The following is a 230686-nucleotide window of genomic DNA, read 5'->3' on the forward strand; positions in this document are numbered from 1 at the left end:
ATGGTTCACCAAGTGATTCCCACAACGTCTAAACGTTTGGGTTTCTTGTGAAAAAACCAAGGTCACAGAAAATAAAAAGACAGTGATTGTCAGTAAGTATTTGTTTTTTGATAACATATCTGAATGCAAATTCAATTAAAAAATGCTATATTATTGTATTGCAATATGATAAGTTTTTAGATAAGGTCAATATTTTATTCCATCATTTCTTTGACTTTTATATATTTGCAAAACTTCAATTAGCCATATATGAAATATAATAGAGTACTCCTAAAATTAAGTGGCGAAGCCTTAATGGGTGAGCAACAATATGGTATTGATCCTGCACGTCTGGAACAATACGCAAAAGAGATTAAAAAAGTAGTTGATGAGAAAGTAGAAGTTGCTATTGTCATTGGTGCTGGAAACATTTTCCGTGGTATGCAAGCGGGTAAAATGGGTATCGATAGAGTACAAGGCGATCATATGGGAATGTTAGCTACTGTAATCAATGGTATGGCCCTACAAAGTGCTTTAGAAGGCGAAGGGGTATATACTAGATTAATGTCCGGAATTCAAATGGATCAAGTTTGTGAGCCATTTATTAGAAGAAGAGCCGTACGTCACTTGGAAAAAGGTCGTGTGGTTATTTTTGGTGCTGGTACTGGTAACCCGTACTTTACAACAGACTCTGCTGCTTCATTAAGAGCAATTGAAATTGATGCGGATGTAGTATTAAAAGGTACTCGTGTTGACGGTATCTATACTGCCGATCCAGAAAAACATCCTGATGCTACTAAAATTGATGAGCTTACTTTCGACGAAGCACTAAACAAGAACTTGAAAATTATGGACCTTACTGCATTTACTTTGTGTAAGGAAAATGATTTGCCGATCGTTGTATTTGATATGAACAAGCCAAATAATTTATATCATTTAATGTCGGGTGAGGCTGTTGGTACAATTGTATCTCAATAATTAAAAGATCATAAACATAGTGATTTATTCACTATGCTGATTATATTTGAATTATAGATTATACTTAATCAAAAAAAATAAAACAATGGAAGAGGAAATAGGAATGTATCTTGATGATGCAAAAGAAATGATGGAAAAAGCCATTTCTCATACAGAACACGAACTATCTAAAATTCGTGCGGGTAAAGCTTCTGCATCAATGTTAGACGGTTTAACTGTTGATTATTATGGTGCTCCAACTCCTATTAATCAAGTTGCTTCAGCAACTACTCCAGATGCTTACTCTGTAGTAATCAAGCCTTGGGAAAAGAACATGCTTTCTGAAATTGAAAAGTCAATTCGTGATTCAGACCTAGGTGTTAACCCTGTAAATGATGGTGAGCAAGTAAGAATTAACATGCCTCCATTAACAGAAGAAAGAAGACGTGAATTAGTAAAAAGAGTAAAAGGTGAAATCGAAAAAGGTAAGATTTCTATCCGTAATGCTCGTAAAGACACTAACGACGGTCTTAAGAAATTATTAAAAGACGGTGCTTCAGAAGATGCTATCAAAGATGCTGAAGCTTCTGTTCAAGACTTAACGAATGCCTTCACTAAGAAAATTGAAGAAGTTTTCGTGAAGAAAGAAAAAGATATTATGACTGTATAAGTTGTATTTTTCAAAAAAAGAATCACCCATTCTACAAAAGAATGGGTGATTTTTTTTATTCTAAGTCTACACTTTCAGCTATTTTATTTTGGTTTCTATAACCTTCAATATCTAAGTACCAATCTGTATTTGTTGCTCCTCCGCTTTCTGCAAAAGCTTGGAAGTTATGATACACATTAGTAATATCTCTACCCTCTAAAGGTGGTTCGAATACTTCCGGTATATCTAATGCCCATGGATGGTTGTCTTCTGTTTCGAATCCGTTATCGGCGTCATTACGATTCAAGAGATCCGTATCAAAGTGTGCGGTGTAATCTTGACCAGCAAGATGTACTTCTCTTGATCTATCATTTGTTCTAAAAATAAATGGATTGAAATTCCAATGTACGCCAGGGTCGGCAGGAGTATTTAATACCACTGTTACTACGATATCATCCGTCATTGTTATATCACCTGAAGTTGTTTCTAATCTGTCGTTCATATTATCAAATAATAAAACCACAGCTTTATTGGTATCATTTCCAGTTTCTATGCCTTTAGAATCAAGTTCTACAACTGTATTCGTAGTGTAATAACCTGTTACACTTGTTATATATGATGCAGGATAGGGCGTTTCTATGGCGGCACCATGTACTAATCCAGCCTCTACTTGAACACCATTACAATCAATAATTAATTCAACCACATGACCAGCAGCATTTTTTATAAAATGATAGTTGTAATCTATTACTACGTCATTAAAATCATAATCACCTTTTCGTGGGTATAGATCCTCAAAAGCATAAGAAGCTTTTACATCATATGCAGGATAATAGCTGTCAAAAGCTTTATTTGGATCGTTCGGATAATCGTCATTTGAGTCGATGACACCATCACTGTCCGTATCAGTTGATGATACCCCGGAAGATCTTTGGTTTGAGGTTACATCTGTAAATGTAGGAGAGGAGGAGTTGAATGTAACATAAACATTATTACCAGTAATCCCTGTCGTTTCCAAGTATGACCCCGTAGTAGTTCTAGCGATTACTTGTATGTTTTTTACATGTATTGGTAATCTAACGGGATGATTCATGTTGGATTGAGCATTGGAAATCATCTTACCTACTTGTCTTACATCTCCTGATGGTAAAACATATCTATATTCGTATAAAACTTGTTCATCTATTCCCTCAAAATCAGCGTGAAGAGTTAATTCTTGTGATGTTTTAAAAGTAAAGCCTTCTGGAATAGCGGTTTCTTCAAATGATGAAGCAGTAGTAGTAGGATCGTTTTGATTTGGCATATCACCATCAATTGTTTCAGTACAACTTACTGCCCCAATTATTAGTAGAGATGATAGGAATAAAGTAGAGAATTTTAATTTCTTCATGGGTCATTATTTATAATTGGGATGTCAGTAGAAATTAGGTTTAATTGTGATCTTAAAATGAAATGACATCAAATATTTGCTATCTACCCAACATGATGAAATTGAAAAACGTTTGTTAAAAATCTTCTTTTTTGGAGGTATGTAAGGAAAAGTTAGTTTAACGAATAAAAAGATTTTGTAAATGAAAATATAAGCAGTGCTAATTGTACAAAACAAAGAACGCTACAGTTAATAGTTATCTGTAGCGTTCTTTTATATTACATTTCTAATAATGCTCCAAAGAGTCCTAAATTTCGAACCCTATCTTTTACTACAAGTGTAGAAACTGTTGTATTATGTTGTTTCATTAAACTTTCTGTGGTACTACCAATAAAAGTAGCAGCTAAAGCAGAACGGCCTCTTGAACCCATTACAATTAAATCAGCATCTTCTACCAATGAGATATTAGATATAATTTTGGCTTCGTTATTTCCGTAAAGATCAAAATGTAATCTTTCTTTGTATTTTACATCTTCTAGATCGAATTGCTTTAAGAAATTCTTACATCTTTTTTCTGCATGAAGCTGTAAAACGGATGCATACTCTTCAGGAGACTTTCCAGAGGCAGTATAACCTGTTGGCAAGGCGTAGACATGAAGAATAACAAGTTCCATATTATTTCTTTTCGCTACATTGATTCCTTCAATCATTGCACGTTTCGACATTTCAGAAAAGTCGATAGGAACAATTGCTTTTTTTATAGGAACCTGAGGATTTTCTGATACAGTTAGAACTGTACAAAAAGCATAACGAGTGAGTAGACGTGCAATTGTCCCACTTCCTTCTGCTATGTTCTTTTTGCCTGCAATAATAAGTTCTACCTTATTTTTCTTAGAATATTTTAAAATTTTGTTTGTTGGATCGTTAGATTCAGAAACAATAAATTCAAACTCTACATTTCTAGTGTTTAATTCTTTATGCTTTTCTACCAAGTCAAGCATTTTGGCTTTTGCCATTTCTTTTCTTGATACAAGCTTTCCATTGTACTCTACTTCATCTTTTCCGGAGTTATCTTTAAGCACGTGCATTAAAATAACTTTGCGAACAGTTGAAAGAGGCGAAGCTTTAAGCGAATATTTGATGATTGCATCATCAATATAAGTAAGGTCTAGCGGTAAAAGCGCTGTCTGTGCATTATCCATGATAATCGTAATGGTATAAGTAGTAAAGGTTATTCTCCTTTAGAACTTCTCTAGAAAATAGGTATTCCAGGTAATGTTCAAGCCATGTAAATTGTCTAAAAGATGACTTTTATTAGGTTTCATGCAATTTACATGCTTATTTGTAAATATTCACAAAAAAATTAAACTTTCTGTATCAAACCACCAATTAATTTTGAAAGATGTGGTTCAGCATTTTTTGCATTCTCTAAAATTTCTGATAATTCTACAGGTTTCAATGCACCTTCATAGCATAAATCAGTCACTACAGAGACAGCAAATACAGGTAAGTTCATGTGTACCGCTACAATTACCTCAGGAACCGTAGACATCCCCACAACATCTGCACCAATAATTCCCAAGTATTTATATTCAGCTTTTGTTTCAAGGTTAGGACCCGTTACAGAAGCATAAACTCCTTCGTGCACAGGAAGTTGATGTTCTTGAATGACTTCTTTAGCAAGTTCTCTTAAGTTTTTATCATAAGGTTCGAACATATCTGGAAAACGATCGCCCCAATCTGCAACATTATGTCCAGTAAGAGGATTTTCAGGCATTAAATTGATATGATCATTTAATATCATCAAATCGCTTTTATTGAAAGATGGATTAATTCCTCCTGCAGCGTTAGAAATGAATAATGCTTTAATCCCAAGTAATTTCATTACTCTAATTGGGAAAGTGACTGTTTTCATATCATATCCTTCATAATAATGAAAACGACCTTGCATTGCGACGATTTTTCTTCCTTTAAAGTAACCGAAGATCAAACGTCCTTTATGAGATTCTACTGTGGATAAGGGAAAGTTATCCAATTTTTCATAGGGTAAATCGTATTTGATATCAAATTCTTCGACCAATCCACCAAGGCCTGTACCTAATACAATACCTACTTCGGCTTGGAAACCGTCAATTAGCGTTTGGATTTGTTGAACACAACTTTCGACTTTCTCTTTGTATGAAATCATTGGGTGATAGATGATGTGATTTTTAATTGGAAATGAAAACATCTCACTAAACTGCTTGAACAGTCTAGTGAGATGTATACTATTAGTTGAACTTATTTTTAAGCATCGCAAGCTTGTCTGCCATCGATAAGTTCTCGTTATTTTCTTCTCTTTGTTGAGGTCTACGATTGTTTCCTCCTTGTGGTCTTCTTCCAGATGATTGTTGAGGACGTTTCTGCTGTGTAGATCCTCCGCCATCAAGTCCTTTCATTGATAGTGCAATACGCTTTCTAGCAATATCAACATCAGTTACAACCACTTGTACTTTTTGATGTACTTTAACCACTTCGTTAGGATCTGAGATGTAACGATCGGCCATTTGGCTTAAGTGTACCAAGCCATCTTGGTGAACTCCTACGTCTACAAATGCTCCAAAATTAGTGATGTTAGTAACGATACCAGGAAGTTTCATTCCTACGGTTAGATCCGACATCTTTTCTACACCTTCTTTAAATTCGAAAGCTTCGAATTGCTCACGAGGGTCACGACCAGGTTTCGCTAATTCTTTCAAGATATCAGTTAGAGTAGGGATACCTACTGTAGCAGTGACATAATCGTCTAATTTGATTTGCTTATGAAGATTCTCATTGGCCATCAAATCGTTCACTTTTACACCAAGGTTTTCGGCCATCTTTTTCACGATGTCGTAACTCTCTGGGTGAACTGCACTAGCATCCAATGGATTTTTAGCATCTCTAATTCTCAAGAAACCTGCACATTGCTCGAATGCTTTTGGTCCTAAACGAGGTACTTTTTTCAATTGTGCTCTTGAAGTGAAGGCTCCGTTCTCGTTTCTGAAATCAACGATGTTCTTCGCAATGCTTGGTCCTAAACCTGAAACGTAAGAAAGTAATTCTTTACTAGCAGTGTTTACTTCCACACCAACGGCGTTTACACAACTCATAACAACATCGTCCAAACTTCCTTTAAGTGCAGTTTGATCAACATCATGTTGATATTGTCCCACACCAATTGATTTAGGATCGATTTTTACCAATTCCGCCAATGGATCCATCAAACGACGACCAATAGAAACGGCACCTCTAACAGTAACGTCTTTGTCCGGGAATTCGTTTCTAGCTACTTCAGAAGCAGAATAGATAGAAGCACCACTCTCATTTACCACTACGATTTGAACTCCTTGAAGTCCTAATCCTTTCGCAAACGATTCAGTTTCTCTACTTGCTGTACCGTTTCCAACAGCGATAGCTTCAATATTGTGCTTCTCAACCAAGTGTTTGATCATAGAAGCAGATTGTGCTACTTGTTTTTGAGGTTCGTTAGGGTAGATGACAGCATCGTCTAACAATTTACCTTGACTGTCCAAGCATACTACTTTACAACCTGTTCTAAAACCAGGGTCTAAAGCCAATACTCTTTTCTGACCAAGTGGAGCAGCTAAAAGTAACTGACGTAAGTTTTCTGCGAATACCCCAATGGCTTCCTCATCTGCAGTTTTCTTAGACGCTAATCTAGATTCACTTTCCATTGATGGCTTCAATAAACGCTTGTAAGCATCTTTTACAGCCAATTGAATTTGATCTGCTGAAGGAAGACGACGATCCACGTGGATGTCTTCCAATAAGAAAATTGCATCTTCTTCTTCTGGAGAACAGTCCAAAGAAATAATCATCTCTTTTTCTGCTCTTCTCATGGCAAGCACTCTATGTGATGGTGCTTTACCCACAGATTCTGTCCAGTCGAAGTAATCTTTATATTTTGCACCTTCCTCTTCTTTACCAGGAATAACTCTTGCTTTAAATGCACCTTTGTTCATGAACAAGTCACGCATTTCTGCACGCGTTTCCGAATCTTCGTTCAATCGCTCAGCGATAATATCTCTTGCACCCGCTAAGGCTTTGTCCACAGAATCCACGTCTTTTTCAGGATCGATGAATTTTTCTGCTTCAGCAAGAATATCCGAAGATAGATCAGGAGAAACCATCAAGTCAGCCAAAGGCTCTAAACCTCTTTCTTTGGCCACACTTGCTCTCGTTTTTCTTTTTGGTTTATATGGAAGGTAGATATCCTCTAGCACAGTCATTGTTTCTGCTGCTAGAATCTTCTTTTTTAAATCATCCGTAAGTTTACCTTGATCATCGATACTTTTAAGAATCGCTTCTCTTCTTTTTTCAAGGTCTCTTAGTGACTGAGCCTTATCTCTAATGTCGGCCACTTGTACTTCGTCTAAACTTCCTGTGACCTCTTTTCTGTATCGAGAAATGAAAGGTACGGTAGCTCCATCGTCCAACAACTCTAATGTGGCACTGACTTGCTTTTCTGATAAGCTCAATAACTGAGCTACTTTTTGTGTGATATTCACCATTTCGAACGGTAAGTGTTATTTAAAAAATCACCCATGTAGGCTTGAATCGATTCCAATGATCATCAAATTATTTGATGAAATTGGAGAGAGCTGAATGATCTAGAAACCTGATATTGATATCATTTAATATGCGCAATATTTATCGTTGAACGCAGGTTTAAAAATCTTGTAATTAGGTCATTCAGCAAGCCTCCAAAAATAAGGTTTAAGAATGAGGAATAAAAAAAACCTCATTTCTTATTTTAAAGAAATGAGGTTTTTTTGTTAAATCTATGGTAGATAAATTCTAGTTCTCACCAGGGTTGATCATTGCACAACGGAAACCGATAGTTGCTGTTGCTGAATCTTGATCTAAGAAACGACGAGTACCTGCTGCCATCCAGTAAGCAACGTCTTTCCATGAACCACCTTTATAAACACGGATCGAGTTCGAGATGAACGTGTTGTACTGACGTACATATCCGTATGATTGGTAGTTGTAACCGTGCTCAGGACCATCTAAGTAGTCATTCTTACGAACAGGGTTTAAGTCATCCATATCTGAGTAAGAAAGTGGACGGTAGATATCTTCCACCCATTCTGATACGTTACCCGCCATGTTGTAAAGACCGAAGTCGTTTGGAGGGTTGTCATAAATCCATGATGTAATCATTGCACCATCATTCAATTTACCACCGATACCAGCGTAGTCACCACGACCACGTTTGAAGTTTGCCATCATATCACCCATGTGCTCACCGTAAGGGTTACGAACTGAGTGACCTGACCAAGGGTAGATACGACGCTCAGAGTAGTTTTCGTCGATATCTTGAAGACCGATCAAGGCTTGTGCTGCGTAATCCCATTCTGCTTCAGTAGGAAGACGGAATGCTGGAAGAACAACACCTGACTCTAATGGAATTGGCTCGCCGTTTTCTGCAGCTTCAGCTTCCTCGTCAGTACCGTTATTGACCGCTAAATTTTTGTTTACAACTGTTGTACGCCATGCACAGAAGTTTTGAGCTTGTGCCCAAGTTACACCAACTACAGGGTGGAAACGGAAACCAGGATAACGTAAGTAGTGATCTACATATTGATCGTTAAATGCTAGTTGTTCTGCCCATACAGTAGTATCAGGTAATGCTTCTTCGTAAGAAACACCAGATACCGAAGAGTCAGTGCTTACGTAATGTAAGTATTCTAACCAGTGAACGTTGGCAACTTCCGTTTCGTCCATCCAGAAAGAAGCAACTGATACAGTTCTTTCTACGTTATCACGAGATTTCATTAAATCTTCCTCGTATGAACCTAACACGAAACGACCACCCTCGATGTAACGCATGTTAGGTACTTCGGGCATTCCTTGGTAATCTCTAACGGCGAAAGAATTGTCGTCTTTTCCATTATACTCTAAACCAGTCATAGTACTGTAGCCTCCTGGATGGTTTGCGTCAGGCTTGGAGCTCTTAGCACAACCCGATACTAGTAGTGCGGATATCAACACAGAAGCTAAGTAAAGAAGATTCTTTTTGCTCATGATATATAATTCTCTATTTTTATTTCACACCCAAAAAAGGTGTAATTTTAATTCCTAAAAATCGTTTCTAAATGTGAATGAAACGTCTACGAAAAACAATAATTCAATAATTGTACCCAAAAAACCGATCAATGGAATTTTTTTTGAAAAAAAGTATTTATTGATCTAATTTTTCCAATAAAACCATTGCGTCATTTATACTGTTTATCCCATCAATATTGATGATTACACGCTTTTTTGTCTCTTTTATCTGACAATTTCTAGGATGGGTCTGTACATACATTAAAATTTTTCCAAACTCTTCCGATTGATAATAAGCGGCTTGTGTATGCTCTAATAAATATGCTTTTAACCCTTCGTTTTTGAGAATTAATTTCTCCATTCCCAATTTAGAAGCTACCCAACGCATTTTTACTGTTTCCAATAAATCTTTTACCGGTTGAGGCATTGTTCCAAATCGGTCTTGGATATCTTTTATATATCTTTCTAATTCTTTTTCATTTTTAAGTTTGTCTGCACGCATATATAAATTTAGTCTTTCTGATATACTGCTGACATAGGTATCAGGAATGAGGATTTCGAAATCAGTTTCTATAACAGTATTTACTTTCACCGTTTTATTGGCCAATTCTTCTTTAAATAAATCGGCAAACTGAGTCTCTTTGATTTCCTGAACGGCTTCTTCAAGAATTTGATTAAATGTATCAAAACCTAAATCATTGATAAAGCCCGATTGCTCACCACCCAATAAGTCGCCTGCTCCTCGGATATCAAGATCTCGCATAGCGACCTTAAATCCATCACCTAAATCGGAGAATTCTTCAAGAGTGGATAATCGTTTTCTAGCATCCGTAGATAACCCGATAGTAGGAGGGGTTAATAAATAACAGTAGGCTTTTTTGTTAGATCTACCTACACGGCCTCTCATTTGATGCAAATCTGATAAACCAAACATATGGGCTTGATTTACAATAATGGTATTGGCATTTGGAATATCTAATCCAGACTCGATAATATTAGTGGATATCAATACATCATATTCACCTTGTATAAAGCGAAGCATGATTTTCTCCAAAGTGGGGCCATCCATTTGTCCGTGAGCATAGGTCACTCTCGCATCTGGAACCAATCGCATGATATTATTAGCGAAATGTTCAATATCAGCCACTCTGTTGTGCACGAAGAAAGCTTGACCGCCTCGCATCAATTCATTATGTACGGCATCACGAATAATTTCATCACTATAAGTAGAGATTTTTGTAGTGACCGGCTGACGGTTGGGTGGAGGAGTTTCAATAACAGATAAATCACGCGCTCCCATTAAGGAGAAGTGCAATGTTCTAGGAATAGGAGTAGCCGTAAGTGTTAAAGCATCTACGTTTACTCTCATCTCTTTCAACTTCTCTTTGGTTTTTACCCCAAACTTCTGCTCCTCATCGATAATCATCAATCCCAAGTCTTTAAACTGAACGTCTTTACTTGTAATTCGATGCGTACCTATTAATATATCTACTTTTCCCTCTTTTACATTTTTGAGGGTTTCTTTAATCTGTTTTGTTGTTCTAAAGCGATTGATATAATCTACAGTACAAGGCAAGTCGCCCATTCTTTGCACGAAAGTCTTATAATGTTGCATCGCCAAGATCGTCGTTGGGACTAATATAGCGACCTGCTTACTATCGCAGACTGCTTTGAAAGCTGCACGAACAGCCACTTCTGTTTTACCGAAGCCTACATCACCACAAACCAAACGATCCATTGGATACGGTTTCTCCATATCCTCTTTCACATCTTGAGTCGCTTTCGCCTGATCGGGAGTATCTTCATATAAGAAAGAAGATTCCAATTCTGCTTGCAGGTAGCCATCTTGTTCAAACTGATAACCTTTCGATTCTCTACGTTTTGCATAAAGACTGATCAACTCTGCAGCAATGTCTTTGACTCTTTTCTTTGCACGCTTCTTTTTATTTTCCCATTCGGGTGATCCTAATTTACTAACGGTCGGCTGTCTTCCTTCCTGCCCAGAATACTTTGATATCTTATGGAGGGCATGCAAACTTAGGTACAATAAATCGTTGTCCCTGTAGACCAATCGGATACTTTCTTGTTCTTTATCTCCAGCTTTGATCTTCTCCATTCCGGCAAAACGACCTACACCGTGATCCATGTGTACCACGAAATCTCCCGCTTTCAATTCTCTCAATTCTTTAAGCGTCATTGATTTTGACTTAGAGAACTTTTTCTTCGACTTGGCCGCATGGAAACGTTCAAAAATCTGATGATCTGTAAAACAAGCCACATTCATTTGCTGATCGATGAACCCACCTCTTAAACTTAAGTTTAATTCTTGTACAAATAGGTCGGGTTTGATCTCGTCGAATATGGTCTGAATACGCTCTAATTGTTTGGGTAAATCGGAGACAATTATATTTCTAATTCCACTTAACTGCTGTTTTTCTAAAGTTTCGCTCAACAAGTGGAAGTTTTTATTAAAACTAGGCTGAGGTTTGGCATCAAATGCTATGGTTTCTGCATTTCTGATGCCCTTTCTATTTCCAAAAAGGATTCTGTGTAACGATGATAGTTTCTTTGTAAATCCCTTTCTTGTTTCAAATAATTCTTCTGGAGAATTGATGACTTGAGTACCACCACTCACTTCTAGAATTTCATCAAACTTTGCAGTGGCCTTATCAAAAAACTGATCGAGGGTGTCTACCAACAATTCATAGTCCTTGATCCAAACCGTGGCATCAGGAAGGAAATCAAGTAATGATTCTCTCACTTCCTGCATCAATTTATTGTGGACGTTTGGAACAATTGGGGCATGTTCTTTATCTTCTTGAGATAATTGAGTCACCGGATCGAAAGTTCTGATGCTTTCAATTTCATCACCAAATAATTCGATACGGAAAGGTAACTCGTTGGCAAAAGAGTAGATATCAATAATACCCCCACGAATAGCAAACTGACCTGCTTCGTAAACAAAATCTGTAGGTTCAAAACCATATTCAATTAATAGTTCTCGAATAAAGTTTTGATCGATATCCTCTCCAACTCTAGCGACATAGGTATTTTCTACCAACGACTTTTTATTGATCACCTTCTCGGTTAACGCCGGTGGATGAGTCACCAATAAAGCTCCCTTGTTTTTCTTTTCGTTGAGGGTGCTGAGTGTTTCTGCTCTTTGAAGCACATTGGCATTTTCTACCTCTGTAAATTCAAAAGGTCGTTTGTAAGAAGATGGGAAATAAAGTACATCTGCATCGGGTAGAAGATTCTGAAGGTCGTTTAAGAAATACATGGCCTCTTCTACATCGTGCATCACGAAAACATGACAACCTTTTAGCTTATTATAAACAGTAGAAGCAATAATGGAATCTAAACTTCCGCAAAGTCCTTTTAGATATGAGGCACTTTCCGGTTTCTTTAACTGATTCAGTAAAATTCCAGTAGTACTATCCGATTGATAAGCTTTGATTAAATCTTTTAATTCTATTTGACGCAGGTCTTGTAAATCTCCCATGAAAATTTTTTAAAACGACATTACATATCAGTAAAGACAAAAATAGGGGAGTTGTTTTAGAAAATGTATGATTTTGTGAAATCTTTTTTTTTAACTTTGATAGTTCATTATTTTGATTGGATTAAGTCAACACCATGTCGCAAAAAACAAAAACGACAAGTATCTTATTTGTCAACATATACAGATTTTTATTGATATTAAGTTTGTATTCATCTGCACGATTCATATTCTTCTTTTTAAATAGCACCTATTTTCCCGATGCAGACGTCATCACCCTCTTTCTAGGAGGAATAAAATTTGATTTGCCTGCAGCGATTTATACCAATGCCATCTTTGTATTGATGAGCTTGTTCCCTTCACAAGTAAGGTACAATAAGGTATATCAAAATGTGATCAAGTATTCTGTATTTATCGTTAATGCCATTACTTTGGCGATGAACTTGGCAGATACCATCTTCTTTAAATTTACATCTAAAAGAACAACAGCATCTATATTTCAAGAATTTGCTCATGAGGAAAATGGAGCGACTTTATTCTTCCGTTTCCTATTTGTTGATTATTGGTACATGACGGTTTTATGGGTTGTACAAATGTTCTTATTTATAGTCGCCTATAATAATGTGGTGTTGACTAAACCAAGAGTGAAACAACCTGTCTTAAAATATACTTTGATTCATTCAGTGATATTTTTAGTATCAGCAGGTTTGTTAGGTGGTGCTGCGCGAGGTGGTTTTGATGGAACAACAAGACCAATTTCGTTAAATAATGCTGGGGAGTTTGTTAAAAAGCCTCTTGAAATGTCGGTGGTATTGAACACTCCTTTTGCCATGTTGCGTACGATCAACAAAAAAATAGCACACAAAAGAACGTATTTCTCTCAAGAGGAATTATCAAAAATATATTCGGCATATCATCACCCTAACCAAGAGAAACCACAAAAGAAAATGAATGTGGTGACGATTGTGATTGAAAGTTTTGGTCGTGAATATGTATCGGCAATGAATCAGGATCCTTTAGATCCAAACTATGTAGGATACACACCTTTTACAGATTCTTTGATTCAACATTCCAAAGCTTATGTGAACGCATTTGCCAATGGTCGAAAATCAATTTCTGCTTTGCCTTCTGTGATTGCAAGTATTCCTAATTTCTATTCGCCATTTGTATTATCACATTATTCAACAAACTCTATTAATAGTATTGCTTCTGTTTTAAAGGAAGAAGGATACTATTCGGCCTTTTTCCATGGTGCACCCAATGGATCGATGGGGTTTGAAGCCTTCATGAATGTGGCGGGGTATGACGATTATTACGGTATGACCGAATATAACAACGACGACGATTTTGATGGCACTTGGGGTATTTGGGACGAACCGTTCTTACAATACTATGCGGAGACAATGAATACTTTCAAGGAACCGTTTTTAAGTTCATTATTTACTCTGTCATCTCACCATCCATTTAAGATTCCAGAAAAATACGAAGACACATTTAAGGGTGGTCCACTACCTCTAAACCGAGGAACACAATACACCGATTATGCTTTGAAACGATTCTTCGAGACAGCATCAAAAATGCCTTGGTTTAAGAATACAATATTTGTGATTACGGCGGATCATACCAACCAAGTGTATTATCCTGAATACACCACAAGCCTTGGCCTATTTAAGGTACCTATCATTTATTATGTTCCAGGTGATGAAAACTTTGTTGGTATGGATTCTACCATCACCCAACAAATTGATATTTTCCCAACCATCATGGATTACCTAGGAGTGAAGCAAGACTATATTTCTTTCGGATCATCAGCAATTGATTCTACAGGAAAACATTTTGCCGTAAACTTTCTCGATCCGGGTACTTTCCAAGTCACAGAAGGAGATTATACTTTAGGTTTTGACGGAGAAAAGGTCACTTTCATGTATAACTTCAAAACCGACCGCATGCAGGAACATGATTTGAAAGGAACAGGTTTGGCAGAGGAAAAACAATTGGAAGATTTGGCAAAAGGAATTATGCAGGAGTTCTCGGAGAGGGCGATTGATAATAGGATGACAGCGAGGGGGAGTGAAGAGTGAAGAGGGAAAAGTGAAGAGCGAAGGGAAGAAATGAAAAATTAAAAGTGAAAAATGAAAAACGTAGTTAGTTGATCTAACGCAAGAGTTCTCCATCAAAATAGATTTACTTTGATGGAGAACGCGTTATTGTCACTAACTACGTTTTTAACTTTTAATTTTTCACTTTTAATTTCATAAATTAGAATATGAAAACTGGAATAAAGCTAACTATAGAAACTCCTTGTCATGAGGATCCAACCAATTTTAAACCGACTAAGAAAGGTGGTTTTTGTAGTCATTGCCAAAAAGAAGTAGTGAATTTTACTGGTATGACTGATAAACAAATCATTCAGTATTTGGAACAGTCTAAAGGGAAAGTTTGTGGTCGTTTTAAAGAGGACCAATTAAAAAGTTATTCTCTTGTTCAGCCAATACCACCAAAAAAGAAATGGTTTCCTGGAGTGGCTGTGATATCATTACTTTCTCTTTTACCTATGTATGATACTAAAGCGCAAACGGATGTACCTATAGAAAAAACGGAACACAAGGATATTGAAGATAGTCAGGATAATAAAAATGATATTATTGTCAGCGGTATTGTTAAAGATGAAGATGAACAGCCATTACCTGGAGTAAGTATAATCATAGAGGGGTCCACAACGGGAACTATAACCAATTTAGAGGGAGAATTTAAAATTGGTTCTTTAAAGGAGGGAGATATTTTATCTTTTCAATACATTGGATATGAAACCCAAACGAAAAAAATTGCCCGAAATTCAAAAAATGAATTAAAAGTTGTATTGACTATGGATTATTGCAATTTGATGGGTAATGTAGCTGTACATGATATTTATGCATCCAACAAGAAAACCTTTTGGCAAAGAATCAAATCAATTTTTTAATGAAGAAATTCATCTTTTTCTTTTTACTTTCTCTTTCAATTCAAGCTCAAACCACTTGCAATAAACTAAACGAATATCATAAAGCAGATAGTATTGCATTAAACTATAAAGGAAGTGAACTGACAGAACTTTATCATCTTACAATAAACCTTACCAAAGATTTATCATCTGATATCGATAAATACAGAAGTATTTTTTATTGGATCTGTACTAATATACAAGGAGACCGTCTCAATAATTCCAAAAATCAGCAGATGCGGAAGAAGTATGCTAAAGATGAGGCAAAGCTGAAAGAATGGAATGATAGTTTTGCTCGAAAATCTTTCAAAATTTTAGTTGAAGATCATAAAACCGTTTGTACCGGTTATGCTTATTTATTAAGATCTATGTGTAAAATGGTCGACATTGAATGTGTTATTGTTGATGGCTTTGGAAGAAATATTCAATCCGCTTCTCTTTCAAAAAAAAGTCTTCCAAATCATTCTTGGAATGCTGTTAAGTTAGACGGGAAGTGGTATTTATCAGATCCAACTTGGGCAAGTGGTTACTTTAAAAATAACGAATACACCTTTACTTTCGATTTCAATGAAGGATATTTCTTGTCGAGTCCTGAACAATTTATCCTCACTCATTTTCCTTTGGATGAAAAATGGCAGCTTTTAGATAATCATTTGACATTTGATGAATTTACTCAAAAGCCATTGCATTATCACTTTGCCTTTTCACATCAGATTTTTCTAGAGAGTCCTTCTACTTTTAGTAATCAAGTGATGAAAAATGAAGAGTTTATGATCACTCTAAAAGCTATTGATATTAATTCTGAGAAGTTGAGTTTAAGGTATGGTAAAGAATTGTATCCCTTAAAAGCAGAAATAACAACATCATCAAAAGATAGTATCATTATAAAATTAAAACTCCGTTCTAAGGGATATTATGATATTCATGTTTTTTATGGAGAAGAGATTGTGGCTACTCTCAACTACAAATCCTCGGGGAAAATGAAAAATTAAAAGTGAAAAATGAAAAACGTAGTTAGTTGATCTAACGCAAGAGTTCTATCATCAAAATAGATTTACTTTGATGGAGATCGCGTTATTGTCACTAACTACGTTTTTAACTTTTAATTTTTCACTTTTAATTTAAACCCACGGTTTAAGTCTTAGCCAATTCTTCTTCTTCGCAATCGTCCAAGACAACCAAACCGTCATTAAACCGACGATCGCACCTGCGGATACATCTACTAGGAAGTGTTGCGCTAGGTACATTCTTGAGATAGCGATAGTAATACCGAAACCTAAACCGATAAGAATACCTTTCCAGTTAGGAAGCATCAAGATGAACATTCCTCCAACAACAAATGCCGTGGTGGTATGTCCCGATGGGAAAGTATCTATGGTGTGTAAATGATGCTCTAATATTTGATTAAAAGCATCTGTGCCATGTAAGCCGGCAGGGCGTAAGGCGAAGTCAGATCCTTTTAGTATTTGTTCTTTAACGAGATATACGATAATGCCGTGTATTGCTGAGGCCATGACTAGTACGGTCCAATATTCTCTTTTTAGCCAAAGAAGGATAAACAATAAAGGGATAAGTACTAGACCGTCACCTAAGTGAGTGGCATAGGCAAAAAAGTTATTCCAGAAAGGAGTATTGATATCGTTAAACCAATGAACGCACCATGCGGTGGCGGTTTCATTTGTTACAATGGAGATGATAAATGGAATAAACATCGCCAAAGTGGAGTAAATGAGTAATTTTGATTCTTTGTCTTGCATCTGTAATTCTATTTTCCTCAAAGGTATTTATCTTTTTGATGATCTACTGTTAAATCACCTAAATCTTATTGTATATCGATTAATTATCGCTTACTCCGATGACTTTTATTTGGTCTTCTACTTTAAAAATAAGCGGATATTCCCAAGTATCAGGCTCACCATCTCGATGTCCGTTTACCGACTTTTCATCGCTATTAACCTGAATCGATCGACCACTAAAAGTACGTACATCATTACTCTTATCAATATTTTTAAGGAAAAGTCTAATTCCCCATATAGCTCCTTTGAGCAGATTTGGAGAAGGAAGAATCGTCATTTCTAATTGTTGATCGCCTACTTTGGCTTTTGGAGCAATGAATGCCTCGTTCCCATATTGAGCAGCATTCCCAACAGTCATTACAAAGGCCTTTTGCGTCCACTCTTCTTTTTGATCTAATTGAATACCATACGTTCCTGTTTGATAACCTCCATACTCTTTGAAGATCGCTTTGATGTAGTTTTTCAACCCACGTCCACTCATTGTAGCGAAGACATGGGAAATATGTGCATCAAACCCTACGCCTGCAGTACAGAAGAAATGCTTACCATTAATTGTAGGTGCATCTAAAGCCAAAATATATTGTTTGATAATGCATTGAGCAGCTTTGCTCGTATTCATAGGGATCTTAAGATGTCTTGCTAAACCGTTTCCAGATCCATTGGGAATAATACCTAAAATACAGTTAGTACCGACTAAACCTGTAGCCACTTCGTTGACTGTGCCATCGCCACCAACAGCTACGATAATATCGTTTTTATCACTTAAATTTTTAGAAAGTTTGGTAGCATGCCCTGCGTATTCGGTGTACACAATCTGAGCATCAAATTTATTTTCTTTTAAAATTGATGCACTTAACATCGCTGCCTTTTTAGCTTTTCCATTTCCTGATACAGGGTTGGCAATTAAAACAACTTTCTTCATGGATCATGTTTGTGGTTCAGTTTACAAAAGTGATAAAAAAACATCACAAAGTTAAATAACCTTGTGATGATTAGAGACTGTAAGATTCATATGTCGATATGTGCTCGACTGGTAAGAAGTGAAAATTGATTTTTAGAGAAGAAAACCCCTAAAAAACATCTATATAATTAAATACTCGATTACAATTTATATTTTCTGAATAGTAGGTTGCTTAAATAGCGATGGAAGATCTTTCTTCCAAGGCTTCACTTTTAATAAATTATAGTTGTAGCAGATGTGAAGACTTAGGTAGACTGTAAATACACCTAAAATACTGCCGACAGCAACATCTAAAAAGAAGTGTTGTACTAAATACATTCTTGATATCCCCACGATAAATCCATAAATCATTCCAGCAGTAATACCTTTCCAATTGGGAAATAATAGAATGATCATAGCGCCTATAACAAAGCCTGTAGTAGTGTGTCCAGAAGGAAAACTATTGGCCATATGGAAATGCACATCGAGTACTTGATGAAAACTTTCTGCTCCAAATTTTCCTGCAGGTCTAAGGTTTAATGCATCTCCCGTGAAGACTACTTTTTTTAATAATGCAACCAATATTCCGTGTAATACCGCAGAGATAACCAATACCGGCCAATACTCTTTTTTAACGAGCCAAACCAAGCCTAAAAGAGGAATTAAGAAGAGTCCATCGCCTAAGTTGGTGATGTACTTAAAGAAATAATCCAGTTCAATAGAATGGTTGTCGTTTAATAGATGTACCATCCAAGCAGTTTGTCTTTCTTTAGTGACTAATGCAATGATTAATGGAATAAATAGCAGTAAAGTAGATACCCCAAGGATGTTATAGATTTTCTTTTTTGTTTCCATTTGTATCAGAAAGTTGAGATGTATTTAAGTCAATAATTAAAAATGTATCCAACGATTCTTTTCTGGTTTTGGCGTTTACAAACTCCACGTTCATCGTCGTGATATGAAAAGACCCGTATTGCTTTACTATGCGAAAAGGGAGTTGCTTTTCCCTAAGCTCTTCTAAAAAATATTTGTTAGCATATACTAAGGGGCGATTTTCTATTGGTATAGTTTTGAGTTGTTGAAGATCAATATTGATATGATGTTTAGCTTCTAGGTAAAATTGAAATAGCCAACTATTCCCTACTTGATGTACATCTCTACCTTTGTATTCTTCATTGATATATTTTGCCGCAGCGACACTCCCCTGATAAGTAAGCACATCTTTATAGAACACTTGATGTATGAAAGTTCCCATCACTAAGCTGCAAACGACTCCCATGACTACTACTTTTTGATGTAGATTGGAAGTTATTCTAAGCTGAAAGAGCAGTATGCTAATGCATAGGAGAACACTTAATATCACTCCCCAGAAGTTTATTTCATCAAAATAGAAAGTGATAATTCCGATACATATCAATAAGAAAAGACCACAGTAGAGCTGTATACTTACTTTTGATAGTATGTCTATCCATTTCTTTTTTACTGTATATCGAATAACAGTTTGAGAGGTATGAATAGCTAAAAGGGGGAAGACGATATTGGTATAATGAGGAAGCTGAAATTTTGAAACAGAAAAGATGAGGAAGATGATACCAAACCCACATATTGTAACATACTCTTTCGCTATTTTTCCATTTTTGATTCTTTGATAAATCACTTCAAAAATACCAGCGTAGGCGATGAGTGCCCATGGAGCAAAGGCCCATAATAAAGTGTGTAAGAAAAAGAAGATATCTCCCTCACCTTTGATGGGGCCGGAGTTGAAAAATCGTCCAAACTGACTATCCCAAAGGAAGAATTTAATTCCGGAAACATTGGTTTCACCAAATACTATTTTCTCTGGGTGAGCATCAAATTGATAATAGAGGGCAAATAGTTCTGGAAGGGTAAATATCAAGGTAAAAAATAGGACCAATAACCATCTTACATGTATAATATTTTTCCATTTCTTTTTTAATATCAAATCACCCCAAACGGCTGAATAGAGAATAATCAGTATAAAAACACCTTTTGTCATTACTGCAAAGGCAGAAAAAAGTGCAGCCGCGAATAAATGAAGGATGGTATTTTTATTCGAAAACTGATAGAGATGGTAAATGCCTCCCATAATTAATCCCATCAGAATGGCCTCTGCTCGTACATCGTTATTGGATAACATAATATGTAAAGCAGTACCTGTGATTAAAACACTGTATTGAGCGACTGTTTTATTATAGAGCTTTTCGGCTAATCGATAGGTGTACCAAAGGCCTACACAAAAGAAGATAAAGGAAGGGAGTTTGTAGGCAAAGCTATTGATGCCGAAGATTTTCATGGAGATTGCACAGATCCAAAAAGGAAAGTGGGGTTTATCCAACCAATCTTTCTCCCAAACGATTAAGTTGATAAAGTCGTTGGTGTTAACGATATGTTTCGCTATACATGCATACAATGCAGAGTCCACGTCGAATATATCGTTGATAAGTCCTAAGAAATTAACGCTTAAGACTGCGAGTAATAGTATTAAAAAGTGTTTTTGCTTCAATTTATATCGTTTAGTTTTTATTTCCTGCTATAGTGTAAATGTAGGAGCCAACTTTTAACGATGGATGAAGAAGAAATGAAATAATCAAAAAATGAAGGAGGGCAATATGAACGCAATAGAAATTCTTGGACATAAAAAAAAGCGATCTTCTAATGAAGATCGCTCTTGTCGGGATGGCAGGATTCGAACCTGCGACCCCCTGGTCCCAAACCAGGTACACTAACCGGACTGTGCTACATCCCGAACGATGCGGAGAGTATGGGATTCGAACCCATGCATCGGTTTCCCGATGACGGTTTAGCAAACCGCTCCATTAACCACTCTGGCAACTCTCCATTAAACTTTTCGCTGCTTATTTCTAAGCCCCTTTTCGTTTAATGCGATGCAAATATGCACGGTGAATTCATCTTATCCAAATCAGAATCGGTAAAAAAGTGTTAATTAAATTTATGATTTATACATTATCCTCAAAATCAATAATAAAAACATTAAAAAAAATTACACTTTTACTTTGCATCAATAATTATTTTAAATTTGCTACTGTCTGAGTGAAATATTTCTGATAAATTAGTCGGATGGATCACTCAGGGATTCATATTTAATGAAAAACATAGATCATTAATTAACAAACATGTCGTTAACACGTAGTCTTGGAATAGTAGAGTTGTCTTTAATTGGTGTTTTTATTCTTTTCTACGGATTCTATCTTTTAAGAATAATAAATGCCAGAAAATCTTTCAGAGCGAAAGGTGGCGCTACTCTTTATAAATTAATTTTGAGAACAGTTTACTTCTCTTTATTTATCATTTCCTTATTGGGTCCCACTTTTGGTGAAATGAAAAAAGAAGTAAAAGCAGTAAGTAAAGATATCTACATCTGTGTCGATTTATCGAAATCGATGGATGCCATAGATGTAAAACCTTCTCGATTAGCAAAACTAAAATTTGAACTAAAGCAGATTGTTAAGTCATTTAATTCTGATCGTTTAGGATTAATTGTTTTTACCTCTGACGCTTTCTTGCAATGCCCGCTTACGTACGACGGGAATGCATTGAATATGTTTATCGAAACCATGAGTACCTCGTTGATATCAAATACAGGTACCGATTTTGGTCCTCCTTTAGAAATGGCTATTCAAAAGCTGATGGATGCTGATGAAGGGTTGCCAACAGCGAAACAAGCCTCTAAAATCATCATTTTAATTAGTGATGGAGAAGATTATGGTAAAGATACAGGATCAGCAATTAGTCAGATTAAAGATCAGAATGTGAAATTGTTTACCATGGGAATTGGTACAAAATCAGGAAGTAAAATTCCGGCAGGATACCGTTTCAAGAGAGATAAGATGGGGAACGATGTAGTCACTAAACTTAACTCAGAATCATTGATCGATTTAGCCAACAGTACTGGCGGTAGTTATTTCGAAATTAGTGATGAACGTAATGATATTAATCGCTTGATTTCTTCTATTGGTAATATCCAAGGAGAACTAAAAAGCAGTAAAATGGCCGATGTAGGTGCCAATAAATTTTATTACTTTTTGATGGCAGGTTTATTACTTCTTGGGCTGGATGTTATGCTGGCGGTAAGGGTGATTAAAATATAAGACGCTAGTAGCGTAAAATAAAAGAGGGGTGCATTTTGGTCATAAGCCAATTGCACCCCTCTTTGTATATACTATTTGATGTTGATTAGGACCAAATTCCTTCGACCATACGATCTTTACCCTGAAAATCTTTAGTGATACTTACTTCTTTAAACCCTGCATCTAGTAACAACTGCGCAGTTTCTTTTCCAAACTGTTCGTTGATCTCGAAATACAGTGCTCCCCCTTTTTTTAGTTTTTCTGCAGCCAATAAAGTGATTCTCTTATAAAAAATTAATGGATTGTCGTCATCGACATACAGGGCTAATTCTGGCTCGAAATCCACCACGTTTTTATCCATAATTTCTTTTTCAGCATAAGTAACATAAGGTGGGTTACTTACGATCACATCCAAATCAGAAAATTCTTCTAGAGCTGCGGTTAATATGTTGAGTTCTAAAAACTTTGTTTTGCTCTCCAACTCCTTTGCGTTTAATTTTGCTTTCTCGAGTGCTTTGGGGTTGACATCAATTCCGTAACATGTTATGTCACTTTCCAAATCTATTGTAATCGGAATACAGCCGGATCCTGTGCCAATATCAATTAAAACACCTTGTTGATGTTTCTGAAGGATTTTATGCACCAATTCTTCCGTTTCAGATCTAGGGATGAGTGTATCTGGATTGAGATGAAATTTCCTGCCATAGAAATCACCTCTCCCCACTAAATATTGAATAGGGTAATGCTTAGAGAGTTGTTCAATATCTTCTTCAAGAGTTGTTGCAGATACATCTATAGTATTGCGGTCGAGCATCACATCAGTACGGTTTAGACCTAATCTCTCTTCAAGCCATAAATAGGCAATACTATTGGCTTCGTTTATATCATATATTGACGATAAACGCTCAGCTATCGACTGTTGTATTTCTCTTGCTGTCATCTTTTAAAATTTAATGCAAAATTAGAAGATAATAAGAATCATCTTCAAAATTTCTCCTAATAGTATGAAATATTGCCCGAAAAGAATGATTTTTGCAACAATGTTTCTTTTGTATGGTTCTATGTTTCGATATTAATAACCATACATTCAACTACCTCAACATTTGGATATACCTAATAAATAATGAAAATAAGAAAAAATGCCGCTCCTACGAAAGAGGCGATGATAGAAATGTCTATTAAATATATAGAAGATAAAGGAGAATGGTCACTTAGAAAATTAGCTAGCTATTGCGGTACAACTACCAAAGTATTTTATACTCGTTTTGAAGGAGAAGAAGGCTTAGTGGAAGCAATAATTAATTTTATTGGTAAGAAGAAAGCCCAACAATACAAAAGTTTAGAGCAATCTATTCGTGCGTTTTATTTTTTCGAACAAGAGTTTTATAAAGAAAATAAAACCATTTTAGAGTTTTTATCTTCAAGAGGGAAAGGAGCCAATCCTTTTACTGAACATCTAAGAGAACCTTATCTAAATCTATTTAATGGAGATATCAATAAAGTAATTTTTGCAGGTACCGTAATGTTAGGAGTACAAGCTTTAATGTCTAAAGGTGTACCATTAGATCATGATGTGACTATTGGTTTTCTAGAAAAGGGTATTGAATAAAGGTTTATCCTGTTTTTTGGGATTTAGTAAATAGCTATAAAAAAGAAAAAGGTCGTGCTCATAGAGCAGGACCTTTAACAACTTAGCTAAAAACTAAAACCAATTAAAAATGAGATTTTTATAAATATCCTTCCACACAAGGTGAAAGTACGTTTTATGTCTGTTTCAATAACTAACCTATCTAACTCGATCAACGCCCTTTTTGTTCCACTTTTTGCCAAACATTAAAAGGTATTAACCTTATCTTTGATTAGTACATTACAAAAGTGAGAAAAATCCTATGAAAAACAATAAGATTCATTGAAAAAAATGTATTCATGTGATATTTAATTCATTTTTTAAGATTATCAAATAGTAATTTACACTCTATAACCTATACATTTTTGTTTGTAAACTATTCTTAACACTTCGTGAGTGGGTTTCATTTATTTACGATTGTTTAATCAATTTAAGATTATCTAACACTTAGAAAATCACCGATATGTGTAGTAAAATTAGGTGATTTATGCTCTTGTTTCATGTCGAACCCATTACGGTGTGCAATGCGTTGTGTACCGAAGACTACAGTGTTTTTACCCATCTTGTTATTTAGTTTGTCTATAGTGGATAATAAGTTACTTCTCCGTGTAAGGTATTGGGAAGTACACGATGTTTCTAAAGAAAGTTGCCTTGAATAGTTGGGGCAAATGTCCATTACATAAATTCCAGCCTTTCTGTAATTGTGTCCTTTTCTATAAATATCTTTTAATAATGGCAAAAGTACCTTGATTAATGTGGCGGTGTCATCAGTAGGTATATCGAGTTTTGTTCCTTTGGACCCGTAATAGGGATTTTGTTCTCTATGTTTATCGGTACTTACAAATACAGACACTCGTTTGGTACAAGAATTTTGTTTTCTGAGTTTTTCGGCGACCATAGCAGCGAAACCTGCAACGATTTCTTTTAATCTTTTCCAATCACTTAGAGGTTTGGAAAAGGTTCTGGCTGTACCTATCCCTTTTTTCTTAGGGACATGTGCTACGAAGGAATTCATTCGAATGCCTTGAAGTTCCTTATAGATACGCCAAACAGGAGTGTGCCATTGCTTTTTGATTTTTCCCTCGGGAAGATCCATAAAACTACCAATTGTACGAATGTTGAATTCGTTTAACGATTTAGTGTGTTGCCTACCAACTCCCCAAAGTTCGTCCACAGGCCAATGGGCCATATATTTTTTGTCATTTTCGAAAGAAGTAAATTCACACACCCCATCAAAGCGATCGTCTTTTTTGGCGACATGATTGGCTAATTTTGCGAGAGTTTTGGTAGGGGCAATACCTATAGCCACAGGAATACCTGTTTCCCTCATGACTCTTTCTTTAATTATTTGTCCAATTTCTTCTGTCCCTTCTGTCTGACTAAGGTCGAGAAAGGCTTCGTCTATAGAGTAGACTTCTATGGCATGGGCGTATTGTTTTAAAATACTCATTACTCTCTTAGAGAGGCTAGCATATAAGGCATAATTAGAAGAAAAAACAGCAACGTCGTGTTTGTGGATAATGTTTTTTACTTTAAAAAATGGAGTACCCATTTTTAACCCTAGCTTTTTTGCTTCTTTACTGCCTGCAACTACACAGCCATCATTATTAGAGAGTACCACAACAGGTCGGTGTGCTAAATCTGGTCGAAATACTTTTTCGCAAGAAGCGTAGAAACTATTACAGTCTACTAGGGCATATTTTTTTTGTTGTCTACCAAAAATATCTTCTTTTCCCATTTTTTATTTATTGAAATATCAGAAAGTACCATTTATTATGCTCAAATTTAATAAAATGATCGAATAATAATCATTTTAAGTTTATATAATTAACAAAATAGTTGTTTTACTAGTTCAATTCCACTTTTTTTATCTCGAAAAGAAAAAAATACATCCTTAACATTCTTTTAACATATAAAAAGTAGGGGGGGAGAATAGTTAGGTGTATTAGATATGTAATGAGAGAATAAATCGCCTTAGTAATAAGGACGTAAAAATATTGATCCCCTCTCAGGAGGGAGTATCTAAAGACTATAGCAATGAGAAATAGTTAGTTTTTGGGTTGGAAAAGAGCTTTGATATTCGGAGCTCTTTTTTTTGTACCTCACTTTTAGGGTGATAGAAAAAAAATTATGTAGCGATATACTAGATAAAGGTCTTATAAAGTTAATTAGATAGAAGTTTTTTAATAAAGGCTTTCATTTAAACAAGTAAAAACAAAACTGTCTTGTTAACACAAACAAATAAAGCGAACACAAACGAATGAGATGTAGTTTAAAATATTGTAAAGAGTCTGAAAAATTCACACAATCGTTGTTGCTTAAAATTATTGAACTATGAATATCTCATCATCATTCCTTGTAGAAGTTTTAAAAGAAAAGTTTCAAGAGTTTAGTGTTAATGCGGATCTTGTAGAAGGATTACGATTAGCTCAAGTTGCTCATGATGGTTTATCATACGATGATCAAAAAGATTTAAAAGACTTTATTGTGAATCAAAATATGCCGCACAGCGAAGCAATTATTGAAGCAATAGAAAAAAGAGTAACATTAAAAAGTAAACTTGTAGAGTTACAAAAAGAGTTGGATCGCCTTGTAGCCATTCAATTTGATAAAGATTTAAACTACAATGTTGAAAACGAAATTAATATGTATATGGACAGAATTATTCTGTTGGAAACATGTAATATTAATAACAACTAAGAGAAGTAATTATATTTCATATATATAGAAGCTTCATCACTCATTAATTAGAGTGATGAAGTTTTTTTTTATTTGATTTTTTTCATCATCAAAATTTTATCAATTGATACTTTTTTTAATTCAATTGATATAAAATGTATTTTTTACGAATAAAAAGTGAATTGCAGTTTTAGTGTTAAGTCTCCTAAAATCAGTAATATAAAATAGAAATGTGTAATAAGTGTGTATTGGGAGTGTAAAAAAGTGACGTACATTTTGCGACATTTTTTTAAGATATTTTTGATACTTGCATATGCCGATTAGCTAACGACATGTTATTCAATCTAGGAAATGAAAATTTGAATTATGAAAATTTAGAAAACTATTACAACAACCTAATCTTGATAAAAACCATACTTTTTAATCTATATGCAACCCGTTGCATGAAACATATGGTTTTCAGCTGAGGGATAAAAAAAACACTTTAAACCAAACGTCTCAGCTTTCAATTATTCAGAGTAACTAAAATTATTGGAGATGTTAAAAACAAAACAACGAATAAAACTGCATTGGTTTATGCCATTGCTAATGTTCATCTTGTTTAGCACGCAGTTAAGTGCACAAGATAAAAAAATAGTAAAAGGTAAGGTGGTAGATACGGATGGAGTATCGCCTTTACCTGGTGTGAACGTATCAATTAAAGGTACTACTATAGGTACCATTACAGATTTTGATGGAAAATTTAGTATCGAGTTAAACAGTGGTCAAAATGTATTGTCTGTTTCGTTTATAGGATATAAAACGCAAGAAATTGAAGTGGGGGCTCGTACACAAGTAGATGTTACCATGCAAATAGACGAAAAAGAGCTAGAAGAAGTGGTGGTAGTCGGTTACGGTGTACAAAAAAAGAGTTTGATTACAGGATCAACAGCTAGTGTTGATACCGAATTATTACAAAACAGATCTTCTGGTACATTAACTGATGCTATGGCAGGTATCACACCGGGGGTGTCTTTAACGCCAAACTCTGGTATGCCAGGTTCGGATGCCAAGGTGAGAATTAGAGGAGCAGGATCGAATGGTAACTCAGAACCTCTTTATATTATTGATGGAGTAAAATCGGGTTCAATTGCAGACTTAGCTCCAGAGGATATCGAAAGCATTGAGGTACTAAAAGATGCCGCATCTGCAGCGATTTATGGTTCTGAAGGTGGTAATGGTGTAATCTTAGTGACGACTAAATCAGGAGCCAAAGGCGAGAGTAAAATCTCTTATAACTTTAGATATGGTATTCAGTCGGCAGACAAAAGAAACTTGCCGAAAACATTAAGTGCAGATCAATACATCCAATTCCAAAACGAGATGTTCCAAGGGAATTCAGGGTACACTCCTTTAACTTCTACAGGATACAATACGAATTGGTTAGAAGAAGTAGTGGAAAATGCACCTATTCAAAGTCATACTTTATCGATGCAAGGAGGAAATGATAAAACAACGTATTATACATCTCTAAACTACTACGAACAAGACGGTATAATTGGAGGAGATAAAGCCAGTTACGACAGGTTGAATGCTCGTTTTAACGTAAAGCATGAATTAAAACCTTGGGCAAGTATCTCTACCAATCTTACCTATTCAAGAGAGAATAGATCAGGACTAACCGATCAGGATGAGTATAGAGGTATTATCGCTTCATCTTTAACGCTTGAGCCGATGTTACCAATCGCTTTCGAGCCAGGGCAAGAAAATGCAAATACACAATTAGGGATCGAGAGTGGTTTCCCAATGTATAAAGATGAGCAGGGCAGATATTATTCTACTTCAAACCAAGGTTTATCTGAAGCAACCAACCCATTTGTTCAGCAAATTTTAGGAAATGGCGGTACGCAAAGAGATAAATTATTAGGGGTGATGGCTTTAGAAGTGAAACCATTTAAAAACTTATCGATTACTACTCGTCCATCCATTGATTGGAGTGGTGAAAGAGAGCACTTCTACGATATGCCTTTCTGGTCAGGATCAGATAATAACAGTAATACGCTAAGAGTAACTGATAACAATACCTACTATCATCAATGGATGTGGGAGAACTTTGCCACTTATGATCAAACATTTGGCGATCACACTATCCAAGCAACAGTGGGTATGTCGGCTCAGCAATCCTTCTTAAGAACACTAACATCAGCTTCTGGTCCGATGAATGTAAACAATCCATTGTACAATGAGCATGCTTATACAGGTCAGTCTAACAACGACTTGAACGCATTTACAGATGAGAACAAGATGGTATCTTACTTTGGTCGTGTTTCTTACGATTACAAGAATAGATATATGTTTACGGCAACACTTCGTAACGATATTACTTCTACGGCGATGGTACCATACAATAACATATCGGGTGTCTTCCCTTCATTCTCGGCAGGTTGGAATATCTCAAACGAAGAATTCTTCCCGAAAGACTTTGTAATTGACTACTTGAAACTTCGTGGATCGTGGGGACAAAATGGTAGTATCAAATCTATTCCTGGTCGCTTCTTGTATAAACCATCTATTGTATCGGAAAATATCAATATAGTTGTTCCAGGTAATGAATTAATGTTCGGATCGGAGCCATCGGTATTATCCAACCCAGATTTAACTTGGGAAACATCAGATCAAACCAACATTGGTATCGATTTAAATGCATTTGATGGTAAAGTATCCTTTGGTATTGATTGGTATAGAAAAATCACAAAAGATCTTTTGGCAGTAGCACAGGTACCAGCAACTGTAGGTAACTGGGCACCAAATACCAACTTAGGTGATATCGAAAATACAGGTGTGGAGATTGTAATTGGATACAATAACCACGATAACGAATTCAAGTATGGATTCAACCTGAATATGGCCACATTGAAAAATAAAGTAATCAAGGTGAATGACCCGGCTCCATTTATCGCAGGGGCTGAGATTGGTCCAGGTTGGAAACAAGCAACTGTATTCCAAGAAGGGTATCCAATGTGGTATTTCCGTGGATATAAAAGTGAAGGAGTAAATTCTGAAACGGGAGAACCCATCTTAGCAGATTTAGACGGTGATGGAGAGATCACAGAAGCAGATAAAACTTACCTAGGTGATCCTCATCCAGACATTACTTATGGCGGTCAGATCTTCGCTTCTTATAAAGGATTTGATTTGAATATCGTAATGCAAGGTCAGGCAGGTGCTCAAGCAGTCATTGGTTGGTACAGACCAGACCGTTTAAAAACAAATACATTAGTGCATTACTACGAAAACCGTTGGACACCAGACAACAAAGGTGCATCACTTCCAAGTCCAACAACAGATTCTAATTATTATCAGTCTGATTTCTTAGTACATGATGCTAATTTCTTTAGAATCAAGCAGATTCAGTTAGGTTATAGCTTTAAGAAATCATTCGTAGAGAAACTTTACTTAAGTAATCTTAGACTGTATGTTTCAATGGACGATTACTTCACTTTCACGAATTATATAGGTATGGATCCTATTGCAGGTAATAATGATGCCAATGCACTAGGTATTGATAAAGGGGTGTATCCAACACCTCGTAAAATGATGTTCGGTTTGAATGTAGCATTCTAATGTAGGAACTAAAATGAAATTAACAATGAAAATGATATTCAGAAATATATGGGTTTTCTTTTTCTGCCTCATGCTTGGTACCTCTTGTACTAAAGATTGGGTGCAAATTGAACAACCTGGAGCAGTAAAGGTAGAGGATTTCTACAAGACAGATGAGCAATGTCTACAGGCATTGGTGGCAGTATATGCACAGTTACAAAGACAATATGCCTCTACGGATTATGTAAGCCCTCGTTTATTGAAGGCAATTCCATCAGATATGATCAATGCAGGTGGTGGTGATAATGGTGATCAGGCTTGGTTACAACAAATCAACTTGTACACAAATAGTGAGTCTACACCAAACGTAAGAGATGTTTGGAGAGCGTATTACTTTACAATCTACAGAGCCAATTTGATTATAGAATTAGTTGAGCCTGTTGGGGAAAGAGAAGCGATTGTGGGTGAAGCTTATGCAATGAGAGCGTATTTGTATTTTGAACTTACTAATATGTTTAAGAATGTTCCTTTAATATTAAAAGAACAAGCGAGAAGCGAGTATAATGTAGAAAAGAGTACGCAGGAAGAAGTCTATGCTCAAATCAAATTAGATTTGGAACAGGCAATCACAATGCTTCCAGAAGAGCAACCGGAAAAGTGGAGAATTGGAAGAGGATTCGCTCAAACATTGTTAGCAAAAACATATATCTACAGAGATGAAAACTACCAAGAAGCTTTCGATTTATTGAATGAGGTAATTAATTCAGGACACTATTCTTTAGTGCAGAATTTTGATGATGCACTACATGTGGATGGAGAATGGAGTGATGAGTCGTTGTTTGAGTTAGGTTTTAGATCAAATAACCCTTACGGTAACGGTTTCCCTTGGAATCCGGATATCGCAGAAAGTAATATCAATATGGTATTATGTGGACCAAGAGACTTTGTTGGTGGACATACGATCAACAGAGGTGGATGGGGTTTCCAAAATCCAACAGAATGGATTTATAATTTATTCGATCCTAGCGACCCAAGAAGAGATCAAAGTGTAATTTCTTGGGAAGACTTTAAAAATACGTATTACGAGCCAGGAGGAATTTATGAAGAGTATATCGCTTCTAAAGGTCCTGGATACGAGCCTGTAGCCTCTGATTCTGTTCGTTGGAAAGGGTTAGAAACAAAGAACTGGCAAATCGAAGGGTATTTAAGAATGAAGTACGATGCACGTACTACAGAGAGAGCTGAGCCAGATTGGGAATATTCGGCAGGTACCAACGAGAGAATTATGAGATATCCTGAAGTGCTATTGTTGGCAGCCGAAGCTAAAGTGAAGTTGGGGCAAGGTGGAGATGCTGCAAAATACATCAATGAACTTCGCCAAAGAGCAGGGTATACTTCTTTAGTTTCTAATGTTACAATGGATGATATCGAATACGAAAGAATTGCAGAATTGTCGTTCGAAGGACATCGTTGGTTTGATTTACGTCGATGGGGTAAACTAGAACAAGTTTTAACGGCTTTCTCAGAGTTTGAAAATCAAAAAGTGGAAGACGGAGAATTAAATTCTGATCCTAGAACATTCAAACCGAGAAACGCTTACTTGCCACTTCCAATAGAGGAATTATCAAGTAATCCGAACTTAAAGCAAAACGAAGGCTGGTAGCAGGGCAGATAGATGAACAATCGGGGGAGAGTAATTGCTCTCCCTCTTTTTTAATATGAAATGTTTTTTTGATAATGAGAAAGATAAACCTAATTAATGCGTGTTTGCTCTTCGTATTTTGTTTTTCTGGGCATATTACCCTAACCGCCCAAGAAAGTGATGCAATTGAAGATGAAATAAATCAAATAATAGCTCAATTAACATTAGAGGAGAAAGTAGCTATGTGTCATGCACAGTCGAAGTTTTCTTCTAAAGGCGTTCCCCGATTAGGAATTCCTGAACTATGGATGTCGGATGGTCCGCATGGCGTAAGGGCAGAAGTCAATTGGGATGATTGGGGGTATTCGATGTGGACGAACGATTCGATAACAGCATTTCCTGCTTTAACGGCTTTAGCTTCTACTTTTAGTAAAGGTCTATCTTATGAATATGGAAAGGCCATTGGAGAGGAAGCAAGATATAGAAACAAAGATGTGTTATTAGGGCCAGGAGTAAATATTTACAGAACGCCATTGAACGGTAGAAATTTTGAATACATGGGTGAAGATCCCTACTTAGCCTCAGAATTGGTAGTTCCTTACATTAAAGGTGTGCAAGAAAATGGTGTCGCTGCCTGTGTAAAACATTTTGTGGCAAACAATCAGGAATTATGGAGGGATCATATTAATGTAGAAGTAAGTGATCGGGCATTAAACGAAATCTATTTCCCCGCATTTAAAGCAGCTGTTGAAGAAGGGAATGTATGGTCAGTGATGAGTGCTTACAATCAGTTAAGAGGACAATATTGTTCTCATAACGAATTTTTGGTGAACGAGGTATTAAAGAAGAAATGGAATTTTGATGGTGTTTTAATAACGGATTGGGGTGCTGCTCACGATAGCAAGCAGGCCGCTTTGTACGGTTTAGATATAGAGATGGGAACAGGTACGAATGGTTTAACTTATTCTGAGGTAAATCATTACGAAAACTACTACATGGCAGGGCCTATGAAGGAATTGGTGAGAAAAGGTGAGGTACCTGAGGAAGTGGTAGACGAAAAAGTAAGACGTATTTTAAGATTGATGTACCGAACAACATTGGATAAAACAAGACCTTTTGGAAGTGTAAATTCTAAGGAGCATCAAATGGTGGCTCGAAGAGTGGCAGCTGAGGGAATTGTATTGTTGAAGAATGAAGAAAAGTTGTTGCCATTGGATATCAATAAAAAACAAAAGATTGCAATCATTGGAGAAAATGCCACTCGAATGATGACGAAGGGAGGAGGATCATCAGAACTAAAACCAAAATATGAAATATCACCTTTAGAAGGGTTGAAGAATAGACTGCCTGATCATGAAATTACTTATGCGATGGGATATTCTTCGGGTAGAGCCCAATATGGAATGGTATTACCTCCAGTTTTTGACCAGGAGGAGTTAAAGAAGGAAGCACTGGAAACAGTAAAAGATGCAGATGTAGTTATTTTTTATGGAGGATTGAATAAGAATCATGAGCAAGACTGTGAAGGGGGAGATCGACTGAGTTATCAGCTTCCTTTCGGACAAGAGGACCTTATTAACGACTTAGCTAAAGTAAATAAAAATATAGTTGTAGTGCTTATCAGTGGAAACGCTGTGGAGATGCAATGGGAGAAAAATGCTAGAGCAGTGCTTCAGGGATGGTATTTAGGTAGTGAAGGAGGAAACGCATTGGCAGACGTAATTGTAGGGGATGTAAACCCATCAGGGAAATTGCCTTTTACTTTCCCTAAGAAATTGGAAGACAACTCTGCACATCATTTTGGAAAAATGTCTTATCCGGGTGATAGTATTAATCAGGAATATAAAGATGATATTCTTGTGGGATACAGATGGCACGACACGAAGAAAATTAAGCCAAAATATGCATTCGGTTACGGTTTATCCTACACAGACTTTTTGATATCGAACGTAACATTAAACAAGAAAACGTTCAACCGACAAGAGACAATAATCGCTTCTTGTGATGTAAAGAACATTGGAGAGTTGGAAGGAAAAGAAGTCGTTCAGTTTTATGTGGAAAAGGTGAAGTCGAAAGTCATGAGAGCGAAAAAAGAATTGAAAGCTTTCAGTAAAGTGGAGTTGAAAAAAGGAGATACCCAAGAAGTGAAAGGAGAGGTGGATGTACTCAGCTTGAGATATTATGATGAGGAAATGAAAGATTGGGTATTAGAACCTGGAGATTACCTGCTTCATGTAGGGAATTCTTCTGATAATATTAGAAAATCAATTAAGTTTTCAATAGTGGAACAGATAGAATAAATTATCGAAATTCAAGTTTATAGTAACACTTTCCGGTTTTTAATCGGGAAGTGTTTTTTATAAGTAAAAAATTTACAGTGGATTAATAGACTTAAATGGTATTATTTTCGAAATTAGAGACGGAGAAATGGAAACTAGAACTAACACAATGATTAAACTTATAAAAACCTATTCATTAACTGTACTAATACTCATAAATTCTATATCATTTGCTCAGCATACTCAACGATTGCAATTTGAGCATATTGGTAAAAAAAGTAAGTTATCTACGGCATCTGTTACATCAATTCTTCAGGATTCTAAAGGTTTCGTTTGGTTTGGTACGCACAGCGGATTATTTCGATTTGATGGCTACGATGTTAAGCTTTTCGAACGGCAAACCGATAAAAGTTTAGGGCCAAGTGAAAATATGATTACTTCTATGTATGAGGATCATAGTGGAAAAATATGGATCGGCTTATTAAATAATGGATTAAGTATCTACGATCCCGAAACCAATACTTTTAGTCATTTAGCTGGAGGAAGCGAAGAGCAAAATATTCCTAACAGTTCTTCTGTATTTAAGATAATGGAAGACAAGCAAAACCAAATATGGATAGGAACTGATAATGGCTTCTCGATATTAAATGAAGATAGAAGTGATTATCAAAAAGTCTTTCCAGAGAAGTACAATAACACTGATCACCACGATGGGAATATATTTGATATTGTCGAAGATGAATGGAATAGAGTGTGGATGGCAACAGGAAACCGTACGCTTACGGTCTTCAATAAAATCAATAAAAAATATCAACAAATAGAATACACAGATCTTAACTTATCTAATTTTGAAGATAACGATAAGAAGAATCTATGCATATTTCAGGATACCTTACTGTATATTGGAAGTAATAACGGAGGGTTATCAGAATATAATTTACTAACAGGAAAATACACCACTTATCTTGCCGGGAATGGAAATAAAGGACCGTCGAGCAATAATATTAGAGATATAATTCAAGTAGATAACGAGCTATGGGTAGCTACAGATGGTAAGGGTCTCAATATTTTTGATGTAAAAAATAAAACCTTCAAGGCATACACTCAAGATTCTAATCTAGAGGAATCCTTAAATTCCGATGTACTTTGGTCGCTGTACAGGGACAGACAGAAAAATGTTTGGTTAGGAACTTACTTGGAAGGGGTAGAAAAGTACGATTCTCAGAAAAACTTCTTTAGGAGGGTAAGCGCCAACACCTGTAATCCACAATCGTTGCCGAACAAACCTATTTTAAGTATTTATAAAGATACAAAAGGGAGAAAATGGGTAGGAACGGATTGGGGCGGTTTGCATCAAATGACAGAAAATGAGGATGTATTTATTCATTATGATGAAAAAGGAAATGAAATTTTCGACAGTGAATCCCAAGAAGTATGTAAATCGATAGCAGAAGATAAATATGGAAACTTGCTTATCGGTACGTATAGTCAAGGTTTAAATGTTTTTGATATTCAGAATAATAAAGTGAGGAACATCAAAAATAATGAGAAGAAGTCGCAGCTACCGATCAATCATGTTTGGTCAATCCTTACCGATCAATCAAAAAATACTTGGATCGCCACTTTGGGAGGAGGTATTGCAAAATATGACCCTGATAAATATCAAATAGAATCTATTCCACTAAAGTATCATCAATCGGCCCAAAAGCACATCTATAATATTTTCGAAGATTCTAAACGAAACATCTGGTTTTGTACCGACGGAGGTGTGGTAGTATATAATTCAGTAAATGATACTTGGGACTATACTCTGATGGAAGACCTGATAGCTGAAAACCGTGGGTTTAGTTATGTGAGAGCAGTTGTTGAAGATAATTTTAGGAGAATATGGATTGCCACAACAGGAGGTTTGTTGATGTACAAGCCAGAAACAAAGTCATTTAGAGTATTTGATAGTAAAGACAATATTCCTGAACTCCCATTATTAGATCTGACTATTGATAGTAGAGGAAACTTGATCTTCATTTCGAAGAAATATATCTCGAAAATGTTTTTGGATACTTTTAAGGTGGTCAGTAATTATGTTGACAATAACTCTTTTAATTATGGAGCGATCATTCATATTGATAAAGATGAAATTGGTATTGGAGGGACAAAAGGGATCACTTATTTCAATCCGGATAATCTAAAAGAAAATGAAGACGTTCCGCCAGTGTATATCACAGATATCGAAGTATTGGACAATGAGGCATCTTCCAACAACAAAAACAAATTGCATATAGAGTCGATTTCGAAAAAGAAAAGTATTGTATTGGATAAAGATCAATCGACTATCAATATCAAATTTAGCTGTATTAATTATTCAGAGACAGAACGAAATAAATATACTTACAAGCTGGAAGGGTTAGATAAAGATTGGAGTCCTGTTTCTGACGCTAGGGTAGCGACTTACAGTAATCTTCCTCCGGGGGAATATACTTTTAAGGTAAAAGCAGCCAATAATCATAATGTATGGAATAAGGAAGGAGCAGAAGTAGAACTGATTGTAAAAGCCCCTTATTGGCAAACAGTCTGGTTTAAGATGGTGCTATTCTTATTGTCTTTGGTGTTCCTTTATTTCTTGCAAAAAAACCGAGCTTCTTATATCCGAAAGCAATATATAGTGGATAAAATGAAAGCGGAAAGAGAAAAAGTAGAGGTTCAGAATCAGCAATTGGAATTGGAGTTAAAGAAAACGAAATCAGAACTGGAGAACATCACTTTAAATCATCTGCATAAAAACCAAAGTATTCAGCAGCTGCAGACTCGTTTGGTAGAAATCTCCAGTGACATGAGCACAACAGATAGAAGAAAAGTAAAGACTTTGGTAAAAGAGCTCAATAAGGATTCTGAAAACCAAGAATACTGGGATACATTCGAGCACCAGTTTAATAAATCGCACGATAACTTTTTGGAGAGAATGCAAGAGGAGTTCCCAGAGTTAAGTAAGCGCGAACTTAGAATATGTGCTTATTTAAGAATGGACTTAGCGAATCAAGAAATAGCTACTTTAATGAATGTTAGTGTTCGAACATTGGAGACTGCCCGCTATAGAATTAGAAAAAAGATGGGGATTCAGAATAGGAAATCCTTAACGAAGATAATTTCCAGGTATTGAAAATGGCTCAGTAATAAATTAAATTCCTGGAAAGATTATAGAGAGTACAAGCAATTGTGCTCTCTTTTTTTTAAGTGATAGATTTAGCAATTAATTCAAAAAAAATATCAAGAAAATAAGGGGAATGTAAAAAGGAAACAATAGGATAAACAGAAGTAGAAAAAATTAAATCTAAATCAAAGTATTTAATATCGTTATTTCTTTTACGACATCAACTCAGAATAATACTACATTTTTTCATCTTTCGTAAATAAATCGTCGATTCTGTTGAATAAACAAAGATTTCATCTCTACATTGCAATACGTTTTTGAGAGAACAAGACATCTAAACAACGAATAAATTAGCTATTCTAAAACCAAACTATTGGATGCTCAAAAACGGATTTTTAAGAAATGAAAGTATGGAGTGAAGTATAAACTGATAATGCAAAGTAAGTTAACAATAAAAGAAAAAATTGGGTATGCTTTAGGAGATGGGGCAGCAAACATTGCATGGAGAGGTGTGGCCACCTTTCTATTAATATTTTATACCGATGTTTTTGGTTTTGCACCCGCTGTAGTAGGAGTATTAATGCTTGTCGCTAGATTTAGTGATGGTATTAGTGATATTCTTATGGGTGTAGTTGGAGATCGAACAAAATCTAAATATGGTAAATTTAGGCCTTGGATTTTGTGGACTGCCTTTCCTTTAGGAATCATCCTAGCACTTTTATTTACTACTCCAGATTTATCAGAAAATGGTAAGCTTATCTATGCTTATGTGACCTATATATTGTTCACTTTAATCTACACTGCTAATAATATTCCTTATGGTGCTTTAATGGCAGTAATGACGGGAGACGATAGAGAAAGAACAAGTATAGGATCTTTTAGAATGGTCGGAGCTTTTGCTGGCGGGATGATTGTTCAAGGGGCTTTACTGTATTTGGTAATGTCTTTCGGGAGTATAAATCCAGAGATGCAATTGGTAAGATTAAGTGATGAGACCTATAAGTTGAATATCGTTTCTACGGAAACTGTAGAAAATGCCTTACTAAAAACAGAAGATGGAATTGCCCAATTTAAGCTAGCTGATAAAAAAGACGATATTCCAACGGAGAGCAAGAGTTTTTCGATGGTGGAGGGAGAAGAATATCATCTGATTGTCTACGGAGTGAAAAACTTAGGGAAAGAGGATGTTATTCTTATCAATCAGAAAAAAGGGTACAGCTATTCGATCTATGTTATGTCCCTGTTTTTATCACTTTTTATGTTGATCACTTTTGCATCGACAAAAGAAAGAGTGGTTCCAGATAAAAAACAGAAGACCAATCTAAAACAGGATTTAAAAGATCTTATTCATAATAAGCCATGGTTAGTTCTACTTTCTATTGGGTTATTGTTCAATATTTATAATTCCATCAAACAAGGAATAGTGGTGATTTATTTTACCCACTTTCTGAAAGATCAGTTGTTAGCATCTTCTTATATGGTAGGGTTAACATTGGCTTCTATTGTTGGAGCAATGATTACTTCTTTCTTAAGCGACCGATTCGGTAAAAAGAAACTTTTTATTGCAGCACTGATAATATCTGGAATTGTCAACGCATTAATCTACTTCTGTACAAAAACAGATGTGATAGGAATATTTATACTAGGAATTATTTCGGAGTTGGCAGCAGCAATATTCCCTACGTTGTTCTTTACAATGCTCGGAGATGCAGCAGATTATTCTGAATATAAAAATGGTAGAAGAGCGACAGGTTTAGTGTATTCGGCAGGGTCTTTTGCCACCAAGTTTGGTGGAGGTATAGCCGCGAGTATCATAGGTATTGTATTGGGGATGTACCATTACGATGGTCAAAATCAAGTAGCTATAGAGGAAGCGGTTCCTGGAATTATTATGCTGATGAGTTGGGTTCCTGCAGTAATTGCCCTTATTGCAGCACTTTTGATGGTTTACTATCCTCTTAATGATCAAAAATTAAGAGAAATCACCTTGGAACTTCAGGAAAAAAGGAATGGAATCGATCGCTCAGAGATGTTAGAAGATAAAGCAATTATTTAAGAAAAAATTAAACGATAAATAAAATGAAATACGGATTTTTTGATGATGAAGCAAAGGAATATGTGATACAAGATCCTAAGACGCCTTTTCCATGGATTAACTATCTAGGAAACGACGATTTCTTCTCACTAATTTCGAATACAGCAGGAGGATATTCATTTTATAAAGATGCTAAGTTTAGAAGGCTAAATAGGTACAGATACAATAATGTACCTATGGATAATGGAGGACGATATTTTTATATCAACGATGGAGAATCGATATGGTCTCCAGGATGGAAGCCTGTAAAAACAGCTTTAGAAGAATACGAATGTAGACATGGGTTGAGCTACACAAAAATAAAAGGCAAAAAGAACAATTTGTCGGCAGAGGTGACCTTTTTTGTTCCACTTGGTAGTTGGGTTGAGATACAAAAAATGGTATTAAAAAATAATGGAGACCAAGCCAAAAGTTTCAAACTGTTTTCCTATAACGAATGGTGTTTGTGGAATGCAGAAGACGATCAAAATAACTTGCAAAGAAATCTATCAACAGGGGAGATAGAGATCAAGGATTCTACAATTTATCATAAAACAGAGTATAAAGAGAGAAGAAATCACTTCGCTTTTTATCATGTGAATGATTCCATTGATGGATACGATACAGATAGAGAATCATTTGTAGGCCTATACAACGAGTTATCATCGCCGGAAGTAGTAGTTAGTGGCGAAGCGTCTAATTCAGAAGCACATGGATGGTCTCCAATAGCCTCTCATTATAAAGAAATTACGCTTCAGCCGGGAGAGCAAAAAGAGTTGATTTTCCTATTGGGTTATGTAGAGAATGAAGAAGATAAGAAGTGGGAAAGCAAAGGTGTAATTAACAAAGAAAAGTCGGACCAACTTATTGAGAAATTCAATACAGTGGAAAAAGTGGATCAGGCATTTAAAGAACTGGCAGCTTATTGGGAAAACTTATTATCGGTGATTTCTATTGATCATGATGACGATAAGTTAAGCAGAATGGTGAATATCTGGAACCAATATCAATGTATGGTTACCTTTAATATGTCGAGATCTGCTTCTTTCTTTGAAGTGGGTATCGGTAGAGGTATGGGCTTTAGAGATTCCAATCAGGATTTGATAGGGTTTGTACATCAAGTGCCGGAAAAAGCAAGACAACGTATTATTGATATTGCTTCCACTCAATTCCCAGACGGTAGCTGTTATCATCAGTACCAACCGTTAACCAAAAGAGGTAATGACGCTATCGGAGGTGGATTTAACGATGACCCTATGTGGTTGATATTGGGAACAATTAGCTACATCAAAGAGTCGGGGGATTTTACAATTCTAGACGAAATGGTGCCATTTGATAATGACCCATCACTTGCACAAACACTCTTCGATCATTTAAGAATATCTTTTGATCATGTCATCAATAATTTAGGACCAAACGGACTTCCATTAATTGGTAGAGCGGATTGGAATGATTGCCTTAACCTGAATTGCTTCTCGAATGATCCTAATGAGTCTTTCCAAACAACAGAAAACAATACAGAAGGTTCCAAAGCAGAATCTTTGATGATAGCCGGTTTATTTGTGGTCTATGGAAACGATTATGTGGAACTGTGTGAGGTACTTGGTAAAGAAGAGGAAGTAGAAAGGGCGAAAGGACATGTAGCTCAGATGAAGGAAGCAGTGAAGCAAAAAGGTTGGGATGGAGAATGGTTCTTAAGAGCGTACGATTTCTATGGCAATAAAGTAGGATCTGATGAAAACGAGGAAGGGAAAATCTTTATAGAATCTCAGGGATGGTGTTCTATGGCCGAAATTGGTCTTGAAGAAGGTTTGGTGAAAAAGTCGTTGGATAGTGTGAAAGAACGATTGGACACTCCTTATGGTATTGTGTTGAACAATCCTGCATTTACAGAATATAAAATAGAGTACGGTGAGATATCTACGTATCCAAAAGGCTATAAAGAAAATGCAGGTATTTTCTGTCATAATAATCCTTGGATTATGATTGCCGAAACTAAAATTGGTAGAGGTAATCAGGCTTGGGATTATTATAAGAAAATTAGCCCAGCATATTTAGAAGATATTCAGAAATTACACAAAGTAGAACCCTATGTGTATTGTCAGATGATTGCAGGGAAAGATGCATATATACCTGGGGAAGGGAAAAACTCTTGGTTATCAGGAACAGCTGCTTGGAACTTTTATGCAGTAGTTCACTATATCTTAGGTATCCAGCCAGATTATTATGGTTTAAGAGTAGATCCATGTATTCCATCAGATTGGAAAGAATATACAGTAAATAGAAAATTTAGAGGAAGTGATTATGAAATCACAATAAAAAATCCGAATCAAATTGAAAAAGGTCATGTGACTTTATCAGTAAACGGAGAAGAAATAGTTGGAAACTTAATTCCATTCAAACAGGGCAGAAAGTACAAGGTTATTGCAACTATCAGTTAAAGGACAAACATTGTAAGAGGATTACTTATTCTATTTCAATGGTTTATGAATTGGAGCACTAATACAATATTTGTTATTAGTGCTTTTTTATTGTGGTCAAATAGTGGATTTATATTCTAATTTTATGTAGATTAGACACTTATAATTACCAACCCTGCTATATGTCAACTTTTAACACCTCCCGTAAGTTGCGTAAGAAGTTCATTGCTCTTTTAAGCTCTCTCAGTTTAGAAGAATTAAACTATGTTCCAGAAGGTTTTAATAACAATATTATCTGGAATTTTGGACACTGTATCGTAACACACCAACAACTATGTTATTCATTATCGGGCGTTACACCGCCTATCGATGCAAAATGGATCAATCTATTTAAAAAAGGAACGGCTCCTCACCGTGACTTTACACAAGAAGAAGTCGACGAACTAAAAGTACTCGCCCTTCAATTACTCGAAAAATTAGATGCTGATAAGGTAGAAGGAATCTTCAAGAAGTATAATAAATACGTATCGGCATTAGGAGTAACAATCACAAACATTTCCGAAGCAATTGTGTTTAATAACGTGCATGAAGGCGTTCATATCGGTTATGCTATGAGCATGAAACATGTTATAGAATATCAAAAAAGACAATGGCAAGCGGAAGAACAGACAAGACAGATGGCTATCGCCCAATAAGTTGCACCACTTATGATCATTACGAAATTTGGGCTATGAGAAAAACACTACTTTCTATCAGTTATGGAAATAAACAAGAAACTACTCGAATCGTAACTTTAAAAGTTGTCGATGGAGTGGAATATGCCGTATTAGAAAATGGTGATGATGTGAGATTAGATCTAATTCAAGAGGTACTAGAAGCGTAAGCCCATCACGAGTACATCATCAATTTGGAAGGAAGTTTCTACAGAAGAGGCTTCCTTCCATTGTTTAAACTCTTCCTCAAGCATAAGTTGTTGTGTTTTACAATCCTTATTGGCAATGTTGGATAATAATGTACGGAAACGAATCGATTTGTATTTTTTATTGTATTTGCCACCAAACTGATCTTCATATCCATCGGAATACAAATACACCATCATCCCTTTTTTGATCTCAATTGTATAGTTCTCACATTTATTTTCAACTCCGAAAAAATTACCAATATAATAACGTCCTCCTTTTATAAAGTATTCGTCTTCCTTATCAACAATTAGAATGGGTGATTTAGCACCTGCAAAAGTGATGGTATTATCGTTGGGATCAAGTGGTATCCTTAAAATAGATATAGCCATACCATCTCTGGAATATAGGTGATCTTTATCGTAATTAAGATTACTCAATTCATCATGAAGTCTCTCAATAATCTGTTTTGGATTATGAATGTTCTTCTGATTGACGATTTTATCTAATAGAGAAACACCCAGCATACTCATTAATGCCCCCGGAACCCCATGTCCAGTACTGTCGCCGCAAACAATAATCTGATATTGCCCCATAGCAAATCCTTTCCAATAAAAGTCGCCACTCACTTGTTGCTTGGGCTTGTTGAAAATAAATAAATTCTCTACTCGAGAAATATTGTTTACTTCAAAATGTGGTAGAAAAGTTTTCTGTATGTTAGAAGCATAGTTGATGCTTTCCTTTATTTCATAATACTGACTACTTAAAAGGTCTTTTTGCTTTTCAATTTGTTTATTTTTGGTTGATAGTTCTTTATTCTGAAGTAAGGATACTTGATACAGTTCTTTATTTTTATTTCGTTCTGAAATGAGCATTTGTCTTTGTATAAATGCCCTGTGCTCAATTCTATACTTTATTATTGTAATAAGTAAAATCGTGATGTTTATGACAATAAAGTTATTGATAAGTGGGGAGACGACGAGTAAGTTATAATTGTACTCAAGTAGATAACAAAAAGGGATTAATCCACCGAGTACGATGCTAATCATTACGATAGGAGGGATAACAGAATATAGAAGAACGCTTAAGGTAACTGCAGATATGATGTATAAACCGGAATCGAAAGATTTATGTCCATAAGCCAAGTAAGTGATGCCAAACAAACCATATATAATGGATGTGATCCCAATAGTATAAAGATATTGCCAATTTTTTGATGTGGAATTTTTATACTTTGGATAAAAGCGAAGCCCAATAATTAAAAAAGAGAATAAAATAGAAGGAACCCTCATAGCAGTGAAGTTGAGTGGTTGTATTTCTTTAAACATGGTGTAATCGGCCACGACAAAGTAAGAAATGATCAACAAGTAAAATCCAAAGAAGTAAGGCGAAGCAAATCTTATTTTACGAATTTGTTCGTTGGTAAAGTTGTTATAGTCAATGTTTTGCACGGTTGTTTATAAGTAAAAATAAAATAGATCACTTTAATTACAATGATAAGCGAATAGAGGATTGTCTAGAAAATAGTTTACAGTGAATAGGCAGGTGAAATAATTAGTAAAGTTTATTTCCTACCCGTCATTCTTCTGAACATTCGCTTTTCAAATTCCCAGAAAAAGCGAAACTGTCCTAAAAGTGTACCCCAAATTAATAAAAGTACTTGATAACAAGGCAAACCAATAAAGAAAAATGCAGCAATTCTAACCCAAATAGATGAAGTGGAATCAATTCCAAAAATGGGGTAAACATAAGGCTTTACAGTGTACATAAATGTAGTACCCGTTAACGCAAACACTAGGAGTATGACTACAACACTCCAATTGCTTTTTACGCCCCAACGAGTTTTTAATTTATCTATAAAGCTCATACAAATTGTACTTAATATTAAGTGGAAACCTTTTTATCTTAGATAAAATTACAAAGAATAATTTACCTTCTCTAATACATCGAGGATACTTATCGTTTTTTATCAAATAGAATGATAAAACGACAATACAATAATGATAACATTTCAAGCAAATTATTAACTCTAAGGAAATAAAAAAGTAGAACGAATCTGTTAAGAATATCAAGAAGAATGAGATAGATTGAATCTTTTCTTCTATTTTTGTGTGATTTTTTAAAGACGCCTGTATTTTTTCGTTAATACTTATGTTAGAAACAAACAGACGTTTAGAGAGTTAAGGAATAACAAGTAACTTTGTCATATGGACAAGATGGAAAATATTCGCAACTTTTCGATTATTGCTCACATCGACCACGGTAAATCTACCTTGGCCGATCGCCTTTTGGAGTCAACTCAAACGGTGGCACAGCGTGATATGCAAAGTCAGTTGCTAGATAATATGGATTTGGAACGTGAAAGAGGTATTACAATTAAGTCTCACGCGATCCAAATGAACTACGTGCAAGATGGAGAAGAGTATGTGTTGAACTTGATTGACACTCCAGGTCACGTCGATTTCTCTTATGAGGTATCAAGATCAATTGCTGCCTGTGAGGGTGCATTGCTTATCGTAGATGCATCACAAGGTATTGAGGCACAAACTATCTCAAACCTATACTTGGCAATGGAGCACGATTTAGAAATCATTCCTGTAATGAACAAAATCGACCTTCCACATGCCAACCCAGAAGTAGTGGCCGATCAGATCATGGACCTTTTGGGTTGTGAGAGAGAGGACATTGTTGAGGCTTCAGGTAAAACTGGTTTAGGGGTGGAGGACATCTTGGATGCCATCGTTAAAAGAATTCCAGCACCAAAAGGTGATCCTAAAGAACCTTTGCAAGCATTGATTTTCGATTCAGTGTATAACTCATTCAGAGGAGTAGAGGTATATTATAGAGTATTAAACGGTACCATTAAGAAAGGTGATCTTGTAAAATTTGTCAACACAGGCAAAGAGTATAAGGCAGATGAAATTGGCGTATTGAAATTAGACCAAGAGTCAAGAAAATCTATTTCTGCAGGTAACGTAGGATATATTATTTCAGGTATCAAGGAAGCAAAAGAAGTGAAAGTAGGTGATACGATTACATTAACTGAGCGTCCTTGTACAGAAGCCATTCAAGGTTTCGAAGATGTTAAGCCAATGGTATTCGCAGGTATTTACCCTGTAGATACGACGGAATATGAAGATCTTCGTGCTTCTCTAGAAAAGCTTCAGTTAAACGATGCTTCTCTAGTTTGGGAGCCTGAGACTTCGGTAGCCTTAGGTTTCGGTTTCCGTTGTGGTTTCTTAGGAATGCTACACTTGGAAATCGTTCAAGAAAGATTGGAGAGAGAATTCAATATGACAGTGATTACAACGGCTCCATCCGTTCAATATCATGCTTTTTTGAATAATGCAGAAAATGATGAAGTGGTAGTAAACGCTCCATCGGATATGCCTGATCCATCGAAATTGGATAGAATCGAAGAACCATACATCAAAGCCAATATCATCTCTAAAGCAGAGTATGTAGGTCCAATTATGGGATTATGTATGGAGAAGCGTGGTGAATTGAAAAATCAAGTTTACTTAACAACAGATAGAGTAGAGTTGATTTTCGAAATGCCACTTTCTGAAATCGTATTCGACTTCTTCGATAAGTTGAAAACAATTTCAAGAGGTTACGCATCATTGGATTATGAATTAATTGGTTTCCGCCCATCTAAATTGGTGAAATTGGATATCCTATTAAATGCCGACCCTGTCGATGCTTTCTCTGCAATTGTACACCGCGATGGTGCTTATGATAGAGGTAAGAAAGTCTGTGAGAAATTAAGAGAAGTAATTTCACGTCAGCAGTTCGAGATTCCTATCCAAGCAGCTATCGGTACTAAGATTATTGCTAGAGAAACCATCAAGGCACTTCGTAAAAACGTAATTGCCAAATGTTATGGTGGTGATATCTCTCGTAAGCGTAAGCTATTAGAGAAGCAGAAAAAAGGTAAGAAACGTATGCGTCAGCTAGGAAACGTTGAGGTAACACAAGAAGCCTTCATGTCAGTATTGAAAGTGGACTAACCTCCATTTGATTATAAAAAGATAAAGCGATAAGAGTTCTCAAACTCCTATCGCTTTTTTCTTCTACTGATGATATGTCTTTAATGCCTTTAAGTAAGTCACAATAGTTTTGAGATAAGCCTCATGTACTATTAATCAATTATCATCATTTGAATAATTTCTTTAATGAACTAATTAATAATGGTTTATACCTAGAATATCGCAATAAATTTGATGAATTCATAATTATATAAATACCTTACTATCTGTTATTAAAATAGTGATATTTTAGTGTGAAAAATACAATTTATTTCATCTTTCCCTTCTATATTTTGATGATTTGTGATATCCCAATGAATAAAATCATCCTATTGCGTTATTTTTTATAAAAAGTAATCGACATTATTTTAGAATAAGTAGATTTGCAGCATGGAAACTAAAAGTATTACGGAAAATAGAGCCACTAAAATTGTGCTTCGACTAATTGTAATTAGTTCGATTGTTAGAGCATTTATCGGTGGATGGATGGAGTTCAGTAATGACGAGGTATATTACTGGACCTACGCTTTATATCCTGCATTAAGTCATTTTGATCATCCGCCAATGGTTGGTTGGGTGATTCAGCTATTTACACTAAACTTAACTTTACCTTATGAGTTTTTTATGCGATTGGGTGGGGTGGTGTTTGCAGGAATCAATACTTTCTTGATTTACAGAATAGCCTCGAAAATTAAAGATCATATTGCAGGTTTATACGCTGCATTTTTATATACATCTTCTATTTATGCCTCTATTCTAGCAGGTATATTTATTATTCCAGATACTCCTCAGACCTTATTTTGGATGTTGAGTATTTATTTCTTGATGGACGCTTTACCAAGAGAAATAAATGCCAAGAGTAGAAAAAACCTTCTTTTAGGTGGTTTAATGATAGGTCTTGCGGGATTATCAAAATACCATGGTGGATTTATTGGCATCGGAGTAGCATTGTATGTGTTACTATCGGATAGACGTTGGTTAAAAGATTGGAGTATTTGGGCGGCAGGTGCTATTGCAGTAGCTTGTATGTTCCCTGTGATCTATTGGAATTACAGCAACGATTTCATCAGTTTTACTTTCCATACAGAAAGGGTAACTCCTGCATTGGAACTTCGTTTAGACTATTTCTTTACTGAAGTAGGAGGTCAAATTGCTTATAATAATCCTTGGAATTGGTACTTAATTATTGCTGCTTTAGTCGGTATTTTTAAAGGCAGAAAAGTGATGGAAAAGAAAGAGTTGCAAGTTTTGTTGTATAACGGACTTCCTCTTTTATTGGTATTTACATCATTTGCTTTGTTTAGAAGAACATTACCTCACTGGACGGGTCCTGCATACTTGCCGCTTATCATTATTGCAGCGGTGTATTGGAGAGAAAAACTTATTGATGCTAAAGCGAAAAATGTATCAAGATTATGGAAACCAAGACGTATTGTGGGGTCAACAGTTTTCTTATCGGTTGTGTTGGCCATTGCTTTTTGGCTGATCAACTTTAGTCCATTGCAATTAGGAAAAACAGATTTGAGTAAACCAGAAATTTTTGGGGAGTATGATTTTACTCAAGATATGTACGGTTGGCGTCAGATCAACAAGAAATTAAAGCCTATTATAGCTAAAGATGTAGCTGATGGAAACATGAAAGAAAATGCAAAATTTGTAGCTTTTGAATGGTTCCCAGGTACACATATCGATTTTTATATTGCTCATCCGAATGGCCATCCTTTGATAATGATGGGGAATTGGGATCAGATTCATAAATATGCTTGGATTAATAACGACCGTGGAGGTTTACAAGTAGGTGAGGATGTCTATTTTGTAAATGTGACTAACTGGGGTAGAGATGTTCACCAAGTATTCGGAGAGTATTTTGATAAAATTGAAGAGGTCGATCGAGTGGAAGTGACTCGTGGTGGCAACTTGATGCGTTATGCTTACCTATATCGTTTACGCGGATATAAAGGAAATTATCCTTTCCCAGATCCGTTCGAAAAACATCATCATTTGACAAACTAAGAAGAGATTATGGAGCCGTTTGAGTGGGAGAGATCATTATTTTTATTTTTTAACGGGATGCATAATCCGGCATCAGATAGTTTTTTCTGGTGGCTGACTACACCGGTAAATTCTTGGCCGTTATATGTCTTTTTGTTGATGTTTTCGTACATCAAATTTGGATGGAAAAATACATTGATCACTTTGATAGGTTTAGGAATCGCAATTGGATTGGCGGATGCAATCGCTTCTCAAATCATTAAAAAATTAATTCAGAGGCCACGACCTTCTCATGATCCTGTCATAGAACATTTAGTACATACGTTACATGGCTATAAAGGTGGGGCTTATGGTTTTGTGTCTTCACACGCTTCTACTTCTATGGCGATTGCTCTATTCTTCTATAACGCTTGGAAGAAACGTTTCCCTTGGGCTGTCTTATTATTTGTATGGACCATTGTATATTCTTACAGTCGTATCGCAGTGGGAGTTCATTTTGTGGGTGATATTATCGGTGGGTGGTTAGTAGGCTTATTAGCATATTGGCTATCAATAAAGATTATGGCATTTGCTTCGACAAAGATACCTTGGTTAAAGAAGAACTCTTAAATTTAATAAGGAGACAGTAAAGGATCGTACGATATGATATGAACTATCTGTTGGGTAGGATTTAATTCTTTATCATAATTGATCATAGAAATATTTATTGGATACTTTTCCTCATTAAAAATACTTCTGTAGGTGATTCTTGTAGAATCGGATGCCACAAAGAAATTGGTATTCAAAGTAGGTTTAGTGAGATCGGTGACTAAATGTTTTGTCAGTTTATAGTCTTCTATATTGTCTAAAGTGAGGAATTGAGTGAAGTTAGTCGTTCCGTAGATCATCGAATTTCCAAATTCTAAGTATTCGAAAGTAGTATTAAGTGAAGAACTGAACAATTCATTTTCTAGAATTGTATTGTATGTTTTCACTCCTTTCAGGGTACCCTCTTCATAGGTATAAAAATAAGTTTTCCCTTCTTTGAAGTTTTGAATTCTATAAGGCAGGGCAACTTGCTCAGAATTTTGAATGTTTAGATAATCAATTCCGTCCTTGGTAATTGTAGTCGTATTTCCTGAGTAGCTGAATAAATATTGATGAAGTTCATTGGCATCTCCATCTAATACTTTTATTGATTCAAAGGTTAATGAATTGTCTACATAATCAAGTACTAAAATTCTTATGTTATCTTCCTGATCATATTGAATGATATCGGAAAATCTAAAGAAGTCATCGTTATAGAAAAATTCTATTCTTTTTAAATCAGAAGCTTCAGGTTCTTTAATAATGTACTCCAGATCTACAGTGTATACGTTTTCGAAAACTTCAATCCCATTATCTTGTTCATCGTCTTCTTGGTCGAAAATCCCACAAGATGAAAAAACGCTACAAAAGAGTACGATAAATAATTGATTATAATTCTTCAAAATGCTCATAAACTTTAAGTTCTTTCATCATTAATCCTCCAGCAACTACACTTGTAATTGGAGCGATAATACCTCCCAATATAGGAATCATAGCCAATAGACCACCACCCAACCCAATAGAGGTCGACATCTTTTTATTTCGCTGTATGTACTGCTTACTTTTATCGACATCGATGTTCCAATATTCAAAATAGTTGTCCATTATCCCAAAACCAAGATAATAACTATTGATTGCTATAGAAATCGCCATAAAAACAATTCCAATCACAGGAATAAAGGTAAGTGGTAATAGGATCAAAGAATAGCACAAACTTTTTAAGGCATTTGGAATACTTACTTTAAAAAATAGGGAAGACATTCGTTTGATATCGAAACGATCGTCCACTTCTTGGTGGTAAGAGATCTTTAAAACCTTTTGAGTCAGTGTATCTTGAATGGGAACTGTAAAGGCACTTAAAATTACTGGGTAAACAAAGATACCTGTAATCATAATAGGTAGGCCTACAAAAAGGAAGAGTACCCAATACATAAGACTGTCTATGGTTGCAGGTTCTAAGCTAGTAATTGATGCCTTCCATTCTTTTATAAAATTGAAGTTTGAAATGGCATCAATTGTCGTGTTCCCTAAATACAAGCTTGCACAAAAAATGAGGGAGAAGAGGATGATTGCAAATATGGATGTGTACAAATAGTATTTCCTCAACCCATTTTTATTGATGTAAACAAGGGCATTATAGTAATGCTTCATGCTTAAAGAAGCAGCTTTGAAATAGGATAGTTTAGTATTCATGTTAATCTTCTTTTTCTTGGAATATCAAGTCATCGATATCTTCAAGTAGTTCTTTTACTTGAGGATAAAGACTTTCTCTCACCAAGAATTCAATATGACATAATTCATCAAAAAATTGTTGACCAAAATCGAGATCAAATTTCTTCGCCACTTTCATCACATCGTTCATCTGTGGATAAGCAAATGTGATTTTAATGGTGCGTTGAACAAACTTTTCTTCGATTTCAGCAAGCTGCAATGCTTCTGCAGCCGATGTTTTATAGGCATTAATCAAGCCAGGGACACCTAATTTGGTGCCACCAAAATAACGAACCACCACCACTAAAGTATCCGTGAGGTTCATCGACATAATTTGCCCTAAGATAGGTAAACCTGCAGATCCAGAAGGTTCCCCATCGTCGTTGGCTCTATACTTGGCTTTATCAGGACCTAAAATGTAGGCATAACACCAGTGTCGAGCATCATAATATTCTTTTCTGTAAGCTTTCGCAATCTCTTTCGCTTTCTCTTCTGTCGTCACATGATGAGCTAAAGCGATAAACTTACTTCCTTTATCTTTAAATAGACCTTCACTTGTACCTTTTAAGGTAAGGTATGCATCTTCCATAATCTCTACTCCCCAAAGTGATCTAATACATGATTAATTGCCTCTTGCATCTCTGGTGATAATTGTTGCTCCTCCCAAGGATGCTTGGTGTTGAATGTATGAGATCCTCCTTTAATAACTATATCTTTGATATTCGGTTGAAGCTGTTTTAAATAATGCAATGATTGAAGAGGTACTGTCTCGTCTTCATCACCATGTATACACATCACAGGGATATTTAGCTTTTTGATGTTCAAGGCAATATCTAAACGTCCCTCATTGGCGTAATAATCTTCTGCTACTTGATAATACAATGGCAATTGTTCTTGTGTTCTACCGTTTAAAACATAAGTTACACCATTTTCCTTCCACTCCTTCATCGTTTCCTCGTTGAAACTATCTACTCTTGGAATAGAAGCTAATGTAGCTACTTTCTTAATGCGACTATCTTCAGCAGCTTTTAATAGAACAACACCTCCGCCACGGCTGTGGCCGATAATATTGATTTTATCTAAGTCGATATGATTCAAAGGACACTCTTCTGAGTGCAACCAATCGATCATCATACCGATATCATCTAATTCTTTTGAAAAGTTATTCTGTGCAAAAGCTTCTTTATCCACCACTTCAAAAGGCATGTCTAAAGTGGTGCCATTGCTATGAAAGTTCATCTTGATGCAGCAATAACCGGCATCAGCAAATTGATCGGCGATCATATCAAATGCTCCCCAATCTTTAAAACCTTTAAAACCATGGATAAATAAAACCAAAGGTAGTTTACCTTCTTTAGACCATCTTGCATCTGCAAGGAATCGTTTGCCCTCTTCTTTAGCTTTTAGAATAAATTCAATCTTCTTCATAACCTAAAATTACCAAATTCCATTTAGATACCCTTCGTCTTGGCGTTTTTTGTAGACCATAAATGAAAAACAAAGTCAAATAAAAAAGGCAACAATACGAATATTGTTGCCTCAATGTATATCAAATAGAAGTAGATTATGCTTCTGCCTCTACTTCGTCTTTCTCTACTCTAAGGTTGTTGATAATGAATTTCTGACGATCCATTGTATTTTTACCCATATAGTACGACAGTAAATCTTTGATATTACTGTCCTCACTAAGGATCACAGGATCAAGACGGATATCATCACCAATAAAACCACCGAATTCGTCAGGAGAAATCTCACCCAATCCCTTAAATCGAGTGATTTCTGGCTTACTGCCTAATTCACTTACTGCTTTTTGTTTCTCTTCTTCAGAGTAACAGTAAATCGTTTTCTTCTTGTTTCTAACTCTAAATAGAGGAGTTTCCAAGATATAGATATGTCCTTTTTCTACAAGATCAGGGAAGAACTGAAGGAAGAATGTTAAGATCAATAGACGGATGTGCATACCATCGACATCGGCATCGGTAGCGATAACGATTCTATTGTATCTTAATCCATCAATTCCGTCCTCAATGTTCAAGGCATGTTGGAGGAGGTTGAATTCTTCGTTTTCGTAAACGACCTTCTTCGTTAATCCGAAAGAGTTTAACGGTTTACCTCTCAAACTAAATACGGCCTGACTCTGAACATTACGAGATTTTGTGATACTACCCGATGCAGAATCACCTTCGGTAATGAATAAAGTGGTATTTCTTTTCGACTCTTCCTCACCTTTCTTATCGTTAAAGTGAAGACGACAGTCTCTTAATTTCTTATTATGAAGATTGGCTTTCTTTGCTCTTTCGTTGGCAATTTTCTTTACACCAGCGATTTCCTTTCTTTCTCTTTCAGATTGTTGGATACGCTTTAATAAAGCTTGCGCTACCTCAGTGTTTTTGTGTAAGAAATCGTCTAAGACTTTGCTTACGAAATCGTTTACAAAAGTACGAAGGGTAGGGCCATCAGGACCAATATGAGTAGAACCTAATTTTGTTTTCGTTTGAGATTCGAAAACAGGTTCTTGAACTCTTACCGCTACAGCCGCCACAATTGATGCTCTAATATCTGCAGCATCAAAGTTTTTTCCGAAGAAATCACGTACTGTTTTTACGATCGCCTCTCTAAATGCAGAAAGGTGAGTACCGCCTTGAGTGGTATTCTGACCGTTAACAAAAGAGTGGTAGTTCTCTCCATATTGATTCGCGTGAGTAAATGCAAATTCGATATCTTCACCTCTAAAGTGAATGATAGGATATCTGATCTGCTCTGCGTTGGTTTTTCTTTCTAATAAGTCTTTAAGACCATTTTTAGATAGGTAGCTTTTCTGATTTAGCTTTAAAGTTAAACCAGAGTTTAAGTAAGCATAGTTCCAGAATAAATCATCAAGATAGTCTGGAAGGAACCTATAATTCTTAAAAATGGTATTATCTGGCTTAAAGTAAATGGTTGTACCATTTTTCTCATTGGACTTGGCAATTGGTAAGTCATTTGTAATCTGACCTGCTTCAAACTCAGCCACCTTCTTTTCTCCATTTCTTACAGAAGAAACTCTAAAATAATTAGAAAGTGCGTTTACTGCCTTTGTACCAACACCATTAAGACCCACAGATTTTTGGAACGCATTAGAATCGTATTTGGCACCCGTGTTGATCTTAGATACACAGTCAACTACTTTCCCTAAAGGGATACCACGACCGTAATCTTTTACCAACACCGAACCATCCTCAACGGTAACATCAATCTGTTTACCGAAGCCCATCATGTGTTCGTCAATACTGTTATCTACTACTTCTTTCACCAAGACATAGATACCGTCATCAGGAGCAGAACCGTCTCCTAATTTACCGATATACATACCTGGGCGAAGTCGAATATGTTCACGAGGATCCAGTGACTTAATACTGCTCTCGTCGTAATTATTATTGTTTTCTGCCATAGTTTGTCTTCCTTTCTACACAATAATAGTTTTAAATTTGAACAAAATGAATTCTAACCGGTTAATTTGTCTTATTTTTTAGCAAAAACAAAAGAACTAAGAAACTAAGGAACTAAGCAACTAAGTTTTAGTACTTGTTGTTTTTTTCCAATACCTCATAGTTTCGTTTGCCGAGGGGGTATACTCCTCTTTTGGGAGGATGAGTAGCTTAAGAGAAGTAAAAGAACATGCTATTAAGAAGAAGATTATTTTTTGAAATTACTTCGAGGGGTTTCATCACCTCTCTTATCAAAGAATTATGCTCCCTTAGTTCCTCAGTTCCTTAGTTTCTTAGTTAAAAACGAGCGTTAACTTTGCTACCTGCTACCTAACCCACTCTCTTAATCACCACCAATCTATCTTTCCAGTAAGGAGAGAAAGCAGTTTCCTTTACACCGTCTTTAGAAGAAGTGTAGATGAAGTTAAATCCTTGTGCAGTTTTCTTAGTAATAATTCCACAGTTGCTCACACGGCTGCTTCCCTTTTGAGTAGAAAAGAAAACCAAGTCACCAGGTTGAGCATCTTCTGTTGCTACCTTTTTACCTTGTCTAGCTTGTTCTTGAGATATACGAGCTAATTTTACACCTGCAGCTTCCCAAGATAGCATTGTAAGTGCACTAGCATCAATTCCATTTTTTGATGTTCCAGCACTTTTATACGGAGTACCTACTAAAGAACGAGCCATTTCTACTGCTGTTTCAGCTTTGTCGTTCTGTGTTTTTTCTGATGTAGAAGTTGTTGTAGTAGAAGATTTTTTAACTTCTTCTTTTTTGATGGTTATAGTTGCTTCTTGTTCCTCATTATTTGATTGTGATTCATTAGATGAATCACAAGAGATAAAAGAAGTTAGTCCTAACAGTAGGATAATAGTCGTTGTTGTTTTCATGATGTATATGTTAATGTACTCTTCTGCCGAGTTTATAATATTTTTTCCAATATATATCTGATATTTCATCCTCTCTCACTCCTTTACTTGTGCTTGCATGAATAAAATATTTTCTTCCGTTTTCTACTTTAGAAATCATCCCTACATGTTTGATATAGTTTGATCCTGGCCCAGTAAAGAAAACGAGATCACCAGGCTTTAGACTAGCGAAAGCGACATATTTTCCTGTTTTAGATTGTTCTTGGGAGGTTCTTGGTAATTGTATGTTGGCCGACTGCCAAGATACCAACATCAAACCGCTACAGTCCATTCCTTTTTTAGTCGTTCCACCAATTTTGTATTTCACCCCTTTATAAGACCAAGCAGTTTTTAAAGCTGTCTTTGCTTTTCCGGCAGCCGAAATATTCTTTACTCCTTCTTCTGTAGTAGTCATGGTAGGAAGTTCATCCGAAGACTCTTGTTGGTTGGAAGGTGTAGTGCTTGAGATTCCCAAAGCCGCTGCTTCCCTTTTCTCCACCTCAGTTAACCGATCTTGTCTAGTGGCGTAGGTATATTGTTTTCCCCACTGACATGAAGTTAGTGTAGTAAGACTAATAAAAAAAAAGAAATAATATAAGCGTTTAGTGCTCATGTGTGTCTGCCATTATCGATGGATTCCTAAAATATATCGTTAAAGTAATGTTGAAAAAGTAATATTTCATTTTTACTTAATAACCATGGTTCGACGATAAACATCATTTTCTGTGGAAATATTTATCTATGAACTCAGGTTAATAATCAAGCTAGCAAAAATTATAGCAAAATAAAAAACCCTCTTAGAATATTCGTTCTAAGAGGGCCTTTTTGGGTGATGAACTCTATATTAGAGTTAGATTTTCGCAAGTTTTACGGGCAGCATCTTGTTCTGCTTTCTTCTTACTATATCCAGCACCTTCTGCTTGGACATCACCATCAATAAGAAGATTTACTTTAAACTGCTTACCGTCTTTACCACCTTGCTTTGATACAGTAAACTCTACAGCTTTACTGTTTTTCTGTGCCCACTCAATAATAAGACTTTTAAAATTGGTAGTGGTTTCGATAATTTCCTCAATATCATAATGTCTCATTAGGAGCTTATGAATGATGAAACGTCTTGTGAAATGAAAACCTCTATCTAGATAAATGGCACCAATAAAAGCTTCCATTGCATCTCCATAGATCGATTTGTGACTTAAGGCCGAATTTTTTCTTCCTTCGAAAGCCACCATCTGACTTAAACCGATTTTTACAGCTAAACGGTTTAATGATTCTCTGTTTACAATACGTGATCGAATTTCTGTTAGAAAACCTTCGTCTTTATAGGGGTATCTTTTAAATAAATATTCAGCAACCACCGAACCAAGTACGGCATCACCAAGATACTCTAGACGTTCATTGGATTCTTTAAATCCTTTTATCGCTCCACTTTCGAAAGCAACAGAAGTATGTTGCATTGCTAAATGATAAAGCTTAATGTTGAACGGTTTTCTGCCAGTGATCTGTCGAACCACTCTTGCCAATTCTTTCTCCTGATCATTATAAGAGGACACCCATCGTTTTAAGAGTTTTCCTAAAAACATAAAAAAGGTGTAGTATAAGTCTCGAAAAAAACCGAGGATGAAATTATGTTCATCTGAATTGGATGTAAATTATTACTATCGAATTCTAGATTTACCAAAAATGTGAAAAATAATTAAAATTATTGCAAAGTTTTTAGCAAAATCTTTTTAACTGATAGTAGGATAGTATAAATAATCGTATACGCTATTCATTTAAACCCTTTATGACAACACTCAAATTAAGAAATAAAAAAACCCGTTAGTAGAAAACTAACGGGTTTGAAGTTTCTTTTTTGATTAGTCTGTAACTTTCTTGAAAATCACAGAGAAGTTATGACCACCAAATCCGAATGTGTTTGATAATGCAATATTTACATCACGTTTCTTAGCCTCATTGAATGTACAATCCAATTTCGAATCAAGATTTTCATCAGGAGTTTCGAAGTTGATTGTCGGAGGAATAACACCTCTTTCAATAGACATTAAACAAGCTAAGGCTTCTACAGCTCCAGCAGCACCTAATAAGTGACCTGTCATAGATTTTGTAGATGAGATACTTACATTGTAAGCAGACTCGCCAAATACTTTTTTGATAGCATTCACTTCACCAATATCACCAAGTGGTGTAGAAGTACCGTGAACGTTGATGTAATCTACATCTTCTGGCGTAATGCCTGCATCTTTAATTGCTTCTGCCATAACACGGCTAGATCCTTCTCCTTCCGGATGTGGAGCCGTCATATGGTAAGCATCTGCAGTCATACCACCACCAATTACTTCAGCATAGATTTTAGCACCTCTAGCTTTTGCATGCTCATATTCTTCAAAGATGAATGCACCAGCACCTTCGCCAAGTACAAAACCATCTCTAGTGGCATCAAAAGGTCTAGAAGCAGATGACGGAGAATCGTTTCTAGTAGATAATGCTCTTAAAGCATTAAAACCACCGATACCAGCTTCGCAAACCGCTGCCTCTGAACCACCTGTTACGAATAGGTCAGAAATACCAAAACGGATATAGTTGAATGCATCTACCATGGCGTTTGTTGCCGATGCACAAGCTGATACAGTTGTGAAGTTTGGTCCTTTTAATCCCCAAGTCATAGAAATATGTCCAGGAATTAAATCAGGGATCATCTTAGGAATGAAAAAAGGGTTAAATCTTGGAGTACCGTCTCCGTTGGCAAATGAAGTTACCTCGTCTTGGAAAGACTTAAGTCCACCAATACCAGAACCCCAAATTACGCCAAAGCGGTTTCTATCAACAGATTCAAGATCTAAATTAGAATCATCAATTGCTTGTTTGGCTACAGCAACACCATATTGGCTTACCAAGTCCATTTTACGCAATTCTTTTCTGTCAATATACTCCTTAGCATCGAAGCCTTTCACTTCGCATGCAAATTGTGTTTTGAATTTTGAAGCGTCGAATTTAGTGATAGGTGCAGCACCGCTAACACCTTTCTCTAGATTATTCCAGTATTCTTCGACACTATTACCAAGTGGTGTAATCGCACCAATACCGGTAATAACAACTCTTCTAGGTTTCATAGAAATTTGTCTTTTGGAATATCCAAAAATAAAACAAACCTGACAGATTTAGCATCCTTTTGTTGAGGCGCTTGCTCTATCAGGTTCGCTAGCGTTTGATTCGCTTATTTAAAGGGAGTGTAAACTTATTAGTTTACGTTGTCCTCAAGGTATGCGATCGCGTGACCTACAGTTGTGATGCTTTCTGCTTTATCATCAGGAATTGAAGTGTTGAATTCTTTTTCGAATTCCATGATTAACTCAACAGTGTCAAGTGAGTCTGCACCTAAGTCGTTTGTGAAGCTAGCCTCAGGAGTAACATCTGACTCCTCAACACCTAACTTATCAACGATAATTTGTTTTACTTTTTCTGCAATTTCGGACATCTTAATAACTTTTAGTTGACCAATTGAGTTGCAAAGAAATACAACAAAATTTATTTGTGCAAATATTATTGGTCAAAAGACCGGTATTATATTATGCAAGCATACTTAAGAAAGCTTAAGTCATTGAAAATCAAACTCTTTTTTTCTTTCGAGTTTCTTTTCGAGTTTCTAAATAATTCATAAGTTCTTCCTTCGCTACTCCAATTAAGAACGTAGTTGCCTCATCTCTAAGCATTTTTCCAAAGGAAGGGATCTTGGAATTTTTACTTTCTGATAGTGGAAGTTGACCCGTATTTTTGTTTTCCTTCGCCAGTTTCTTCAAAAACTTTTTCTGACTACGTTTATTGTGGACCTTAAATCCCCATTGTGTAAGACTATAGGCAGCGACTAAAGCAGCGCCGTAGACCATCATTTTCTTTACATCACTTCTAACATCTGTGACCGTATCTGTGGCTACGTTAACTAAGTCTTCTTTATATTTTTTAGTCTCTTCTTTTAACTGAATTTTTTCAGCTTTTAATCGCTCTCTAACTTCGTTGGCAGAGACTTTCGGTTTATTATCTGTAGTTTCACTCATAATCTACACTTGATTTTCTTCATTGATATGGTCAATAGCCTGATCAATTAAAATCAAGAACTGTTGACGAATGCGACCCGTATTGGCGATAATTACACCAAATATCACCAAGCAGAAAACACCTACTATACTGAATCCTGCAAAGGGAGGCCAGGAGAAGATATAATTTACAAAAAGGGCAAAAGCCAAAGCAAAAAAGCAGAAAGCTAAAGTCATAAAGGTCAATAGAACAGTAAAGATGGCCAATAAAGCCAACATGCCCGATAACCCAGTTTTTAACTCAATACTAAATAATTTGGCATAAGTCTCTATCAACTTTACAAAAGACTGAATAATCTTATCAAACCGTTCTTTCTGAAACGCTTGTTCCTCTTCAGTAAAAATTCTATTCCTTATAGAGCTCCTCTTCGACATATATTTTATTCTTTTCCTTTATTAATTTTGATAGAGTATAACAAATATAAAAGTTATAAAGAATATCGAACCTTATTCAGTGCACATTTAACGTATTTCTTAATTAATTGATGAATATTGTTCATCTTTAAATCAACATGTCGATTGTAAATTGATACATTCTACTCCTCCGATAATTAAATTAAAGCATTATCTTTAAAAGAGTATTTGATATTCACAATCAAAATCACTCGATCTATTTTTTATTCTTAATAAGATCTTACTTGATGCTCAAAAGTATTGCACATACGCTTTTTCTACTACTGTGCTTTTCAGTCAATGTATTCAGTCAGCAAATACACCTAACACTATCTCAAGGTCATGTGGGAGAGGTCATCGAAATGGCCATTTCTGATGATGCTAAATTATTGGCTACAGTGGGTGAAGATGGCTCTTTAAAACTATGGAACACAGACGAAAAAAGACTACTTGATACCATTTTTCCACATGAATATGGAGTGTCTACGCTTTGTTTTTCGAACGATAATAAATACCTGGCAACTGCAGGTAAAGATCGTTCTGTAAAAGTATGGAGCTTAGAGGATAGAAAACTTCTTTATCAATACGATTCCTTGGATTACGATATTGTCGAAATGCGATTTGTACAAGGATACCTGCTATTTATAAATAAAGGAGGCATGATCTATCGTTTCGATTGGCAAAAAATTAAATCAACGCCAGACGGCTTGGAAGTGAAAGCCAATTTTGGCAACTTCTCCTCCATAAATTATAATAGAGAAATTAAGTGGTTAGGAGCAGGTTATATGAATGGTATGGTTGGGTTATGGAGAGGGTATGACCGACCAACGATAGAGGAAAAATTACACGACGATTGGGTATCTGATATCGACTTCGTACCAGAAGATTCTTTAGTGATTTCGGCCTCTTGGGACAAAACCATTAAAGTATGGGATGCGAATAATCGAAAAGTGGTATGTACTTTAAAATCACCTGATAATACTCCATTTATTGATATTGTCTACGCACCTTATTTCAAGATTTTATGTGTAAAAACACAAACCGATAGAGTATATTTCTATAAAGTAAACAATGGGATTATCGAAGATGAACCTGTTGGTATTAAGGATGATATGCTATTAATGAAGTTTACTAAAGACCGACGATTTGCCGCATTCACCCACAGGGATGGAAGTTTTTCGTTGTGGTCTTTGCATAAAAATCAAAAGTCCTTTGTAGAAGTAAATTGGAGGCCTCAAGCCAGTTATCCTAAATGTGCTTTGCTGGATCCTAACTCTTCAGAAGTGTCCATCGGTTTATCGAACGGAAAAATTCAAATTTGGCGTCCCAAGGTAAATACAACATCAATCGTGTTTCAAGCCCATGAAGGAAGCATCAACGCTTTATCGTACAATACAGTGAAGCAAACGCATACCACCGCTGGCTCAGATAGCTTATTAAAAATATGGAATAATCGAGGACAAAATCTTCATACTACTAAACTCAATTTTGTAGTGAAATCAATGAAGAATGTCCCTCTAAATAATCATGATTGTATTGGTGGAGATGATGGGGGAGTTTACCTTTTTAACGATATCACTCAGAACTTAAGAAAGCTCTATGATCATAATAGAGATATAATAGAAGTAAGCGTTTCTAATAGTGGGCGTTTTATATCAAGTATAAGTAGCGATCGTTCCTTAAAAATCTATGACTTTAGAGTGAACAAAGTTGTATTCTCTGATTTTATAAGTGATGTACAATTACAAGATGTATCATTTAATGAAACAGACGGGCTACTATTAGTGGGGGGGAAACATCATTTGTTTCTTTTTGATGCTGTGACTTTTAAACTGATTAAAAAAGTAGAAACTGATGCACCTATACAAACCATCAGTTACCTAAATAAATCAGACCTTTGGCTCATTGGTAAGCTTTCGGGAGAGATTGTATTGATGAATGATTCCTTGGAAAAACAAGTCAACCAATTTGACTTCACTTCGATTCCAATGGTGACTTTATTGCCCTTCGAAAAGCAAGATGTTTTCTTCACGGTAAGAAGAGACATGAGTTTGGATTTAATGGATGTGTATCAAGAAGAACCTATGGGTAAACTGATTGTGACCGATGATGGTGATTGGGTACTCAAACATGTTACCGGACTATTTGATGTTGGCGATCTGAATATGGAAAATATCTATTATGTCTACGGTAACGAAACCATCGATTTTGATCAATTAAAAGATATGTATTGGGAGCCCGGATTGGGACAGGAACTTATCGAAAGACAAGAATTAAGAAAGGTACCATCGTTAAGCGATTTAAAATTATATCCTGATGCCGAGGTGGAGCAAAAAGATAAAACCCTATGGATTCATCTTAATGATAGAGGAGGAGGAGTAGGTACAGTGTCACTTTTTATTAATAATAAGGAAGTGATTCATGACCTTAAAGATGTTGCCACTATAGAACAAAAAGATAATAAGGAGTATTATAAGGTACCCATTTCGATGCTCGAAGGTAATTTGATGGATGGTAAGAATAATGAAATCTCTGTGATTGCCACAAACCAAGAAAATACCTTGTCGGGAAGGGGACTGAAGCTACAATACAAAGGGAAAGATGTCGAATTGGAAGTGCCACCAACTTTATATGCTATTGTTGTTGGGGTATCAAATTATAGGGGACGATTACTTGATTTAAGATATGCATCTAAAGACGCTCAAGCCGTAGCTGAGGTAATTGAGGATGGGTCAGAAAATCTATTCGGCATTCAAAATACAGATATCCAATTGATATCGTCTGATGTGGAAGATAACCTTCCATCAAAAGAAAATATTAGGAAAGCATTTAAAAATGTATCCAATAAGGCGAATTCATCAGATGTTTTGTTTGTCTTTTTGGCTGGACATGGAACGGTTGGGGATAATGAAGATGGGGGGAAAGACTTTTATTTCCTCACAAAAGATATGGTCAACTCCGATATCAAAGATCATCATATCAGAACAAATTACTCTATTAATGGATCCGAACTGATGGAGTGGATCAAAGAGATTCCGATTAGTAAGCAAGTCTTTGTGATTGATGCTTGTCATGCCGGTTCCTTTTCGACAAATCAGATTGTTTCTAGAGACGATAACGAAGAAGGGTTGAAAAAGCGTGCCTTAGAGAAAATCCGTTCTAGAACAGGTATGTTTATGTTGTCGGGAGCATCAGCAGATAAAGTAAGCTACGAGTCGTCTATTTTAAAACATGGACTGCTTACGTATTCACTTTTGGATTACATGAAATTCGGTGCCCTAAACGAAGGGAAATTTGTGGATGTTCAAAACCTATTTACCTATGCGATTGACAAAGTGCCTGAATTGGCCGATGATATGCAAGGCGAGCAACAACCCGAATATAGAATGCCAAGAGGAGCAGGTAGTTTTTACATAGGAGAATTGGCTACCGATGATCGAAAAAAGATCATACTATCTCTTCAAAAAAATAGAATTGCCGATATAAATTTTGAGGAGGAGAAGACATGGATAGATCAAAAGGAGATAGAAAAGAAGTTTGTAGAGAAGATCATTTTAAACGATGAAGAGTATCCTTTTTATTATCAAAAAGGAGCGGAAGGAACAGATGTATACGAATTAAAAGGACGATATAAAGTAGGTAAAAAAGGAATCAAGTTAAACTATCGTTTAATTTCTGAGGATAAGCTGATAGGAGAATGGGAGATAACCGCTGAAAATGAGGGAGGTATAGTCGATCAGGTAATCAATCAAATGCTCTTATTATTTGATGAAAACCAGTGAAAATATTTCTCTCACTCAAAATATCTAATGAATAAAAAAAACTAAAAACTACCCTAACACCCTATTAAGTGTAATGTTTCCTTTTGTTTATGTCGTTTCAACTCAATATCTTACTGAATCAAACGATATTGAATCATCGCTTAAATAGGAATAAGACAACGTTTTCTTTTAAGCTGAATTACACTTTTAAACTAACAACATAAGTTCATTGAGCTTAAGTTAACAATGTAACATCTGCTATATGACATTAACGGCCACTTTACATGATTTACCGTTTGCGGATCGCTTATCGGAAAAAGAATTAGAACAACTATCTGCCCTTGCCACTATTATTACTTTTAACGATGGTGAAGTCATTACTGAGCAATTTGCCACCTCAGAAAACTACTATGTATTATTAAGTGGAGGAGTGGCGTATCAATTAAATGTGGGTGACCAAAGGGGTGCCTTGGAAGTGGGGAAGAGTATAGAACAGTGGACACCTATTGGATGGTCGGGCTTTAGAGAACCTTACAGATATGCAACCACAGGTTTAGCAGTTGGCACTACGGAAGTTATTTCTTGGAACAATAAAGAACTAAGACAACTTTTTGATGAATACCCTCAGATAGGGATGCATGTATTGTCATCAAGTTTATTGTTGAGCACCAATTTGCTTAGTAACGCAAGAGAATCTTGGATGCAAGGAGCTGTTGCTGTGAGTACATCAAGTTTTGAAGCCAAAAACAGTTATACCTCATTTCAAGATAAAGGGCCTCAACAAACCGTGATGGACTTTTTTAGACAGAGTTCATTTTTTAATCCTTTTGCCGATTGGCACTTAGCGAAGTTATCGGAAATAAGTACTACTAAAAGGTACAATGCAGGTATGAAACTCCTTACCAAAGGACAAGTTTCTGATAAGTTTATGGTCTTGAAATCGGGTAAGGTTGCATTGAATTATATCACGAATAATGACGAAGTATATACTTCGGATATTTTACAGGAAACTGGTCAGGTGATAATGTGGTCGGCAGCTAGTTTCGACCCAATTCCTAATCGAATGGAGTTGGTGGTGTTGGAACCTATAGAGGTCTTGGAGATCAATAGAATCGATTTATTGGTATTGTATGCTGAGTTTCCTCATTTAGGTATGCTATTTATGTATCGCCTTTTGTGGTTGTTGGGAAGTGCATTGAAAGCAATTAGAGCGCAAGTCATTACTCAGACTTTCGATAGAGAGTTCCTGACCATTCAAACCATGATCGAGCAAGCGGGAGCACAAATAAGCGTATGTTCTGAGTTGTATAAAATACCCGTTTTATTATCAGAAAAAGTAACTCAAGGAGAAGCTTTCGACCTAATAGATTCTCTTTCGGATCATGGTGATCCTACGGAACAAAACTTAGCCAATCTCTTTAGGAAAATCACCATGCCTTTACGACGTGAGTTTTTATTTTTGGAGGGATTAAAACACATGACCAATCATGTGATTACGGCTAAAGGTCATAAATCGTCTAAAGATTTAAGAAACGAATGTGCCCAATTGTTTGAACGTGCAGTTTCTTATGTAGATATAAAGATAGATGGATTAGAAAATTTACCTTCGTCTACGGGAAATATATTCATCTATAATCACTTGTTGAACCACCCTTACTATACCTTACCGAATAATTTTCAGATCACCTTAGACTCTCATTTTATTTCCATGCTTCTTTATAAATTCTATAAAGATTCGGGGATGAGGGTAGTGAGAATAGGGAAAGGTCCAGAATACGGGCATCAAGATTATTATAATAAGTTAGGACATCTTGGTGTGTTTACTCAAGACTCTGATACGGCCAATCAGACAGTAGAAGAGAAGCGTGCTTTAAGGAATAAATTCTTTGATGAGGCAGGAGAAAAATTAAAGGAAGGGACAAATTTAATTTTGAGTCCAGAAGGAACAAGCCGTGAGACCCAGCAATCGCCGGTAGAATTTAAACCAGGAGCCTTTATGATTGCCAATCATTCTGGTGTCGATCCCTTAATAGTTCCTATTGCGATTGCATTTTTTGATAAAAGAATCAGTAAAACTAAACTTGGAGTAGTAATTAAAAAACCTTTTAGATTATCTGACGTTTTGGAAGGTAAACGTCCTTTTAAAGAGGAACTTAGAGCGTTTCTCTCACGTTATTCAAAACAGTATAGATCTTATGTTGAAGAGGCTATAGCCTTAGCGGAAAAATAAAAATATGACTACAGAAGAAATTCAATTTTATAAAGAAGAAGGGTTGCCTGAATTAGCAAACAACATCAAAAAGCAGCCACGTATTGAAAGTCCGATTGTCTTTTATGGGAGTTCATCTTTTCGTTTATGGACATCAGTTAGAGAGGACTTAAACAACGATCAAATCTTAAATATGGGGTTTGGTGGTTCTACACTAGAAGCATGTGCATTATATTTTAAAGAATTGTTTTCTGATATCGATCAACCTCAGAAAATATTTATATATGCAGGTGATAATGATTTAGGTGGAGGACAGCAACCTTCAGATATTTTAAATTCTTACAATAGTCTGTATCATCAAATAAGAGAAAGATATGGAGATGTTTTACCAATCGTGTATTTGTCGATTAAACCGTCTCCAAGCAAAGACAACATTCAATCTAAAATTGAAGAATCGAATCAATTGGTTTTTGATGAAATCAAGCACCAAACCAACGTTACTTATGTCGATATTTATCGCCCAATGTTAAATGATAATGGCAATAGCCGACCAGATTTATTTGAGGACGATATGTTACATATGCGACCTGAAGGGTATCAGGTATGGATTAAAGCATTACATGAAATGGTTTAAAGTAGAAGATTATAATATTTTATGTAACATCATTGAGAATAATGGAAATAAGTTCGTGAGTAATTAAAGATGTTGTAAGTATGTTTTTAAATTTAATAAACTACTTATTTACCTGTTACCTATGAGCATTCAATCTGTAAATGATGAGTTAAACCCTTCACTGAAAAGTTGGAATCAACATATTAATCTTTTAGAAAATTTAGCTGAAGCCTCAATTTTAGTCAATAAACAAGGAATAATTGAGTTTGCTAATAATGCAATAAAAGAATTATTGGGTTATGAAGCCAACGGTTTAATCGGGCGTAATGTGAGCTGTCTAATCCCTATGAATTATGTTAAAGACCATAATTCAAGAGTTGAATCCTTCTTTAAAAATGCCTCTAAAAGAAGAATGGGTGCTGGAAGTTCTCGTCCAATTTATGCCAAACATTTTAATGGGAAAACAAAACATGTAGATATATCTCTAAGCCCAATCAAAATAGAAGGCGAAGATAAAATTATAGCCATAATTATTGATGCAAAGCGAACGAGTGGAACAAACTCTAAGTATCAGAAAAAGATTGATTTGTATTATTCTTTAATCGAGCATAACACAGATCACTTATTTCAAATTGATCGTGAATTTAAAATTCTTTACATCAATCATGTCTCGCCTGGATTATCTAAGGAGGAAGTACTTGGGTCTTCACTGATTAATTTATTGCCCAATGAAGAAACTAAGTTCATGGTGAGTAATGTATTAAACGATGTTTTCACAAAAGGTTTAGCTGATTCTTATGAAATAGATTTTCCTTCTCCATTAGGGTCTTTGCATTATTCTACAACAGTAACTCCAGTGATACATGAGGGAGAAGTTATTCGATTAAACTTAATTACAAGAAACGTAACTGATGAGTATAATCGTAAAAATCAGCTTATAGAGTGGAAAAACTTTATTGAAAAAGTAGATTTAAACTCTCAGAATGGGATTTATATTTATAACATAAAAACAGGGACTAATTCCTATTTGAACAAAATGTACACTTCTATTTTAGGGTACAATCTAGATGAGGTGAATAGTTTTAGTCAAGCAGAGTTTATGGATCTTTTTCATCCTAATGATAAAGAAGCCATTGCAAAACACATGGAAGATGTAATCAATTCAAAAGAGGGGGAGACTTTTAAAATAGAATATAGATTCAAAGCTAAAAATGGGGAGTGGATTTGGTGTAGATCGAAAGATAGTGGGTTTGAATACGATGAAAATGGAAAATTGGTCTCTTTTATTGGTTCCTTTATCGATATAACAGATTTAAAAGATATAGAATTACAATTAATTCATAAGAATAAAGAAATAAATGATTTTGTATATAAGGCGACACACGATATCAAATCACCGATAAATAATATGGTGCAAATGATAGAGTTAAGTCTTGAAGATAATGAACCAGATAAAGAAGATTTAGAAATTTTAGAACACTCTATACATCGTTTAAAAAAATTAGTTTATTCACTTTTAGAGTACGGGAAAAGTGATCGTATGGAAGATGTAGAAGAGATAGACATAAATAAATTATTGGATGAGGTTTTGATAGATATCAATAGTGAAATTGAACATAGTTCTGCCGAGATTTATTATGAAAATTTACCGATAATTAATGCATCTAAAATTGGTTTATATAGAGTTTTTCAAAATTTATTAACCAATGCAATTAAATTTATGAATAAAGGTCAAAAACCTAGAATCACTATACGATGTAAAAGTCAACTACAGCATTGGATTTTTGAAATAACTGATAACGGCATAGGTATTCCTATTGAAAAAAGAGAGCATATTTTTGATGCTTTTAAAAAATTCCATAGTAGTAGAAAGTATGAAGGAAGTGGTTTAGGTTTAGCGAATTGCAAAAAAATAATAAACCTCCATGATGGTGATATTTGGGTGGAAAACAACCCTGAATCAGAAGGAAGTATCTTTTATTTTAGTATTAAAAAGACATTATAAAAAAAGAAGGTAATCTTTGATACACTATTTAAGATTACCTTCTTTTTTATTCATTAATTATGTTTTACTCGGTTTCTCACTTCATCTTTCTTTCCATTATTAAATACTTTATGATAGGCCCCCGTAATATAACCGGTAACTCTCCTTAAAGTAATAATATCTTTCGACTGACACTTATCACATTTCAGATCATCAAATAAACCTTCGTGATCACAGTTTAAGCATCGATCTCTTTGGATGTTAGTAGCAAAGTAATAAACTCCTTCTTCCATCGCTCCCTCAATTAGATTTTTATATAAATGAGGTGTTTTATTGATTTCCGATCGTAACTCTACATAAGTGATAGAACCACCTGAACAGTATTTATGATAAGGTGCTTCTATAGCAATCTTATCAACATAGTTGATGTTGTGCCATACAGGAACATGGAAAGAGTTGGTGATGAATTCTTTATCAAAAACTCCTTGAACATGACCGTATTGCTCTTGTAATTTTTTAGCGAAAGTATGACATAAACTTTCTGCAGGAGTGGCATATAAAGAGATATTCAAACGTCTTCTCCGACTTTCCTTATCACAGAAATTATGTAGATCTTTAATCAGGTTCAATGCTTTTTCTTGAGATTCTTCTGATTCACCATGATGCTTTCCTTCCAAAATCAATAAAGCTTCGGCAATACCGATAAACCCTAAAGCAAGTGTACCCGAATAAAGAATATCGCCAATTTTAGCCTTTTCGTTATACGGTTGATCGTGCTTCCAGATCTTGTTTTTATACATAAAAGGAGCTGCTCCCATTAGTTGCTTTCTTTGCCAACGTAAACGTGCTTCCATCATGTCGATTCCAATAAATGCCATCTCTTTTACAAGAGTACAGAATTCCTCCCATGAGTCAGTTTCCATCGCATATTTAGGAAGGTTCATGGTTACAGGAGATAGGTTTCCTCTACCCGATTTTCCGTTATAGCCATGTAGATTTTTTCCTAAACGTGTACGACACCCCATAGTGGCAGGGATTAAATCTGGAACAATTTTTCCGTTTTTATCCAAAATGTCATATACCTCTTGATGGGTGTTGACATAGTTAGGATAGACTCTTTTTATCGAGCACTCGTTGGCCAATTGGAAAAGATCCTCGTTTAAAATTTTACCTTCTTCCTTTCTGTATTGCCAAATTTGAATAGGGAAAATTGGAGTAGTTCTTTTCTCACCAATACCATCCATTGTGGCATTTAGCATGCATTCGATAAACAAACGACCTTCTCTAGAAGTATCACATCCATAGTTAATCGATACAAATGGAAGTTGATTACCAGCACGACTTTCTAAATGATTCAGATTATGAAGGAAAGCCTCGCAAGCTTGTTTAGTTTCTTCTTTTACTTGGTCCCAGGCAAATGTATCAGGATCGGGTACATTAAACTTAATGGCCGTTTCCATATGTTTATAGAAACTAAGTTTAATGAATTTGGCCATATGGAAATCGAAGGCATTAATAGCGATACCTCCAAACTGAGCGTTACTCTGACATTGTAAAACGACTGCTGTTACTTGCAAAGCAGAACGAATACTTTTAGGGGGACGCATAGTGCCATTCGTTGTATGAATGGGTTTGCTAAGAATTTCTCCAACATCAATAAACATACAGTTTTGCATTCCCACAGCATAAGAACTGAAGTCGTGGATATAAATCCACCCTTCTTCATGCATCTTTAAATGCTTTTCGGGAAGTAAGTAGGCTTTTGTGTATTCCTTGGAGATTTCACCCGACATACGGGTAAGTTTTGCAGTAAAAACACCTTCAGGCATGTTGGCGTTTTCGTTTTCTACATTAGTAAGGTTAATTGCTTCATTGGCGAATTTCAGCAATTTACTGTCTTGAGTGATGACCATGTCTTTTGAATTTTTTTGAAACAAAACACAAGGCGCTATTGTAGGAAGTGCAGTAACGTACATCAAATAATTTGGTGGACGCTGAAAACTTAGACATTAACTCGATGTCGGTGGCTTCATTTGCTTGGTAGGTCTTCTGACTTGACTCTAAAAATTGTCCTTCTCACTTTATACTTGATACATCTGATCAAGCAGAACAGCAATGGAGTATCAATTCTTTATCAGTTAAATTAAGAGAGCTAAATATGTAGTCAATTAGCTATTAAATTAAGTGATGACAACGAGTGCTATACAGCTACGAGCATAGTTCTAGATTCTCACTAGATTCCCTATTATTCCATTTTGGCACCATGCACTTTCAATTTGCAAACACCTGATTTAAAAAGCATTGATGACAATCACTAAAATATTTTAGGAATTTATAATATGCTGAAAATAGATAGTTTAAGGGGATGATTTATTAGAAAAATAAAAGGCTGTCACATTTATTATATGACAGCCTAAAATTCTTATATAAGATTAATTGAACTGAATTAGTTCGCTTCTTGACCTGTAGTAACGCTTACTTTAGAAGGATCGATTTGAATTCTTTCAAGAAGTCTTCTTAATGACTTTGCTTGACCTTTAAAAGAACCCGCCATAATACCGTTTAAGCCATTTGGATTTTCTTTTGCTTTCTCGATAGTATTCATAATCTCTAAAGCTTTATCAAAATCTCTTTTCATTGTGTAGGCTAATGCAAGGTTTAATTTTAAACCATCAGCAATTTCGCCATTTACTTTAGCTTTTTTGTCCTCATAGTTTGCTTCAGCAATTAGTTCCTCCCAAAGTGGAATTGACTCATCAATTGTTTCCATCACTTGGTCCATTGTCGTTTTCTTCTTCTTAGAGAAAGAGTAAAGTTTTTTAAATCTATCTGCTAAAGTTTCTTGAAGTTCAGTTAACTGCTTGTATTTAGGATGTGATCCTTTAGCACCAAAGATATAAATCAATTCTCTAGATGAGTCACTAAAAAGTTGTTCTTGAATATCAAGGTGTGCATAATAGATCGCGTATTTGAATATTTTTTTGTGCATTTCATCACGAATGTGTTGCTGCATAATCGCTCTTCTCGCTTCATCAGAACCCGCTTTATTAACTTGTGATTTTAAAGTGATGTATTCCACAAAGCTCGAAGCCTTATATTGTAAAGCTTTAGGATTTGATGCAAATAGGTCCTTTTCGTAAAGTAATTGTCTATCTGAAGAAGTGATTTTTAACATTGCCTTAGCTTTCAATTTTAAAGCAATATCGCTTCCTTTTAATTCTTTAAAAGAGTTAGCAAGAAAATCAATTGTTGGAGTGTCAATTTCGATCTCGATTCTAAGGTCTTTGTACTTGTCACCTTTACCAGAAAATTTTTCTTTATACTTTTCGAACGACTCTTCATATTTGTAAAGAGTATCATTTCTAGCATCAAGAATTGCTTTTGGTCTGCGATCTTTTTTTACACCTTTAGTCACTGTTTTTACATCAGATTTATCTAAAGTGTTTAGTTCGGTATCTACATTAAACATAAAAATACCTGTTGAGTTGTCTACGATTTCTCCGTTAAGAGGTTGGAATACGTAAGTAACATAAGCAGCAGATTCGCTTGTTCTTTTTTGCGCAAATAAAGTAGTTGAACTAACTACTAAAACTAAAATGAATAGTTTAAAAAGTTTCATATTAATTATTAGTCTAACATTAAATTGAGTAATACTGTTTTTTTGAAAAAAGTTAAATACACCGTTCTTGATTATCAATTCCATGATATTTAGTCAATGTATCATGTTTCAATAGTTTTGTTTCAGTAATTATAATAGTCGCTTGTTTACTTTGATCTGAAATTTAGTTTATAGCACTATTTTGATTACATCATTAGTTGATTGAAGTTTTTTCAAAAAATATAGTTAGAATATTTTCCGTTGACGAATATTGATGATGAACTTTTAACGTCCAAGTACAAAAAAGAATAATTATATGTTTTGTTGGTAAAATGATATTATTTTAAGGTGTACTTAATGTTAAGTTCTTGTGTCTGCTATTTTATTGTACTATTAATTGATAACTTCTAATGATTTAAATATTTGATACTATAAGAAAGAGGTTCAACCTATATTGTCGAACCTCTAATAATATAATTAAGACACTTTCTCAGTAAATAATTCTCTAGCTTTTTTAGTGGCATTCACCATTGCTTCTAAAGATGCTTTGGTTTCTGTCCAACCTCTTGTTTTTAATCCACAGTCAGGATTTACCCATAGTTGTTCTAATGGAATTTTAATTTTTGCTTTATTGATAAAATCAAGCATATCATAAACAGAAGGAACATTGGGTGAGTGGATATCGTATATTCCCGGTCCAATTTCATTGGGATATTTGAAGTTTGAAAAAGCATTCAATAAATGAAGCTGAGATCGTGAACATTCAATCGTAATCACATCTGCATCCATTGCAGCAATTGATTTAATGATATCATTAAATTTCGAATAACACATATGAGTATGGATTTGTGTTCCATCTTTCACCCCACTACTTGATATTTTAAAAGAGTCAACGGCCCAATCTAAATAACTTTGCCATTCTCCTTTTCTTAAAGGAAGACCTTCTCTAAATGCAGGTTCATCAATCTGAATGACCTTTAACCCCGCTTTCTCTAAATCAATCACCTCGTCTCTTATTGCCAAACTTATTTGTTTACAGGTTTTATGTCGAGGTTGATCGTCTCTAACAAAAGACCATTGTAAAATAGTAACAGGTCCTGTCAACATTCCCTTTACAGGTCGTTCAGTTAAACTTTGTGCATAGGCACTTTCTTTTACCGTCATGGCTTCAGATCTATGTACATCACCATAAATAATAGGAGGTTTAACATACCTCGAACCAAAGCTTTGTACCCAACCATGACTTGTAAATGTGAATCCATCCAATTGTTCTCCAAAGAATTCAACCATATCATTCCTTTCAAATTCTCCATGGACTAAAACGTCTACATCTATAGATTCTTGAAAACGAATAGCGTCTTTAATTTCATTCTTTATGAAGTCTGAGTATTGTTCATGAGTGATTTTTCCTCTTTTAAATAAGCTTCTATTCTTTCTAACTTCTTTTGTTTGAGGTAGGGACCCGATACTTGTAGTAGGAAGTAAAGGCAATTGCAAAGCCACCGCTTGTTGAACTTTTCTTGATTTAAAATCACTTGCTCTTTGAGATTCTTTAGCTGAAAGATTCTTTACTCTTTCTTGAACTTTTAGATTATTGACTAATTCGGAAGTAATTCTTGATTGAATATCAATTTGATTACTGACATAAAGAGGATGTTGATAAGGCTCTTTTTCAGCAACAAGAACTTTAAGCTGTTCTAACTCCTCAATTTTTTGTTGAGCAAAACTCAACCAAGGTTTTACTTCGGGGTGAATTTTTGATTGTTCATCCTCTAAATTTATATCAATTGGACTGTGCAAAAGAGAACAAGAAGGGGAGAGAAGAATTCGATCAGATCCTATGGATGCCTCTACTTTTTTTATTACTTCTAATGACTTTCGGAAATCATTTTTCCAAACGTTACGGCCATCAATAATGCCTAATGAAAGATGAAGGTTTTCATTAAAGAGTTCGTGATTTAAGATATCGTTTATTTGTTCACCACAACGAACTAAATCTAAGTGTAAGGTATGAATAGGGAGTTGAAGAACAGTAGTTAAGTTTCCCCCATAGCAATCGAAATAATTCCCTAAAGTGATATCTAATTGAGGAAATTCTTTTGCAAAATGTTGATACACTTTTTTAATGCACTCTTGAATCAGAGGGTTTTCATCCAATGCCAAGCAGGGTTCATCAAATTGAATTTTCGAAGCACCATGCTCAAGTAATTGATCCAGGATTACAGAGTAGGAAGCCAGTAAATCGTCTAATAGATCCAATCGGTGGAATCCTTTATCAATTTCCTTTCCTAACCAAAGAAAAGTGACAGGACCAATAATTGTTGGAAGAGTTTCAAATCCGCTGACTTTAGCTTCTTTATATTCTTCCACAATTTTGATAGGTTTGCTGATGCTAAATTGAGTGTTTTTATAAAATTCTGGAACAATAAAGTGGTAATTGGTATCGAACCACTTAGTCATTTCCATAGCTTTAACATCTGAAGTTTCATTTTGAAAACCTCTAGCTAAAGCGAAATACAATTCTAAATCATTGAGGTTTTCCTTTTGCTGAAGTTGTCTAAATCGTTTAGGGAGACAGTCGAATGTATAAATCAAATCCAGTATCTGATCATAAAACGAGAAATCGTTAGAAGGAATATCATCTAGAATAGATTGTGCTTCCCAGTTTTTCTTTCTGATGTCTTTACCAATTTCAATGAGTTTTGCAGCATCAATTTCTTTTGCCCAAAATTGTTCTAAGGCTTTTTTAAGTTCTCTTTTTGCCCCAATACGTGGGAATCCAAAGTTTCTAGTTTTCATAGTGTATGTAGTTAAAATTTCTACACAAAATTAGTTTTGATGATTTTTGTTTTGGTATAAATCAAAAACATTGGATGATAAAACTTTATATCTTATCCTTGCTGGAAAATAATTCTGATTGACTAATAAATAAGTCAGTGTATTAGAAATTTTTTCTTCAGCTAAAATGGATCAAACAGATAAAAAAATACTCAAACTGCTTCAAGAAGACGGAAGTATTACGACAAAAGAAATAGCCAGACGAATTCATCTTTCCAACACTCCAGTTTATGAGCGAATCAAAAAAATGGAAAGGGAAGGAGTAATTAAAAAATATGTAGCAGTTTTAAATAGAGAAAAGTTAGATAGGGACTTAATCGTATTTTGTAATGTGACTTTAAAGGAACATTCTAAAATTATAGGTCATAAATTTGTAGAAGACATTACTGCTCTAGAAGAAGTGGTTGAATGTTACAATATTTCAGGAGACTATGATTTTCTTCTAAAAGTGATGGTCAAAGACATGAAGGCTTATCAAGATTTTGTTTTAAATCGATTGGGGGAAATTGAAAATATTGGGAGTGCACACAGCACATTTGTAATGGGCGAGATTAAACAGAGTTATAAAATACCAATCACAGAGTAAAAAGAAATACTAATCTGAAATTATAAAAATAAGTCTGTCCTATTAATATGTAATAAGACAGACTTACATCAATAAATAACCGATAATTATTGAATTACTGATGCTTTGAATTTCTTTAATTTGGTAGACCTACTTAATATAAGTTGCTTGTACTTTTCGGAGTCAATTTCCTTTCCAGCATTTGCTTGAGCATATTTCATGCACTCTAGTGATACTTTAAAGTCGTTTAACCATATTGAAAGCATACCAATATTTGCAGCTATATAAGCACTAGTCTTTTTATTGTAAAGTGCTTTTTTATCCTTAAAATCAACTTCCTTTAACATTGACCTAAACTTATCGATTACTTGTTCAGCCTCAACATTGTAATCTTTACCTGAATGTCCTTTATGTGCTTCAATTAAATGAAAAGCTTTGATCATGTCTTCGCAGATAGAATTGTATGCTGTATAGTCTCTTTTAGCAGTTGATTCTAATTTCAAAACAGGAATTTGGATCTGTTTTTCCGTGTAAGCATAGTTATTTGATAAGTAAGAATGTATTTCTTGGCAATGTTTTTCGAACTCTTTAGCTCTTAACTCATTAATAAAATCTTTACTTAAATGATTTTTCCAAAACTCTCTTTCCTCTTCTGATCTTAAGGCAGGAGTGTCAATGCGAACATAGTTATTAGAATTATTCAGATAACCACTGTGTATATTTTTTCCATTTACTTTTACTTGGAAAAAAACAGGCATTTTATAAATTAATTCATAAGAAAAATGAGTGAATATAATTCTTTGTCCATCAAATACTTTAACCTTTTCTACCGTTTTTTCTTCAAAACCGAGGGTCTTAAAATTATTTGTTTCGATTTCTATTGAAAAATCATCAGAATGATCCACAATAGAATAACCTTCTATTGTAGTTGCTTCAAGAAGCCTTTTTTCCACACTATCTTTTTTACTGCCATCATAAAACGATTTAGGTAAGGTGATTTTTCTGGAATAGGAAGTTAAGTTAGAGGGCAACGGATTTTCTGGTAAATGAATATATTTTACAGAAATAGTTTCTTTATCTAAATTTTGCCCAAAAAGAGAAACACTAAAAAAGATGAAAGCAAAGTGAAGAAGTTGAATACAATAAACCTTCATAAAAAGTGAGTAGTTAATTATGTAAAAAATAAAAGGGAAACAGATTGTATAAAATAGTCAGTTTCAATATGGTAAATACAAATCCCAAAATAAAAGACTTGTAAAAAATGAGCAAATAATTTTCTATTTATTTAAAAAAAGAGCCTGAATTTTGAAAGATTCAGGCTCATTCTGTAATTTTTTTCTAAAAGAAGTAGGTGTTCTTTATCGTATTTTTATTTATCGAAGTAGTTAGGATTCTGTTGTAAGAACATTTCCGCATCTTCTGCAGTCATTTTAAATTTCTGCATTAGCTTCTCCATGTCTGCAGTAACTACTTTTTTAGGTGCCGCTTTTTTTCTAGCTGCAGTAGCTCTTTTTTTAGTCTCCTTATTCTTCTTTTCTCTTGCTACAGATTCTTCTACTTCAGAAGTCACAACCGATCCGCCACTCCCGTCACATCTAACTAAGTGAGAAACAAATTCGGCATCAGGTATTCTACCTTTACATCTAGGACAAGTTCTTGTTGACATAAATATGAAATGATTATTATGATGAGTGAATGCAAATATATACTATAAAACACCTTTCATAAAAAAGTTTTCTCAACTCTTTAGAAACGTTCAATAAATAGATGCATATGTACAATAAATTCAAATGAATTTGGAGTAAATCATTTTGTTTAAAATCAAGTACTTAGATGGATATTGAGGTTTTATTTCTTCTGCATCTTTCAGAACAATATTTTACCTCTTCCCATACTTTCTTCCATTTCTTACGCCAAGAAAATTCTCTTTTGCATACAGGACAGGTCTTATGAGGTAGATGTTGCTTTTTCATCACTTAGTTTTAGGTTTAAAGTTTCGAGATCTTTTTTTCTAGCATAAGGGAAACTATTGAGGTAGTTAAACGAATAATACGAATTCAATCCAGAAATTCCAGTAGCATCAATTTTATCTAAACGTAAATAACCTTGTTCTGTGATGGCTTCTTCAGGAATGAAAATATGTTGTATTTCCCCAACGATCATTACTGTATTATTAAACTTTATAGGAATACTTTCTTTTAATTCTAAACCGATTTTTACTTTGGCTTCTTTTACAAATGGAGCCTTAAAACCATCAATATATTCAGGCGTAAAATGACATTTTTCAAATTCAGAATCTTGATCATCCATCTTGGCAGAAGTATAATGAGCCCTCATGATCTGATTCGTATTCACATGGTTTATAGTATATACATTGTTTTCGTAGATATTCCTTAATGTATGTCTTGGTACATCTTGAGATGGTCTACTAATAAAGCCCAGTAATGCAGGGTCACTCCCCAAATGCACTACCGAGCTAAAAATAGCGAGGTTATCACCATACTTTACAGACGAGCTCCCTATAAGGTTAGCGGGCTTAATGCCTGTAATACTATTAATTAGATTAAGGCGTTTCACCCGGTTCATCTCTTTAATAAGATCTTTTGTTAAATGCATGTGTTTTAATTATAATATAGTTTCTAGGTCTTTTTTTAAATCTTTTTTGACCAATTTCCAGAATTTAAAGAAGGAGTGACAGTCTCCAGAGATATTAGAAATCCAATCTCGAGATTCTCTGTTGCCTTTATAATGCTTGAATGCAGGATGTTCTTTAAAGTAGATTTCAGCACAGCCAAGTGCTGCTTTTAGCTCATCAAACTCTCCAACGAATAGTTGTATTCCTTCAATATTTTTCGATAAATCGATGATAAAATCAAGGACTCTTTTAGATATTGGAAATTTCTCAAAATGAGAAGGCTCTAATAATAAAATTCTATTTCCTTTCTCTGGGCTATGCCACTCAGGATCTAATTGATAGGAATTATAAATGAAAGTAGGAGACTTTTTATCAATAACTATAGAAGTGGCTTCAGGTAAATCGGTTTTCAATTCCAAATTTAGGGTAGCCTTCAACTCTTTGGGCACTTTTTGATATTCAATCTCATTATATGAGACATCTAAATAACTTCCTTTTTGTTGGGTATGGGTGTACTTATTAATATTTTCCTGATTGGCAAAATACTTTTTGTTTGAGTTTGCTCCACATACCCATTGCCATGACAAAGCGTTTGATGCCCAATCTCCATCAAGTAGGTGATAATACATCCATTGTGCAGGTTGTTTCCAGTGGGTCTGACCAATATTGCAAATCAACATACTTATATACATTCTCATATGATTATGCATATATCCAGTTTTCTCCAATTCATCAATTCCGTGGTCTAAAGCATCTATACCTGTAGACTTTTCTAATATTGATATTGGGAGTTGATAGTGTGCAACATTGGGTTGAGTTCTTTTTAAATCATCATCTATTAATTCTTCTTTATGAACCCACAATTGCTGCCAATAATCTCTCCAAGCCAATTCTTGAACAAATTTCTCTATCTTTCCGAATTCATACCCCTTACTTAAAAGAAGTTGGTATACCTTTTTTGTAGATATGACGCCTCTTGAAATATATGGAGATAAATAGGAGACGCTTCCATCAATGTAATTTCTAGAAGCAGCATAGCGGTCAGGATTATAATTATTTAATAGCTCAAGAATTACAGAGTATTTAGTAGAGAAATGCATGGAGGATAATATTTAAGTGTAATAACTAAATGCTACAATCTCAATTTTGTTTATAAAAACAGTCAGAATGTTTTTTATCAATGATTTTTTAATGAAAGAATAGCATCATTTTAATGTAGTTGTAAATATTATTATATCAATTTCTGTTTTTAACTCGACATTTCTCGACCAATACAACTATATGAAACTTTATAAAAAGTGATGTCAAGTAAATAGTATTGCAATTTTTTTTAACAGAAAAATATATTCATCAAAAAAAGCTGTTTTTGATATCGTGAAGATTGTTTGTGACAATTAAATAAATTTTCACATTTTTTAATTTTCACCAATATTCTACTCAAAAAACGAATGAATGAATACTTACTTCTGTAATAAATGTCTGTTTTCGGATTATTGTACTTTTTTTATAGATGAGTGAAAAGTTATTCATTTTTAAATAAAAACTAATGTAATTTTTTTTCAAAAAGTCTGTCACAAACACAGCAAATAGGTTGTTATACTTGCGAAAATTAAATGTTTTGCGTGTTTCAATTGGACAAACAACAAACCGACCGCAAACTATTTTTTTAAAGAACGAACAAATTAAATGAGCTGTGCAATTTAAAAATTGTACAATTCTAAGAATAAAGAGATATGACAGACACGAACCAACTGCTAAAAGAGACGCCGATTGCCATTGTAGGTATGGCCTCTGTATTTGCAGATTCTGAGAACCTCGAGAAGTATTGGGAGAATATTATCCAAGGGGTAGATTGTATCAAAGAAGTTCCAGATGATAGATGGAAAATCGATGATTATTATGATCCAAATCCATTAGCGGAAGATAAGACGTACTGTAAAGTAGGTGGATTTGTTCCAAAGATTGATTTCAACCCGATGGAGTTTGGTTTACCGCCAAATATTCTTGAAGTAACAGACGCTTCTCAGTTATTGGGTCTAGCAGTTGCAAAAGATGCCTTGATCGATTCTGGTTACGCTCCAGGTTCTGATGCATTAAAATCAGAACTAAGAGAAAGAACAGGTGTGATCCTTGGTGTTGGTGGTGGTCAGAAACTGATCATTCCTTTAACGGCTCGTTTGCAATATCCAGTATGGAGAAGAGCATTAGAGTCAATGGGTATGCCAGAAGAGCAAATCCAAGTGGCGATCGAAAAAATGAAAGCAGCGTTCGTGCCATGGACAGAAAACTCTTTCCCAGGTTTATTGGGTAACGTAATTTCTGGTCGTATTGCGAACCGTTTCGACTTCGGTGGTATCAACTCAGTAGTGGATGCAGCTTGTGCGGCATCACTTTCTGCAATTAAAATGGCAGTAGCTGAATTGGTAGAGAAAAGAGCAGACATGATGATTACTGGTGGTGTAGATACAGACAACTCTCCATTCATGTACATGTCATTCTCAAAAACTCCTGCATTCTCTCGTAACGGTAGCATCCGTCCATTCGATCAAGATGGCGACGGTATGTTGATCGGTGAAGGTGTAGGTATGATGGTCATGAAACGTTTAGAAGATGCTGAGCGTGATGGCGATAAAATCTATGCAGTAGTGAATGGTATTGGTGGTTCATCAGATGGTCGTTACAAGTCGGTATATGCACCACGTCCTTCAGGTCAGGCATTAGCGATGCGTAGAGCATATGAGGAAGCAGGTTATGATCCATCAACAGTTGGTTTGATTGAGGCGCACGGTACAGGTACCAACGCTGGTGATGCATCAGAAGGTGTATCAATGGGTATGGTATTCGGTGATGATGGAGTGAAAACAAATCACATTGCCTTAGGTTCTGTAAAGTCACAAATTGGTCATACAAAAGCAGCAGCAGGTGCAGCGGGTATGATTAAAGCAGCTTTAGCCTTACACCACAAAATCCTTCCAGGTACAATTAATATCACTAAGCCAAATCCTAAATTAGAAATTGAGAAGAAAGCATTCTATATCAATTCTGAAACTAGACCTTGGTTCCAGAAAGATGCACAAACTCCATTGAGAGCAGGTGTATCGGCTTTCGGTTTTGGTGGTGTGAACCTTCACTTCTCAATGGAGGAGTACAAAGGTCAGTCAATCGAGAAAAATAGAGTGCACAATATCCATAAGCAGTGGTTACTATCTGATGTATCTACTTCTGCTTTGGTAGCGTTAGCTCAAAAACATATTGCAGGTCTTACAGGTGCAGATGCTAAAACTTACTACAAAGAAGTATCAGCAACAGCATTTGCAGAGAATGTTCCTGCTAACCAGCCAAGAGTTGGTTTTGTAGCTTCATCAATTGAGGAAGCAACGAAAAAATTAGAAGCATTTGTTGCAGGTATCTCTAAAGACATTAACGCTGGAGAATGGAAGAATCCAATCTTGAACGTTTGGTTTAGAAACGCAGCTTATGCAGGTAAAGATCAGGTGGCAGCATTATTTGCCGGACAAGGTTCTCAGTACACGAACATGGGTAACGAGATTGCTTGGTCATTCCCAGAAGTGAGAGAAGTATTTGCGAAAGTAAACGGCGTATTCGAGCAAGATGGTAAGAAACCATTGACAGAAACGGTTTACCCAATTCCAGTATTCTCAGACGAAGAACGTAAACAACAACAAACAGTACTTACGCAAACAGAAAATGCACAGCCAGCCATTGGTGCATTATCAGTAAGTATGTATCACATCCTTCAAAAATCAGGTTTCAAGGCAAACTACTTTGCAGGTCACTCTTATGGTGAGCTTTCAGCATTGTATGCATCGGGTGCGATTGATCTTCCAACTTTCATCAAATTATCGAAAGAAAGAGGACAAGCAATGTCAGCACAAGCAGGTGTGGATGCCGGAACGATGATGGCAGTGAAAGGTGATGTTGTAGCAGTTCAACCTTACATCGGTAAATATCAAAATGTTCAAGTTGCTAACATCAACTCTGGAACACAAACAATATTAGGTGGTGCTAAAAACGAGTTGGAAGCGTTAAAAACTGAACTAAAAGCAGCGGGCTTATTAGCGACTATCCTTCCTGTTTCAGCAGCATTCCACACACCATTTGTTGGTCATGCTTCAAAACCATTTGCAGCAGTACTTGATCAAACAAATATTGCAGCACCTCAAGGTAAATTGTACTCAAATACACTAGGAACGGCTTACCCAGCGCAACCTCAGTTTATCAAAGAGACGCTGAAAAGACATATTTTAAGTCCGGTAAAATTCAAAGATCAAATCGATACAATGTACAATGAAGGTGCTAGAGTATTTGTTGAATTCGGACCGAAGAACATCTTATCCAACTTAACTTCTGAAATCTTATCAGGTAAAGATCATCAAGTGATTGCTTTGAATCCTAACCCTAAGAAAAACTCAGATGTTCAGTTAAGAGAAGCAGCTATTCAATTGGCTGTAATGGGTGTTCAAATCGAAAACTTTGATCCATACGCTCGTCCTGTAAAAGAAGCAGGAGCGAAGTCAAAAATGAATGTACAAATTTCAGGTACAAACTATTTGACAGATGGTTTCAAGAAGAGATATCAAGATATCCTAGAGAAAGGCGGAAAAGTACTTTCTCAAAAAGCACCAATCGTAGAAGAAATCGAGACGGTGATTGCAGAGACAACAGACATGTCTCAAATTATTGAAGAAAAAATTCGTCAGAAACAAAATTCAGCTTCCATGGCAGAGAAGGCAGTATTGGATCAAATCCAAGCAGATATTCAGCGTTTGACTGAACAGCAAAATAGAATTGAGCAAATGTTAGCATCGTTGTTCAATATGCAAGCAGATAATCAATTAGGTGCAGGTCAAGCAGCAGCTGCACAACAAATTGCAGCTCCTTCTCAAGCAGTAGCTACTCCAGCACCTGCTCAGCCAGTGGCAGCAACTCCAGCAGCACCAGTACAAGAAGCTCCTGCAGCTCAAGGTGGTGTATCCAATGCAGAAATCGAAGCATCTTTATTAGCAGTAATCGCTGAGAAGACTGGTTACCCATCTGAGATGTTAGAAATGAGCATGGATATGGAAGCTGATTTAGGTATCGACTCTATCAAGCGTGTAGAGATCTTCGGTGCAATGACAGAAGCAAATCCTTCAGTTCAAGGTGTAGATCCACAAGAATTAGCAGAGTTAAGAACATTGGCTCAAATTGCTGAATACATTTCAGGAAAAGCAGGTGCAACTTCAGCACCGGCAGCAGCTCCTGCACCAGCGGCGGCTCCAGTAGCAGCAGCACCAGTTCAAGAGACAGCAGCTCCAGCAGCACAAGGTGGTGTAACTAACGCAGAAATCGAAGCATCACTTTTAGAAGTGATTGCAGAGAAGACAGGTTACCCATCAGAAATGTTGGAAATGGGTATGGATATGGAAGCTGATTTAGGAATTGATTCTATCAAACGTGTTGAAATCTTCGGTGCGATGACAGAAGCGAATCCTTCAGTTCAAGGTGTAGATCCACAAGAATTAGCAGAGTTAAGAACATTGGCTCAAATTGCTGAATATATTTCAGGTAAAGCAGGTGCGACTTCAGCACCGGCAGCAGCTCCTGCACCAGCGGCGGCTCCAGTAGCAGCAGCACCAGTAGTTGAAACACCAGCTCCAGCAGCTCAAGGTGGCGTAACAAACGCAGAAATCGAAGCATCACTTTTAGAAGTAATTGCTGAGAAGACAGGTTACCCGGCTGAGATGTTAGAAATGGGAATGGACATGGAAGCTGATTTAGGAATTGATTCTATCAAGCGTGTTGAAATCTTCGGTGCGATGACAGAAGCAAATCCATCAGTTCAAGGTGTAGATCCACAAGAGTTAGCAGAGTTAAGAACATTAGCTCAAATTGCTGAATATATTTCAGGAAAAGCAGGTGCATCATCTGCAGGGTCGACACAAGGGTCGACCCGTACGGAAGCGCCTGTAGTTGAAGCAGCAGCGTCTGTAGGGGCTACCCATGTGTCGCCCGTGTCAAACGCAGAAATCGAAGCATCACTTTTAGAAGTAATTGCAGAGAAGACAGGTTACCCAGCAGAGATGTTGGAAATGGGTATGGACATGGAAGCTGATTTAGGAATTGACTCAATCAAGCGTGTTGAAATCTTCGGTGCGATGACAGAGGCTAATCCATCAGTTCAAGGAGTAGATCCACAAGAATTAGCAGAGCTAAGAACATTGGCTCAAATTGCTGAATACATTTCAGGTAAGGCAGGTGCATCATCTGCAGGGTCGACACAAGGGTCGACCCGTACGGAAGCGCCTGTAGTTGAAGCAGCAGCGTCTTTAGGGGCTACCCATGTGTCGCCCGTGTCAAACGCAGAAATCGAAGCATCACTTTTAGAAGTAATTGCTGAGAAGACAGGTTACCCAGCAGAGATGTTAGAAATGGGTATGGACATGGAAGCTGATTTAGGAATTGATTCTATCAAGCGTGTTGAAATCTTCGGTGCAATGACAGAGGCTAATCCATCAGTTCAAGGAGTAGATCCACAAGAATTAGCAGAGTTAAGAACATTAGCTCAAATTGCTGAATACATTTCAGGAAAAGCAGGTGCATCATCTGCAGGGTCGACACAAGGGTCGACCCGTACGGAAGCGCCTGTAGTTGAAGCAGCAGCGTCTGTAGGGGCTACCCATGTGTCGCCCGTGTCAAACGCAGAAATCGAAGCATCACTTTTAGAAGTAATTGCAGAGAAGACAGGTTACCCAGCAGAGATGTTGGAAATGGGAATGGACATGGAAGCTGATTTAGGAATTGACTCTATTAAGCGTGTTGAGATCTTCGGTGCGATGACAGAAGCAAATCCATCAGTTCAAGGTGTAGATCCACAAGAGTTAGCCGAATTGAGAACGTTAGCTCAGATTGCTGAATACATTTCAGGTAAGGCAGGTGCATCATCTGCAGGGTCGACACAAGGGTCGACCCGTACGGAAGCGCCTGTAGAAGCAGCAACAGCGTCTGTAGGGGCTACCCATGTGTCGCCCGTGTCAAACGCAGAAATCGAAGCATCACTTTTAGAAGTAATCGCTGAGAAGACGGGTTACCCAGCAGAGATGTTAGAAATGGGAATGGATATGGAAGCTGACTTAGGTATCGACTCTATCAAACGTGTAGAGATCTTCGGTGCGATGACAGAAGCAAATCCATCAGTTCAAGGTGTAGATCCTCAAGAATTAGCCGAATTGAGAACGTTAGCTCAGATTGCTGAGTACATCTCATCGAAGGCGGGAGCGTCCACCCCCAGTGTAGCGGCGAATACTAATTCGTCAATCGAAAAAAAAAAGTCTACTAACCAAGTAGAAGAAACAACTGTCGCAGAAGATCATACTTCATTCCTTTCTGGAAATTATGATCGCGTAGCACGCTACGATGTAGAGTTGAAATATATTCCCGAGCCAGACCAATTGGTGATCGAGAAAAATGCAGATGCATGGACAGTCATTACAAATGATGGCTCGGGATTAACAGTTTCTTTAGCACAAGAATTATTGGCTGAAGGAAGAAAAGTAGCTGTATTGACTATGCCAGCTTCATTGGTTCGTCAATCGGCAGTGACTTTACCAAACGAGGTAAAGGAGATTGCTCTAGCTGAAATTTCTGATGATGCGATCAAAGCAGCATTAGCTCAAATCGGTGGAGTAGATCAATTTATTAATGTACATCCTCACTTTAGATTCCCGTTAGGTCAATGGGGTATGCATTTCGACAAAGAAAAAGAATTGTTGAAAGCGGCTTACTTATTGGCAAAACACCTTAAGCCTACATTGAATGAATATGCTTCTAAATCAACTAGAGCATCATTCATGACGGTAACACGTTTAGAAGGTGCTTTCGGAACGAAGAACCCTGGTAATGTTTCAGTCATCGGAGGTGGATACTTCGGATTAACGAAATCATTAAACTTAGAATGGACAAACGTATTCTGTAGAGGTGTAGACCTTTCTCCTCAATTGAAGGCGGAAGAAGCAGCGAAGAAAATCGTAGCAGAATTAAATGACGCTGACGTTTCTACTACTGAAACTTCTTACAACGATGAAGGAAAACGTTTCACTCTTACAGCAGTTGAGCAAGCACATACAGCAGGTACAATGCGTACTTCAGGTATCACTTCTCAAAACGTATTCTTAGTAACAGGCGGTGCCAAAGGTGTAACAGCGGATTGTGTTAGAGCAATGGCGAAAACGTACAAGTCTAAGTTTATCTTAGTAGGTCGTTCGGCATTGACTACAGAAGAGCCAACTTGGGCACAAGGTGTAGCGGAAGAGCCCATCTTGAAAAGAAATGCCATGATGTTCTTAAAAGAAAGCGGTGAGAAACCACTTCCTAAGACAGTGAACAGAATGGTAGGTGCGGTACTTTCTCAAAGAGAAATCGAAGAGAACTTAGCGTACATTCAAAGTGTTGGAGCGGAAGCTTATTACACGGCAGCAGATGTTACGGATGCTGAAAAATTAAAAGCAGCTGTAGCACCAATCGTTGCAAAAACAGGTGTAATTACAGGAATTATCCACGGTGCAGGTCGTTTAGCAGACAAACTGATAGAAAACAAAACAGCAACAGACTTCGATAACGTTTATGATGTGAAGATTTCTGGTTTATTAGCCGCTACTGCAGCAGCAAATATCCACGATATCCAACACGTTGTATTGTTCTCTTCTGTAGCCGGATTCTACGGTAACGTGGGGCAAACAGACTATGCAATTGCCAACGAGGTATTGAATAGAGTAGCACACTTATTCAAGAAAAACCATCCAGACGTACATGTTGCTTCTATCAACTGGGGTGCATGGGATGCAGGTATGGTAAGCGGAGAATTAAAGAAATTATTCGAAGCACACGGTGTATCTCTAGTTCCTTCTGATGAAGGTCCTGTAGCAATGGTGGATCAATTAAGTGATGCTTTTAAAGCACAACCTCAAGTGATTTTAGGTGGTACTTTACCACTTGCGAAAGCAGATATTTCAGGTGATTTGAAAAGCTATACGGTAAAGAGAAATATGACTGAAGAGAAAAATCCTTTCCTTCAACATCATATGATCCAAGGTAATGCAGTATTACCTATCGTAAATGCTTCTACTTGGATGGTGCAAACAGCAACGGATTTATATCCTGGCTTCAATATCCAAAGAGTAGACAACGCAAAGCTTTTCAAAGGAATCGTATTTGATGGTACTCAGGCGGAAGACTACACAATTAAAGTGACAGAAACGTCAAAATCAGAAAAGACTGTAACGTTGACAGTGAACGTTTCTAGCGACAATGGAGGTAAACTTCCGCTGAACCATTACCAAACACAGATTACTTTAACATCGGAAAATGTAGAAGCACCAATCATGCAATTACCTAACGAGAATGTTTCTCCAGCGGTAGCAGATGCTTCAACAGTGTATACTGATGGTACACTTTTCCACGGTGCTGACTTTAATGGTATCAAATCCATTTTAGAGATGAACGAACAAAGTATGCTTTTCAAATGTGAGCATGACGGAGTAACGGAAGAGAGACAAGGACAAGTTCCTGTGAAAAAAGTGAATCCATATTTAATGGATATCATGTACCAAGGAGCCGTTGTTTGGGTAAGAAGATTCCACGGAGCAGCAAGTCTTCCATTAAGTACTGATTACGTAGAAATTTTTGATGCACTACCATTTGGTAAGCCATTCTACGTTCAGATTGATGTGAAGAAAACAGACGACTTCTCTATGGTGTCAGACATCACTGCATTCGATGCAGAAACTGGAAAGGTTTACATGAAGAGTTACGGAGCGGCAATGACAATCAGCCGTGAACTAACTTGGTCATAAATGTAAGTATGGGTGGACCCACGTGTCCACCCTTATTTTAAAATACCATTCCGTCATTACAGATAAGATATAGAATGAGCAAAAAAGATAAAATAGCAGTCATTGGTATGGGAGGATTATTCCCAGGGTCATCCGATTTGGATACCTTCTGGAATAACCTACTCGATAACAAAGACCTTGTTACTCGTTCTGATGAACAGACTTTCGGACAAGATCCCGAACGTTTGTATCATACAGAAAAGGGTAAGCTCGATAAATGTTACGCGGTTCGTGGTGGTTACGTACGTGACTTCCAATTTGACCCTCAGGGATACAATATCTCTAAAGACTTACTAACAAAACAAGACGATCAATTTAAGTGGTCGTTACATGTAGCTCAACAAGCTTTACAAGACAGTGGTTACTGGCAAAACACTAAGGATAAAAACTGTGGTGTTATTGTGGGTAACTTGTCATTTCCTACACGTCGTTCTCGCCAAATATTTGCACCAATTTATGCAGATATGGCTGGTCAGGTATTCACAGAGCTGACAGGTGAACAAGTGAAAGTTCCTTTTGCTAACACCGATTACGATGCGAATATTCATGAAACTTTATTGACGAATTCACCTTCTGCCTTGATTGCTCAAGCAGTAGGATTAACGTCGACCAACTATTCTCTTGATGCAGCATGTGCATCAAGTTTATATGCCATCAAATTAGCCATTGATGAATTGCAATTGGGTAAAGCCGATATGATGTTGGCAGGTGCTGTAAGTGGTGCCGATCCATTGTTTATTCACATGGGCTTCTCTTATTTCCATGCATATGCTCGTATGAATGAAAAGTCAGCTCCTTTAGATAATACTTCAGGAGGATTGACATCATCAGAAGGAGCGGGTATGGTGGTCTTGAAAAGACTAAGTGATGCGCAAAAAGATGGTGATAAAATCCTAGCAGTTATTGATGGTGTAGGTCTATCGAATGATGGTAAAGGGAAATTCCTTTTAAGTCCTAATCCAAAAGGACAAAAGCTATCTTTCGAAAGAGCTTACAAAGGCACCAACTTAACTCCAGGAGAAATTGATTATCTAGAGTGTCACGCAACAGGTACGCCACTAGGTGATACCACAGAGATCAATTCAATCAGCGATTTCTTTGCACAAGAAGAGGTAAGACCTCCATTCTTAGGTTCAGTAAAATCGAACATGGGACACTTGCTAACAGCTGCCGGTATGACAGGTATGTTGAAAGTGATCTTGGCGATGCAAAAGAAATTTATCCCAGCTACAATCAAAATTGATGGTGCTGTACATTCCAACGATCAAAAGGTCGGTAGAGATCAAATGATGTTGGAAAATAAAGAATGGCCACAAAAAGGAGAGTTACCTCACGCAGGTATCAATGCTTTCGGTTTTGGTGGTACAAATGCCCACATGATCTTATCCGCTTACGATGAGAAAGTAGAGGCAGAAAAAGAACAGATTACATCACCCAAACAACCTCTTTCAATTGTTGGCATGGATCTTCACTTCGGTGGATGTGCCAGCTTGGAAGATTTTTATTTATCACTTTATCAGGGTCAGCAATTCTTCAAGGACCTTCCGGCCAATCGTTGGAAAGGTATGGAAGAATTGGAGACCCTGAAGAAAGGATTGGGGTTAGAAGATATAAAACGCTTGAAAGGAGCGTGGTTGGAAGAATTTGATTTGGATATTCTTCGATTCAAAATCCAACCGAAAGAAGCGGAACGTTTAACGTTGCAGCAGACTTTAATGTTAACAGTGGCAGACCGAGCATTACATGATGCAGGTTTGAAAGAACTCGAAGGAAAAGGAGCCAACATTGCCGTATTAACAGCAATGGAATCTGAATTGGAAATCCACCACCGTATGGGACGTTGGGATCTAATTTGGCAGGTAGAGAAAGCATTGGAAATGGCAGGTCTAGAAATGGATGTGCAGAAAAAAGAATCACTTTCTGATGTTTTAAAGAACTCTGTATTCCAAGCCTTCGAAGACCACTCTCCATCGGAACACACAGGCTTTATCGGTAACATTATCTCAAGTAGAGTTTCTGCTCTTTGGGATTTTACTGGACCTTCATTCACAATTTCATCCAACGAAAATGCGGTGTATAAAGCATTGGATGTAGCGAGAAATATGTTGGCTTTAGGTGAAGTAGATGCCGTAGTAGTAGGTGCCATCGACTTGGCCGGTAGCATGGAAGGTGTATTGAGCCGTCATGTTTTAAACCCAGTCAATACAGGTGATATTTCATTCGGTTGGAACACAGAAACAAACGGTTGGAATATCGGTGAAGGTGCAGGTGCTATTGTGATCAAGAGAGCTGAAGACGCGAAAAACGATCGTGTGTATGCTCAAATTGATGATGTAGCCATTGTACAATCTGATTTATCATCTCTGAATGGTGAAATTAACCCTCAAGCCGTAGCACAAGGAGCAGAAGAATTATTACAAAGTAATGGTTTGAATGCCTCTGATATCGGATTGTTGGAAGTGTCAGCATCAGGTATTCCTTCTGAAGACAAAGCAGAGATTGAAGGATTAACATCAGTATATCAATCAGAAGACGAGAAACTGACATGTGCCTTAGGTTCGGCCAAAGCCACTGTAGGTCATACGTTCTCAGCTTCAGGTATCGCTTCGATTATCCGATCAGCTTTAGCTTTATACCACAGATTTATTCCAGCTACTCCACAGTGGTCGGGGCCTAAATTTGAGGAGAAATTTAAAAACACACCTTTCTACGTTCCTCAGGTATCTTCACCATGGGTAGTAGAAGAAGGAAAAGATACATTAAGAGCAGCGATCTCAGGTTTAGCGACTGATGGTTCTTCGGCACATGTTTTAATGTCAGAAGGATCTCACCCTCAACTGGACGAGCGTAGCCCTTACTTAGCCAAAGGAGGAGAACGTTTATTCCCTCTATCTATTGAAAGACCGGCGGGTATTAACGAGCAACTGTTAGGGATTCTAACAGATGTGGAGACCTTAGGTTTCAATGAAACATCAGACAAACTTTGTGAGGCATTTAACCCTGCAGCACCTATTAAACCAATTTTCGTTGCTAAAAACGAGAAGGAATTAATGCGTGATGTTGCCTTCTTCCAAGCACATATGAAAGATGCTTATAAAGGAAAGAAAGCGTTACAAATGCCAACAGGTAGTTACTACAATCCTAACCCAATCGGGAAAGATGGAAAAGTAGCTATGGTCTACCCAGGTTCTGGTGCAGCTTATCAAGGTTTTGGTGCATCTTTATTGCAGATGTTCCCAAGCTTATATGACCACATCAAAGATTCTGTAAACTACCCGAACAGAGCGTTCTTTACAGAATATTTATACCCTAGAACACTGAAAAAGCCAACGGCTGAGGAAATCAAATTACAAGAAGAGAATTTGGGAACCAATGCACTTCCTGTCATGGCAATTGGTGTTGCCTTTGCGACGGCCTATACAGTGCTTCTTCAAGATATCTTAAAAGTAAAAGCAGATTCTTTGGCAGGGTATAGCATGGGGGAAACGTCTAGCTTATGGTACGGTCAAGGACTTTGGGATGGACATCAAGTAGATGAAAAATTCTTAGAGTCGAATATCTTCTCTGAAGTGGTTGGCGGTGCAATGACTGTTCTTGGTGAAGAATGGGGCATGGACGCTGCTACTGCAAAATCAAAATGGAGAAGCCGTTTGATTACCCTAAATGCACAGACACTTGGTTATGCAACGCTAGAAGATTGGTTTAGAAACGAGGTGGAAGGGAAGTACGAAAGAGTGTACTTAACGTTCATCAATACCGATTCTGAAATCATATTGTCTGGTGATAATGACATCCTAGAAGAGATCATGCAAAAGTATGCCCTTTCTTCGGTGACATTAACCATCAACAACTGTGTGCACCATCCATTTATCCGTAGAGTAACGGAAGAATTCATTACGATGCACAACCTTCCATTACAGAAGGAAGTGACAAAAACAGTGTATTCTGGTGTAACACAAAAACCTTTAGTGATCAATGAAGAGGTGATTGCCAACAACGCCAAAGAGGTATGTTGTCAAGAAGTGAACCTTCCGAAATTGATTAGAAGTATGCATGCGGATGGTCATCAATTATTTATTGAAGTGGGGGCAAATGCCACGCTTTCGAGATGGATTGGTGAGATCTTAAAAGGAGAAGAGCATGCAACAATTGCTACAGACCGTAAAGGATCTGATTCATTGAAAAGCTTCATGGGTATGATCGCTCAATTGTTAGGTCAAGGAGTAGAACTTGATCTTCAAGCCATCATCGCCAAAACATCAATGAAAGGCATTCAAAAGAAGAAAATCTTTAAAACTTTACATACTGGAGGAAATCGCTTTAAAGAATTTGCATTCACTGCAGAGAACAAGGCAGCCTTCATAAATTCAACGAACAGAGTCAACACCGCAGAACCTGTATTGGCAGGAGAGGAGTTCGACATGTTTGCTTTATCAGAAAAAGAAGAACAAACTACCAAAGATATGGATAAGAATTCAACCTTAGATGTGATTGAAAATAAGGTGAAACAAAAGATCGCTGAGAATGGCTTGGCGCTTTATGATTTCGATGCACCTGATTACAAAGCGAGCAAGAAAGATGCAATCTGGAATGAACAAGATCTATTGACTTTCGCTACAGGTAAAATTGCTGACGTATTTGGTCCAGAGTACTCAATTATCGACACGTATCCTTGTCGTGTAATGTTGCCAATGCCTCCATACTTATTGGTGAGCCGTGTAACAAAATTGAATGCCAAAACAAACGAGTACAAGCCATCGAGCTTAACAACGGAATACGATATTCCTTACAACTCATGGTTCGCTACAGACGGTCAAATTCCTTGGGCAGTAGCAGTAGAATCTGGTCAGTGTGACTTATTATTGATTTCATATTTGGGGATTGACTTCCAAAACAAAGGAGAGTACAAATACCGTCTACTAGACTGTACATTGACTTTCTTGGACGATCTTCCATTCGAAGGACAAACATTACGTTACGACATCAGCATCGATAGCTATGTTCGTAATGGTAACAACTTATTATTCTTCTTCCGTTACGACTGCTATGTTGAGGACAGAATGGTATTGAAGATGCGTGGCGGATGTGCCGGTTTCTTCAACGAAGCTGATTTGGCAGAAGGTCAAGGTGTAGTCTACAAACCAGAGGAATTAGAAGAAAGAAACAACCGTAAGAAGCAATTCTTCGAGCCACTTTTACACTGTGATAAAACTACTTTCAACCAAGAGGAGCTTTTAGCGTTAACTCAAGGTGATTTAGAAGGTGTATTTGGTTCGGATTACAATACATTAGGTAGAAACAAATCATTACGTCTTCCTCCAAAAGATATCTTGATGTTGGACCGTATCACTAAGTTAGATATTAAAGGTGGTCATGCTGGTCTAGGATGGATTGAAGCAGAGAAAGATTTGAAAGCCGACGATTGGTACTTCCCTTGTCACTTTAGAGATGACGAAGTATTAGCAGGTTCATTACAAGCTGAAGGCGGTGGACAGTTATTACGTTTCTTAATGTTATACATGGGTATGCAGCGTTTAACAAAAGACGCTCGTTTCCAACCTGTATTAGACATCCCTCAAAAAGTAAGATGTCGTAAAGAGGTAAACGCTAAAGATGGTAAGCTAATTTATCGTATGGACGTGAAGGAAGTAGGTTTAGTTCCTGAGCCATACGTAGTAGCTGACTTAGAAATTATCTATGACGGATTGTCGTCTGTATACTTCGAAAACTTAGGTCTTCGTTTACAAGAAAAAGACAACCCTCAATATAAAAAGGACTTAGCCAACACGAACCACGGTGTGTATGTGAAGCCAGTGAACAAGCCCGTTTTATTAGACGAAGGCGACATCACTCAATTCGCATTAGGTCCGGTATACAAATGTTTCGGCGATGAGTACAAAGTATTCGAAGGACGTTCATTATCACGTCAGCCAAACACGGATCTTCAAGTAATCTCTAGAGTTTTATCAATCAGCAATGAGAGACATGACTTTAGTAACAATCCAACAATCATTTCAGAATATGATGTTCCTGTAGACGCATGGTACTTCAAGCAAAATGCTTCTCCAGTAATGCCTTATTCAGTATTGATGGAAGTAGCCCTTCAACCATGTGGTTTCTTAGGTGCTTACTTGGGATCAACTTTATCTGTGCCAGACAAAGACTTATTCTTCCGTAACCTAGACGGTGACGGCGAGATGTTAGTAGACGTTGACCTTAGAGGTAAAACAATCACCAACAAAGTAGTGATGACGTCGCATACCAACCTTGCAGGTACAGTATTGCAACGTTACACTTTCGAACTTTCAGTGGATGGAACAGTATTCTACGTAGGTCAATCATCATTCGGATTCTTTACTGTAGCCGACCTATCGTCTCAAGCAGGTCTTGACTCAGGCGAGAAAGTAGCTGCATGGAAAGATGTAACAGCTTACGACAAGAAGAATGCAATCACATTCAACTTAGATTCATTGTTCGGTAAAATGAAGTTGTACAAGTCGACCAACCCAGCTTCTCCAAGATTACACTTGGCAGAAGATCAGTTGAACTTGTTAGACAGTGCTACAATCATAAAAGAAGGTGGTAAGTACGGTAAAGGTTATATCCACGCCACTCGTGCCATCCATAACTACGATTGGTTCTTCACTTGTCACTTCTACCAAGATCCTGTAATGCCAGGTTCATTAGGTGTTGAAGCGATCCACCAAGCAGTTCAAGTTTGGGCATTGCAAAACAACTTAGGTGAGGGCATGACCAATGTAGGTTTCAATCACCACGCTCCAAACAAAACAGTTTGGAAATACAGAGGTCAGATTCTTCAAGGAGATCCAACAATGAACTTGGATTGCCATATCAAAGAGGTGATCAAGGAGAATGGTAAAGTGGTAATTTTAGTAGATGCGAATCTTTGGAAAGGAGATTTGAGAATTTATGAAATTACGGATCTTTCATTGGTGATCAGCTAATTATCCTCCAAAGAGCTTAAGAGGGCCATCCACGTATGGCCCCTCTCGAATGCCCCTCATAAGCTTATTTAATTTCTAAAAAATGAATACAACAGCAATACAAAACAGCGGCTTAAAGACATCCACAAAATCCACTTCCAAGTGGTTCGGTGCTTCAAGCTTTGCAAAATATACAACTGAGGAGATCAAGCAGCAGTTTGAGAAATTGGACAAGCAGCTTTTTGTTATCAGAAACCAAGAAGGAACAGTAGGTGTAGCGGATGGTATGGGTACAGCCACATCATCTGATTTACAATCTGCAGAATTATTAGCCAATATTCCTGCTTATGCTCCAGAAGCATTGGGAGATCCATCGTTCAGAGCAGCTTATGGTTTGAAATATAACTACATGGGTGGTGCCATGGCCAACGGTATTTCATCAGAAGATTTGGTGATTGCCTTAGGTAAGGCAGGGATGCTTTGTTCTTTTGGTGCAGGTGGTTTGATTCCTTCAAGAATCGAGCAAGCAATTGATAAAATTCAAACGGCTTTACCTAACGGACCATATGCGTTTAACTTAATTCACTCGCCAAACGAAGTAGCTTTAGAGCGTGAAGCTTGTGAGTTGTTCTTAAAGCGTGGAGTGAAAGTGATTGAAGCGTCTGCATTTATGGACTTAACGCCATTTGTAGTGAAGTTTAGAGCGGCAGGGTTACGCAAAAATGCGGATGGATCGATCCATATGGAAAACAAGATTATCGCTAAGGTATCTCGTTTAGAAGTAGCGGAGAAATTTATGCGTCCGGCACCAAAGTCGATCTTAGATAAATTGGTAGCAGAAGGTCAGATTACAGCAGAGCAAGCGACATTAGCCTTGTCTGTTCCTATGGCCGATGACATTACAGTAGAAGCAGATTCTGGTGGACATACAGATAACAGACCATTGGTGTCGTTATTGCCATCGGTATTATTGCTAAGAAATAGAATCCAAGAAGAATTGAACTACCCTGAGCAAGTACGTGTAGGTGCTGCCGGTGGTATTTCAACACCTCAATCGGTATTGGCAGCTTTCGCTATGGGTGCAGCATTTGTAGTGACAGGTTCTATCAACCAAGCATGTTTAGAGTCGGGTGCATCAGACCATTCTCGTAAAGTGCTAGCACAAGCGGGTATGACAGACATCATGATGGCGCCAGCATCAGACATGTTCGAATTGGGAGTGAAACTTCAGGTATTGAAGAAAGGTACGTTGTTCGCCTTAAGAGCACAAAAGTTATACGATACATACATCGCTTACGATGGTATCGATGCTATTCCAGCCAAAGAAAGAACAACTTTAGAGAAAACCGTTTTCCAAGATACGTTAGAGAACATCTGGAAAATGTGTATCGAGTTTTTCCAAGAGCGTGATCCAGAACAAATCACAAGATCAGAAAATAATCCAAAGCGTAAGATGGCATTGATCTTCCGTTGGTACTTAGGTCTTTCTTCATCATGGGCTAACCGTGGTGTGAAAGGTAGAGAGTTGGATTACCAAATCTGGTGTGGTCCTGCCATGGGTGCATTCAACGAGTGGGTAAAAGGTACTCCTCTTGAGCAATGGGAAAACCGTAAAGCAGTAGACGTTGCACATGCTTTATTTAACGGTGCAGCCTACCTGTACAGATTGCAATACTTAGAGATGCAAGGTGTACAAATCGATGGTAAATACAAGGCTGCGAGCGTAAGATATTAATCAAGCGCGAACAGACTCATTCATATCTTATTTATTATAGACCCCGGGACTTTTGGTGCCGGGGTCTTTTTGTTTGAAGGTTATATATGTTATGAGTTGTAGATTGATAACGTGAAAAAGTTTTAAGTAACGTTTATAGATTGATAATTAGAATAGAGAGGATTTTTTTTAAGTAATAGTAATTAATTAGTAATTTTATTTTTTGGAAAGAATTTTTTGCAATCAATTAAAATGAATCTAGAATTTATATTACTTCAAGCAGATACTATTGGAGCTTCAATTGACTCTGCATCTGTTGCTAGTGCTTACTTCAATAAGGTAGCAACAGAATTTGTATCAGAATCATGGGGAATAGTATCATTTATTGTTTTATCAGCAGGTACTGGAGCTCTTGGGTCATGGTTATTTAAATTTCTAACTCCCAGACCTAGAATGAAGATATCCCCAATTATCGTTTATGATAAAGAAAGAAAGTTATATTGGTTTAAGATAGTGAACAAAACTTGGAAGTCTTTATTTAAAGTTAGAGTAACTTTACTGCATCATGAGATGATTGACTCTGATACTAAATGTACAATGGCTCACTTTATTAATTTGGAAGGAACAGCAGGTCAAGGTGAGATAACATTTGATGGTTATAAATGGTGGAAATCGGATTATACAGATCACGTTACCCATGTTAGATGTAATGCATCTACACAGTTACATAATAAATTAGCTGATCAAGATGAAATATGTCTTCAAATAGAGGCTACCCATTCAACTACTGGTGAAACTAGAATGTTCAGTCATCTATTCACAAAAAAGAAAGATATTTTACCTGGACATATCCATGATTCAACGAATGATTTATATGGAATAGAGCAAAAGCTGGCTGAAGAGTTAATTGGACAATAGTATTAAACTATTGTAAAATTTGCTAAATAATTAGTTATTTGCTAATTTTCCATCGTATTATTAACTAGCAAAATAAAAACATAAACAATCTAAAGAATATCATAATGTCAAACACTAGAATTTGGAGTCGTATCTGGTAAAAACTAGTCGACCAAAAAATGAAACAAAACGAAATTTAATAATCATTAAAAAAGCCCTTTTATTTCATAAAGTAAAAGGGCTTTTTATTTAAATATCTTCAAAACGGTTCGCTGTGTTAAGCCGATAGACGTCACCACGAACTAGCATATTCTTTTAAATTTGAAACCTAAAAAAACTATAATATTCATCCCAAAACATCGACCTCCAACAGATTATTTTTTATACCATGATAGTTAGAAGCACTAGAATATAAGTAGTCTTTCGTATCTTGAACAATTCGTGCTTTGATAGGATTGTTATAAGTATAATCTAAACATTATTGTTGTTTTACAGATGTATCCAAAAGAATAGGGTTATTGTGCTGTATCCAAAATTGATACATTTTATTCCTGGAATTTTTCTGACCAGCTCTTTGAAACATCCAGAGCATCAATTCTTTTCTACTTTCAACTACATTGTTCTGAATATTTTTATAATAGATTTAAAAGTGTACTTTTTGAAGTCTCTAAGAATGTCTGAGATGTTTATATGTAATCCTTTTGAAATAATAAGATGAATATGATTACTCATTATCACATATGCATGAATAATTAGTTCTTTTTCCTTTTGGCAATATTTTAGACTTAAAGGACGATATTATGGTATTCTTCTTTTTGTAAAAAAGTCTATCCAATATTCCACAGAAATAGTAACAAAATAAAATACCTCTTTATCTTAGAAGATATGTTTTCTTGCCATGTTGAATCGTTTTAATTAGTTTTTATTTTTGAATTTAGTGATAAGGGAGTTGGTAATGAAATGTTTTTTGGTTTTAAGTCATATCCTTAAATTAGTGTGGAGAGATATGATAAATTTTAGTTAAATATTATATTTGATTAATTATAATATTTAACTAAAAAGTAGAATTAATGGAAAAGGAGCAAACTGAAGAAGATTTAAGAATGGCAAGGGAATTTGATAGTTTAAGACATGATTTTTGGAGGCTATCTCAAAGGTCAGATAAAATTAAAAAGACTGCTATGTTTAATAGTCTTCTCAATAAAGTTTTTCTCATATTATATAAATCGTATGCATTGGTATTTGGGGCAAGTTCGAGTGGATTATTTTACTTTTTGAAAGAGAATAAAGATGAAGACTCTTCTATCATTAATTTATTAAATAATAATCTTGGTCTACTTAGTCTTTTAGGTTTATTAGTTGGGGTATTTGAGCTGATGGATAAGTATCTTAAATTTGAAAAAACTACTAATTATTGGAGTGAAATAGTACCTGACTTTCAGAAGTTAAAAGAAGAAACTTTAGATATTTATGACAAGATAAATCTTAGGATGATCTCCGATGATTTAAGCAATGATAAAGAAAGTTACAAAAAGCTTAAATCAAAGTACGATAAATTGATAAATGACAAAAAGATATCAACTGGTATTGTAGGATTTGTAGCTGAAATAATATCAGATATTCAATATAAAAATCACACAAACAATCATTCAAAATAATAATGAAACTTATAGTATATTCACCATTAAAAGCTGGTTTAAGAATTGAAGTAATAAAGAATAGAAAGGAGAAATATAATTTTACATTAAAAATAGATGTAATGTCTTCCTCTCAATTAGCTCAATATAGTAGAAATAGACCAAGAACAATTAGAAGTTTGAGAGGTGGTAGAGCTAACAAAGGTTTACCACGACGTTATAAAATTGGTAAAACAAGTATTGTAACAGCCAATGATTTAAATAGTATCATATACCAAATACAGGAAGTTATTAGGTATCAATTTTATGCGAAATTTGAGAATGAAGACTATTTAAGAAATGACTTAGAAAAAGCTCTTAGTAGATATCTTGAAAGTGGAAATATAACACGAAATACATTTAAATATTATAGTATTAAAGCTTTAGTACCTTTACCTGAAGCTCCAAGAAAGCCTTTGAGAGTAAGACCTAAACCAACTCCAAATAATGAAGAACCACCAACCGAAGAAGCATAAAAAACATTTGTTAATAAATATATTATCATCACCTAAAACAAAACCTTCTATGTGTGTGATTAATTAGGTTAGTACTATCATTGAAAGATTACCGTTTTGTAGAGCCATAACGCTTTGTGGTTCACGTACCATTAGAAATTCCAAAGTTCTTAGTAACGACCTAAATCAAATATCTATGGGTTAAGCTTTCGACCTTGTCAAAAGACTTTATATAGCTAAAAAAAGAGGTCATTCAGAGATTTTTTCACTCTAAATGACCTTCTTTGGTATTTTTATTAACGATTAAAACATTTTCAAATGTTCTTTTATAGGTGATTTTATCAGTTTATTCAAACTCACCAACTCCAGCTCATAATTCCCTTTCGGAAGAGTAGGAACCATAAAGATCACCGCTTTATTTTCATTACTGATTAGCTGTGATACTTTCGTTTTGGATTGATCCTCAAGATTCACAAAGAATAAACCTACTTCCTCTTGATGTGCCTCATCTCCTTCAATTTTGATGCGATCTCCAAAAAGGGTGACGGCATTGTTTGGTGTGATTTCATTATTCACGTCTCCCGTCAAGCTATCGGTCACTCTTAATAATACAGGGCCGGTTTGTGCTTGTCCTAATACCGTTACTTTGGTTTTAACAATAATATCTTTTTGTAGTGTTAAGCGAATGCATCACTACGAACTATACTTGACTTATTACAATTGTTATTTTGGTTATAAGTCGAAGACTTATACGGTGGGAAAGTTCTTAGTGACGCCTGTCGGCTTAACACTAATCACAGAGATGATATGTACATAAAAGGGCGTTTTTTGTATATGACAATGATTATGTGTACATAACATGTACATGAAAATAACCTTATGTACATATTTTGTTGTTTTATGTACATATAGAGTTTGATATGTTCATGATAGAAACATTATTCAATCAACCTTATTCGAAAATTGAAAATGTAACAACTAGTTTGAAAATCGATAGAAGAACCGCTACGAAATATTTAAACGAGTTAGTCAAGATCAATATTTTAGAAGTGCAGAAGGTAGGGAAAATAAATTTATACATTAATAGAAGGCTGTTTGAGCTACTAAAAAGTTAGATTCAAAGTTTTACTACTATAGATAAGAAATAAAATCTTTTACTGTTTGTAGTGTTAAGCGAATGCATTACTACGAACTATATTATTGTTTAAGTCTGTGACTTATTACGATTGTTATTTTGGATATAAGTCGCAGACTTATACGATGGTTAAGTTCTTAGTGACTCCTGTCGGCTGAACACTAATAACAGGGGGCACCTAACCAAAAGCATCAATAGCGGTTTTCATCGCCAAAAACATTCTTCCCGAATCTAATACTATAAAACCGTAATGTTTATAAAATGAGACTGCTTTTTTATCTATAGGATCCACGATAATTGCTGAAGAAGCGATAACGTTAGAAGCCATAATACATGTTTTTATCGCATGTGCCAATAATGCACCTCCAACTCCTTTACCTTGGTATTTGGAATTAACGGCTAACCTTCCAATTAAAGTAACATTTAGATTTTTGTATTTCGCCTTAAAATGTTCAGGAACATCAGAGGCAGAAATACCGTCATTAGATAAAGTGTAATAGCCTTTTATTTCGTTTGCTTGTTCATCGTATGAAACATAAACAACAGCCAAGCGATCTTTCTGATCTTGATTAGCCGTTTCTTTGAGGTATTTATTTAATGATTCGTTGGTACAGTCAAAACGCTTTCTTTCTTTACCATGTTTAGTTTTACTTAGTTTTTCTACACTCATAATAAAGTATCGATGTTCTGTACTGCCTTCTTTAATGCCTCATTTGATTCTGGAGGATTTTCTAAGGTTTTAAAAAATAATTCTTTATCTCTTTCTGTTTGAAGAATTTGCTCATGTGCCTCAATTATTTCATCAGATTTCTCATCCATAACAGAAATAATAAAATTATTTAAAGTACTAAACCCTTTAATTTTAGCAGCCTTTTGATATCGTTCTTTTTTTTCGGCAGGAAGTTGCGTTTCCATTCGAGCTTTTTTAGTCGTATTCATAATGTAAAATTACGGAAATATTACGGAAATAACGAATTTAAGACACTAATATGATTTAATATTTAAGTATTCAAATGGCATAATATCAGTGTTTTATATGTTCGTATTTCAAAAATAGGTCTACTTGATTGTTTTCATTAGTCATCGTTAAAGTCAGGTTTTATTAAAAAAATATTTATGTGATGTTGAATGAATCATTGAGAGTGTGATGATACTTTTACCTTTTAGGAATTTTTTGTTTATGATCTAAAGAGTCATTAGCTTTAGGTAGTATCGTTATCGCAGCTTGCAATGAGTGTTAGTATTCAAATCGGGTGTAATATTAAAGGGTAATTCTTTAATAATCAAGGTTTTTTTGACAGAGGTAGTAGTGCGTGGTGTTAAGAACGGAGTATGTTTTTTTACTGTTGGATCTACTCTATTTAACTTACTGTACAGTTAAATAGAGCAGGTCAATCACTTAGTTATAAATTCTTTAAACCTTTTTTATTTTAATTTTTATAAGGATCATTTTTTTCATCATAAGTGAATTCATTCCAAGGTGCATAACTTTTTAACTTATCGAATAGGTCTTTAGGTATAACACCAGAGAAGTTATTGTTTTCAATTTTAAAACTCCAAAATTCTTCAAAATTCAATAAGTAAGAAGGAATTTCTCCTTCTAATTGATTGTCATTTAGCAGTAAATTATTTAAGGTTAATAAATTACTCCATTCATTTGGAATAACTCCTGAAAATTGATTGTAACTCAGTTTTAATGTAATCAATTTAGATAGCTGTGAAAAAGAAGTAGGCAATGTTCCTTCCATTCTATTATTACTTAAATCCAAGATTTCTAGACTATCTAAATTTCCAATCAAGGATATATTTTCTTGAGTAATTTCATTGTCATTTAAATACAAGAATTTAAGATCTTTCAAATGACTAATAGAAGAAGGAATATTACCTTTTAAACCCTTACCAGATAAATTTAAAGAAATTAATTTTCCATTATTATCAACTTTAAGATTTCTCCATTCTCTTACTGGTTTATCACTATTAAAATCATGATCTTCATTCCAATTTGGTCCATCCATTTCATTGTAAATAGCTAATAACGCTTGCTTAACTTCAGTACTAACATCAGGTCTTGTATAACCATCTCTTTTGAAGATAAAATAATGAGCCAGAGTTTTATTGTTACTTAAAGCTCTTAATTCTAATTCATTTTCATTCAATAAAGTTATCTCGTAACTCAAATTTAAGTCTCTATGATATATTGGAAAAGCACCATTCTTAAAATCAAGAAATACTTTATCATCTTCTTTATAAAGATCCCATTTCCACTGGTTTGTATTGGGAAAATCAATTTCATAAGTAATATGGTTATTTTCATCAATTAATAACTTTCCCCCTAAACTATCATAATAGCTTCTATTCTTTTGGTCACTATCATCAAAAACCAATGTTGATTGATTGTTTATCAAACTAAATAAGCTATCTTCTATAGAAAAACTCATTTGATCATCATAAACTCCTCTTCCTTCAAATTCATCAATTTCACATACCCACCAAGTAGGTTCGTAAGATTCTCCAGGGCCAATTGCAATATGCCCTCTGTTACCTTTATCAAGTAACCACATTTTATTATCAGACCCTACTAAATAGTCGAAATAAGGTTTCTTCCAGCTTTCTATTGTTGGTTCTTCCGTTTCTTTTTCAGTTTCTTCTTCTGTTGGTTTTTCAGTTGGTTTTTCAGTTGTATCAATAGGTTCAACTTCATTCTTAGTACAAGATATTGTGATAATAAATAGTACTAGTAGATAAATTGTTTTTTTCATTTCACTAATAGATTGTTTGTTTACTTTATTAAGGTAAAAGTACTTTATTCATTTGAAGTTTAAAATTCACTCATAAAAAACTAGTTCTTCTTGATATCTATTGGCTGAATACCAAGAAAATTTTCTCCTCCAAAAACTTTTGTAAGCATGTACAAGTTAGTAATCTGAAGAGAAAATATCTACAATAATGTTTATCAAATACAATCTAATAACGCCCTGTTAGATTAAATCCAATATAAAATGTACAACAGTTTAAAAATCTATCAAAAGACACGTTTAAAAGTAGCCTTTAGATGGCTTTTAATTCTATTCTATCTTGTAGCAGGTATCAATCATTTTATACATCCACAATTTTATATTCCTCTGATCCCTCCTTATTTTCCTTATCCCGATCTCATCAATTTGATAAGTGGTGCTGTTGAAATTTTATTGGCATTGGGAGTACTTTTTTCAAGTACCAGAAAAAGGGCTGTACAAGGTATTATTCTGATGTTAATCGCTTTTATACCTTCTCATGTCTATTTTATTGAAATTGGGGCATGTGTGGGCCTGCAAAGTTTATGCACTCCTATTTGGGTCGCTTGGGTGAGATTGTTACTTATTCATCCTTTGCTTATTGTTTGGGCTTGGTCAGTAAGATAGGTTTTCAAATTTAGATTCGATATAACAAAAAAACCGGGGTTTAATTCTGAAAATTAAACCCCAGTTTTAGTGATATTCAATTAAAATGGTATATGGGTTGACATTGGATTATAGAATGTAACGCCGTAAGAGAAATAAATATCTTCTAAAAACTCAGGTCTACCACCGTGTATTACACCTTCAGTATCTGTAAAATTATTGTTGTGAAAATCCATTGTACCTAAAAAAACATTATTGGTATCGTAAACGTTAAATTTAACTTCACTATTTCGTACATATTGATCTTCTATAGTTCTTTTTAATATTAATGATAGTTGACCTTCATTATCATGATCTTTTTTGTAGATGAGGTGTTCTTTATTATATAACATTAAATGAGCAGTATCTAAAGCAAAATAAGTATCAACATAATAGGTGTCTTGATTATTTCTGCTCTTTAAAACCTTTTTATTCATTCCATAATATACATCATAGTAGCCTTTTTCAGATGAATTTTCATCATAATTAATATTTACGACAAAGTGATCTTCAAAGTACTCAAATCTTTTAATGTAGTCATTAGTATAATAGTTATTTGATGCACATTTTATCGTACTAAACCTTTGTTGATCATCGTAGGTATATTCATATCGATAGCCATAACTTCCAGGGATTTCTACAATTGCCACTCTATTTTGTTCATCGTAAGCCACGTGTCCATCATAAGGAATAGGATAGTTGTTCTCAAATCGATCTATTCCTAATCCGTTTTCAGTGCCGTGTTGATTGTAAAATATTAAATTGTAATCCCCTTCACTATATGATTCATGTAAAATGCGATTAAATGGACTTAGAAGGTTATTTTTTACAGATCTAATTAGACCAGTTGAAGAATTGATATATGTAATTAAATGTGGGGAATTGGTCATTTCATAATCTAATTCTACTTGATAATCTGTATCGTTAAAAGTAACATTCGTAGTGATTACAGAATCATATTCATCTGTAATATGTTTGAATGTAATAATGTCTTCACCAAATTTTCCTAGTTGTGGAATCGAAGCAGTAGTTTTAAGTAATGTATTTCCATCTAATTCTGATGTCATAACGTAATTACCGCCATAACACCCTCTCATGATTCTGTCGAAGGTGTAGATAAAATCATCAGTTCTGAATAAAGGTCGTTGTGGATGTGGTTGTGGTTCTTTTTCTTCAACTTCAGTAGTTGTATCATCATCAGGTACAATTTCTGGAGTGACTTTTTCTTCTGTACAACTACTAAGTACAGCAACGAAATAAAGGATGAAGAATAGTTTGTTGAAAGAGATTTTCATTAGTAAAAAAAGTTTATGAATTTTTGTATAGTTAAATAGATTGGTCTTGAAAGACAATCAAAAAAAGTTTTTCAGAACTTATAGATAAGTATATTCTTAGTTTACCTATTAGTGAACACGAAAAAGCCCCTGAAATTAAAATATATCTTTCAAAGCAGGCTTTCTCCCAACGCTACTTTCTTTAGACATTTTGATGATTTCATATTTTCTAACAGCAATTTTTTCATCTGAAAAAAACTCTCCTGCTTGATCTTCATCTCTCACTTTTCTGTAACGATCACTAGATGTGCTACCAATAATGTAGCTGTACTTTGGGAGTAGGAAGATGATCCTGTCTTCTTCAATTTTATCGACTTTTAAAATGTATTCGCTTCCTAGTTTAGGGAAATCATCAAATACGTAGTAGTGACCAACGACAGGCTCTTCTAACTTGCTTTTAAAAGATGCTTCATGACTTTTTTTGTTACACATGGCTACTACACCAATAAGTAATATTACCACTAGAGTAATTTTATTCTTTTTAATTAGTTCTATCATATTAGTTTATTCATTAAAGAGGTTATTTGTAACTCTTGAGTTTGCTTTCATTATTAATAATATTTGTACTCATATAATGTTTGTTGTTTTGATGAAGAGTTATCAGAATTGGGAAATCTACTCGTATAAATTGAACTAACAGGGATACCGTTTTCAAATGTGTATTCATATTGCCATACAAACGAAGTATCACCATACCATGTTAAATAATAGCCATTTGTGATGTTACCACTTTTAATTCTATAGTTTTTCTGAATAATATGTGTATTTGCAAAAATATTTGGAGAATTATCTTTGTATTTATATCGTTTAGAAGTGACTTCCCTTCCATCCTTATAAGTAGAAGTAATATCTTCCATAATACTACCATTCTCATCTAAATATGTTCCTATATAGACATCATTTGAATTACTATAATTTTCATCGTAATTCACTATTAGTTTTGAATAACCAAAGTTAGGATCTTCGTAGTAATATTCAATTTCTTTTACATTATCTAAGTTGCCTTCAAGATTAAAAATTGAATCAACTCTGATGTATAAATTATCATTTCGTTTAGTATACGTGTTTGTAGAATTAATTATTCCAGATTTGATATAAGTATTAGTTACTCTAGTATTACTTCCATTTCTTGTAATTATAGATTCAAATGTTCTTTCAGGATCATACGGCTGATGGATAATTTTAGTGATATTACCGTCTTCATCATAAAAATATTCTCTATCCAAATAACCATCTAAGTATAACTCTTTTAACCTTAAGGATGTTGGGTTTTTACTGTTATTTTGACAAGAGAATAGAATGATACTTAAAATGAAGTATTTGACTAAGTCTAAAATGTTTGCTTTCATGATTAATTAGTTTTTGATATAGAATTATTGGACCGAATTTTTCAACCGTTCAATTTTTTTATTGATTGTATCCGTATATTTTGGTTCTACTTTATTATATTTTTCGTAATATTTTATTGCCAATTTTGGTTTGTTCGAGTACTCATAAGCTTCAGCAAGATTGTAAATCACCTTTGAGTTATTTTTATCTATTTTTTCTGCTTTTTTGAGATATTGAATGGCATTTTCATAATCAGATAAGGACATAAATGAACCCCAAATACATTCATAACTTAATAAGTGTTTGGGATGGTAATCAAGTATAGTTTCTGATAATCTGATTAGATTATCATAATCACTATTTTTCCTTAAAACCGCTTGATAACTTTCTAAGAGTGCTAATATATCATTTTGATACTCCTCATTATTTGTAGTCAACCATTTTCCTTTGTTCGACTTATTTTGTACCGCTAAACTCTGAGCAAATTCTCTCAGGTTATCTTTTTTTGTATGCTCAACGCATTTATTAAGGATGGACAGTCTAATGTCAATCCGATTTGGAAATTTGTCAATGCCTTCTTTTGCTGTTTTTACTACCTCTAGAAATTTATCCCTATCAAGAGATCGTTGTTTCTTTGGTTTATTTGATCTGCTGTATTCAGGTATTCCTAAACTTATAAATTCTACAAAACTTTGTTCGTATTGGAAAGTGATTTTGGCAAGATAGTATTCTGGAGATGTGTTACTAGAAGCCCAATCGTTTAATATCTTCTCTTGTAATTCAACATTTTTATCTGCTTTAGCGTTATCAAATGCTTTTTGATAATCTTGACTGATGCAATGAGTAATAGAGAATAAGAAGAAGATGAATAGAATTTGTTTCATGAGGGAAAAAGTTTTTGCTAAGAAAAGGACCAAGATGAGCTGTTTGTAGTATTAGTTTTTACTACAAACAGCTTGATAATTATAACTTAAAAGTTAGGGGTAAAAACATTCTATGATTTACAGGTTTTCCGTCTTTTTTTGCAGGTCTCCACTTTGGAGATGTTTTAAATAGACGTACGGCTTCTTCGTCACATCCATGTCCAATTCCTCTCACTACTTTGAAATCATTTAAACTACCGTCAGTTAGAACAGTGAACTGTACATACACTTTTCCTTCTTGTTTTGCTTCTTTGGCTTCTTCAGGGTATTTCATGTTTTCACCCATGATTTGATAGAATTTTCTCATTCCACCTGGAAAACTTGCTTCTTCATCAACAACAGTAAATACTTTTTCTGAGTTGTCTGCTGTGTCTTGGGCATTAGAGATTAAAGCAGTGCCAAATAGAAGGCACAAAGAGATCATAAGAGATTTCATATAGTCTGTAAATTAGTTTTTTGATACCCTTAAAAATAGATATTTAATTTATTGATAAAAAATAAAAGGATCGCATTGTTGTTATACAATAGAATCTCTAAGAAAAGTTACTATATCATAGACAGACCTTTTTTACTTCTTCCTTTTATTATTCCACCGAAAACCATAATTTCAATTATCAATTCCCCACAAACATTTTAATATGCGTTTTCAGATCAATATATACCTACTCTTTTTTTTAGTGGTTATCCCTCATATAATTACTGCTCAAGTACATCAAGATAGCTTGGAGGAGCAGGTAAACTATACCAGTGGAAAATTAAAAAAATCAGAAGGCCACCTTTTGAATGGTAAGAAACACGGTAAGTGGACGTATTATTTCAAATCAGTGAAGACTAATCATTTAGTCTACCGAATAGAGCATTATGAAAAAGGGGAGAAGCACGGTGTTTTTAAAAAGTTTACGGATAAGGGAATCGTCATTTCAGAAAAAACATATGATCATGGAAAACTGTCAGGAGATCATAAGAGATATTATGATGATGGAACATTAATGTTTCATAAGTTTTATGTAAATGGTCTACCTGAAGGGATTTGTTATTTTTATTTTGAAGATGGGAATAAGGAAGAAGTGTCTCATTTTAAGAATGGCAAATTGGAAGGTGAATATTTGAAATACTATGATAATGGTAATATCAAGGAGAAGATAGAATACCGCAATGATTTAAAAGATGGTAAGTATTTCTATTACACTAAGAATAAACAATTGTTTGTTGAAAGAACCTACAAAGAAGGTAAGCGAATGGGTGATGAACTGACGTATTTTGAGAATGGTCAGTTGCAAGAAAAGGTACGTTATGAGGATCAAAATAGAGTGGGTGAGTACACAGAATATTATGAGAATGGAAATGTGAAAACCCAATGTTTTTATGTAGATGGTCTAATCGATGGGAAGTTCCAATCTTTTTACGAAAATGGTTTCAAGGATGTAGTTTGTGAATATAAAAATGGCAAACTAGAAGGAAAGTATATAGAATATTCTGAGGACACTAATGGAAAAATATATGGTGTAAAATCACTTAAAGATGGATTAGTAGAAGGTAAAGAAACCTATTATTATGATTATCCTAAATCCATTGATTCTCAAATTACTTATTCAAAAGGGAAAAAGAATGGGGATTGTAAGCAGTGGTATCCTTCTGGTCAGTTAAAACTCTACAGAATTTATAAAAACAATAAACTGATCTACCATTCTACTTATACAGAAGATGGAAAGAAGATAAGAGAGGGGAAGTGGGATGACTCAAGGAAAAAGATGGTCTATTAAAGATCAAGATGATTTATGTGATCCAATGAAAAAAATGATAGGTGGCATTCATGTTAATTGAAATTCACCTATCATTTTAAGTTTTATATACTTATTTCAGGTCTGAGTTTTTTTAATTTTTTAGCCTGCTTCTTAATATCTTTTTCTACTTTACTCGTTGATGCAACTTGAACCTGTTTTAGATTTTTTAATTGTGAAAGCAATTTAGCATCAATTATTAATGCTTGTGGTTCTTTGCTACTAATTCTAAGAACTTCTAGTTTTTCTAATTTTAAAATATCCTCAGGAATACTTGTTATATTGGTATTGGAGAGATCTAACTCAATAAGATTTTTTAATTCAAAAACTCCTGCAGGAATTTCAGTTATTTTACTACCTCTTAGATTTAAATATTGCAAATTTTGAAGCTTTTTAATATCGTTTGAGACACTTTCTAAATTTTTGCTATATGATAAATTAAGTGTTACCAGATTAGTTAAATCATATAATTCTGGAGCAATTTTTTGAATATCATTATTGCTTAAACTTAGGTAAGTGAGATTATTAAGTGCCCCAATTTCAGACCCTATTTCAGTTACACCACTTTCAACAATTTTTAATTCTTTTAATTGTTTATTATGCCCAATAAAGTTAATACTATTGAGATTAGATCGTGAAATATTTAAGTACTTTAAGTTTTCAAGGTTTTTTAATCCTATTAAATCTTCATCTTTAAATTTAGCTTCGAATAAATCTAATTCTTCAATTGTCCTAGTTTCAAAGATTGTTTTAAAGTTTTTAGTAAGAGGTAGAGGCTTAGCATCATCAAACAAGCTAATGGATAGATAATGAATATTCGTTTTACTTAAATCAGGAATGTAATCTAAGTTTACTTTTCTTGTACTAATCTGTAATGTCTTTAATTTATTAGAAATAATAATTTCATCTGGGAATCGAGCAACCTGTAATTTTTTTAAAGACAAATGTTGAAGTTTATCAAGACTACTTATTTTAGAAAGATTTGTTACTCTTGGTAAGCTAGTATTGTACATACTACTAATTCTAAGTGCTTTCAAATTAGTAAGCGTGTATACTTTTAATGGGACATCTTGATTTTTGTTTAATGCTAAACTTAAACTTTCAGTTTCTGAATTAGCCTTAGCAATGTTCGCCTCCGAACCTTTAAAAAAATTATTTTTAGAGTGAGAGATGACATAATGTGCCTTTCTGTAATCAGACTGCCCTATTGCAAAAGAGCTTATCAAGATAAAAGGTAAGAAGAGTAATGAAATATGTAGTTTTTTCATATTTAAAGTGTGTAAGGATAAAAAAATATGGCTATTACCTCATTTTTAAAGAAATATTCATGTGTTTTTAGCAACTTTTCAGTCATTTTCTTCCACTCTTTAAATTAAAAAGTATATGGAATTGAATTACAATCATTATGGGATTGTTTTAAATGAAGTAGAGAAGATAGGAGTTACATGAAGTCATTTTAATTAGTAGTAATAGTTTTGAATTAAATTGTAATCAAAAATAAAAAAAAGATTGTTGTATACAATATTTAAATGATTAAAAATCTATTCTGCTACCTCAGGCACAGAACTTTTATACATATTGAAAAAGTAGAAAGGCAGAAAGCCAAAAGCAAAGATAAATGCACCAAAAAGCAATAGTATTGGAGCACCTTGTAAATGCATCATTTTAAATAAACCAGATAATCCCGTAGATACAGCAGCCACTAAACCCAAGATAAATTTTAGCCTTACTGAGATAGATTTTGATAAATTCACCTTGAATTTGTCTATAGTATAAAGTGGGACAAATAGTAAAAGAAGGGTTAGAAAACCAATCATGAAGAGTTCATTCCCATAGGGCATATGAAGGAGTTTAAACGTTACTCCACCTGTTAAAGAAACAGCACCTACAAGACCGATAAAATACATAAGCTTTTTCATAAGAATAATTCGTTTTGAATTGAGTAAAAAAACTGTTTTGTGTTGGATTTCAATCAATCCATCAGGAGCCAAATCGTTGACGGCTTCTTCTAATAATTGATCAAAAGGTTTGTCTTTCCCTAATCCACTTTCAACAACACAACAGAGATGATCAATGATATCGTCTCTTAGTGTCTGAATTTTTAAACCTTGGGCATCCACAAAATCTGTTATTATTTTTTCTTGTTCATTACTTAATTTCATGAGATTTCGAATTTAGGATCCTGGAATACAAGTTTATTTAATGTGGAGAGAAAGTCTTTGAGTTCATCAAGGTATCTTACTTTTTCCGTTTTCCCTTTTGGTGTCAGATAGTAGTACTTCCTGATTCTTTTACCATAATTTTCTTCTTTAAATGAGAGCAAACCATCTTTGGTCATTTTTTGTAGGGCAGGGTAAAGTGATCCATCTTTGAGCAAAATTTTTCCGTCGGACATTTCTTTCACTCTTTGAGAAATTTCATATCCATACATTTTTTCATTTTCTGCTAACAGGTTAAGAATGATAGCAGAGATAGTGCCTTTGAGTAGTTCTTTTGAATACATAGTTTAAATATACATAAAAATACAATACATTGTAATTCTATGTATTGTATTCTATAATTTTTAATTTTTTAATGATTTGTGTAAAGTCTTATTAATTACTGTTCGTAGTGAAAAATACTATCTTCACTACGAACAATTTGATATTTAATTATCATAATAGGAGTATTCACCAGAAAATACTTCTACCTGAGGTTCATTTTCTGATAAACGAGTTTCAGTGTATTGAATTGGGTAATTATCTTCATCATAAGTGTATTCTCTTGTTACCTTTAAAGTGCTATATTGACCAAACTGAGCTTCATGATAAATGTTTGTAGCTGATATAATATTATTTGATGAAGGAAAAATACTGATGGGGTTATGTACAGGGTTAACCTTATCGTCGTATGTATGTTGAGATTCCATCCCTAAGAAAAATCCATCTGTATCAGGATAAAACGTCTTAGTTAAAATTAAATTTGTTCCCTCCCAAGTAAATTCTTTCCTATATCTAAAATTTCCATCAAAGTCATGGTATACCTCTGTTTTAGGAGTGAGGTCTTGGTTTAGTTTATAAACTATGGTGTAGACTACTTCTTTATTATCATCTGTCATAGTTTCAAAGACAGTTAAGTTATCATAGCTATATGTAACAAATTCGTTTATGTCGAAAGAGTTAGAAGTAGCATAATCAACTTTTCTTTTGTAGGATTTTATCTTGTTATCTGAAGTAAATTGAATATCATAATATTCTTCAGTAGATGCTAACTCGCCATTTTGTCGAAACGTCTCCTCAGTAGTTCGGCTTATTTGATTCTCGGAATTATATTCATATCTTTTTTTGTAGATAGCTCCTTGATCAGCAGTATTTATATTTCTTTCTGCTACATATTTTTTAATGATTGGTGTAGTATCATTTTCCTTTTCTTTACAAGAAAAAGACACCAATAGTATGAACACGAATAGTTGGAAGTTTTTCATTTATTAAAATTTAGTTTTAGTTGTTTGTTTGCTAGCGGTAAATTTAAAGGTAAAAATTCCAATTATCATTAATAAATCCAATTGATATAATTTTTTGAAATTTGAATTACACTATTAATTATCAATGAATTTATTACGTTTTAGACTTACCTATGTATATTTGCCCGAAATCTAATTTTATTACAAAATCTAACATGACTAAATTTTTTAATATACTCCTTTTATTATGGAGTATCTCATGCTTTTCATCTTTTGCTCAAATCTCAAAAAAGAACAAATTTATTAAAGGGAATGTCGATCAGATAATTCAGAAAAAGTACGATGTAAATTATAAAAAAGGTGTGTTTGCTATTGAATACAAAAACGATCCATCATCAGATATTTTTAATTATAATGATCAAAATATACTTACAAATGCAGAATATCTAGATCATCATGGAGAGGTATATTGGTGTTACAAAAGTACTTTCGATGATGCTGGTAATGTGCTAACCGACTCTATTTTTGTACAAGGTAAATTGAATTCAATTTTTGTTTATAAGTTAATTGATCAACAAAACGAAGAATCCAATTATTATGATTTTAATGGAGAAATTAAAGACATTCAACTTAGAACATTTGAAGGAGAGGACTTGATTAAAATGACGAATATGGATCACAACAGAAATGTTGTTTCTACTATTGAATATGAAAATTTAGAAGGTTTTCCTGTCAAAGAAGTGAAGAAATCGTCTTCGGGTAAGTTACTTGAAAAAACTACTTATCAACGAGATAGGTTTGGAAATATCATCGAAGAAGAAGTTTTCAAAAACGATAAATTGAGTATCACCTATTATGCTTACGAATACGATAAAAAAGGGAATTGGGTAAGGAAGTATTATTATTCTGAAGTAGGGTTATTGATTAAAGTGGAAACTCGAAATATCATTTATGCAGATGATAAAAAGAAAATGACCAAAAACGACATTGTTGGTAATTGGTTTATTTATGGAATGGAAAAAGATGGGTTTGTTTTTAACGAAGACCAAACTTTTTACCTTCAAGGCCATCCAGAGAAAACAGCTTTTTGGTCGTTTAATCAGAGAAAAAAGCAATTGATATTAACAGAAAATAAGGAGAGAGAAAATGAAATGATTTTCGAATGTGCTTTAAATGGGGAGTTTTTATCTTTAGCAAAAAAGGAAATAGGAAAAGAAATAAAGCTTGAAACAAGACCTTCTATAATTGATAATCAGTTTACATTAAAGATGATGGAAAAACCTTTTTATGGGAAGTGGAGACAAGTAGATAATAATCAAGACTTCATTCAGTTTCTACCGGATAATGTAGTATTTATTATCGATGAAAATAAAGAACCTCAGAAAGGATATTGGCATTTCGATTTTGATAATGTACTCCTTTACATCAAAGAGGAAGGCAAGAAAGAAGAGAAAAAATACCATTACTTTTTTGAAGAAAATCGATTAAAGTTGGTTGATCCTGATTTGAGAAAAGAAATGGATTATGAGAAAGTGGGGCAGGAGGTAGATGAGTTGAATTAAATATTATTTAAATGATTCTGATTTAAATAAAAAAATGTAGTTTTAAACACACAAAAACTAAAGTATCTATTATTTGATACTTTTTAAAAACTATTACGAACAAATTTTTTTTGATGTCAACTATGACTAAACTTCTATATTTCTTTCTATTAATTGCTGTATCTAATATTTCTTTAGCTCAAAGTGATCTTCAAGTTCTTACACATGAAGATGTTGAGATGCATAATAATACAATCACAGCGTATCTTTCCAACTACAAGGATATTATTATTCCACCATACATAAATGGACAAGAAGTTAAAATAATAGGTAGGGATGCTTTTCATGGTAGAAAAATAAATTCAGTCAGATTACCTAAAACTTTACTAGGTATTAAATTTGGTGCTTTCGCATTTAATTATATTTCCGACATTGAACTTCCAAGTAATTTAAATCTTATTTCTAAGGAAGTTTTTACAGAGAATGAGTTTGAATTTACGATGGATGATTTACCTAAACAAGAAGGGTTTATTTGGGAGAAAGTAACCTATTTTTATAAAAATACACGAACGGGTGATCGTATTAAAGGTACAAAATATATAAAAAAAGCAGAAGGTAAATATGTAATTAAAGATCGAGATGTGGTTTTTAAAAACAATAAAATAATTCGTTACATTGGACCAAGTGGCGATTTAATTTTACCTGAATTAATTAATGGTGAATTAGTGGAAATCATCGGAGAAGAAGCATTTTCTAACGCTCAGATCACTTCCATTCAATTATCAAATTGTATCAGAAAAATAGAGTCAAAAGCTTTTTACAACAATAAACTAAGTTATATTCATATTCCTGAATCTGTCCAAAAAATTGAATCATCAGCATTTAGAAAAAACCAATTATGTGCTATAATTTTACCTAGTAAAATATATTATTTAGGTGAAAAAGCATTTTTAGAAAATAAATTAAAGTCAATTCAATTACCTAAAATAAATACTGAAGGACAATGGGTAAACTTCACAGAATTTGAAGGGAAACTTATTGATAAAAGTATTTCGGTAATTGATTCAACTTCTTTATCAAATACATTTACTTTTTATGCTGAGGATTATACAATTGATAAAAACGATGTATTTATCGATGGAGATAAGGTGATAGATTATTTTGGTCCAGGAGGCAAAATCACTATTCCGAATATAATTGGTGAAGTGGAAATCAAAACACTCCATAATTTTAATAGTCATGGTTTTAGTGAAGTAATCATAAAAGAAGGAATAGATAGACTAGGTACATCTTGTTTTGCCTTTAACAAGATGTTAAAAGTAACTTTACCAGAAAGTGTTCAAACCATAGCGGATTCTTCTTTTTACAATAATTATTTAAAAAAAATAAAAATACCAACCAAACTGATTTCAATTGAAAAATCCACGTTTGCTGATAATCAAATCGAAAAAATAATATTTAATGATCATCTAAAATCTATTCATACTTGGAGTTTTTCATCTAATCAGCTTGAGGAAATTGAATTACCAAACTCTCTGAAATTTATTGGACAATATGCCTTTAGTTATAATAAACTTGATGATATAACTCTCCCAGATGAGATTAAGATTATTAGAGGATGGGCCTTTAGTAATAATCCTTTTGATAAAGATATTCATGTTGGTAAGAGTATAGAGTATATAGGGGAAAAACCATTTGGAAAGCAGAAATATACATATATTGAGGATCCAAATATTCAGTTTTTTTCTATAAAGCTCAAAAACGACTATGAGGTATATTGGGAAAATGAAACATGGAAGGTAAAACATAATATAAATAAAGCGGTAGAACCCCAGCACTTTATTTTTATAAGGAACCCCAAAAAAGTTCATGAACTAAAGGATTATGAAGTTGTTTTTTCTGATAACACGATAGTAAAGTGTAATGTTAGATTTAATAGAATTAAGATTCCAGAATATATCAATGGACAAAAAGTAAAAAAAATTGGTGAAAAGGCTTTTGTTGCTTGCAAATTAAACGAGGTGATTTTACCTAATACTTTGGAAGAAATTGGGGATAAAGCTTTTTATGATGTTAACTTAAAGAAGATCACCTTATCGGCATCTGCCTCACTTCGATTTATTGGAGAAGGGGCCTTTGCTAATAATAATCTAACGTCTTTGACCTTACCTAACAAAGTGGAATATATTGGTAATCATGCCTTCAAAAAAAATGGTCAATTATCGACTTTACATCTAGGGGAAAATCTTACTTATATTGGAGATTATGCGTTCAGTAATGGTAATATTTCTTCTATTGAATTACATGAAAATCTAAAGTACGTAGGTGAAAAAGCATTTATGAAAAATAAACTGACAAGCCTGACAATACCTAAATCAATTGAAAAAATTGATGAATATGCTTTTGGGTACAATCAAATAAAGACGATTACTTTTGAAGCAACATCTCAATTAAAATCCTTGGGAACTAATGCATTCTATGGAAATTTTCTGACTTCCATTTCTTTGCCAAATTCGTTAACCTACATAGGTAAAGAAGCACTTGATGGTAATGACTTAACTACTGTTTCTTTACCAAGAGGCGTTTCTTGGATGAAAGATTATGCACCCTATAGTAAAACAACAATTGATGATTTTACTGTTTCTTATATCGATAAAAAAACAATAGGAACAATCAATGAGGTAGTCTTAATCACTATCTTGAAGGAAAATCAAGAACTTACCTGGAATAGTAATGTTGTACCAATGATTGTTTCAGAAGATAGTAATAATATACATCTACTTTTCCGAAAAAATACATCCGTATCATTAAAAGTAGACTCCTCAAAAGGAGAACATTTTGAATTTGATTTCAAGAATTTAAGAGAGGATGTTATATGTAGTAAGAATAATCAGATGTAAAGAAAAAATGATCTAATACTGTTCGTAGTGTTAAGGTTCAGTGTCACAACGAACTTAATTTAAGTATAATGGACCTGCTATATTTAACTTACATTTCAGTTAAATATAGCAGGTCCAAACTGTTGGCGTTAACTAAAAAAACTTAGTTATTAAAAATATTGTCCCACGTCTTTATTGATATTCTTAAATTCAAGTTTTTGAAAATCATCTAAATAATGAATGACTACTTTTCCTAAGTTTTTGACAGAATACTCATCATAAACGCTGTTTTTTAATTCTTTGTCAAATGTTAAGGATTTAAGAATCTCGGTGTAAGGATCTTCTACCGAAAATTGGAATTTTACTTTGGGATCAATTAGTTTTCCATCTTTTGTATAAAACTCCAAATAATGAATGATTTCGTTTAAAGGAGTGTGATTTTTCCTTTTGACCGTGAAGGAACTATCAGTCATTGAAAAACGATCATTTTTAATCTTTTTACCTAAAATGAATTCTTTTTTACTGATCGTTCGAGGAATATATACATCAAGATCTATAGTTACATTTTTAATTTCTTGATACATCGGATAAAAAATATCGTTAGGCATATAATTACCTAGATAATATCCTTGATAATATTTTTGATCCAAAAGTTCTGTAAAAGAGGTCTGTCCACCAGATATTTTAGTAATTACAGTTACTAAGGAATGTGGTACTTGATGATTATAGTATATGCGAGATTCATAACCTTTTTTAATTCCACAATCGATTTCTAAAGACTTTACTATTTTATTGATTTGAACAGTATCTATCTCCTTTTCAAATGGAAGAGGTTTATTCACATTAAACTTAAAATTATGTTTACTAATTAATATGTTATCCTGTTTAAGATTCTTATAGTTTTCTATAATTTTTGCAACAGCCATGGCATCCTTATAAACCGTATTATCCATTTCAGATTTTCGAACTTCGCACATATAAATAACAGGTGATTTATCTTCTTTTAAAGTAATACGAAGATTTTGAATCACGTTATTTTGGTCGAATTTGATGTAGATGAAAGTTGTCGCTGGTTTATATAATTTTTTGTGTTGTACTCTCAATTCGTATTTCAATACGCCTTGTTTTTTAGGAAGCGATTCATAAGTGATATGACCATTTAAAATGGTGTAATTGGAATATTTTTTATTCTCCCCTAAATCTATTTTTATCCCTTTTCTTTTAGCTATAGCTTGTTTGAGTTCCTCACTAAATTTATCCGTTTTTAATAAAATTGGATGATAATCATAGACTTCGTTTTTACTAAAATATCTAGATTGTATTCCGTTAAACATGTAAACAAAATCTTTACTATTTCTTTCTCCACTATCATTTTTTGCTTCAATCATTTTGAGGTCTTTATTGATTGTGAATTTCTGAGCCAGTAAAGATTTGAAAAATAGTTTATCTCTTTCACTTTTGATGAATTCCTTATATTTATCATAAGAATTTAGATCAGTGACTGAGAACTCTACATCTCCTTTTTCATTTATAAAAGTGGCTTCAGTATCAAATTCAAAGGCTTCAACTTTACTGTGTGTGTATTTTATAAAACTTAAAGAATAGTTTAATTTTTCCCCAATAGGAAGTTGATTTTTGTCTTTAGCATGAATGGCTACCGAAACTAGAATAGCGTAGACAAATAGTAATTTTTTAAAGTTCATTTGTTATGTATTTTCTAAAATTAAAGAGTACTTGAGTTACTTACTTTATTATTAATAGTAAATGCTTTAATCTATATCCAAAAAATTAATCAATTGATTTGTAAGAGGATAATTGTGGAATAAAGTTAATGATGTTTTTATAATTATCAATTATTTTATCAAACACTGTTCGTAGTGTTAAGCCGTAGGCGTCACTACGAACTTCATATCGTATAAGTCTGTGACTTATCACTTAGAATATCGAACTTTTTACTATCTTTACTTACCAAAAAATAAATTAACGATTCATCATGGCTAGAGCTCATTCCTTCTACGATAAAGAAGCAACTTATTTTGTCACAATATCTGTCGTTTATTGGATAGATGTTTTTACTAGAGAAGAGTATAGAAATATTATTATTGATAGTTTAAAGTATTGTCAAAAACACAAAGACTTAAAATTACATGCCTATGTAATAATGAGTAATCATATACATTTGATTATTACAAAAGGTCTTCATGAAAATTTGTCAGACATTTTAAGAGATTTCAAAAAATTCACTTCAAAAACTATTATCAAAAGTATTCAAGAAAACCCAAGTGAAAGTAGAAAAGATTGGATGATATGGATGTTCAAGAGAGCTGGACAAAAAAATACTAGAAATAGAGAATATCAATTTTGGCAGCAACATAATCAACCTGTAATTTTGAATAGTAATGAGAAATTATCCCAAAGGTTAAATTATATACATGATAATCCTATCAAAGCAGGATTAGTACTTGATGCTAAAGACTACCTCTATTCTAGTGCTTCTAATTATCATGGAGCGAAATATAATTTATTAAAAGTAGATTTTTTGTGATGGGAATGATAAATGTGATAAGTCACAGACTTATACAGAGAAAAGTTCGTAGTGACGCTGGCGCTTAACACAACGAACAGATAGTGATTTCTAAATTCTTAGTAATGTCTATCTGTTTAACACTACAAACAGATAGTTCTACCCATCAATTTCCAAAACAGAAGTAAATATTAATAACGAACTTTAGAATCCATTAACATCAGTTCTAATAATTATATAGTATCTATGCATCCCTAAATAATTAGTGTGTTTCAAATTAACTAAATAAAAAGATGAACTTAGGCTATAAAATGTTAGTCCTTGATATGGACGATACTTTATTAACTGACGATCATATTATCTCTGAAAAAAATAAAGAAATGCTGCTAAAAGCTCAAGATGAAGGAGTGATGGTAGTATTGGCTTCCGGTCGTCCAACTCCTGCTATGCTTTCGTTTGCAAGAGAATTGGAATTGGATAGATACGGGTCTTATATTATATCCTATAATGGAGGAACACTTATCGATATGGCTGATGAAAGTGTAGTCTATTCTCAAAGCTTATCGGTTAAAAATATCCATGATTTATATGATTTTGCTTCTCATAATGGCGTAGATATTATTACCTATTCTTCTGATAGCATCTATAGCGAATCTCATTCTAAATATATTCAAGTAGAAATTGATATCACTAAAATGCATTTTGATCAAGTAGCAGATTTCAAAAAAGCTGTAGACTTTGATGGTGTAAAGTGTATCATGTTAGAAGAGCCATCGAAACTTCAAGAAGTGAAACCATTATTGGAAAAAGCTTTCCCTGAATTAAGTATATCGTTCTCTAAACCGTTCTTCTTAGAAGTCACTCAAACTGGAATAGATAAAGCAGCTACTCTAGCAAGGTTATCTGAAATTACAGGAATAAAACAAGAGCAAATAATAGCAGTAGGAAATGCTGGCAACGACCTTTCTATGGTGGAATATGCTGGTTTGGGGGTTTGGGTAGATAATGTTACTCCAGAACTTAGACATAAAGCAGATGTAATCGTAGCATCAAATAATGATGATGGTGTTGCTGAAGTAGTTGAGAAGTTTCTGTTGAAAAAGGAAATGCAATTGGAGGTGATGTAATCTTCATTTACCTAAGCATAAACATTTTCGACCAATATTTAGATATTAAATATTGGTCGTTTTTTTTATTGAAAGAGAGTAGTAAAGCCTAAAAAAACTATTCATTCTCCAGATAATAATATCTATCGAAATATAAATTACTTCCATAGTTAGAAAGCATACTATCAACCTCTTTGGTGATAGCAGTTAATGGATAACCATCTTCGTCATAGGTGAAAGTTCTTTTGATAATTCTTGTTGATTGGCCTTTAATGTATCTAATTTCTATAGGGTTATTACGATTATTAAAAATGTTGATATTTTGAAAACCTCTTGGGACAATTATTCCATTCATATGTAGCTCAGGATTGGGGTTTCGATCATAATGTATTTGAATTTGAGAATCGGGTGTATAGTTTTTCAATTCTTCAGCAGGAACATCAGCACCGTTTGTAAAGTATTTAGATACCTTTGTCAGGTTGCCTTCATTCCACTCGAATAAATCTATTTGATAAATTAACCCATCTTTATCTATTATTTTCTTTGCATAGGGTCTGTTTCTATCCTCATTATAGAGATATTTAAATCTACTATCGGCTGTATCAAAATCAATATTTTCATAGCTGATTACCTTATTTTCGTCAGATACTATATTCATTACTAAAGATGAATTAAGGTTACCCAAAAAATCGTAGTCAATAATATATCCCTTTAGATTGTTGGTTTGATCATATTTAATATCATGTATTAGATCAAGCTTTTTGATTGAATAATTAGTAATGTCATAATATTCAAAATGAATTGAAGATAAAGTAGAAGTGGTATCGTAATTAATATACTGAGAAAAATATATGTCACTGTTTTCACTTTTTGAGCGATCAATTTTTTTGATATACTTTTTTACATTTGGTTCAAATTCACTATTACAAGAAATGAAAAGTAGAAAGAAGATTAATAGATAAGAGTATTTTTTCATACAAATTAGAGCCATGTTATAATTCATAACTCAAGATATTTTTTTTGAAAATAGCGTAATAGAATTTTTTTAATCAACTTTATTTCCCCCCTCTATTATCTATATTTCACATCTTATTGCTCATGTAATCTCATTTTTTGAATTAAAGCGTAAACTGTTTATTTTTAGGTAACTACTTCAATTAATAAACTATTTACCTATGAAAAACTTAAACGCTAATTATGCCGCCCCTCGTGTAGAAGAACCAAAAATTGAAATGAGAAAAATTAGGTTGCTCTTAGGTGGTTTCGGACTACTTTTACCTATCCTGTTATATATCGGTAATGACTTTAAGCTGATGCCATCAATTAGTCATTTTTATTATACCTCTTCGGCTGTTTTTTTAATAAGTATGGTGACTTCTTTGGGGATTGTATTAATCGCCTACAAAGGATATGAGAAAACAGAAAAGGAATGGTTTAGTGATAACGTAATTACTTCTATCGCTGGAATAAGTGCCATTGCTTTGATTCTTTTTCCAGCCTATTCGAATAAAGTAATTGATCTAGTATCCTTTTATGGTTATCCAAATGATAACTACTTATTCGGTTCTATGAAGGATGCAACTGTCAATAACATTCACTTTTTTACTTCTGCCATGTTTATCATGATGCTTGGGGTTATGAGTTATTTTAAATTTACCAAAGCAGGAAAGTATGTCCTTATTTATAAATGTTGCGGGATAGTTATCGGTATTTCTGTCGTCCTTATTGCTCTTTTTGAATCTGTAGATTCACTCAAGCCTTTACTGCCAAATTATGTTTTTTGGTTCGAAACAATAGCAGTCTATTCATTTGCCATAGCTTTTATGGTGAAGGCAAAACCAAAGCAAACATTGTTGGGGTTATTTTCTAGAAGCTAATAAAACTATAAGAGTCAGATCTGAAAATTATTATCATTACAAAACGTAATACAAATCTAAATAAATAGTACTTTATGAAGTATATATAAAATAAAAGTAGGATCTTTTAAAGATTTAACAAAGAATCTAATATTGCTTTTTTAGTCTATAATAAATTCGCAGCATAAATTTTTTTAAAACTGACTAATTAATTTTTTATGGTACTGGCGATAATTTTATCCGGACTAATACTTGTTATTGTATTTTACTTTATTTCTGTCAACAATTCATTGATTTCAATTAGAAATCAAGTAGAAAATGCTTTTGGAGGAATCGATGTTCAATTGAAAAAGCGATACGATTTAATTCCTAATATGGTTGAAACTGTAAAACAGTATATGGCTCATGAAAAAGAGGTATTAACGAACCTTACATCATTGAGAGCAAAGGCTATGTCAGGTAATGTTTCAGAAGAAGAAAAAATGGATTTAGATGCTCAAATGTCTTCAGCAATGAAATCTATTATGGTAAGTGTAGAGAACTATCCTGAGCTAAAAGCAAGCAAAAACATGGAGTTACTTCAGAGAAGTTTAAACGAAGTAGAGGCTCAAATTTCTGCAGCTAGAAGAGCATACAATAGTGCAGTGACAAAGTACAACACAAGTATTGAAGTATTTCCAAATAGCATTATAGCTAATTCGAAAGGATTTGAAAGAAAATCTGTATTTGAGATCTCAAGTGCTGAAAGAGAAAATGTTCAAATTAAAAATCTATTTTAAGGGGCTAGTTACCTTATAAATTCAATCCTTTACTTTAAAAACTAGAATCTTTACGATTGATTGTAAAATCATTTATCAAATTTTTTTTAAACTAATTATTATGATTACTCAAGGTGAATTAAAACGTTTTTACGAAGAAAAGCTGAAACCCGAATTACATGATTTAGAAATTGAAAGAAAGAAGTTATTACCTTTTCAAATAGGAGTACTAATCTTCGGAGGGATAGGAATACTTTTTATGTTAATGGTGTTTGCTGTTAATTTTATTGATATACCACCATCAATTAAGCAATACTTTAAAGATCCTACATATCTTTTTTATACCATTTTTATCAGCTATGCTGTTTCAGGAATTCTTAAGTTTATATTAAAATTTAAAATAAAAAGTTATCGTACTTCATATAAATCGAAAATAGTTAAATCAGTTACTCATCTTATAGATGATACTTGGACTTACTCGGCTGAAGGAATGATTTCAAGTGTTCAATACAAAAAAAGTGGACTTTTTAAAGAAGTAGTAGACTCATACAGAGGTGATGACTTGATTATTGGACAAATCGAAGATACTGACTTTAAATGTTCTGAATTACATACAGAATATAAAGAAGTTAGAGGTACAGGGAAAGATAGAAAAACTAGATGGTATACAATATTTAAAGGTTTATTTTTTCATGCTGATTTTAATAAACATTTTTCGGGCAAGACATATGTAAGAAGTGTTCGATTTTCAAGAAACCTTGTAAACTCTTTAGATTTACCAAAAGTAGAACTAGAGAATCCAGATTTTTCAAAAAGGTTTTTAGTGACTTCTTCAGATCAGGTGGAGGCAAGATATATACTGACACCTACAATTATGGAGGCATTCATAAATTTATTCAATTATTATCATAAGCCAATCGATTTTTCTTTTGTGGACTCTAGAGTACACTGTGCAATTTCGTTCGAAGAAGATCTTTTTGAACCTCCAATTTATAAATCAGTTTACGACTTTGAGGCTGTAAATAAGATCTATACACTCTTACACTTCAATCAAGTAATTATTAGAGAATTAAATCTGAATACTAGAATTTGGACCAAAGGAAGTAGAATTGTTCAATAGTACTTTTTGCATAAATAAATTCAGAAGAATACACTTAAGTTCGATGTGATAATTTCATATATCATATCGAACTTTTTTTATTTAATAATCAGTCACAAACTAATACTAATCTTCTATCTTGATTATTGATTGATTGACTAAATCTTTTAATGAAAGCATAATTAATTTACCCCTCATGAATTGAAATTTTTCTCCCTTTATTTATTAATTGATTTTTATTTAATCAATTGTTATTCATTAGTTTAAATGTTGTTTTGTTGTCGAGTAGTTTAAAATATTTTTTTTTTATATCAATTCAAAAACTATCCATTGTATAATTTTTGAATACCTCAATTACTACCAATCCTTCCAGAATTTACTCACCTTCGTATCATATCAACTACTTGATGCACCCCGATAGTAGACTTTCTACATCTAGTTTCGGAAACATCAAAACTGAAGTCAATAATAATAAAGTATGAAAAATAAATTCAATCAACTGCTCTTATTTTTTCTTGTATTTGGGTATGGCTTAAATGCGCAAACATGGAAAGATCCGAATGCGGATATAGACGATCGTGTGGACGACTTATTATCAAAAATGACGTTGGAAGAAAAGATCAATTATTGTGGATCTAGGATTCCGGGGATAGATCGATTAGACGTTCCTTATTTTGAATGGTATGGTGAAGCATTGCACGGTATTATTGCATGGAATTGTACTCAGTTTCCTCAGAACATTGCTATGGGAAGTACTTGGAATCCCGACTTAATGTTTGATGTTGCCACAGCTATCTCCAACGAAGCAAGGGCACTAAAGAATAAAGGTGAAAAAGAGGTGATGATGTTCTCGCCTACTGTAAATATGGCTCGCGATCCTAGATGGGGACGAAATGGTGAATGCTATAGTGAAGATCCTTTTTTGATGTCGGAAATGGCAAGAATGTATGTAAGAGGTATGCAAGGCAACGACCCGAAATATGTCAAGACAGTAACGACTGTAAAACACTATGTAGCCAATAATGTCGATAAATACAGAGAGAAGATTTTCTCTAATATTAATAAGAAAGATTTATACGAATATTATTTCCCTGCTTACAAAACATGTATTGTAGATGAGGAAGCAACAGGAATTATGACAGCTTTAAATGGCTTGAATGGAATTCCATGTTCTGCTCATAACTGGGCTGTAAACGATGTTTTGCGTAAAGAGTGGGGCTTTGAAGGATATGTTATAGCCGATTGGACTGCTGTTGAAGGTTTGGAAACAAGAATGCATTACGCCAAAAGTCAACCGGAAGCAGTTGCGATGGCAATCAAGGCGGGTGTCGATCAAGAATGTTATCGAAATAACAAAAAACAGGCGCCGATGGTCTATGCTTTAAAACCTGCTATCGACCAAGGTTTATTGACAGAAGAAGAACTCAATGTATCTGTTAGAAGGTTATTGAAACTTCGTTTTAGAACAGGAGATTTTGATGATCCTTCTCTAAATCCTTATTCTAAAATACCAGAAGAGGTGTTAGAATGTGATACACACAAAGCTTTAGCACTAAAAGCTGCGGAAGAAGCTATCGTACTTTTAAAGAATGATGATATTCTACCATTATCAAATAAAGAGAAAAGCTTAGCAGTTATAGGGCCATTTGCCAACCGTTGTTGGATGGGAATTTATTCAGGTTTCCCAAAAAGTAAAGTGAGTCCATCAGATGGTTTACGAAAAGCCACATCGGCAGAGATAAATTTTGCAGAAGGTTGTGGAGTAACTGCAAAAGAAGACGACGATCAGAAAATTGCAGAGGCGGTAGAAATGGCCAAAAAGTCAGAGAAAGTAATTTTGGTGGTCGGGAACGATGAAACTACCTCTACTGAAAATGTGGATAGAGCATCATTAAAATTACCCGGAAATCAACATAAATTAATTCAAGCAGTTCAGGCGGTCAACAAGAATGTGATATTGGTTTTGGTACCAAGTGGCCCTACAGCGATTGCTTGGGAACAAGAGCATATCCCTGGAATTATTTGTACATGGCCGAATGGTCAGGAACAAGGTACAGCCTTAGCGAATGTATTGTTCGGAAAGGTAAATCCAGGAGGAAAACTAAATTCAACTTGGTATTCTTCGGATGATGAGTTACCCGATTTCCACGACTACAATATTCAGACAGGAAGAACTTATATGTATTATGATGGAACACCTTTATATCCGTTTGGCTTCGGCTTAAGCTATACATCATTTGATATTCAGAAGATGAAAGTGAATGCAAAAAAAGTCAACCCTCAACAAGATGTAGTGGTGACTGCCAACGTGTTGAATATAGGAGATATGGATGGAGATGAAGTGGTACAATTGTATATCAAATCGTTGAACCCGACGCAACAGTCGCCCAAAAAAGCTTTAAAGGGATTCAAGAAAGTGCGTGTAGCTAATGGACAGAAAACAAGTATCCAACTTCAAGTACCTTATGAAGCATTTGCTCATTACGATAGTGTAGACAATCAGTTTATAGTAGATGAAGGAGCTTATGAAATCCTTTTAGGAAATTCGAGTGAGAATATTTTAGCTCGTCAGACAGTAAAGGTAAAAGCAGGAACAATTCCATCTATCAAGGTAGGAGAAAAGAGTGGCTATTTTGATGCAAACGACAAGAACCGATCAAGAAATTGGGACTATTTATATCAGAATGAAACAGGTTTTGCAACATCAAAAGACGAGGATAATGATCAGTACCAATGGGTAGAATATGAAATCACATTTGTTGATCCTGGCTTTTATGTAAATACTTGGGAAGCTGAATTAAACTTCGTATCGGCAAGTAAAAATGCAGTGGTTACAACTTCTATGGAAGGAGCTCAAATTGGAGAGTATACCATTAAAGGAAATAAGTTACCGATACGTATTCCTATTCCACCAGAATATGGAAAGCCGGTACGAATAAAAATAAAAACATTAAAAGGGGAAGTAGAACATAAATCTATAAAGATTATTCCTCCGGGTAACAAACAAGCTTATACAATCGAAAACGTAGTTATACATACTCAGACTAAAATCAATTAACCCACTCGATGCTTATTATGTATGGTATTACATACATCGGGATTTAATATTCATTTCCACTGCATTTATGTGATAGTAGATGCGGTAGGTACACAGTCCATTACTTTTGTTTTGGACTGTGTTTTTTTGTGCTCTGTTCGTTGTGTTAAGCGTCAGGGTCACTACGAACTTTATTTTGTTTAAGTCTGCGACTTATAACATTTCTATGTCGCAATAATGAAAGTAAATGTATTGGATCGTCGTAAATATTATTTTGGTGATAAGCCACAGATTTATTTGATGTGGTAGTTTTTAGTGAAGACTATCTAAGCTTAAGAATAGAATTAGCTGTTAGTAGTAATTGCGTTATTATGAATTTAACCTCGTTAAAATCTGTTACTTATCATTTTGATAACTTTTATTATAAAAATGTCAATTTTTATAAAAGTATATTGAATTATTTACTACTTGTAAAGTAAACTAAAGCACAACTAAAACTATATTTAAAATGCAAACATTAAAACTTCAATTAATTACTTTTTTAGTAATGATTTCATCTTTGGCTTTTGGTCAGTCTTATTTGGATGTGGTAATGACAATGAAAGATGGCTCAACTCTGAATTGCCAAGCGAAAACAAGAAACTATATTGTTGTCGACGAAGGGAAATCAACTTTAAAATGTAAAGTTGATGGAGCTAAGAAGAAAATTGAAAAGTCTGAAATTAAAGAAATCATGTTGGGCCATAGTACCAAGTACACTGTAAAAGAGTATCATGGAAATCATTACATTGGTCAAATAGTTTCTTCTGGAGCCTTAACTATTTTCAAAGTGTATAACCATGGACATCACTCTGGAATAGGATTTAGTTTTGGGACTTCTGGTATGGGGTTCGGTTCCACAGGTTCAGCTGTTAAATATACCGTCCCATTTTATTTAGAAATTCGTAAAGGAAAGTGTTATTCAAGATCCTATAAAGAATATCAAAATGAAATGACAACAAAATGTCCAGAGATAAAAGAGTACTTTTCTAAAAAGATTAAAAAGGCAGATGATTTTGAAAGGGTGGTTGAAAAATATAATAAGTTAATGCGTAACCGAAGTGTACAATAAAGTGATACTTTATTGAATTTACATTTCTACATAAGTCTTTGACTAAAAAAACTGTTCTTAGTGTTTAAGTATTAGTACACTAAGAACAGTTTTTGTCTATATCATCCTATCCAAACTATTCTAGAATAAGCTTTACAGCTTCAGTATTTATTCCATTGGATACTTTTAAGATAAACATACCAGATTGAAGGGGCGGTAATGTAAACGTACCTATATCACTTCCACTTGGTTGTTCAACAATTATATCGTGAGATAATAATACACCATTGGTATTGTATAAGACGCCCACTACAGGATAGGTTTCGTTCGCATTTTGAACTTCCACTTTCAGTTGTTGGTCATTCGTGATTTTAGTAGGATATACGGTAACACTAAAATCAGTATTATTTCCATTAAAAGAAACTATGCCAAAATATTCTACAGCTCCATCAAGATCATATTGTGCTAAGCGATAATACAAACCCGATTCTATAGCATCTAAATATTGATATTTGAGAGTCACGTTAGAATTTCCAGCAGCTTGAATAGTAGAAATCTTTTCCCAATTCATTCTATCTGATGATACCTCCACATCAAAGTGAGAAGAATTTAATTCTGATGCTGTTTCCCAAAGAAGTAAATGTCCATTGACTGTTTTTTGTCCTTTGAAATAAACTAACTCGACCGGTAGGTCTAAATCATCACAAAAATTAATTTGTCCATGGGATACACATTCAGTACATGTACCCGCATTAATATTACCACAACCAGTAATACTATTGTTTTCTGAGCCATCACATTTATAATTGAAGTCGCCTCCAATATTGATCTCTCCACAACTTTCAGTACCATCACAGGTATTAATTTCAAATTGTCCTTTAATTGATAAATCGCTATCAATTGTAAGTTTTCCACACACCATTATGTATATCTTTCCTCCATTTTCAGATTCAAAAAATGAATTTATTTCTAAATGTCCGGCTTCTCTTACATAGATATTAATACCTGAATTTTTGAGGACCAATTGTTTTTGAATAAAGACATAACCACTGATATCTAATTCATCATTCCCACCTGTTCCTTGAGAGAGATTTAATTCATCTCTAATAATCAAGGAGGAGTTTTCTTCCGTGGTGATTTTTAAATGAATATTGTTGGTAGTCAGTTTCAAATTGGCTTTGCCTGATTTCCCTAAATAAAGAGTTGCATCATATTTTTTGAAATCAACTTCAAGAAGAGAAGATATTTGATTTAAATCGAAATTAATATTCAATTTGCTACCAAATTTTGCCTCGCCTGAACTGCTTAAAACGATGATATCATTTCCTTCAGGAAAAGTTCTAGTAGTAGTATTGGTGGCTTTTTGCCATCTTAATGAATTACCATTTTCTCCTTTCCATTCTTCTACTGAATTGAAAGCATTGTTTCCTAGTAAGTAAAATTTTTCTTGTGCTATACATAAATTAGTAAAAAGTATTAGCAGAAACGTACCTAGGAAATGTCTAGTAAGTATTCTGTTCATCAAAGTTTGTTTGTTATTAGATTTAATTATTCGTCATAAACTGGTAAAAAACACTTAACGAAATTAATGCCATTGATTCGTACATTTTTTCGCTTTTTGTTAATGAAGTGTAATGCTATAGGTTTTGTGAATTAATTGTAAGTCAGTTAATAACGAGAGAGATACGCTAGAGGCTTGTACAATGTTATGGTACTTAGTGATAACAAACGGTTGAACAGAATTAGTAGTACTATTTTCGTTAGCTATCAAAATATAAGGACAGCTTTTTTTCTAATTGATGCACATCTTCATATTCAAAAATATAATCGGCACAGCCTGCCGAAGTAGTGGAGTAATCCGAATTCTTCTTTCTCAAATAAATAATTGGAAGATTACTCTTAAAAGCATAACCAACTTCTATACCTACACCAATCGCTTTGCTTGTTAATTCTGCGATAAATAAATCACATTCATCAATTTCTTGAAAGGCGGTTTGCATCATTTCCTTTTCTTGATGAGGTTCGAACAAGTATTTATCAACAAAAACAATCAATTCGTATTGATGCTGTAATAAAACCTCTTTTATAACTTCTACTTCTTTATTAAAAGCTTTTCTATTCTTAAAACTTATTCCTAAATAGGCCTTTTTCATTTTTCTTCTCTTTGATAATCATTAGTCAAACATCATATGACATTTTTTATATTTTTTACCACTGCCACATGGGCAGGGATCGTTGCGCCCAATTTCTTTTTCTTTGGTTATAGAACTCAGATAACTTCGTTCCTGATCTACCATTTTCTGATTGAATATTTTTTCTAAAGCTAGATATAGATCTGGATGCTTCTTTTTTAATAGCTGAGGTCGTTCGAAGAAATACTCAGAAGCGACTGTAATAAACTCTTGATCCTTTGTTCCTCCATATTCATCCAAGTCTGATTCATTTTGGTGGATCTTTTCGATTTCGGCCTTCATCAAATTGATCCATGGAAGCGTATAACATTTTGACATGAAAACCTCTGGAATTCCATCCGTATTGCCATCTGCCATATCAATTAAATGAACAAACTCATGAATGCCTACGTTCTTTTTGTCATTATCATTTCGGAATCCTTCTCTTAAAGCACCTTTTGATAACAGCATTTTATTGGTCAGTTTGCCAGTTCCCACCATACCTAATACATGTCCATCATTAAAGTGATGTCCGAACTCAGTTTCGTTTAAATCAGAATTGAATATCAAAACTTCTTTAAGGTTTGGATATTCCCAATCGGGGTAACCAAAGATAGGAATAATAGCACTGCTAGCTACTAAAAGTTTATCAAGATCTTCGATATCCGTTTTTACTCCTTTAATTTTCACGAAAGCTAAAAAACGTAAGAGTCTCTGCTCAAATTCGTCTTTTTTTTCCTCAGAAATTTCGTTGTAAAAAGTCACATTTTCACGTAAAATAGTTCGCCACTCTTCTTTAAATACTCTTCGTTTAAATAGGTTCTTTTGTCTACTTTTTTTCTTTTTGGTATTGAAGATAATTACCCAAGTCACTAGGACAATTAGTCCTAAAAAGACAATAAATGATATTAGGGAAGTATTCATACTTTATATGTTTGCTCGATTTTAGTTCATTGGAAATAACGAAAAATTATGAATTAAAAACAATAATCTATTCTAGTAAGATAAACTATTATGAAACATTTATTTTTGGCACTCTATTTGACTCCTAACATCAATAACACCTACGGGTTGATAATTTACTAAATACTAATATTAAGCACATTTACTATTGTTGTTCAATAGTTTAAATGATGCACAAACGCACGACATATGAATATTTTCAACTTCCTTAAATCAACAGCGTTAAAGACGTTTGCATTCCTACTTTTAATCAGTATTCTAAGTAGTTGTAAAACATCCATTTTCATGTCCGATTATGGTAATCACACAGATTATAATAAAAGAAAGAACACAAAGTGGCTTCCTAAAAAAGCAAGACTTTCACATACAAATTCAAAGTAGGTTTGAACGATGTATGATTCGAAGCTGTCTCTACAAAGGGACAGCTTTTTTTATATGTATATTTAATATCGTTGAATTATAGAAAGTAATTTTTATTCTTACCTTGCACACTGTTTTTGATGATCATCAATTTATGAAGTTAGAAGACCTAAAATTTATAGACTTATTTGCTGGAATAGGAGGATTCCATCAAGCGTTAAGCAGCTTTGGTGCGGAGTGTGTATTCGCTTCCGAATGGGACGAACATGCAGCTAAAACCTATTCGGTGAATTATGGACTTCAACCTAAAGGTGATATTACACAAATAGCAGAGGAGGAGATTCCGAGACACGATATACTATGTGCGGGCTTCCCTTGCCAAGCGTTTTCTATTTCCGGGAAACAAAAAGGTTTTGAAGATGCAAGAGGAACCTTATTTTTTGATATCGCCCGAATTGTCAATCACCATCAACCTAAATTACTTTTGCTGGAGAATGTAAGAAATTTTCAGCGACATGATGGAGGAAATACTTTGAGAGTAGTCGTTCAAACTTTGGATGAGTTAGGGTATAGCGTAGACTATAAAGTACTCAATGCTTCTCATTACGGTTTACCTCAAAATAGAGAAAGAATTTATTTTGTGTGTTTACGAAAAGACTTAATGAAGGAGTCTTTTTCATTTCCTTCCCCTCAAAAAGAGGCAATAAAACTAGAAGACTTTTTAGAAAAGAAGTCGAAAGTTAAAATTGTCGACCGACCTGATATAGAAATCTATAAAGATTACAACCCTTTAAAAGATTCCCACGGGAATGTGATATTACCTAATAAGCCCATCCAAATCGGAAGAGTAAATAAAGGCGGGCAGGGCGAACGTATATACGATATCAGAGGTCATGCCATAACTTTATCCGCTTATGGTGGAGGTGTTGGTTCCCGTACAGGTTTGTATCAAGTAGGACAAGACATACGAAAACTATCGCCAAGAGAGTGTGCAAGAATTCAGGGGTTTCCAGATAGTTTTAAAATTGTTTCAAAGATGACTCAAGCGTATAAACAGTTCGGGAATAGCGTTGCTGTAAATGTATTAAAAGCGATTCTTCATCAAATTGAAAAATAATTTAAAATAATTCCGTTCGTTGAAAAAATCATACCCTTCGTTTAAAACTCTTCTTCTCTTTCCTACCAAAAACTACTTTGCCCACTCTTGTAAATAAGCGCGGCTAAAAAGCTGCACAAAAGTTATCGAATTAAATTATTCAAAAGTAAGAGAGGACATGAACTTACGATTATTATTCTCCATCACATTCAGCATGATGGCCTTGGCTTTATTTGCTCAAGATTCTGAAAGACAACGACCAAACCATTCAACTCCAGAAGAGAAATCTGTTGAAACTCTAGGACAACTAGAAGAGAAAATCGAATTAACAGACGAACAGAGAAAAGGTATTTATGATATACATCTGGAGTTTTTTACCAATGCTCAAGAAGCGATGAAGGAAAGAGATAAGGAGAAGATGGAAACACTGGAAAATACTAGAAACGAAAAAGTGAAAGATCTTTTGGGAAAGAAATTATACCGTAAATACCTCAGCGTGATGAACGAGAACAAGCCACAAGGACCTCCAAATGGTAGACAAGGAGGAGGAAGAGGTGGTCGAGGAGGCATGGGTGGTCCTGGCGGTGGTCAGGGACAAATGTTTTAAGGAAGGATTTACACCTTATTTTTTCATCAAGGAGTCTGTCTATTATGGCAGACTTCTACTTCTCTATTCTTCTTAAAACAAAGCTTACTATCATGAGTCAATCATTCAGATATATATTTTTTATCTCCCTATTTTTTTCATATCAGCTAAATGGACAAGATCTTAAAAGCATCAAACTATCCACTCGTTTATGTTGCGATTTGGATAATATTCTGACGTTCATTTCTAATGAATACAATGTCAATTTTGAATATGATAAACAACTATTTAAAAGTATGAAGTACGAAAACCGTCCTATCAATCGACCTCTTGATGTTTTCCTCAAACAAATATGCGAGGAACAGAAAATGAAATATTACATCGATGATGAAACTGGTGTGATCCACATAGTCGATAGGTGGTTTATAATAAAGGAAAGCGAGGTCGTTAAAAAAGAAGTCGTTAAAGAAGCAGCCACTAAATTTAAATTGAATGTAAGTGGAAAAGTGATTGATGTTGACACCAAAGAACCTCTACCATATGTGGTAGCTATGGTTAAAGGAACGGCTAACGGGTCAACATCAAATGTAGATGGTCGAGTTTCTTTGTTAAATGTACCTTCTGATACGAGCACTATTATTTTTCAATATATAGGATATCAACCTAAAGAATTATCGTTAACTCCAGGTGCACAAACCAAGGATCTAATTATCGAAATGGAGCCTCAAGTACAGAGTTTGGAAGAGGTAATTATTGCTGCTGAAAGGGAAGATATTCTTCAGGTAAGTGGGGAACATGCTGGGATGATCAAGATGTCTCCTTTAAAATTAAAGACTCTTCCGAATTTAGGAGAGAGGGATATTCTTCGTTCTTTTCAACTGATGCCTGGAATTAGTGCGGCCAATGAAAATTCATCGGGATTGTATGTTCGTGGTGGCACGCCAGATCAGGTATTGGTTCTTTATGATGGAATTACAGTCTATAATGTTGAGCATATGTTTGGCTTCTTCAGTGCCTTTAATAGTAATGCCATAAAAGATGTGCAACTATACAAAGGTGGATTTGATGCTAAATATGGAGGACGTACTTCATCCGTTTTAGAGATTACGGGAAAGGAAGGAAATCAGAATGAATTCAACATGGCAGCCGATCTTAGTTTGATGTCAGTAAATGGATTTTTAGAATTTCCTGTGGGTAAAAAAGCTTCTGTAATTCTTGCAGGTCGACGTAGTTGGCAAAGTCCATTATACAATAAGATTTTCAATCAATTTTCTGATGGTAATTCCAGTAATAATACACCTCAACAAGGAGGAATACCTGGCAGGGGACGTGCACAAACAGAACAAAACACCATCTCTTATTTCTATGATTTAAATGGAAAGTTTACATATCGACCAACCGATAAAGATGTTATTGGGATTAGCCTTTATAACGGAGAAGACCATCTAGATAATTCATTATCACCAAATGGTGGACGAATGGGATTAAGTAGTCAGATTACCGATTTAACGAATTGGGGAAATACGGGTGCTTCTTTTAAATGGTCAAGACAGTTTAACGATCGACTGTACGGAAATATGTTGGTCAGTTATTCCAATTATTTCAGCAATAGAAACCGATCAACATCAGGTAGTTTTTATGATGGTGATAGTACGATATCAATTAATCGGGGGCACTTAGAAGACAACAACTTATTGGATTATTCAGCCAAATTAGATTTTGGTTATAAACTCACAAAAGATCATCAGCTTGGCTTTGGATTCCAAGCCACTCATAACGATATCAAGTACAGTTACACTCAGAACGATACCTTATCAATCATCGATCGAAAGACAGAAGGGCAGACTTATTCGGCCTATTTTGAAGACAAAATTACAATGATGGATAGGCGATGGATGATTACTCCAGGTTTGCGATACAATTACTTCACAGGTACAGAAAAGAGTTATTTCGAACCTCGTTTAAACAGTACTTATATTTTAAATGATAAAATAAAATTGAAAGGATCTACTGGTTTGTATTATCAGTTTGCAAGGCGAGTGGTGAGAGAAGATATCAATGAAGGCAGTCGGGATTTTTGGGTCTTATCTGATAACGACAACTTGCCTGTAAGTTCATCTCTTCAGTTTATCGGTGGAGCATCTTATGAAACACCAATGTACTTATTTGATGTAGAAGCCTTTTACAAAAAGTTGGAAAATGTAACGGAATATTCCTTGAGAATTGAAGGTAGTAGGGATGGAACAGATTACAGCGAAAGCTTCTTTACAGGAGATGGAGTTTCTAAAGGGATTGATTTCCTAGTACAAAAAAAGCATGGTGATTTTACGGGGTGGTTGGGCTATACACTGGCTCAGGTGACCAACAACATCCCTGAATTTGGTGAGTATAGCTTTCATGCGGCACACGATGTTCGACATGAATTTAAATCGGTTTTCACCTACTCATGGAGACGATGGGATTTGGGAGCAAATTGGATTTTTGCATCAGGAAAACCTTACACTGCACCACAAGGAGGATATGAGGTGACGCTACCCGATGGATCTACTGAAACGTTTATCACTATCTCATCAAAAAATAGTCATCGATTACCGGCTTACCATCGATTGGATTTATCGGCAACGTATAATTTCAAAATCGGGAAACAAGCACCTGCAAGTCTTGGGTTCTCAGTTTTCAATGTCTATAACCGATCGAATGTTTGGTACATGGAGTATGAAGTCACAGATAATGAAATCGTAGAAACGCCTGTCTATTATTTAGGCATGACGCCCAATTTAACCTTCTCTGTAAAACTAAAATAGCATGAAATATTATATATATATCACATTTTTTGTCCTCCTATTTTCTTGTACACCAACAGACGAGGATGTAAATATTTTGGATACACCAATTGTAGAAAGCTATCTACATCCAAATCAATTTGCAGAGGTCTTAGTGAAAAATCAAATAGATTATCTTAATGGAGATTCTACTTATACTTATGTTAATGGTCTTTCCATTCAGATTTCTAATGGTGAAAAAATATATGATTTGAACGATATAGGAAACGGTCAATATCAAAATAAAGAATTGATCATAACAGAAGGAGAGGAGTATCAATTAAGCTTTAACTATCGAAATGCCCTTGTTTATTCTGAAACCTATATTCCATCCACACCTCAAAACTTTGCACTTTCCAGTACTTACATTCAAGCATTTAAACCAAGTGGAGGTTTTCCTGGAAGCATTCCAGAACCGGTATTGATTTCTTTTCAGAATGCAAATGCGGAGTATCATTATATAGGAATTAAATGTATTGAGGAGAATCCAAGAGTAATTCAAGATTTAGACGAAGATGAAGATTGGCCTCCATTGTCGTTTCATTTAGCTCCAACAAAAGGAGAAGAGGAACGACTTACCCCAATGCAGTTTCATTATTATGGAGACCACGAGGTGATACTATATAAAGTCACCGCCGAGTTCGCTGCACTTTTCGAGAATAGTGATAACAGTTCGATTAATATTACCGATCCTCCAACCAATTTAGAAAACGCCTTTGGAATATTCTCAGGGATCAATTCTGACACTTTATCCCTAAGGGTAATTTCCTTATAAAACAGTTATAATGAAGAGAGTAGTATAATAGATTGAAGAAAAGAAAACCCACCGATTTTTGATTGGTGGGTTTCTTGATTATACTATAGTTTAATTCAAATTCATAGGCACTTCCATAAAGAGTACTTTTGCTCCTTTTTTGGCCGATAAGCTGATGTTATCAGTTTCCCAAATACCCAAACCATCTCTTTTGTTAAGAGTTTGATTTTCAATAGATACATCGCCTTCTAATACAAAGGCATACACTCCATTATTAGCATCTTTTAATTGATAATTCAACTCTGTGTCATTATCAAAAGTACCTAGATGAAACCAAGCATTCTGATGAATCCAAACTCCTGCATCATCCGCATTTGGAGAAAGAATTTGATTCAATTGATTCGGTTCAGATAAATCAGCAATTGTTTTCTGATCATATCGAGGTTGAACTGAACGCTCATTCGGGATCACCCAAATCTGTAAAAACTGAACTTCTTTATCGGTATTCGGATTGTATTCACTATGGAAAATACCTGTACCCGCACTCATCACCTGAATATCTCCTTCCTTAATCACTTTTTTATTTCCCATGCTATCTTCATGTTCCAAATCGCCGTAAAGTGGAATAGAAATGATCTCCATATTATCGTGAGGGTGACGTCCAAAACCTTGGCCTGCAGACACACGGTCGTCGTTTAAAACTCTCAATACGCCAAAGTTCATACGCTCCGGGTTATGGTAAGTAGAAAAGCTAAATGAATGATGAGAATCTAACCATCCATGATTTACATGCCCTCTTGAATCTGATGTGTGTTTTACCGTTTTCATAATATATAAAGTTTAAGTGTGATCTTTTGATTTGATGTAATACAAAGGTCACTAAAAACGATACACAAGAGAATATTAGAATCAGACAAAGGCTTATGAAAATCCGAGATCAGCTATCTAATTTAAATTGAGAAGGACTCATTCCCACACATTTTTTAAAGAAAGCACTAAAGTTGGCAGGTTCGGAGAAGCCTAATTCAAAGGCAATTTCTTTATTAGTCAAATCCGAAAAATATAATAGTCGTTTGGCAGCAATAGTAATCCTACTTTGAATATGTTCTTTAGCCGATTTACCACTTTGCATTTTCACCACCTTATTAAGATGATCCGGTGTGATGTGAAGCAATTCTGCATAAAAAGACGTATGATGTTCTTTCTTGTAGTGTTCCTCAATTAATCCCTTAAACTGTTTAAGTAGACTTTTGCTACTAGAAATATCATCTGATGATAAATTGCATGAGTTGGTACATAAAATGAGAATATATTTTAGCAGTGCACCTATGGCCTCTAACTCATAAGACATACCCGATTGATGAATTGAAAAGATCTTTTCTATGGTTTGTCTGATTTCCTCGAATTGTATATCAGAAGGCTTTAAAGGAGGCGAATCTTCAAAATCGTTGAAGAGATTGAGGTCTTCAATAAATGATGTAGAAATATTGTTGTACGCCAAAAAATCAGCAGAAAATACCAAAGCATAACCATACGATTTTTTCTCTTCAATAATCTGATGTACTTGGCCAGGGGAAATAAAAAACAAAGATTTATCTTCTAAAGGATAGGCATTGAAATCTATCTTATGAGTCCCCTTGGCTTTCTCAGTAAATACTAACGTATAGAAATCGTGTCGATGAGGTTCATCTACCTTTCCGCCTCTTTTATCATAAATGTCTTGCATTTTAGAGACACTAAAAGTGATTTTACTATCGAGTTTATTGACATTTCTATACGTTTTTACTGCTTCCATTTCTGTGTTAAACGATTGTTACCACTAATATATCATCTAAGCAGTTAAGATGTTTTATAAACTTTTAGAAATAGTGAAATGGAAAGTACTTCCAAAGCCAATTTCACTGTCTACCCAAATATTTCCATGGTGTAGATTCACAATTTTTCGACAATGTGCTAATCCGATACCATGACCAGGATACTCTGATTTTGTGTGTAAACGAGTAAAGATTTTAAAAATTCCCTGAGTATATTCTTTAGAAATACCTATTCCATTATCTCTTACAGAAAAATGATAAAAATCGTCCAGTTCTTTCGCTTCAATTTCAATGAAAGGGTCAGCGTTTTCTTTTTGAAATTTGATAGCGTTGTTTATCAAATTCTGGAATAATAAACGGATGAGTGTGTGAAAACCTTTGACGGTAGGTAGTACAGAATGATCAATCTTGACATCTTTCTCATTAATTATAGATTGGAAGTCAGCTTTAATTTCTGCAATAATTTGATTACAATCCACAGGAATTAACTGATCATCCTTGTTTAATCTTGAATACTCCAATAACCCTTGAATTATCCCTTGCATACTATCTGCTCTAGAGCTAATATATTCAAGATATTGTTTGGAGTTATCAGTGAGTTGATTTTGATCCTCGTACTGAAATAAACTGATTAAACTTTGTATCGTTTTTAAAGGTTCTTGTAAATCATGAGAAGCGATGTATAAAAACTCCTCCAACTCTTTTTGTTTATCTCTAAGGAAAGTATCATTTTTTTGAATCTCTTTTTCCAAGGTAAGCACATCGCTAATATCTCTCCAAGAAGAATTACTACAAACGATCTCACCTTTTTCATTGGTAAGACAATGTACATTTAAAAGAACGGTTAAGGTATGTCCCTTTGCATCAAGAATTTGTAGTCTTTCATTTTCAATGACACTACCTTTTTTGAAGGATTTAAAAATATTAGAAGCTTTATCTTTTGAATTCGGGTGATAGAGATCTAAGACATGGGTTCCTATAATATCTTCTTTAGATTTTCCGAGTTTCTCTTCAGTGGTTTTATTACACATGATGACCTTACCTGTAGAAGGATCTACAGAAACGTGCATATCAGGAGAAGTTTCATAAAGGTGTAAGTACACATCATCCTTTTTAGAAAAATCATTAGGATTAGAGTTAGTAAACATATTTTAGTTAGTGAAATGCTGGTTAAATGAAAGTTAAAATACTTTTTAATATATAGATTTAAACGATATAATTTTGTTAAATAGGGAAATAGATGGGTTTTGATGTGCTTTTGAGGTGTAAATCAAATTATTTATTGTGGCTAACTGTACGTTTTATACTTTTATTGTAAAGAAAACTGAAGTACCGATACCTACCTCTGACTCTAACCAAATTTTACCTTGATGCAGTTCTACGATTTTTTTACAAAAGGCTAACCCAATACCTGCCCCGGAGTTTTCGTGTCTTAATTTTTGAAATAAAAGGAATATTCTATCAATATGATCTTTTCCTATTCCCCCTCCATTATCTGTAATTTTAAAGGTCCAGTAATTATCCTTTTTGACAGCATCTATATTTATTTTAGGAGATCTATTTTTACTTCTAAAAAATATTGAATTTAGGATAAGGTTATGGAAAACTAGCTTTAATTGTAAATCGAAAGCAATTAATACTGGTAGATTATCATAGGAGATTTTTGTATTTGTCTCCTCAATTAATTCTTTATTTTCAAAGGTTAATTGGTCTACGATTACTTGAACATTAGTAATGGTCTTTTTGTCTTCAGAACCAATAAGCGAGTAGTCGAGAAGTGACTTAATCAAACCACTCATTTTTTTTCTTGATGCATCTATGTATTCAATATATTGTACACCTTGTTTACCTAATTCTAATGCAAACTCCTCTTTTAAAAGGTCCGTAAATATTTGTAATGATTGTAACGGCTCTTGAAGATCATGAGATGCTACATATGCAAAACGTTCTAATTCTTGATTTTTTTGTTCTAATGCAATATTTATTTTTTTCGTTTGTTCAGCTTCTTTAATTTTTGTGATGTCAATATGACTGCCAATCATCCTCAAAGGGTTTCCTTCTTCATCCCATTCGATTACTTTTCCTCTACAAAATACCCAAACTATAGAGCCATCTTTGTGATAATACCTTACCTCATTATCGTAAGGAAATTTACCTTTAGAAGCTACATGCTTATTAAAAACATCAAAAACACCGGGCAGATCTTCTGGATGAATGATTTTTTGCCAACTATCTGGATGATTCTCAATTTCGTGATCTTCATATCCAAACATTTTTTTAAAAGTTGGACTCATATATTCATAATTATCTTTGATGTGCCAATCCCAAAAACCAGCCATAGTTCCTTCAAGAATATTACTCAAAATGACTTCATAGTCAGATGTATTTTGTGTGCTATCCTTAAAATATTGTTTTAATGATTCATCAATTTCATTATGTACTAATAATTTTTTCAATTTTTTCTTTGTTTAGAGGTTTGGTCAAGAAATCATTAATCAATGGATCTTGTTCTGCTTTCTTTCTATCATGTGGGTTCAAAGAAGTAGTAAGCATGATGATCAAAGTATCTGCTTTTTTAGAGTCAGGAACTTTTTTATAACTTTCTAAAAACTCCCAACCATTCATTTCTGGCATATTTATATCTAAAAAGATATAATCAATTTTTTCTTCTTTTTCATTAATTAGAAAAGTTAATGCTTCTTCTGCATTTTCCATTTTTATTACTACTGGGTTTTCTAATACCTTTTTGAGCATTTTTTCATTGTAGTAATTAGTAGGATAATCGTCATCAATTAGTAATATTCGTTTCATCAGTTCTATGTTTTGGTAGTGTAAAATAGAAGATGCTCCCTTCATGAAGAATAGATTCGACCCAAATTTTTCCTTCGTGTAAATCAATTATTTTTTTACAATGAGCTAGTCCAATACCGTAACCATCGTATTGTGATTTACTGTTTAACCGTTTAAAAAATTTGAATATTTCGGATGTTTTATCTTTTGGGATACCTATTCCATTATCTTTTATACTGAAAAGTACATCCTTTTCATTTATAGAATAATTTATTTCAATAATGGGCTGTTTAGATTTTTTACTAAACTTAACGGCATTGTTGATTAAGTTTTGAAAAAGTAATCTTAAGGAAATTGGATCACCATAAACCTTTGGTAAAAAAGAAGTAAACAGTTCGACATTTTTCTCTTCAAATAGTAAATGATAATCAGAAGTGATATCAGCAATCAATTTATTACAATCAATATTAGATCTTTCCACACCATTGCCAATGCGAGAGTAATCGAGTAAGCCCTTAATTATGTTTTTCATATTCTGAGAACCTTTCTCGATAAATTCGAGGTATGTTTTAGCTTCCTCATCGAGTTGTTCTCCATATTCCATATCAAGCAACTCAATAAAACTAGAAATGGTGCGTAAAGGTTCTTGAAGATCATGAGAAGCGATATAGACAAACTCTTCTAGTTCTTTATTTTTAGATTGAATAGCTTCATCATTTTTCTTTACTATTTTTTCTAAAGCCACAATATCTGATATATCTCTCCAACAAGAATTACTTAGAATAATTTTACCACACTCATCTTTGATACTCTGAACATTTAAAAGTACAGGTATTTTTTTACCATCGTTTGTGATCAAGTCTAACCGTTCATTTTCAATTTTCTGACCCTTAATAAACTTTTGAAATACTTTTTTTGCTGCTTCAATAGAATCTGGATGATACATTTCCATTATCGAAGCACCAATAATTTGGTCCTTACATTTTCCAACTTTCTCGGTTAAGGTAATATTACACATAAGCACTTTTCCTGTATTGGGGTCTACAGAAACGTACATATCGGGTGAAGAATCATAAAGTTGATGATAAATTTGATTTTTATCATTTAGTAACTGAGTAATAGCAGTAGGATTCATCATAAGCTTTTAGGGTTTCCTTATCTAATTTATATCAAAATCTTTATTTTTTAATGTTGAAATTAATTATTACCAAACTATTCTTTAAATATTTCAAACCATTACTTTATTAACCATCGAACTATAAATAAGGATTTTCTATTGGTTTTAACACTATCAATTTTATTGTTTTCTTTTGAATTAGAACTTTACTAAAAATCTTATAAAGTATTTGAGTTAATATTTTTTTTGCATTCAATGAATGATGTGTTAGTTGATATTTAGGATTTTAACCATCTGTTTTAAAGTGTTTTATAAATTCTGTACGTTGTTATATAGGTGTATGCTTTGTTATTTTAATTTAGTATACAAAATACTTTTTTATCTCTTTTTTTATATACATATTCGCTCAAGCCTAAACATATTAGTGCTTGTATATTTTTTTGATCGTCTTCCCAGAAGGGGAAATTACCAATTCATTTTAATTACGAATATTTTAAAAATATCTGTTCTCTTATGAATCAGTTATAACTTCAATAAAGACTTTTTTACGATAAAACATCGTTCCATCAATCGGTAGAAAGGATACCGACATATTTACAATTGAACTGATTTGATGTAACTATCTTTTTTTTAACCAATTCTAGTATAATTATTATTTAAACTTTACTATGAACTACATGATGAAGACTGCTGTAGGCGTCTTTTCTATGTTGGCAGTTTCTGCCGGTATAGAAGTGTCGGCACAGTCTACCCCTCAACCTGTGGTGTACCAAAACGGTATGGCCAAGGGTGTTGTTCGCGTGAAATTTGCAGAGGATGTATCACCTCAACTTCAATCTTTCGGAGCGAATAGTAACGGAATCTCTACTTTAGGGATCTCAACTTTTGATGTTACAGCTAAACGTTTTAGTGCATCAAATATGAGAAGAGTATTCCCATACAATCCTAAAACAGAACACAAGCTTATCAAACATGGTTTGCACTTATGGTATGAAATGGAAGTTGATTCTGAGTCAGATTTAAGAGCGGTAACTAATGCATTTGCTTCTATTCAAGAAGTTGAATTTGCAGAGCCAATGTTAGAAAAGAAGCTTGTTGATGGTGATTATTCGGCAAGAACCATCACTTTCGAAGAGGCAAAGGCAATGACTACTCAACAGTCGACTTCTGATTTTAATGATCCAATGTTGGACAAACAATGGCATTATAACAATACACAGCAAAGAGCAGGTTGGGTAGAAGGTGCAGATATTCGTTTATTTGATGCTTGGGAAAAAACAACTGGTTCGTCTAATGTTGTAGTTGCTGTACATGATGAAGGTATCGATGTGGAGCACGAGGATCTTGTGTCAAACATGTGGATAAATGAAGGGGAAATACCAGGTAATGGTATAGACGACGATGGTAACGGATACGTAGATGACGTATATGGTTATTCGTTCTCTAATAGAACGGGAGATATTCCTGCTCAAGTTCACGGTACTCACGTAGGTGGTACAGTTGCAGCTACTAGTAATAATGGTATAGGTGTTGCCGGTGTCGCAGGTGGTGATGGATCTGGAAATGGAGCTCGATTAATGACACTTCAAATCTTAGGCGGACAGTATGGAGATGTTGCCCCTTCATATGTTTATGCTGCTGATAACGGAGCCGTTATTTCTCAAAACTCATGGGGATATACTTCACCTGGTACATATGAACAAGTAGTGCTTGATGCCATTGATTATTTCATTGAAGAAGCAGGTGATTTTGAAGGATCTCCAATGAAAGGAGGTATTGTTATTTTTGCGGCAGGTAATGATGATTATGATGGTCCAATGTGGCCTGGTTACTATGAAAAAACACTTACTGTAGCAGCTACAGGTCCAACATGGGAAAAAGCCTGGTACTCAAACTATGGTGATTGGATTCATATTTCAGCACCTGGTGGAGATAGAACTTTTGGAGGAGAAGAAGCTATTGTTTTGAGTACTTTACCTTCGAATGGTTACGGTTATTTGGATGGAACATCAATGGCTTGTCCACACGTTTCTGGTGTTGCAGCTTTAGTAGTTTCACATTTGGGAGGACCGTCTTATACGGCTGATATACTTTGGAACCAATTAATTAATTCAACTAATGATATTGAACAATATAACGAGAGTTATGTTGGGAAATTAGGATATGGCCAAATTGATGCAGCAAAAGCGTTAATCAAAAATGAAGGTATTGGTCCTGAAGCAATTGTCGATTTAATGTCTGATGCAGCATCAGATAATTTTATCTCTTTAAAATGGAGTACTCCTAATGATGAAGACGATGGTTACCCTGCATCTTATGTCATTTACTACTCTGAAGAAGAGATTACTGCTGATAATTATATATCAGCAATGACATCTACTCAAAGAGCAGAAAATGTACCATCAAATACTTCAGAAATAGATGGTTTAGAAGCCAATAAAATGTATTACTTCATGATCAAATCATTTGATAGGTGGGGCAATGAATCGGGGTTGTCTAATATCATTTCAGCTTCAACAAATAACGGTCCTACAGTAGTGATTCCATCTACATCAGTTGATTTTATGTTAGAAGGAACTAACCTTATGGAGACACAAACAGTAATGATGAACAACGAAGGTGAAGGCCTTTTACGTTGGGAATCATCTGTAAATCAAGGTACTTATTTCTATGATTGGCAATCGTATACAACTTTCCCTCAAGTAGGTAATCCATCTCAAAGAGTGGCCAATGTAAGGACGGTAACAGCACCTTCTATTCAGAAATTCTCAATGGAAGAAGATGAATTAGCAGAGTATGAAAATTCTCAATATACTTACTCTAATTGGTTCCATCCAATATACAATATTGGTGAAGAAGATCTTTCTTTATCGAATACTTCAGCAGTAGCTTACTTAATTGGTCAGAAAGAAGGCTTTAACTTAACTGATGCTGAAATTTTTATCAACGAGTTAACTGTTGGTCCAGTGGAGGTTGAAGTATATCAAGGACCCAATTTATCTACGGCTAAATTAGTAACATCAGCTACAATTGATTGGGGGCTTGATTACCAAAAAACACATTATGTTCAATTTGATCAACAAGTATTCTTCCCTCAAAATAGTGTTGTTTGGTTGTTAGTAAAAACAAAAGCTGGTAATAAATATCCATTGTCAATGTCAATGGCAGCAAATGGTTTAGAAGATGTTGCAGATATGTATCAGTGGATGAGTTTTGATGATGGAGATACTTGGGTGCCTTTACATACAGCAATTGAAGCAACAGGCTATGCTTTTACTCAATCACTTGTTTCTAAAAATGCTTCTTTTGGTGAAGTTGTGAAAATTTCGCCAATGTCAGGTGAAATTGCTCCAGGTGAGTCTGTAGAAGTTACTGTAGATGCTGATGCCATGGGATTGATCAATGGTGATTATAAATTCTATTCAAACATCGAGTCAAACGATAGAGAAAACGAAAGATATACTTTACCAGTGAACGTTAAAGTTAGAGGTAGACTTCCTGAAATAAAATCTATGGCAATCGTAGAATTTGGAAGTGTAATTTTAGGTTTTGAGAAAGAAGTATCGGTTGACTTATCAAACTATGGTTACGGTAATTTTGGTGTGAGTTCTATTGATATTTCTGATCCTCAATTTACAGTATCTAGCCAACCTTACACTATTAATGCAAGATCTAGAAGTGAGTTGATTTTAAACTTTAAGCCTACAATGGCAGGTAATGCTAATGCAGAAGTTAAGATTACTTCAAGTACTGGAATTGAGCATACTTTCTCTTTATTTGCAGTGGTAGGCGAACCTGCTGAAATAGAAGTTGCTCCACTTGAGCAAACTATTGCAATGGCCAAGGGTGACGGTGGAAACGGTGAAGTGACAATTACAAATAATGGTGCATACCCTCTTACTTATGTGATGCCAACTTATTCTGATAACATTCCAGAAGGGACGCATAAGTTTGGTTACTCTTGGACGAAGTTTGAAGATATAGATGCATCTAATTTTGTATCTATTAAAGAGGCTGATGGAGCCTTTAACATAGCTCAGAAGTTTGTTGATGATCCTAGTAAAAACTGGGAAATGATCAAAATGAATTTTGATTTCCCATTCTATGGTGAGTATCAAAGTGAAATGTATGTTTCTCATGCCGGTGTTGTCGCTTTAGATAATACATCTAATTTTAACAGTTCGGCAAATATGGGGAATGAATATTTACCTTATGGTTTTATTTCAGCTTTGCATTTCTCAAATATTGACTTAGGTATTAGAGGTGGAATTTGGATCAAGCATTATGATGATAAAACGGTTGTTGAATACAACGATGTACAAATGTCATGGTGGCCTGGAGGAGCAACTTTCCAAATAGTTATGTTCGCCACAGGTGATATCGAAATTCTTTATAATGATATGTCACAAGTGGATTCATGGGATATTAATGGCATTTTCGTAGGTATCGAAGAACCAGCAAAAGAAGATGGTGTTCTTGTTTATGAAAACAGATGGAGTGATCCTTTACCATCACTTTTTGAAAATCAAAATCAAAATGTGAGAGTAAGATTCTACTATCCAGGTTCTAAAATCATCACTAACCTATCATCTGCTGAAGGGGTTATTGGTGTAGGACAATCGGAAACAATCACTTTTGATATCGATGATTCACAATTAATTGAGGGTCAGAATGTTCAGAATATTGCCGTTGCTAGCAATGATCCTAATTTGCCAATTTCTCACTTTAAAGTGATTGTTTATGTAATGGGTGGTACAGCTGCTGATATCGAATTATCAACTACTGATGTTGATTATCAAGGTAAACTTTTGGGTGGTAATTACTTGCACTTATTAGCTTTATCAAATGTTGGAGACAAATCAACAGATATTGTTTCAGCATCACTAACAGACGGTACCCATTTCTCCGTTGACTTTGAGCAAATGACTTTAAATCCAAGAAGTGGTAGACAAATGAATGTATACTTTAATCCAACTATAGCGGGTGAGTTTACAGATGTTTTAACGTTAATGGATTCTGATGGAAAAGAGTATGTAATCAATCTAAAAGGTACAGGTCTTAATCCTCCAGCAATTGATCTTGATGTTACTCCCCATGTATATAACTTGAAACATGGCGAATCAACAGAATTTGAGATTACTGTTCACAATACGGATGGTTTGGTAGATTTAGATATCCTTCCTAGACACGCTTCTTGGTTATCTATTGTAGAAGATGAAGCTCAAGTAACCAATGTACCGGAGTTTGATTATACTTGGAGAACAAACCAAAAACAATTACAAGGTTTTGATGACCCTGAAGCACCATCTTTCGAGTGGTATGATATTATCTCAGAGGAAAATAGAATTACACACTTCGAAACGGAAGATGAGCATTGGTGGGAACAATATGATTTGCCATGGCCAGTAAAATTTTATGGCAAAGAATATAATGAAATTTATGTTGCGTTTGCAGGAGTAGTAGCGTTATCTAAGCCACATAACTTGTACGACGGTATCTTTAATACAGACCTTCCTCTAGATGATGGTATCAACAATATCGCTTCTTCTATTTGGATGTTAGGAGCTACTAACCCAACGGATGCATCTGAAATCAAAGGTATTTTCATGCATGCAGACGAAGAGAAAGTTGTGATCACTCACTCAAGATATCAACATAACTTTGCCTTCTTTGGTGGTTTTGTTACATGTCAGACTGTGTTCTTTAGAGACGGTACAGTGAAAATGCAGTACAAAGTGGAAAACCAGAATGGTGTAGACGGATGGTCGAACATGACAACAATTGGTCTTGAAAACGAAGATGGTACTTCAGCAGCTAAAGTTGCTTATGGAGCCGCTATTATCAAAGATCGTTTGGTTGTAGAATATGTACCAGCTCATAAAATGACAATTGCTGCAGGAACATCAAAAACATTGAAATTCAAAGTGGATGCTTCTGAATTAATGGACGGTACTTACAATACCAACCTTACTTTCCAAAATATTACTCCAGGTAAGGAAGAAATTTCTATCCCTGTTCAAGTAAATGTAGAAGGTGAAGTAATATTCGGTGCTGATGATGTTGATTTTGGTGAAGTTGTCGCTGGAGCTGGAGTCACTAACACAGAATACTTCCAATTTAAAAATACAGGCTCTAAAGATGTTACTATCAATAGCTTTAAATTAAATGATGACACACAATCAGTTGTTGAATTGAAAGAGGTAGTGGATGGTTTCTGGGGTCCTGAAACTTATTGGACAGATATTAACATGTTATGGAACTTCCCAATGACAGTTCACCCAGGTGATGCTTTGGAATTCAGAGCAATGTTAACAGCAACAACTTCAGGTAATATCAATGATGTACTAACAGCAGTTGATGTTGATGGAATGGAGCACAACGTAAACATTATTGCTAATGGTTATGAGCCATCGAAATTCTCTTGGGATGGTACAGATAAAGAATTCACTTCTTTAGATCCTCAATACAAAGATGAGTTTATGGTGACTGTTTCTAATGAAGGTGGTAAGTCTATGTTAGATTACACTTTAGAAATTGATTTTAATAGAGACGGTTCTGAGATGGAGGCACCTGAAGGAGGAGACATTATGTCATTTGGTGCGACTTCTTCTACAATGCACAACTTCTCAACAATGTCAGTAGCCAATGAAGACGATTTCCATTCAATACTTAAGTACACTGATGAAGTTGTTCCTACTACAGCTGTAGGTTATGGAGGAGATGCAATGACAATAGCAACTGCATTTGTAGCTCCATCAGAAGGATTTAACTTATCTCATGTGGAAACATTCTACCGTCCATTTGGTAAGGATAACGGAAATATCAAAGTGAATATCTTAGCAGGTGGCTCTATTAATAGTGCAACTGAGGTCTATGAAAATGTTTTCCCAACGGAGACTTTGGGGACAGATTCAGAAGGAGATTATCAAGTATTTGATTTAGGAGAGGAGATTACATTCTTCCCAGGAGAGAAGTTCTTTGTGGTATTTACATATGATCAAGGTGTAGAATATCCTCAAGGTATTGTTGTTGAGGATCCAAATATTTCTTCTACGTTCTATATCTATACGGATGAAGGGTTTGTGGATATAACTACTGATGCATCTTGGTCTGGCTTACGATGGGTGAACAAAGCAATGGCTAAGAACCCGATAAAAGGTACTTGGATAGAAATTGATTCAGAAGGAGGTCAATTGGATCTTAATGCAACTGCATCTTTTAAAGTATCATTGGATGCATCCTATGCTTTTAAAGCAGATAACTTTGCTTCTGTGAAAGCTTATACAAATGATCCATCTCAACCTGAGGTTGAATTCTTAGTAACGCTAAGAAAAAATGCTTCACCATCATTTATCGATCCAGTATCAACTATAGATATGGATGTATTGACTGAGCAAACAATTGAGTTTGAAGCTACAGATAGAGAAGATCATGCTATTGTTTATGGTATTGAGACTTCGTCTGATGCTATAACAGCAGAAGAAGTAGAAGGTAAATACCGTGTGACAATTGCTCCAAAATATTCTGATGGAGAAATGATTAAATTCTATGTAACAGCAACGGATGAGTTAGATGGCATATCAACACATGAAGTGATTGTTAATGTTAATCTTATCAACAGAGCTCCTATGTATATTGGTGAGGAAGTGATGGAAATGAAAGTTGGGGAAAACTTTACATATGCAACAGATGAGTTCTTTATGGATGAAGATGGAGATTTAATGACGTTTGAGATCGCAGCACAAAATCATGGTATTGCAGTAGCAACTATGGCAGGTGAAGATTTCTTTATGGCAGGTATTTCTATTGGAACTACAGAGGTCGCTGTAATGGCAACAGATGCTAATGGTGAGTCAACAATTCAAACTATTGAAGTAAATATTGTTGGTATTGAAGAAGAGGAAGATATTACTTCAATTGACCAAGACGTATTGGTGTCAGAAGTGAAGAACTTCCCTAACCCAGTAATTACTGAGACAACTATCTCATTCCTTCTTAAAGAACAAGGTGATGTGAGTATTGCAATTTACAATATGAATGGTGGTTTAGTTGAAAGACTTAATGCAGGTACATTATCTTCAGGTGTTCAAAATGTAGAATACAATGCGACAAAATTGAATACAGGAATGTATATCTACGCTATTATGGTAGACAATCAGTTTGTTGGTTATAACAAGTTAATTAAGCAATAATAATTAGCTAGAATATAAATAGTTTGGCCTCCTCACTTTGTGAGGAGGCCTTTTTATGGAATAACAATTTTGTTGAAAATCAGTTTCCTAAGAAATTATCTTATACAAAAAATAGGATTTAATAATCTATTTAAGTATAATTACGTAGAACTTACTTCGAAATTCGCTAACAAATGAATACTAAAGTTGACTGTATCTCTTGCACAAACTCTAATTGCATTATAAAACAAAACGCAATGGGAGAGGAAGCTGCTCCATTTTTAGAAAAAAAATTAAGCCTCAAAGCTAAGAAAGGTCAACCTTTCATCTTAGAAGGAGCACCTGTTCATGGGTTGTATTTTGTACAGCAAGGAAAAGTGAAAGTGGGAAAAACAGGAATAAATGGAAAAGAGCAAATTGTACGTCTTTGTCATGATGGAGAAATTATTGGTCACAGAGGCTTTGGAGTAGGTCAGTTTTATCATATTAGTGCGGTAGCTATAGAAGATGTGGTATTGTGTAATTTTTCTACAGATACCATTATGGAAATGCTGAAGAAAGTACCTTCCCTTTGTTATGCCATGATGTTATTTTATGCGGATGAGCTTAATCGATCTGAAAATAAAGTAAAGAAGATCGCTCAGATGACAGTAAGGGAGAAGGTTATTGATGCTATTTTGTATATCAATAGAAAATTTGGGCAAACAAAAAACTTATTAAACATCCAATTATCACGAAAGGAGATTGCCGACTTTGCAGGTACAACCGATGAGCAAGTGATTCGTGTAATTTCATCTCTTAAGAAAGAGAAAATTTTGATCGCTGAAGGGAAGAAAATAGGCATCATCAATTTAGAAAAATTGAAAAGAGAAATTGCTGAACATAACTTTTTCCTAGATAGTTAGTTTTCAGAGTGTTCGTGAAAAAAATAAAAAATGTAACAGCTATTCTATTGTAAACTGAATTTTTTTCATTAAAATGTGTTTTCAAATTCATACTCTAAAATGTGTTTTTTTAACCTCACATAATAGCAAACAATACGTATGGCAATTTATACATATCTTCGTATTTCACCCGTTGCAACTGCAAAAATCCAACAACAAGCAAAGGCTAAGGGAAAACTTTTTATTGAAAAATGCCCTGTTACTCTTCCTTTTATAGAGCGTCCTAGAGCACAAGAATTATTAGAAATTCTTGGTGAAGATGATGTTTTAAACATTGGTGATATCGATAAACTAGGAGATAACCCTGTAGATATACTTCAAGGCTTGGAGGCACTTTTAAAAACTAATGCTACTATTAATATTCAAAAATTTGATGTAGAAGAAGCACATGCTAATGCAGGTGTGAAAAGTGTCATTAGTGCAATAAAGACGTTATTGCATATGAAAGAATATCAAGTTCAGGAAAAAACTGTAGAGGGTATTGCAAGAGCAAAAGCAGAAGGTAAGTACAAAGGAGGGAAGAAAGGACGTAAGATGAATTTTGAACGTTGGTCGGAGAGAAACAAAGATGTAATCGAAGCTTTACAGTCAGGTTTAACTACTAAAGAAATATCAGAACTTACGGGTGTGGGTAAAACTCAAGTGTCTAGAGTTCGAAAAAGACTGAGAGAGTTTAATGCAGAACAACAACAAGAAGCTCTTGAAATTCAAAATACATCTGCTGCTGATAATAATACTATTGAAGTTAATGAAGCTGAAATGGCTTCTATTTAAAGATATGCTATAAAATTAAGCGTATTATAATACGTTTGATCATAAAAATAAAGTTAGAGGTGAACTCATTAATTATTGAGCTCCCTCTTTTTTTTACGTAATTCTTAGCTACATCAATGAAATTACGTAAAAAATTACGTATAAATTTTTAAAATTAAGTATTAATACGTAGTATTGTCTTCGTAATACATCAGAAAACTAGGTAATACGTAAAAATGAAGTCAATCACATCAACAGAAAAGGCTACAAGAATTAACTTGTTAGACTTTAGCAGCATTCAAATGCGAACTTTTCACCTAAGCTGGATCGCATTCTTTTTATGTTTCTTCGGATGGTTCTCACATGCACCATTACTACATTCAACAATTGGTCCTGACTTGGACTTAACAAAAGATCAAAAAACACTTGCATTTATTGCTTCAGTTGGTGTTACGATTTTTGCTCGTTTGGGAATTGGTAACCTTTGTGATAAAATCGGTCCAAGAAAAAGTTATGTTTACCTATTAGTATTTGGTGCATTTGCAGTAGCAGGTTCATCTTTTGCAACTACTTGGGAAACGTATTTATTATCTCGTTTAGCTATTGGTGTAATTGGAGCCTCATTCGTTATTACACAGTACCATACTTCGGTAATGTTTGCTCCTAATGTAATTGGTATCGCCAATGCTACTACAGCAGGTTGGGGTAACTTAGGTGGTGGTGTTACAAACGCTACTATGCCATTAATTGCTTCTGGTGTTGTTGCTTTTGGTTTAGCCGAAGCGAATGAGTCTTGGAGAATTGCGATGTGGATTCCAGCTGCAATTATGTTATTCGTTGCTTTCTTATACTGGAAATATACGACTGATTGCCCTAAAGGAAATTATGAAGATCTTCCAAACGAAAGACCACAAGCAAAGAAAGGAGAGAAGAGTTTATTCTTATCTGCAGTGAATGATAGAAGAGTTTGGATCTTATTCTTGATGTATGCAGGATGTTTCGGTATGGAACTTTTTGTAACAGGTAAAGCCTCTACGTATTATCAAACAAAATTTAGTTTAAGTCAGGAAGCAGCAGGTGTGGTAGTATTGTTCTTCGGAGCAATGAACTTGTTTGCTCGTTCAACAGGTGGTTGGATTGCTGATAAATTCGCTAAGAACTCCGGTCTAAATGGTCGTGTAAAAATATTAGTATATGTTGTGGTTGCAGAGGGTATTGCCCTTCTATTGTTCTCACAAATGGACGTATTAGGATTTGCCATTGCAAGTATGGTATTCTTCTCTCTATTCGTTCAAATGGCGGAAGGAGCAACTTACTCTGTAGTTCCATTTATTAATAGAAAAGCTTTAGGAGCTGTATCTGGTATTGTAGGTGCAGGTGGTAATGTAGGTGCAGTATTATATGCTCAGTACTTACTTAGAAGCGGATCTTCATTACAAGATGCATTCTTCGCCTTTGGTTTCGTTGTCGCAGCAGTAGGCTTCTTAGGTTTATTAGTGAAGTTCTCTCCAGAGGACGAAGCTGCTGCAGTTGCAGAACAAAAGAAATTAGAAGAATTCGAAGCTAAATTAAGAGCTGAAGAAAAAGAAAGAAATAGTTACAATGATAACGACGGAGCTCCTCAGGTAGCTATCTAGTATCATTAGAAATATTATATATCTAACAAACAAAAATTATTAGTGTTCCGAATTTTAGCACATCGGTGCAAATTAAATACTCTTATTATTCCAATAAATAGCAGCTTTCTTCTACTGGAGGAAAGCTGCTTTTTTTTTATGTTTATGTAGAAGATGAGGGATTATAAAACGATGAGTATAGTTACTAATCTCAAGCTATTCTGTGAAGAAGAAATCATATTTATTATTATGCTGGAAAGTAAAGAATAATAAACAGAAAAGGAGGTGAATTTTGATAATTATAATTGCTCTGAATTAATTTTTAAAAATTGTCTGAGCATTGTTATATGAGTTAATAAAATAGTGTGTTTAAAAAAGTATAGACAAAAAAGAAGGGAACCCGCATCGCGAATACCCTTTCCCCATTACTTAAAGCAAACTATTGTATCTTATGTAATTAGTTAATTACCATTAAATTGATATTAACTGTTACGAATTTCTTTTTCTTGATCTTCAATTATACAAACGCTAATATAGGGGTAAAAAGTTTCAATAATAAAGTTAACAAATGAAAATATGTAATTTTTTTTTCTAAATCTTGCTGGTTGAATTATAAATTACACGACATATACATATTAGCTCTGTATATATCGTGCAATTTAATAACTGTTTTGTTATAATCCAATTCCTACGTACTCTCTTTCGCCATTTGGATAAATTCCTTCAATTAAAATACCTCCTGACTTCCCTCTTAGGGCAACTCCAAGGTCATCTAACGAACGAACCGGTTCACGATCGACGTAAGTAATAATAAAACCTTCTTTTATTCCTGCATTATAAAGTTTACCATTAGGTACGAGCTTTGTTATAGCCAAACCACCTTTAATTCCTAATGCATTCGCTTGTTTATCAGAAATTGGTTGTACCTCTGCAGATAATGCAGCAATGGCTTCACTCGAATTTTTCGGTGCTTTCACAATATCTGTAGTATTCATTGTGTTTTTCAATTTCACCTCAAAATCTTTCAACTTACCTTTTCTGCTAACAGTTACATTTACTTGATCACCAGGTCGTCTTCTTGCAATAATTTCTTGAAGTTCTGAAACTGTTTCAATTTCCTCTTCATTAATTTTTACAATGATGTCACCTGCCTCAATACCCGCTTCTTCAGCAGCTCCTTGTGGACTTACATCGACAACAGCAACACCAGCGATTTTATCAAGCCCAGCTTCGTCTGCGATTTTTTGATCTACATCCTGAATCTGAACTCCTATTAAAGCTCTTTGCACCGCACCGTATTCTCTAAGGTCATCCATCACCTTTTTAACCAACTCAGAAGGTACAGCAAAAGAATATCCTGTAAACGACCCTGTTTTAGAGGCAATAGCAGTATTGATACCAATCAATGCACCGTTTAAGTCAACTAATGCACCACCAGAGTTACCTGGGTTAACAGCAGCATCTGTTTGAATAAATGATTCGACAGATAAATTTGTTTTCGATCTTAATATATTAATGTTTCTCGCTTTAGCACTGACAATACCTGCAGTAACTGTAGAAGTAAGTTCGTAAGGGTTTCCCACGGCTAAAACCCATTCACCGACTTTAACATTGTCTGAATTTCCAAAAGCTAGAAAATCTAAATTGTTTTCTGGTTTAATTTTCAATAAGGCCAAATCTGTTGTTGGATCGGTGCCTACTAATTCTGCTGTATAAACATGCTTGTCTTCTAATACTACTTCAATTTTAGAAGCTCCTTCAATAACGTGGTTGTTTGTGGCAATATATCCATCAGCAGTGAGGATTACACCAGAACCAGATCCAAGTTGTCCTTCACCACTTCTAGGCTCTCCAAAGAAATCATGGAAGAAACGAGGCGTACTTCTAGAAGGCCTGTTAGAAAAATCAACATATGTTTTAATGTGAACTACAGCAGGAGTAGCTTTTTCTGCTGCTTTAATAAAATTCATCCCTTCAGGAACGACATAGTCTTTTCGGTCAACCGTATTTTCGTAATTCGTAAATGCTACACTCTTTTCAACTTCATTTTTCGTCACGATTTGTTGAGGAGCGAAAAATGTAGTGTAAGCTCCAATCGTAATGACACCACCCAATACAGAAGCTGCCATCATTGATAAAAATTGTTTTTTCATGATAAGATAGTCTATAATCTCGTTTTTAATTTAACTAAAGTGATTCCGGTTTTGTTCATCACTTTATTGTACACTAGTATTCAGCATGTAAAACAAACTCCATACAAAAGTTATTACGTTAAAAGTTTTTATCAAGGTAATTGAATAAATGATAATAAATTTTAACATCCGCAATTTTACGAATTATCATATAAATATGGTGACAGGCATCAATTTTTAATTGTAAAAAATACCTCACATTTGTAATATCATAAGCGGATAAGTCAAATAAACCTTGCGTTTTGGGCTGCTTATGGTAATAATATACTTTTTTAAAAAGTATTGTTATAGAACTGAGAGTTTCTGTCCGAAAGGGCAGATCAATTTTCATAGTGTTTAAAGTTTGGGTGTAAATTGAAACAGGGCTCGTTTATTAGCGAGCCTTGTTTTTTTTATATTATTTAAGTTTTGTCAAATTGTCCTTTTCATTTATTGTCATTCTGACATAAAATAAGACATTCTAATCCTTTATATTTGTGATTATAGTTTTTGTACTGATTTTGAGATAAATAATGTACAAAAAGGTATTTTATAAAAATGTTTACGTTACCAACCAAATTGATTCAGCTTAGAAATAATAATCACTTGAGAGAAATCCTTGATAACAACCAAAAAGTGATTTTAGATTTTTCTACCGATTGGTGTCCTCCGTGCCGTGTAATGGAAGGAACAATTGCGAACCTTACTTTCGAATTAGAGGGAAAGGCTATCGTAGTTAAAGTAGATCCAGAAAAGTTTAAGGATATTGCCGATCAATATAAGATTAAGGGTATTCCCTATTTTGTAGGTGTAGTAGATAATATAGAGTCGGGTAGGGCACATGGAATTGTACCTATTCAACAATTAAAAAATATGATCAATGAATAAATATTTTAACAAGCTTTTAACATGGCTAGAAAAGCTTTATTCTCAAAAACGTACACAAAATAACGGTTGTTGTACGGCTTCGATCAAGCGTTTTGAAAACGACAAAAAGTACAATTAACAAAAAAGGATTCTCAAATAAATTGGGAATCCTTTTTTGTTACTGTGCTACTTTCAAAAGATATCTACTCGATATCAAATGTCCACATTCAGTCATGTGGTAATTCACTTTCGCTTTATATTCTTGTTTCCCCTTAATATGAGGATCCGTTTTTACTACTATATGTGTGTTTTTAGGTAAGTGACTTACTTTTTTCATCTTACCATCAATCACCTTGTAGATGGGTGCTTTACCCTTGATCTTCACCTGATGCTCATCTTCTGCAAAAGCAGTGAATCCGATCAATAATGAAGTCAATACCATTAGTAAAATCTTTTTTATCATAGGGTAAATAGGTTTTGTTTCAGATTAAAAATACGTTGAATATCCAACAATAGATACATAAACTCTATTCCTTAACTTGGTTTTAACAATCTACATAAAACGTTCATTCTCTAGATTATCTATAAATTCGCCAACATATTTTTTAAACTTCTTCTGATTCTTCCATAAGTTTCGGCTATAGAAACGACCAAAGTTCCATCCTTTCTTTTTCAGTTCAATAGGAAAATAGCCGTGTGCTTCTTTTGTAGAAATAAACTGATGATAATTTTCGTCGTCTGTCATCAATAAGCCTATTGGTGTCTCTTTTTCCATCACGGTTAAAGCAGAGAAAGGCATCATTTCCACCGTATCTGTTTGATGTCCTATTTCTTCTTTGAGCGTTTTACCATACTTCCATTGATCGTCTACATAGCTCGAAGGCTGATATCCTTTATCTCCTACTTCAAAAGCAAAATGTAAGAATTCTTTTAGCATTTTTGGCCCTTCGTTTTTCGTTTCCTCCGTCTTTAACTGATGTGCCATGATACTACTAAAAACATATTCTTTCTTTCTGGCTCTAGTAATGGCAACATTCAAACGTCGTTCTCCACCTTCTTGGTTCAGTACTCCAAACTGTAAATTCAACTTGCCTTTATCATTAGGAGCATAAGTCACAGAAATCAAAATGTGATCTCTCTCGTCTCCCTGAATGTTTTCTATATTCTTTACAATCATATCTTTTGGCCAATTGACGTTGATACGATCCATAATTTCTTGAATAAGCTCTTGCTGTTTGTGGTTAAAAGTGATAATGCCAATACTTTTCTCTCCATCGTCCACTAGTTTTTTTGCTTTCTTTACCACTGCTACAGCCTCTTCTTGATTCACTCCTTTTTTCCATTCTCCATTTTCTACATGATGGAAGGAAATGCCAGTGTCATGTTTGTCCATCTTGTCGAAATAAGGAATAAATCGAAGTTTATTTTTATAGAAATAACGATTGGAGAAATCAATTAAATCGAAAGATTCACTTCTGTAGTGTCCCATTAGATAATGTTCGGATAAGAATTGTTTACCCAAATCTAAAAGGGAATCGACTTCCAAAGCAGGATCTAAATCGAAATCATCATCTTCTTCCCATCTTGGCTTGTATAAATCAAATGGTGGAAGTTGTTGTGAATCTCCCAAAATGGCCACTTGAGTTCCGCGGTACATGGCAGGAATTCCTTTTTCTGCAAAACATTGGGAAGCTTCATCAAAGATGACTAAATCGAAAAATGGAATTAAAGGGAAAATAGCAGATGCTGCTTCTGGCGATGTTAACCAACACGGCAATAAATCCAAAATCTCATCTTGGAACTTATGGAATGTTTTGCGGAGCGGCCAAATCGCTCGCTTTTTATTTACTTGATGATATAGATCGCGATAAGTGACACGATTATTCAATCGATTATATTCTACTTTATCGTAAGTACGTTCTTTAAGACGAACCAAAGTCATATCATTGGCAATGGATCTTTTTTCAAGAATTGCTTCCTGAAGATTTTCCTCTAATTGTTCTAAAGCTCCGTTGGAAACAATACGCAATACAGGGTGTTTGGTCTCAATATGGTACAACCAACTGATGTTGACACTATTATCGAAATACGCAAGCACCTCATCAATTGGGTATTTGTGCATGCCGTCCATGTGTCCATCGATCAAACGGAGGGCAGCCCATTCGTGGGGTTGGAAAGATTCTTTTAAAGCATCAAAGCGACAAATCTCGTCGAAATCCTCTTCTAAAGTTTCTTTCATTTTATCGATATCAACTTTATCATTTAAGATGTCTTCAATCTCTAAATGAGAGAGGTATTTTTCCCAATGCTGTCTTACTGGGATAATCCTATTGATGGTTTTGAAAAGGATATCAATTTTTGTCCAAAGCTCGTCGTAACTAAAATTATACAACTCAATAAATTGTACGCTAGAACGAAGTGAGACATATATTTTTCTTGCTTCAATGGCATTTAATCCCGCTTTAAACCACTCTTCCCAAGCTTCTGCTTCTAATTCTTCTGGGAATTCCCTTAACCACTGATACTTCTTCATATCATTTTTCTGATGGGTTAAGTTCATTCTATTCTCCAAACGTTCTCTTAATTGTTGAAGACCTTTTACGGTATTAGGAAGCTGATTTTTTTGAAGTAGTTCAAGGACAAATTTCTTGTATTTCGAGAATTGCCATTTTACGATCAATAACGGATTTGAACGATTACCAATGGCATCGTTTACCCATTGAATTACATCTCCTAATTCCTGATCTTTTAAAGTTTTTTCGATTTGAGTTCCCTTATGTGAGAAAGAAGACATACAGCCTCTTTGATGATTACTCCAATCTTGAATCGTCGGCACTCGACCTCTTTTTTTGATCATGGCATTGAACATTTTATATACTAAAGGATCGGAGATCATTTGCATAAATTTGTTTACCTGTTCTTCTTGTTTAGAGATCCAGAGGCATTCATCAAAAGAGAGTTTTACTTGGATATTCTCTTCAATTTTTTCGACTATTTCGTCTCTAAATGGAATAATTTCATCGAGAATTTCCATCATATCTGTTAAAGCGTTTCCTTCAAAATGATTGAAAGGAATACGGTCTTTCCAGGTATAATCTTCGTGGTCTAGCTTACTGCCAAACTTTAAGTAAGTTTTTAAACGCTTTTTATATTCACCTACTTTTTCCAACTCAAATTGTTGATAACAACCCTTGAGGTGAGTGTGAGGTGCTTTAAGATCACACCTTAAATAAAGTTCTTTGGCTGAAACACCACATTCTTGGGTGTCAAAAAGTGCTGCTCTAAATTCGTTTAATTGGGTTAAGGCACTATCAATTTGTTTGGAGCGAAGAGCAAAATTCCTTTCCAATTGCATTGCCCCAAGGCTATTATTGTCCTCTTTAAATTTATCTAAAGCATCAATTTGGTCTTTCATTTTCTGATAGATGTACCCTCTATCATAACGATGATCGTGCACCATCGCACAGAAAGTCCCTAACTGAATTTGTTTCATTCTTTTGTACACCACATCCAAGGCGGCACGTTTTTGAGAAATTACCAAAACGTTTTTACCTCTCGTAGTGAAATCGGCAATTAGGTTACAAATTAATTGTGATTTACCACTACCCGGAGGGCCTTGTACCACCACAGAGTGTCCCGCTTTTATTTCCTTAACCACTTTTTCTTGAGAAGCGTCCATTGGATAAGGAGAAAGCAACTCTTCTTCTTGATGTGCCTTTCCTCCAAAAGTTTCCGACAATCCCAATTCATCTAAATGATCTTCGGAGTTTCCAAAGAACTCTTCCAAATCTTTGATGGCGTAATTTTCCAATAGATTGTCATAATCGGGCATCAAATAGCTATCTGATTGAGGAAATATCCCGATGAGAGCTTCTGAGAAGATTTTCATCTGACCTTCACCGTAGGTATCGGTAAAGTGTGCTTTTTTCAAATGCTCAAACTCTTTGATAAATTCTCCAAAAGTATCTTGATTGAAATTAAGTTCAAGATTCGAGTCTTCTAGCGTATGGTATAATTTTACCAAAAACTCTTGAGGGTCTTTAGGGAATTCCTCAAATGTCATCTCTAAGAAATCATCAGAGAAACGCACATTGTTGTGATGCGAGATGGCTAAAAGAAGCGTTTTATTGAAAGTAACCTCGGTATCTTCTCTTAATTGAAGGATCCAATTGTTATTATCTACCACTAAACGGATAGGAAAAAATAGAAGTGGTCCTCTTAAATTTCCTCCAGTCATTAAACGACCATGAACGAAAGGATAGCCCAGGAATAAATCGTGTCGACCACCTTCTTCGAGAACAAACTTGGCCGTTTTACCCACCTTACGCAACTGTGCACTTGCTTTATTGGCTTGAGCATCCCGACTATCTGCCACTGGACAAATGGGAATATTTTTCTTTCCACGAATTAATTGTTGAATAATTTCTATGGAAGGGAAATTTAATAAATGATCCAAGTGAGCAAGATCTACATACTGACCTGTATATGCTTTTGGCAAATACAAAGATTTATTTCTAGCAGATAGATTAGCCAATCTTTTTTGATAGGTCTTTAAGGTCTTTTGCACAGTTTACTTCTATTTTATTGGTTCAATTAAGAATCTTTACAACAGAGAGGAATAAATTCAATACTCAGTTTTAAAAAAATGCAAATTAAATAGGGGAATAAGTCAACACTTACCACCTTTGCAGAATCAGATTCATATTTGATATTCAAGATAAGCATTGATAAATAAAAAACGTAATGGATAACAGGAAGAAAAATATATTTTATTCAATATTTTTATTTGCGTTCATCGGATTGACGTATTTGTACAGGTCTTATAACGAACCAAAAGCTACTCATTTTCATGTGAGAGGAACCACTTTTGGAGTAGTACCTTATAACGTAAAATATATTGATGAAGAGGGAAGAGAACTAGATAACGATATCAAAAAGGTATTAGAAGACTTTAATCAGTCACTCTCTACATACATTCCATCTTCTGAAATATCAAGGTTTAATTCTGGAATGAATTTCACTTATGAGACCGATTTCTTCTATCCAGTCATCAAAGAGAGTAAAGAAATTTTTGAAGAGACAAAAGGAGCTTTCGATCCAACAATTCAACCTCTAGTAAAAGGTTGGGGATTTGGACCAGGAAAAACACCAACGATCAAGGAATCTGAAATCGATTCTATCCTACAATTTGTAGGTTTTGATAAATACATCACTTTTGATGAAAAAACGGTAACTAAGTCCAAAGCAGGAGTAGAGTTGGATTTCTCTGCCATTGCCAAAGGTTATGCTGTTGATGTCGTCGCTAAAATCTTAGATGATAAAAACATTAAGAACTATATGGTCGAAATCGGAGGCGAGGTAGTTTGTAAAGGTCACAATGAAAAAGAAAAAATATGGAAAATAGGTATCGATAACCCTCGTTTTAAAGAAGGAACAGGAGAAGCGTTATCGGTAATTGTTTCATTAGATAATAAAGCACTTGCTACATCAGGAAATTATAGAAACTTCTATGTGAAAGATGGTAAAAAATATGCTCACACATTAGATCCAAGAACAGGATACCCTGTACAACATAGTTTATTAAGTGCTTCAGTATTTTCTTCATCATGTATGGCATCTGATGCTTATGCAACAGCATTTATGGTAGCAGGTTTAGAAGAAGCCAAAAGAATCGTTGCAGAAAATAGCGATCTAGAAGCAATCTTGATCTACGACGACAATGGGGAGATGAAAACGTATATTTCTGAAGGAGCGAAGGCTTTTTTGAGTGAATAGTGAGATGAAAAGCTTGGGGCTTTTCAAGTGAAGAGTGAAGAGCGGTTTTAAATTAAAAATGAAAAGTTAAAAATGAAAAACGTGAAAAGTTAGATGGTTCGTGGGGAAGCTAAATACTGGCGCAGGTGTTTAGCGAAGCGTCACCTGTGTCCGAAAACTTGAAGAGATCTTCAGATCTCGTGTGATTTTCATACTTGGTACTAGGACCCGTTTAAAAACGAACACAGATTCAGTACCTATTAGTTATTACCTATCACTTAAAACGAGGTCAGGAGACCTCTAAAGTTTTTTAAGTCACCAATGACGCTTCGCTTAACATTGGCGCCAGTGTGCGCTTTTCACTTTTCATTCTTCACTTTTCACTTTTAAAAAAAATGGGGCAGAGGATCTATCTAGAAATTAGATCCTCTGCCCCATTTTTTTAAAACTTAGGTGTTCTATTTAAGATATCTTGTTCTCTTTCAACATCAAGTGGTATTCTAACAATTTGATCACCGATTTTTGTGAAATCAATATCATTCACATCAATTTGTTGAACTCTTCTATTGTGTTGAGTGTGATAGTTGAATGTTTTATTAGTAAGGTCCCATGAAGTTGTCCAAATAGTTGAACTTTTCATAGTGCTATGATCTTTACCGAATAATTCACCAGTTCCTTCTGCACCATCAGGTCCTAATGTTAGATTGAAATTATCTAAGATTCTGAACATTTCGTACATAGACTCTTTCGTGTTAGGCATTGGTCTAGTTGTTTGTGTCCATGCAACTGCTCTAACAAAACGAGATGGAGGAGTCATATCGCCAGGAAGACCAAGCATTCCAGAACCCACACCAGTTTGAGTGAATGTCTCTCCATTTAAAGTTTTTGGTTTAGCAGCATCAAATTCTAAGTTGATGTAGTTTTTTAGATTTGTAAGATGCCAATCGTAAGAAGGTGCGTTTGTGATTACCCCAATAGAAGCATCGTAAATTTTAAGCTCACCATCAATATATTCGATAACAATTGATGCTCCTGTCGCATCACTTACCATCCAATGTGAATCGACCACAATACCTAAAGACTCCTCGATAACACCAACTACATTTACTTCTTGAATACCTTTTTTTGCTTCTTCAACGGTAGCAAATTGAGATAATATATAATTAGGTAAGCCTTGTGAAGAGATAGTATTAGAGGCTTCCTCGGAAACAAATTCTGGATACCCAGCAAAGTTCGGGAAGTAATAATTACCGACGGCAAGTCCTTCCTCATTCATCCCATCTACAATAAGATCTTTTCCCATCCAATCTAGACCAACGATACCATATTTAGCAGTGTAAACTTTCCCGTTTTGTCCTTCAGGTGTAAGACCTTTAAATTGAAACCCTTTAGGTATAAATGCCACTTGTGAATGTATATCGAATGATCCCCATTCCATCGTACGACCATAGCGAACACTTCCATCTTCAGCGATCAGGCGAATACCAGTGCAAGCAAAGATTGTTGAGTTGACTAATAACATTAGGCAAAGACCTATGATTGATGAGATTTTGATTGACTTTTTCATTTGACGTTTAAATGATTTATTTAATTAATTATTACACTACAAATGTCAAGATTTCGACGTCAAATGATTTACACAACAGTATTGGTGTTTTGCACGAAAAAGGCAAACTTGTGAAAAGCTTGGGCTTTTCAAGTGAAGAGTGAAAAGGGAATAGTGAAGAGCGGGGGGAAATTAAAAATGAGAAGTTATAAATGAAAAACGTAGTTAGTAAAGTATGACGTAGGGGGAGGGAATGTTCTAGGTTGAATTGAAAATATGTTGATCATTGGTGCAGGTTTCCAAACTTGTGCTTACGTAATGAGGAGTGTAAATTCAGCACCTATTAGTTATTACTTATAACCTATTACTTAAAAAACGAGCGTTAGCTTAACATTTCACGTTTTTCACTTTTCATTCTTCACTTTTCACTTATAATACCTCTTTTGCATCAAAAAAAGGCCATATAAAAAAATAAGCACAAACCTTTGATATTTTAGCATCCACCCCAAAATCAATTTCTTCATAGTTTTGTAAAGTGATTAACCCACATATTGGGTAAACTAAAGTATGCAAATGAAGAATATTTTTTTAAGTCTATTATTGGCTATAATGAGCTGGGGGTGTAATCAGATGGCATCAGCTCAAAAAGAAGATAAACCTAATGTGATTATCATTTATGCTGATGACCTCGGTCGAGGTATATTAGGTAAATATGGTCAGACAAAGATAGCAACTCCTAACCTCGATAAGTTAGCACTTCAGGGAAAAACGTTTACCAATGCATACGGTTCAAATGTATGTGCGCCCGCAAGAGCATCACTTCTAACTGGATTGAATAATGCGAAGGCACCTGTGCATACTCCAGGTGGTTTAGTATGTGAATTAGAGGCTGGAATCATCGATCAAGCTACTTTTGATAAGAAAATTTATAGAAGTCATAACCAAGGATACTATTACATTGGGGAGATGGCCAAAAGTGCGGGATACCATACATCTTACATCGGGAAATTAGGATTTGGTTATTCCGATACAAAGGAAATGATCGATAGCTATGGCTTCGATTATCACTGTGGGTTATATGATGCCGTTTTATGTTGGAGTTTTTATCCGCCTCATTATAGATTGAATGGTAAGAAAATTCCTATCCCTAATAATCCGAAGTTAAGCAAAAGAGAACCTGTTTGTCCTTTGGTAGGGGAGGAAAACATGACGTACAGTGAAGATATTTGGTTAGAGCATGCTTTATCTTATCTAGAAGAGAAGAAAGACGATCCGTTCTTTATGATTTATGCGACTCAATTACCTCATGGCCCAGCTTCTATTGCTCCAAAAGACTTTAAGTATAAAGATCAAGAAGGATGGACGAAACAAGAGAGAGTATATGCTTCTATGATCAATAAATTGGATGAGTCGGTAGGGGCTATTATCACCAAATTAGAAGAATTGAAAATTGCAGATAACACTGTTATCATCTTTACCAGCGATAATGGACACGAAATCCAATCGTATACTACTGTCAATCCTCAATATAAAGATCCTGATATTGTCTACGATTATGAATCAAACTCTTTTGATCAGTCAAAGGTAAAACCGAATAAAGAGCAAATGTATTGGGATGGTCATCATAGTGGTGAAGATATCTTTAATGGTGCTATTGGTCGAAGAGGAATGAAAAGGTATAATTTTGAAGGAGGGTTGAACGTTCCTTATATCGTAAAATGGCCGGGAAAGGTAATGCCAAATTCAGAAAGCAATTTAATGATTGCCGACTACGACATTATGGCCACAGTATCTGATATTATAGGAGGGGAAGTGAAACCTAATGATGGGATTTCTATTCTTCCAACGTTTTTAGATCAAGAAGATCAAAAGGAACACGATTATATCTTCTTTAAATGTACTACTGGATCAGCACAAGATGTGATTATTAAAGATGGATGGAAATTAATCAATGAGCTAGATACAAAAAATAGTGACTATAAACTGAAAAATAAAGCATACCATTGGGCTTTGTATAATCTAAATGATGATCCATTTGAAAAACAAGATTTAGCCTCTCAATTCCCAGAAAAAGTGAAGGAATTCAAAAGATTAATTGATAAAGAAAATAACGCTAAAGTGTTGTACAAATAATTGGAGATGATAAAATCAATTTTAAAATTCGTATTTGGCTTTTGTCTATTGTCAAACGCATCGGCTCAAAATGATAAGCCAAACATTTTATTAATTAATGTAGACGATTTGGGCTGGAGTGATGTTGGTTACCAAGGAAATGAAATTTATCAGACTCCCAATATTGATCAGTTAGCAAAAGAAAGTATATCATTTATCAACGGGTATGCAGGTGCTGCCAATTGTGCTCCATCTCGTGCTTGTTTAATCACAGGACAAACCACAACAAGACATGGAATATCAACGGTAGGTTCATCCAATAGAGGTGCACCTTTTACTAGAAAGTTGAATGGAATACCAACCAAGACAAAGTTGAAATCGGATGCTTTAACAATGGGTTCAATTTTAAAGGAACACGGTTATCAAACCGCTATGTTTGGAAAATGGCATGTAAGTGATGATGCCCGCGATATGGGGTTTGACTATACAATTGCAGGTGGACATAAAGGTCAACCCAAAAGTTATTTCAGTCCTTATAAAATGTTCAATATTGATGATAAAGAAGAGGGGGAATTTCTAACGGATAGATTAACGAATGAAGCAATTCACTATCTGTCGAATGTAAAAAATAAGAAACAACCTTTCTTTTTGTACTTACCATTTTTCGCTATTCATACTCCTCTGATGGGAAAACCCGAATTAATAGAAAAATACAGAGGAAAGAAGTTTTCTGATGGACATAAAGTCAATCCTGTCTATGCAGCATTAGTGGAGAACACCGATTGGAATGTAGGAAGACTTTTAACTGCCTTAGATCAATTAGGTTTAACAGAAGATACCATAATCATTTTCACTTCAGATAATGGAGGAATATATACCTATTCTCATCAGTTACCATTAAGGGCAGGGAAGGGATCTTATTATGAAGGTGGAATAAAAGTGCCTACTCTTTTTAAATGGAAGGGACATTGGAAAGCAGGAGTTGAAGTGGATACAAGAGTAACTCATTTAGATTATCTACCGACACTTTTAGATTTGATTAACGTCGAAGCACCAGATAATTACCCTTTAGATGGGGAGTCGATAAAACCTTTAATAGAAGGGAAAAAGAAATTTGATCATGATCGAGTAATCGTTTATCATTTTCCTATTTACTTACAAGCATACACCAAAGGAGGAGACGATGCTCGTGATCCTCTATTTAGAACTCGACCGGGGTCAGTTATCATTAAAGGAAACTGGAAACTACATTACTATTATGAAGATCAAGGAATGGAATTATACAATTTAGAAACTGATATTTCTGAACGTAATAACTTAGTCGACAAACATCCAAAGAAAGCAAAATCAATGTATCGCTTATTGCAAGAATGGTTACAAGAACATGGAGGGGAGATTCCGGAGGAGTTGAACCCAGAGTACGATGCAGTGAGGGCGAGAGAGGAAATAGAAAAGCATTTGTAAATTAAAAATGAAAAGTTAAAAATGAAAAACGTAGTTAGTGAAGTATGATGTAGAGGGGCATGTACGGAATAATCTTGGTAGTCAAACTGGCGCAGGTGTTAAGCGAATCGTCACCTGTGTCTATTAACTTAAGAGATCTCCTGATCTCGTTTGATTACATTTTGTTTCAATGCTAGTGTTTGCGTAATGAGGAACGTAAATTCAGTACCTATTACCTATTAGTTAATACTTATTACCTAACACGAGGTCAGGAGACCTCTAACGTTTTTCAGTCACCAATGACGCTTCGCTTAACATTGGCGGCAGAGCCGAGATACAATAAGGTATTTACAATAAACAAACAATTTTTTTAATTATGAATAGGTATTTTTTACTGTTGTTCTTGGGCATTTTATGTTCTTGTACAACTAAAAATTCACGATATACTAATTTTCAACCTGGTCAAATTTGGGAAGACAATAACGGTCAACACATCAATGCACATGGTGGTGGAATTTTATACCATAATGATACTTATTATTGGTATGGTGAACATAAAATTGAAGGACACAAAGGCAATACAGCACAAGTGGGAGTCCATGTGTACTCATCAAAAGATTTATACAATTGGGTAGATGAAGGGATTGCTTTAGAAGTAGATACACTTAATGTAGCATCTGACATTGCAAGGGGATGTATTATTGAACGTCCTAAAGTGATTTACAATCAGATGACGAACAAATACATTATGTGGTTCCACTTGGAATTGATAAGTCATGGTTACGATGCCGCTCGATCGGGTGTAGCGATTTCAGATTCTCCAATAGGTCCATTTACTTATTTGAAATCGATGAGACCCAATAAAGGACATTGGCCATTAAATGTGCAAGAATTTCATAAGAAAGCAGTAGCTGATACAGTGAAGTCAGCTTATTGTGGGGGGAAAGAATGTCTGCCTAATCACCCTGACTCTTTAAACCTTTTGGGTAGAGATTTTGAAGGTGGACAAATGGCAAGAGATATGAATCTTTTTGTGGATGATGATGGAAAAGCCTATCATTTATATTCATCAGAAGAAAATAGTACACTGCATATTGCAGAATTAAGTGAGGATTATTTGTCACATACGGGCAACTATGTGAGAGTTTTTCCAAACCGATATATGGAGGCTCCAAGCATTATGAAAACTTCTGGAGGTAAATACTATTTCATTGGATCAGATTGTACAAGTTGGAATCCAAATCCAGCTCGTTCGGCTTCTGCAGATCATATTTTTGGTCCATGGACCGAATTAGGAAATCCAGTTATCGGAACAGAAGATCAAAAAGCGACAACTTTTAAATCACAAAGCACTTATATCTTACCTGTTCAAGGGAAGAAAGATGCTTTCATTTTTATGGCTGATCGTTGGCAACCCAATAATGCTATTGATGGAAGATACATTTGGTTACCTATCCAATTTGATAATGATAGGATAATATTGGAATGGAAAGACCAATGGGATCTAACTGTTTATAATTAAGAATGTCTAATTGATGTATGAATAAAAGAATCAAATATTTTCTGCTTGTCCTACCATTCACTTTTCTATCTTGTATTAATGGTAAAGTGACTACCAACGAACAATCTTCGGAACAGCTACCTAATATTGTTTACATCTTATGTGATGATGCTGGTTGGGGTGATTTAAGCTGTTATGGTCAAAAGAATTTTTCAACACCTAATATTGATGCATTGGCCCAAAGAGGAATGAAATTTACTGATCATTATGCTGGAAGTAGTGTCTGTTCTCCATCAAGAGCAACATTATTTACTGGGTTGCATACTGGGCATGCCCCAATAAGAGGTAATAAAGAAGTATTTCCTGAAGGACAGCATCCTCTTCCTAAAAAAGCTTATACTATTACAAGGTTGTTGAAGGAAAAAGGATATGTAACAGGCATGTTTGGGAAATGGGGGTTGGGTTATCCTCATTCAGAAGGAGCTCCAAATACACAAGGTTTTGACGAGTTCTTTGGATACAATTGTCAGCGTTTGGCACATACTTATTTTCCAATGTATTTAAGACATAATGGCGAAAAAGTACTACTTGATGAAAATTATAATGATGCAAAAAATGAATACGCACACTCTCTTATACATCAAAAAGCTTTAGAGTTTATTGATAAACAAAACGAAGAAACTCCTTTCTTTTTGTATTTACCTTACACAATACCACATGCAGAAATGTTAGTACCTAATGATACAATTTTTGAAAGGTTCAAACAGCAATACACAGGAACCCCTTTTCTCGACAAAAAGAACAGTGATGAAAATTGGAATCAAGAAAAACGATTTATTCATGGTGTTTATGGGGATCAAGAATATCCAAGAGCAGCCTTTGCAACCATGATGACCTATTTGGATCGTTCTGTTGGAGATATAATGAAAAAACTGCAAGATAAAGGATTAGAAGAAAATACCATTGTGATGTTTAGTTCTGATAATGGACCTCATATTGAAGGTGGTGCTGATCCTTATTTCTTTAACTCTTTTGGACCATTTAGAGGGGTTAAAAGAGATCTATACGAAGGAGGTATTCGAGTGCCTATGATTGTAAGTTGGAAAGGAAAAATTAAAGAAGGATCAGAAACAAATCATCCATCTGCGTTTTGGGATGTTTTACCCACTATTGCTGAATTGACAAAAGCCACAATTCCTGAAGGTCATAAAATAGATGGAATATCTTTTTTACCTACATTGTTAGGAAAGGAAAATCAAAAAGAACACAACTATCTGTATTGGGAATTTCATGGAGCAGGAGGTAGAGTGGCAACAAGATTTGACCATTGGAAAAGCGTTCAATACCAATTGAATCAACCTAATATCTCAAAAGTAGAGTTATATGACCTGTCAAAAGACCCCAAGGAGGAAAATAATGTTGCAGACCAATATCCAGAAATCGTAGAAAAAGTAAGGGTTTTTTTTGAAAATGCTAGAACGAAGAATTCGGATTTTAAACTTCCAGGGGAAAACGTTCTTTTAAATTAAAAATGAAAAACAAGAAATGTTAGGGATGGAAGTTAAGAGTGAAGAGTGAAAAACGAAGAGCGAAGAGCAATCAATAACTAGCGCGGGTTTCCTAACCCGTGCCCGCGTCATGAGGAGCGTAAATTCAGAATTCCTAACTCCTAACTCCTAACTCCTAGTTCCTAATAAGCCTATGAGGCACGTAAATTCAGCACCTATTAGTTATTACTTATTACCTATTAATTAAAAACGAGGTCAGGAGACCTCTCAAGTTTTTCAGTCACCAATGAGCTTCGCTTATTATTGGCACCAACAAGACGAGCGTTAACTCAACATTTCACGTTTTTCATTTTTAACTTTTAATTTTTCATTTCAAAGCAAATTCACTCGGTGCTATCCCAAACTTCTTCTTAAATGCATAAGAAAACTTCGCAATCGACTTATATCCAAAAGTTCTGGAGATTTCTGTGACGGTTCTATTCTTAGCTGCTAGAGCGATTTTCGCTTCTTCTAATCGATAATTCTGGTGGAATTTATGGATGGATGTACCAAATACTTTTTGGAAATCACGTCTAAGCTTTGAAACGGAGAATCCATATTTTTCAGCAATTTCTTCTAAGGAAGGAGGCATCTCGAAAGTGCTCAGAATATCATCTTTTATTTTGAATAGTGCTTTGAGGTCTTCTTCATGTACATATTTGTTTTGAAGGACCTTTCTGCTTAGAATACGTTCGTAAAAGATGCCAATAATCTCACTCGATTTCGCAATAATGAAAGCATTTTCTACGGGTATTAGTTTCTTTTGGTGTTTTAAATCAAATAGTTCTTTTAGTAGTAGATTGACCTCAAGCGGGGTATGATCGTAAATCATCCATGTCTTTTCTTTATTGAAAACATCTCCAAAATAGTCTAAGAAATGGGAAAAGTTATTTTCAATGATACTTTTTGATATTCTGATGCCCAACCATTGATGCCATTGATTTTTTCGCATGATAGTTTCAAAAGTCATGGCCGTATCGAAAATTGCCATGCCCTCACTCTTTGATACCTTATTTTCATCAAATGGAAATCCATTGACAAAATCACCCAAAAGAGAAAAACGGTAACAGAGATGTCTATCTTTTTGGTTGTTACCGTTAAAAAGGACATTGTAATCCTCAGAAAACTTAATGGAGTTTAAGGTGATTTCAACCCCTTTTCCTAATTCAATATATCGAATTTCCGCTTTTAATAATTCATGGTTAAGGTTATAAGTTCCTTGCTTACGTTCTCCTCCAAAATTATCGATCAGCTGATCCATTAATTGGAGTATATTGCCTTCTTTAAATTCTAAACGAGGGATATTCATATGATAAAAATAGGAAATGTATAACGAAAAAAGACTACTACCTTATAAAAAGTAGTAGTGCTTATAAACTAATAAATGATTTGATAAGTAGGGGCATTACAAAGTAACACCCCTAAGAAATCGATATGAATTTAATGTCATGTAATTTTGATATCAGGTTTGTAGATTCATAATAAAACAATCAATGACATTTTCTACTAAATTATTTATCAAATTCTTTTTTCATCTCTTCAAGGTCAGTCATGAACTTCTTCATTCTAAACGTATCGTATCCTAAGTTCGAAACGTCTACTTGGAAGCCCATTTGGAAAGGATATCCTTCGATAGTACCTAAGAATTCTTTCACTTTAGCACCAGCAGGAACCATTACCCACATCTGATCTACTAACCAACGGAAGTACATTTCTGATTCGAATTTAGCTGTTTCGAATGGATCCGATCTTAAGTTAGTTACTGTAGGCCATGCTGTACTCTGACGAACTGCTGTACGGAAGTTTCCTTCTAATTGAGTAAATGAAATTTTTAAATCGTCGATACGGATAGCATCGAATTTACCGTTTTGAGCAAAGTAGTAGATCTCATGACGTGGACCTTCTTCTACTTTACCTTCAAAATAAGGCTTGAAGTTGAATCCATCAAAATGAACTCTCCACTCCTTACCATTGGCTTCGAATCCTTTTTTACCATCAGCGACGATATCATTGTAACCTGCAGCCGCAGCTAAAGTAGGCAACCAGTCTTCGTGTGACATGATGTCGTTAATTTCTGTGCCTGGCTCGATAACACCTGGCCATCTCACTACTTGAGGAACTCTCATACCACCTTCGTAAGTTGTACCTTTTTCACCATGGAAAGGAGAAGTACCACCATCAGGCCATGTAAATTTCTCTGCACCGTTATCAGTTGAGTAGATTACAATTGTATTGTCGTCTACACCAAGTTCTTCCAAAAGGTCCAATAAAGTACCCACTTGCTTGTCGTGTTCAGCCATACCGTCAGGGTATAAACCTTTCCCTGTAACACCAATTGATTCTGGCTTTAAACGTGTGTGTAAGTGCATTCTTGAGGAGTTGAACCACACGAAGAAAGGCTCGTCTTTTTCAACAGCGTTTTCAATAAATTCTACAGAAGCAGCTAAGAACTCGTCGTCTACTGTTTCCATACGCTTACGAGTTAATGGACCTGTATCAGAAATACGACCATCAGCATACGTATGAAGCACACCTCTTGGTCCCCATTTCTTTCTGAATTCAGGATCTTTTGGATATGAATCCGACTCTGGCTCTTCTTCTGCATTCAAGTGGTAAAGGTTACCAAAGAACTCGTCGAAACCATGGTTGGTAGGAAGGTGTTTGTCTTGATCACCTAAGTGATTTTTACCAAATTGACCAGTAGTATATCCTTTTTCTTTCAAGACGTCACCAATTGTTGGTGCCCAATCAGGAATACCGTGGTCAGCACCTGGCATACCGATCGTTAAAAGACCTGTACGGAAAGGGTGTTCACCCAAAGCGAAAGCAGAACGACCAGCAGTACAAGATTGCTGTGCATAGTGGTCTGTAAAGATCGCACCTTCGTGAGCAATACGATCGATGTTTGGTGTTCTATAACCCATCATACCTCTGTTGTAGGCAGAAATGTTCCAGAATCCGATATCATCACCCCAAATCACCAAGATATTAGGCTGCTTCTTGTTTGATTTATTTTTCTTCTGAGCAAAAGACCCAAAAGCAATGATTGTAGTAAGTATTAGTAAAGTAACTTTTTTCATTTGATCTACTGTTTGTAAACTAAATACTTCAGAGTTTCTGATAGTATAGAAGTTTAAAACGAAGATCTAGAAGGTGTGATTTTACTTTTGTGTTCAGAGGTTTTACCAAGACGTTCAAAAAGAAAAGCCTTCTGATTTTGTATCAGAAGGCTTATAAATTTGATGAATTTAATTAAGCAGCCATCAAATATTTATTGATATAAGGGTATTTCTCCCTTTCCATAACGAAAACTGTAAACGCTAAAACTTCCGTTAGAACAGCTAAGTAGAAAAGACTTCCACCATCGCCATTCACTTCTATTCCTAAGATGGTTAAGTGCATCATAATTGCACCTCCAATAATACCTAAAGTTAGGACAATTCCCATCCAAGACGTTCTGGGGATTAAAATTAATATACTTGCGACTAATTCCAATATTCCAATTCCCACTCTACCAAAAGGTTCCATACCTACCTGAGTAAAAATGTAAACACTATCTGGATGAGCGGTAAACTTAAATCTTAATGTTTGAACTAATATAATGGCTATTGTAATCTTAAGTACTAAGACGATAATCTTCTTTAATTTTTCCATAGTATTTTAAATTTGGGTTTCTTTTAATATACTACAAATATCCCAAAAGAAGTGTTTACCAACTGTGAACTGCATCACAATTACCATAAAATATTACTCTAATACAGTCCACCAATCGTAATGTTCATCGTTTCGACCCATCTCCACAATTTTTCCAATCTGTGCAGAGAAGACGGTTAGATTTTTCTTTCTAGCTTCATTTACAAAACGTTCAATGGGGTCTTTCCAGGTATGTAAAGCCAAAGTGAAACCTCCCCAATGTACCGCAAAAGCTTTTTGAACTTTAGCATCTAACGCCGCCTGAACGCTTTCTTCAGGGAACATATGTATATGATGCCAATTTTCGTTATACTGACCATTTTCCATAAAGCCCCAATCAAAAGGGCCGAGCTTCTTACCTATTTCTTTAAAGTGAGGGCCGTATCCTCCGTCACCACTCCAATAGATATTATGGTTTTGTGTTTTGATGGCAAAACCACCCCAAAGCGATTTCGCTCTATCCGATAATCCTCTACCAGAAAAATGTCGAGAAGGAGTATAGGTGATGTCCATCCCATGTACATTCACTTTGTCCCACCAATCGACCTCACTAATTAAGCTTTCCTCCACACCCCAAGTAACAAGATGCCTTTTGATGCCTAACCCTACAATATATTGTTTCACCTTACCTTTTAAAAGGTTGATGCTATCCAAGTCCAAATGATCATAATGATCGTGGGTTTGTAATAATATATCGATATCAGGTAATTGGCGGATTACATCTAAACTATCCTTGCTGTATCTTTTCGTATTGATAGGTCCGATGGGAGAAGCATCTTGTCCTAACATAGGATCAATCAGAATATTTTTTCCATTCAACTGAAGCAACATGGCAGAATGTCCATACCAAACACATTTAGGTTGATGAATATTGATATTGTATTCATCCTCATGAAATGGAAGAATGGATATATTCTTTTTAGGTGCTCTTGCTGCTCTATTTGTAAACTGTTTTTTTAATAAGCCAGGAAGGGTTTTCATGTTAATTGACATGGTGGTTTCTTCCTGATTTTCGAACTTACCCTCTTTCCATTGAGGTGACTTTTCTAATTTTTCTTCTTCTTGAAGATCTACAATTCCACCAAACTGAGGACTTAAATAGTTTAATATTTTCATTGATTAAATAGGGTAATTAAAGTGTACTAATCTTTCTGATGTTTCCCATAACGATTTCGCTAAGTGTTCATCTTGTGCATATTTTGTCGCTTTTACCTTTTTAGAAGCATAACCTCTCAGCTCTAGTAAACTAGCAGGCCCAATATAATCTCCACCTTCTATATCTTCACCTAATGCAGCATGTATTGTAGGGATTGCTCCCATAGCAGCAGAGTTGAGAAATGGAGTGCCAATTTTCATCACAATGTTATTAATAAGTGCTGGTGCATACCTTCCTAAATTTGTTAAGGAGGCTCCAGGGTGAGCAATCACCGATGTGACCGAACTTTTTGATTTCTTCAAACGTCTATCCAATTCAAATCCAAACATGACACAAGCTAACTTACTCTGACAGTACGCTTTGAAATTATGATAGTCTTTTTCCCAATTTAAGTTTTTAAAATCAATTTTCCCCTTGCGGTGTGCTAAACTTCCAAGGGCTACTACACGACTATTCTCTGTTTTTTCTAGTATGGGTAAAAGCAAACCTGTTAGTAAAAAATGAGAAAGGTAGTTAACTCCTAACTGACTTTCAAAACCCTCTTCTGTTCGTTGTAAGGGAGGAATCATTAAGCCGGCGTTATTTATCAAATAATCTAAACGATCGTATTTATCTGTAAAATTGATCACAAAATCTCTAACCGATTGTAAACTGTTTAGATCAATTAAAATAACATCTATACGAGCATCAGGAACATCCTTTAGTAATAAATTTCTAGCATGCATTGCTTTTTGCTGACTCCTACAAGCCATCACTATCGTAATATCTTTTTGTATAAGAAAACGAGCTGTTTCTAAGCCCAAACCTATATTGGCACCTGTAATAATAGCGACTTTCCCTTTTTGTGTAGGTAGTTGATTAATGTCAGTAATGTTCATGTGTTATGATGAATGTTGGAAATTGATTCTTTAAAATAAGCATAAAAAAAGTGTTGCCAAAGACAACACCTTAATCTCATTCTATTCATCTAACTATTTTAATAAGATTTTGATGATTGTTCCTTTTCTATCTAAAAAGGATAGAAAAGAGAAATATGGATTAAATCGATCTGAATTATTAAAAGTAATAGGAGAGATTATACTCACTTTACTTTGGTGATGATCGTTTTAAATCGACTTTTATTTCAAGCACTCCTCAAGGAATTTTCTATAATTGATATTCTACTTGGAATAGGGTTAGTGAAAATGTCAAAAATTGAATAGTATGAAGAGAAAGTTGTAACGAATTAAGGTGTCGTAAAATCAATAAATTTCTACGACTAGTTAACATCTTTAAATATAGTCAACTAACTGATGAAAACGCTAAGAATTCTTTACTAAAAATGTAATAATGTGCTTTTTACGTTTATAAAAAATAATTTTAACCTCTGATTTTAGTCATTTTTTTTAGTGAAATATAAATCTAGTTTGCACACGCAATTTTAAAAAAAAATCACAAATTCATAAAACGTAGTTTATTAATATGAAAACTATCGATTCTTATAATTTCGCAGGTAAGAAAGCGGTTGTACGTGTTGACTTGAACGTACCTTTAAACCCAGATTTTTCAGTTCGTGACTTCACTCGTATCAATGCAGTAATTGCTACAGTTAAGAAAATCGTTGCTGACGGTGGTTCTGCTATCTTGATGTCACACATGGGACGTCCAAAAGATGGTTTCGAGGATAAGTTCTCTTTAAAGCATGTTGTTGCTCCATTATCTGAAAAATTAGGTCTTGAAGTAAAATTCGGTGGCGATCCTATCGGTGCTGAAGCTGATGCTATGGCTGCTGACTTGAAGCCAGGCGAAGTGATGTTATTGGATAACTTACGTTTCTACAAAGAAGAAAAGAAAGGTGACGAAGAGTTTGCTAAGAAATTAGCTTCTCGTGGTGATGTTTGGGTAATGGACGCATTCGGTACTGCTCACAGAGCACACGCTTCTACTGCAGTTATCGCTAAGTTCATGGACGAAAAAGTATCTGGTTATGTAATGGGTCGCGAAGTTGAAAACGCGAAGAAAATTACTGATAACCCAGCTCGTCCTTTCACTGCTATCATGGGTGGTGCTAAAGTATCTGACAAAATCTTATTGATCGAGCGTATCATGGAAGTTGCTGATAATATTATTATCGGTGGTGGTATGGCTTATACATTCTTCAAAGCACAAGGTGGTACTATCGGTAACTCTTTATGTGAAGAAGATAAATTAGACTTGGCTTTAGAATTAATCGAAAAAGCAAAAGCTAAAGGTGTGAACCTATTATTGCCTGTAGATTCAGTTTGTGGCGATAAATTCGGTGAGGATGCAGCTGTTGCTTCTTACGATTCTAACGCTATTGCAGACGGTTACATGGGTCTTGATATCGGACCAAAAGCAGCTGAAGAATTCTCTAAAGTAATTAAAGAATCTAAGTCTGTACTTTGGAACGGACCAATGGGTGTTTCTGAGTGGGAAAACTTTGCTAACGGTACTACTACTGTGGCAACTGCTGTTGCTGAAGCAACTGAAGCTGGTGCATTCTCATTAATCGGTGGTGGTGACTCTGCTGCTGCTGTAAACACATTAGGTTTCGGCGATAGAGTATCATACATCTCAACTGGTGGTGGTGCAATGTTGGAATTGATGGAAGGTAAAGTTCTTCCTGGTATTGCAGCTTTAGAAGACTAAGACATAAATTAGTTTATAAATATAAATCCCTGTTTGGTTTGTCCAAACTGGGATTTTTTATTGCATTATATTTTACTAATAAGTAGCTCTAAATAATTTTTAACTACTAAGGATAATGAATCTTTACTGCAGATAGAATAGGAATCTCTAATCGAACATCACTGTCTATCTGAAAACCATGACGCAAATAAAAACCAATTGGCGATTCGTATTTTTTACCATCCAATTTATAATAACGATCATGATCAATTACCCATCCATTCAATGGAGCAAATTGCTTTTTGGCACGTTTTATCAACTCACTACCAATTCCACTTCTCTTGTATTCATTATTTACCAATACAGCAAACCAACGTGCACCTTCACGGTCAAAACTAAAGAACCATCCAATTACCTTATTTGTTGCAGTCTTAACTAGGATATGTTGTTTGTTTTGCAATGGTGCAAAATAATCCCTTAATCCATCTAGATCCTTATAGGCCAATTGCATAGGGTATACACTATTCCATAAATTGAATAAACCTTCTAGTTCAAATTGGTTTAATTGTTCTGTTTGATTATATGATAGTTTAATTTCCTCCATCGACAACATTCGTCTTTTCTAACTTTTTATGTAAATCATTTACTGCCATCAATGCAGCAGATCCATACCATTCTTTTAATTCCATCACTAAACTTTTCGCTTGAATAGCAGGGTCTGTATTGGTTAATGCCTCTGCTTCCTCAATAGACGTCACATTAAAAATATAAATACCTCTTATTTCTCCATCGCCAAAAAAAGGACCTGCCAAAACAAGCTTTCCTTCATCGGCCAATCGGTTTATATTTTTAAGATGTTTAGTTTGTAACTCCAAAGCTTCCTCTTCACTTAAACTTCTATTTGGCCCTTTTTTTAAGAAGGCCATCACATACTTTTTCATGCCGTATTGATCTGCTTCATAGCTTTGTGCTAAGTTTTCGTCGTACCCATCTTTATCAGATGGTTTTGTATTACAGCCAATAAAAATAAGTAATCCGAAAAAGTAAATGATATGTTTCATGATGAAAAGAAGAGTATTAGTAAGAAGTTCTGGAAGTTTATCATTCATTCTAAATAAATAGAATAAATTCATACCTATTGGTTTGCACTAATGGTATAGAACAAAGTTAAAAATTAGAATGCTTAGAAAAAATTAATTTTGTAAAACAAAAGGTTACTTCCTATCTAATGGAAATAACCTTCTTAAATATTTTATCTGAATTTATCAGAAACTATGATTTAATCTTACTTACAATTGAGTCATAATTTTCTTGATTCATTTCTTTATTGAAAAGTTCTAAATTTTTAATAGCGTCATCGAACTTAATAATGTATCCGTTTTGGTGTTTAAACTTTGATTTTTTCATTTTTTTAAGAGTTTGATAAACATACATATATGAAACGATACACATTATTTTTGTTCTTTTTTATCAACATTTGTTAGGAATTGAAAAGAGATCAAAAACATTTTTTGCAATAAATATTACGTAAGAACTAAACTTTTTATCCAATTGATTATATAATGATTGTAAATTAATATATTGCTTACAAAACTATGATGTAAACAACTCGAATACGTTACTACTATTATTTAATTGAACTATTTCAGATGCCAACACCTAACATACTAATTGTTGATGACCACATTTTATTTTCAACGGGTATAGAGCAATTTTTACAAAAAGAACTGAATGCTGTTGTCGTAATTGTAAACAATCCAATAGAAGCATTAGGTATGAGATTAAATGAATTTGATATCATACTGGTCGATATGGATATGCCCGAAATGAAAGGGTATGAATTTATTAATAAAGCAAGATTAAATTATGATGATCAGAAATATCTTATTGTTTCTATGCACAGAAAAAGATCATTAATAAAAAAAGCAATTAATTCTAATGTGAATGGATATATATTAAAAGACGATCACCCTGATAGTTTTATTGAAGCCATAAAGACAATCTTAAATGGCTCGAATTACTTCTCTCCGGGTTTAAAGGACCTAATTGATGATGAGGAAAAGCAACAAATATTATTGTCTCCAAGAGAAGAAGAGGTCTTAAAGTTACAGGCACATGGTAGAAGTATGTCAGAAATTTCTGATGAGCTATTTATAAGTCTAGAAACAGTAAAAACTCACATACGTAACATCAAAATTAAATTAGATCTTGATAATAAAGCAGATGTGATAAAATATGCCATAGATAATCTTTTAGTATAATTTTAAATCCCAAACGGTTATCCCTTACAAAAATGGGAAAAAGTATAGTTGTAAGTTTTATCCTATTTCTATTTATAGTACCAACCTTTGCCTCTAATGTCGTTCTTCTTTCTAGCGATAATGAAACAATAAACTGTACCAAATTTGTAGAGAATTACTCCGATCGATTACCATTTCATGCAGAAGGAGAGGATCCCAATTTTTTAAATGCATGGCAGCAGACATCGTTCGATGGATTATCAAATGGTCCTTTTGATGGAGTACAATGGTATAGACTAAAATTACAAAGTGAACATAGACAGAATAAAGTACTTTACTTTAATTATATACTCGTACCCGAAATCACCGTATGGGTAAAACATATCAATAATAGGGTAGAAAAGTATGAACTGGGCTCAAATTCTTCCTTCTATCATAATCCGGATCAACCTTTAATTAGGGGGTACGATATTCCACTTTATTTTGAGAAAGGAGAAGTAATAGAGGTGATATTCTTTAAAAATGGCTATGGTTGGCCCACTCATACCGATATATTACTTTGTGATACAACCTCTTTTGAACGCGATCAAAAAGAAGCTACTCATTATTTAGTTATTCTGAGAGTACTTGTATTAACAATGCTTACTATTGGGTTAGTCATTGGACTATTAAGTAAAGAAAGAGTGTTTTTATTTTATGCTTTTTCATTCTACAGTGGGATTTTATTTGCAGAGACAGAGTTGGGTAGTTTTATCAAGTATTTCGATAAAGAATGGTTAAACTTTAGTTACTACCTAAGGCATTTCGCTAATTTATTTTATATCATTTCTTTGGTGTACTTCTATAAATACCTCATTCATAATGTTCATTCAGGTTTTGTAAAATTCACCAAATGGTTTACCCCTCTTTGGCTTGGGTATACATTAATTACCGCTTTCATCTTTTTATTGACTAGAAATGAAACTGTCATTTCCATCATTTTTGTTTCTGTAGTACTACTTTCTTGGGTGAGTTTTGGTTGGTGCTTCTACCTTCTTTATCACAGTGTGAAAAGAAAGAGTATGTATGGTAAAATTGCTTTTGGAGTATTAATTACCCGTTTGATAGTCATTGCAGGATTTGTCTCTTTACCAAATCTAGGTGTCATAGAACGATCCACTTTTACAGACTATCTCTACTATATTTTTATTGCCTATGAGTCTGTGCTTTATTTTGTGATGTTATTTATCAAAGTGATTAGCATTTACAATGACAGGATTCGCCTTTTGTCTAAACAGAAAGAACTAGAAAAAGAGTATTCTGATGCCGTCCTCAAAGGTCAAGAATTTGAGAGAAATAGAATCGGCAGAGAGTTACATGATAATGTTGGAGGAAACTTAGCTTTAGTCAATAAATCGGATCATTTAGAAGAAGATGAGGTAAAGGACATCATTTCTTCTACCATAAAAACGGTAAGAGATATGAGTCACGGTTTAATTTCTCCAAGCTTTAATGATGTCGTCAACTTCGAAGATTCTATTTATGATTTGGTAGAGAAAGCTTCTACCGATGAGATGAAGATCTATATAAAGTTTTATCATTGGCCTTATTCTGACAATATAGAGGCACTGAATCATTGCTACCGTATCATTCAAGAATTGCTGCATAATGCCGAAAAACATAGTCAATCTAAATCTGTACACATACAGTGTTTTGGCGATGATGCTACTACCGCTCGAATTATATACGAAGACAATGGAGTGGGTTTTAATGTAGATAAAGTAAAAGATGGTGTAGGTTTAAGTAATATTCGATTTAGAACAAGTGCTGTCGGTGGTACATCAGCGATAGAGTCTTCTAAGTTTGGAACTGTTATTCGCATCGAAAACATCCAATTATCTTCTACCGTTTCTTAACTTCTCTTTTCTGAGTTTCATTCTCTCACGATCGTCCTCTGCTTCATTCATCTCAAATTCATGGGCAACCTCCATCACTTTTTGATTGGTAGTCTTAATAATTTCTTGGAATAAACGAATCTCAGTACCATCCACAATAGTCATCGCGGTTCCAGCATTCCCAGCTCTTGCCGTTCGACCAATTCTATGTGTGTACGTCTCTGCATTTTGAGGCACTTCGTAGTTAATGATTAAAGGTAGTGCTTTAATATCGATACCTCTAGAGGCAATATCTGTAGCAATAAGTAATTTTAGTTTCCCTTCTTTAAAATCAAGTAATGCTTTATTTCTGACAGATTGAGGTTTTCCTCCATGTAAACCCATCACCTCATAATTTTCCTTCTTCAACGTCTTTTCCAGAAAATTCACTCCTTTTTTGGTATTGCAAAAAATCAATATTTGATGATCTAACGCTGATAGGATAGATAGAAACAATCTTTTCTTATTTCTTTGATCAGTATAATACACTTTCTGTTCAATAAAGACTTTTTCTGGTGCGACTTCAATTTTTTGATATTCATTAAAATGATGTTGTAAATAATGATCGACTTCTGAAGATAAAGTGGCACTGAATAAGTATTTCATCGTATTGTCAGGTATAATATCAATAAGTTCTTCCATTTCTTTTCTAAAACCCATTTCGAACATTTTGTCACCTTCGTCTATCACCAAATGGGTGAGGTGTTTAAAATCAATACACTCTTGATGATATAAGTCCATCAAACGACCCATGGTACTGACAATGATATGAGGAGGATTTTCTAACAACCGTTTTTGTTTATCCATATTCACTCCACCAATAATACTCAAAATGCCTATTTTTTTAGCTTCACAGAATTGTAGTGCATTGTTATATACCTGTGTGGCTAATTCTCGAGTAGGAACAATCACTAAAAGTTGATTTGAATCCTTTTGAACTTGAATAAGTTGAAGTAAAGGAAGCAGGTAGGAAAGTGTTTTACCCGATCCTGTGGGAGAGACGCAAAGTAAATTATTTGTTTGATTTATAATTTGAGGAATGACCAATTCTTGAATAGGTGTTGGGGTGTCAAATCCTTTTTGACTTAGCGTATCTAGAAGTATTTGATCTTTAATTAGTAAATCGAACGATTTTGAATTTGGCTGCATCCTGGAACAAATTTTCTTATCAGATTGTTTTTAAAATAGAATTAATTAGAACAATTAAATGACTTTTGATGTCTTTGCTTTAATTGAGTTTTAATTTTATATATTCATAAAAGTAATTAATCCATAGACAATCAAAAATCCAATCCATATACTATAAAAAGAAAAAAGCTGTCGAAAATTTCAACAGCCTTTCTATTATGATGTGTGACTACTTATACAATTTTGAAAGTAAGGCATACGCCTTACGACGTGTTCTTGTTGAACTCTTCATTCTTTGGGAGGAAATTTTCAAAGGATATTGAAAATCTGATGTACATTCATTTATTAATCGATCAAGTTAGTACAAATCAGAACCCGTTGGAATTGATTCAGCAAGAGAGTTTAATCTATTCAAATTAATTTGGATATATAATAGTTGAATTTACTATATAGAATACCTTTAAGTAACATCAATAGATTTTAGTTCATATTATTTTGGGAACTGTAGAATAATATGTACCACATATTTCCCGCAATAAGTTACACAAATCTATGATATTTTTTGAAACAATTACAAATGTTTTTTAGTGAGTTTTGTTATATATAGAATCTTAACTCTTATTTATACTGTCTATAAATTTCAATCGAACGTTATCTTCATCAAACTTTGCCAAACTTTCTATTGTCAAAAAGGGATATATCAAATATAAACTGACATAAAGGAAGACAAAGTGTCAATTCGTCATAAATAGATCAATTGGAATACAATTTGAAAAAATGGCATCAGCGTGTAAACGTATTTTTTGACATGCTATATAAAATTGTACAATAACTAAAAATTATAAACATAATGGCGGCAAAAGGTTCAATTTCGGTAAATACTGAAAATATCTTTCCAATCATCAAGAAGTTTTTATACTCAGACCACGATATCTTCCTTCGTGAGTTAGTAGCCAACGCAGTTGATGCTACTCAAAAGCTTCAAAAATTAGCGTCAATGGGTGAGTACGACCAAGAAATGAGCGACGTAACTATCCAAGTAGACGTAGATAAAGACAACAAAACTATCTCTATCACTGACCGTGGTATCGGTATGACAGAAGAAGAGGTAGAGAAATATATCAACCAAGTGGCCTTCTCAGGTGCTACAGAATTCGTAGAGAAATTCAAAGACATCGACACTTCTACTATCATTGGTAAGTTCGGTCTTGGTTTCTATTCTGCATTTATGGTAGCAGATAATGTAGAGGTGATCACGAAGTCTTACAAAGATGCTCCAGCAGTAAAATGGACTTGCGATGGTTCTACTGAATACGAAATTTCTGAATCAGACAAAGCGGAAAGAGGTACTACTATTGTACTTCACGTAAACGAAGATTCTGAAGAATTTGTTGATGAGTTCAGATTACGTCAAATTCTTAACCGTTACTCTAAATACATGCCTATTCCAATCCAAGTGGGAGAGGACAAGAGAACAGAGAAAGAAGGAGAAGGTGATGACGCTAAAGACGTTGAAATCGTTGAGCCACACATCATCAACAAGTCGGAGCCAATCTGGGCAAAAGACCCTAAGTCATTAACTGACGAGGATTACTTAAACTTCTACAAAGAGTTGTATCCAATGTCAGAAGAGCCAATGTTCTGGATCCACTTGAACGTTGACTTCCCATTCGAATTGACAGGTATTCTTTACTTCCCTAAAGTGAAGGAAGATGTAACACCTCACAAAGATAAAATTCAATTATACTCACGTCAGGTATTCATTACTGATAATGTTGAGGAAATTATGCCAGAATTCTTGCGTTTGATGCACGGTGTAATTGATTCTCCAGACATTCCATTGAACGTTTCTCGTTCGTACTTACAATCTGATGCAAACGTGAAGAAAATTTCTTCATACGTTACGCGTAAAGTAGCTGACAAATTGAATAGCCTTTACAAAAACGATCGTGAGAACTTCGAGAAGAAATGGGAAAGCATCGGTCTTTTCGTAAAATACGGAATGATGACTGACGAGAAGTTCTATGACAAAGCGAAGAAATTCTGTTTATTGGAATCTTTAGACGGTAAGTTATACAACTTCGAAGAGTACAAAGAGCACGTAAAAGCTCTTCAAGTAGACAAGAACAACAAGTCTGTATTCTTGTATGCTTCAGATCAAGGAACTCAAGATTCATACATCCAAGCTGCTCAAAAGAAAGGATACGATGTATTGAAAATGGATACACTAATCGACTCTCACTTTATCAGTAATACAGAGCACAAGTTCGAAGATATTACTATGAAGAGAATTGACTCGGATACTGTAAATAACTTGATCGAAACTGACGAGAAAAACGAGTCAGTTCTTACTGAAGAGGAGTCTAACAAATTGGTAGATATCTTTAAAAGAGCGTTAGGTAACGATAAGTTAGAGCCAAAAGTAGAGGCTATGACTGCAGACGAATTACCTGTCTTGATTACAAAACCAGAGTTTATGCGTCGTATGGAAGAAATGGCAGCTATGCAAGGTGGCATGGGTGCAATGTTCGGCGGCATGGGTGGTGGTGACACGATCACTATCAACGGTAACTCTGAATTTGTATCAAGAATTTTGAAAGAAGAGAAAGAAGAAGAGCAAGACAAATTAGTGAAGCATGCTTATGACTTGGCTAAATTGACTCAAGGCAACTTAAAAGGTGCTGATCTTACTTCATTTATCAATAGATCTTTAGAATTGATTTAATTCATTTTCTAGAATAGATAATCATAGAGGCTATCTCATGTGCAATGAGATAGCCTTTTATTTTCATTAGAATCAGATAATACAATCATTAATAATTAATGAAATAAAATTCACAATTTATGATCGTTTTTTATCTGATTATTAACGATGTCGGGAAATATAACCAATAGATAAGGAAATGTTTATTTCACATTTATTCAAAAATGTACGATATTTGTTATAACGAAATTCACACATTCTACTTACGTATTAATGATCATGAAAAAACTATTCAGTTGGTCAATATTATTGATCGCAACTTTTGTTCTAAGCAGTAATAACTCACCAAATAAAGACAAAGATAAACTATATATTTTCGAAGACTTAAACGGTAATAAAGTTAACCTTAAAGACTACAAAGGAAAATTAGTATATATTGATGTTTGGGCTTCATGGTGTGGTCCATGCTTAAAAGAAATTCCTTCTTTGCAGAAAATCGAAGAAGAATATAAAGATAAAGATATCGTATTCGTAAGCGTTTCTGCTGATCAAAGTAAAGATGCTTGGAAAAAGATGGTAGAAAAAAAGGAATTGCACGGAAATCAATTTCATTTAGGCGGTAATTATGAATTTACTGACAAATTTCAGATTACTGGCATACCAAGATTTATCCTTTTAGGAAAAGATTGTAAAGTGATTGAAGCCAATGCACCCCGTCCATCTGAGGAAGCACTAAAGATGCTTTTCGAAGAACAAGGCATCTAGTACAGTACAAGTACATCCAAAAGACCCACGCCCCACAAAGCGTGGGTCTTTTAGTAAGGTGTCTCGCTTACGCCAGTTAGAAGTCTAAAGAGAAAAAACAAACAAACCATGGTCATCCAAAAACAAATCCGATTAAGATCCTACCCTAGAGGTTACCATATTGTCACAGACGAAGTATTCCAACAAATCCCCGAAATAAGAGGCAAATCTGGTATACTTCAAGTTTTCATCCAACACACTTCTGCATCCTTAACGATTAACGAAAATGCAGATCCAGAAGTACGAGAAGATTTTGAAAGTCACTTTAATGTGGTACATCCAGAAAATGCCCCTTATTATAAGCATACCTACGAAGGATCCGACGATATGCCAGCCCATTTAAAAGCATCGACTTTAGGATCGTCTGTAAGTATTCCAATAGGAAACGGTCGACCATTATTAGGCACATGGCAGGGAATTTACCTAGGTGAACATAGAGATAGAGCTTCGGGTAGAAGTTTGGTCATTACATTTATTGGAGAGTAGATTATTTGGTACTTTTATGGTGTTTTTGCCCATGTTTATAAGCTTTTCTTTCATCAGGAGGCAATTGCCCATAAGTACCAATAACAGCTGTTTCTGCCCCAGATAAAATGGTATGTATAATAAAATGTACGACAGATTTATATTCTACTCTTACAAAATACAGTGGAGCATGTCTACCTCTATTTCCAGGCAGATTTTTATGGTAGACTAAACTATTTGCCGCAAAACCAGTAAGTGATTCTACAAAATTCGATTTACTATCGTTTTTACCAGTAAGTTTTAACTTTAAGTCTTTATAATAGAAATCAAGATTTCCTCTACCAATTTTGTCATTCATCTTTACATTAAAATTGATATCAATGACCTCGCCTTTTTGAAACATAACTCCCATGTTAGGATGGGTGAAAGCATTTAGATGATACAATGAAAATGCAGGGATATGACCTTCTCCAGTTAAAAAATGTTCTGATGCAGAATCGGTCAATAAATCGAATGTCATTTTTGCCTTTTTAGAACCAAATAGCCTGCATTGGAGGTCCATATGAATATCTTTCTCTAGTTCAGTATTAATATTGTTGATGTATAGTTGAAGGTCATCAATCTTTAATATTCCAGGTTGTTTAGCGTTTTTACTTTTCTCTTTATAGATCAATTGAGAATGATTTAGAGCAAAACGATCCAACTTAATATCATATTCGCTTGTACGTAATAAATGATGAGGTAAAGCTTTTACAACTGTAGTGTCCTCCTCATAATTTTTATCCCTATAAATAGTGATTTTGGCTCCGTCCAATATCAACTCATCTAAATTGATTACATTGTGTTTAAAGAGACTATTAGGACTAAAACCATTACCTGATAAAGAGTCCAATACCACAGACATCATGTCCGTTTGTTTCCCCACTCTCTTAAAGAATACCTCGGAAGAAGTCTGAGGCTTTAACTCAAACTTTTGAATAGAAAAGGCACTAGCTTCATTCGAAACCCAAAGGCTATCAAATTTGTACTCATACAACCCACCGTAGGCCTTCATAAAGGTAGGTCCGCAGTTGTAAACCACTTCATCAATATCAATCAGGTTTTCATCAGTTTCTTCCAAGTGAAAATCGATACCATTCAATCTCAGGTTTTGGGTTGTATGGAAAATGTGCTGATGTTTATTCTCCTTAGTCACAAGGTATCCATTAAAAGTCACCTCCTTAATATTAATCGATGAAATACCCACTTTATTCAAACGCTGTCCTAATATGTCAAACTTTGGAATAGGAGAGTGATGATCTTTGGTAGAAGGTTTGTCATCATCCTTTTTCTTCTCTCTGTAGAAATACTGTAAGTTCGGACGAATCAAAGAGAACTCTTTTACTTGTATATTCCCTAGAAGAAGTCCACTATACAAATGACTAAATTCGATATCAAGTGTATCAACGGTGGCATTGACCCAGTTTTCATTTTCTGAATCTACATTCGGTAGAATTGTAATACCTGTAGCTTCTAACTTGCTTTTCTCCCAATGGATTTTAAAATACTGAAAATTTACATAGTAACCATCACCTTTTTTACCAATAGCCACTTCCTTGATGGCATTCATTGCAAAATCCTCTAATTGATGATTGGCATATTGAACTCCAAAATAGCCTAAAATAGGAATACCAATAAGTAAAAGTAATCGGATGTAAAGTTTTCTTTTAGACGCCATTGATGAATTGATGTAACTAAAGTTTTCGAATTATTGATAATAGTAGAAAAAAATCCCTTTTCGAAACTAAATAAAAAAAGAGTAAATCTCGAAAAGATCTACTCTAAGTTAAGGGTTATAATTAATATTTTACTATTTGATTAGAACAGATGTATAACTGCAATCAAAGAAACAACAGATATTACACTCCAAAGCGTCAAACCTTGGAAGATAGGTCTGATACCTACTTTTTTAATGCTCTGAACATCCAATGTACATCCAATAGCAAATAAGGCTAATGCTAAACCTTTATGGGCAATAAAATTAAAAACAGGAGCGAACTCATGAATCGCAGGTACAAATGTATTTAGGATCACCGCACCGATAAATCCAAAAATAAAGATCGGCATAGTGCTTAACTTCAATTTTCCAGAAGAACTTACTGCAGCAATTAAAGAGATAGGAACAATCCATAAAGCTCTAGTTAATTTTACTGTTGTAGCCACTTTTAACGCTTCTTCTCCAAAAGCCTGACCTGCGCCAATTACCGCACTAGTATCGTGAATAGCCAAAGCTGCCCACCATCCAAATTGTGTTTGCGTAAGGTCCATAATGTGTCCAACTATTGGGAAAACAACCAAAGCAACAGCGTTTAAAATAAACACCGTACCCATGGCCACAGAGATCTGTTTCTCATCTGCTTTTAAAGCAGGAGCCATAGCGGCAATTGCACTACCACCACAAATAGCAGTACCCGATGCAATTAATCTGTAAATGGTTTTATCAAGTCCTAATTTCTTACCGATAATTGCACCAAAGCTTAATGTAAGTGCAATCGAGGTAAAAGTAATTAATGATCCTTCTGATCCTGTTTCAATCGCTTCTTTGGCATTCAAACCGAAACCTAAAAATACGACTGACCATTTCAGAAGATTAGAACTTATTTTTTTATTTAATTCTTGATGAGGAATCTTAAAGAAGATCGCAAATAAAATTCCTGAAAATAAAGCAAATACACTATTGGTAAAGGGTAGTAAAGTAATGATCGCTAAAGCAGTATAAGTAACTTTATTGATTAATGGATTTTGATTGATTGTAGAAATTATCTTTTTCATCGTATTTTCTTTTGTTTTTCACATTACAAAAGTCAACATTCGATGAGAAAAAATGAATCATTAAAAAGAATGCATTATAACTTTTTGTTATAATGAAGTAGTGCATAGTCCATGAAACGACGTCCAATTCCTATTGATCCACCCTCTTTTATAACAAAATGTAAATCTCTGTTGATTTCCAGCTCATCAATATCTATAATTTGAAGTTGATCACGATTGAGTTCGTCCAAAACAGAATAAATCGATAAAATAGCATAGTTAGAAGAGGAGGTAACATACCTTTTGATGCTCTCAGTAGTGTCCAAATACATCACAATATTCAACTCATCTTCGTCGATATTTTTTGATGATAAGGCATTTTCGATAATCTTACGCGTACCACTTCCTTGTTCACGCATCACCAAAGGCTTTTTTCTAAATTGAGCAATCGAAATACTATTGCTTTTTGATGCATTCTTTGAGGAACATACCAATACGAGTTCATCATTTAGAAAGGGAATATACTTTAAGCCACCTCTGTGTGGATCACCTTCAATCATTCCTATATCAATAACATCTTCCAGTAACCAATTTTCTATAGCCTCTGTATTTCCACTTCTAATTTCAACTTTTACATCTTTCACCTTTTGTTGGAAAGTAGCAATCACCGAAGGGATAATGTACTGAGCAATTGTTGTTGAAGCACCAATTCGAATAGTTCCCCCAATATTTTCTTTTAAGGAGTCGATATCAAAATGTAATTGTCGCTCTAAACTGAAGATTTTATCACAATATTGTTTTAGAATTTCACCTGCAGAGGTAAGTTGAATCAACATTCCTTTTCTTTCCAATAAAGGAAGACCATATTCTTCCTCCAATGCTCTGACATGTTTTGTTACCGCAGGCTGAGAGATATGTAACGACTCAGCAGCTTTTGTAAAGCTTTGCCTTTGAACAACTTCCGAGAAAACATGTAAGCGAAAATGTGATTTCATGAATTGATATTGATCTTAAAAATTTGTATTTTTGATTAGCTTAAAAAAATGACGATCACTCGTAGAAAATCAAGATAATAAAATTGAACGTATTAATGTACTGTTTTATTTATTCAACATCAAGTGATACGATTAAATCAAGACTTGTAAAACCAATTAGCAAGTTGCTGAGCAAATAACACATTAACACTGTCCTAATAACTATCAAATATGACACTATCAGATGAGAACCCAATGAAGACTGTCTTTATATATGACAGCACAAGTACAAGCCAAGTAGTTTTACTAGCAGAGGTAAAAACAAAAACAAAAGTAAAAACGGTGGTGCTAAACCATTCCAACTTAACAGTAAAATTACTAAACGAACTTGTCAGAAAAATGCAATCCGGTGCAGCATGTATGCTGATTAACGAGAACTCACCATGGTATAGATGTTTTAGTAACGACATCAACGAAATGAGTGAATCGGTACTGATACAAACCCTAACAGAGTATCCTTCTCTTCTAAAAACACCCATTGTGGTACACGAAGATGAAGTATTAATTGATCCTACCATAGAACATATTTTTGATGTTTATGAGGATATGTATGTATAAAATTGTATCTATGGAGAAATAATTCTCCTATGCACGTACCTTTTTTAACTTTAGAATCACAACAAAAGAAAATCCGCTCGGAAGTAGTCCAGAAATTTACTCAAGTATATGATAAAGGAAATTATATAATGGGTGAAGAATTGACCACTTTCGAGCTTTCTTATGCCCAATTTTCGGGCACAAATTATTGTATTGGCGTAGGAAATGGATACGATGCACTTAAAATTTCATTGTTGGCACTTGATATAAAAGAGGGAGATGAAGTGATTCTACCTGCTTATTCCTTTTACGCCACTTTATTATCGATTCTAGAAGTGAAAGCCATTCCCGTTTTTGTAGATATTGATAAAAAAGATGGGTTGATGGATTTGCATCAATTAGAATCAAAGATGACGAGTAAAACTAAAGCCATCATTGCAGTACATCTATATGGGCATATGGTCAATATGGATCAACTACTTGATGTTGTCAATAAACATCAGTTGTTCCTAATAGAAGACAATGCTCAGGCACAAGGGGCAGAGTGGAGAAACAAAAGATCAGGTAGTTTTGGACATGTAAACGCCACAAGTTTTTATCCGGGAAAAAACCTTGGTGCATTAGGAGATGCTGGAGCGATTACAACGAATGACGAAGACTTGTATAAAAAATGTTTGTCGATAAGAAACTACGGGTCAACGGTTAAATATGTACACAATACCGTAGGTGTCAATTCTCGTTTGGATGAGTTGCAAGCTGGATTCCTTAATATTAAGCTTAAATACCTGGAAAAGTGGAATTTAGAGCGTCAGAACATAGTGGATATGTATTCTGAATTACTTAAAAATGTACGGGATATTTTTCACTTTAGAGCTAAAGATGTATGCTTGCCCGCAAATCACTTATTTACAATTCACACTAAGAAAAGGGAGAAGTTAAAAGAATTTTTAAAAGAAAAAGGAGTGGGTACATTAATCCATTATCCGATACCTTTACATCTTCAGGAAGGAGTAAACTATTTAGGATATAAAAAAGGCGACTTCCCCATTGCTGAAGAAATCGCCTCTATTACTTTGAGTCTTCCTTTATTTATTGGTATGACCAACGAACAAGTGAAATATGTCTGTGATCAGATCAAATTATTTTTTGATGTTACTGATTAAAATCTTTTACCAAAAGTAACACCCAAACTCCAAGAGTCATATACTTGCTCTTTGATGTCGTATTGTAAAGTTGGCGCAATTTCCCATTCACCAGGTAATTCAAACTCTTTTTCAACGACAACTTTACCCACAAAGAAGTTCTTGTTCTTTTCTAATTCTAAACCAGGACCAACACCTATATTCCATCCTTTAATTGGAGAATAATAGAGAACCACAGCCCCAACATAGGCAAACTCTCTTTCTAAATGTTCCGCCTCTTTGGCTTCGCCACCATGATGACCTCCTGTTGCAGGTTCTACCTCCACAACATATTGTGCCATCTCAAGATCGTTTACAATCCCAATAGAAAATTTCTTATTTAAGCGGTAAGAATAGTCAAATCCAATAGTAGGTACGATTAGCGCATCATGATTTATTGCTTGTGGGATAGCAGTATACCCCATGTAAAAACTTACTTTACTTCTACATTTTTTCTCGTGATGTTGTTCTGCTTCATGATGCTCTTGTGCATATGATGGTAGTTGAACCAACATCATAAAGCCAGCAAGGAGGCTAATCAAGTTTATCTTTTTCATAATCAGTTTAGTTTAAAATAACACACTACACATCTTCGCAAAGTCGCTATTTTTAAGGATATTTTAAGTGAATGAAAATGAATGAATGTTATAAAATTGAAATAAATTGAATACGTATTATCGTTCAAATAGAACGGAAGATGCTGCCTAATTGTACCTTTTTGACATAAAAAAGCCACTTGTAGTGAATACAAGTGGCTTTATATTTAATTTAAAAATTGATTAAATCAATTTTCTAATCTCCATAATAATGCACTGACCTGGCTGTAATTTACCAGACACCCAGTTATCGACGAATTCATATTCTTTTTGCTCAGCAAAATCCCAATACTTACCGTTGTTTGTACCAGGAATATTTAAATAGAAATCTTGTTCGTTTTTATAATCTGTATTGGCAACCACCAAAACAGTATGTTCAGGATGCCATGGGTCGAAACGTTCAAAACCAATTACACTTTCGTAAGAAGTATCTGGATAGTGTATGGTCATCGAGTTTTCATTACCTCTCAGGTGTTCACTATTCAGCATCCAACCGAAACGATCATAAATAGAGTTGATGTACTTAATATGACCAATAAGGTTGTGATCGTTGTTCCATCTTAAGGCAGATTTAAAGAACAACGGTAAACGTTGGTTACTGTAGTAATCTGTTTCCGACTGAAGGAAATTCAAACCTGTATTTACAGGCCACTCTTCCAACAATTCGAATCCTTGATGAATAAACGGAATAGAGTTAGGTAAGAACTTGTTCAATACATAACTTACTCGAGAGTGAGGTTCACCACCTCTCATCATAGCACGTGGAGTGTTATGAGTTTCTGGCGTTCCGTAATATGGTAGTGCAAGGTAATCGTTAGAATCTTGTACAATTCTTTGGATACCTGCTCTCTTTTCTCTTGAAGTAACCCTCCATTCGTGACCCAATACCGCATTAAATCCGGCATCTCTACTTTTCTGAGTAACATCAAAGTTTTCCTCGCAGAAAGCAAAGTCATTATCGTTTTGTCTTGCCTTGTTGATGATCTCTTCCATTAATGGTTGAGGTAAGGCGTGACCCATATCGATCATTACACCATCAATACCAAATTGTTGGTAATGAGGAATAACACCACTAATCTTATCCCATAGCGGGCGATTTACATGGTTAGGTTGTGCCAATTCAGGATTATAGTAGCGTATGGTATCATAAGCGATATAATTATAATCGTTTGGCTGATGATCGTACGGGAAGTCATACATCCTTAGGTAAGTAACATCCGACCATGCTGGCTGAATATCATCAGGTGGCCAGTCCGCAAACGCACCAGGGATAATTAACTCACCTTCATCTGTATAAGCGACAAACTTGCCATTTTCGACTTTGATTTGTTCTGGACGAGGTGGTTTTTTAAATAACGATCTATATTCTTGACTAGGGGCAAAATGGAATCCTCCACCCTTAGGAATTTTCTTAATTTCAGCGAGTTCGTTAGCAGGGAACTCTGGAGAATGATATTCGTGTGCACGGTTTCTATCGATCCAATAGAACCACTCAGGATTTGTAGTCACCCAATCTCCACCAAGAGACGAAGTTCTAAGTACAAATTCCATAATCACACGCATTCCCATCATGTGAGCCGCTTCAACAAATGCCTCAAATTGTTCCTCAACAGTAAAAGGAATCAAAGGATCTGCCAAATTAGGATCTATCTGATACTGATCTTTGATAGCATATGGAGAACCAAGGTCACCACGGTTGCCATCTTCACCTATACTTGTAATAGGTAACATATAGACCGTATCACAGCCTAAGTTTTTGATATATTTTAATAAAGTGATACACTTTAAGAGCGTACCTGTTTCTCTAAAACCGTTGTCGCTAGAAGTAATATCCATACGATGTCCAGAACCTACATGACCATCATTATCATGATCATAAGCAGTGGTTAATCGAGGAAATAAGTTATAGAAACTTGAGAAATAGGTCCAATCGCCTCCGTTGCCATGAACTTGGCTTCTAAGTTTAGATAATGAATGATTATAATTTACATTACTATCAGTTGGGGAGGTTATTTCTTTAATAGCGTTTTTAAAGAATGTCATTGGGTTGGTTTCTACTGGAGTAGATGCACCTTGTTCTTGACCAAGCCACAATGAAGGAACAAAATAGCTTCTTGTTTCTTTAGCTTCATTTGCTTCTAAGTACTCAAGAATTTTGAGCAATTTAGATTCTTTTTTCATACTTACTTTACAAGACGTTTATAAAAGGGAGTCGAACTTATCAACTTAACTTAGGTTTAAAATACGATCTTTTTATTGAATAAGATACCCAATTTTATAATGTTTTTGTTAACATTTGATTGCAACGCGTTTCGATACTAAAAAATATTTATAATTTTATGTTCACTAGTATTATACTGTTTGTATAATGTTTTTTTTCTACTTTTGTGTAGTCAAAATTTTGGATATAAATATAGAGAAGTATCAACTTATGTGATCTACGAATTTCTCTTTTCACTGAATCAGAAACGTCGTATTCATAAACGATTAAATGTGTAGGAATTATCAATCATTAAACTTTACTAAAATATTAACCTATTATGTTGAATTGGTTTATTAGATTAATAATTTTGTGGGTCATGTAATGATGAGTAAAATTATACTTCTTGATTAAATTTTTTGTAGTATTTTAAATTGAGTCCACAAGCCAGATCTATATGGAGTGTTATCGCTTTAACCACCTTTAGTTTTTTGATTATTGGGTTTAAAGTGTTTGAGAACGGAGGTAGTCAGTCTAAAAAGCTTGCTTTTGAAGTAACAAAAGAAAGAGCAGTTAGATATGGCGAATCTATCGAATCCCGTCTTCAAACATTATTATCCGAAATGAGACTGATGGGTAATACCATGCAAATTATTGGTGAGAAGAAGGTAGAGACCGATAATATCATGTTAGGCTTACTTGATAATACTATCTCGCATTACAGCAATATCGAATATTTATGGTTGGTTTTATTAGACAGCAATAATTCCGACTCTACCATATACAATCCTATTTTTTACGATAAAGAAACGATTGATGCCAAGGATCCTAATAAGGTAAATCATGAAATCGTTTTGGAAGAAATGGATTGGAACAACTTCTTTTTGAAGAAGAGAATTCTTTCTTCGAGTGAGTCGTTTGTGACTTTACCTAAGCACATCAAAAAAAGTAAAGAAAAGAATGCATTTGCAGTACATGTGGTATTGCCTATTTTTGATGATAACCAAAAAATAGTGGGTGCTGTTGGAACTGCTATTCGTCTAAAATTCTTTCAAAATTTTATTAGTGAAAACGATCAAAAAGATAACCGTTATATGTGCATTGCGGCACCAAACGGTCAGATTGTTGGATCGATGGACCCGAAAGATATTGGACAAAATGATGGTATCCCTCCTTATTTATTTGCTTCTCTAAGGAATGATCAGAAAGTATCTAGAATCGTTGAGAGTGAAAATGGAGATGACAGCTATTATGAAATGCTTTTTCCTATAAAAATTCAAGGGATGACAGAACCTTGGGTAATTACTACTCGAGTACCATTGAGTACGGTATTGAAAAGCTCAATTCAATCGAGAAACTTTACTTTGGCTTTAGTTTTCTTACTATGGGTAATTATTACCACTTCATTAGGCTTTATGTCAACTAAGTGGAAAAATGAATTGAAGCAGAGAAAAATTGTAGCGGAGGAATATAAAAAGATCAACGAACTCCTTCGAAATATTTTAGACAACTCGGATCATATCATGATGTATACCCTAGATCGTGATAAACGATTGTTGAGTTGGAATAATAAGTTTATGAAAATCACCGAAATGCTTACAGGTAAAAGATTGCAGAAGGGTGATTATCTGATGGACATATATGAAGAAATCAGAGAAGATAATAAACATATCTTCTTAGATGATTATTTCGATAGATGTATTCGCGGGGAAGATCTAGTGGTTGTCGATCAGTTTAAGGGGTATTATTTCGAACAGTTCTTTAATCCATTTAGAAATACGCAAGGAAGTATTATTGGGGTAACCAGTTTCTTAGTAGACGTTACTGAACTTAAGGATGCTCAAAAGCAATTAGAAGTACATAAAAACCATCTAGAGTTATTGGTAGAGAAACGTACGAAGCATATCGAAAGACAAAATGATGCTTTACGTACGCAATCTGATAAACTAAGAATTGCACACGACGAAATTCGTGAACGAAACCACGAAATTCAAAGTAAAAACGAGGCACTAAGTAATTCACTTCAAGAGACGGAATCAACTTTATTGAAGTTGAAAGAAATGCAGGATCAGTTAGTAAGTTCCGAAAAATTAGCATCTATTGGTCAGTTAACCGCAGGCATCGCTCATGAGATTAATAACCCAATTAATTTCGTAGCCAATAATGTAATGCCGCTAAAGGATGACATAGAGGACTTAACTGTGGCATTTAAAGAACTCACCAAGCACGTGGAAGAAAATGTAGTGGAGGAAATTGAAGAAGAGTACGAAATCTCTTTTGTTATAGATGAAATCAATGATCTACTGAAAGGAATTGAAGAAGGTGCTAATAGAACCACTCAAATTGTGATGGATCTTAAAACCTTTGCCAGAATGGATTCGGCTCACTTTGTAGAAGCGAATTTGGAAGAGGGTATAGATACCTCATTGGGATTATTAAATAACAAACTAAAAAACAGAGTCGAAGTACATAAAGAATATGAAGGTATTCCTTTGGTGAACTGTAACGAGAGTAAAGTCAACCAAGTGTTTATGAACATCCTGAACAATGCCGAACAAGCGATTGAAGGGGAAGGGAATCTTTACATTAAAACATGGAGTAAAAACGACTTTGTTTATATCAGAATTAAAGATGATGGAAAAGGAATGGACCAAGAAACGATTAATAAAATCTTCGATCCGTTCTTTACTACAAAGCCAGTAGGTCTAGGAACAGGATTAGGTATGTCTATTTCTTTTGGAATTATTCAAGACCATAATGGCGATATTAAAGTCACTTCTGCAGTTGGTAAAGGAACCTCTTTTACCATTTCATTACCCATTAAAAGATCACATAATTTAGAAGAGGTGCAATAATATTTGTCCTTTCGAAAAGTTATTCACAAATTAGTATCACTCTGTGAATGACTTAAACATTTGTGAACAACCTATCAATTAACCATCTACATGAAAAGCAAAATTCTAATTATTGTGAGTATTTTTTTCTTTTTGATCCCAAAATCAAAAAGTTATTCACAATTACGTGAATATGTTTTCTATCCTGTGGAAGGAGGACTCATCTCAGAACAATTAAAATCTATCTCACATTCTGATAATGGATTCATTTGGGGGGCTACCGATAATGGTTTAATGAAGTTTGATGGGACAACGACTACTTTTATACATTCTGAATTACCCAGTCATTATATCAAATCATTAAGCAGGGGAAAAGATCACTCTATCTTTGTGATTCATGATTTAGGAGTAGGTAAGATTACTTCAAAAGGCAATCAGTACGAGATCAATCAAATCATAGATGGATCTGCAACCCTTCAACCCAATACACTTTATTATCCCAAAAGTATTTATGAGGTAAATGAAAATGAATATTGGATTGGAGAAACTTCCACTGTAGTTCATTTTGTCAATAATAAAATTCACCGTTACACATTATCGGGACAATCTCAATCTCCGCATTATGTTCGTTCCGTTCTTTTTGAGGTAGACGGATATGATAGAACATGGATGTTTGGGTATAATGTAGGTGTTTTTCAGTTTGATAAAGAAAACGATCGCCTAAAAAAAGTGACGCTACCATTACAGTTGCATAATATCGCTTACACTGAAAAGGTCGGTTTCAAAACTTTTATAATTGGAGCCAAAGAAGGTGTTTTCGAGATGAAAGTGAATAGAGAAGGGCAAGTCACTTCTTGGAAATTAATATGTGATATAAAAGATGTATCTACCGTTTGTCGAATTGATGAGGAATTAATTGTTGTAGGTACCTGGAATAACGGGGTATATGCTGTAGATCTAACAAATAATACAGCCAAAAAGAGAAAGTTATATTTAAATGGTATCGAAGATATCATAGACTTGGAAAAGGTAGAAGGACAAGGTATTTGGGTGAGTAGTACCGAAAATATTGGGCTCCTAAAGGAAGTACCTTTTCAGTCGATTGATATTGTAGACAAACACAAAATTATTGAATCGGCAAAAGAGGTTACTAAAGGTAAAGTACTTATTTCTTTGGGCGATAGTATTCGACAATTAGAATGGATGGATAACGATTGGCAACAGACTTTTGTGTATCAATGTCCAGAAAGATCAAGGGTATTTTCTATTTACAATAAAGAACTCTTTATAGGTACCTATGATGGACATATCTTTTCTACTCCACTAAACCAAAATGCCTTTTTAAAGGTGGATAAAGTCAATGCTAGAGGATCAATTATCTCTATGTTCGTGGATGAAGAGAATCATTTATGGGCGGCTGCAGAATACGATCAGGGACTTATCAAATTAAATGGTAAAGAAGTAAGTAGTGTCCAAAAAGACTTTCTGAAGAGTACCTTTGTGATTAAAGGAAACGAAAGTGAAACCTTTTATTTAGGAGGGAAAAAGAAACATCAAACACTATCAAAATTTAATTATAAAACCCAAGATTTTGAAAAAATCAATTTACGCTTTCCAAGAGAAGTAAATCAAGATCTTACAGTCAACGATCTTCTAATAACAAAACAAGAAGTTTATTTGGCCACTACTGATGGTTGTTTTTATTTTTCAAAATCAGATAAATCTACAGAAATTGTATTGAAGGAGTTATGGTATGAAGGTTTAAATAGAAATACGCCTTACAAAGCCATAGAACAAACACCTGATAATGCTATTTGGTTGGCGAGTTACAATAGTATTATTCGATTGAAAGATGCAAAGGTTCAATATTTTGATAAAACTTATGGATTGCCATCAAATGCTATAAAAGTGCAAGGGTTGGAATCAGATTCTGAAGGGAGATTATGGATAGCTTCGGAAAAAGGATTGGTGGTGAGTGAGACTTCGGATTTGCTTCAAAGAAAAACCAAAATACCTGATATCCGACTGTTCACTATCGAAAATAAAGAGGAGCGTTTGTGGACCAACGATCAATTGATATTGCCTTATAAAAGCAACATCAAAATTAAGTATGATATACAGGAATTTCCTTCCAATAATGTAAAATATCAGTTCCGAATTAAGTCGGCAGATTCCTTGTGGACTTTACCATCTAAAGTAGATGAGTTATCTATGTTGTCCTTAAATAATGGCGATTATGAATTAGAGGTTAAAGCTCAGCAAATGGGAAGGTTACTGAGCGATACCGCTAGGTTAAAATTCAGGGTAATCACTCCATTTTATAAAAAGACATGGTTTTTTGTTTTACTCATTGTTGTAGTGGCTGCTTTGATCGTCTTACTCATCCAAAGGTATTTTAAGAACCTCAAAGAAAAAGGGAAGCGTTTAGAGTATTTGGTAGAGATGAGGGCAAAAGAGATTGCCACTCAAAGAACCAAGATCATGGAACAACAACAGGAGATCTACAAAAAGAAACAAATGATCTTCGAAGCTGAAAAGTTTATTGCAGAAGCAGAACTTAAAAACACTCAACTAAAGGCGGAACAATTATCCGATTTGCTCGAAGAAAGAAATAAAAACCTTACGGTGGTGACTCTAAATATTGTTGAGAAAAACAACTTTATGGAGAGTTTGAGAAAGCAATTAAAAGAGGTAGAGAAAACAAGTCCCGATTTAAAAAAGGTATTAAAACCTTTGCATCATACACTTGATCAAAGTGAGAAAACCGATAAAGATTGGGAAGAGTTTCAGCATTATTTTGATGGAGTGCATAAAGACTTTAATATCAAGTTAAAAGAAGCACATCCTGCTTTAACCTCACACGATTTAAGACACTGTTCATTGATCCGATTAAACTTAAGTTTAATTGAGTGCGCCAATCTATTAGGGATTTCTCAAGATAGTTTGAAAACATCAAGATACCGCTTGAAGAAAAAGCTTGAGTTGGCTGCTGATCAAAACTTACAGGATTACATCTTAGGTTTTAATGTAGGTTCTAAATCTACTGCTGCTCAATAAACTTTTGAATAGTGGCTTTCCTTCTGATTTTCATGGTATCCGTTTTCTCAAAATTGGATAATGAAACAACATTTCTTGGCACTTCATACTTGTCTAAAGGCTTTTTGACGATATCAAGAAGCTGATCAATTTCTGTTTGCTTTAAGGTAATCCCTTCAATAAAAATAGTTACTTCTTCTCCCAAGTTCTCATTGGGTAGACCTCCCACAAACATTAAAATATTCTGATAACCTATCTGTTTTAGACCTTCGTTGATACTTTTCTCTACTTTTTCTGCTTGCACTTTTACCCCTCCACTGTTGATGATATTGTCTGCTCTTCCAAGCCATTCAAAAGTAGTATCGTTAATTAAACGTACCACATCGTTAGTTTGCAGTTTGACATCATTACTCATTGGACCTTGAACCCATAAACACTTACGATCGTCTTGTCCAATAACTACATTTGGAAGCGTATGGAAAAACGAATCCGCTTGCTGATGAATTTTCTTTAAAGCAACATGTGATACCGTTTCTGTCATACCATAGGTATGATAAACATCTGTATTCGAAAGTTCTTGTTTGATACGTTTTTCTAGGCTTTCTGTAATCGGAGCACCTCCAATAATTAACTTCTTGGTCTGTAAAAAGGCAGGGTGATCACCCGCACAATCTAAAGAAAACTGTACCTGAATGGGTGCCATTGCGATAAAATCAAATGCTTTGGGCAAAAGATGTTCTCTAAAAGGTGCAGAACATGGTGGAACGATCGTCGCATTTATGTTGTGTTCTATGCATCTTACCAACATCATTTTACCAGCAATATAATTGGTGTTTAGACATACAAGTGCGTGGTCGTTGGCTTTTAAACCAAGAAATTCAACTGTTGCATCTGCACTGCTTTTCATTTGTGTTCTAAGAATCTGAATTTCTTTTGGAGTGCCGGTCGACCCCGAAGATTGTAAGCTAAAAGTTTCTGTTTGATTTAACCACTCAAAGCAAAAAAGTAATATTGGATCTATCAAATCATCTCCTTCCAATTGGAAGTTTCCTTGTTGTATTTCTGCAAATGAATAGGTGTTATTTTTAATATGTAAGTTCATTTTTCACTTAAATTAAGTTAGGAAACGTAGAGATGTTTGTTATACTAGGAATGATAATTGATCTTTGAAGAAGTAATGAGGTTAATCCTCTCTTAAATCCACTATCAGTATAGTAATTTGACTTAATGATCCATAGATTTTGAATCCATACAAACTTATGAAGTACCTAAAATATAAAAAGAATTTTATCTATATTTTTTGTTTAATTTTTGTAATTGCTTTTGGTGTAAACGGTCAGTCGAAAGAACGTACACTCATCAAAACGTATTACGATGATTGGGCGGGAATCGTTGCAGAAGAGTTTTATGTATTGGATGGAGATTCGAACAGAATAGACGGAGAATACAAACGCTACTTTCCAGGATCAGATAATCTGATAGTAAAATCGAATTACAAAGACGGGGAGTTGAATGGCGATTTTTATGAGTTTTTTGAAAATGGTCGAGTGCACTTCAAAGCTAAATATAAAAATGGCCTGAAGCAGGGGGAATATGTTTCCTTTTATGTAGAAGGAGCGAAAAAGACAGTGGCACATTTTAAACAAGATAAAATGGTGGGCACTATGAAAAAGTTCTTTCCTAATGGAACTGTTCAGATCGAACATAATATCAGTAAAAACTATTGGAAAGAATATTACCCTTCTGGCAAGTTGATGAATGAATCAGAAATGTTGGGAGAGGTAAGAAATGGAGTGACGAAAGTATACGATCAAGAAGGAAACCTCAAGCAGAAAGGCACCTATAAAGAAGGTAAAATTGATGGAAAATATTATACGTACTTTCCAAAATCGACTACCGTTCAAAAAGAAAGTGATTTTGTGGATGGTAAACTAGAAGGTGAATCGAAAGAATTTTATACCTCTGGAGTTTTAAAACAAGTGATTCCCTTTGAGAATAACATTGAACACGGTTTGAGATTAGAATATTATGAGAGTGGTCAACTGATGTCGGAAAACCGAATTGTGAAGGGAAGAACCACAGGAAACTATAAAAACTATTATGAAGATGGTCAGTTGAAGTCTGAAATGATCACTGCTTTAGGAAAGGAACAAAAAGGCGTCTTCAGAGAGTTTTCTGAAAAAGGAATCTTATTGAAAGAAGGTCACATGCAACAAGGAAAAATGCATGGAATTACAAAAGGATTTTATGATGATGGCGCTTTAAAACAAGTCTTTAATTATCAAAAAGGGATTAAAAAGGGAGTTCAGAAGCAATATTATACCGATGGGGAAACGTTGAAGGTCGAAGAAGTATTTGCTAAAAATGCTACAGAGAATACAGTGAAAGAATACTTTGAAAATGGCAAAGTAAAAGAGGAAGGCAAGATGATTAAAAAGTTGAAAACTGGCTCTTGGAAAACATATTATGCTAATGGCAAGTTAAAAACTATGAAGTCGTTTACTGGAGGTTTTGAGGAAGGTGAAAGCCTAATCTATAATAAAGAGGGTGTTTTAATGACCAAAGAACGTTACCGAAAAGGTCGTTTAGTGGGCATTCATTTAGAATACTATGATGATGGCCGTACCGTTTTGATGGAAGTTCCATACGATAAAGGATATATTTATGGAGAAGTGAAGAAATTCTACAGAAACGGTCAGATTCGAGAAATAGGAAAACAATACAAAGATAAAAAATTGGATACTTGGAAATATTTCGATGAAAACGGAATATTAGAAAAGGAAGAGATCTATAATAAAGGGACTCTTTTAGAAGTGAAGTATCCGAACTAAATAATATATGAGAGTAGATAAATACCTTTGGTGTGTTAGGGTGTTTAAAACCCGCACTGTAGCTACAGATGCTTGTAAAAAAGAAGAAGTATTATTGAATGGTAATGTTCCAAAGCCGTCTCAGAAAATTGCGGTAGGTGACGTTGTAGAAGTGAAAAAGGATCCTATATGGAGGAAATACAAAGTATTGAACCTTATAGAGAAGAGAGTAGGAGCTTCTTTGGTGGCTGATAATATTCAAGAAATCACATCTAAAGAAGAATTAGGTAAGCTGAAAGAGTATATCGACGAAAAAAGATTTTACTTGAGAAAGTAATTTATTGAATGATCAAAAAAAGAGATAGAATTAACATCCTATCTCTTTTTTTTATTTACATTTATTTATAAATTGTAGGTACTTCATTAACCCTTATATATATCTAACATTCTGTTACTTTATGGAAAATCTCCACATTATATTGTTACTCATGTATCTCGCTATCGGTATAGCCGTTTGGTCATTTTATCAAACCTTTTTTCAGAGAGATGATATTGACGACTCAGCACTAAATAACGACGATGATGATAACGATAATAATGGTGGATGGCCTGTTTCTCCAAATGATCCGGATTTAGATCTTCCACCGGGTATTTTTATTTTACCACCAGGTGCACCCGATCCAAGCAAGAAAGACCAACAATTATTGGTTTAATTCTTTCTAAGATTACGACGTATACTTTTAGCCTGTAAACTTAAACCTTCTTTATTCGGGACAATTTTAAGTAATTTCTCGATATGCTTCAACGATAATTTTTCTAATTTTAATTCTCTATATATAGTACACAAACCTGAGTGTGCAGCAAAATGACGAGGTTCTAATTCTAGCACCTTTTTTAAATCATCCATAGCTTTCTTGTATTCTCCTCTCATGTAATAACAAATGGCTCTTTTGTTATATACTTCAGAATGATCTTTATTGAAAATTAATGCATGAGAAAACGTAGCAATAGCATCGTTGAAACGTTCTTTAGCTATTTGTTCCGTACCTAAACTAAAAACATCTGTCATAAACGGATCATCCGATCTTTGCCAAATCTGTAAAATTGAATTTTCAAGATCAGTTATTATATTTTTGTCAGTAGCTTCTTTTAATTGTGTAAATAAAACATCTACCTCAGTTGTATATTCTTTCATAGTGGTATGTTTTTTAAAGTAAATTACTTTACTTTTATGTTGAAATTGTATGTTATAAGGCAATAAACTTATACATCACAACCTCAATGATTAATGAAACGTGTCACACATCATTAATACATTATGTAGTTTAAAAAGTTTCTAACGATTAAATTCATTAGGGAAAAACTTAACATATCTTCATAGTTCATGAGAATAGTACAAACATTTATCCTTCTTTTTGCATTGATATTCAGCCTTCAAAATGATGTAAAGGCGCAAATTTCAGTAGCTAGAACCCAAGAAATTGTAGATACTTTAGCAAGCAATCAATTAAGAGGCCGATTAGCTGGATCTGAGGGAGAACGATTAACCACAGAATACATCAAAAATGAGTTTGAAAAACTTGGGCTTGTTCCTGCCGGGGAGGACGGTACCTATTTTCAGAATATCAAAAAGTTTGCTGTAGAAGGTATTTCTGAATCATTACTTATCAATAAAGAAGCTGTAAAGAGTAATCAATTCTTTATTGATACTGATGTGGAGGAATGGGCATCAAAGAAGAAAAAAGAATTTTCGGTAGTGACTTTAAAGGAATCTGAAAATTTTAATGATAAAAGAAAGGAGTTGATGAAATCGAATCAACCTACTTTTGTTTGGGTGCAAGGTGATATGAACCTAATTGCCATGAAAAAGTTAAAAAACAAACTGTCTAACAAAGAGTACTTAGAAGAAATTGATGGTGCTCGAAAGATCGTTTGGGTGGAAGATATTCCTGCTTCTAGAGAAAAGTTTAAGAAACTAAGTTTCACTTTCCAACAAAAGATCCACAATATCGTCATGAGAAATGTGATGGCCCGATTAGAGGGAAGTGGTCCAAGAGCTAAAGAAACAATTATGATTGGTGCACACCATGATCATATTGGTATTTTAGAACCTATTCAAAACGATTCTATTGCCAATGGAGCAGATGATAATGCATCGGGTGTTAGTGCTGTATTACAATTGGCAGAGTATTTTGCTAAAAGAAGAATGAAATACCCTAGATCGATTTTGTTTGTGACCTTTACAGCTGAAGAAATGGGTTTGGTAGGTTCGGAGTATATGGCTAGCCAAATGTCAGATGAAGAACTGAAAAATATTAAGGCCATGATTAACTTCGAAATGATTGGCAAACCGTCAGTTAATGGTAAAAGAAAAGCATATATGACGGGGTATGATCAAAGTACATTGGGTAAGCAATTGGCACAAACCGTATTAAAAGATAGAATCAACTTTAAAATCTTTGCCGATCCTTATGAGGATATGGATCTATATTTTATATCTGACAATGCTTCTTTTGTAAAAAGAGGGGTAATTGCTCATACGATATCATCAACTGATATTGATTTTGACTCTTATTATCATACAGTAAATGATGAAGCTGAGACATTGAATTATCAAAATATCGTAGATGTGATTAAAGGAATGGCTGTAGGAATTGAGCCATTGGTAAGAGGGAGATTTACTCCGAGACCAATTAAATAGACATCTTATTTAAATAAAAAAGTCCTAGATGATTACATTTTTAACTAGGACTTTTTTTTGTGATTCACAACTACTATTGTGCAGTAGGTGTATATTCAACAGTGATAGGTTTAGCATTTATACCAAATAAAGAGGTAATTACAATTTCGTATGTATACTTTTTAGTATTGTCAATCTCTTTATCTTGGAAATCTAAAGTGATGTTTTTTTCACCTTCAGCCAACTTAGTATCGAAGGCTTTTAAGTTTTTATTTGCTTTAACTTTTTCTTTTGTACCGGATTCTGTACGATATACATTATAAAGTCCATAATGTTCAGGTAAAGATGAAGCTTCATATGTAATATCAATCTTGATACCTTTGTCGTTCATACCTTTTTCAGCTTTTTTAGAAGCAATTACAGGTTCATTCTTTGTTTTTGCATTTAAATCAAATTCTTTGGTTAATACAGGAGTAGTAGCCTCTTTCCCATTTATCACAGGGAATAATCCATAAGTAACCACTTCTTTTGTAGGATTGATTTCTTTGAATCCAAAACCTGCCATCAATGCAAATTTATATTCAGCTAAAATACTCATGTTTACCCAGAAAATCACTTTAGGATTATCTGCGACAGCTTTCATCAATTTTTCGTTAGCTAATGAAGCTAGTCCTTTAGCATTCTTTTCAAATTCTTCTTTTTGATATTGCTTCATTTCTGCTAAAAACTCAGCATTGTCTGTAACATTGTCTAGAGCTTTGTCGGCTTTAACACCTGGCGATAAAGGTGTTTTAGTTAGAGTTGTCCATTCATTTCCGGTAGAAGCACTTTTCTTTTTAATGACCATTTTTTCTAAACCAGCAGGCCATTCATTTACTGCCCAAACAACAGACATTCCTTTGCCGTCATGTTCTCCCATTAAATTGTATGGAGATTCTTCGTTTGGAGCATTTTCAGTTCCAGAAGCAAGAAGATTGAATGAAGTGATTAAAAGTAGGGAAGTGATAAAAAATTGTTTTAGCATTGTATAAAAAATTTTAGTTTATAAGTATGATGAAAATAGATGATTAAGATTTTTCTAAAGAAGATTAACCACAAAATGAAGAGATTTGTTGGTTCTGTACAACAGAATATTAGAGTAGTTCATTTTTATCTTACATCACAAGGATTTTTTACCATTAATATGACTTAAAATAAATGAAGGTTGTAACATCATTTATTACTTTTGTATTCTGCTAATTTTCAACGAAATTGGTAGATAAATTAAATTAATGAACAAATTGGAATTTTTAGGTATGAGAACGGTACGTCTCGTTTTTCTTTTGATGTGTGTTTCTCTTGGTCTAACGGCACAAGTGAATAGGGTAGGTGTGAAAAATGAGTGGACCACTGATCTAAATAAAACCAATTTTAATCTTTGGCAATATCAAGCATTAACTCCAAGAGATGCTTTTAAAGCCATTAACCGACCAAAGTTTTATAACGAGGAAAGAGCCAAAGAAAACTACAAAGGCGACGAAAATGTTGTGGTAGTTTCTCAAGGTAGAGAACATAAAGCCTATCCGATGGAATTCTTGATGTTTCATCAAGTAATTAACGATAGAATCGGAGGCATGCCAATAGCAATCACTTATTGTCCATTAACCGATGCCGTTAAAGTCTACGAAAGAAGATTTGAGAAAAATGGTTTTCAAAGGGAGTTGGTTTTTGCTCCTTCAGGAATGATCCGAATGAGTAATATCATCTTGTATGATGAACAATCTGAATCTTGGTGGCAACAATATACAGGTAAATGTGAAACCGGCGAACTAAGAAACCAACAATTGGTAGAAAGAGGTTGTATTCGAATGACCTTAAATCAGTTCTACGAAAATTGTAAATACGGTTTGGTTTTACGTTTTGATGAAAAAGATGAACTTTTACCTTACGGTATCAACCCTTACTATAAATACGATAATGTGCTCACAGAAAAGCCACTTTATCTAAATCACATGCCTAACGAACGTTTGATGCCAATGGAACGCATTGTGACGTTATACCTTCGTGGCGATCGAATGATTTATCCATTAGAAGAGGTAAGAAAGAAAAAAGTAATTAACGATACACCTAAAGATATGTACGTAACGATTTTCTACATAGACGGTAGTAAATCGATGCTGGAAGAAAGAGAAATCAAACAATCGAAAGTAATCGGATCTGCAGTAGCTTATTCCGCATTATACGATGGTGTTTGGTTAACTTTCTCTTATAAAAACGGTTATTATATTGACGAACAATCTCAATCAGAATGGAATATGATGGGAGAGTGTATCAAAGGGCATTTTAAAGGAGGAAAATTAACACCTATTTCCACTTCTCAAAGTTTTGCTTTTCCAGAGTTAGAGTTTTACTCTAATAGTTTGATTTACAGTATTAATTGGTAATCAATTTAAATAAACCTATATTTTACGCTACATAAGTAGTATTTTTGTACCCAGACCCTTATTAAACAGGTATGAAAGATTTCAAGGCAATACGATTATCTTATAAAAATACACCTCTCGAAGTGAGAGGGAAATTATCGTTATCACAAGACGATTGCGAACAGCTTCTAAAGACGTATCAGAACGATGAACGTCTAAATGAGTTGTTGTTTGTCTCTACGTGTAACAGAACAGAGGCATATTACATTGCCGATGAAGATATATCCGAAAGCTTAATAAATAATATCTGTAAGGTAAAAGAGATTGAGGATACTGAAGCAAATCAATATTTTGAATCGGTATGTGATCCTAAAGATGTCCAAAACCACTTGTTCCGCGTAGCAATGGGCTTGGAATCGCAAGTAGTAGGTGATATTCAAATCTCAAGTCAGGTTAAAAGAGCCTATCAATGGACCGCTGATCACGAAATGGCAGGTCCTTACCTTCACCGTTTGATGCATACCATCTTTAATGCTAACAAACGAGTGCAAATCGAAACTGAATTTAGAGACGGTGCCGCTTCTGTATCTTATGCAGCGGTGGAAATGTTAGATGAGCTTACTTCTGACATCAACGATCCAAAAATTCTAGTTGTAGGTTTAGGAGAGATTGGTACGGATGCTGTAAGAAACCTTCAGAACACTTCAATTTCTGATGTAACGATCATGAACCGTACATTTAGTGTGGCAGAAGAATTGGCATCAGAAACAGGATATAAAACAAGACCTTTCGAAGAACTTTGGAAAGCAGCAAAAGAAGCAGATGTAATTATCTCTTCTCTTCCAATTGCTGACTACTTCAATAAGGAAAACATTTCCTCTTTAGATATCCTAGCATTTAAATGCTTCATGGATTTATCAGTTCCTCGTTCTGTAGCTGAAAATGTAGAAGAGATTCCCGGCGTTATTGTGTACACTGTAGACGATATCAACGCTCGTGCTGATAAAGCTTTAGAAAAGCGTATCAAAGCGATCCCTCATGTAGAAGCCATTATAGAAGCCTCTTTATCAGAGTTCAATAAAAGAACTCAAGAGATGGAATTCTCGCCTATCATTAAAGGATTAAAGAATACCTTAGAAGAAATTAGAGATAAAGAAGTTCAGAAATACGATAGTCAGCTTTCTTCTAAAGAGAAGAAACAAGTGGATAAGATTACGAAGAACTTACTGAATAAAATTATGAAAGTCCCAGTACTTCAACTAAAGGCCACTGCATCGGCCAATAAAAAAGAAGGACAAAAGATGGGCAAGATCATTACGGATCTATTTGATATAGATTTGGAGAAAAGATAAGAACTGTATTTGTAAGGACGTTGCACTGCAACGTCCTTTTTATTTATGAGGTAGAAGGTAGGTTAAACCCCATTTTTCTTTTTATATTTTTTCATGCTTTTACTCAGCTTTATATTATTAGCAGGGTTAGAACAGTAATTGATTAATAAATCTATTCCACCTTTTTCAATTTGTTCAGGAGTCAATTTTTTATCTTTATTCTCCAAAACTACCATGGTTTGTGCTGCCATATATAAAGCCATATATTCTTGCTTTGAACCAATTAATTGCATTCCTTCTTGAGTAACTGTAAAGGTATAGTCTGGAGTTCCAGACATCCATTGTACTATATAGCTTGCGCCCGCTTGTCTAGTTTCTTTTTCATGAGTGACAGGATTATTAAATAGAAATGAACAGATCTTTATTACCATTGGTTCTGCTTTTTTGTAGTCAGATTTTTCTTTTAGTTCAATAATATCTTGACCAAAAGAACATATGGAATATAGTAATAAACCGAATAGAATAAGTTGCTTTTTCATGGTTTTAATAGTTTATAAAAAATGTTTTTGTTGTATTAATATCGACTTTTTATTGTGCTTTCTTTCGAAGTTTGTTTTGATGTTGGCCTAAAAACAAATCAGTTCCATGCCACGAGGCCATCTCTGAACGATATAATAATTTGCCTTCTTTTTCAATATGTGTAGCTGTTTTAGTAAGATCTTTTTGTCCAAAAGCATTTATTGAAAAAATAGATAGAAGGATAAAAAATAGTTTGTTCATGATCATTAGTTTTGCTTTAAAATTTAGAGAAAAAATACTTCTCTATATCAAGGACTTTAAGTTAGTTAATTTATTTGGTAATACAATGATAATTAACGATGTAAGAGAGGGTTTTGCATAGCTCTTGCACGGATGATGCATTGTAACCTCTCTACAATAGAAAATTAATCAATCATACCTAAAACAGCGTTAATTTTATCTTTTAATTCAGCACCATTTTCGTAATCTGGAATTAAATTTAGGGTAAAACCTCTTTCTAACTTGAAAAAATGTCCTTCTCTAAAGTTAAAATCACGGCTGCTTTTGATACCGATAAATTTGTTGTTTTTAAAGATGATAGATAGTCTATCTAAAGGAGACGGGTCAACTACAAAATCTTCATATACACCATAAAACACAAAATCATCATGATTGAAGACATCTATTTCTTCAAAACCTAATTTTTTCAATTTGGGAAGAAATTCTGCTTTAGTGTGATTTTGTGTAATTAAAGTAAATACTTGATTTTCTAAAAGACTCTCCTTTTTAATATTGTCTTTATAGGTATACCCTGCATAATAAAAGCTTTCTTCATCGGCAAACATTGGTTCGATTTTACTCTTTGTAGTACCTACCCATTTTCCTTTTGAGTATATCTTTTCATTAGCAGGAATAAAGCCTTGGTATCCTTTATTATCGATCCATATTCCGATTTCATACCAATTATCTTTCATGAAACCAAGATCAACTGCAACACTATTGTTGAGGCTTAATTCAACAACACCATTTTTTTTATCTCTGATATTCGCCGGACCGTCAATGATTTCGTTTTTATAATAAATCGTTTCTGCTTCTTGGTTTTCATTTTTTGATTTTTGTTCTGAAGTTCCAGAATCGCATGAAAAGAAGAAAATCGTTAGAAGGAGTAGTTTGAAGTATTTCATTGTTTTAGTTTAAAATAAAAAAAAGAATTTGTCATCCATTTAAGTAACGATGACAAATTCTTATTCATATAATTATTAGATAATTTTATCAAGGGAATTTCGGGAACTTCGAGAAGTCTCGTTTTCTCTTCTGAAGGAAAGCATCTCTACCTTCAATCGCCTCATCCGTTCCGTAAGCTAAACGAGTTGCTTCACCTGCATATACTTGCTGACCTACCAATCCATCGTCGATTAAGTTAAAGCCAAACTTCAACATTTTGATAGCTGTTGGCGACTTAGTCATAATTTCTTGTGCCCAGTCGAATGCTACTTGTTCCAATTCTTCGTGAGGAACTACTTTGTTCACCATGCCCATTTCGTAAGCCTCTTGTGCAGAATACTCAGCACCTAAGAAGAAGATTTCTCTTGCTCTTTTCTGACCTACCTGACGTGCCAAGTAAGCAGAACCAAATCCGCCATCAAAACTTGCCACATCGGCATCTGTTTGTTTGAACTTTGCATGTTCTTTACTCGCTAAAGTCATATCACATACTACGTGCAAACTATGGCCTCCACCTACGCACCAACCTGGAACGACAGCAATAACCACTTTATTCATAAAACGAATCTGACGTTGAACATCCAAGATATTGAATCTGTTCACGCCATTCGATCCTTTATAACCTGTATTTGATCTCACACGTTGATCACCACCAGAACAGAATGCCCAACCACCATCTTTTGGAGAAGGACCCTCACCGGTAATCAATACCACACCAATTTCCTGACTTTCATGGCAAATAATTAAAGCTTCCCATATTTCATCAACGGTTTTAGGTGTAAATGCATTTCTACATTCAGGTCTGTTAATTGCGATTCTCGCTACACCATCCAAACTCTTGAAGGTGATTTCCTCATATTCCTTAATTGTTTTCCACTCTAGATTTGCCATTACAAAATTAGTTTGTGTTCGATTCGTACAAATGTAATGACTATAGACTAAACTTCGAATAGGTTTTTTAATATTTAAGAGGAAATGTTTAGTTGTTTAATTTTTGAAGTAATCCCGTCTTAATTTCTAACCCATTTAGTTGATAAAACAACGCATCATCTTTTAAAACCAATTCAGCCCTCACCGTTCCATTTACCCCTTTATTCGATACAGCCAAAACATAAATGTAACTACTTGAATTAGGCTGAATCTCTTTATTCATTTTAGTTGATTTACCTAAGTTGTTTATCAAATAATTTTCCACATCTAAACCATACATAAATTGTGTTTTCTTCTCTTCTGTCATACTTTCTGATGGAAGGTAAAAAGAAAAATTCACCTCCTGATCTTCAGTTAGTGGATATACATCTGATGGAAATTTTAGAGAAAGGTGCAAAGTAGAATCAGAGGTGTTGATCACCTCAGAATAAAAGACCACATAAGTATATTTCGACCCATATTGATCTGTGTATTTTAACCCACCTTTAGGTAAACTATTTTTGATAGTTATTTTTTGATGTTCATAGCTATATTCTGTATCAACATCTTGAGCAAATAGTGATATTGTTAGAAAGTAGAAAAGAAAGAAGGAGTAGGTTTTCATTAGTGGAAAATGATAATTCTTGATGCCTGAAGATAAAAAAATACCCATCGTTTTCCAATGGGTATTCTTTTGACTCAATGCTTTTCCTTATTTTGATTCATATACAGTATTTCCATTCAACACAGTTTTTAATACTTTCGTTTTATGGATGTCATTTACATCAATGCTAAAGATATCTTGATCGACGATGATGAAATCAGCTTTTTTTCCAGCTTCTAAACTACCGCTTATGTCCTCTCTGAACATCACATAAGCATTATTTATAGTAAAAAGCAACACTGCTTTTTCAACTGAAGAAGTGTAACCTCTCGGTTGCATATCTTCTCCTACATTCTTACTAGTTACAACGTTTTGCATCATTTCCCAAGGTGAGAATACAGGTCCAGTTGGGTAATCAGCACCCACGCCCACCATAATGTCATCTCTTTGATACAGTCTATCGTATCGGTAAATTTCATTAAATCTTTCTTCACCTAAAGCGGGTTTGATATAGCTTTTTGCAAACTCATCCAAAGGTTGCCATTGAGGTTGTACCTGAAGCACAATTCCTAACTTTGCACATCTATCGACATCCTCTTTCTTAATTAGATCAACATGAGTGATAACATGTCTATCTTGTTTAATCGACTTTTCTTTATTTATTTCCTCCAAGCAATCAATGACTCTTGAAATACCAGCATCTCCCTCAGCGTGTACATAAATTCTATTACCATTATCAATAAGATATTTGAAATTAGCTAACAACCTTTCTTTAGAATAGTTGGCTACTCCAATACACGTATGCGAATGTTCACAATCAGCATTTTCATACGGCTCAAAAAGGAATGCTTTATCCGTTGGAATACCATCAATAGCGAATTTTACCGTTTTAGAAGTTAACATTTCGTTTCCTTCATAGAATCGCTCATCTAGGCTTTTATTATTAGTTTCATCATCAATAGGAGATAAATGTACTCTGTTGTATTCCATTCTTACAGTCAGTTCACCTTTTTGATATAACCTTTTATATACATTATCCGCTCCCTTAGCAGAAAGAGCAGCAGCATCTTCAATACCAATAAATCCAACACTATTACATCTATCCAAAATAGCTTTCATGGCAATTTCTTGTTGATCTTCAGTCAGGAGTTCTGGAGTAGCTAGAAAACCAGCAGCGATATGTGCCTTTTCTCTAAAGTGTCCACTTGGAGTTCCATCTTCAAAACGATCATAAGAACCACCGTCAGGATCAGGAGAGTTTTTATCTACTCCAAAATGTGTCATAGCTTTTGTTGAATACCAACCTGTGTGTTGTGACTCCTCACAGATAATAGCGGGTCTTCCACCCACAAGTTCGTCTAAATCTTGTGCTGTCGATTTATCAAAATGTTTGATTTTATACCCGTTAGCTAATACCCAAGCATCTTTGGGTTGTTGATCTGCAAACTCTTTGATTTTTCTTTCAGCTTCCGATTTATCTTCCACACCAAACAAGTCCAATACAAACGTCATGTTTGGGCCTGCAATAGTGGGGTGCATATGAGAATCGTACAATCCAGGAAGTAATAATTTTCCTTTAAGATCGATCACTTTAGCCTCCTCAGATTTCCATTCTAAAGCTTTACGGTCATTTCCGACATACTCAATTTTATCATTGTTAATGACCATCGCTGTAGCCCATAGATTATTCTTATCTGAGGTGAAAATTTTACCATTGATATAAATATCTTGTGCAAATGAGGTAATCGACCAAAATAATGTGACTGATAAAGTAATTATATTTTTCATTATTGAAGAACTCTATTTTTAGATTTTGTATTCAATAATGAAAGGGGATTTCATGGTGAAATCCCCTAATTAAATTATTATTATTTTATGACTAATGTTATTACTCTTATTTCAGAGGAGAACATAAAGATAGAGCAACTGAAATTTATTTAACCAGGTGATATTCTATCGGAAACTCATGTTCAACTTTATCATCAAAGTGAGGTCTCTCCAAAGGCAGTAGAATTGAACGTTGACCTGAATTAATAGTGTGCCATTTTAAGAGTTTAAAATATCCATCGCTTGTAAAATGATCTTCATGTGTATTGTTTGTACCAATATAAGCTACATCGGTATTGAAAAGCTTCTCAATTTTGTTTCCATGAAGTGCTAAAACTTCAGGATCTTTTTTTAATGAATAACTTATTTCAGTGTCATCTTTTTTACCATTAGTTCTTATGTAATAATTATAATTTTTAGTATCAGCCGGCTTATAAAAATAATAATAGATTTGCATTTCAGTTTTGCCATCAACAACATTAGAATTGGTCATACTTGTTTTTTCAAGACTAACTTCGGATTGAATTAGAGACAGATTGTAAATTTCTTTACCATAATCAGTTAGGTTTTCTACTTTTGATGTAATCCTTGAATATGAAATCTCATCAGCATCAAATTCTGTTTTTTCTTTTGTATACTCTAAGTGAACTCCCTCTGGTAAATTTAATATCTTGTAAAAGCCAATACTATCAGAACCTATTCTTTTATAATCATGGTAATAATTTAAATTCTCAGAACTAATTGTTTGATAATAGTGAAGATTATAATTGTAAGAGTTCTTGTTTAAAGGAATTTCCAAATCTGATGTTTTAATCATAAAGGTATCGCCATGATTCATTAAACTCGCAAGAACAGTAGCGCCTTTATTTGTCTCATGATTGTAGAGATCAAAAGTACTTGCAAATTTTTTTTCTTCGCTTTGAGAATCATTTACCCAAAAAGTGATGTATTTATAGTCACCCACAATATTCGTTACAATATCAGTTTGTGTTACGCGTGAATAGTAATCTTCAGTGTAAGCTGTAATTTCCTTAATATTGAAACCTACAGTTACTTGTTTAACTTGGAATTGATTCTTTTTAAAAAAAGAATATGTGGTGTCACTTGAATGTATAGCTTGATTCTCTATGTAAATACTTTCACTTGATAAGCCTGGTATCTCCTCTCCAGTATTCGTGTCTTTGCGAGTTCTCATATAATCATATGAAATGAAATAAGTAGCATAGAATTTTTGTGAAGTATTGGATTCTGGAATTAATATTTTGATTGTATCAGAATAATTTGACGAAAATGTTTCAGATATTCTATTCCAATCTTCATCATAAAATGCCATATCAATTTTAGAATTAGATCTAATATACGTTGTTTCAAAAATACCGCCTATCGCTGTTCTGTTGTAGTCTAAAGCTTGCTCATATCCGTTTTCGAATTGACATGTCGGTAAATAATTATCTACATTCACCTCAAATTCTTTTGAAGTTTCTGTTATTTCGTTTTCATCATTCGAAACATAGGAGATATTCGCTTTGATCATTTGTCTTCCCTCCTTCAATTGTTTGGAATCAAAAGTAAAGGTATAACTATCTCCTTCTGTCGATTCTGAAACTTCATAAGTTAGGTTTTGGTTATTAGATAAAAGATCAACTTGATCAATCGAAGCTCCTGAAATATTTAGTTTGATACTTGAAGTACCTCTTAAGAAGTCATTAGTTTCGATACTTATTTCTGGAGTTAGTTGTATGTTTTCATCTTGTAATTGCTGTTCACAGCCCAAAAAAATCATCAAAGATAGTAACATCGTTGAGATGGAAAGTTTGTTTTTTAACATAGTAAAAAATGGTTTGGTAAAAAAATAGCACTTGTATATCAATGTTTGCAAAGGCGTTAAACTAATAAGTTTAATTCATTAATCAAATTTAATAAAGTGTACAACATAAAAATCAGTAATAAAAAAACGAGGAAGCATTAAAGAAATACTTCCTCGTTTTTTAGTCAGTCTCCAAATAGATTAATTGCCTCAAAATATTTATAAATACTATTTACTCTACAATCAATTTCCTTACACCCCAATTTCCATCTCCTGAAGTATACCTCAAGAAATAAATACCAGAAGGTAATTCCTTCACAGAGAAACTCTTCGATACCTTTTCTTTTCGGAGCATCAGCTTGCCGGAATAATTTGAAATTTCCAGGGTTACAAGTTGGTCTGACTTAAAGTAAACCATCTTGCTTCCTTTAATAGGGTTAGGGTAAAAGACAATTCCTTGATCAATTTCCTCTACAGACGAACTAATAATTTCATCATCATCTTCCTCTTCTTCTTCCTCTTCTTCAGGAGGAGGGTTATACACCAAAGTAGTTACTGTATTGGTCACAATTGGTTTATTGAAATCAAAATAGATATAAGCTGTATTTTGAATACTATCGCCCTCCACCAATGTTGTTTTAGGTGATACTTGATAGTTGATATAGCCGTGACTATTCGGTTCATCGACAATACTATCTGGAAGAAGGATATTTTCGAAAGTGAAGACTACTACATTGGAGTCGTACCATACGGCTTCATAATCGTGAGAGACACTTAACACTTCAAACGTTTCTAAGTCCAGGTTATCTGATAAAGTATCGAGAATATACACATTGAATGCGGTATCCGTTCCTGTATTTTGGAACCTGATCAAATAGTCGAGTGGAATACCGGCTTCTACTTCTTCTGTGGTGATACTGTCTCTAGCTTGTTTATCGTTAGGGTCGTAGGATCCTGTAACAATAAATTCAACAGACTCAGTATTGTTCTCTGCATTATCATCTTCAATTCCATCAATTTCCACTTCTGCTATCATTTCCACTTCTTCTCCGAAAGCATCTAATGAAGTCCTTCCCCAAAGATCAATTTTATACATTTCACCTACATTCATTTTATTAATGGTGTAGGTAATTGTTTCTCCGCTTACAGAAAAATCTGATAGGGAATCGGCGAGCTCAAAGGCAGGGATAGTAAAAGTGACTTCAATATTTTCCACTTGTTCCGTACCGTGGTTGAGCACCTCGACAACATAACGCATATAAAAGCCAGGTCGAGCACGGGTGAAATAAGGGATTCTAACATATAAGTCATTGACTTCTTTGTTGGATTGAAGAGGGATGTTTTGAACAATTTTATCAGAATAATCTGATGTAGCTACTTCGAAAGTTTGAGGTACAGCATCAAAATGTTCTGGAGTACTTACTGTTGCAGTAAATGATCCTGTATCGCTTAGAATCGCATAATAATAGCCATTTTCATCGGTGGTAAAGACTTGTTCGCCTGGATTAAAAGTAATTTCTAAACCTTCGAAATTGTTCTCGTCATCATCCTTCACTCCATCTTTATCATAATCGTAAAAAACGTTGCCATAGACTGTTGGGAAAGTCGGACAATCGTTTGGATTATTATCTGGAAGACAAACTTGATACTCGTCTAATGTAAAGAAGAAATTAGGACCCAATGCATTTAAATAGTCTACCATAGTTGTTGGTATATTAGAGATACATTGAACTCCAGTATTTCTATAATTTAAATCTCTAATCGAATTAGGAAGCCTTGATAAACAATTCAGATTAGGGTTGTTCTGTACATTAAAATCGTGTAACTGATGTAAAAACGATACATCAATACTTGTCAAATCATTTTCCTGAAGTCGAATGGTCTCCAAGTTTTTATTGTGCGAAAAATCAATCTCAGTTAATTGGTTTCCATGTGCATCGAAATAGTATAAACTATCCATGCTAGAAAGATCCAAAGCTTTAATATCATTATCGCTTAAATACAAGGCGAACATCTGTTTTTGATCAGAAAGATCAACTCCTGTATAGTTGTTCTCCCATGCACGTAAACGAGTGAGGCTATCGCAGCCTGTTAGAATTAGAGTGTCCATTTCATTAAAATGACAATCGACTCTCTCCAAGCTTTTCATCCCTGTTAGATCGAGACTTTTAATTTCATTATAGCTACAACTTAATGTTTTGAGCTTGGGTAAGTGATTGACATCTATACTTTGAATAGCATTATGAGAAAAGTAAAGCTCTTCTAAACTTGGTAATGCATCAAAGGTATAATGACTTGGTAAATTGGTATAAGAAAACGTTAGACGCTTTAGACTTTCCTGTGTGGAAAGGTCCAATTCTGAGATGTCGGCCTTACTTAAATAAAGCTCTTCAAGCTTCGTCAGACCCGTTATGTCAAGACTTTTTAAACCGTTTGATCCAATGTTTAGCCTACTCAGATTTACGCAAGGAGAAGCATCAACGGTATCCAAGTCATTGTAAGCCATATCCAAGTGGAGTAGCTCAGTAAACATCGTTAAATCAATCGTCTCGAACTTATTGAATGTGATATTCAGAAATTTCAGTTTTTCCAAACCAGTGAAATCGAGTGTCCCCAAATTCAATTGCTCAATATCTAAAGTATCGAGATGCTCGAGATTTGTAACATTCACATCACTAAAGTTATTTACTGATGCATCTAGATAGACTAAGTTAGGCATCATGGTAAAATCCATAGGCACACCTTTAACATTTAAATGTAGGTTGTGTGAGATGTCTAGCCATTCTAGATTGATAAAACTTTCCAGCCCAGTAAAATCATAGATATCCTTCTGAAAAAGTTTTAGACGAGTGACAGCCTCCGCTTCGGATACTTGAATGATACTGTCGTTGTTCGTATCATACCCTTTTTTAATTAATTCATTTAAGAATTTTTCGTCTGGAATGTTTACATCTTGTGCATAGACAAGAGGGGTTAGTAGTACTAACCATAATAGCAAAAGAGAAATTTTCATAATAGTAGTTGAAAAAAAATAATTGTAAGTAGCAATAAAAAAATTAAATCAATGAAAGTAATATTGTCGTATATTCAGTCAAAAACAAAGCCATAAAAGACTTTTAGATTGATAGAAGAATACATTAAAGTTGTACTTAACAATTGTAAACGAATAAATGGGTAGAATGTTCTGTATATTGTTATGCAAGCAGACTATTTGATGCTGATTTTACCATTTACCCAATCCGGTAAATAAAAATTCATGCCTGTTTTTTCTTCAATATCAACTAATTTATTTCTTAACTCAACACTTCTTAGACCTAATGTTTGACGCAGTTTATTTGTCTGATCGAGTGTCGATTTTTTCGGGGAATTTAGAAAACCATAACCAACAGCACTACCACTCGAAGTAACAGTAAGGTACCAATCTTCCATAAGTGCGATTTCATAAGGAGAGATTTCTCCTCTATCCAATGCTTGAAAAAGTTGTGGTTTTAATGACTTGAATAAGGTGTCTTTTTGGTTATACTCTTTCGACATAGAGTTATGGTGACTTACAATTGTGGACATCCAATAATTGTTTCCAATCAGTTTTTCACCAGGATAGCCTTCTTTCTCCAACATTTTCCGAAGCACCTTCATTTGTGTTTCACTATGTGGTACAAACTTATTTTTGATATATTTCTCCTGTGCTTTATTACCTAATTTAATAAATGCTCCAAATGCCTTCTTTTGATCTTTTTTAAACATTTGATGTACTTCTTCTCTCATCGCAAGATTTAATTTATTGGAGTAATTACTTCTTAAAACATCATATTCTTTCATTAATTCACTCCATCGATCATCGGATTGTAGCACCTTTAAATAAATATTCTTTTTTAGACTTTTTTTACTCCAACCATTTGATATTGCATTTTTTATGAAAACAAAAGCAAGTTCCTTTTTGTTACACTTAAGTGCCACCTGAGAAGCCACTTTATAATCTCGAAGAAATACAAATTTATAATCATCAAATAATTTGATGTAAACTTGTAGTGACTCATCGAATCGTTCTGTACTAATTAAATTTTCAGCCAAATCGATTCTTTGATGATATTCGATGTAACTATTGTTTTGAATTGCTGTATTACCCCAAAAAGAAAAGAAAATGAGGACTAAAAATAGAGACCTGAACATGATCGGAAGATTTTATTAAAAAGCAACAAGTAGATTCTTCTATCATAGTCACTTATATCAAACAGTTGGTTTAAAAACATAAGAAGAAATATATAAAATCATATTCTGATGAATTAATATTAGATTACTTACATGAGGTGTTTATATGTTTCAAATTGAGGTTTTATTTATTACATTAATTGAATGATATGAAATGTAAACCAGCTACTTATATCTACCGCTAGTAAATATCTTAAACATCAAACGCTTTCTTTTATAGATATTCGAAAGCGTAAATTAACTATTTCTGTATGCCTTTAAACAATTCAATTAACATCAAAGAGGAGTCTTTTGATCAAATTATTGAGGAAAAAGATCAAATCCTTTCCCTGATTTACGACACTGTTGGTGATGTTATTTTTGCCTTAAATGTAATTGAAAATCAAGACTTTGTTTTTAGCTCTGTCAACAAAACTTTTTTAAATGCCACTGGTCTAAAAAGAGAGCAAGTAATTGGACAAAATGTGAAAAATGTAATTCCAGAACCCTCTTTATCTATCGTTTTAGGACACTATGAGACAGCTATAAAAACTAAATCGACGGTGAGTTGGGAGGAAATTACACCTTACCCAACAGGTCTTAAAATAGGAGAGGTAAGGATTGCACCTGTCTTTGACCAGAACGGTAATTGCAAAATGATTATCGGTAGTGTTCATGATATTACCGAAAGTAGAATGTATGCTAAGAAATTAGAGGAATCTATGGAAAAGATTGCCCAGAAAAACTACGATTTAGAGCAATTGGGTTACATCACTTCTCATGATCTTAAAGAGCCACTGAATACCATTCAGAGTTTTTCTATGTTACTGAAGGAGGAACTTCATAACAAGGAAGAGATGGAAAATTCTCTCAAGTTTATAGACTATATTAACTCTGCAACAGAAAGGATGCAAGTTCTCTTAAAAGGGATGTTGGATTATAACATTATTGGAGAAAAATTGGAAGTTAAAGAAACCAATATACAATCTATCGTCAATAATGTGTTAGATGATTTAGCAGGAGCAATAATGAAAATTAATGCTCAGGTAAAAGTTGATGAACTTCCAACAATTAATGTTTACGAAACACAAATACGTACCTTATTTCAAAATCTAATAAGTAATGCCATTAAATACCGAAGACAAGATGTGGATGTAAACATCGAAATCAAATGTGAGCAGAAAGGCAATCAATGGTACTTTGAGGTGAATGATAATGGTATTGGTATAAATGAGGAATATTTTGACCGTGTATTTCATGTTTTTCAAAGACTTCATAAAAAAGAAGAGTTTGAAGGTGCCGGAATTGGTTTATCTATCTGTAAAAAAGTAACCGAATTACACGAAGGTCAGATTTGGGTAGAAAATAATTCGCCCCATGGAACCAAATTTTGTTTTACCATAAGTAATGAATTAAAATGATGCTGGATTGTATTATGAGTATTGATGATGATGATGCAACAAACTTTTATAATCAAACCATTATAAAAAGGTTGAACATCATTAAGGATCACTTAGTGTACGATGATGCTGAAAAAGCATTAACGTATTTATCTCAACCATCTGAAGAGATTAAAGTCCCTGATTTAATTCTCTTGGATATAAATATGCCTAAAGTAAATGGATGGGATTTTCTAGATAAGTATGTGGCCAATGGTTTTGATAAGAAGTTTGATAAAACCAAAATTATTGTCATTACTACTTCCAATAACCCATCAGATTTGATGAAGGTCGAAAAATATGATTGTGTTGCTGGTTTAGAAAATAAGGTTATTGATCCTGAAAAAATCAAAAACCTCTTTTCTAATTATTTTGGTTATTCGTTTACCTAATAAGCATTTATTTATCTAAAGGGAGATATCTTTCTCGGATCACATTTAAATGATGTATCTGATGGGCTGCTATGGTTAATCCTATAGAAAATAAAGGCATTTCGTATTCAAAAAACTTACAATTGGTTTTTAAAATATCCTCATTAAAACTCTTGAATAAAAGAATACTTGATTGACGGACAATACGAAGTTCTTCTATTAAAACTTCTAGTGGAATTTCATTTGCATTAGAATTCTTCGCCATGATTTCCTGATCGTGTGCCTCTGGAGTGCTGCCTTCTGATCGAGCAAAAATAATCGCTCGGAAGCCCCAAATTCTCTCCCAATCAATCAAATGCTGAATAATTTGATGAAGCGTCCATTTGTCTTTTTCATAGGTTTTTAATCCTATTCTCTTTAATTGATCCACATCAATTTTATCAATTTCTTCCAAACTTAAACGAAGGGCTTCTTCAAGGCTGTTTCCTTCATTAAGCTGATATACATAGTCTAGAAATTCGGGGTTTTGTTTAGTATCAGATTTACTCATAGCAATTCGAAGTTAAATAATTGAAGAGGTAATTTATAAAAATTAATCTATCCTAAAAATCTTCACTACTTCTTGTGAAGTATAATTCATAAAAAAATAAAACCCTTATCATTCTCTAATTGATTTTATTACTTTTACTTTAAAATATAAATCAAGAATACATGAAAAATATAATCGGTTTTATCTTAGCATTGTGCTTATTATCAAGTTGTGATTCTTCTGTGAATACCAATTCAAACAATACAGCGAACACATCTTCTAGTAAAGCTAAATCTTCAACTAACGATGCAAATTTAGGAAAAGATATGCATCAAATTGTGGTGAATGAAAAGATAGAATCTGGCGGGTATGTTTACATCAAAGTAACTGAAAATAATAAAGAATACTGGATGGCCGTTCCAGGTAGACCTGTTGATATTGGAGCTACTTACTATTACAAAGGTGGAATGGAAATGCAAAATTTCAGAAGTAAAACATTAAATAGGACATTTGAAAGTGTCATTTTTGCCGAAGGTATTCAAGAAGATCTTAACAATATGGGAGGAGTGGCTAAAAAGCAAGCCCCTCAAGGAAAACCAACAGTAGGTAAAATTGAAAAGGCAGCTAACGGTATCCAAATAGCAGAACTTTTTGAAAATCCTAAGCACTTCGAAAATAAAGAAGTGATTATTAAAGGAGAGGTGGTTAAAGTAAACAACGGGATTATGAACACCAACTTTGTACACCTTCAAGATGGAACTATCGGCAATGGAGAGTACGATATTACCTTAACAACCGATGATACTTTCGAAGTAGGGGAGGTAGTCACGATTAAAGGAAATGTGATCCTGAATAAAAATTTTGGTTCGGGTTATGTGTATGATATTTTGGTGGAGGAAGCAGTGAAATTAAAGAAAATATAAAGTTGAACTTTTATTTCTCTTTAGAAACCAATGTTATTATGTACTTTGTATAAATAAGAAATTTTAAGCCATTGAACTATTCTAAGTTTAATGGCTTATTTTATTAGCTTCAATTGCACTGGTTTAATGTTAAGTGAAAAAAGTAGCCAACAAAATGAATCGTCGACTACTAATTATGTCAGTTAACTAAAAGCGTTTATCTATCGAAATGCATCAAAAAATTAATTGAAAGTGAGTTTAAAGCTTCCTTCCGAAACTTTACCATCACTGAAAGTTACTTTATATCCATAGGCAGGGATTACATCACCTGATTTTGTGGCTTGTTTTACTGGACCCATATTCACTATCACTTCAGTTCCTGATGAGAATTGAGAACGTTGTACTTTGAAATCATCACTTAAATATTCGTGATTGGTTAACTCTGCAAAGAATGTCTCTCTGTTTACAGGACTTACCACTTGATTCGCAATTTGGATCATTTCTTTCATCCCTTCAAACTCATAAGGGGAGAAGAAAATAGTTGTACCCATTCCGAAAAGGATGTTTCTTAAAGATTTTACTCTGAAATCGCCATTGATTGAAATTTGGTTATCAGGATCTTGAATCTTACCAAAAATGGCGATAGCATCGTGATATACCAAGTTAAATAATGGGGCTCTATGAGAGAATTGAACTAGATTAGGGTTAGGCAGGTACGTTAACCCTTCGAACATATCGAAGTAAGGAATAAACTGTTGTTGTCCGTGTTCGGTACCGTTGACCAAGTTCAGAGAATCGATGTATTTTGCTAGGTTGAATAAACCTGTGTTGTCTTCGTCTGGGAAAGTGGCAAAAGAGATGTCGGTAATGTCTGCTTCTAAGCCTAAAGCGGCAATTTCCTTGTGTAAACTTTTTCTTGCCAATCCCAATTGTTTGTTCTGATCGATGTTGGCCCAACGGCTACCTGTGTTCTTTAATTTCCCTTCATTATCTCTTGCGAATAAATCGGTATTAAACTCAGGATCGTTTTCTAAAGTGGCAGAATAAGCATGATAAGAAGAATACAAATACCCATATTTCTTGGTAAGATCTACTGCTTTTTTCAGCTCTTTTACTCCTCCTAAATTCTCGTTGATAGGCCAACAATTAGGAACAAAATTAGAGAAGACACCCCAAGCATGGAAGAAAGCATTATCCACTCCTAATTCATCGTGAGTAGTCGAAATAATATCTTGTAATTCTTTAAATGTAAAAGCCATTCCTGGCATTTCTACATAATGAGGGTAACCGCCATAAACCCCCATATAGATAGCACCTTGTAGTTTATTTACGTTAGGATCTCTTTCCGCTTTCTCTTTTAAAGAAACAAAGTAACCGTCTTTGATCGCTTGCTTTCTGTAAGCCTTTGCCATATCCACATGAGTCCCTTTAGGGATAAATTCATAACGGATTAATTTACGCTCATTTTCTCTGTTGACTTTCCAAACTGGATCTAAGAAAGCAATTCTTTTATAAGGAGACATTACACCTTTGCTGTTGAATAAATATTGTCCGTTATTATTGATGTTAAAGAACATATCTGGTCTTGCCGATACATCTACAATACCTATTACAGCTGTTTTTTCTGTGTGTGTTCCCCACCAAGGCATGGTTAGACCAATTCCATTATTAAACAATGGTAATTTTCCGCTTGTCTTTTTATAATAAGTAGCATCGTCCCACATACAAAAAGAACCACCGTTCATTGGAGAAATGTAAGACGGACAAATGACTCCTTGTTTCTGAGGGATGACTGCAGCACCTTTATCAACATCAGTTTCTAAGCTGAATGCTCTAGCAGGATATCTTAGTTCGGTAATGTTGTGCTCTCCTTTTTCAATGGATAAGACTTCTACTTCTAATGAAGCATCAGTATCCGCTAATCTTAATTCTGTTTGAATGATGATTCCGTCGGCTACTTTACCGTCATCAAAAGAAGGATTATTAAAAGAGATGATAACCTTATTATTTCCCTCTTTTTTAACTTCGATCTTTTTACTTGATGAAATATTCAAGTTTTCAATTTTCCCTTTATTTTTAATGGTAAGAAGACCCGCAGTTTGTATCCAAGGATCGTCCTTCCAAAGGTGATTGGATGCTTTTTCTAATACAGTAAAGGAACCTGTTTTGTTATTTACAGTGACTTTAATTTGCTTGTTTTCGATAACCGTTTGTTTAGCATCATCAAGAGGAAGTGCTTGCGTTAAAAATGAACCTAATGTGAGTAGTAGGACCATCATTGAACGCATGAAAGTTTCATTTCTTTTCATCATAATAAGAGTTCAATATAGGCGATGATAAAAGAGCGTATTTTCTTTTTTTATCATGACCGTGCTGGAATTATTTAACTCTAGTAAAATTAGATGGAGGGGAGGAAATCGATGTTGTTTTAAATATTAAAAATATTGTTATGAATCCTTTTTTGACCTATAAAGGGCGATATCAAAGGGAAATGACATATTTGGGACTTTAAACTACTTCTTCGATCTCTTTACTGAGAAGAAACTTTTTTAGCTTCAATAAGTAGTTTTTCATGGTAAGTTTTAATTCTAGCTTTTGCCTTACTGTCTATTCCAACCATTACTAATATTGTAGTGATGATGGCCAAGCCCGAAGCAGGCCAAACAGGTTTGTCCATCTTCAATGATTCTTTACAATTCGCTTGGGAAATGGTTGCTGATTACTTGATGAAAATAAATGTTGAATCAACCAAGCTTGACACTAAGCTACCATTTGAATTCACCCCTACATGATATTTAGTAGGGATATTCGAACAACAATCATCGTTGTATATTTCAGTATTGAAGTTCAGAGTATCATCTTTTGCTGACTTATATTTTATTAAATAGTGGTTATAAGAGGTCGATAAATTAAATCGTAAAGTTGATCCATCTTGTCTTAATTCAAACTCTTGTTCGTCTCCTTTATTATTGAAACCAATAATTCGAATTTCATCTGATTCAAAAGGTTGATCATATTCTGTTTCTTCAAAAAATGGATTGCCTTCTGCATCTTGTACTTCAAATAGAAATCTTGCATTAGCTGGGCAATCATCGTTTATACAATCATTACAGCTTGAAAGGGTGAGGATTGTTGTTACTATTAAGAGTAGTTGTATTTTGGTTTTGTTCATTGTTTTTAATCAATTAGGGGGAGTGTTTGATATTTGAATTTTGTTTAACATATATGCTAAACTACAATCAGCAAGGGAGTGACCGATGGATGGATGTTAGCTATTTGTTGGGTATCGTTTTCAATTATAAATTACTCCATATTATTTCGTTATTCTTCAAAGTGAATCTTAGCAAGAAGTTAAAAATTGAAGTAACATCAAATTCTGGTTCCAATACAATTTCCCATTCCGAATTATTTCTTTTTAAGCCAATAGCAGACAAGAAATACATTTTCTGTAATTCATTTTTGTCTGTTTCCCATTTAGAATTGCGAAAACACTCTTCCATGTATTCAAATAATTTTAGACTAGTGGTTTGCCATCTTGTTCCAAATTCTTCAATTAGCCCAATTTGTTCATTTGAAGGTACATTCTGATTTTTCACTTCAATAGTTAAATCAAGCGGGGTTTTAGAAATTGGAATATTGACATGTCCGAACCATTCAAATCCGTTTTGATTCTTTTCTAGCTTTAAAATCCCGTATTCAGCAAGTTCAAATTGTGTTTTTTCTATTTCCATTTTGTGTCAAATCACTTTTTTATTTAATAATGCCCAACGATTTGTATATGGCAAGTAGGGCAATAGAAAGTGATAACCCCAAATCTTGAACATATAAACCGTCTGACATGGCGAACAAAGGTACCTGATAAGCAAGGTTCACATTGGATACTTAGTTTGTCCCAAAAGTACTTACCAACCAATATTAGGTTGCCAATTATCCAAATCAATAATATTTTACTTTGTCTCTTCATTTGTTAATTGCACCATTCGGTTCCCCAATCAGTATGTCCACGTCCTTCCCAACATTTTCTATTTGTTTTGATTTCATGAACTGTCCATTTTTTGCCTGTCAGTTCAGCTGTCATCACAATTTTTGTTGCTCTTTGCGAGTCATCTTCTTGTCCATCATGAATTAGAGTAACTTCTGTTAATCCTTTACCTAATTCTTTACTTACTATTTCAAGCTTAGGCTTGCCTTCATTATGAGGATAGTTGTAATAGATTTCAATTAATTGTTTCGCGGTTGCAATGTCAGTTCTTGTTTCAATATTTTTATTGAATTCTGCAGGATTTTTAATGTTAAAATTCTCTGAACAAGATGTCAGAAAGATAATTGATATTAAAAGTCTAAAAATTCGTTTCATATTCTTCAGTGTATGGTAACGTAATGGCTAAACTACAACCAGC

169 protein-coding genes, 2 tRNA genes, 1 pseudogene and 1 riboswitch (1 of these 173 running past the window's edge) are annotated in these 230686 nt (G+C 34.6%); of the genes and pseudogenes, 75 read left to right on the plus strand and 97 right to left on the minus strand.

Annotated elements, in window-relative coordinates; all coding sequences use genetic code 11:
• Positions 1-117: the beginning of a M43 family zinc metalloprotease gene (locus tag KMW28_RS04680; RefSeq protein ID WP_169664360.1), read on the minus strand. The gene continues 1527 nt to the left of window position 1, outside the view; only the first 117 of its 1644 coding nucleotides appear in the window; the start codon lies at positions 115-117; the stop codon falls past the left edge of the window.
• A 132-nt stretch (positions 118-249) separates the two neighbouring features.
• On the opposite strand from KMW28_RS04680, the gene pyrH reads away from it, so the two are divergent.
• Positions 250-957, plus strand: a complete 708-nt coding sequence (gene pyrH, locus KMW28_RS04685; RefSeq protein WP_066209855.1) for a UMP kinase — start codon at positions 250-252, stop codon at positions 955-957.
• A gap of 85 nt (positions 958-1042) precedes the next feature.
• Entirely contained in the window at positions 1043-1606 is a 564-nt protein-coding gene (frr, locus tag KMW28_RS04690; RefSeq protein WP_066209853.1) for a ribosome recycling factor, read from the plus strand.
• A 55-nt stretch (positions 1607-1661) separates the two neighbouring features.
• Here frr and KMW28_RS04695 read toward each other — a convergent pair whose 3' ends face one another.
• From KMW28_RS04695 to mfd, 6 genes are all read right to left on the minus strand, one after another.
• A complete protein-coding gene (locus KMW28_RS04695; protein WP_169664361.1) occupies positions 1662-2975 on the minus strand; it encodes an LruC domain-containing protein in 1314 nt (437 codons plus the stop codon).
• Between the two features lie 257 nt (positions 2976-3232).
• A complete protein-coding gene (locus KMW28_RS04700; RefSeq protein WP_066209850.1) occupies positions 3233-4156 on the minus strand; it encodes a universal stress protein in 924 nt (307 codons plus the stop codon).
• Positions 4157-4317: 161 nt separating this feature from the next.
• Positions 4318-5142, minus strand: a complete 825-nt coding sequence (locus tag KMW28_RS04705; protein ID WP_169664362.1) for a purine-nucleoside phosphorylase — start codon at positions 5140-5142, stop codon at positions 4318-4320.
• Between the two features lie 82 nt (positions 5143-5224).
• Complete coding sequence (locus tag KMW28_RS04710) at positions 5225-7507, minus strand: Tex family protein (RefSeq protein ID WP_169664363.1); 2283 nt, start codon at positions 7505-7507, stop codon at positions 5225-5227.
• Between the two features lie 286 nt (positions 7508-7793).
• On the minus strand, positions 7794-9023 hold the full coding sequence (gldJ, locus tag KMW28_RS04715) for a gliding motility lipoprotein GldJ (protein ID WP_066209846.1): 1230 nt from the start codon (positions 9021-9023) through the stop codon (positions 7794-7796).
• A 157-nt stretch (positions 9024-9180) separates the two neighbouring features.
• Positions 9181-12546 carry a transcription-repair coupling factor gene (gene mfd / locus KMW28_RS04720; RefSeq protein WP_169664364.1) on the minus strand — a complete coding sequence of 1122 codons (3366 nt, stop codon included), beginning with the start codon at positions 12544-12546 and terminating at the stop codon, positions 9181-9183.
• A 134-nt stretch (positions 12547-12680) separates the two neighbouring features.
• Between mfd and KMW28_RS04725 the strand changes: the two genes are divergently transcribed.
• From KMW28_RS04725 to KMW28_RS04735, 3 genes are all read left to right on the plus strand, one after another.
• Positions 12681-14624: an LTA synthase family protein gene (locus KMW28_RS04725; protein ID WP_169664365.1), complete on the plus strand. Its 1944-nt coding sequence runs from the start codon at positions 12681-12683 to the stop codon at positions 14622-14624.
• A 185-nt stretch (positions 14625-14809) separates the two neighbouring features.
• Positions 14810-15505: a carboxypeptidase-like regulatory domain-containing protein gene (locus tag KMW28_RS04730; RefSeq protein WP_169664366.1), complete on the plus strand. Its 696-nt coding sequence runs from the start codon at positions 14810-14812 to the stop codon at positions 15503-15505.
• Positions 15505-16515: a transglutaminase domain-containing protein gene (locus KMW28_RS04735; protein ID WP_169664367.1), complete on the plus strand. Its 1011-nt coding sequence runs from the start codon at positions 15505-15507 to the stop codon at positions 16513-16515. The genes KMW28_RS04730 and KMW28_RS04735 overlap by 1 nt, the downstream gene beginning before the upstream one ends.
• A 129-nt stretch (positions 16516-16644) precedes the next feature.
• Here KMW28_RS04735 and KMW28_RS04740 read toward each other — a convergent pair whose 3' ends face one another.
• The 6 genes from KMW28_RS04740 to KMW28_RS04765 form a co-directional block, all read right to left on the minus strand.
• Positions 16645-17301: a phosphatase PAP2 family protein gene (locus KMW28_RS04740; RefSeq protein ID WP_169055530.1), complete on the minus strand. Its 657-nt coding sequence runs from the start codon at positions 17299-17301 to the stop codon at positions 16645-16647.
• Positions 17302-17359: 58 nt separating this feature from the next.
• Positions 17360-18241, minus strand: a complete 882-nt coding sequence (locus KMW28_RS04745; protein WP_169664368.1) for a diacylglycerol/lipid kinase family protein — start codon at positions 18239-18241, stop codon at positions 17360-17362.
• A gap of 186 nt (positions 18242-18427) precedes the next feature.
• The gene (locus KMW28_RS04750) at positions 18428-19114 is read right to left on the minus strand and encodes a phosphatase PAP2 family protein (RefSeq protein ID WP_169664369.1); all 687 of its coding nucleotides are present in this window, start codon (positions 19112-19114) and stop codon (positions 18428-18430) included.
• The gene (locus tag KMW28_RS04755; RefSeq protein ID WP_169664370.1) at positions 19089-20783 is read right to left on the minus strand and encodes an ArnT family glycosyltransferase; all 1695 of its coding nucleotides are present in this window, start codon (positions 20781-20783) and stop codon (positions 19089-19091) included. Before KMW28_RS04755 ends, KMW28_RS04750 begins: the two co-directional genes overlap by 26 nt.
• 168 nt (positions 20784-20951) lie before the next feature.
• Positions 20952-21026 (minus strand) — tRNA-Pro (locus tag KMW28_RS04760).
• Between the two features lie 7 nt (positions 21027-21033).
• Positions 21034-21118, minus strand: a tRNA-Ser gene (locus KMW28_RS04765).
• 296 nt (positions 21119-21414) lie between these two features.
• On the opposite strand from KMW28_RS04765, the gene KMW28_RS04770 reads away from it, so the two are divergent.
• Entirely contained in the window at positions 21415-22389 is a 975-nt protein-coding gene (locus tag KMW28_RS04770) for a vWA domain-containing protein (RefSeq protein ID WP_066209830.1), read from the plus strand.
• Between the two features lie 85 nt (positions 22390-22474).
• Here KMW28_RS04770 and prmC read toward each other — a convergent pair whose 3' ends face one another.
• Positions 22475-23308: a peptide chain release factor N(5)-glutamine methyltransferase gene (prmC, locus tag KMW28_RS04775; protein ID WP_169664371.1), complete on the minus strand. Its 834-nt coding sequence runs from the start codon at positions 23306-23308 to the stop codon at positions 22475-22477.
• A 183-nt stretch (positions 23309-23491) separates the two neighbouring features.
• On the opposite strand from prmC, the gene KMW28_RS04780 reads away from it, so the two are divergent.
• Complete coding sequence (locus KMW28_RS04780; RefSeq protein WP_169664372.1) at positions 23492-23977, plus strand: hypothetical protein; 486 nt, start codon at positions 23492-23494, stop codon at positions 23975-23977.
• A 454-nt stretch (positions 23978-24431) separates the two neighbouring features.
• Here the strand turns inward: KMW28_RS04780 and KMW28_RS04785 are convergent, their stop codons facing one another.
• The gene (locus KMW28_RS04785; protein WP_066209825.1) at positions 24432-25733 is read right to left on the minus strand and encodes a Y-family DNA polymerase; all 1302 of its coding nucleotides are present in this window, start codon (positions 25731-25733) and stop codon (positions 24432-24434) included.
• A 596-nt stretch (positions 25734-26329) separates the two neighbouring features.
• Between KMW28_RS04785 and KMW28_RS04790 the strand changes: the two genes are divergently transcribed.
• The 9 genes from KMW28_RS04790 to KMW28_RS04830 all read left to right on the plus strand — a co-directional run bounded on the left by KMW28_RS04790 (position 26330) and on the right by KMW28_RS04830 (position 42702).
• A complete protein-coding gene (locus tag KMW28_RS04790; protein ID WP_066209823.1) occupies positions 26330-26695 on the plus strand; it encodes a hypothetical protein in 366 nt (121 codons plus the stop codon).
• 516 nt (positions 26696-27211) lie between these two features.
• Complete coding sequence (locus KMW28_RS04795) at positions 27212-30277, plus strand: SusC/RagA family TonB-linked outer membrane protein (RefSeq protein WP_084005854.1); 3066 nt, start codon at positions 27212-27214, stop codon at positions 30275-30277.
• 25 nt (positions 30278-30302) lie between these two features.
• On the plus strand, positions 30303-31919 hold the full coding sequence (locus KMW28_RS04800; RefSeq protein WP_158297669.1) for a RagB/SusD family nutrient uptake outer membrane protein: 1617 nt from the start codon (positions 30303-30305) through the stop codon (positions 31917-31919).
• Positions 31920-31993: 74 nt separating this feature from the next.
• Positions 31994-34198: a beta-glucosidase gene (locus tag KMW28_RS04805; protein WP_169664373.1), complete on the plus strand. Its 2205-nt coding sequence runs from the start codon at positions 31994-31996 to the stop codon at positions 34196-34198.
• A gap of 148 nt (positions 34199-34346) precedes the next feature.
• Entirely contained in the window at positions 34347-37334 is a 2988-nt protein-coding gene (locus KMW28_RS04810) for a two-component regulator propeller domain-containing protein (protein WP_183363904.1), read from the plus strand.
• Between the two features lie 424 nt (positions 37335-37758).
• On the plus strand, positions 37759-39381 hold the full coding sequence (locus KMW28_RS04815; protein ID WP_169664375.1) for an MFS transporter: 1623 nt from the start codon (positions 37759-37761) through the stop codon (positions 39379-39381).
• A gap of 23 nt (positions 39382-39404) precedes the next feature.
• Positions 39405-41840: a GH36-type glycosyl hydrolase domain-containing protein gene (locus tag KMW28_RS04820; RefSeq protein ID WP_169664376.1), complete on the plus strand. Its 2436-nt coding sequence runs from the start codon at positions 39405-39407 to the stop codon at positions 41838-41840.
• Between the two features lie 161 nt (positions 41841-42001).
• Positions 42002-42514: a DinB family protein gene (locus tag KMW28_RS04825; protein ID WP_066209809.1), complete on the plus strand. Its 513-nt coding sequence runs from the start codon at positions 42002-42004 to the stop codon at positions 42512-42514.
• Between the two features lie 35 nt (positions 42515-42549).
• A complete protein-coding gene (locus tag KMW28_RS04830; protein WP_169664377.1) occupies positions 42550-42702 on the plus strand; it encodes a hypothetical protein in 153 nt (50 codons plus the stop codon).
• Here KMW28_RS04830 and KMW28_RS04835 read toward each other — a convergent pair.
• Together KMW28_RS04835 and KMW28_RS04840 are read right to left on the minus strand one after the other, a co-directional pair.
• The gene (locus tag KMW28_RS04835; RefSeq protein ID WP_169664378.1) at positions 42691-44169 is read right to left on the minus strand and encodes a PP2C family protein-serine/threonine phosphatase; all 1479 of its coding nucleotides are present in this window, start codon (positions 44167-44169) and stop codon (positions 42691-42693) included. The genes KMW28_RS04830 and KMW28_RS04835 overlap by 12 nt on opposite strands.
• A gap of 113 nt (positions 44170-44282) precedes the next feature.
• Positions 44283-44585, minus strand: a complete 303-nt coding sequence (locus KMW28_RS04840; protein WP_169664379.1) for a DUF6787 family protein — start codon at positions 44583-44585, stop codon at positions 44283-44285.
• Positions 44586-44934: 349 nt separating this feature from the next.
• Here KMW28_RS04840 and lepA point away from each other — a divergent pair, with 349 nt between their 5' ends.
• The 3 genes from lepA (at position 44935) to KMW28_RS04855 (ending at position 49347) form a co-directional block, all read left to right on the plus strand.
• Positions 44935-46728 (plus strand): translation elongation factor 4, encoded by a 1794-nt coding sequence (gene lepA, locus KMW28_RS04845; RefSeq protein WP_169664380.1) that lies wholly within the window; start codon positions 44935-44937, stop codon positions 46726-46728.
• 408 nt (positions 46729-47136) lie between these two features.
• Positions 47137-48759 (plus strand): ArnT family glycosyltransferase, encoded by a 1623-nt coding sequence (locus KMW28_RS04850; RefSeq protein WP_169664381.1) that lies wholly within the window; start codon positions 47137-47139, stop codon positions 48757-48759.
• A 9-nt stretch (positions 48760-48768) separates the two neighbouring features.
• Complete coding sequence (locus KMW28_RS04855) at positions 48769-49347, plus strand: phosphatase PAP2 family protein (protein WP_169664382.1); 579 nt, start codon at positions 48769-48771, stop codon at positions 49345-49347.
• A 2-nt stretch (positions 49348-49349) separates the two neighbouring features.
• On the opposite strand, the gene KMW28_RS04860 is transcribed toward KMW28_RS04855, so the two are convergent.
• From KMW28_RS04860 to KMW28_RS04915, 12 genes are all read right to left on the minus strand, one after another.
• Entirely contained in the window at positions 49350-50216 is an 867-nt protein-coding gene (locus tag KMW28_RS04860; protein WP_169664383.1) for a hypothetical protein, read from the minus strand.
• Positions 50194-50997 (minus strand): EI24 domain-containing protein, encoded by an 804-nt coding sequence (locus tag KMW28_RS04865; protein ID WP_169664384.1) that lies wholly within the window; start codon positions 50995-50997, stop codon positions 50194-50196. Before KMW28_RS04865 ends, KMW28_RS04860 begins: the two co-directional genes overlap by 23 nt.
• 1 nt (position 50998) lies before the next feature.
• Positions 50999-51604 (minus strand): IMPACT family protein, encoded by a 606-nt coding sequence (locus tag KMW28_RS04870; protein ID WP_169664385.1) that lies wholly within the window; start codon positions 51602-51604, stop codon positions 50999-51001.
• A 5-nt stretch (positions 51605-51609) separates the two neighbouring features.
• The gene (locus KMW28_RS04875) at positions 51610-52443 is read right to left on the minus strand and encodes an alpha/beta hydrolase family protein (protein WP_169664386.1); all 834 of its coding nucleotides are present in this window, start codon (positions 52441-52443) and stop codon (positions 51610-51612) included.
• A gap of 136 nt (positions 52444-52579) precedes the next feature.
• The gene (locus KMW28_RS04880; RefSeq protein WP_169664387.1) at positions 52580-54445 is read right to left on the minus strand and encodes a DNA topoisomerase IV subunit B; all 1866 of its coding nucleotides are present in this window, start codon (positions 54443-54445) and stop codon (positions 52580-52582) included.
• A gap of 367 nt (positions 54446-54812) precedes the next feature.
• Positions 54813-55370: a C40 family peptidase gene (locus KMW28_RS04885; RefSeq protein WP_066209779.1), complete on the minus strand. Its 558-nt coding sequence runs from the start codon at positions 55368-55370 to the stop codon at positions 54813-54815.
• 10 nt (positions 55371-55380) lie between these two features.
• Entirely contained in the window at positions 55381-56001 is a 621-nt protein-coding gene (locus KMW28_RS04890; protein WP_169664388.1) for a C40 family peptidase, read from the minus strand.
• A 226-nt stretch (positions 56002-56227) separates the two neighbouring features.
• Positions 56228-56971: a ribonuclease III gene (gene rnc / locus KMW28_RS04895; RefSeq protein WP_066209776.1), complete on the minus strand. Its 744-nt coding sequence runs from the start codon at positions 56969-56971 to the stop codon at positions 56228-56230.
• A gap of 276 nt (positions 56972-57247) precedes the next feature.
• Positions 57248-58501: a beta-ketoacyl-ACP synthase II gene (gene fabF / locus KMW28_RS04900; protein WP_169664389.1), complete on the minus strand. Its 1254-nt coding sequence runs from the start codon at positions 58499-58501 to the stop codon at positions 57248-57250.
• A gap of 128 nt (positions 58502-58629) precedes the next feature.
• Positions 58630-58866 (minus strand): acyl carrier protein, encoded by a 237-nt coding sequence (locus tag KMW28_RS04905; RefSeq protein WP_066209772.1) that lies wholly within the window; start codon positions 58864-58866, stop codon positions 58630-58632.
• A gap of 130 nt (positions 58867-58996) precedes the next feature.
• Positions 58997-59443, minus strand: a complete 447-nt coding sequence (locus tag KMW28_RS04910) for a hypothetical protein (RefSeq protein ID WP_066209770.1) — start codon at positions 59441-59443, stop codon at positions 58997-58999.
• Positions 59444-59446: 3 nt separating this feature from the next.
• A complete protein-coding gene (locus KMW28_RS04915) occupies positions 59447-59857 on the minus strand; it encodes a phage holin family protein (RefSeq protein WP_066209769.1) in 411 nt (136 codons plus the stop codon).
• A 266-nt stretch (positions 59858-60123) separates the two neighbouring features.
• Between KMW28_RS04915 and KMW28_RS04920 the strand changes: the two genes are divergently transcribed.
• From KMW28_RS04920 to KMW28_RS04935, 4 genes are all read left to right on the plus strand, one after another.
• Complete coding sequence (locus tag KMW28_RS04920; RefSeq protein WP_169664390.1) at positions 60124-63657, plus strand: caspase family protein; 3534 nt, start codon at positions 60124-60126, stop codon at positions 63655-63657.
• Between the two features lie 241 nt (positions 63658-63898).
• Positions 63899-65866, plus strand: a complete 1968-nt coding sequence (locus tag KMW28_RS04925; protein ID WP_169664391.1) for a 1-acyl-sn-glycerol-3-phosphate acyltransferase — start codon at positions 63899-63901, stop codon at positions 65864-65866.
• Between the two features lie 4 nt (positions 65867-65870).
• Positions 65871-66479 carry a GDSL-type esterase/lipase family protein gene (locus KMW28_RS04930; RefSeq protein WP_169664392.1) on the plus strand — a complete coding sequence of 203 codons (609 nt, stop codon included), beginning with the start codon at positions 65871-65873 and terminating at the stop codon, positions 66477-66479.
• Between the two features lie 121 nt (positions 66480-66600).
• Entirely contained in the window at positions 66601-68463 is a 1863-nt protein-coding gene (locus KMW28_RS04935; RefSeq protein WP_169664393.1) for a PAS domain S-box protein, read from the plus strand.
• Positions 68464-68516: 53 nt separating this feature from the next.
• Here KMW28_RS04935 and nrdD read toward each other — a convergent pair whose 3' ends face one another.
• The 3 genes from nrdD to metE form a co-directional block, all read right to left on the minus strand.
• On the minus strand, positions 68517-70355 hold the full coding sequence (gene nrdD / locus KMW28_RS04940; protein ID WP_169664394.1) for an anaerobic ribonucleoside-triphosphate reductase: 1839 nt from the start codon (positions 70353-70355) through the stop codon (positions 68517-68519).
• Positions 70356-70464: 109 nt separating this feature from the next.
• A riboswitch (cobalamin riboswitch) is annotated at positions 70465-70723 on the minus strand.
• Positions 70724-70888: 165 nt separating this feature from the next.
• Positions 70889-72061 carry a hypothetical protein gene (locus tag KMW28_RS04945; RefSeq protein WP_169664395.1) on the minus strand — a complete coding sequence of 391 codons (1173 nt, stop codon included), beginning with the start codon at positions 72059-72061 and terminating at the stop codon, positions 70889-70891.
• A gap of 456 nt (positions 72062-72517) precedes the next feature.
• On the minus strand, positions 72518-74839 hold the full coding sequence (gene metE / locus KMW28_RS04950; RefSeq protein WP_169664396.1) for a 5-methyltetrahydropteroyltriglutamate--homocysteine S-methyltransferase: 2322 nt from the start codon (positions 74837-74839) through the stop codon (positions 72518-72520).
• Between the two features lie 166 nt (positions 74840-75005).
• On the opposite strand from metE, the gene KMW28_RS04955 reads away from it, so the two are divergent.
• Positions 75006-75464, plus strand: a complete 459-nt coding sequence (locus KMW28_RS04955) for an Lrp/AsnC family transcriptional regulator (RefSeq protein WP_169664397.1) — start codon at positions 75006-75008, stop codon at positions 75462-75464.
• An 86-nt stretch (positions 75465-75550) separates the two neighbouring features.
• On the opposite strand, the gene KMW28_RS04960 is transcribed toward KMW28_RS04955, so the two are convergent.
• From KMW28_RS04960 to KMW28_RS04980, 5 genes are all read right to left on the minus strand, one after another.
• A complete protein-coding gene (locus tag KMW28_RS04960; RefSeq protein ID WP_169664398.1) occupies positions 75551-76597 on the minus strand; it encodes a hypothetical protein in 1047 nt (348 codons plus the stop codon).
• Positions 76598-76812: 215 nt separating this feature from the next.
• Complete coding sequence (locus KMW28_RS04965; protein ID WP_066209674.1) at positions 76813-77109, minus strand: hypothetical protein; 297 nt, start codon at positions 77107-77109, stop codon at positions 76813-76815.
• A gap of 163 nt (positions 77110-77272) precedes the next feature.
• Positions 77273-77416, minus strand: coding sequence for a DUF2256 domain-containing protein (locus KMW28_RS04970; protein WP_169664399.1), 144 nt, complete (start codon positions 77414-77416; stop codon positions 77273-77275).
• Positions 77391-78059 (minus strand): flavin reductase family protein, encoded by a 669-nt coding sequence (locus KMW28_RS04975; RefSeq protein WP_169664400.1) that lies wholly within the window; start codon positions 78057-78059, stop codon positions 77391-77393. Before KMW28_RS04975 ends, KMW28_RS04970 begins: the two co-directional genes overlap by 26 nt.
• 9 nt (positions 78060-78068) lie before the next feature.
• On the minus strand, positions 78069-79178 hold the full coding sequence (locus tag KMW28_RS04980) for an FAD-binding domain-containing protein (protein WP_169664401.1): 1110 nt from the start codon (positions 79176-79178) through the stop codon (positions 78069-78071).
• A gap of 633 nt (positions 79179-79811) precedes the next feature.
• Between KMW28_RS04980 and KMW28_RS04985 the strand changes: the two genes are divergently transcribed.
• The 4 genes from KMW28_RS04985 (at position 79812) to KMW28_RS05000 (ending at position 97544) form a co-directional block, all read left to right on the plus strand.
• A complete protein-coding gene (locus KMW28_RS04985; RefSeq protein WP_183363905.1) occupies positions 79812-87929 on the plus strand; it encodes a type I polyketide synthase in 8118 nt (2705 codons plus the stop codon).
• Between the two features lie 74 nt (positions 87930-88003).
• The gene (locus KMW28_RS04990; RefSeq protein WP_169664404.1) at positions 88004-94933 is read left to right on the plus strand and encodes a beta-ketoacyl synthase N-terminal-like domain-containing protein; all 6930 of its coding nucleotides are present in this window, start codon (positions 88004-88006) and stop codon (positions 94931-94933) included.
• An 82-nt stretch (positions 94934-95015) separates the two neighbouring features.
• On the plus strand, positions 95016-96647 hold the full coding sequence (locus KMW28_RS04995) for a PfaD family polyunsaturated fatty acid/polyketide biosynthesis protein (protein ID WP_169664405.1): 1632 nt from the start codon (positions 95016-95018) through the stop codon (positions 96645-96647).
• A 231-nt stretch (positions 96648-96878) separates the two neighbouring features.
• Positions 96879-97544, plus strand: a complete 666-nt coding sequence (locus tag KMW28_RS05000; RefSeq protein WP_169664406.1) for a hypothetical protein — start codon at positions 96879-96881, stop codon at positions 97542-97544.
• A 591-nt stretch (positions 97545-98135) separates the two neighbouring features.
• Here KMW28_RS05000 and KMW28_RS28685 read toward each other — a convergent pair.
• Positions 98136-98291, minus strand: a pseudogene (locus KMW28_RS28685) (transposase); the annotation flags it as partial.
• A gap of 302 nt (positions 98292-98593) precedes the next feature.
• On the opposite strand from KMW28_RS28685, the gene KMW28_RS05010 reads away from it, so the two are divergent.
• Both KMW28_RS05010 and KMW28_RS05015 read left to right on the plus strand, forming a co-directional pair.
• On the plus strand, positions 98594-99181 hold the full coding sequence (locus tag KMW28_RS05010) for a hypothetical protein (protein WP_169664407.1): 588 nt from the start codon (positions 98594-98596) through the stop codon (positions 99179-99181).
• 2 nt (positions 99182-99183) lie between these two features.
• On the plus strand, positions 99184-99675 hold the full coding sequence (locus KMW28_RS05015) for a hypothetical protein (RefSeq protein WP_169664408.1): 492 nt from the start codon (positions 99184-99186) through the stop codon (positions 99673-99675).
• A 282-nt stretch (positions 99676-99957) separates the two neighbouring features.
• Here the strand turns inward: KMW28_RS05015 and KMW28_RS05020 are convergent, their stop codons facing one another.
• Positions 99958-100254 (minus strand): DUF4469 domain-containing protein, encoded by a 297-nt coding sequence (locus KMW28_RS05020; protein ID WP_169664409.1) that lies wholly within the window; start codon positions 100252-100254, stop codon positions 99958-99960.
• 326 nt (positions 100255-100580) lie between these two features.
• Between KMW28_RS05020 and KMW28_RS28690 the strand changes: the two genes are divergently transcribed.
• The gene (locus KMW28_RS28690; protein WP_369074749.1) at positions 100581-100769 is read left to right on the plus strand and encodes a hypothetical protein; all 189 of its coding nucleotides are present in this window, start codon (positions 100581-100583) and stop codon (positions 100767-100769) included.
• Between the two features lie 198 nt (positions 100770-100967).
• Here the strand turns inward: KMW28_RS28690 and KMW28_RS05025 are convergent, their stop codons facing one another.
• The 3 genes from KMW28_RS05025 to KMW28_RS05035 form a co-directional block, all read right to left on the minus strand.
• Entirely contained in the window at positions 100968-101459 is a 492-nt protein-coding gene (locus tag KMW28_RS05025; protein WP_169664410.1) for a GNAT family N-acetyltransferase, read from the minus strand.
• Entirely contained in the window at positions 101456-101728 is a 273-nt protein-coding gene (locus tag KMW28_RS05030; RefSeq protein WP_215585807.1) for a type II toxin-antitoxin system TacA family antitoxin, read from the minus strand. The genes KMW28_RS05025 and KMW28_RS05030 overlap by 4 nt, the downstream gene beginning before the upstream one ends.
• 491 nt (positions 101729-102219) lie before the next feature.
• The gene (locus KMW28_RS05035) at positions 102220-103548 is read right to left on the minus strand and encodes a hypothetical protein (protein ID WP_169664412.1); all 1329 of its coding nucleotides are present in this window, start codon (positions 103546-103548) and stop codon (positions 102220-102222) included.
• Positions 103549-103788: 240 nt separating this feature from the next.
• Here KMW28_RS05035 and KMW28_RS05040 point away from each other — a divergent pair, with 240 nt between their 5' ends.
• Positions 103789-104190, plus strand: a complete 402-nt coding sequence (locus tag KMW28_RS05040; protein ID WP_205958187.1) for a DoxX family protein — start codon at positions 103789-103791, stop codon at positions 104188-104190.
• 80 nt (positions 104191-104270) lie between these two features.
• On the opposite strand, the gene KMW28_RS05045 is transcribed toward KMW28_RS05040, so the two are convergent.
• The 5 genes from KMW28_RS05045 to KMW28_RS05065 form a co-directional block, all read right to left on the minus strand.
• Positions 104271-105503 carry a hypothetical protein gene (locus tag KMW28_RS05045; protein ID WP_169664413.1) on the minus strand — a complete coding sequence of 411 codons (1233 nt, stop codon included), beginning with the start codon at positions 105501-105503 and terminating at the stop codon, positions 104271-104273.
• Between the two features lie 135 nt (positions 105504-105638).
• Complete coding sequence (locus KMW28_RS05050) at positions 105639-106040, minus strand: hypothetical protein (RefSeq protein ID WP_169664414.1); 402 nt, start codon at positions 106038-106040, stop codon at positions 105639-105641.
• Between the two features lie 53 nt (positions 106041-106093).
• Positions 106094-106891: a hypothetical protein gene (locus tag KMW28_RS05055; RefSeq protein WP_169664415.1), complete on the minus strand. Its 798-nt coding sequence runs from the start codon at positions 106889-106891 to the stop codon at positions 106094-106096.
• 24 nt (positions 106892-106915) lie between these two features.
• Positions 106916-107755, minus strand: a complete 840-nt coding sequence (locus tag KMW28_RS05060) for a tetratricopeptide repeat protein (protein WP_169664416.1) — start codon at positions 107753-107755, stop codon at positions 106916-106918.
• Positions 107756-107834: 79 nt separating this feature from the next.
• Positions 107835-108230: an energy transducer TonB gene (locus tag KMW28_RS05065; RefSeq protein ID WP_169664417.1), complete on the minus strand. Its 396-nt coding sequence runs from the start codon at positions 108228-108230 to the stop codon at positions 107835-107837.
• A gap of 202 nt (positions 108231-108432) precedes the next feature.
• On the opposite strand from KMW28_RS05065, the gene KMW28_RS05070 reads away from it, so the two are divergent.
• Complete coding sequence (locus tag KMW28_RS05070) at positions 108433-109557, plus strand: toxin-antitoxin system YwqK family antitoxin (RefSeq protein ID WP_169664418.1); 1125 nt, start codon at positions 108433-108435, stop codon at positions 109555-109557.
• An 83-nt stretch (positions 109558-109640) separates the two neighbouring features.
• Here the strand turns inward: KMW28_RS05070 and KMW28_RS05075 are convergent, their stop codons facing one another.
• From KMW28_RS05075 to KMW28_RS05090, 4 genes are all read right to left on the minus strand, one after another.
• A complete protein-coding gene (locus tag KMW28_RS05075) occupies positions 109641-110843 on the minus strand; it encodes a leucine-rich repeat domain-containing protein (protein WP_169664419.1) in 1203 nt (400 codons plus the stop codon).
• Positions 110844-111116: 273 nt separating this feature from the next.
• Positions 111117-111737 carry a hypothetical protein gene (locus tag KMW28_RS05080; RefSeq protein WP_169664420.1) on the minus strand — a complete coding sequence of 207 codons (621 nt, stop codon included), beginning with the start codon at positions 111735-111737 and terminating at the stop codon, positions 111117-111119.
• On the minus strand, positions 111734-112078 hold the full coding sequence (locus KMW28_RS05085; protein ID WP_169664421.1) for a PadR family transcriptional regulator: 345 nt from the start codon (positions 112076-112078) through the stop codon (positions 111734-111736). The genes KMW28_RS05080 and KMW28_RS05085 overlap by 4 nt, the downstream gene beginning before the upstream one ends.
• Positions 112079-112222: 144 nt before the next feature.
• Entirely contained in the window at positions 112223-113038 is an 816-nt protein-coding gene (locus tag KMW28_RS05090) for a hypothetical protein (protein WP_169664422.1), read from the minus strand.
• Positions 113039-113232: 194 nt separating this feature from the next.
• Between KMW28_RS05090 and KMW28_RS05095 the strand changes: the two genes are divergently transcribed.
• Together KMW28_RS05095 and KMW28_RS05100 are read left to right on the plus strand one after the other, a co-directional pair.
• Positions 113233-114579 carry a hypothetical protein gene (locus KMW28_RS05095; protein WP_169664423.1) on the plus strand — a complete coding sequence of 449 codons (1347 nt, stop codon included), beginning with the start codon at positions 113233-113235 and terminating at the stop codon, positions 114577-114579.
• Positions 114580-114701: 122 nt separating this feature from the next.
• Entirely contained in the window at positions 114702-117458 is a 2757-nt protein-coding gene (locus KMW28_RS05100) for a leucine-rich repeat domain-containing protein (RefSeq protein WP_169664424.1), read from the plus strand.
• A 149-nt stretch (positions 117459-117607) separates the two neighbouring features.
• Here KMW28_RS05100 and KMW28_RS05105 read toward each other — a convergent pair whose 3' ends face one another.
• Positions 117608-119140 (minus strand): hypothetical protein, encoded by a 1533-nt coding sequence (locus KMW28_RS05105; protein ID WP_169664425.1) that lies wholly within the window; start codon positions 119138-119140, stop codon positions 117608-117610.
• A 290-nt stretch (positions 119141-119430) separates the two neighbouring features.
• Between KMW28_RS05105 and KMW28_RS05110 the strand changes: the two genes are divergently transcribed.
• Positions 119431-119982 carry an REP-associated tyrosine transposase gene (locus KMW28_RS05110; protein ID WP_169664426.1) on the plus strand — a complete coding sequence of 184 codons (552 nt, stop codon included), beginning with the start codon at positions 119431-119433 and terminating at the stop codon, positions 119980-119982.
• A 272-nt stretch (positions 119983-120254) separates the two neighbouring features.
• Positions 120255-121088 carry a Cof-type HAD-IIB family hydrolase gene (locus KMW28_RS05115; RefSeq protein ID WP_169664427.1) on the plus strand — a complete coding sequence of 278 codons (834 nt, stop codon included), beginning with the start codon at positions 120255-120257 and terminating at the stop codon, positions 121086-121088.
• 97 nt (positions 121089-121185) lie between these two features.
• Here KMW28_RS05115 and KMW28_RS05120 read toward each other — a convergent pair whose 3' ends face one another.
• Positions 121186-122043, minus strand: coding sequence for a hypothetical protein (locus KMW28_RS05120; protein WP_169664428.1), 858 nt, complete (start codon positions 122041-122043; stop codon positions 121186-121188).
• Between the two features lie 199 nt (positions 122044-122242).
• Between KMW28_RS05120 and KMW28_RS05125 the strand changes: the two genes are divergently transcribed.
• The 5 genes from KMW28_RS05125 to KMW28_RS05145 all read left to right on the plus strand — a co-directional run bounded on the left by KMW28_RS05125 (position 122243) and on the right by KMW28_RS05145 (position 128928).
• Positions 122243-122944: a hypothetical protein gene (locus tag KMW28_RS05125; RefSeq protein WP_169664429.1), complete on the plus strand. Its 702-nt coding sequence runs from the start codon at positions 122243-122245 to the stop codon at positions 122942-122944.
• Positions 122945-123141: 197 nt separating this feature from the next.
• Positions 123142-123702 (plus strand): LemA family protein, encoded by a 561-nt coding sequence (locus KMW28_RS05130; protein ID WP_169664430.1) that lies wholly within the window; start codon positions 123142-123144, stop codon positions 123700-123702.
• A gap of 100 nt (positions 123703-123802) precedes the next feature.
• Positions 123803-124801 carry a DUF3137 domain-containing protein gene (locus KMW28_RS05135; protein WP_169664431.1) on the plus strand — a complete coding sequence of 333 codons (999 nt, stop codon included), beginning with the start codon at positions 123803-123805 and terminating at the stop codon, positions 124799-124801.
• 457 nt (positions 124802-125258) lie between these two features.
• Positions 125259-127838 (plus strand): glycoside hydrolase family 3 C-terminal domain-containing protein, encoded by a 2580-nt coding sequence (locus tag KMW28_RS05140; protein ID WP_169664432.1) that lies wholly within the window; start codon positions 125259-125261, stop codon positions 127836-127838.
• Between the two features lie 487 nt (positions 127839-128325).
• Entirely contained in the window at positions 128326-128928 is a 603-nt protein-coding gene (locus tag KMW28_RS05145; protein WP_169664433.1) for a hypothetical protein, read from the plus strand.
• A gap of 115 nt (positions 128929-129043) precedes the next feature.
• Here KMW28_RS05145 and KMW28_RS05150 read toward each other — a convergent pair whose 3' ends face one another.
• The 3 genes from KMW28_RS05150 to KMW28_RS05160 form a co-directional block, all read right to left on the minus strand.
• A complete protein-coding gene (locus tag KMW28_RS05150; protein WP_169664434.1) occupies positions 129044-130429 on the minus strand; it encodes a hypothetical protein in 1386 nt (461 codons plus the stop codon).
• A 238-nt stretch (positions 130430-130667) separates the two neighbouring features.
• A complete protein-coding gene (locus tag KMW28_RS05155; protein ID WP_169664435.1) occupies positions 130668-131060 on the minus strand; it encodes a nucleoside 2-deoxyribosyltransferase in 393 nt (130 codons plus the stop codon).
• A 21-nt stretch (positions 131061-131081) separates the two neighbouring features.
• Complete coding sequence (locus tag KMW28_RS05160) at positions 131082-132002, minus strand: zinc-dependent peptidase (protein WP_169664436.1); 921 nt, start codon at positions 132000-132002, stop codon at positions 131082-131084.
• A 553-nt stretch (positions 132003-132555) separates the two neighbouring features.
• Here KMW28_RS05160 and KMW28_RS05165 point away from each other — a divergent pair.
• From KMW28_RS05165 to KMW28_RS05180, 4 genes are all read left to right on the plus strand, one after another.
• Positions 132556-133518, plus strand: a complete 963-nt coding sequence (locus KMW28_RS05165) for a DNA cytosine methyltransferase (protein WP_169664437.1) — start codon at positions 132556-132558, stop codon at positions 133516-133518.
• A 157-nt stretch (positions 133519-133675) separates the two neighbouring features.
• Positions 133676-134104 (plus strand): hypothetical protein, encoded by a 429-nt coding sequence (locus KMW28_RS05170; protein ID WP_169664438.1) that lies wholly within the window; start codon positions 133676-133678, stop codon positions 134102-134104.
• 92 nt (positions 134105-134196) lie between these two features.
• Complete coding sequence (locus KMW28_RS05175) at positions 134197-136887, plus strand: TonB-dependent receptor (protein ID WP_169664439.1); 2691 nt, start codon at positions 134197-134199, stop codon at positions 136885-136887.
• Position 136888: 1 nt separating this feature from the next.
• Positions 136889-137680 carry a DUF4249 family protein gene (locus KMW28_RS05180; RefSeq protein WP_169664440.1) on the plus strand — a complete coding sequence of 264 codons (792 nt, stop codon included), beginning with the start codon at positions 136889-136891 and terminating at the stop codon, positions 137678-137680.
• Positions 137681-137770: 90 nt separating this feature from the next.
• On the opposite strand, the gene KMW28_RS05185 is transcribed toward KMW28_RS05180, so the two are convergent.
• The 6 genes from KMW28_RS05185 to KMW28_RS05210 all read right to left on the minus strand — a co-directional run bounded on the left by KMW28_RS05185 (position 137771) and on the right by KMW28_RS05210 (position 143401).
• Entirely contained in the window at positions 137771-138487 is a 717-nt protein-coding gene (locus tag KMW28_RS05185) for a pirin family protein (protein WP_169664441.1), read from the minus strand.
• Positions 138488-138596: 109 nt separating this feature from the next.
• Entirely contained in the window at positions 138597-139454 is an 858-nt protein-coding gene (locus KMW28_RS05190; RefSeq protein ID WP_169664442.1) for a helix-turn-helix domain-containing protein, read from the minus strand.
• 54 nt (positions 139455-139508) lie between these two features.
• Positions 139509-140621 carry an ATP-binding protein gene (locus tag KMW28_RS05195; protein WP_066209594.1) on the minus strand — a complete coding sequence of 371 codons (1113 nt, stop codon included), beginning with the start codon at positions 140619-140621 and terminating at the stop codon, positions 139509-139511.
• A gap of 153 nt (positions 140622-140774) precedes the next feature.
• Positions 140775-141929 carry a sensor histidine kinase gene (locus KMW28_RS05200; protein WP_169664443.1) on the minus strand — a complete coding sequence of 385 codons (1155 nt, stop codon included), beginning with the start codon at positions 141927-141929 and terminating at the stop codon, positions 140775-140777.
• The gene (locus KMW28_RS05205; protein ID WP_169664444.1) at positions 141907-142284 is read right to left on the minus strand and encodes a response regulator; all 378 of its coding nucleotides are present in this window, start codon (positions 142282-142284) and stop codon (positions 141907-141909) included. The genes KMW28_RS05200 and KMW28_RS05205 overlap by 23 nt, the downstream gene beginning before the upstream one ends.
• Complete coding sequence (locus tag KMW28_RS05210) at positions 142262-143401, minus strand: ATP-binding protein (RefSeq protein ID WP_169664445.1); 1140 nt, start codon at positions 143399-143401, stop codon at positions 142262-142264. The genes KMW28_RS05205 and KMW28_RS05210 overlap by 23 nt, the downstream gene beginning before the upstream one ends.
• A gap of 656 nt (positions 143402-144057) precedes the next feature.
• Here KMW28_RS05210 and KMW28_RS05215 point away from each other — a divergent pair.
• The 4 genes from KMW28_RS05215 to KMW28_RS05230 all read left to right on the plus strand — a co-directional run bounded on the left by KMW28_RS05215 (position 144058) and on the right by KMW28_RS05230 (position 154885).
• A complete protein-coding gene (locus KMW28_RS05215) occupies positions 144058-151572 on the plus strand; it encodes a S8 family serine peptidase (RefSeq protein ID WP_169664446.1) in 7515 nt (2504 codons plus the stop codon).
• A gap of 173 nt (positions 151573-151745) precedes the next feature.
• Positions 151746-152456 carry a Crp/Fnr family transcriptional regulator gene (locus tag KMW28_RS05220; protein ID WP_066209583.1) on the plus strand — a complete coding sequence of 237 codons (711 nt, stop codon included), beginning with the start codon at positions 151746-151748 and terminating at the stop codon, positions 152454-152456.
• Positions 152457-152594: 138 nt separating this feature from the next.
• Positions 152595-153269 carry a recombinase family protein gene (locus tag KMW28_RS05225; protein WP_169664447.1) on the plus strand — a complete coding sequence of 225 codons (675 nt, stop codon included), beginning with the start codon at positions 152595-152597 and terminating at the stop codon, positions 153267-153269.
• A 215-nt stretch (positions 153270-153484) separates the two neighbouring features.
• On the plus strand, positions 153485-154885 hold the full coding sequence (locus KMW28_RS05230; RefSeq protein WP_066209578.1) for an MFS transporter: 1401 nt from the start codon (positions 153485-153487) through the stop codon (positions 154883-154885).
• A 653-nt stretch (positions 154886-155538) separates the two neighbouring features.
• On the opposite strand, the gene KMW28_RS05235 is transcribed toward KMW28_RS05230, so the two are convergent.
• Entirely contained in the window at positions 155539-157017 is a 1479-nt protein-coding gene (locus KMW28_RS05235) for a Do family serine endopeptidase (protein WP_205958188.1), read from the minus strand.
• Positions 157018-157593: 576 nt separating this feature from the next.
• Between KMW28_RS05235 and KMW28_RS05240 the strand changes: the two genes are divergently transcribed.
• Positions 157594-157923 carry a thioredoxin family protein gene (locus KMW28_RS05240; RefSeq protein ID WP_169664448.1) on the plus strand — a complete coding sequence of 110 codons (330 nt, stop codon included), beginning with the start codon at positions 157594-157596 and terminating at the stop codon, positions 157921-157923.
• Positions 157924-158080: 157 nt separating this feature from the next.
• Here the strand turns inward: KMW28_RS05240 and KMW28_RS05245 are convergent, their stop codons facing one another.
• Together KMW28_RS05245 and KMW28_RS05250 are read right to left on the minus strand one after the other, a co-directional pair.
• Positions 158081-158365, minus strand: coding sequence for a hypothetical protein (locus tag KMW28_RS05245; RefSeq protein WP_169664449.1), 285 nt, complete (start codon positions 158363-158365; stop codon positions 158081-158083).
• A 90-nt stretch (positions 158366-158455) separates the two neighbouring features.
• Positions 158456-162469, minus strand: a complete 4014-nt coding sequence (locus KMW28_RS05250; protein WP_169664450.1) for an AAA domain-containing protein — start codon at positions 162467-162469, stop codon at positions 158456-158458.
• A gap of 176 nt (positions 162470-162645) precedes the next feature.
• On the opposite strand from KMW28_RS05250, the gene KMW28_RS05255 reads away from it, so the two are divergent.
• Positions 162646-163677, plus strand: a complete 1032-nt coding sequence (locus tag KMW28_RS05255) for an FAD:protein FMN transferase (RefSeq protein WP_169664451.1) — start codon at positions 162646-162648, stop codon at positions 163675-163677.
• Positions 163678-164098: 421 nt separating this feature from the next.
• On the opposite strand, the gene KMW28_RS05260 is transcribed toward KMW28_RS05255, so the two are convergent.
• Entirely contained in the window at positions 164099-165223 is a 1125-nt protein-coding gene (locus KMW28_RS05260; protein WP_169664452.1) for a linear amide C-N hydrolase, read from the minus strand.
• A gap of 552 nt (positions 165224-165775) precedes the next feature.
• On the opposite strand from KMW28_RS05260, the gene KMW28_RS05265 reads away from it, so the two are divergent.
• The 4 genes from KMW28_RS05265 (at position 165776) to KMW28_RS05280 (ending at position 171787) form a co-directional block, all read left to right on the plus strand.
• Entirely contained in the window at positions 165776-167335 is a 1560-nt protein-coding gene (locus KMW28_RS05265; RefSeq protein ID WP_169664453.1) for a sulfatase-like hydrolase/transferase, read from the plus strand.
• 6 nt (positions 167336-167341) lie between these two features.
• A complete protein-coding gene (locus KMW28_RS05270) occupies positions 167342-168778 on the plus strand; it encodes a sulfatase (RefSeq protein ID WP_169664454.1) in 1437 nt (478 codons plus the stop codon).
• Positions 168779-169133: 355 nt separating this feature from the next.
• Entirely contained in the window at positions 169134-170279 is a 1146-nt protein-coding gene (locus KMW28_RS05275; RefSeq protein WP_169664455.1) for a glycoside hydrolase family 43 protein, read from the plus strand.
• 17 nt (positions 170280-170296) lie between these two features.
• Complete coding sequence (locus KMW28_RS05280; RefSeq protein WP_169664456.1) at positions 170297-171787, plus strand: arylsulfatase; 1491 nt, start codon at positions 170297-170299, stop codon at positions 171785-171787.
• A gap of 346 nt (positions 171788-172133) precedes the next feature.
• Here the strand turns inward: KMW28_RS05280 and KMW28_RS05285 are convergent, their stop codons facing one another.
• The 5 genes from KMW28_RS05285 to KMW28_RS05305 all read right to left on the minus strand — a co-directional run bounded on the left by KMW28_RS05285 (position 172134) and on the right by KMW28_RS05305 (position 177532).
• Positions 172134-173114, minus strand: coding sequence for a helix-turn-helix transcriptional regulator (locus KMW28_RS05285; protein ID WP_169664457.1), 981 nt, complete (start codon positions 173112-173114; stop codon positions 172134-172136).
• Between the two features lie 202 nt (positions 173115-173316).
• Positions 173317-174885: an arylsulfatase gene (locus KMW28_RS05290; protein ID WP_169664458.1), complete on the minus strand. Its 1569-nt coding sequence runs from the start codon at positions 174883-174885 to the stop codon at positions 173317-173319.
• A gap of 172 nt (positions 174886-175057) precedes the next feature.
• The gene (locus KMW28_RS05295; RefSeq protein ID WP_066209555.1) at positions 175058-175459 is read right to left on the minus strand and encodes a DoxX family protein; all 402 of its coding nucleotides are present in this window, start codon (positions 175457-175459) and stop codon (positions 175058-175060) included.
• 93 nt (positions 175460-175552) lie between these two features.
• A complete protein-coding gene (locus KMW28_RS05300; protein ID WP_169664459.1) occupies positions 175553-176614 on the minus strand; it encodes an MBL fold metallo-hydrolase in 1062 nt (353 codons plus the stop codon).
• A 3-nt stretch (positions 176615-176617) separates the two neighbouring features.
• On the minus strand, positions 176618-177532 hold the full coding sequence (locus tag KMW28_RS05305; protein WP_169664460.1) for an oxidoreductase: 915 nt from the start codon (positions 177530-177532) through the stop codon (positions 176618-176620).
• A 583-nt stretch (positions 177533-178115) separates the two neighbouring features.
• Here KMW28_RS05305 and KMW28_RS05310 point away from each other — a divergent pair.
• A complete protein-coding gene (locus KMW28_RS05310) occupies positions 178116-179303 on the plus strand; it encodes a phosphoglycerate kinase (RefSeq protein WP_066209548.1) in 1188 nt (395 codons plus the stop codon).
• A gap of 106 nt (positions 179304-179409) precedes the next feature.
• Here KMW28_RS05310 and KMW28_RS05315 read toward each other — a convergent pair whose 3' ends face one another.
• A complete protein-coding gene (locus tag KMW28_RS05315; protein WP_169664461.1) occupies positions 179410-179886 on the minus strand; it encodes a GNAT family N-acetyltransferase in 477 nt (158 codons plus the stop codon).
• Positions 179873-180415, minus strand: coding sequence for a YciI family protein (locus KMW28_RS05320; protein ID WP_240972772.1), 543 nt, complete (start codon positions 180413-180415; stop codon positions 179873-179875). Before KMW28_RS05320 ends, KMW28_RS05315 begins: the two co-directional genes overlap by 14 nt.
• Positions 180416-180931: 516 nt before the next feature.
• Between KMW28_RS05320 and KMW28_RS05325 the strand changes: the two genes are divergently transcribed.
• Positions 180932-181543, plus strand: coding sequence for a response regulator (locus KMW28_RS05325; RefSeq protein WP_066209544.1), 612 nt, complete (start codon positions 180932-180934; stop codon positions 181541-181543).
• A 32-nt stretch (positions 181544-181575) separates the two neighbouring features.
• On the plus strand, positions 181576-183417 hold the full coding sequence (locus KMW28_RS05330) for an ATP-binding protein (RefSeq protein ID WP_169664462.1): 1842 nt from the start codon (positions 181576-181578) through the stop codon (positions 183415-183417).
• On the opposite strand, the gene KMW28_RS05335 is transcribed toward KMW28_RS05330, so the two are convergent.
• Positions 183397-184584 (minus strand): DEAD/DEAH box helicase, encoded by a 1188-nt coding sequence (locus KMW28_RS05335; RefSeq protein WP_169664463.1) that lies wholly within the window; start codon positions 184582-184584, stop codon positions 183397-183399. The two genes, KMW28_RS05330 and KMW28_RS05335, sit on opposite strands and share 21 nt — an antisense overlap.
• 829 nt (positions 184585-185413) lie before the next feature.
• On the opposite strand from KMW28_RS05335, the gene htpG reads away from it, so the two are divergent.
• The 3 genes from htpG (at position 185414) to KMW28_RS05350 (ending at position 188557) form a co-directional block, all read left to right on the plus strand.
• Positions 185414-187288, plus strand: a complete 1875-nt coding sequence (htpG, locus tag KMW28_RS05340; protein WP_169664464.1) for a molecular chaperone HtpG — start codon at positions 185414-185416, stop codon at positions 187286-187288.
• A 258-nt stretch (positions 187289-187546) separates the two neighbouring features.
• A complete protein-coding gene (locus KMW28_RS05345; protein WP_169664465.1) occupies positions 187547-188032 on the plus strand; it encodes a TlpA family protein disulfide reductase in 486 nt (161 codons plus the stop codon).
• A 108-nt stretch (positions 188033-188140) separates the two neighbouring features.
• Positions 188141-188557, plus strand: coding sequence for a secondary thiamine-phosphate synthase enzyme YjbQ (locus tag KMW28_RS05350; RefSeq protein ID WP_169664466.1), 417 nt, complete (start codon positions 188141-188143; stop codon positions 188555-188557).
• A 1-nt stretch (position 188558) separates the two neighbouring features.
• On the opposite strand, the gene KMW28_RS05355 is transcribed toward KMW28_RS05350, so the two are convergent.
• The 3 genes from KMW28_RS05355 to KMW28_RS05365 form a co-directional block, all read right to left on the minus strand.
• A complete protein-coding gene (locus KMW28_RS05355; protein WP_169664467.1) occupies positions 188559-190253 on the minus strand; it encodes a hypothetical protein in 1695 nt (564 codons plus the stop codon).
• Between the two features lie 140 nt (positions 190254-190393).
• Positions 190394-191347, minus strand: coding sequence for a YeiH family protein (locus KMW28_RS05360; protein WP_169664468.1), 954 nt, complete (start codon positions 191345-191347; stop codon positions 190394-190396).
• Positions 191348-191421: 74 nt separating this feature from the next.
• On the minus strand, positions 191422-192321 hold the full coding sequence (locus KMW28_RS05365) for a LysR substrate-binding domain-containing protein (RefSeq protein WP_169664469.1): 900 nt from the start codon (positions 192319-192321) through the stop codon (positions 191422-191424).
• Positions 192322-192531: 210 nt separating this feature from the next.
• On the opposite strand from KMW28_RS05365, the gene KMW28_RS05370 reads away from it, so the two are divergent.
• Both KMW28_RS05370 and KMW28_RS05375 read left to right on the plus strand, forming a co-directional pair.
• On the plus strand, positions 192532-192918 hold the full coding sequence (locus KMW28_RS05370; RefSeq protein WP_066209525.1) for an arsenate reductase family protein: 387 nt from the start codon (positions 192532-192534) through the stop codon (positions 192916-192918).
• A gap of 29 nt (positions 192919-192947) precedes the next feature.
• Positions 192948-194060, plus strand: a complete 1113-nt coding sequence (locus KMW28_RS05375; protein WP_169664470.1) for a DegT/DnrJ/EryC1/StrS family aminotransferase — start codon at positions 192948-192950, stop codon at positions 194058-194060.
• On the opposite strand, the gene KMW28_RS05380 is transcribed toward KMW28_RS05375, so the two are convergent.
• Positions 194057-194635 carry a hypothetical protein gene (locus KMW28_RS05380; RefSeq protein ID WP_169664471.1) on the minus strand — a complete coding sequence of 193 codons (579 nt, stop codon included), beginning with the start codon at positions 194633-194635 and terminating at the stop codon, positions 194057-194059. The genes KMW28_RS05375 and KMW28_RS05380 overlap by 4 nt on opposite strands.
• A gap of 222 nt (positions 194636-194857) precedes the next feature.
• Complete coding sequence (locus tag KMW28_RS05385) at positions 194858-196855, minus strand: alpha-amylase family glycosyl hydrolase (protein ID WP_169664472.1); 1998 nt, start codon at positions 196853-196855, stop codon at positions 194858-194860.
• Between the two features lie 453 nt (positions 196856-197308).
• Here KMW28_RS05385 and KMW28_RS05390 point away from each other — a divergent pair, with 453 nt between their 5' ends.
• Together KMW28_RS05390 and KMW28_RS05395 are read left to right on the plus strand one after the other, a co-directional pair.
• Entirely contained in the window at positions 197309-199729 is a 2421-nt protein-coding gene (locus KMW28_RS05390) for an ATP-binding protein (protein WP_066209517.1), read from the plus strand.
• Between the two features lie 90 nt (positions 199730-199819).
• Positions 199820-202765, plus strand: a complete 2946-nt coding sequence (locus KMW28_RS05395) for a ligand-binding sensor domain-containing protein (protein WP_169664473.1) — start codon at positions 199820-199822, stop codon at positions 202763-202765.
• Here KMW28_RS05395 and KMW28_RS05400 read toward each other — a convergent pair.
• Positions 202749-203846, minus strand: a complete 1098-nt coding sequence (locus tag KMW28_RS05400; protein WP_169664474.1) for an AMP-binding protein — start codon at positions 203844-203846, stop codon at positions 202749-202751. The genes KMW28_RS05395 and KMW28_RS05400 overlap by 17 nt on opposite strands.
• A 157-nt stretch (positions 203847-204003) precedes the next feature.
• On the opposite strand from KMW28_RS05400, the gene KMW28_RS05405 reads away from it, so the two are divergent.
• From KMW28_RS05405 to KMW28_RS05415, 3 genes are all read left to right on the plus strand, one after another.
• A complete protein-coding gene (locus KMW28_RS05405; RefSeq protein WP_169664475.1) occupies positions 204004-205575 on the plus strand; it encodes a toxin-antitoxin system YwqK family antitoxin in 1572 nt (523 codons plus the stop codon).
• 7 nt (positions 205576-205582) lie between these two features.
• Positions 205583-205891, plus strand: a complete 309-nt coding sequence (locus KMW28_RS05410; RefSeq protein WP_066209509.1) for an RNA-binding S4 domain-containing protein — start codon at positions 205583-205585, stop codon at positions 205889-205891.
• A gap of 151 nt (positions 205892-206042) precedes the next feature.
• Entirely contained in the window at positions 206043-206267 is a 225-nt protein-coding gene (locus KMW28_RS05415; RefSeq protein ID WP_158297652.1) for a hypothetical protein, read from the plus strand.
• On the opposite strand, the gene KMW28_RS05420 is transcribed toward KMW28_RS05415, so the two are convergent.
• Complete coding sequence (locus KMW28_RS05420) at positions 206264-206749, minus strand: tetratricopeptide repeat protein (protein ID WP_066209504.1); 486 nt, start codon at positions 206747-206749, stop codon at positions 206264-206266. The genes KMW28_RS05415 and KMW28_RS05420 overlap by 4 nt on opposite strands.
• A 189-nt stretch (positions 206750-206938) precedes the next feature.
• Here KMW28_RS05420 and KMW28_RS05425 point away from each other — a divergent pair, with 189 nt between their 5' ends.
• A complete protein-coding gene (locus KMW28_RS05425; RefSeq protein ID WP_169664476.1) occupies positions 206939-208255 on the plus strand; it encodes a M28 family metallopeptidase in 1317 nt (438 codons plus the stop codon).
• A gap of 73 nt (positions 208256-208328) precedes the next feature.
• Here KMW28_RS05425 and KMW28_RS05430 read toward each other — a convergent pair whose 3' ends face one another.
• Positions 208329-209258 (minus strand): hypothetical protein, encoded by a 930-nt coding sequence (locus tag KMW28_RS05430; RefSeq protein WP_169664477.1) that lies wholly within the window; start codon positions 209256-209258, stop codon positions 208329-208331.
• 247 nt (positions 209259-209505) lie between these two features.
• Between KMW28_RS05430 and KMW28_RS05435 the strand changes: the two genes are divergently transcribed.
• Together KMW28_RS05435 and hemA are read left to right on the plus strand one after the other, a co-directional pair.
• Complete coding sequence (locus tag KMW28_RS05435; protein ID WP_066209498.1) at positions 209506-210657, plus strand: DUF3179 domain-containing (seleno)protein; 1152 nt, start codon at positions 209506-209508, stop codon at positions 210655-210657.
• Between the two features lie 71 nt (positions 210658-210728).
• A complete protein-coding gene (gene hemA / locus KMW28_RS05440) occupies positions 210729-211988 on the plus strand; it encodes a glutamyl-tRNA reductase (protein WP_169664478.1) in 1260 nt (419 codons plus the stop codon).
• A 62-nt stretch (positions 211989-212050) separates the two neighbouring features.
• Here the strand turns inward: hemA and KMW28_RS05445 are convergent, their stop codons facing one another.
• From KMW28_RS05445 to KMW28_RS05485, 9 genes are all read right to left on the minus strand, one after another.
• Positions 212051-212506, minus strand: a complete 456-nt coding sequence (locus KMW28_RS05445; RefSeq protein WP_169664479.1) for a hypothetical protein — start codon at positions 212504-212506, stop codon at positions 212051-212053.
• A 49-nt stretch (positions 212507-212555) separates the two neighbouring features.
• Entirely contained in the window at positions 212556-212747 is a 192-nt protein-coding gene (locus KMW28_RS05450) for a hypothetical protein (protein ID WP_066209492.1), read from the minus strand.
• Positions 212748-212911: 164 nt separating this feature from the next.
• A complete protein-coding gene (locus KMW28_RS05455) occupies positions 212912-213670 on the minus strand; it encodes a hypothetical protein (protein WP_169664480.1) in 759 nt (252 codons plus the stop codon).
• An 88-nt stretch (positions 213671-213758) separates the two neighbouring features.
• Positions 213759-214601, minus strand: a complete 843-nt coding sequence (locus tag KMW28_RS05460) for a 1,4-dihydroxy-2-naphthoyl-CoA synthase (RefSeq protein WP_066209488.1) — start codon at positions 214599-214601, stop codon at positions 213759-213761.
• 88 nt (positions 214602-214689) lie between these two features.
• Positions 214690-215244 (minus strand): hypothetical protein, encoded by a 555-nt coding sequence (locus KMW28_RS05465; RefSeq protein ID WP_169664481.1) that lies wholly within the window; start codon positions 215242-215244, stop codon positions 214690-214692.
• Between the two features lie 87 nt (positions 215245-215331).
• Positions 215332-217011: an amidohydrolase gene (locus tag KMW28_RS05470; protein ID WP_169664482.1), complete on the minus strand. Its 1680-nt coding sequence runs from the start codon at positions 217009-217011 to the stop codon at positions 215332-215334.
• Positions 217012-217156: 145 nt separating this feature from the next.
• Entirely contained in the window at positions 217157-218878 is a 1722-nt protein-coding gene (locus KMW28_RS05475; protein ID WP_169664483.1) for a hypothetical protein, read from the minus strand.
• 211 nt (positions 218879-219089) lie between these two features.
• Positions 219090-221870, minus strand: coding sequence for a DUF7619 domain-containing protein (locus KMW28_RS05480; RefSeq protein WP_169664484.1), 2781 nt, complete (start codon positions 221868-221870; stop codon positions 219090-219092).
• A gap of 194 nt (positions 221871-222064) precedes the next feature.
• Entirely contained in the window at positions 222065-223027 is a 963-nt protein-coding gene (locus KMW28_RS05485; RefSeq protein WP_169664485.1) for a hypothetical protein, read from the minus strand.
• A gap of 290 nt (positions 223028-223317) precedes the next feature.
• Between KMW28_RS05485 and KMW28_RS05490 the strand changes: the two genes are divergently transcribed.
• Both KMW28_RS05490 and KMW28_RS05495 read left to right on the plus strand, forming a co-directional pair.
• Positions 223318-224466, plus strand: coding sequence for a sensor histidine kinase (locus KMW28_RS05490; RefSeq protein ID WP_169664486.1), 1149 nt, complete (start codon positions 223318-223320; stop codon positions 224464-224466).
• Positions 224463-224876, plus strand: coding sequence for a response regulator (locus KMW28_RS05495; RefSeq protein ID WP_084005836.1), 414 nt, complete (start codon positions 224463-224465; stop codon positions 224874-224876). The genes KMW28_RS05490 and KMW28_RS05495 overlap by 4 nt, the downstream gene beginning before the upstream one ends.
• Before the next feature lie 7 nt (positions 224877-224883).
• Here KMW28_RS05495 and KMW28_RS05500 read toward each other — a convergent pair whose 3' ends face one another.
• Entirely contained in the window at positions 224884-225405 is a 522-nt protein-coding gene (locus tag KMW28_RS05500) for a DinB family protein (protein ID WP_169664487.1), read from the minus strand.
• 161 nt (positions 225406-225566) lie between these two features.
• On the opposite strand from KMW28_RS05500, the gene KMW28_RS05505 reads away from it, so the two are divergent.
• Positions 225567-226307 (plus strand): DNA-binding protein, encoded by a 741-nt coding sequence (locus tag KMW28_RS05505; RefSeq protein WP_169664488.1) that lies wholly within the window; start codon positions 225567-225569, stop codon positions 226305-226307.
• A 221-nt stretch (positions 226308-226528) separates the two neighbouring features.
• Here KMW28_RS05505 and KMW28_RS05510 read toward each other — a convergent pair whose 3' ends face one another.
• From KMW28_RS05510 to KMW28_RS05530, 5 genes are all read right to left on the minus strand, one after another.
• The gene (locus tag KMW28_RS05510) at positions 226529-228598 is read right to left on the minus strand and encodes a glycoside hydrolase (RefSeq protein ID WP_169664489.1); all 2070 of its coding nucleotides are present in this window, start codon (positions 228596-228598) and stop codon (positions 226529-226531) included.
• A 218-nt stretch (positions 228599-228816) separates the two neighbouring features.
• Positions 228817-228963: a hypothetical protein gene (locus KMW28_RS05515; RefSeq protein ID WP_169664490.1), complete on the minus strand. Its 147-nt coding sequence runs from the start codon at positions 228961-228963 to the stop codon at positions 228817-228819.
• Between the two features lie 42 nt (positions 228964-229005).
• On the minus strand, positions 229006-229458 hold the full coding sequence (locus KMW28_RS05520) for a hypothetical protein (protein WP_169664491.1): 453 nt from the start codon (positions 229456-229458) through the stop codon (positions 229006-229008).
• 124 nt (positions 229459-229582) lie between these two features.
• Positions 229583-230017, minus strand: a complete 435-nt coding sequence (locus tag KMW28_RS05525; protein ID WP_169664492.1) for a hypothetical protein — start codon at positions 230015-230017, stop codon at positions 229583-229585.
• Between the two features lie 236 nt (positions 230018-230253).
• Complete coding sequence (locus KMW28_RS05530; RefSeq protein WP_169664493.1) at positions 230254-230643, minus strand: hypothetical protein; 390 nt, start codon at positions 230641-230643, stop codon at positions 230254-230256.
• Positions 230644-230686: the final 43 nt, after the last annotated feature.

Origin of the sequence: Flammeovirga yaeyamensis (genome assembly GCF_018736045.1) — a bacterium.
GTDB classification, from domain to species: Bacteria; Bacteroidota; Bacteroidia; order Cytophagales; family Flammeovirgaceae; genus Flammeovirga; species Flammeovirga yaeyamensis.

Bases quoted from the DNA above. Each gene is read 5' to 3' on its own strand.
- KMW28_RS04990 (WP_169664404.1), top strand. From the start codon at position 88,004: ATGAGCAAAAAAGATAAAATAGCAGTCATTGGTATGGGAGGATTATTC.
- KMW28_RS05385 (WP_169664472.1), bottom strand. From the start codon at position 196,855: ATGAAAAAAGAATCTAAATTGCTCAAAATTCTTGAGTACTTAGAAGCA.
- KMW28_RS05125 (WP_169664429.1), top strand. From the start codon at position 122,243: ATGAAAAACTTAAACGCTAATTATGCCGCCCCTCGTGTAGAAGAACCA.
- KMW28_RS04825 (WP_066209809.1), top strand. From the start codon at position 42,002: ATGTCAACTTTTAACACCTCCCGTAAGTTGCGTAAGAAGTTCATTGCT.
- KMW28_RS05190 (WP_169664442.1), bottom strand. From the start codon at position 139,454: ATGGAAGCAGTAAAAACGTATAGAAATGTCAATAAACTCGATAGTAAA.
- KMW28_RS04795 (WP_084005854.1), top strand. From the start codon at position 27,212: ATGTTAAAAACAAAACAACGAATAAAACTGCATTGGTTTATGCCATTG.
- KMW28_RS05400 (WP_169664474.1), bottom strand. From the start codon at position 203,846: ATGAACTTACATATTAAAAATAACACCTATTCATTTGCAGAAATACAA.
- KMW28_RS28690 (WP_369074749.1), top strand. From the start codon at position 100,581: ATGATAGAAACATTATTCAATCAACCTTATTCGAAAATTGAAAATGTA.
- KMW28_RS04780 (WP_169664372.1), top strand. From the start codon at position 23,492: ATGAAAATAAGAAAAAATGCCGCTCCTACGAAAGAGGCGATGATAGAA.
- KMW28_RS05285 (WP_169664457.1), bottom strand. From the start codon at position 173,114: ATGAATATCCCTCGTTTAGAATTTAAAGAAGGCAATATACTCCAATTA.
- KMW28_RS04725 (WP_169664365.1), top strand. From the start codon at position 12,681: ATGTCGCAAAAAACAAAAACGACAAGTATCTTATTTGTCAACATATAC.
- KMW28_RS04855 (WP_169664382.1), top strand. From the start codon at position 48,769: ATGGAGCCGTTTGAGTGGGAGAGATCATTATTTTTATTTTTTAACGGG.
- mfd (WP_169664364.1), bottom strand. From the start codon at position 12,546: ATGGGAGATTTACAAGACCTGCGTCAAATAGAATTAAAAGATTTAATC.
- KMW28_RS05420 (WP_066209504.1), bottom strand. From the start codon at position 206,749: ATGAAAGAATATACAACTGAGGTAGATGTTTTATTTACACAATTAAAA.
- KMW28_RS05515 (WP_169664490.1), bottom strand. From the start codon at position 228,963: ATGGACAAACCTGTTTGGCCTGCTTCGGGCTTGGCCATCATCACTACA.
- KMW28_RS05050 (WP_169664414.1), bottom strand. From the start codon at position 106,040: ATGATAGAACTAATTAAAAAGAATAAAATTACTCTAGTGGTAATATTA.
- KMW28_RS05135 (WP_169664431.1), top strand. From the start codon at position 123,803: ATGATTACTCAAGGTGAATTAAAACGTTTTTACGAAGAAAAGCTGAAA.
- KMW28_RS04820 (WP_169664376.1), top strand. From the start codon at position 39,405: ATGAAATACGGATTTTTTGATGATGAAGCAAAGGAATATGTGATACAA.
- KMW28_RS04930 (WP_169664392.1), top strand. From the start codon at position 65,871: ATGACTACAGAAGAAATTCAATTTTATAAAGAAGAAGGGTTGCCTGAA.
- KMW28_RS05085 (WP_169664421.1), bottom strand. From the start codon at position 112,078: ATGTATTCAAAAGAACTACTCAAAGGCACTATCTCTGCTATCATTCTT.
- KMW28_RS05435 (WP_066209498.1), top strand. From the start codon at position 209,506: ATGAACAAATTGGAATTTTTAGGTATGAGAACGGTACGTCTCGTTTTT.
- KMW28_RS04920 (WP_169664390.1), top strand. From the start codon at position 60,124: ATGCTCAAAAGTATTGCACATACGCTTTTTCTACTACTGTGCTTTTCA.
- hemA (WP_169664478.1), top strand. From the start codon at position 210,729: ATGAAAGATTTCAAGGCAATACGATTATCTTATAAAAATACACCTCTC.
- KMW28_RS04710 (WP_169664363.1), bottom strand. From the start codon at position 7,507: ATGGTGAATATCACACAAAAAGTAGCTCAGTTATTGAGCTTATCAGAA.
- KMW28_RS05355 (WP_169664467.1), bottom strand. From the start codon at position 190,253: ATGGCGTCTAAAAGAAAACTTTACATCCGATTACTTTTACTTATTGGT.
- KMW28_RS04700 (WP_066209850.1), bottom strand. From the start codon at position 4,156: ATGGATAATGCACAGACAGCGCTTTTACCGCTAGACCTTACTTATATT.
- KMW28_RS05410 (WP_066209509.1), top strand. From the start codon at position 205,583: ATGAGAGTAGATAAATACCTTTGGTGTGTTAGGGTGTTTAAAACCCGC.
- KMW28_RS05475 (WP_169664483.1), bottom strand. From the start codon at position 218,878: ATGTTAAAAAACAAACTTTCCATCTCAACGATGTTACTATCTTTGATG.
- KMW28_RS05075 (WP_169664419.1), bottom strand. From the start codon at position 110,843: ATGAAAAAACTACATATTTCATTACTCTTCTTACCTTTTATCTTGATA.
- KMW28_RS04730 (WP_169664366.1), top strand. From the start codon at position 14,810: ATGAAAACTGGAATAAAGCTAACTATAGAAACTCCTTGTCATGAGGAT.
- KMW28_RS05335 (WP_169664463.1), bottom strand. From the start codon at position 184,584: ATGCAGCCAAATTCAAAATCGTTCGATTTACTAATTAAAGATCAAATA.
- KMW28_RS05380 (WP_169664471.1), bottom strand. From the start codon at position 194,635: ATGAAAAAGATAAACTTGATTAGCCTCCTTGCTGGCTTTATGATGTTG.
- KMW28_RS05430 (WP_169664477.1), bottom strand. From the start codon at position 209,258: ATGCTAAAACAATTTTTTATCACTTCCCTACTTTTAATCACTTCATTC.
- KMW28_RS05000 (WP_169664406.1), top strand. From the start codon at position 96,879: ATGAATCTAGAATTTATATTACTTCAAGCAGATACTATTGGAGCTTCA.
- KMW28_RS05490 (WP_169664486.1), top strand. From the start codon at position 223,318: ATGCCTTTAAACAATTCAATTAACATCAAAGAGGAGTCTTTTGATCAA.
- KMW28_RS05330 (WP_169664462.1), top strand. From the start codon at position 181,576: ATGGGAAAAAGTATAGTTGTAAGTTTTATCCTATTTCTATTTATAGTA.
- KMW28_RS04705 (WP_169664362.1), bottom strand. From the start codon at position 5,142: ATGATTTCATACAAAGAGAAAGTCGAAAGTTGTGTTCAACAAATCCAA.
- KMW28_RS05480 (WP_169664484.1), bottom strand. From the start codon at position 221,870: ATGAAAATTTCTCTTTTGCTATTATGGTTAGTACTACTAACCCCTCTT.
- KMW28_RS05320 (WP_240972772.1), bottom strand. From the start codon at position 180,415: ATGAATTTATTCTATTTATTTAGAATGAATGATAAACTTCCAGAACTT.
- rnc (WP_066209776.1), bottom strand. From the start codon at position 56,971: ATGTTTTTAGGAAAACTCTTAAAACGATGGGTGTCCTCTTATAATGAT.
- KMW28_RS05415 (WP_158297652.1), top strand. From the start codon at position 206,043: ATGTATCTCGCTATCGGTATAGCCGTTTGGTCATTTTATCAAACCTTT.
- KMW28_RS05160 (WP_169664436.1), bottom strand. From the start codon at position 132,002: ATGAATACTTCCCTAATATCATTTATTGTCTTTTTAGGACTAATTGTC.
- KMW28_RS05375 (WP_169664470.1), top strand. From the start codon at position 192,948: ATGCACGTACCTTTTTTAACTTTAGAATCACAACAAAAGAAAATCCGC.
- KMW28_RS04925 (WP_169664391.1), top strand. From the start codon at position 63,899: ATGACATTAACGGCCACTTTACATGATTTACCGTTTGCGGATCGCTTA.
- KMW28_RS05495 (WP_084005836.1), top strand. From the start codon at position 224,463: ATGATGCTGGATTGTATTATGAGTATTGATGATGATGATGCAACAAAC.
- KMW28_RS05150 (WP_169664434.1), bottom strand. From the start codon at position 130,429: ATGAACAGAATACTTACTAGACATTTCCTAGGTACGTTTCTGCTAATA.
- KMW28_RS05105 (WP_169664425.1), bottom strand. From the start codon at position 119,140: ATGAACTTTAAAAAATTACTATTTGTCTACGCTATTCTAGTTTCGGTA.
- KMW28_RS04810 (WP_183363904.1), top strand. From the start codon at position 34,347: ATGATTAAACTTATAAAAACCTATTCATTAACTGTACTAATACTCATA.
- KMW28_RS04735 (WP_169664367.1), top strand. From the start codon at position 15,505: ATGAAGAAATTCATCTTTTTCTTTTTACTTTCTCTTTCAATTCAAGCT.
- KMW28_RS04815 (WP_169664375.1), top strand. From the start codon at position 37,759: ATGCAAAGTAAGTTAACAATAAAAGAAAAAATTGGGTATGCTTTAGGA.
- KMW28_RS05215 (WP_169664446.1), top strand. From the start codon at position 144,058: ATGATGAAGACTGCTGTAGGCGTCTTTTCTATGTTGGCAGTTTCTGCC.
- KMW28_RS05360 (WP_169664468.1), bottom strand. From the start codon at position 191,347: ATGAAAAAGATAATTTCTACAATCAATCAAAATCCATTAATCAATAAA.
- KMW28_RS05370 (WP_066209525.1), top strand. From the start codon at position 192,532: ATGACACTATCAGATGAGAACCCAATGAAGACTGTCTTTATATATGAC.
- gldJ (WP_066209846.1), bottom strand. From the start codon at position 9,023: ATGAGCAAAAAGAATCTTCTTTACTTAGCTTCTGTGTTGATATCCGCA.
- KMW28_RS04935 (WP_169664393.1), top strand. From the start codon at position 66,601: ATGAGCATTCAATCTGTAAATGATGAGTTAAACCCTTCACTGAAAAGT.
- KMW28_RS04865 (WP_169664384.1), bottom strand. From the start codon at position 50,997: ATGAATACTAAACTATCCTATTTCAAAGCTGCTTCTTTAAGCATGAAG.
- KMW28_RS05225 (WP_169664447.1), top strand. From the start codon at position 152,595: ATGGCAATTTATACATATCTTCGTATTTCACCCGTTGCAACTGCAAAA.
- KMW28_RS05060 (WP_169664416.1), bottom strand. From the start codon at position 107,755: ATGAAACAAATTCTATTCATCTTCTTCTTATTCTCTATTACTCATTGC.
- KMW28_RS05120 (WP_169664428.1), bottom strand. From the start codon at position 122,043: ATGAAAAAATACTCTTATCTATTAATCTTCTTTCTACTTTTCATTTCT.
- KMW28_RS05010 (WP_169664407.1), top strand. From the start codon at position 98,594: ATGGAAAAGGAGCAAACTGAAGAAGATTTAAGAATGGCAAGGGAATTT.
- KMW28_RS05445 (WP_169664479.1), bottom strand. From the start codon at position 212,506: ATGAAAAAGCAACTTATTCTATTCGGTTTATTACTATATTCCATATGT.
- KMW28_RS04785 (WP_066209825.1), bottom strand. From the start codon at position 25,733: ATGGGAAAAGAAGATATTTTTGGTAGACAACAAAAAAAATATGCCCTA.
- KMW28_RS04970 (WP_169664399.1), bottom strand. From the start codon at position 77,416: ATGAAAAAGCAACATCTACCTCATAAGACCTGTCCTGTATGCAAAAGA.
- KMW28_RS05165 (WP_169664437.1), top strand. From the start codon at position 132,556: ATGAAGTTAGAAGACCTAAAATTTATAGACTTATTTGCTGGAATAGGA.
- KMW28_RS04905 (WP_066209772.1), bottom strand. From the start codon at position 58,866: ATGTCCGAAATTGCAGAAAAAGTAAAACAAATTATCGTTGATAAGTTA.
- KMW28_RS05485 (WP_169664485.1), bottom strand. From the start codon at position 223,027: ATGTTCAGGTCTCTATTTTTAGTCCTCATTTTCTTTTCTTTTTGGGGT.
- KMW28_RS05465 (WP_169664481.1), bottom strand. From the start codon at position 215,244: ATGAAAACCTACTCCTTCTTTCTTTTCTACTTTCTAACAATATCACTA.
- KMW28_RS05505 (WP_169664488.1), top strand. From the start codon at position 225,567: ATGAAAAATATAATCGGTTTTATCTTAGCATTGTGCTTATTATCAAGT.
- KMW28_RS05045 (WP_169664413.1), bottom strand. From the start codon at position 105,503: ATGAAAATCTCTTTCAACAAACTATTCTTCATCCTTTATTTCGTTGCT.
- KMW28_RS05255 (WP_169664451.1), top strand. From the start codon at position 162,646: ATGGATAACAGGAAGAAAAATATATTTTATTCAATATTTTTATTTGCG.
- KMW28_RS05205 (WP_169664444.1), bottom strand. From the start codon at position 142,284: ATGAAACGAATATTACTAATTGATGACGATTATCCTACTAATTACTAC.
- KMW28_RS04955 (WP_169664397.1), top strand. From the start codon at position 75,006: ATGGATCAAACAGATAAAAAAATACTCAAACTGCTTCAAGAAGACGGA.
- KMW28_RS05520 (WP_169664491.1), bottom strand. From the start codon at position 229,458: ATGAACAAAACCAAAATACAACTACTCTTAATAGTAACAACAATCCTC.
- KMW28_RS04750 (WP_169664369.1), bottom strand. From the start codon at position 19,114: ATGGAAACAAAAAAGAAAATCTATAACATCCTTGGGGTATCTACTTTA.
- KMW28_RS05395 (WP_169664473.1), top strand. From the start codon at position 199,820: ATGAAAAGCAAAATTCTAATTATTGTGAGTATTTTTTTCTTTTTGATC.
- KMW28_RS05035 (WP_169664412.1), bottom strand. From the start codon at position 103,548: ATGAAAAAAACAATTTATCTACTAGTACTATTTATTATCACAATATCT.
- KMW28_RS04830 (WP_169664377.1), top strand. From the start codon at position 42,550: ATGAGAAAAACACTACTTTCTATCAGTTATGGAAATAAACAAGAAACT.
- KMW28_RS04805 (WP_169664373.1), top strand. From the start codon at position 31,994: ATGAGAAAGATAAACCTAATTAATGCGTGTTTGCTCTTCGTATTTTGT.
- KMW28_RS05270 (WP_169664454.1), top strand. From the start codon at position 167,342: ATGATAAAATCAATTTTAAAATTCGTATTTGGCTTTTGTCTATTGTCA.
- KMW28_RS04800 (WP_158297669.1), top strand. From the start codon at position 30,303: ATGAAAATGATATTCAGAAATATATGGGTTTTCTTTTTCTGCCTCATG.
- KMW28_RS05015 (WP_169664408.1), top strand. From the start codon at position 99,184: ATGAAACTTATAGTATATTCACCATTAAAAGCTGGTTTAAGAATTGAA.
- KMW28_RS04995 (WP_169664405.1), top strand. From the start codon at position 95,016: ATGAATACAACAGCAATACAAAACAGCGGCTTAAAGACATCCACAAAA.
- KMW28_RS04745 (WP_169664368.1), bottom strand. From the start codon at position 18,241: ATGAAGAAAGTTGTTTTAATTGCCAACCCTGTATCAGGAAATGGAAAA.
- KMW28_RS05300 (WP_169664459.1), bottom strand. From the start codon at position 176,614: ATGAAAATATTAAACTATTTAAGTCCTCAGTTTGGTGGAATTGTAGAT.
- KMW28_RS05110 (WP_169664426.1), top strand. From the start codon at position 119,431: ATGGCTAGAGCTCATTCCTTCTACGATAAAGAAGCAACTTATTTTGTC.
- KMW28_RS04975 (WP_169664400.1), bottom strand. From the start codon at position 78,059: ATGCATTTAACAAAAGATCTTATTAAAGAGATGAACCGGGTGAAACGC.
- KMW28_RS05350 (WP_169664466.1), top strand. From the start codon at position 188,141: ATGGTCATCCAAAAACAAATCCGATTAAGATCCTACCCTAGAGGTTAC.
- pyrH (WP_066209855.1), top strand. From the start codon at position 250: ATGAAATATAATAGAGTACTCCTAAAATTAAGTGGCGAAGCCTTAATG.
- KMW28_RS04945 (WP_169664395.1), bottom strand. From the start codon at position 72,061: ATGAAACTTTTTAAACTATTCATTTTAGTTTTAGTAGTTAGTTCAACT.
- KMW28_RS05315 (WP_169664461.1), bottom strand. From the start codon at position 179,886: ATGGAGGAAATTAAACTATCATATAATCAAACAGAACAATTAAACCAA.
- KMW28_RS05460 (WP_066209488.1), bottom strand. From the start codon at position 214,601: ATGGCAAATCTAGAGTGGAAAACAATTAAGGAATATGAGGAAATCACC.
- KMW28_RS05145 (WP_169664433.1), top strand. From the start codon at position 128,326: ATGCAAACATTAAAACTTCAATTAATTACTTTTTTAGTAATGATTTCA.
- KMW28_RS05275 (WP_169664455.1), top strand. From the start codon at position 169,134: ATGAATAGGTATTTTTTACTGTTGTTCTTGGGCATTTTATGTTCTTGT.
- KMW28_RS04875 (WP_169664386.1), bottom strand. From the start codon at position 52,443: ATGAAGAAGATTGAATTTATTCTAAAAGCTAAAGAAGAGGGCAAACGA.
- KMW28_RS05030 (WP_215585807.1), bottom strand. From the start codon at position 101,728: ATGAATACGACTAAAAAAGCTCGAATGGAAACGCAACTTCCTGCCGAA.
- KMW28_RS05305 (WP_169664460.1), bottom strand. From the start codon at position 177,532: ATGAACATTACTGACATTAATCAACTACCTACACAAAAAGGGAAAGTC.
- KMW28_RS05240 (WP_169664448.1), top strand. From the start codon at position 157,594: ATGTTTACGTTACCAACCAAATTGATTCAGCTTAGAAATAATAATCAC.
- KMW28_RS05450 (WP_066209492.1), bottom strand. From the start codon at position 212,747: ATGAACAAACTATTTTTTATCCTTCTATCTATTTTTTCAATAAATGCT.
- nrdD (WP_169664394.1), bottom strand. From the start codon at position 70,355: ATGGTCATCACTCAAGACAGTAAATTGCTGAAATTCGCCAATGAAGCA.
- KMW28_RS05310 (WP_066209548.1), top strand. From the start codon at position 178,116: ATGAAAACTATCGATTCTTATAATTTCGCAGGTAAGAAAGCGGTTGTA.
- htpG (WP_169664464.1), top strand. From the start codon at position 185,414: ATGGCGGCAAAAGGTTCAATTTCGGTAAATACTGAAAATATCTTTCCA.
- KMW28_RS05295 (WP_066209555.1), bottom strand. From the start codon at position 175,459: ATGGAAAAATTAAAGAAGATTATCGTCTTAGTACTTAAGATTACAATA.
- prmC (WP_169664371.1), bottom strand. From the start codon at position 23,308: ATGACAGCAAGAGAAATACAACAGTCGATAGCTGAGCGTTTATCGTCA.
- KMW28_RS05500 (WP_169664487.1), bottom strand. From the start codon at position 225,405: ATGAGTAAATCTGATACTAAACAAAACCCCGAATTTCTAGACTATGTA.
- KMW28_RS05100 (WP_169664424.1), top strand. From the start codon at position 114,702: ATGACTAAACTTCTATATTTCTTTCTATTAATTGCTGTATCTAATATT.
- KMW28_RS05095 (WP_169664423.1), top strand. From the start codon at position 113,233: ATGACTAAATTTTTTAATATACTCCTTTTATTATGGAGTATCTCATGC.
- KMW28_RS05090 (WP_169664422.1), bottom strand. From the start codon at position 113,038: ATGAAAAACTTCCAACTATTCGTGTTCATACTATTGGTGTCTTTTTCT.
- KMW28_RS04910 (WP_066209770.1), bottom strand. From the start codon at position 59,443: ATGAGTGAAACTACAGATAATAAACCGAAAGTCTCTGCCAACGAAGTT.
- KMW28_RS05040 (WP_205958187.1), top strand. From the start codon at position 103,789: ATGTACAACAGTTTAAAAATCTATCAAAAGACACGTTTAAAAGTAGCC.
- KMW28_RS04915 (WP_066209769.1), bottom strand. From the start codon at position 59,857: ATGTCGAAGAGGAGCTCTATAAGGAATAGAATTTTTACTGAAGAGGAA.
- KMW28_RS04890 (WP_169664388.1), bottom strand. From the start codon at position 56,001: ATGAGCACTAAACGCTTATATTATTTCTTTTTTTTTATTAGTCTTACT.
- KMW28_RS04870 (WP_169664385.1), bottom strand. From the start codon at position 51,604: ATGGAAGATGCATACCTTACCTTAAAAGGTACAAGTGAAGGTCTATTT.
- KMW28_RS05405 (WP_169664475.1), top strand. From the start codon at position 204,004: ATGAAGTACCTAAAATATAAAAAGAATTTTATCTATATTTTTTGTTTA.
- KMW28_RS04960 (WP_169664398.1), bottom strand. From the start codon at position 76,597: ATGAAGGTTTATTGTATTCAACTTCTTCACTTTGCTTTCATCTTTTTT.
- KMW28_RS05025 (WP_169664410.1), bottom strand. From the start codon at position 101,459: ATGAGTGTAGAAAAACTAAGTAAAACTAAACATGGTAAAGAAAGAAAG.
- KMW28_RS04695 (WP_169664361.1), bottom strand. From the start codon at position 2,975: ATGAAGAAATTAAAATTCTCTACTTTATTCCTATCATCTCTACTAATA.
- KMW28_RS05155 (WP_169664435.1), bottom strand. From the start codon at position 131,060: ATGAAAAAGGCCTATTTAGGAATAAGTTTTAAGAATAGAAAAGCTTTT.
- KMW28_RS04860 (WP_169664383.1), bottom strand. From the start codon at position 50,216: ATGAGCATTTTGAAGAATTATAATCAATTATTTATCGTACTCTTTTGT.
- KMW28_RS05290 (WP_169664458.1), bottom strand. From the start codon at position 174,885: ATGAAAAAAGTTACTTTACTAATACTTACTACAATCATTGCTTTTGGG.
- KMW28_RS05325 (WP_066209544.1), top strand. From the start codon at position 180,932: ATGCCAACACCTAACATACTAATTGTTGATGACCACATTTTATTTTCA.
- KMW28_RS05510 (WP_169664489.1), bottom strand. From the start codon at position 228,598: ATGATGAAAAGAAATGAAACTTTCATGCGTTCAATGATGGTCCTACTA.
- KMW28_RS04985 (WP_183363905.1), top strand. From the start codon at position 79,812: ATGACAGACACGAACCAACTGCTAAAAGAGACGCCGATTGCCATTGTA.
- KMW28_RS04965 (WP_066209674.1), bottom strand. From the start codon at position 77,109: ATGTCAACAAGAACTTGTCCTAGATGTAAAGGTAGAATACCTGATGCC.
- KMW28_RS05065 (WP_169664417.1), bottom strand. From the start codon at position 108,230: ATGAAATCTCTTATGATCTCTTTGTGCCTTCTATTTGGCACTGCTTTA.
- KMW28_RS05245 (WP_169664449.1), bottom strand. From the start codon at position 158,365: ATGATAAAAAAGATTTTACTAATGGTATTGACTTCATTATTGATCGGA.
- KMW28_RS05195 (WP_066209594.1), bottom strand. From the start codon at position 140,621: ATGTTTACTAACTCTAATCCTAATGATTTTTCTAAAAAGGATGATGTG.
- KMW28_RS05530 (WP_169664493.1), bottom strand. From the start codon at position 230,643: ATGAAACGAATTTTTAGACTTTTAATATCAATTATCTTTCTGACATCT.
- KMW28_RS05180 (WP_169664440.1), top strand. From the start codon at position 136,889: ATGAAATATTATATATATATCACATTTTTTGTCCTCCTATTTTCTTGT.
- KMW28_RS05220 (WP_066209583.1), top strand. From the start codon at position 151,746: ATGAATACTAAAGTTGACTGTATCTCTTGCACAAACTCTAATTGCATT.
- KMW28_RS04770 (WP_066209830.1), top strand. From the start codon at position 21,415: ATGTCGTTAACACGTAGTCTTGGAATAGTAGAGTTGTCTTTAATTGGT.
- KMW28_RS05170 (WP_169664438.1), top strand. From the start codon at position 133,676: ATGAACTTACGATTATTATTCTCCATCACATTCAGCATGATGGCCTTG.
- KMW28_RS04980 (WP_169664401.1), bottom strand. From the start codon at position 79,178: ATGCATTTCTCTACTAAATACTCTGTAATTCTTGAGCTATTAAATAAT.
- KMW28_RS05080 (WP_169664420.1), bottom strand. From the start codon at position 111,737: ATGAAATTAAGTAATGAACAAGAAAAAATAATAACAGATTTTGTGGAT.
- KMW28_RS05115 (WP_169664427.1), top strand. From the start codon at position 120,255: ATGAACTTAGGCTATAAAATGTTAGTCCTTGATATGGACGATACTTTA.
- metE (WP_169664396.1), bottom strand. From the start codon at position 74,839: ATGAAAACTAGAAACTTTGGATTCCCACGTATTGGGGCAAAAAGAGAA.
- KMW28_RS05525 (WP_169664492.1), bottom strand. From the start codon at position 230,017: ATGGAAATAGAAAAAACACAATTTGAACTTGCTGAATACGGGATTTTA.
- KMW28_RS05130 (WP_169664430.1), top strand. From the start codon at position 123,142: ATGGTACTGGCGATAATTTTATCCGGACTAATACTTGTTATTGTATTT.
- KMW28_RS04850 (WP_169664381.1), top strand. From the start codon at position 47,137: ATGGAAACTAAAAGTATTACGGAAAATAGAGCCACTAAAATTGTGCTT.
- KMW28_RS05185 (WP_169664441.1), bottom strand. From the start codon at position 138,487: ATGAAAACGGTAAAACACACATCAGATTCAAGAGGGCATGTAAATCAT.
- KMW28_RS05365 (WP_169664469.1), bottom strand. From the start codon at position 192,321: ATGAAATCACATTTTCGCTTACATGTTTTCTCGGAAGTTGTTCAAAGG.
- KMW28_RS05425 (WP_169664476.1), top strand. From the start codon at position 206,939: ATGAGAATAGTACAAACATTTATCCTTCTTTTTGCATTGATATTCAGC.
- frr (WP_066209853.1), top strand. From the start codon at position 1,043: ATGGAAGAGGAAATAGGAATGTATCTTGATGATGCAAAAGAAATGATG.
- fabF (WP_169664389.1), bottom strand. From the start codon at position 58,501: ATGAAACCTAGAAGAGTTGTTATTACCGGTATTGGTGCGATTACACCA.
- KMW28_RS04840 (WP_169664379.1), bottom strand. From the start codon at position 44,585: ATGAGCTTTATAGATAAATTAAAAACTCGTTGGGGCGTAAAAAGCAAT.
- KMW28_RS05280 (WP_169664456.1), top strand. From the start codon at position 170,297: ATGAATAAAAGAATCAAATATTTTCTGCTTGTCCTACCATTCACTTTT.
- KMW28_RS05470 (WP_169664482.1), bottom strand. From the start codon at position 217,011: ATGAAAAATATAATTACTTTATCAGTCACATTATTTTGGTCGATTACC.
- KMW28_RS05265 (WP_169664453.1), top strand. From the start codon at position 165,776: ATGAAGAATATTTTTTTAAGTCTATTATTGGCTATAATGAGCTGGGGG.
- KMW28_RS05070 (WP_169664418.1), top strand. From the start codon at position 108,433: ATGCGTTTTCAGATCAATATATACCTACTCTTTTTTTTAGTGGTTATC.
- lepA (WP_169664380.1), top strand. From the start codon at position 44,935: ATGGAAAATATTCGCAACTTTTCGATTATTGCTCACATCGACCACGGT.
- KMW28_RS04885 (WP_066209779.1), bottom strand. From the start codon at position 55,370: ATGAAAACAACAACGACTATTATCCTACTGTTAGGACTAACTTCTTTT.
- KMW28_RS04790 (WP_066209823.1), top strand. From the start codon at position 26,330: ATGAATATCTCATCATCATTCCTTGTAGAAGTTTTAAAAGAAAAGTTT.
- KMW28_RS04880 (WP_169664387.1), bottom strand. From the start codon at position 54,445: ATGGCAGAAAACAATAATAATTACGACGAGAGCAGTATTAAGTCACTG.
- KMW28_RS05230 (WP_066209578.1), top strand. From the start codon at position 153,485: ATGAAGTCAATCACATCAACAGAAAAGGCTACAAGAATTAACTTGTTA.
- KMW28_RS05455 (WP_169664480.1), bottom strand. From the start codon at position 213,670: ATGAAATACTTCAAACTACTCCTTCTAACGATTTTCTTCTTTTCATGC.
- KMW28_RS05140 (WP_169664432.1), top strand. From the start codon at position 125,259: ATGAAAAATAAATTCAATCAACTGCTCTTATTTTTTCTTGTATTTGGG.
- KMW28_RS05175 (WP_169664439.1), top strand. From the start codon at position 134,197: ATGAGTCAATCATTCAGATATATATTTTTTATCTCCCTATTTTTTTCA.
- KMW28_RS05345 (WP_169664465.1), top strand. From the start codon at position 187,547: ATGAAAAAACTATTCAGTTGGTCAATATTATTGATCGCAACTTTTGTT.
- KMW28_RS05235 (WP_205958188.1), bottom strand. From the start codon at position 157,017: ATGAAAAAACAATTTTTATCAATGATGGCAGCTTCTGTATTGGGTGGT.
- KMW28_RS05055 (WP_169664415.1), bottom strand. From the start codon at position 106,891: ATGAAAGCAAACATTTTAGACTTAGTCAAATACTTCATTTTAAGTATC.
- KMW28_RS05210 (WP_169664445.1), bottom strand. From the start codon at position 143,401: ATGATGAATCCTACTGCTATTACTCAGTTACTAAATGATAAAAATCAA.
- KMW28_RS05260 (WP_169664452.1), bottom strand. From the start codon at position 165,223: ATGAAAAAGTCAATCAAAATCTCATCAATCATAGGTCTTTGCCTAATG.